Genomic DNA, 230,686 nt, shown 5'->3' with positions numbered 1-230,686 from the left:
GCAATGGCACCGGCGGACATGCTCGGGTCTTTACGCTCGTCGAACGGCTTCAAGGTCACGAACACGATGCCGGCGTTAGGACTGTTGGTGAAGCCGTTGATCGACAGGCCGGGGAAGGCCACTGCGCTTTCCACGCCAGGCTGTTTCAGGGCCAGGTCGGACATGCGTTTGATCACGTCTTCGGTACGGTCCAGGCTCGAAGCGTCCGGCAGTTGCGCGAAGGCCACCAGGTATTGTTTGTCCTGGCCGGGTACGAAGCCGGTCGGGGTGTGGGCGAAACCGAAGAAGGTCAGCACCATCAGGCCTGCGTACAACAGCAGGGCAATACCGCTGCTGCGGATAACCCGGGCTACGGTGCCGACATAGCCATGGCTGGCGCGTTCGAAGAACCGGTTGAACGGACGGAACAGCCAACCGCCCAACAGTTTATCAAGCACTTTGGTAAAGCGATCTTTCGGCGCACTGTGGCTCTTGAGCAGCACGGCGGCCAGGGCAGGGGACAGTGTCAGCGAGTTGAACGCCGAGATCACGGTCGAGATGGCAATGGTCAGGGCAAACTGTTTGTAGAACTGGCCGGTGAGTCCGGAAATGAACGCCGCCGGGATAAATACCGCACACAGCACCAGCGCCGTCGCGATGATCGGCCCGGTCACCTCCCGCATGGCTTTCTTGGTGGCTTCTACGGGCGTTTCTCCCAGCTCGATGTGCCTCTCCACGTTCTCCACCACCACGATGGCATCGTCCACCACGATACCGATCGCCAGTACCAACCCGAACAGCGACAGGGCGTTCAACGAGAAGCCGAACAAGTGCATCACCGCGAACGTGCCGATCAGCGACACCGGTACGGCTACCAATGGAATGATCGAGGCGCGCCAGGTTTGCAGGAACAGAATCACCACCAACACAACGAGAATCAGTGCTTCGAAGAGGGTGTGAACAACGGCTTCGATGGAGCCGCGAACGAAGATCGTCGGGTCGTAGACGATGCTGAAGTCCATGCCTTCCGGGAAGTTCTTCTTCAGCTCGGCCATCTTGTCGCGCACTTCGTTGGAGATTTCGATCGCATTGGAACCAGGACGCTGGAAGATCGGGATCGCCACCGCCGGTTGGTTGTTCAGCAACGAGCGCAGGGCGTATTGGCTGGAGCCCAGTTCAACGCGGGCAATGTCTTTGAGGCGAGTGATTTCACCGTTATCGCCGGAGCGAATGATGATGTTCTCGAACTCTTCTTCCGAAACCAGACGACCTTGAGTGTTGACCGACAGCTGGAAAGCCGTGGCATTTGGCGCAGGAGGAGCGCCCAGTGCACCGGCGGCCACTTGACGGTTCTGCTCACGAATCGCGGTCACCACATCGGTGGCGGTCAGGTTACGCGAAGCGGTCTTGTTCGGATCGAGCCAGACGCGCAGCGAGTAATCGCCCATGCCGAACAATTGCACATCACCGACCCCGCCCAGACGCGCCAGCTCATCCTTGATGTTGAGCAGGGCATAGTTGGACAGGTAAAGCATGTCGTAGCGTTTGTCCGGCGAGGTCAAGTGCACAACCATGGTCAGGTCGGGCGAAGCCTTGTCGACAGTGATACCGATGCGCGTCACTTCTTCTGGAAGTTTCGGCTCGGTCCGGGTGACCCGGTTCTGTACCTGCACCTGCGCATTGTCCAGGTCAGTGCCCAGCGCGAAGGTGATGGTCAGGGTGATTTTGCCGTCAGCGGTGGACTGCGAGGACATGTACAGCATGTTCTCGACGCCGGTGATGGCTTGCTCCAGCGGAGCGGCCACCGTTTCACCGATGACTTTAGGGTTGGCACCCGGGAAGTTGGCGCGGACCACAACGGTCGGCGGCACCACCTCCGGGTATTCACTGATTGGCAACTGGAACAGCGAGATAGCGCCGGCGATCAGGATCAACAGCGAGAGCACCGCTGCGAAGATCGGCCGTGAAATGAAGAATTGGGAAAAATTCATCGGAGTCGTTGTCCCTTAACCGCGTGGAGTCGCAGCAGCCAGTTTCACAACCTCACCCGGCGCGACCTTGGCAGGTGCGACTTGGGGCAGGTTGCTGGCTTCCAGCGCTTGTCGTTGTTGAGCCAAGGCCGCGAGGGTTTGTTCGCTGGCCATCGGGATCACTTCAGGGGTGACCGGCGAGCCAGGGCGAACCCGTTGCAGCCCCTTGACGATGACGGTGTCATCTTTGTTCAGGCCGTTGCGCACGATGCGCAAACCTTCGATCTTTGGTCCCAGTTCGACGGCGCGGTACGCCGTTTTGTTGTCGGCATCCATCACCAGTACGAATTTTTTGCCCAGATCGGTACCGACCGCTTCGTCATTGATCAGCACGGCGGAGTAGGTGCCGCTGCCGACCAGTTTCAGACGCGCATAAAGGCCCGGGGTGTAGCTGCCGTCTGCGTTGTCGAAGACTGCGCGACCACGGATGGTGCCGGTTTTCGGGTTGACCTGGTTGTCGACGAAGTTCATCACGCCCTGGTGCGGGTTGCCGTCTTCGTTGGACAGGCCCATGTAAACCGGGGTGGTGGCGCCGCGTTTACCCTGGCGAGCGAGTTGGGTGTACTTGAGGAATACACGTTCGTCAGCGTCGAAGTAGGCGTAGACCTTATCGGTGGAAACAACGCTGGTCAGCGGCGTGGTGTCCGCAGTCACCAGGTTACCGGCAGTGATTTCTGCACGGCTGACACGACCACTGATGGGCGCGGTGACGCGGGTGAAGCTCAGGTTCAGTTTGGCCAGGTCCAGTTGCGCCTGGAGGGCACCGACAGCGGCGCGGGCTTCTTGAGCGGCACTGGTACGCGAATCGGCCAGTTCGGCGGAGATCGCGTTGCTGGTGCGAAGACGCTCGCCGCGCTGGGCTTCGTTTTCACTGCGGGTGGCGTTGGCGCGGGACTGGGCAACCAGGGCTTCGAGACGGCGAACCTCGGCCTGGAATGGACGCGGGTCTATCTGGAACAGCAAGTCGCCTTTCTTGACCAGAGCGCCTTCCGTAAACGCTACGTCATCAATCTGACCGGAGACCCGTGGACGAATTTCTACGGTTTCCGGCGCTTCAAGGCGCCCGGTGAATTCGTCCCACTCGTTGATCGGTTGTTCCAGCACCTTGGCGACGCTGACCTTCGCCGCGGGCATGGTCGCGGCAGACTCCGGCGCCTTGCCGCAGGCGCTCATCACCAGTACGGCCAACATGGCCAATGGGAAGCGCAAATGTTTGAGTGACTGTTCCATGGATGCATCCGCCAATGTATTGAGAATGGACGGATCATGAGCGGCGAGGGTGTATCTCACGAATCGAATGAAGCGAAGGTAACTATCATTCGGAATGATATGAGGCTCGGGCGAGCTCTCTAGCATGCACCTTTGGCTAATCCGTGATCAATTGAATTGATGACAATTCAGTGTTGCGGGGAATGCAAAGGACAGACTTGGAACCGAGTCGTGGCCATCGCGGGCAAGCCACGCTCCCACAGGGCAATGCATTCCAATGTGGGAGCGGGCCTGCTCGCGAAGAGGCCGGAAGCCTTAACCCAAACTTAAGATCAGGCGAGGCTATCCGGATCCCCAAAAAACATCTGAATCCGCGACCGTAACCAACGTTCACCGGGGTCATTATCCTGCGACCCACGCCAGGCCATGTGCAATTCAAAACTGCGCACCGGCAGCGGTGGGTCTTCAGCCCGGACACCGCCAGCCGCTGTCAACGCTTCGGCGGTGTAATCCGGCACGGTCGCCACAATGTCGGTGCCACTGATGAGCGTGCTCAGCCCGTTGAACTGCGGCACCGCCAGCACGACATGCCGTTTGCGCCCAAGCTTTTCCAGTTCGTCATCTATAAAGCCGCTCAGGTCACCGGCGAACGACACCAATGCATGCGGCCTGGCGCAGAAGTCATCCAGGCTCAACGGCCCTGGCACGGTGTCGGCGCGCAATAGCTTCGGCATGCTGCGGCGCAGCACTTTGCGCTTGGCGTTGGCCGGCAGGTCGGCGGTGTAGCTGACGCCGATGGAAATCTCGCCCGACGCCAGCAGGCTCGGCATCAGGATGTAATTGGCCCGACGCACCACCAGTACGATCCCGGGGGATTCGGCACGCAAACGCTTGAGCAGCATCGGCAACAGAGCGAATTCGACATCATCCGACAGCCCAATGCGGAACACCGCCGTGCTGGTGGCCGGATCAAACTCCGCCGCACGGCTGACGGCCGTGGAAATCGAGTCCAGCGCGGGGGAGAGCAGGGCGAAGATTTCTATCGCCCGGGCGGACGGTTCCATGCTGCGACCTGTGCGCACGAACAACGGATCATCGAACAGCCCGCGCAGGCGTGAAAGCGCCGCACTGATGGCCGGCTGGCCGAGAAACAGCTTCTCTGCAGCGCGGGTCACGCTACGTTCGTGCATCAGTGTTTCGAAAACGATTAACAGGTTCAGGTCGACACGACGCAGGTCATTACGATTCATCTGGAGTCCTGGCAGAGTCATCAAGCTTGACGAGAGCGGCCATATGAGAACAATGGCCGGCATGAATCTTACGGGGAAAGGCTGCTACTCTGCACCGTGTAATTCAGTTTTTCCTGAAGGGCCGCTTCGATTTTCACGACATTTGATGATGTCGCCGGTGCTGCGGAATCAATGACAGGCATGTCGACTATTAATAGCCACTGATAGTCTTGGGTAGAAAGCCCAGATAGAGTTCATGGCATTAGAGGTTACTTTGACGAGGTTTGCGATGTCCCGCACGATCCGTTTTCACAAGTTTGGTCCAGCCGAGGTGCTCAAATGCGAAGAGCATGCGGCGGCACTTCCTGCTCCGGGCGAAGTGCAGGTGCGTGTCGAGGCGATTGGCATCAGCTGGTATGACACGCTTTGGCGCCAGAACCTGGCGTCGTCCCATGCTCGTCTGCCTGCAGGCATCGGCCAGGAAATGTCAGGTGTCGTGACGGCGCTCGGTGAGGGTGTCGATGACCTGGCAGTCGGTGACAAGGTCGCCAGCTTCCCGTCTCAAAGCCCGAACGACTATCCCGTGTACGGCGAGCAGATTGTTTTGCCGCGCTCGGCACTGACCCGGTATCCGGATGTGCTGACTCCGGTCGAAGCGGCCGTGCATTACACGCCGTTGTTGATCGCTTATTTCGCTTACGTCGATCTGGCACGCATCAAACCCGGGCAGTTCGTGCTGGTGACTGACGCTAGCCATTGTGCCGGACCATCGTTCGTACAACTGGGCAAAGCCTTGGGTGTACGTGTGATTGCCGCCACCAAAACGGCGGAAGAACGCGAAAACCTGTTGGCACTGGGTGCCGAGAAAGTCATCGTCACCGAAGAAGAAGATCTGCTGATGCGGATCAACAAAATCACCGATAACCGCGGTGTGGATGTGGTGTTCGACGGGTTGGGCGGGCCGCAGATGTCGTTGCTGGGCGATGTGCTCGCACCGCGTGGCAGCCTGGTGTTGTACGGCCTTCAAGGCGGCAACCAGACGCCGTTCCCGGCCTGTGCAGCGTTCCAGAAGAACATACAGTTCTTTGTGCACTGTATCGGCAACTTCACCGGCAAGCCGGAACTGGGCATCATCCAGGATGAGGTCGCACTGCAACGTGCGTTGCGTGACATCAATCAGATGACGGCTGACCGTGTGCTGCTGCCGCTCAAGACTCGGGTCTTTCCGTTTTCCGAGTTTGTCGAGGCACACCGCTATATGGACGAATGCCCATGCCGCGAGCGGGTTGCCCTTCAGGTCGAACCTGCGTAACACGCCCCAATAAAAGTCCGTGCTTGCACGGACTTTTTCGTTCTCCCTCCGAAAATATGAGGCTCCCGTCAATTCATGACGGGTCAGTTCAGCAACTGAACTGGTTTTTGCCCTCAATCTGTATCTTCTAATCATCATATAAGCCCCGATAATTGAATGATTACTTTCATCTCAAGGAATGAGCTATGGCCAGGTATCGGGCAGATACTTTTCAATGCGCTCCGGCAATACAAACTCAACTATTAATGAGTTATCGATCGGTTGCCGAAAAAACACAGGTAACTTCTTTCTTTATTTGTCGTGCTACTTGTCTGTGGGACGTTGTCGGATATTTCCTAGGATGTCTCCGGTCGTCGCCCGGTGCCCGGCTTGTGGGGCTTGGAGGCGCGTGGTTGTCAGGAGGGTTAACGGTCGGCTGCAATCATTTCAAATAATGACTAAAAACTAAGTGTTAGCATTTGATATCAGGCGCAACACTCTAATCATGACCGGCAACCCATTGCGCAATGCATGGCGTTGTTTGCGTGACATCGAACCTATGAGTAACAGGTAGACAATAATGACCAATACCCATGATCAGGCAATGAACTATGTTTATCAGCAAGTACTGCAGCGATTACTGAGTTTCTTTTCCCGGGCCGAGCGCACTGCATTGCAGTTGATGATTCAGCGCGTGGTGGTCGCCGCCGGTGGCATGGAGCGAATTGGCGAGTTCAAGGTGCTGACGATCCAGTCTGGGAGCCGTGACAGTTGTTACACCCTGGCGTTGCTGCGTGCCGCGCAATTGAGCATCGCCGGGCGCGCACCGGCGACCTTCCAGCTGCGTGTGGCGACCTTGCGCTCGAACAGCATCGCTTCGACGGCGCTTGAAAACATCCATCACAGCTGCAGCGCCTTGTTTCTCTACGACGATCCACGGGTTGAAGTGTTGATGGTCGATAACCGCGAGGTCCTGCCGTTCAATCACGCCGTGGCGATCTCCGAAGGCGGTCGCGAATCAAATCGCCTCAATCTGTTGATGGTCGGTCACCGTCGAACCTGGCACGACCCCCTTGACCTGTGGGATGACGGGTACCTGGCAACCGGCGAGTTCTATGGGCAAATTGCCCGTTGGGACCGCGGTGTCGATGCCTTGGTCAGCAGCGATTCACCTCGCCAGCAAAAGCAGTTCATGGATGGATTGAACCGTGCTGCGGCGAAGGCGGGGTTTGCGATGTCGGCTCAGCCAGAGACCAGCTATGAGCAGCTCTTCGCACGGCTCGATGCGCTGGGCAGCGACTGCTATCGCGAGTTTTACCCCGGCCACGATCAGCCGGCATGGCGTCCAGCAGAGCGTTTTGAGGCGTGTCGCCGCGCAACGTTCATCGACATCCACGACATGCTGGTCAGCAATCTGGAGGAGCGCTGGCCGCTGCTCACAGAGTTCCTCAAGTTTCAACCTGACGAGCTGACGGCTCAGTCGGGTGATAACGAATACGTGAGCTTTTCGATTTCTGCGCATCTGCGTGGGCTACAAGCCTGTTTCGTGCAGGGTCGGACCTATGAAGCCGGCATTGTTGACTATGTTCAGCGGCAATTGGTCATGATGCGTCGCAAGCACCTTCCGGAGTATGCATACGAGCAGGTATTGCGGGCATATGGCAATCCAGATCAGCGTGAACTGGCGGCGGCCGAGGCCCAAAGATGCCTCTGCCTGAACGAAGCTCAACTGGTGTGTTTACTGTTCGCACCCTTTGTCGAGAAAGGCGCGTCGCTTGAGCATTTTCTGCGTCAATGCCATCCCGGCATGCTCGTGGCGCTACCCGAACTGCATCGCGCGATGCAGGGCAAGCCTGCGCCCGAGCAGGTGTTGCAATGGATGGTCGACGTCAGCGGGCTGCCCGTCAGCCTGATCGGTACGCTGTACCACATGGGGCCGGTGGCCAGTGGCGAGACTGCGGGCAAGGGGCTGCAAGCCGATATGAGGGTGATTGACGCCGTGACGGGCGAACGGTCAACGGGGCGTTGAAAGTGCCTCGCTTGATAACGCCCGTCCGGATCCATCGGGCTGCGCCCATCGTGTGCAGTCATCGCTCATGAAAGGCCCCCGAGAAACCGACTTCGCTTATCAGGCGGTGTATCGCTACCTGACTCATCTGATCAGCGAACCGGTCAGCGACACACGTGTGCGGCTTCCGTCATTACGACAGCTGGCGGAGCGTCTGAGCGTGTCGATATCGACCATTCAGTACGCCTATTCGCTGCTGGAAAAGGAAGGGCGCGTCTATTCGGTGGCCAAATCCGGTTATTACGCACTTCCGGTGTCGTTCATCCGGCCACCGTGCAGCGGCAATGACCTGCTCGAGACGGTTTATGTGAATGCCAGGCGACCGGGAATGCTGGTAATGAGCGCTGACGAACCCGCATTGCTGCAGCCGTTGGACAGCCCGCTATTGCTGTTGGAGAGAGAACTGTTGCGCCAATATCCGCGCCAGCCGCAACCGACGTCCCAACCCTGTGGCGAACGGGAGCTGCGCGCAGCGCTGGCGGCGCGATATACCTCCTCTCCGACACGTTGCTGGCACGCCGACGATGTCTACATCGGTGCTGATCTGCGGGGTGTGCTGGAAATATTGATCGCGGTGCTTTGCCTCAAGGACGCCACGGTTGTGGTGGAGTCTCCGTGCGACTGGTCGATTTTGCGGTTGTTGCAGGACTTGGACGTCAAGGTCATTGAGGTGTCGTTACAAGCGGATGGCTGCCTGGACCTTGACCATCTGCAAACGCTGCTGGAGACCGAACCCGTTCGACTGATGATGTTGTCATCCGGCCTGAACATGCCGCGCGGCAGTGTGGTCGATGAAAGCAACAGGCTATCAACCGTGCAGTTGCTGGCGCGGCACGGCAGTTGGGTGCTTGAGAACGACTGTTACGGCGATCTTGAATTTGAACCCTCTGGCCCACGGTTCCGCGATTTGCTGGACCCGGACCGACTGATCGTGTTTTCCACATTCGAGAAGGTTATCGGGCCTGAAGCGCCTTACGGCTATGTGCTTTCGCGGCAACTGCGAGGTGAGCTGCAGCGACACTTTCTGCTGCGCTCGTTCCGGTTGTCGCCGATCCGTCAGAAAGCCATTGCGCGCCTGTACAACAATGGTCGCATCGATCAGCACTTGTTGGTGCTGCGCCGGCTCCTCAAGGAGCGCAAAGTACAGATGACCCAATTGCTGGAGGAACGACTGGCAGACGCGTTGCACTTCGTCGACCCCCAGGGCGGCGCGACGATCTGGGTGCGCTCGTTACGTCAGGTTGATGTGCGCGGCGTGTTCCACCGCCTGCTCAAACAGCAGGTAGTGGTGGCCCCCGGGGAATTATTCAGCTTGCGCGGGCTGCATGCGCAACATTTGCGGCTGAGCCATACCTTTGGTGGTGAGCATGACCTTGGCGTAGCGTTGGGTTTGCTGGGGGATGCCTTGCGTCTGGAAGCGATCGATTGAGCGACGCGGGATAACATCCGCGAGCCTCATGGATCTATAACATCGCGTTGCGGTCGAACTGCCAGTAAACTGCGATCCAATTCCTGAACCACTCAATTTCAGAGGTTTTGCATGACACTCAGTCCTTTTGCGGGCAAACCGGCACCGGCAGAATTGTTGGTCGATATCCCGCGACTGGTAACGGCCTATTACACTGGCCAGCCTGACGCCGCCATCTCAACCCAGCGTGTAGCCTTTGGCACTTCCGGGCACAGGGGCAGCTCGTTCGACTTGAGTTTCAACGAGTGGCACGTCTTGGCGATCAGCCAGGCGATCTGCCTGTACCGTGAAGCCCAGGGAATCACCGGTCCGTTGTTCGTCGGGATCGACACTCACGCACTGTCCACGCCAGCCGGTGCCAGCGCCCTGGAAGTGTTGGCCGCCAACGGCGTCACGGTGATGATTGCCGAAGGGGACGAATACACACCGACCCCGGCCATTTCCCACGCAATCCTTTGCTACAACCGTGGCCGTACTTCGGGGCTGGCGGACGGTATCGTCATTACGCCGTCGCACAACCCGCCGCAAAGCGGTGGCTACAAATACAACCCTACCAACGGTGGTCCGGCCGATACCCACATCACCAAGTGGATCGAAGCCAAGGCCAACGAACTGCTGGCGGCCAAACTCGCTGGCGTCAAACGCATCAGCTACGAGCAGGCGCTGAAAGCCAGCACAACCCATCGCCACGATTACCTCAACACTTACGTGGCTGATCTGATCAACGTGATCGACTTCGACGCCATCCGTGACGCCAAGCTGCGTCTGGGCGTTGATCCATTGGGCGGAGCAGGGGTGCGCTACTGGTCGGCGATTGCCGAGCATTACCGTCTGGACCTCGACGTGGTCAATACACAGGTCGATCCGACGTTCCGCTTCATGACCGTCGACTGGGATGGTCAGATCCGCATGGACCCATCGTCCACCCACGCGATGCAAGGCTTGATCGGTCTGAAAGATCGCTACGACGTCGCGTTTGGCTGCGACCCGGATCACGACCGTCACGGCATCGTTACGCCGTCCGGTGGTTTGTTGGCACCGAACAACTACCTCGCGGTATCGATTGACTACCTGTTCCAGAACCGTCCGCATTGGCGCGCCGACGCTGCCGTGGGCAAAACCGTGGTCAGCAGCGGCTTGATTGATCGCGTGGCCAAGCGTCTGGGCCGTCGTCTGTATGAAGTGCCGGTGGGCTTCAAATGGTTTGCCGACGGCTTGTTCGACGGTTCCCTGGGTTTTGGCGGAGAAGAAAGCGCTGGTGCCTCGTTCCTGCGCAAGGACGGCGGCGTCTGGAGTACCGACAAGGACGGCCTGATCCCGGCATTGCTGGCCGCAGAAATGACCGCTCGCACCGGTCGCGACCCAAGCCAGGCCTATCGCGCGTTGACCGATGAACTCGGCGAACCGTTCTCGGTGCGCGTGGATGCCAAGGCCAACCCTGAACAGAAAGCCTTGCTGAGCAAGCTGTCGCCAGACCAGGTCACCTCGACTCAACTGGCGGGCGAAGCGATCCAGAGCATTCTCAGCCACGCACCCGGCAATGACCAGGCGATTGGCGGCCTGAAGGTCATGACCGAAAATGGCTGGTTCGCGGCTCGTCCGTCGGGCACTGAAGACATCTACAAGATCTACGCTGAAAGCTTTGTGAGCGATGACCACCTCAAGCAGTTGGTGGCAGAGGCTCAAACGCTGGTGGATGGCGCCATCGCAGCCAAGTAATCCAGACAGTAAAAAGGGGCGACCATCACGGTCGCCCCTTTTTTGTGCCTGGCGTTTACTGAATCACGCGAGGTCTACCAGGACAATTTCGCTGTCCTCAATCGCTGTCACTCGCAACACCTGCTCATCGGCCACCGCAACCCCGTCTCGAGCTTGCGCACGTAAGCCATTGACTTCAATCACACCCGTGGCCGGAACCAGGTAGGCGCGACGCCCATTGTCCAGATGATACTCGGCAGATTCCCCAGCCTTCAGGTTCGCCGCCACCAGCCGAGCATCAGCACGGATGCGCAGGCTCTGATCATCGCCGGACTTGCCGCTGGCCAACGTGACGAAACCTTCACGATCACCTTTGGGGAATGGCTTGGCTCCCCAGGACGGCGCAAGCCCGGATTCGTTGGGGATGATCCAGATCTGGAAGATCTTGGTGGGTGTCGCTTCCAGGTTGTACTCGCTGTGGGCGATGCCGGTGCCGGCACTCATGACCTGAACGTCGCCGGCTTCGGTACGGCCCTTGTTGCCCAGGTTGTCTTCGTGAGTAATCGCACCTTCACGGACGTAGGTAATGATTTCCATGTCCCGGTGCGGGTGTTTTGGAAACCCGGTGCCGGAGGCAATCACGTCATCGTTCCAGACCCGCAAGTTGCCCCAGTTCATGCGCTTGGGGTCATGGTACTCGGCGAACGAAAAGTGGTGATGAGCATCCAACCAGCCATGATGGGCACCGCCCAGGGAGTTGAAGGGTCTGAGTTCGAGCATGATCGTCTCCTGAAAGGGGGGTTAATGGCGAGCATCATCTATCAGGTACTCATCGATAAAAAGCGTAAAAAATGCTGCATTACCATCGAATTTACTGATGTGAAATAACCTCGAAAGTTTCTCATCCAGCCTTCACTTCATCGCATAAGCCAATGACCTGTAAGCATTTCACTAGAACTCAAAGGCAAATGCAGACACCATAGCCCGCAACAGCCTCACACCCTGGAGTCAGCCCGCGTGCCGCAACACACCCCCGATCTTCCGCCCGAACTTCGTCCCTTGGCCGAGATGCCGTTGCTCAAGCGCCTGGCCGCCCGGTTCTTCGGTCATGGCTTGACCCGACTGCGTGCGCAGCACCGCGCTTCCTGGCTACACGGGCAAGCCGACGGTTTTCGCAGCGGTCACAGCGCGGGGTTTGAGTACGGCTTCAAGGAAGGCAAGGACGAAGGGCTGGAGCAAGGCCGGCAAGTGCTGCTGATCCGCGATTCGCGCTCAACCGAACATCGGCCGCCCAATGTCGATGACAATCTGTTTGACGACTGGCGCCTGCCATTAAGTGCGGAGTTAAAGAAGCGCATGAAGGCCGATGTGGCCCGGCTGCTGCCACCCCATGCCCAGCCGAGCGTTGCGCAGTGGAAGATGATCTTCAGCGACACGCCGTCAACGTCGGTGATTGCCGGGGCAGGCGCCGGCAAGTCGACCACGCTGGTGCTGCGTATCCTGTTGCTGACCCACTATCTGGGCTTCGAACTGGATTCGATGACCGTCGTGACCTTTACCCGCGAATCGCGCAAAGACTTCATTAATAAGCTGATCGAACTGTTCGCGCTGTGGGGCCGGCCGCTGAGCCTCAAAGAGGCGCGTGATCTGGTGCGCACCTTCCATTCGCGCATTCTGCCGATGGTTCGCAGCCTGCCGGGGTTCGAGCGTCTGCAAGCCTTCGAAAACCTAAGCAACCGCACGCAAAACGCCGACGAAGACGTCGACAGCAATCCGTTCGATCTGCGAATCAATGACGCTCAGCGACAGCAGCTCAATGCCTGCTATCACCAGTTGCATACCCGCAATGAACGCTTTCGCGAGTTGATCAGGCCTTTGTCTCGCCATGCCTTGCAGCTCAAGGAGCTGGAACGCGACCATCCCGACGTGCAAAAACGCGTGGCCGTGACCGAACTGGCGGCCAGGCGCGATGAAGAACTGTGCGACGCCATTGAAGACCTGTGGTTTCGCGCGGGTGCCTGGCCAATCACGGGTATCGAACCCAATCGGCAATCCTTCGATATCAACGGCGCGACGTTCCATTGTCACGGTTACATCCCAAGCCTCGATGCGTGGGTCGTGCTGGGGTTTGATCCGCGGGAAAACCCGCAGGTCTGCCGCCCGAATGCCAAGTTGACTGTCCGTGCAGAATGGGCAGTAAAGCGTACCCTGTTTCAAGCTTTCTGCCGTAAACCATTGATATGGTTAGATAGTTACGAGTCTTCAAAGCGTGTTTTGGCCTCGCTGGCAGGTGATGCCAGCGCCGGTCCGGGCTTTGATTACAAGGTCAAAGGTGAGCTGGCTTCGGCGCCGTTACTCGATTGTTTTGTCGCGGCTGCCGGTTTTATAGAAAACCTCGGTCTGGATGTTTCGAACGCTGTTGGCCAGATGAGTTTCGCCAAGGACGACCCCGACCGATTCTTCTTCGAGGCCTTGAGCTTGTTCTGGCGAGCGCTGGAAGATCATCTGCTCGATCAGAAACCACCGGTGATGACCTACAACCGGATGTTTGCCTTGTTCAGCGAGCACTCACCGGAAAACCTGAAGTTGTTGAGCGATGAACTGCTGCGGCCACTGTCACACCTGATGATCGACGAATTTCAGGACGTATCGCCACAAATCGTCTCCTGGATTCGCGCCAGCCTGACCGAGATCCGCAGTCGAGGCCCGGCAATGCACGTTGGGCGCGGTGCACAACGCTCATCTCTGCTGTGTGTGGGGGATGACTGGCAGTCCATTTATGGCTGGCGCGGCAGTTCGCCGACGTACTTCATGGAGTTCAACAAAGAGTTCCGGTCGCCCAACACCACCAAAGTCATGCTCAGCGACAACTATCGCAGCCATCAACACATCATCGACGCCGCCGAGCATATCGTTCGCGCGGCACCGGCCATCGCTGGCAAGAAAGCCAAAGCCAGCGGCGAGCCTAAAGCGCTATTGCCGGTAAACGTCCTGGACCGGGACGATCAAGGCATGGCCCAGCGCTTGATGGAGCATTACCGAAAGGGTGATTCAATCTTGATGCTTTATCGAAAAAGCAGCGATAAGTTATTGATTGAACAGCATATTAAGCCTGTAGTTAATGTGGATTCGAGCTTACCTTATGAGTCACGCCGACTAAAACAACTGACGTATCACAGTGCCAAAGGCTTGCAGGCCGACGCGGTGTTCTTGCTCGGCGATTGCCAGCATCTGACCAGCTCACCGTACAAGAATCAGGTGTACAGGATGGCGGGACTCGGCAAGTCCGGGGACAGCGAGCCCTATGACAGCGCGCAAAGGGACGAAATCCTGCGACTGGCTTACGTCGGCATCACCCGTGCCGTCAGTCATTGCTACTGGTATGTCGAGGGGCAGGACACGGCGGCGAATATGCCCAAGGCATCTGACCGGATCGGCAGCGGCAAAGCGTTTTTCGCCGATCATCGGGTCGGCCAGAAAGGGGCGTGATCCTGAGTCGTCTCCCACTAAAAAGCCCACATGATGTGGGCTTTTTGTTAAGTGTTCAGCCTTCAGGCATAGCTTCTGAGGGCCACAGGTGGAATGAATGCTTCAAGTTCATCCTCGACGGCTTCAATGATTCGCTCGACATCCGCTGCATTCATGACCGTTGCGCAAGGGATACCGGCAATGGCAATCATGGTCTCGCCACTGGCACGATCAAACAGTCGGGCGATCATGCTGCCCGGTGCGTCCATGCTCGCCTCAAATCCCATGGGATGAAAATGCCAGCGCATCAGCTGGCAGGCGTTTGGAAACGTGACTTTGCTGAAAGATCCTTTATTCATATGTTGCCCGCCTTCTTCATCGAGCGCTTCCTTTAGCTCATGTTAGGAGGGAAGAGCCTTCAATGGCTCAACCGGTGACTGCCTTTAAAAGTAGCATCGGTATGTGAAAACCATGTGATTTTTTTCGGGCCGTTCGGCAGTTAATGGGATTTTCATGATCGAGGTCATGTCCCGGCACGCATTGGCTCGGCGACGGGTCTTGCCGGGTTGGTATTTCAGCAATTGAACCCGGTGGAGAACTTCGGCAAGCTCGGCGTTTTCCCGTCGAGACCTTTATGCACGCCGATGATGATGGGCCGCAACAAACCCGGGCCACGGGCGAGACGGTCATGCGCTACCACTTGTGCTGGAAGCACCGCGACCTGGACGGCGTCATGGCGCTTTATCACCCAGGCATCCAGTACCACGATTTTTTCCAGAACCGCGTGATGGGGCTCGACGAACTGCGCGAGTACGTGCGCGTCAGCATGCCGCGCAATCCGGGCGAAGCGCTGGAGCACTCGGACCGGATTCGCCTGGACGGTAATACCGCGTTTATCCAGTACCGAATGACGTTGCGTGGCGGTGAGGGGCTGGTGTCCTTCCACACCAGCGAAGCAATCACGGTCCGCGACGGGTTGATCTGGCGGGTCAACGAATACGCCACGCTGGTCCACGAGCAGCCGTCCAGCACGGCGACTAAAACTTTGCGCCCGGCGGTCAGTCGACTCGGGCTGTCCCCGCGCCAATTGAGTTTCATGGCCGACGACTTGCAGCAGTATTTCCAGCGCCAGCAGCCATATCTTGACCCCGAACTCGACCTGCAAAGGGTGGCGAAGGAGTGCGGCTACAGTCGCAATCAGATTTCCTACCTGTTGAATCAAGTGTTGGGCCAGAGTTTCTATCGCTACGTGAACCAGGCGCGCCTGCAACATCTGCTCGGCACGCTGGACACCGCGACGCCACCGCTGCGTATCGACGAACTGGCGTTTGCGGCGGGATTCAATTCGCTGTCGGCGTTTTACAAGTGTTTCCGCCAGCACACCGGCCTGTCGCCCAAGGCCTATGCCAAACAAATTTCCTTGCGTGCCCGCGCGCAAGACAGCCCCTGAGTTCACGCACTAGGATCGACGCCATCGAAGTTTGAGTGGCGGAATCCTGCATGTCGGCGTGGCGCACTATCAGTTTATGGATGGATCAACTCGACGAGCCGTTAGCGGCGCGTGCGGCGCTGGAACACGATCTGGATGTCGACGTGGCCATCATCGGCGCCGGTTACACCGGGCTCTGGACCGCGTATTACCTCAAGCGCCAGGCACCGGGCCTGAACATTGCCATTGTCGAAGCGCAAACCGCCGGTTTTGGTGCCTCGGGCCGTAACGGTGGCTGGTTGATGGGCAATATCCTCGGTGAAGACCGGCTGCTGGCCGACCTGTCTCCCGACCATCGCCGCGCTTCATTTGACCTGCTGCACAGCATCCCTGATGAAGTAGAACTTGTCGTCGAACGTGAAGGTATCGCCTGCGATTATCGCAAAGGCGGGGTGCTTTACTGCGCCGCACGCTACCCCGAGCAAGAAACCAGCCTTCGGCGTTATCTGGACGATCTCTACCGCCAAGGCCTGACCGAAAGTGACTACCGCTGGCTCAGCCCCGAACAACTGGCGCAACAGATCAGAGTTGCGAAGCCTTATGGCGGTATCTATGCACCGCACGTCGCGACCATTCACCCGGCAAAGTTGGTGCGAGGTTTGGCACGCACGGTGGAGAGCATGGGGGTCAAGATCTATGAAAACAGCCCGGTCATGCGGTGGCAGTCGGGGAGTCTGCGCACGGCCAAGGCCTCGGTTCGCAGTCGCTGGATCGTCCCGGCGGTAGAAGGCTATGCGACGACGTTACCGCCGCTGGGTCGCTATCAATTGCCGGTGCAAAGCCTGATCGTTGCCACCGAGCCTCTGTCCGCCGCGACTTGGGACGATATCGGCCTGGATCGCGGCCAGGCCTTCAGCGAAAGTAGCCGTCAGGTGACGTACGGCCAGCGCACCGCCGACAACCGTTTGGTATTCGGGGCACGGGGCGGCTACCAGTTTGCCGGCAAGCTGCGCCATGACTTCGACCTGACCACTAATGAAGTGGAGCTACGGCGCTATCTGTTCGGCGAGCTCTTCCCGCAACTCAAGAATGTACGGATTACCCACGCCTGGGGCGGCAACCTGGGCATGTCGCGGCGCTTCAAGCCGCACATGCTCTGTGATCACGCCAGCGGCATCGCCTTGTCCGGCGGTTATGGCGGGGAGGGTGTCGGGGCCAGCCACCTGGGTGGCAGAACCCTCGCCGATCTGATGCTTGAACGCGATACCGAACTGGTCCGCCAGCCCTGGGTCATGCCCCAGGGCGGGCTCGACACGCTCAAGGCCTGGGAGCCGGAACCCTGCCGCTGGCTCGGTTACAACGCAATCATTCGCAGCTTCGTCCACGAAGACCAGACCCTGGCCAACCCGACCACCGCACCCTGGCGCCGAAAGCTGGCCAGCGGGGTTGCGGGGTTCATGGAAGGCTTCATGCACTGAACAGCGCTTTATCCATCGACAGGTACGCCCATGAGCATCACGCAATTGAAGAATACCGCCACCCTGAAGCTCGAAGAGTCCAACCCGGTTGCCGTGCCACTGGGAACACCGGTGGCCGTGGCCTCGACCACCAGCGTCGAACGCGACGATGGTGTCGAAACGGGTGTCTGGGAATGCACGCCCGGACGCTGGCGTCGGCAGATCGTCGCCCAGGAATTCTGTCACTTCATCCAGGGGCGCTGCACCTTCACCCCGGACGATGGCGAAACCCTTTTCATAGAAGCCGGCGATGCACTGATGTTGCCGGCCAACAGTCTCGGCATCTGGGATATCCAGGAAACCGTGCGCAAGACCTACGTTTTGATTTTTTGATCTTCTGATTGCCTGCCAATAACAAAAGCCCCTACAGGAATCGACTCATGATCCGAAAGACACTGACACTGGCGCCCCTTGCACTCGTCGCGACCCTTGGCCACGCTGCTGAAACGGTCAAAATCTACAACTGGTCAGACTACATCGCCCCGGACACCACCAAGAACTTCCAGAAAGAAACCGGTATCGCCTTCACCTACGACGTCTACGACAGCAACGAAACCCTCGACGGCAAGTTGATGACCGGTAAATCGGGATACGACGTGGTGTTCCCGTCCAACCATTTCATGGCGCGACAGATTGAAGGGGGAGCGCTGAAGAAGCTCGACAAGGCTCAATTGCCGAACTGGAAGAACCTCAATCCGGTATTGCTCACAGCGTTGCAGACCAACGATCCGGGTAACGAACATGGCTTTCCGTACCTGTGGGGCAGCACTGGCATCGGCTACAACATCGCCAAGGTCAAGGCCGTACTGGGTGACAACGCGCCCGTGGATTCCTGGGACCTGATCTTCAAACCCGAAAACATGCAAAAGCTGCAGAAATGCGGCGTTGCCATCCTCGACAACGGCCCGGAACTGTTGCCCGCCGCCCTGAATTACCTGGGCCTGCCGCACCACAGCAAAAAACCGGAAGACTATAAAAAGGCCGAAGCGCTGCTGCTGAAAGTCCGGCCGTATGTCAGTTATTTCCATTCATCCAAGTACACCAGCGACCTTGCCAACGGCGACATCTGCGTGGCGGTCGGCTTCTCCGGTGACATCCTGCAAGCCGAAAACCGCGCCAAGGAAGCCCACAATGGTATCGACATCGGCTACTCGATTCCCAAGGAAGGCGCGGCCATCTGGTTCGATATGGTTGCCATGCCCGCCGACGCACCGGACGAGAAGGCCGGCTACGCCTTCATGAACTACCTGCTGCGCCCGGACGTCATGGCCGGTGTCAGCAACTACGTGCACTACGCCAACGGCAACCAACAGGCCGACAGCCTGATCGACCCGACGATCAAAAACGACACCAAGGTTTATCCGAGCCCAGAGATGATGGGCAAACTGTTCGCGCTCGAGGCGATGCCGCTGAACATTGACCGGGTGCGTACGCGGGTGTGGAACAAGATTCGGACGGGGAGTTGAGGGTTCATATTTTGTAGTGATTGGTGGCACACCGACTGCAGGCTGCGCCAGCTGCTACAAGGATCGCGGCGTACGAAAATCCTGTAGCAGCTGCCGAAGGCTGCGTTCGGCTGCGCAGCAGTCGTAAATAATCAAATTCAACACACATTTAACTGATATCAATCCGCTGGCACTCCTATTAATAAGTCCAACAAAAGTGAGACCTCTTAGACAAAAAACAAACTTACCCCTATTTAATATTTAAATATCAAATCGTCAGACAATTTGCGCAAACGCACATGCCTCCAAACAAACTTTCGACACCTCAGGCATTGTTTACGGGCACTTGCTGGAACAACACAATTTGACGTCAAAAAAAATGTAGACGTTTGATTTCGAATTGTGTCAGTTTTCTTTCGCCTGCATTGGGCGAGTGATAGGACGATCTCGCCAGAGATTGTCGCTATCTGAAAAAACTGTTCCATAGCCAAACAAGGAAGTGTGTTTATGTCGAAAGTAAAAAACAACGCTATTGATCTTGCTGAACTGGCCTTTGCCCCCTCGCATGCATTGGCAGCACCGAGTTCTGCTTTCAGCCAGATCGACAGCTTCAGCCATCAGTATGACCGCGGCGGCAATCTCACGGTCAATGGCAAACCCTCCTATTCCGTCGACCAGGCAGCGACCCAATTGCTGCGCGACGGTGCTGCCTACCAGGACAAGGATGGCAGCGGCAAAATCGAACTGACCTATACGTTCCTGACCTCGGCGTCGTCGAGCACCATGAACAAGCACGGGATTACCGGTTTCAGTCAGTTCAGTGCTCAGCAAAAAGCCCAGGCGGTGCTCGCCATGCAATCCTGGGCCGATGTCGCCAACGTCACCTTCGCCGAGAAGGCCACGGGCGGCGACGGGCACATGACCTTCGGCAACTACAGCGGTGGCCAGGACGGCGCTGCGGCATTTGCTTATCTGCCGGGCACGGGCGCGGGTTACGACGGGACCTCCTGGTACCTGACCAACAGCAGCTATACGCCGAACAAGACGCCGGACCTGAACAACTATGGTCGTCAAACCCTGACCCACGAAATCGGTCACACCCTGGGCCTGGCCCACCCTGGCGACTACAACGCCGGTGAAGGCGCGCCGACTTACAACGACGCCACCTACGGGCAAGACACCCGCGGTTACAGCGTCATGAGCTACTGGAGCGAAAGCAATACCAACCAGAACTTCAGCAAGGGCGGTGTCGAGGCGTATTCGTCCGGCCCGCTGATGGACGACATTGCTGCCATTCAGAAACTCTACGGGGCCAACACCACCACCCGTACTGGCGACACTACCTACGGCTTCAACTCCAACGCCGGTCGCGACTTCCTGAGCGCGTCTTCGTCGTCGGACAAGGTCGTGTTTTCGGTGTGGGACGCGGGCGGCAAGGACACTCTGGATTTCTCCGGCTTCACCCAAAACCAGAAAATCAACCTCAATGAGGCCTCGTTCTCCGACGTTGGCGGCCTGGTGGGCAACGTCTCCATTGCCAAGGGCGCGATCATCGAGAACGCAATCGGCGGTTCGGGCAACGACCTGTTGATCGGTAATGGCGTATCCAACGAGCTGAAGGGCGGTGCCGGCAACGACATCCTCTACGGTGCCGGCGGTGCGGACAAACTGTGGGGGGGTGCCGGTTCGGACACGTTTGTGTTCGCCGCCAGCAGTGACTCCAAGCCAGGTGTTGCCGATCAGATCCTCGACTTTGTCAGTGGCCTGGACAAGATCGACCTGACCGGTATTACCAAAGGCGCGGGCCTGCACTTCGTGAGTTCGTTCACGGGGGCGGTCGGTGATGCCGTGCTGACTAACTCGGGCGGGAACAGCCTGCTGTCGGTGGACTTCTCAGGGCATGGTGTGGCGGATTTCCTCGTCAGCACCGTAGGCCAGGCGGCGTTCTCGGACATCGTGGCCTGATTCAAGGCTGAAAAGGAGCGCGGTGCACGTTGCGCCGCGCTCTGTCCTTGCATCGATGCGCGCACTGCGTAAGGCTACGCGCCGGAGTGACAGATCCTATGGCCCCTGACGCCTTTACCTACAGAATGACCGCGTGGCTATTGGCGACGCTGATGATGTTTCTTGGAGATGTAGCCATGGCAAGCAGCCTGAAATTAGCGGACCCCTCTGAACTCGCCGGACATTGGCGAGCCACCTTGATGACCAAAGAGGATGCGTCCGAGCCCCGCACTGTGCAGGACAAACCGTCGAACGTTTGCCTGATTGACCTTCAACCCAACCAGACCCTGGCCGAGGGCGCCGAGTGCCTTGGGGCCTGGCTGCAAGTGTCGGCCATTGGCTGGTTCACAGAACCGGACGGGATTGCGATCACCGGCAAGGAAGGCTCAAGAATTTTCTTTTTCAGCCGACAGCATGATGGGCTTTATCAAGGCAATTTGAAGTCCGGTCTGATCATTACGCTTGAGCGCGCTGCGCGTAAGAGCAATTAGTGGGCGGACCGTGCAAATTTAAATAGAGAGCCCGCTGTTGTAGTTATAAGTAGCAAAACAATACGCCAACTCTTTAGCGAGCATGGAAGTGGGTTGTTAATTTGTAAGCGATTACCGACAAAAAATGTCTCGAACCGCGCACACACAGTTAATTAAACCTCGTCAGATCAGGACGGGGAATTTCACCTCGGGAAAAATCAATGAAGATGGCTAAGGCCCCAGCCACCGCTCCGTTATTCAAGGCACTGGGCGACTATAAAAGCATCTTGATCAGCGTCGGTTGTTTTACCGCATTGATCAACGTACTGATGCTGGTCCCGTCGATTTATATGCTGCAAGTCTATGACCGTGTGTTGTCTTCGCAGAACGAAACGACCTTGGCCATGTTGTCGCTGATGGTGGTCGGCTTCTTTGCCTTCATCGGCCTGCTTGAGATCGTGCGCAGCTTCATCGTGATCCGCATCGGCAGCCAACTGGAACGACGCTTCAACCTGCGGGTGTATCAAGCCGCGTTCGAGCGCAACCTGTTCAAAGGCGAGGGCAATGCCGGGCAATCCTTGGGGGACCTGACGCACATCCGCCAATTCGTCACCGGACCCGCGCTGTTTGCCTTCTTCGACGCGCCGTGGTTTCCGGTCTATCTGTTCGTGATCTACCTGTTCAATGTCTGGCTGGGTGTCTTCGCGACGGTGGGGGCTGTGGTCCTGATCGGCCTCGCTTTCCTCAACGAAACGATGACCAAAAAGCCCTTGGGCGAAGCCGCCGGTTTTTCCCAGAAGTCCAGCCAGTTGGCCACCAGCCACTTGCACAATGCCGAGACCATCCAGGCGATGGGCATGCTCGGCGTGTTGCGCAAACGCTGGTTTCAAGTGCATTCGCGCTTTCTCAGTTTGCAGAATCAGGCCAGTGACACCGGCGCGGTTATCAGTTCCCTGAGCAAAACCTTGCGTCTGTGCTTGCAATCCCTGGTACTGGGGCTGGGTGCGTTGCTGGTGATCAAGGGCGAGATGACTGCCGGGATGATGATCGCCGGTTCGATCCTGATGGGCCGCGTCCTGAGTCCCATCGATCAGTTGATTGCGGTCTGGAAACAGTGGAGTGGCGCGAAGCTGGCCTACCGTCGCCTGGATGCGTTGCTGCAAGCCTTTCCACCGTCTGACGAAGCCATGGCGCTGCCGGCACCGAAAGGGCAGATCACTTTCGAACAGGTCAGCGCCGGCCCTCCGGGGCAACGTGCGGCGACGCTGCACATGGTCAACTTCAACCTCGGTGCCGGGGAGGTGATGGGCGTGCTCGGTGCCTCCGGCTCAGGCAAGTCGACACTGGCCCGGGTACTCGTCGGCGTCTGGCCAACCCTCGGCGGCACAGTTCGGCTCGACGGCGCGGACATTCATCGCTGGAACCGCGACGACCTCGGGCCCTACATCGGCTACTTGCCACAAGACATCGAATTGTTCAGCGGCAGCATTGCCGAAAACATCGCCCGGTTTCGCGAAACTGATCCGCAGAAAGTCGTCGAGGCTGCGCAACAGGCCGGCGTGCATGAATTGATCCTGCGCTTGCCGCAAGGCTACGACACGCTGCTCGGCGAAGACGGCAGCGGCTTGTCCGGTGGCCAGAAACAACGCGTGGCACTGGCCCGTGCGTTGTACGGCAACCCGAGCCTGGTGGTGCTGGACGAACCCAATTCCAACCTCGACACCGTGGGCGAAGCTGCGTTGGCCAGCGCCATCGCGCACCTGAAAGCCCAGGGCACCAGCGTGATTCTGGTGACCCATCGGTCCTCGGCCTTGGCCCAGGCCGACAAATTGCTGGTGCTCAACGAAGGACGCTTGCAGGCCTTCGGCCCGAGCCAGGACGTGCTCAAGGCACTGTCCGGCGCTCAGGAACAACACCGTGAAAAAGCCGCGCAGGCGCCGGGCGGGCTCAGCATGAGTCGACAGTATCAGCCCACGACAAGGAATTCGGGTGTATGAGCAGCGCACGCATGAACACTGAAAGCGAAGCCCTGATGGAACACGATTACATCGCCGAACGGCCCGAGCGTGATGCGCGATTCTTCGCGCGCATGGGCTGGATACTGGCCATCGTCGGCGCTGGCAGCTTCTTCACCTGGGCCAGCCTCGCGCCGCTCGATCAAGGTATACCGGTGCAGGGCACGGTCGTGGTGTCGGGCAAGCGCAAAGCCGTGCAATCGATGAGCCCCGGTGTGGTCAGCCGGATCCTGGTGCGCGAGGGTCAAGTGGTGACGTTGGGGCAGCCGCTGTTCCAGCTCGACCAGACCCAGGTCGCGGCCGACGTCGATTCGCTGCAGGCGCAGTACCGCATGGCCTGGGCCAGCGTTGCGCGCTGGGAAAGTGAACGGGATAACCTCAAGCAAGTGAATTTCCCGGCCGAGCTGAGCAAGGATGCCGACCCGCGACTGGCGCTGGTGCTCGAAGGCCAGCGGCAATTGTTCAGCAGCCGCCGCGAGGCGTTTTTCCGCGAGCAGGGTGCGTTGCGCGCCAACATGGAAGGCGCCAGCGCGCAATTGGCCGGCATGCGTCGTGCGCGCACCGACCTGACGGCCCAAGCCAACTCGCTGCAACAACAACTGAGTAACCTTCAGCCCTTGGCGGACAACGGCTACATTCCGCGCAACCGCTTGATGGAATACCAGCGTCAGCTGTCGCAAGTGCAGCAGCAACTGGCCGAGAACACCGGTGAAAGCGGTCGGGTGGAGCAGGGCATCCTCGAAGCGAAGCTCAAGCTGCAACAGCACATCGAGGAATATCAGAAAGAAGTCCGCACCCAACTGGCTGACGCGCAACTCAAGAGCGTGACCCTCAAAGAGCAACTGACCTCCGCCGGGTTCAACCTGCAACACAGCGAGATCGTCGCCACGGCTGATGGCATTGCGGTCAACCTCGGGGTGCACACCGAAGGCGCCGTGGTGCGTCAGGGCGATACCTTGCTGGAAATCGTTCCGCAGGGCACTCGGCTGGAAGTCGAAGGGCACCTGCCGATCAACCTGATCGACAAAGTCGGCACCCATTTGCCCGTGGATATCCTGTTCACCGCCTTCAATCAGAGCCGCACACCGCGAGTGCCCGGTGAAGTCAGCCTGATTTCCGCCGACCAGATGGTCGACGAAAAAACCGGCGCGCCGTACTACGTGCTGCGCAGCAGCGTCAGCGATCAGGCGATGGAAAAGCTCAATGGCCTGGTGATCAAGCCCGGCATGCCGGCGGAAATGTTCGTGCGCACCGGTGAACGTTCACTCCTCAACTATCTGTTCAAACCGCTGCTCGACCGGGCAGGCTCCGCGTTGACCGAGGAATAAGGATGTTCGGCTGTATGAATAAGCTTTCCCTGCTCGCAGCGACCCTGGCGTTGCTGACGTGCAACAGTGTGATGGCCATGGGGCCGTTCGACATTTACGAGCAAGCGTTGCGCAATGATCCGGTGTTCCTCGGCGCGCTCAAGGAACGCGATGCCGGCCTGGAAAACCGCCTCATTGGCCGTGCCGGCTTGCTGCCAAAGCTGGGATACAACTACAACAAGGGGCGCAACTCGTCCAAGGCCACCTACCTCAATGACCGCGGGCAAAACCAGACCGATGACCGCAACTACAGCAGTTACGGCTCGACCCTGACCCTGCAACAGCCTCTGATCGATTACGAAGCCTACGCGGCGTACCGCAAAGGCGTGGCGCAGTCGTTGTTTGCCGATGAAGCCTTTCGCGGCAAGAGCCAGGAGTTGTTGGTGCGGGTGCTGGAGAACTACACCAAGGCGCTGTTCGCTCAGGATCAGATCGACATTGCGCTGGCGAAGAAGAAAGCCTTCGAGCAGCAGTTCCAGCAGAACGAGCAGATGTTCCGCCAAGGCGAGGGCACGCGCACCGATACACTTGAGTCCGAGTCCCGTTACGAACTGGCGACCGCCGAGGAGATCGAGGCCCGCAACGAACAGGACGCGTCCTTGCGTGAACTGGGCGCGTTGATCGGTGTACCGACGATCGACATCGCCGACCTGGCGCCGCTGGACCAGAATTTCCAGACCTTCAGCCTGCAACCGGCCAATTACGACACCTGGCACGAAATGGCCGTGGCCAATAACCCGAACCTGGCCTCCCAGCGCCATGCGGTGGACGTCGCGCGTTACGAAGTTGAACGCAATCGCGCCGGGCATCTGCCGAAAGTCAGTGCCTACGCCTCGGTGCGCCAGAACGAATCGGAAAGCGGCAACACTTACAACCAACGTTACGACACCAACACCATCGGCATCGAAGTCAACGTGCCGCTGTATGCCGGTGGCGGGGTGTCGGCGTCCACCCGTCAGGCCAGCCGCACCATGGAACAGGCCGAGTACGAACTGGACGGCAAGACCCGCGAAACCATGATCGAGCTGCGCCGACAGTTCAGCGCCTGCCTGTCGGGCGTGAACAAATTGCGCGCCTATCAAAAGGCGTTGGTGTCTGCCGAAGCGCTGGTGGTCTCGACCAAGCAAAGCATTCTGGGCGGCGAACGCGTCAACCTGGATGCTTTGAATGCAGAACAACAACTATTTACCACCCGCCGCGATCTGGCGCAGGCACGCTATGACTACTTGATGGCCTGGACCAAATTGCACTACTACGCCGGAACCTTGAGCGAGCAGGACCTTGCCAAGGTAGACGAAGCGTTCGGCCAGGGCCCAAAGACTCAATGATGGATCTGTAGCAGCTGCCGAAGGCTGCGTTCGGCTGCGACACGGGACGTGTGAATTTGCAGGCGCCTTTCGAGGCAAAAAGGGATTTTGGCAACACAACTAAGGACGGTAGCTGGATGAATAACAAGCACAACACACTGGCCGTGCTCTGCGCACTGGCCGCACTCGGTCAGGCGCACGCCGCGCCTTACGTGGAAAGCGGACGCGCTGGCGACCCCAACAGCTGGCGCAGCGCCGAATTCAACGCCGATTGGGGCGTAGGCGCGATCAACGCACAGGATGCCTACGCCGCCGGTTACAGCGGCAAAGGCGTGAAACTGGGGATCTTCGACCAACCGGTCTACGCCCAGCACCCGGAGTTCTCCGGCGCCAATAAAGTCGTCACCCTGATCACCAGCGGCATCCGTGAATACACCGATCCGTACATCCCGGTCAAAGCCGGGGATGCGTTTCGCTATGACGGCGCCCCCACGGTGGGCTACGACGGCAAGCTCGGCTCCCACGGCACCCACGTCGGCGGGATCGCTGCCGGCAGCCGCGATGGCGGGCCGATGCACGGCGTGGCGTACAACGCGCAAATCATCAGCGCCGATAACGGCGACCCGGGCCCGGAGGACGGCATTATTCGTGGCAACGACGGTGCGGTGTACAAGGCAGGTTGGGATGCCCTGATCGCCAGCGGCGCGCGGATCATCAACAACAGCTGGGGCATCGGCATTACCGATCGCTTCGACCTCGGCGGACGCGATCCGGCGTACCCGCACTTCACCGTGCAGGATGCGCAGTTGCAGTTCAACGAGATCCAGCCACTGCTCGGAACCAAACCGGGCGGTGCCTACGACGGTGCGATCGCCGCCGCCCGCAGCGGCATCGTCACGATCTTCGCCGCCGGCAACGACTACAACCTGAATAACCCGGACGCCATCGCCGGCCTCGGCTATTTCATACCGCAGATCGCGCCGAACTGGGTGACCGTCGCGGCGTTGCAGAAGAACCCGGACCTCACCAGCCCGGACCTCTACAACATCAGTACGTTTTCGTCGCGCTGCGGCTACACCGCCAGTTTTTGCGTGTCGGCGCCCGGCAGCAAAATCTACAGCTCGATCATCGGCGGCACCAACGCAGATAACCTCACCACCGGTTACGCCAATTACAACGGCACCTCGATGGCCGCGCCGCATGTTGCAGGCTCCATGGCGGTGCTGATGGAACGCTTCCCGTACATGACCGGTGCGCAGGTCGCCAGTGTTCTGCGCACCACGGCCACTGACCTCGGGGCACCGGGTGTCGACGCGTTGTACGGTTGGGGCATGATCAATCTGCGCAAAGGCATTGATGGCCCGGGGATGTTTGTCACCGAGCAGGACATTCCCGAGGAATTTCGCATTCAGGGCGCCTACGGCTCCAGCCAGTTTGTGGCCGATTTGCCGGGCATCGGCGCGATCATCGACGCCGGCAAACCGACCGAACGTGTGTGCACGGACGTGCACTGCGGACTCGACGTCTGGCGTAACGACATTTCCGGCCATGGCGGCCTGACCAAGCAGGGCATCGGCACGCTGGTCCTGACCGGCGCCAATACCTACGCTGGCCCGACGCTGGTCAATCAGGGCCGGTTGGCCATCAACGGTTCGCTGGCTTCGACGGTCACCGTCAATGACAGCGGCATTCTCGGCGGTAACGGTCGCATCGGCGGGTTGATCGCCAGAAGCGGCGGCACTGTGGCGCCCGGCAACTCTATCGGGACCTTGCAAGTGGCGGGCGACGTGACCTTCGAGCGCGGCTCGACGTACGCCGTGGAGTTGTCGCCGACGAGCAGTGACGAGATCGTCGCCAGTGGCAAAGCCGTCATCGACAACGCCACAGTCAGCCTGTCCCTGGAAAACAGCCCGACATTATTGACTACCCGCGAAGTGAAATCCCTGCTCGGCCATCAATACACCATTCTGCAGGCGGCCGGCGGGATCGAAGGGCGTTTCGGCGCGGTGGTGCCGAACTACCTGTTCCTCGGGGGCACCCTTGATTACTCGGCCAATGGCATTCAACTGTCGGTAGTACGCAACGCCACTTCGTTCAGCAGCGCTGGCCAGACACCGAACCAACGCGCGGTCGCCGCGGCTGCCGAGCAACTTGGCGCCGGCAATGCGCTGTACGAAACCTTGCTGCTGTCACCCACCGCCGCCGTGGCCCAGCAGGCCTTCCAGCAACTGTCTGGCGAGATTCATCCGGCCATTGGCACGCTGCTGATCAACGACAGCCGTTACCTGCGCGATGCCGTCGGCGAACGCCTGCGTGAGCGGGACCTGTTCAACGCCGCCGCACCCACCGATGACCGCAGCAACGCCTGGCTCAAAGTCCTCGGCGCCTGGGGCAAGAGCGATGGCGGGCACGACAACGCCAGTTCCAACAGCTCCATCGGCGGTTTGCTGGCGGGGGTTGATGGTCTGATCGCTGACCACACGCGACTGGGTTTTGTCACCGGTTACAGCGACAGCTCGTTGAGCATGGGTGATGGCACGCATTCGTCGGCCTCGGTCGACAGCTATCACTTGGGCGCGTATCTGGGCCATGAAATCGACGCCCTGCGCTTGAGCGTTGGCGGTGCTTACAGCTGGCATCGCATCGACGTCAAACGTGACCTGCAATTCGGCGACGTCAGCGGCAAACAGAAATCCAAACGCGATGCGACCACGGCGCAATTGTTCACCGAAGCGGCCTATCGCCTCGACGTGCAACCGTTGGCGCTGGAGCCGTTCGCCAACCTGGCTTACGTGCACTTGAACAGCGACAGCTTCACCGAAAAAGGCGATGCCGCCGCCCTGAAGGGCGGTGAAGACAACCGTGATGCGGTGCTTTCAACCCTGGGCCTGCGGGCGAGCAAAGCGATTGCCCTGTCGGACAAACAACAGCTGGAACTGTCCGGCACCCTGGGCTGGCAGCACAACTTGAGCAGTACCCAGTCCGAAGATCACTTGGCGTTCGTCAATGGCAATACTGCGTTCAGCGTGCAAAGCGTGTCGCTGGACCGCAACGCCGCCGTGATCGGTGCCCGCGCCGGTTTGGCGGTGGCGCAGGATGTTCGCGTGAGCCTGGATTACAACGGTCTGATCGGTTCCAACGAGAAAGACCACGGTGTAGGCCTGACGCTGGACTGGCGGTTCTGATCATGCACTAAAGGCTCCGGGGCGCTTCGTGATCGAGGCGTCCTGGTTGTGAGCCATCTCTGACAATTCCAACAAAAGAGAGGCAATACCAATGGGTGTGTACGACTACAAAAACTTCAGTACTGCGGACTCCAAAGCGTTGTTTACTGACGCCATGGCAATCACGCTGTATTCCTATCACAACCTCGACAACGGCTTTGCCACCGGGTATCAGCACAACGGTTTTGGCCTGGGCTTGCCCGCGACATTGGTCACCGCGCTGCTCGGCGGCACCAATTCCCAGGGCGTCATTCCCGGCATCCCCTGGAACCCCGATTCGGAAAAAGCCGCACTGGATGCCGTGCAAAAAGCCGGCTGGACACCCATCACCGCCTCCCAACTGGGCTATGACGGCAAGGTCGATGCGCACGGAACCTTCTTCGGTGAAAAAGCCGGCTACAACACGGCGCAAGTCGAGATCCTCGGCAAGTACGATGCCCAGGGGCACCTGACCGAAATCGGCATCGCCTTTCGCGGCACCAGCGGCCCACGGGAAACCCTGATCGGCGATTCCATTGGCGACGTGATCAACGATCTGCTGGCAGCGTTGGGTCCCAAGGATTACGCGAAAAATTACGTCGGCGAAGCGTTCGGCAACCTGCTCGGCGACGTTGTGGCGTTTGCCCAGGCCAATGGCTTGTCGGGAAAAGACGTCCTGGTCAGCGGCCATAGCCTCGGCGGGTTGGCGGTCAACAGCCTGGCGGACTTGAGCACGGACACCTGGGGCGGGTTCTTCAAGGACTCCAACTACATCGCCTACGCATCACCCACCCAAAGCGCCACCGACAACGTGCTCAACGTCGGCTATGAAAACGATCCGGTGTTTCGTGCGCTCGATGGTTCATCGTTCAACCTGTCGTCGGTGGGGGTTCACGATGCGCCCAAAGAGTCGGCCACCGATAACATCGTCAGCTTCAACGATCACTACGCGTCGACGGCGTGGAATGTACTGCCGTATTCCATCCTCAACATTCCGACCTGGATCTCACATCTGCCCACCGCTTACGGCGACGGCATGAACCGGGTAATTGAATCGAAGTTCTACGACCTCACCAGCAAGGACTCGACGATCGTCGTGGCCAACCTGTCCGACCCGGCACGGGCCAACACTTGGGTGCAAGACCTCAATCGCAACGCTGAAACCCACAAGGGCAGCACGTTCATCATCGGCAGCGACGCCAACGACCTGATTCAGGGCGGCAACGGCAACGACTACCTGGAGGGGCGCGACGGTAACGACACGTTCCGTGATGGCGGCGGCTACAACATCCTGTTGGGTGGCAAGGGCAACAATGTCCTGGACTTGCAGCAGTCTGTGAAAGCCGTCGAATTTGCCCATGACGGCGCCGGCACGCTGTACCTTCGCGACGCCAATGGCGGCATCAGCATTACCCGTGACATCGGCAGCATTGTCAGCAAGGAACCGGGATTTCTCTGGGGGCTGTTCAAGGATGACGTGACGCACAGCGTGACGGCCAATGGCCTGGCGGTCGGTAACCATTTGACCGCGTACGCCTCATCGGTGAAGGGCGGTGGCGGGGCGGATACGCTCAAGGCGCAGGCGACGGGCGACTGGCTGTTTGGTCTGGACGGTAATGACCATTTGATCGGCGGCAAGGGCAACGATGTGTTTGTTGGCGGCGCAGGGAATGACGTGATGGAGTCGGGCGGCGGGGTCGATACGTTCCTGTTCAGTGGTTCGTTTGGCCAGGATCGGGTCGTGGGTTATCAGGCGAACGACAAACTGGTGTTTCTCGGCGTTCAGGGCGTGGTGGCCAATGATGACTTTAGGGCGCACGCCACGGCGGTGGGGCATGACACGGTGCTGACGTTTGGTGGGGATTCGGTGACGTTGGTGGGGGTTGGGCTGGACAGTCTGGCTGGGACAGGGATTGTGATTGCCTGATGCTTTTGGGGCGCCGGTAAGGGCCTCATCGCGAGCAGGCTCACTCCTGCAAGGGATTTGTGAACGGCACAAAACCCCTGTAGGAGTGAGCCTGCTCGCGAAGAACGATAACTGGGTCCTCAGTCTTCCTCGCGAACCGTCGCCACATCCTTGGCATTGACCTTGATTTTCGCCCCGGAAATATCCTCGAATTCGTAGAAGCCGTCCTTGGTCTTGGTTTTCGGCATGTCCTTGGTCAAATACTGGGTGCCGTTCTGCAGGGTTACCACCGTTGGCGTCGAGCAACCGGCCAGCACCAACAAGGCCGCTGCGGCCAGCGGAAAACCCAGGGCTTTGATGTTCATGTCCACCTCTCACAATGCTGAAAAAAACCTCTATGCCGGTTGGTGCCATCGATTGGCAGAAAGTTCGATGCCCGCCCGAAAATGACCGAATAACGCCGCCGCTTATCTTTTTCCGTTTGCACCACACGGTGGGTAGCTGTTATCTGTACGCATAACCAGTACTCGCTTGCCATGGCGCTTTTCCTTGTGACTGCAAATCCCCTCGATGACCCGTTCTATTACCTCAACAACTTCATGCAAGTGCTTGACTGGCTTGAACATCGTTATGCCGATGTATTAAGTGTAGAAGAGCAAGCGTTCATCGGTGATTTCACTCGGCTACCCAAGGCGTCGCGGGGGCTGCTGGTCAGGATGGTGATGCGTAAGGGTGTGCATTTCAGGGCCGGCAAACTGAGTTATGCCGAAATCGGTGACATCGTCAGCGCGGCCGAACCGTTGCTGGCGGCAGGCTGGATCTCTGATGAGTCGCCGTTGCACATCGGGGAGTTGTTCGACGTGCTGCTCAAGGCCGAGATTGTTCACTGCCTTGGCGCTGCGATTGATCAGCCCAAAGGCAAAAAAAGTGACTGGCTGCCGCTGTTAAGCGAGCTGTTTCCAGAACCAAAAAGCTTTGCCCAATGGTGCCCGGCACTGGATGACCGGCTGTTCACCCTGACCATCATGGACCTGTGTGACCGGCTCCGACTGATGTTTTTCGGCAACCTCTATCAGGACTGGTCCGAGTTCGTGCTGGCCGACCTTGGCATCTTTACCTACGAAAAAGTTGAATTCAGCGCCGAATCCCGGGGTTTGCGCAGCCGTGACGACGTGGACGCCTGTCTGTTCCTCCATCAGTGCCAGCAGCATTTCGAAGCGGGTGAGCCGCTGGCAGCCATCGTCGAGCAGGTCAACGGGCTGATACTCGGCAACCCGTGGTTGCAGCGTCGACGTGGCAAGTTGCTGTTCCAGATCGGTCAGCACTGCGAGCGTATTGCCGATTTCTCCAGCGCGCTGACAATCTACCGCGATTGCGCCTATCCCGGCGCTCGGGTGCGGATGATTCGTGTGCTGGAGCGCTGCGGTGAGTACCAGCTCGCCCTGGACCTGGCGAACCACGCACAGCAGTTGCCGGAAAGTGCCACCGAGCATCAGCATTTACTGCGTGTACTGCCCAGACTGCGTCGCAAACTCGGCGGTCCGGCGCTCAAGCGAGCCGCCCCGCGGCCCATGCAACGGCTGGATCTGCAGTTGCCCAGAACCGATCTGGCGCTGTCGGTGGAATATTACGTACAGGCGCATCTGGAGGAAGAACAGGCACCGGTGCATTACGTCGAGAACAGCCTGATCAATTCGCTGTTTGGGTTGTTGTGCTGGCCGGCCATTTTCGCGCCGCTGCCGGGGGCGTTCTTTCATCCGTTCCAGCGTGGGCCGGTTGACCTGTTGAATGAAGACTTTTGCGCGCGCCGTGCCGAGCTGTTCGAGGCATGCCTGGCCGAACTCGATGACGCTCGTTACCGGCAGACGATTCGCGAACGTTATGCCGCCAAGTGGGGCGTGCAGTCACCGTTCGTGTTTTGGGGCATCCTGAACGAAACGTTGCTGGATCAGGCGCTCGATTGTCTGCCGGCAGAACATCTGAAGCACTGGTTCAATCGCCTGCTGCTGGACATCAAGGCCAACCGTGCCGGCATGCCCGACCTGATCCAGTTCTGGCCGCAGCAAAAAACCTACCGCATGATCGAAGTCAAAGGCCCGGGCGACCGCCTGCAAGACAACCAATTGCGCTGGCTGGAATTCTGTCATGAGCATCAGATGCCCATCGCGGTCTGCTACGTGCAATGGGCGGAGCAGAGCGCTTGAGCTATAGCATCGCGGTCCGGGCCCTGTGTGAATTCACCGCCAAGGTCGGCGACCTGGACTTGCGTTTCACCCCGTCACCGACGGCGCTGGAAGGCATCGTCGGGCACCGCACGGTCGCGTCCCGGCGCAGTGACGGATATCAAAGCGAAGTGGCCCTGGAAGGTACGTACAAAACCTTGAGCGTGAAGGGCAGGGCGGACGGTTATGATCCAGCTCAAAACTGCCTGGAAGAAGTCAAAACCTATCGTGGCGACCTGAGCAAACAACCGGCCAACCACCGACAGCTGCACTGGGCGCAGGCCAAGATCTATGGCTGGTTGATGTGTCGCAAGCTGGACCTGGCGCAGATCAACCTGGCGCTGGTGTATTTCGACATCGTCAGCGAAAAGGAAACCTGTCTGGTCGAGGCGTTCAGCGCGGCGCAACTGCAGCCGTTCTTCGAACAACATTGCGCGCTGTTTCTGCACTGGGCCGAGCAGGAAATGGCCCATCGCGATGTGCGCAATCAGGCCGCGCAACAATTGGCGTTTCCCCATGCGGGCTTTCGTCCGGGTCAGCGTCACCTGGCCGAATCCGTGTTCAAAGCCGTCAGTACCGGGCGCTGCCTGATGGCGCAGGCACCGACCGGCATTGGTAAAACCGTGGGCACGCTGTTCCCGATGCTCAAGGCTCTGGCGCCGCAAAAACTCGACAAGGTGTTCTTTCTCACCGCCAAGACGCCGGGACGCAAGCTCGCGCTGGATGCGGCGCAGGTGATCCTGCAAAGCACCGGTGCACCGCCGCTTCGAGTGTTGGAGATGATCGCCCGGGACAAAGCCTGCGAGCACCCGGACAAAGCCTGCCACGGCGAATCCTGCCCGTTGGCGCGAGGGTTCTATGATCGATTACCCGCCGCTCGCCAAGCTGCCAGCCAATTGAGCCTGTTGAATCAGGCGGCCTTGCGCGAGGTGGCGCTGGCCCATGAGATCTGCCCTTATTATCTGAGCCAGGAAATGGCCCGTTGGGCAGACGTGGTGGTCGCAGACTACAACTATTACTTCGATTTCAGTGCGTTGCTGTTCGGTCTCGCCCAAGCCAACAACTGGACGGTCGCGGTGCTGGTCGACGAGGCCCACAATCTGGTGGAGCGCGGCCGGCAGATGTACAGCGCCAGTCTCGACCAGTCGACCCTCAACGGCGTGCGCAAAACCGCGCCTGAAGTACTGAAAAAATCCTTGCAGCGGGTCAACCGGGAATGGAATGCCCTGCATAACCAGCAACCCGGTGCGTATCAGGCGTACGACAAGGCACCGGAAAAACTGCTCCAGGCTTTGTTTACATGCAACGCGAGCATTGGCGACTACCTCAACGATCACCCGCAGGGACTGGACAGCACGCTGCAAAGTTTCTACTTCGAGATGCTGCAGTTTTGTCGGGTCGCCGAACTTTTTGATGAACAATTCCTGTTCGACATCAGCAAACGCGACCTCGACCGCCAGCGTCCGTTGTCGCAACTGTGCCTGCGCAACGTCGTGCCGGCCGGTTTCATCCGTCCACGCCTGACCGCTGCGCGCAGCACAGTGCTGTTTTCGGCGACACTGAGCCCGCGACATTACTACAGCGATTTGCTGGGCACCCCGGCGAACACGGTATGGATCGACGTGGAATCACCGTTCCATGCCGACCAGTTGCAGGTGCACATCGTCAGCCAGATCTCCACACGCTTCGTTCATCGGCAGGCGTCGCTTGAGCCGATTGTCGAACTCATCGCCCGACAGTTTGGCCAGCGCCCCGGCAACTACCTGGCGTTTTTCAGCAGCTTCGACTATTTGCAGCAAGTCTTGCAGTTACTGGCCGAGCGTCATCCGCATATCACGCTGTGGTCGCAATCCCGGGGAATGGGTGAAGCGCAGCGCCAGGACTTTCTCGACCAGTTCACCGCGCACAGTCAGGGTGTCGGCTTTGCGGTGTTGGGCGGTGCATTTGGTGAGGGTATCGATTTGCCGGGCGCACGGTTGATCGGCGCGTTCATCGCCACACTGGGCCTGGCGCAATTCAACCCGATCAACGAACAGATTAAACACCGCATGACCGCCATTTTTGGTGCCGGTTATGACTACACCTACCTGTTTCCAGGCGTACAAAAAGTGGTGCAGGCGGCAGGACGGGTGATCCGCACCCAGCAGGATCAGGGGGTGGTGATGCTTATTGATGACCGGTTTGGCGAGAGCAAGGTTAAACAGCTGTTCCCACGTTGGTGGTCGGTTGAACCGACGCATTTTCGCGCTATCGAGTAGGAATATTCCTTTTAAAAAACAGTGATATATCTTGAAAGACACACCGATTTGAACAAACGCCCAATCGGCGCTTTATTGAAAGGGCAGGTCATCACTTCCAAGCGATTCTTTGATAAGGAAATCAAGGTATGTCACTAACGCCGCAATACGTTTACACCCAGGAGCAGGTCACTGCCGCCTTCAATGAGATCAAAGCGACGTTGTTTCGCGGCATCACTGCCCAGGCGACGCCCAAAGTCCTGATCGTTGCCGGTTTGCAAGGCTCGGGCAAAACCTATCTACTGGAAAAAAACCTTCTGCCTTCAAAGCGCTATGAGCATTTTGTTCGCCTTTATTTGCCCGAGTATCGAGAAAAACACCCCCAATACGCCGAGATGATCAAGCGTGGCGTCCTGCATGCGTATAAGCATACGGAAGCTTTTCTCCGGGAGGTCAGCGGTAAGATTTTCACTGAAGCCTTCACCCTCAAATACAACATCATCATGGAATGCGCGTACGACAGCCTCGACTTCGCCACTTTTCCTCCCTTGGCAACCGCCGCCGGTTATCAGTTCGAGACACATATCGTTGGATGCATTCAAGCGTTCGCTCACGTGTCGAGCATCAAAAGAGCGCTGAGCAGCCTGGAAAAAAAGGAACTGGAAAGGTTCGTCACGCTCGCCTCCCTCGACGCCAGCATGAGTAATGCACAGGCGATCATCCTGGCTTTTGAAACCGCTTCCAAAGCGGTGAGCGGCTCACAGATCACGGTGTATGAACGCGGCCTCGGCGGGTTGAAAGAGCGGGTGTCGCGCTTCCAGAAGACTTATACCAAAGACGCGACCGAGGTAACCCCTCCAACGGCTCCGACCGCGTACAGCACCTATGCCGACATCATCAATAACCACGTCTACACCAAGAGGGAGCGTGACGAGATGCTGAAGGAATGCCACCTGGCATTACTCAAAACCCAGGCACACGCCACACTGGTGCCTGACTTCGTTTACAACGACCTGTATGCCTACATCGTCAAATACGTGTACCGATAAGCCGTACCCATTCGGCGGCAAAGCGATGACAGTCTCCCGGCCAGCGAGCGGTCAATAACTGGCCATCGCTGACGACAAAACCTCGTCGTGGCTGGTCCGCCGAATCACGTACGGCGAGAAAGGGGCCCCGCAGGAAATCTGCGGGGCTGGAAAGGGCGGCAGTGACTTGCGCCTCGACCGTCTGCGGGTAAGTTCGGTAATAACGACCAAGCCAGGGCGCGGTCATTGCCCAGGCAGGCAGCTCCATGGTGTTGGCTAGCAACGCGGTAACCTTGCGACCCCGAAGTACAGATAATCCAGTTTCGGGGTAGAGGGTGCGGGCCAGCAGCAGAACACCGTGACACACTGCGGCCACCGGTTTGTCTGCGTAAAAAAAGTGCAGGGCGATCCGCTGTGCCTGAGCAGATTCCAGCAAGCTGCGCATGCCCTTGGCATGGCCACCAGGAATCAACAACCCGTCGAACTTGCTCGGGTCCACAGCGTCATAGGACAGCGGTTTACGAAATGATGCGTCTTCGGTCATTTGCCTGTAGCTGGCAAGGTCGGGCTTGCGTGTCATCAGCAACGGGTTGAGCGGACCAAAGCCAATCTCCACCAGGCGCGAATCGGCGTAGGCAGGCAACCCCTGCGGTGTGGCAAAACGTACCTCGATCCCGGCGCTGCGCATCGCTTGCCAGGGCACGCTGCTCTCGGTCGGGTCGTAGTCGCAGGTCGGCAATAACATCAGGATCATGGAGGCGCCTTTTATCTGCCGGAAATGGCCGTTGGCGTCGAGCATAGGTGGTCTGCAGCCTGTACTCCACTGAACAAGCGAGTTGTGGCTTTCCAAACCCATGGTTTGCCGCATACTCCATAAAAACGATAGTCGCGAGTGTGATCGATGAGTGATGTGCCGTCCAAAACCAACTCCATCGAGGAGATGCGTTTTCGCCTGCTGATTGATGCTGTGGTGGACTACGCGATCTACATGATCGATCCCGATGGCATCATCACCAGCTGGAACTCCGGCGCCCGGCGTTTCAAAGGCTACGAGGAAGCGGAGATTCTCGGCCAGCACTTCTCGCGGTTCTATACCGAAGAAGATCGACGTGCCGGTTTGCCCCAGCGCGCACTGGACACGGCCATTGATGAAGGCCGTTTCGAAGGCGAGGGCTGGCGGGTGCGCAAGGACGGTACGCATTTCTGGTCGCACGTGGTGATCGACCCCATTCTCGACCCGACCGGCAAGTTGCTGGGGTTCGCCAAAATCACTCGGGATCTCACCGACCGTAAAATGGCCGAGGAAACCCTCAAGCAAAGCGAGCAACAGTTCCGGTTGCTGGTGCAAAGCGTCACTGATTACGCCATCTATATGCTCGCTCCGGATGGATGCCTGACCAACTGGAATCAGGGCGCCCAGCGCATCAAGGGCTACCGGCCCGAAGAGGTCATCGGTAAACACTTCTCGATGTTCTATACCCCTGAAGACCGAGAAGCCGGTGAACCGCAACGGGCATTGGAAACGGCCATACGAGAGGGACGATTCGAAAACAAGGCCTGGCGCGTGCGCAAGGACGGTACACGGTTTTACGCTCATGTCGTGGTGGACCCGATCTGGGGCGATACCGGCACGCTGCTGGGTTTTGCCAAGATTACCCGCGATATCACGGAGGCGACCCTGGCCCAGCAAGACCTTGAGCGAACCCGCGAGGCGTTGTTCCAGGCGCAAAAAATGCAGGCCATCGGCCAACTCAGCGGCGGGATTGCCCACGACTTCAACAACTTGTTGACGGTGATCCTTGGCAACCTTGAGATCGTGCGCAAACGCGTCGCTGATGATCCGAAGGTCATGCGGCTGATCGACAACGCCACCCAAGGCGCCTTGCGCGGTGTTTCCCTGACCCAGCGCATGCTGGCGTTCGCCAGACGTCAGGAACTCAAATCCGAATCACTTCAAATACCCGGATTGATCGAGGGAATCAGCGGTCTGTTGCGCAGCGCTCTCGGCCCGTCAGTGCAACTCGAGACCCGCTTTTCACCAGGATTGGTGCCGGTCATGGCGGACAATAATCAGCTCGAACTGGCGGTGCTCAACCTTGCCACCAATGCCCGCGATGCCATGCCCCATGGTGGCAAAATCGTCATCGGCGCCCAGACTGAAGAGGTTCACGAACATTGCGCGCTAGCCCTGGCGCCGGGCCAATATGTTTGCATGAGCATCACCGATACGGGCGATGGCATGGATGCCGTTACCCTGGCGTCGGCAATGGACCCTTTCTTCACCACCAAAGGCGTCGGCAAAGGCACCGGCCTCGGGTTGTCGATGGTTCATGGATTTCTCGAACAACTGGGCGGGCGATTTATCCTCAAGAGCCAGGTGGGCAGTGGCACTCGAGCCGAACTGTGGATACCTGCCGCCACGACGGCTTCGATCATTCCCGAGGTTGCCGATGACGAGGCAGTGTCCCCCGAGTACAGGCTGTGCGTCTTGGTCGTGGACGACGACAGCCTGGTGTTGACCAGCACCGGCCTGTTGCTCGAAGACCTCGGCCACCGGGTGATCAGTGCGACATCCGGCGCCCAAGCGTTGGAGCTGTTCGCGAGCACGCCGGGTATCGATCTGGTCATTACCGACATGGCCATGCCGCTGATGAATGGCGCACAACTGGCACACGCGATCCGGATCCTGCAGCCGGACCAGCCGATTGTCCTTGCCACGGGGTATGCCGAGCGGCTGGAAGGCTTTGCGGTCGAACTGCCGCGGTTGTCCAAACCGTTTACTCAACTCAACCTTGTTGAAATCATTGCCCAGGCCATGAAGTGACAACGGGTAACTTGTGGCGAGGGAGCTTGCTCCCTCGCCACCGATACAGCGTCGAGTTTAAGTGAATGTTCAAGCGGCGAGATTACGGTCGCTCAGTTCTTTTTTGTACTGAACCTTCAGCGTTTCCATCTGCGCGCCCAGTTCGTCCAGCGTCGCTTTGCCCAGCAGTTTTTTCGCCTGCGGGAACATCTCGGTTTCTTCCTCTTCGATGTGGTGTTCCAGCAGTTCCTTGACCACTTTGACTCGACCGGCAAACTCCGGGGTGGAAGGGTCGGTGACTTTCAGGTCCGGTAGCACCAGCGAGTCCACGGTGCGGTGCTCTTCCTTGGCTTCGTAATACATCACGTCCTGCTCCTTGCCGCCGGCCTTTTTATAAGCCGGGTACAGGACTTCTTCCTCAAGTCGCGTATGAATGCTGATTTCCATCTCAAGCTTGGCCAGCAACTCCGTGCGTTTTTTAACGCCGCGCTCAGTGGATTCGCTCAGTTGGCTCAAGATGCCTTTTACACGTTCATGGTCAGCTTTCAACAGATCGATGGCGTTCATGGTCAAGTCTCTCAAGTCGTCACGGGGATGAGCGCACACGGTCTCAGTGGCCGATAGTCGCTTGAGGGAATAGAGCAGGAGTCGTGCCGATTTTTGGCTGGAATCAACCGTCTTTTAAATCAATTAGTTAAGCCGCCTAATGGGCAACTTCACCCGTGCAGGCTGCATGAGTCCGGCATTTGCCTCATGCAGTTCGCAGTGCCGCACGAGCAACCCGGGCAACGCGTCGTTTCGGAGGCAAAAAAAAACCCGGCAATCGCCGGGCTTCTTTTACGCTCAGGCTCGGTGTTCAAGTTGCTGGCGCAGAGGATGAGAATTGCTGACGGACAGCGGAATCGGCGGGAAGTCCTCGTTGAGCAGGCGCAAATGCTCAATCGCTTCCTGAAACTTCAAATCGGCTTTACGGCGTAATGCGCGATAGCGATCAAACAGTTCCACATCCAGATCGCCGCCATCAAGCATCTCGAACGCACATCGGCTCAGGTCCTGGGCCTCTTCGAACATCTGACGGTTACGTTCCAGGGCGAATGCCCGGCAGGCTTTGATTTCATCGGGGGAGGAACATTCGATCATGACCGGCACCTTTTTCTTTTCCAGGGTTCCTTTGAATAGGCGTCGTTGCCACAGTGGAACCGAACCTGTCGGAGCCCGCGCGACACAAACACAGCGGGATTGAATATGTGACTGCCGGGAGAAAAAGGGATTTCAATTTTTTGCAGGTGAAAATTCGATAAATCCGCAGATGAAATGCAGAGAAAAAATCAAATAATCTGTTTTTTCAGGCGTTCGTAACGGGCGAGGGTCGGCTGGGTGGTGATGCCGTGAATCAGGATACTCAGCGCGACCACCGATAAGGTCAGATCAGTGCACAGCGACGCAACCGACTGCCCGAGCCCGTGGTTCAACGCATAAAACAGATAATAAAGACTGCCGATGCCGCGTATGCCGAACCAGCCGATCAAGGCTCGCTGACGCCAGTCAAGCAAGCGGCCCCAAGGCATGACGGCCACACTCAGCGGTCGTATCAGGCAAAACAGCACGCCACCGATGGGCAGGGCGCGCCAATCCCAGTGGGCAATCAGCACCACGCCCAGCAGCGTGACCAGAAACACCTCCATGGCCCGCTCCACGAGGCCGCCGAAGGCGAGCATGTCACTCATCATGATGCCCGCCGCCACCTGGCCGTCCTCCAGATGGTCGGTGTCGCCACGCATCGCATGTTGCGGTTCGACATTCTGATGACCCACCACGGGCTGGACCAGATGCTCGGCGGGCTCTTGCGATTCGCCCGTGGTACTGACTTCGGCCTGACGCAAGCCGAGGCCGGCGGCGAACACCGAGAGAAATCCATAGGCATGAATAGCTTCGGCCCCGACATAGGCCAGGGCAATCAATGCAAGGGCGAGGTAGTCATTCGGCGACAGCGTACTGTCATCATTCTGGATACGCAGCGTCAGCGTCACGCGCCCGATGCCGCGCCCCATCCAATAACCGGTGAGTAAACCGGCAGGGACGGCCCAGAGCAGACTGTTCAGCGCCCAGTGGCCCAGCCAGCCGGGATCGCCGTCGTGTTGCAACAACAGCAATCCTAGAATCACGAACGGAAACGCGATGCCATCGTTGAGCCCGGCCTCGCCCGACAGACCAAAGCGCACCCGGTCGTCATCCCGTGCATCGTTGACCTGTACGAGGGCAGCCAAAACCGGGTCGGTCGGCGCCAAAATCGAGCCGATCAGGACCGAGGCGCCCCACGATACGCCGAAGCCGTAGTGCAACAGCAGGCAGACGCCGCCAATGGTCAAGACCATGACCGGCCCGGCCAGCCCGACAGCGATTCGCCAGGTCTTGTCCTTGAGCGGCAGGCGCAATTTCAGCCCGCAGACGAACAACGAAAAGAGCACCGCGACTTCTGTCAGGTGCTCCATCCAGTCAGCGGCGTCATTGGTGTTGAGCTTCAGCAAACCAAGTGCACCCGGTCCGATGGCCACGCCCAGCACCAGACACACCGCCGAGGTGGTCACCGGCATCCAGCGCAGGTACGACGACGTCAACGCCAGTGTCAACAGCACGGCACCCAGCACCGCCACCCATAGAATGAAGCTCATGTCTTAACTCGCCGGGCAGGAGGTGCGGTACAGGAATTGAGGCGATCACCCAACCGTTGCGCGCAGGTATTCAGGCGACAGCAGGTTGAACCACACCAGAATCATTTCCACCAGAATAGTCACTAAAACCAACAAGCCCACGCCCCACACGCTGGCGGCATACAGCAGGCCTTGTTCCTTGCGCTCGTGCATGAAGGTCGGCAAACCGATAAACAGCAAGAACGTCGAGTAGATCGACGCGGCGCCTAGCACCAGAATCGCGAGCCAGCGACTCGGGTACAGCCCGGCGATGCCTGCCAGGAAGAACGGCGTCACGGTATACGCGGCAAACCCGATGCATTGATTGAGGGTAGGGCGCGCGTCAAACGTGCGCGACATCCAGCGGATGAAACCGCCCATCACCGCGACGCCGGCAACAATAGTCATGTACAGCAACACGCAGAGCTGCAGGGCGCTGGCACTGCTGAGCTTGACCGTTTCGTTCTCGGCCAGGCTCCAGCCGACATAGGTGGTCCCGATAAACAGGCACACGGCGGGGATCAAGGCGAGCAGCAGCAAATGAGCGAGATAGTGGCGCGGCTGCGCTTCTTCTTCGCGACGGATATCAGTCCACGCGAAGTTCGGTTGGGTGAAGAGTTTCACGATAGGTGCGGACATGACGACCTCCTCAGCGGCCCGTGATGGGGGCTTAACACTATTGAGGGGGGATATTCGCCGGGGGTTCATTTTTTCCGCTGAAACCCGCGCCCTGTAGCAGCCTTCGGCAACTGCTACAGGGGCCGGTTTCGGCAGCTGCTACAGGTCGGGTTCACAGGATCGGCTTGCCGCCCGTGATGCCGTAGCGTTGGCCGGTGATGTAACTGGCCTCATCCGATGCGAGCAACACATAAATCGGCGCCACTTCCACCGGTTGCCCTGGCCGCCCGAGCGGGGTCTCTGAACCAAAATGCTGCACTTCGTCATCGGGCATGGTCGAGACAATCAATGGCGTCCAGATCGGCCCCGGCGCCACGCTGTTCACCCGGATGTTTTTCGGCCCGAGCATCTGCGCCAATCCACCGGTGAAATTGGCAATCGCGCCCTTGGTGGTGGCGTAGGCGAGGAGAGTGGGTTTGGGCAGGTCCGAGTTCACCGAACTGGTGTTGATGATCGAACTGCCGGCCTTCATGTGTTTCAGTGCCGCCTTGCAGATCCTGAACATGGCGGTGATGTTCACGTCGAAGGTCATCACCCATTCTTCGTCCGTGATGTCCTCGATGCTGTCGTGGCTCATCTGGAACGCGGCGTTATTGACCAGAATATCGATGCGCCCGAACCGCTCGACCGTCTTGTCGACCAAGGCCTGGCACTGGGTTTTGTGCGCGATGTCGCCGGGCAGCAGCAGAGTTTGACGACCGGCCTGTTCGACCCAGTTCGCAGTTTCCTGCGCGTCTTCGTGTTCATTCAGGTAAGCAATGGCGACGTCTGCGCCTTCACGGGCGAAGGCAATGGCCACCGCACGGCCGATGCCGCTGTCGGCTCCCGTAATCAGGGCGATCTTGCCCTGCAACCGGCCCGAGCCTTTATAGGACTGTTCGCCACAGTCAGGCACCGGGTGCATGATGCGCTGCGAACCGGGGACGGCTTGCGGTTGTTTGGGGAAGGGGGGGTTTGGGTAGTCAGTCATCTTCAATCTCCGGATTCAAGGCAATCGGGTCAAAGGGTTGACCCTGGGGTTTTGTCTTGAGTTCGGTTGGATTTGAGGTGCCGACAATTCCAAATTCCCCACACATCCCCCTGTAGGAGTGAGCCTGCTTGCGATAGCGGTACACCCGTCAGCATTTATGTCGACTGACTCTCAGCTATCGCGAGCAGGCTCACTCTTACAAGGGAAATGTGGTGTGGGTCAGGTCCTGCGATTACGCAAGCTGCGCTCCATCCGCGCGATACCTTCTTCGAGCAACGCCCGTGGGCAACCGAAGTTCAGACGCACGAACTGCCCTGCGTCATCGCCGAAGTCCAGGCCCGGGCTCAAACCGACTTTGGCTTGCTCGAGGAAGAACTGCTGCGGGTTGTCCAGGCCCAGCGCCGAGCAATCGAGCCACGCCAGGTAGGTGCTTTGCGGCACGTTCATGGTGACGCCCGGCAGGCGGGTGCGAACGGCGTCGACCAGGTAATCGCGGTTGCTTTGCAGGTACGCGCTCAGTTCCGCCAGCCACGGCCCGGCTTCGCTGTAGGCGACGCGGGTGGCTTCCAGGCCCAGCGGGTTGACGCTGTCGACCATGCCGCAACGGGCGTGGTTGACCTTCTCGCGCAGGGCGCGGTCCTGAATGATCATGAACGAGGTTTTCAGGCCGGCGATGTTGTAGGCCTTGCTTGCTGACATCAGCGTGATCGTGCGCCGGGCAATGTCCGCGCTCAGGGTCGCCATCGGCACATGCTTGCGTCCGTCGAAACACAGCTCGGCGTGGATCTCGTCCGAGATGATCCAGGCACCCTGTTCCAGGCAGATGTCGGCAATCGCTTGCAGCTCTTCGCGCGGGAAGGCTTTGCCCAGCGGGTTGTGCGGGTTGCTCAGCAGCAAGGCGCCGCCACCTTGCAGCGATTGTTTGAGGGTGGAGAGCGGTGTGGTGTAGGTGCCGTCCGCCTGCGCATCGAAATTCAGCTCGACCTTGTTCAGGCCCCAATGCCCCGGCGCGTGACGCAGCGGCGGATAGTTAGGCACTTGCACCACAACGTTCTGGGGCGGCTGGACCAGCGCTTTCAGGGCCATGTTGAAACCCGACTCGACCCCCGGCAGGAAGATCAGCTCTTGCGGCTCGACACGCCAGGCGTATTTGTTCCAGAGGTCGGCGACGATGGCGTCGCGCAGGTCATCCGGGGCCACGCTGTAGCCGACCATCGGGTGTTCCAGGCGTTTTTGCAGGGCCCGGATGATCATCGGCGGCGCGGCAAAATCCATGTCGGCCACCCACATCGGCAGCACGTCGGCCGGGTAGCGGCTCCATTTGGTGCTACCGGTGTTATGGCGGTCGAACACCTGATCAAAATCGAAAGTCATGCGCGGTCTCGTAACTACGGGCTGGTAATGGTCGCCATGATAATCGCCAATCCCTGTGGGAGCGAGCTTGCTCGCGATGAGGCCGCTACAGTCGGCATTGAGGGGGGCTGATACACCGCTATCGCGAGCAAGCTCGGCTCCTACAGGTTTTGTGGTTTGGCTGATGTCCCGGCGTGCCCGACGGTCGGTTTTCACACCGGGCGCGTCGGCGTTGTCTAGAGTTTCTAGTGTCGGCAGCCCGACTGCCGTCACCGTGATTGATTGAAAAGTCCGGCAACGTCCCGGATTTCCACCTGATCAGGAGTGCACGATGGACCTCAGCCGTCGTCAGTTCTTCAAGGTCGCTGGTATCGGCCTTGCAGGCTCGAGCCTGGGCGCGTTGGGCATGACCCCGACGCTGGCCTTTGCCGAGCAGGTGCGTCACTTCAAGCTTGCCGCCACCCATGAAACCCGCAACACCTGCCCGTATTGCTCGGTCGGTTGCGGCTTGATCATGTACAGCCAGGGCGATACGGCCAAGAATGTCGCGCAAAGCATCATCCACATCGAAGGTGACGCCGACCACCCGGTCAACCGCGGCACCCTGTGCCCCAAAGGCGCGGGCCTGCTGGATTTCATTCACAGCCCCGGTCGCCTGCAATACCCGCAGGTGCGCAAGCCCGGCAGCAGCGAGTGGACGCGCATCTCCTGGGATGAAGCGCTGGACCGCGTCACCGACCTGATGAAGGCCGACCGCGACGCCAACTTCATCGAGAAGAATGCCCAAGGCCAAACGGTGAACCGCTGGCTGACCACCGGTTTCCTCGCCGCCTCAGCGGCATCGAACGAAGCGGGCTACCTCACCCACAAGGTCATTCGCAGTCTCGGCATGCTGGGGTTTGATAACCAGGCGCGTGTCTGACACGGCCCGACGGTGGCAAGTCTTGCCCCGACGTACGGCCGTGGTGCCATGACCAATACCTGGACCGATATCGCCAACGCGAATCTGGTTCTGGTGATGGGCGGCAACGCAGCAGAAGCGCACCCGTGCGGTTTCAAATGGGTGACAGAAGCCAAGGCGCACAACAAGGCGCGGCTGATCGTGGTCGACCCGCGATTCACCCGTACGGCCTCGGTGGCCGACTATTACGCGCCGATTCGCACCGGCACCGACATCGCCTTCATGGGCGGGCTGATCAATTACCTGCTGACCGAGGACAAGATCCAGCACGAATACGTGCGCAACTACACCGACGTGTCGTTCATCGTCAAAGCCGGTTATGGCTTCGAGGACGGGATCTTCAGCGGTTACGACGTGGCCAAGCGCAGCTACACCGATAAATCCGGCTGGGGCTATGAACTCGGTGAGGACGGCTTTGCCAGGGTCGACCCGACCCTGCAAGACCCACGCTGCGTCTATCAACTGATGAAGCAGCATTACAGTCGCTATAACATCGACCTGGCGAGCCAGATTTGCGGGATGCCGGTCGATGCCATGCAAAAAATCTGGGATGAGATCGCCACGTGCTCGGTGCCGGGCAAGACTATGACCATCCTGTATGCATTGGGCTGGACCCAGCACTCGATCGGCTCGCAGATCATCCGCAGCGCGGCAATGGTGCAATTGCTGCTGGGCAATGTCGGCATGCCCGGCGGTGGCGTGAACGCCTTGCGCGGACACTCCAACATTCAGGGCCTGACTGACCTTGGCTTGCTGTCCAACTCGCTGCCGGGTTACCTCACCTTGCCGACCGACGCCGAGCAGGAATACGCCGCCTACATCACCAAACGCACGCAAAAACCGTTGCGTCCGGGGCAACTGTCCTACTGGCAGAACTACAGCAAGTTCCACGTCAGCCTGATGAAAGCCTGGTATGGCGGTAACGCCTCGGCTGAGAACAATTGGGCGTACGACTACCTGCCGAAACTGGACATTCCCAACTACGACATCCTCAAAGTGTTCGACTTGATGGGCCAGGGCAAGGTCAATGGCTACATGTGCCAGGGCTTCAACCCCATCGCGGCGTTGCCTGACAAAAACCGGGTGATGGCGGCGCTGGCCAAGTTGAAATGGCTGGTGGTGATGGACCCGCTGTCCACCGAAACCTCGGAGTTCTGGCGCAATGTCGGGCCGTACAACGATGTCAAGAGTGCCGACATCCAGACCGAAGTGATTCGCCTGCCCACCACCTGTTTTGCCGAGGAGGACGGCTCGCTGGTCAACAGCAGTCGTTGGCTGCAATGGCACTGGAAAGGTGCCGACGGGCCGGGTGAAGCACAAACCGACATCCGGATCATGGCCGAACTGTTCCTGCGCCTGCGTCAGCGTTATGAAGCGAAGGGCGGCGCCTATCCCGATCCGATCCTGAAACTGTCGTGGCAGTACAAGGTCCCCGACGAACCTTCACCGGAAGAACTGGCCAAGGAAATCAACGGCTACGCCACCACTGACTTCACCGATGCCACGGGCGCGGCGATCAAGGGCAATGCGCAACTGGCCGCGTTCAGCCAGCTCAAGGACGACGGCAGCACCGCGTCCGGTTGCTGGATTTTCTGTGGCAGCTGGACCGAAACCGGCAACCAGATGGCCCGGCGCGACAACAGCGATCCGTATGGCATGCACCAGCACCAAGGCTGGGCGTGGGCCTGGCCAGCGAACCGGCGGATTCTCTACAACCGCGCCTCGGCCGATCCACAAGGCAAGCCCTGGGACCCGAAAAAACGCCTGGTGTGGTGGAACGGCAAGGTCTGGGGCGGCACCGACGTGCCCGACTACAAGGCCGACGTGCCACCGGAAGCAGGGATGAATCCGTTCATCATGAACCCCGAAGGCGTGGCGCGGTTCTTCGCCGTCGACAAGATGAACGAAGGCCCGTTCCCCGAACACTACGAGCCGTTCGAAACGCCGATCGGCATCAACCCGCTGCACCCGACCAACAAAAAAGCCACCAGCAACCCGGCGGCGCGGATCTTCGATTCGGTGTGGGATTCTCTCGGCGTGGCCAAGGATTACCCGTACGCGGCCACCAGTTACCGCTTGACCGAGCATTTCCACTTCTGGAGCAAGCACTGCAAGCTCAACGCGATTGCCCAACCGGAGCAGTTTGTCGAAATCGGCGAAGTGCTGGCCAAGGAAAAAGGCATCGTCGCCGGCGACCGTGTGCGGGTCAGCAGCAAGCGCGGGCACATCGAAGCGGTAGCGGTGGTGACCAAGCGGATTCGTCCGTTGCAGGTCAACGGCCAAGTGGTGCACCAGATCGGTATCCCGCTGCACTGGGGGTTTACCGGGCTCACGCGTCACGGTTACCTGACCAACACCCTGGTGCCGTTCCTCGGCGATGGCAACACACAGACCCCGGAATCCAAGTCATTCCTGGTCAACGTGGAGAAAGTCTAGATGGCCAGCCAAGACATCATTGCCCGTTCGGCCACCACGACTGTCCCGCCTTCGGTGCGCAATCAGGAGGAAGTGGCCAAGCTGATCGACACCACCAAGTGCATTGGCTGCAAGGCGTGTCAGGTGGCTTGTTCTGAATGGAACGAGCTGCGCGACGACGTCGGCCACAACCTCGGCACCTACGACAATCCGCAGGATTTGAGCGCAGAAACCTGGACCCTGATGCGCTTCACCGAGCATGAAACCGACGCCGGCAACCTTGAATGGCTGATCCGCAAGGACGGCTGCATGCATTGCGCCGAACCCGGTTGCCTGGCGGCGTGCCCCAGCCCCGGCGCGATCATCAAACACGCCAACGGCATAGTCGATTTCGACCAGGACCACTGCATCGGCTGCGGCTATTGCATCACCGGTTGCCCGTTCAACATTCCACGGATCTCGCAAAAGGATCACAAGGCGTACAAATGCACCTTGTGTTCGGACCGGGTTGAAGTCGGACTGGAACCGGCCTGCGTGAAAACCTGCCCGACCGGCGCCATCGTCTTCGGTACCAAGGAAGACATGAAGGAACATGCGGCCGAACGGATCGTTGATCTTAAAAGCCGTGGTTTTGAAAACGCTGGCCTCTACGACCCGGCCGGTGTCGGCGGTACTCACGTGATGTACGTGCTGCACCACGCCGACACGCCGCAACTGTACGCCGGGCTGGCGAAAGACCCGGCGATCAGTCCGTTGGTGGGGCTGTGGAAAGGCGTGAGCAAACCCTTGGGCTTGCTCGCGATGGGCCTGGCGGTGCTGGCCGGGTTCTTCCATTACGTGCGCACCGGGCCGCAGGTGGTGGAGGAGGATGAGTTGCCGCCGCTCAAGGACAACGCGGTGCACGAAGTCGATCCATCGGTGCATACCTTTGATCCGCGCGGGGAGGACAGACCATGATCCGCAAACAGATCCTGCGCTACACCGCTGGCCAGCGCACCAATCATTGGCTGGTGGCGATCCTGTTTTTCATGGCCGCATTGTCCGGGCTGGCGCTGTTTCATCCGGCGCTGTTCTGGCTCAGCAACCTGTTTGGTGGTGGCCCGTGGACGCGCATCCTGCATCCCTTCATGGGCGTGGTGATGTTCGTGCTGTTCCTCGGGTTGGTGTTTCGCTTCTGGCGGGCCAACTTCTTCATCCGCAATGACGGCTTGTGGCTCAAGCGGATCGACAGGGTGATTCAAAACGAGGAGGAGGGCGTGCCGCCCATTGGCAAGTACAACCCCGGACAGAAGCTCCTGTTTTGGACCTTGTTGGCCTGCATGCTTGCGCTGTTGTTGACCGGACTGGTCATCTGGCGCGCGTATTTCAGCGATTATTTCGGCATCACTGCGATTCGCTGGGCCATGCTGCTGCACGCGTTGGCGGGGTTTGTGCTGGTGTTGAGCATCATCATCCACATCTACGCCGGTATCTGGATCAAGGGCTCGGTCAGCGCCATGGTGCATGGCTGGGTCAGCCGCGCCTGGGCAAAAAAACACCATGAACTCTGGTACCGCGAAGTGACGCGCGACGAACACCCCGATCCGCCGATCAGCAAAAAAGGATAAGCCCTTGGCGACGATTCTTGAACCTGGAGAGATTGAAGCGGCGGCGAGTTCACCGCCGTTTCTGTACCTGCCGCCGCACAACCTGTTCACCTTGCGTGCCTTGAGGCTGGAACGATTGGCCGAAGGGCATCCGCTGGCCGATTACCTGCGTCTGGTGGCCGGTTTGTGTCATGTGCAGCAGCGCCTGATCGACGCTCCGCCAGTCACCACCTTGCCTGATCCTGAACGCATCAAGGTCTGCCAGGCGCACGGCCTGCCACCGTTGGCCGCCGACACATTGGTGCGCGAGGGCCATTGGTTGCCGTACCTTGACGCCTTGTTGCAGCACTGCCCGCCAGCGCCGCAACCGGCGGTAGCGAAAGCCCTGGCGACGTTGCGCAGTACCGACGCCGGGCAACGCAAGGCCTGGGCGGTGGCGTTGGTCAGCGGCCAGTTCACGCTGTTGCCCGCGGGGCTGGTGCCGTTTCTTGGCGCCGCGTTGCAAGCGGCCTGGAGTCATTGGCTGCTGAGCACGCCGGACCTCGCGCTGAAACCCGGCGACAGCCTCAATCAATGCCCGGCCTGCGGTTCACCGGCGATGGCCGGGGTGATTCGCCATCGCGGTAAACACAACGGTTTGCGTTATCTGGTGTGCTCCTTGTGCGCCTGCGAATGGCACGTGGTGCGGGTCAAGTGCGTGTATTGCGAGCAGAGCAAAGGCCTGGAATACGTCAGCCTCGATGACGACCGCCACGCTGCCAATCAAGCGCCATTGCGCGCCGAAACCTGCCCCGGCTGTCGCAGTTACCTGAAACAGCTCTACCTGGAAAACGACGCAGAAGCGGAAGCGCTGTCGGCAGACTTGAGCAGCCTGATGCTCGACATGCGCCTGGAACAGGAAGGCTACCTGCGTCCCGCGCCGAACCTGCTGCTGGCCCCCGGAGGCGACTGAACACTCAACGGCTACACTCAGGCGCGACGGTCTATCGTTTCCAGGAGCGCCTGATGCCTTCACCTTCCGCCAGTCAAACCTTGCGGCTGCCTTCCATCGACAGTCTGTTGCGCCATCCCGCCTGCCAACCCCTGGCCGAGCGTTATGGGCGTGACGCGCTGCTGGGGAGCCTGCGGCAATTGCTCGATGACTTGCGCGAACCGGTGCTGACCGGGCAACTCGATGCCGTGGAAATAAGCCCGCAGGTCTTGGCGGGGCGGGCCGGTGAGCGTCTGGCCCGGCATCACCAAAGTCATGTGCGCCGGGTGTTCAACCTGACCGGCACGGTGCTGCACACCAATCTAGGCAGAGCGCTGCTCCCGGATGTCGCCATCGAAGCCGTGCGAATGGCCGCACGTTATCCGCTCAATCTTGAATTTGATTTGAGCAGCGGCAAACGTGGCGACCGTGATGACCTGATCGAAGGCCTGATCCGCGAACTCACCGGCGCCGAAGCGGTGACCGTGGTCAACAACAACGCGGCAGCGGTGCTGCTGACGCTCAACAGTTTAGGCGCGCGCAAGGAAGGGATCATTTCCCGGGGCGAGCTGATTGAAATCGGCGGCGCGTTCCGCATTCCCGACATCATGGCGCGGGCCGGGGTTCGCCTGCATGAAGTCGGCACCACTAACCGCACCCATGCCGGTGATTACGAGGCGGCCATCGGCCCGCGCAGCGGTCTGGTGATGCGCGTGCACGCGAGCAACTACAGTATCGAAGGATTCACCGCACGGGTGCCGACCGCCGAACTTGCGCAGTTGGCACACCGTCATGGATTACCGCTGCTGGAAGACCTTGGCAGCGGCAGCCTGCTGGACCTGACCCGCTGGGGCCTGCCCGCCGAACCGACGGTGCGCCAGGCGCTGCTCGATGGCGCGGACATCGTCACTTTCAGCGGCGACAAATTGTTGGGTGGCCCGCAGGCGGGGTTGATTGTCGGGCGCAAGGACCTGATTGCGAAGATCAAGAAGAACCCACTCAAGCGTGCGCTGCGGGTCGACAAACTGACCCTGGCCGCGCTCGAAGCGGTGCTGGGGTTGTACCGCGACCCGGATCGCCTGGCCGAACGCCTGCCGAGCCTGCGCCTGCTGACTCGCCCGCACGCCGACATCCTCGCGCAAGCCGAACGGCTGCAACCGTCGCTGGCCCACGTTTTGGGTGAAGGCTGGAGCGTCAGTGCGCTGCCGGCGCTGGGCATGATCGGCAGCGGCAGCCAACCGGTGGCGCGCTTGCCGAGTGCCGCGTTGTGCCTGCGGCCTAACGTGTCCAAACGTCTGCGCGGCCGGCAGTTGCTGGGGCTGGAAGCCGCGTTCCGTCAGTTGGCCATTCCGGTACTGGGCCGCATCGACGACGACGCGCTGTGGCTGGATCTGCGCCAACTGGACGATGAAGTTGCATGGCTGGAGCAACTCAATCAGTTAGCCGTCGAGGGACGGGCAGGGTGATCGTCGGCACCGCAGGGCACATCGATCACGGTAAGACTGCGCTGTTGCAGGCGTTGACCGGGCAGGCCGGTGACCGGCGCCGGGAAGAACGTGAACGCGGCATGACGATTGATCTTGGCTACCTGTATGCCGCGCTGGAACCGGGCGCGGAATTGACCGGGTTCATCGACGTGCCCGGTCACGAACGTTTCACCCACAATATGCTGGCCGGGGCGCAGGGCATTGATCTGGTGGTGCTGGTGGTCGCGGCGGATGACGGCGTCATGCCGCAGACCCGCGAACACCTGGCGATTGTTGAACTGCTGGGCATTCCCCGGGCGCTGGTGGCGATCACCAAGTGCGACCGGGTCGAGCCAGCCAGGGTGCAAGTCGTCCATGAGCAGATGACCACGCTATTGGCGCCCGGCCCCTATGCCGATGCGCCGCAAATCGCGCTGTCGAGTGTGAGCGGGGAAGGTGTCGAGACGCTGCGTCAGGCACTGCTCGACGCACAGCGTGACGTGCATCAACGCAGTACCGACGGCGGTTTTCGTCTGGCGATTGATCGCGCCTTCAGCGTCGCCGGCGCCGGTATTGTGGTGACGGGTACGGCGTTGTCGGGGCAAGTGACGGTGGGCGACACACTGGTGTTGAGTCCATTGGGCAAACCTGTTCGAGTGCGCGGTTTGCATGCGCAGAATCAGGCGGCGAACACCGCGGTTGCCGGCCAACGCGTGGCATTGAACCTGAGTGCAGAGCGCCTGGCGCTGGAGCACATCCACCGTGGTCAATGGTTGCTGGCGGAGTGGCTATCTGCGCCGACTCAACGACTGGACATCAAGCTGCGTTTGTTGGCCAGCGAAGCCAAAGCCTTCGAACATTTTCAACCGGTGCATGTTCACCTTGGCACTCAAGACGTGACGGGGCGGGTGGCGTTGCTGGAAGGTGCGAACCTCGCGCCGGGCGGGCGGATGTTTGCGCAAATCCTGCTGAATGCCCCGGTGCACGCGGTGAAAGGCGATCCGTTGATCCTGCGGGATCAGAGCGCCCAGCGTACCCTCGGCGGTGGTCGGGTGCTTGATCCGTTTGCCCCGACCCGACACCGTCGCAGCCCCGAACGACTGGCGCAACTTCAGGCGCTCGCCACCCGCCATTCGCTGGAGGAACTCCTGCCGGCCTTGTTGGCCAACAGCGACAGCGGCCTCGATCCACGGCAACTGGAGCGCCAGTTCAACCGTCCGCGCGGGACTTGGGTGTTACCCGATGACGTGCGCTTGATCGAGACCCGCCAAGGTCCGCTGCTGTTCAGTTCGGCCCGCTGGGAAGCCCTGAAGGCCCCTTTGCTGGAACACCTCGCACGCTTTCATGAACTTGAGCCGGATCAAATGGGCCCGGACCGTGATCGCTTGCGTCGCTTCACCGCCACCACGCTGGAACGCCCGACCTTCCTCCGTCTGCTCGACGATTTACTCGCCAGCGGCGCTATCGCCACCAGCGGACCCTGGCTGCATTTACCCGGTCATCAAGTGCGCCTGAGTGAAGAAGACGAGGCCCTGTGGCAGCGCTTGCAACCGTTGTTTGAACAGGCCGCTTTCGATCCGCCATGGGTGCGTCAACTGGGGCATGACGAGGCGAGCGTGCGCCTGCTGTTGCGCAAAATGGCGCGGCTGGGGTTGCTGCATCAAGTGGTGCGGGACCTGTTCTACACCGACGCGATGATCCGTCGATTGGCGGCTATGCTGTTGCAACTGGCCGAGCACGACCCGGTGATTCAGGTCGCGGCGTTTCGCGATGTGGTCGGCCTGGGCCGCAAGCGCAGCATTCAGATTCTGGAGTACTTTGACCGCATCGGCCTGACTCGACGCCTGGGCGACAAACGCCAGATCCGTCTCGACAGTGCCTTGGCGCAAAAAGACCACCACTGAGTTCAAGGAAGGCAATCGCGCCCGGTGGCGCGGCCGGGCTTCAAACCCGGTTGGGGACGGCATCCGTTCCCGGGCAGGTTCGACTCCGGCTGCCTTCCGCCATTTTTTTGCTGAGCGGGCTTGCGAGGCGCCGAACAGGCTCGTGGCTTATTGCATCACATATCGCCCGGGTGCCGACTCCAGCGCCGGGTATTGCGCATTCCCGGTGTGCAGCACCGACGGCTGGCGCTCACCGGCATGTTCGTCGAGCCAGGCGAACCAGTCATTCCACCAGCTGCCGGAATGCTGCTGCGCGTTCATGAACCAGGTTTCGGGGTTTTTGGAGAGTCGGTTATTGGTCCAGTAGTGACGTTTTTCCTTCGCCGGTGGATTGATCACCCCGGCGATATGCCCCGAGGCGCCGAGCACAAAGCGCTTGGTCCCGCAGAGCAGCTCGGTGCTGGCATAGGCACTTCTCCACGGCACGATGTGATCGTCATGGGTGGCGAGGATATAGGCGGGCGCATCAATGGCGCGCAGGTCCAGCTTGACCCCGCAACAGTCCAGCTCGCCTGACTTCAAGTCGTTCTGCAAATAGGTGTGGCGCAGGTACCAGCAATACATCGGCCCAGGCAGGTTGGTGCTGTCGTTGTTCCAGAACAGCAGGTCCAGAGCCATCGGCTTCTGGCCCTTGAGGTATTTGTCGACGTTGTAGTTCCACCACAAATCGTTGGGACGCAATAGCGAGAAGGTATTGCCCATGTCCTCGCCCTTGAACAGGCCGAGGGGGCCATTCACGCCGCCGATGGTGCGCTCGCGGTAGGCCACCAGTTGTTCGTCGACGAAGATGTCGATGGGGCCGGTGTCGAGGTAATCGAGGAATGTGGTCAACAGGCTTATGCTGCCGACCTCTTTGTCCCCGCGCGCCGCCAGTACTGCCAGCGCCGTACTCAACAGTGTGCCGCCGATGCAGAAACCCACGCAGTTGGGACGTTGCTCGCCGCTGATTTCGCGGGTGACCTGCAAGCCTTTGATGATGCCGGTTTCGATCAGATCATCCCAGGTGGTGCCTGCGTGTTCCTGGTCGAAGTTGCGCCACGACATCAGAAACACCGGATGCCCTTGTTTCAACAGATGGGCAACCATCGAGTTGTCCGGTCGCAGGTCGAGTATGTAGAACTTGTTGATGGCGGGCGGTACGACAAAAACCGGGCGCCGGTACTGGGTTTCGCTTTGCGGGTAGTACTGAATCAGCTGGAACAGTGCGTTCTCGAACACTACGTCGCCGGGGGTATTGGCCACATCGACGCCTACCTTGAACGCGCCGCTGTCGCAGTGGCGCATCTTGCCTTCTTGCAAGTCGCTGGCCAGGTGCAGCATGCCGGTGAGGAGGCTGCTGCCTTGGGTGTCGACGACCCGTTGCAGCGCATCGGGATTACTCGCCAGAAAGTTGCTGGGGGCGCCGGCAGCGATGGCTTGTTCCACCAGGTAGAGCAAGCGCTGGCGCGGCTTCTTGTCCTTGATCGGCAGCTTGTCGAGCAGTTTCAGCAGAAAAGCGGCGTTGAGCAGGTAAAACGCGGCGAGTGAGCCGAACAGGGGATCACTCCAGTTTCCGCTGGCGAAACGGCGGTCTTCAAAGGCGAAGGGCTGACCGGTCAACATACGGTGGCCGAGGTCGCTCCATTGCAGCTGATAGTCCGACTGAAGGCTGTCCAGGACATCGCGCGGCAGCTCGAACCACTCGTTGTACTCCTGGCCGTCAAACCACGGATTAGTGCTGACCCACACACGTAATTGTTGCACTGCAAAGGATGCAATGAACGGAACCTGGCCTGACCAGTAGGTGTTGAAGGTGTGTGCGTTGTTGTCCATGGAACTCCTTGCCCATATACGTAAAACGGGCAGAAAAAAAACAGCGGCGCCGGACTTCGGCACCGCGTCAGCAAGCACGCAGGCAGTTTTGAGTCTTTAGCATCGAGCGAGAGCTGGGGGCCATGCCCACAGGTCTACTGCATGTTCATGCCGCCGTTGACCGAGAAGTCGGCACCCGTGCTGTAACCCGACTCGCCGGACGCCAGCCAGGCCACGATCGAGGCGATTTCTTCGGGTTGACCGAGGCGCCCGACCGGTGTGGACGCAATCATGGTGTCGAGAATGTCCGGGCGGATGGCCGCGGTCATGCTGGTCTGGATGTAGCCTGGCGAAACGGTGTTGACGGTCACGCCCTTGCCGGACACTTCCCGGGCCAGTGCCATGGTGAAACCATGGATGCCGGCTTTGGCCGCGCTGTAATTGGTCTGGCCGAACTGGCCACGCTGACCGTTGATCGAGGAGATGTTGATGACCCGTCCCCATCCCTTGGCCAACATCCCTTCGATCACTTGCTTGGTGGTGTTGAACAAGCCGCTGAGATTAGTGCCGATCACGGCGTTCCAGTCTTCGGGGGTGAGTTTGCGAAAGGAGGCATCGCGAGTGATTCCGGCGTTGTTGACCAGCACATCGACCGGTCCGAATTGCTCCCGCGCGCCCTCAAAGGCCTTTCGCGTTGATTCCCAATCGGTGATGTCGCCATAGATGCATTCGAACTGATAACCCGCTACCAATTGAGCGGCGATCCAATCGTTCTTGCGGGCTGAATCAGCGCTGCAACCCACAATGACCTTGAATCCCTCGGTGTACAGGCGTCGGCTGATTGCCGTACCAATCCCACCCATACCACCGGTGACCAACGCAATACGACCAAGCGACTTCATAGATTGCTTCCCTTTTATTTTTTGCGCTGCAAGATGGGAAGATTGTTCGGTATTGGCGGGGTGTGCGGAAGTGTTGGGAGGTGACTGTCTGGTGTCCATAGGTGCCATGCAGGTGTTTTCGGATCACTGGCAGTCAATGACCTTTACCGGTACCGGGATCAATTCTTGGCATTGAACGGTCGGTTACTCTTTGATTCAACGTAGATCAGTCATGGCTCCGGACAGGATGTCCGGTTCCACAGGTCAGTGAGGACCCCATGTACAGAATGAGTTCAGGCTATGCCAACGTGTTGGTCAATACGCTTTCGGCCGAAGGACTGGATGTTGCCAGCCTGTGTCGGGAAGCCGGACTGGACATGCAGATCGCGAACACGCCCGGGGCGCTTTGCGAGCGAAGGGTGATCTATCGGTTGTGGCAACTGGCCGCCCAGGCCAGCGGTGATCCGGACATCGGCTTGAAGGCCTACGGGCACTTTCATCCGGGCAGTTTTCAAATCGTCGGTTACACCATGATGTCGAGCCTCAACCTCAAACGGGCGCTGGAGCGCCTGGTGCGCTTCAGCCCATTGATCGGTAACGGGTTCAGTCTGTTTTTTGTTCCGGAGCAGCAGCATTACCGGCTCGCCTCGCTCGATCATCAACAGTCCGGTTCCATCAAGCCCCGTCAGTATGCCGATGCCGGGTTGGCTTCTTTGCTCGGCTTCTGCCGTTGGCTGGGCGGTGGCAAGTTACCGCAACCCTTGAGCGTCGAGTTCAGTTACCCCGAACCGAAAGACATTTCCGTGCATCAACGGCTTTTTGATTGCGACCTGACTTTTGGTTCGGCCTACGACAGCATTCTGTTTGACGGGCAGGAGCTGCTGCGACCATTGAGTATGGCCAATGAGGCCTTAGCGGTATTGCATGACAGTTTTGCCGAGACGCAATTGGATCTGCTGTTCGGCTTGTCTATTACCGGCAGGATTCGGGCGCTGATTACCGAGCGATTGAGCCATGGACAGGGGCAATGCGACATGGAATCGATCGCTGCCGCCTTGAACATCAGTAAGCGCACGCTGCAACGGGCCCTGGAAAAAGACGGGACGCAATTCAAGGACGTGCAGAACGCTGTGCGCCGGCAATTGGCCGATTTCTACCTGCGCCATTCTCACTTCAACATGAAGCATGTCGCGTACCTCCTTGGTTTTCATGACCACAGCAGCTTCAACAAAGCGTGCAGCCGATGGTTTGGCATGACCCCGGGCCAGTATCGGGCTGACGAGTCGTTCGAGATGGAAGAAGCCGCGCCCGTCTGACGCGCTTCTCGCCAACCACTCAGCGTTATGTCACCGGCGGTTTCTTCGCGCCTTTTTTGCCCTTGGCAGGGGGGCGTACCGGATTCTTGACCTTGGCGACGGGCGTCGGTTGTGGGGGCTCCGCGGCGAGTATCTGCACGATCGGCTCAGGCGTCATGACCGGGACCGGTGCTGCGATGACATCGGCTTCAGCGGCTGGCTGGGTCAGGATGAAACCAGGCAGCGGGACGTCGAGCAGTGCGTGCAGTTCACACCATAACGCGTTATGGGTGCCGCTGATCAACAGTTCCGGCAACAAATTGGCGACGGCCGCCAGCACTTGTTGGCGTTCCTCAACCTCGACAAGCATCAAGGACAGGCTGTTAAGGCTTTCTTGCGGGTGAGTGGCGACCAGCAGTTTTTGCAGGCGCAACGTTTCGCGCAGGTCCAACGGCTGGGCACTGTAGTCCTGGAGCAATACCTGCAATTGCTGGATCAACCGTTCGACGATTTCCTTGCCAGGCTCGTCGCTGTCGCGGTCCAGCAGAAACAGGATCCGTACCAAGGCTTCCATCAGACCGCCCAGGGGTAGCGCGTCCTGAAGACGATCGATCAAGACCTTGTCGTGCTGCTCGGCGTGCGCCTGCAGATCTCGCCCAGGCGCATTGCCGGCGAGGCTATTGAGTACGCCATATACGCCGTAGAAACACATTTCCTGTGCTGCATCACGCAGGTCTCGATAGCCGTTCAAGGCGTCCTGCACCTGGTTGGAAAACAGTTCCTGCCAGACCAGCAACGGGTTGTTCTGGCTGGCGGGGTGACGATCCTTGTTCACCTGAGCGGCACTGCCTGCCAGCCACCACAGCGCCGGGTTCAAACTGCTCCAGGCCACTTGCTGCTGATGGAAAGGGTGGGTCCGGCGCAGCATTTCGGCGCTCGGTTCGTTGATCAGCTGGCGCAACCACGGGCGTATGAATTCGTCGTACACGCCATTGTTGATTGTGGACGCGCGCTGGACCAACGCAAATTCTCGATCGTCATCACGGGGCGGCTGCACCTGGCCATGGATGTCGGCGATCCGTCGGCGTTCGAAACGCACGGCATACGGCGTCGCCGAATTCTCCGGCAGGTCTTCGATCAGCATCTCATACAGCCCGGCCGACAGCGCATTGATCGCATCGACCGCACCGAGCAATTCACGGTGTTCACGCCGCGCCACTTCACCGGACACGAAGATGCCCAGGTGACCGATGCTCGCGTGTCGCAGGTACACGATGGTGCGCCCGGCATTTTGCAACGCGAGATCGCTGGGATAGACGTCGGTGATCCAGTCCAGTGCCTGCTGCGGGGAGGTGATGTTGTCGCCATACGAACAGAACACCACCACCGGCGCTTCGATCAGCTTGAGGTCAAGCCCGGTGCTCTTGCGACCGAGGCCACCAGACAGCCGATTGCCGATGAACAGGTCGTCGACAATCATCTCGATCTCTTCGCCATTGAGCAGGGTCGGGCTGCCCCACCAGCGTTCGAAATCCAGAAAGCGTGCGGCCTCGCTGTCGACTTCACTGAACAGGTGGTAGTACTTGCCCCAATACGTATTGGCCGGGTCCAGGCTTTCGAAGTTGCTGACCAGCCAGGTACCGTCGAAACGGCCATTACCGAGGTCGCTACCGAGGCGTGCCATCCAGCCACCGCCTAGCAAACCACCGGTGTAGCGCATCGGATTGCAGCCATTGACACCGGCCCAATACGATAACGGCGCACCATTGACGATGATCAACCCCGGCAGCTCCGGTCGGGTAGCCGCCAGCCCCATCAATGCCCAACCGGCCTGGCAATTGCCAATCAGCACGGGGTTGGCGCTGTCGGGATGGCGGGCGCTGACGACCTCGATGAACTTCGCTTGGGCGTCTGTGATATCGGCAAGGGTTTGCCCTGGGCGAGGCGAGTGACTGAAGGAGATGAAATAGGTGGGGTGGCCGGCTCTCAGGCTCTCGCCGATGACCGAATCCTGTTTGAAACCGCCGATGCCCGAGCCGTGACCGCCGCGAGGGTCAATGATGATCACGGGCTGTTTCTTACTGTCGATCGGTTGCCCCGGGCCGCCGAGGATTTGCAACAACGAATAGTTGACCGGGCGGGGCAGGGCTTCCCCGGCGACCAGCGTTTCATGATTGAACTTGAGCAGCAGCGGATACCCGGCGCGTTCGTGGGCCAGGGTGTTGTCGCCGCGCTGACGCAAGGTATCCCAGAACAACACGCTGCGTTGGCCAAGGTCCGTGAAGTATTCCTGCCAGTCAGCAGGCGTTGGCTGCCGGAGTTGCCCAAGGCTTAAAGGCGCGAAGGTTTTTGCCTGGCGCTTCTGTACGGCGTCGAGGACGTTGCGGGTATTAAGGCGTTGCAGATGATTGAGGTGTTCGAACAAGCCAGCGCGTTCGGAGAATTTTTCATCTTGCAGCGCAATATTTAATTCCTGACCCATCGTAATCTCCTGACGCGGTGCATGGGGACCGGCCCGTCTGAACCCTTTGGTTAAAGAGCGCTAGCCTGGCCGTTCGATGAGCAGGAGTCTACAGCGTATAATGAGGGCTTTAGCAAAGTATATTTTGCACTGCACAAAAATAGGCGTTGCCAAATGGTTTTGTGCACTGCAATATCAAGGCTAGCGCGATGACTGGCCGGATCGCTATCGCGTCCTCAGGCCCATCAGGGCCTTCCAGTACCAGGAGATTCAAGCATGTCTTTTTTCAATACGGAAAAACTGCAAACCGCTCAGAAAGCCAACCTCGATCTTTTGCAGCAAATCAGCGGCAAAGTCTTCGCCAGCGTTGAACAGCTCAGCCAGTTGCAGTTCAAGGCACTGCGCGACTCCACCGAAGAGCACTTCGAAGGCGTTCGCAAGCTGCTGGCCGTCCGTGATCCACAAGGTTTCGCCGATCTGCAGGCTTCTTTCACCCAGCCGAGCGCGCAGGCCGAACGTCTGGCCGAGTTCAATCGTCAGGTTCAAGCACTGATCGTCGGTACTCAGTCGGACATCGCCAAATTGACTTCGAGTCAGGTCGAAGCGGGCACCCAACAGGTGCAAGAGTTCGTTGAAACCATCGGCAAGAATGCACCGGCCGGCTCCGAACCCGTTGTGGCAGCGTTCAAGTCGAGCCTGGCGAATGCCGGTACCGTGTTCGAAAGCGCACAGAAAGCCGTAAAACAGGCTGCCGATGTGGCTCAGAGCAATTTCGACGCAGCGACTGCCGCGGCCACCAAAGCGGCCCCGGAAGCAAGCGCCAAGGCTACCAGCGGTAACAAGTAAGTCACGTCAAGCAAGCGGCACCAATGGCGATGGGTTTATTCCCCATCGCCATTTTTTTCGGCCCGTTATCGGTGCCGGGCTTACCGCCGAACATGCCAAACAGGTTCTGGGTATTGAGGTACAACGCCTTGGACTGGTCGACATACTGGCGCATCAGGTCCTGCATCACCGGGGCCTGTTGATGCATGAAGTCGCTCCAGGCTTCGGACGACTGCGCGCCGGTCTGCGACTGAACGTCGATTACGGTCTGAATGCTCTTGTCCAGGTAACTGCCGAGTACACCCTGGTAAGGGCCGTAGAACTGGATAATCCCCATCAGCATTTCGGTAGTGAAGATCGGCTCACCGCCGCTTTCAGCTTCCAGAATCACTTGCAGCAGGATGCTGCGCGTCAAGTCCTCGCCGCTCTTGGCATCGACCACCTGAAAGGCAATTTTGTCGACCACCAATTGCCGTATGTCCGCCAGTGTTAAATGACTGCTGGTGTGGGTGTCATACAGTCGGCGATTGGGGTACTTCTTGATCAGGCGGGGGGAGGTATCAGTCATGCGGGGCGTCTCGCGGCGGGCCTGGTTTGTAGGCATCTTAACCTACATTGGTGGTCTTCAGGCCGCCATCGCGGGCAAGCCCGCTCCCACAGTATTCTCTGTTGTTCACAAATTCTGCATTCAAAGAAGAACCCTGTGGGAGCGGGCTTGCCCGCGATGAGGCCCTCCAGCACATCGAAGATTCCCAAGTCGTAAAAGGGGAGCCCGCCGGTAGCGTGCCCCCCTCAGAGAAATTGAATCGGCTTACCAGATCGGCAAGGTGTAGCTGACGATCAGGCGGTTTTCATCCAGATCGTTGCCAAAGTTGGTCGAGCGAACTGTCGCATTACGCCATTTCACGCCGACATTCTTCAGCGGCCCGCTCTGCACGACATAACCGATGTCGGTATCACGTTCCCATTCCTTGCCTTCCGGGCGGTTGCCACCCAGATCGATATTATCGCCGGTGAGGTAGCGGGTCATGAAGGTCAGGCCCGGAACGCCGATGGCTGCAAAGTTGTAGTCGTAGCGCGCCTGCCAGGACTTTTCGTCCTTGCTGGCGAAGTCGCCGATTTGCACGAAGTTCACCAGGAAGGCGTCGGTGCCGTTGATGTAGGCGTAGCCAGTGTCGCCGCTCATGCCTTGATAGCCCAGGCCCAACGCATGCCCGCCAAGGTTGTAGGTGAACATCGCGCCAATGGCATTGTTATCGACATTACTGCCACCATCGTCCGTGGAGCGGGCGAAGCGCAGATCCGTCTTCAGCGACTGGCCGGTTGTGACCGGCAACACGTAGGTCAGGTTGACCAGGTGCTGGCTGTAGAAGTTGTCGAGGTGACCGTAGCTGTAGCCGGTGGCGAGGTTGCTGGTCCATTTGTAGTTCAGGCTGGCGAAATCGAAGCTGTCGCTATCGACATGACGTGTGGTGATGCCCTTGGCGCCAGTGCGGGTGATGCCCATGTCCTCGTAGTTCGAGGAGTCGCGCTGATTGACCTGCGTCAGTCGCCCGGCATCCACGGTCAAGCCTTCGAGTTCCAGCGAGGTCAACTGACCGCCCTTGAAGGTTTGTGGCAACAGCCGTGAATCGTTGGCCAGTACCGTCGGCAGTTTCGGCAGCAACGTACCGAGTTTCAGCGTACTTTTTGAGGCGCGCACTTTGGCGGTCAGCCCCAGTTCGCCATACTCGTCCTGCGCACCTTGGCTCGTGTCGCGGTGGCGTTTTAGCAGGCCGGAGCCTGCCCGATCAGGGCTGGAATCGAGCTTGACGCCGACCAGTCCGATCGCATCGAATCCCACGCCAATCAACCCTTCGGTGAATCCCGATTCATAGCGCAGCAGGAAACCCTGTGCCCATTCCTCTTGTTTGGATTGCGCAGCGTTGTCCTGGCGATAGTCACGGTTGAAATAGAAGTTGCGCAGCTCAAGGCTGGCCTTGCTGTCTTTGACAAAGTCAGCAGCGGCGGGGGCCGAGAGGCTGATGACGCCGCCGGATAGCAACAGTCGGGTAGCGAGGATGCGGGTGTTGCGGTCCATGGTGAAGCCCCTTTATTTTTATTATGGAAAGACAGGTCCCGCGGCCCTCGCCAGGTGGGCGAGGGCTTATCAATAAAAAACGCGAACGCCAAAAGAGAGGAGCGTGGCGCCGCGTGCGGTTCAATCGTTAGAACTGTTCGGCGCAAAGGCCAAACAAGGAGGCACTGCCCGCGCGAATGGATTGCTCCAGACTCAAAATGCGTGGCAGCAGGCGATGGATATAGAAGTCGGCGGTGGCGATTTTCGCGCCATAAAACCCTTCGTCTTCGGGCAGCTTTTGCTTGGCAACCTGTGCCATGCGCGCCCAAAGCCAGGCGTAGGCGACGTAACCGAACAGGTGCAAATACTCCACCGAAGCGGCGCCGACTTCGTTGCGGTTGGTCGCGGCCTGATCCTGTAGCCAGTCGCTCAGGTCTTCCAGACGCTGCACGGCATCGAGCAGTTGAGCGCAGTAGGGCGCATCAGGCTGATCGGCGAAATGACGAATCTCACTGGTGAACTGGCGCAGCGCGAAGCCTTTGTCGGCGAGCACTTTGCGTCCGAGCAGGTCCAGGGCCTGAATGCCGTTGGTGCCTTCGTAGATCTGCGCGATGCGCACGTCACGGACCAATTGTTCCTGGCCCCATTCGCGGATGTAGCCATGGCCGCCGAACACTTGCTGGCCGTTGATGCAGCTTTCGAGGCCGGTGTCGGTGAAGAACGCCTTGGCCACCGGGGTGAGTAGCGCAACCAGGGTTTGCGCGCTGTCGCGTTCCTTGGCGTCATCGGAAAACTTCGCCAGGTCCAGTTGCTGCCCGACATAGCTGGCAAACGCACGGCCACCTTCAGTCATGGCTTTCATGCTCAGCAGCATGCGGCGCACGTCGGGGTGAACGATGATCGGGTCGGCCACTTTGTCCGCAGCAATGGCACCCGTCGGCGCGCGGCTCTGCACACGTTCGCGTGCATAGGTGACAGCGCTCTGATAGGACGCTTCCGCGCAGCCAATGCCTTGAATGCCGATGGACAAGCGCTCGTAGTTCATCATGGTGAACATCGCCGCCAGGCCTTTGTTGGCTTCACCGACCAGCCATCCGCTGGCGCCGTCGAAGTTCATCACGCAGGTGGCCGAAGCCTTGATACCCATCTTGTGTTCGATCGAACCGCAACTTACGGCGTTGGCATCGCCGAGGGAACCGTCGGCATTGACCAGCACTTTGGGCACGACGAACAGCGAGATGCCTTTCGGCCCCGCCGGTGCGTCCGGCAATTTGGCCAGCACCAGGTGGACAATGTTTTCGGTCAGGTCCTGATCGCCACCGGTGATAAAGATCTTGCTGCCGGTGATGCTAAAGCTGCCGTCGGCCTGAGGTTCGGCGCGGGTGCGGATGATCCCCAGATCGGTGCCGGCGTGGGCTTCGGTCAGGCACATGGAACCGGCCCAGCGGCCTTCGTACATCGGCGGCAGGTAGAGCTTTTTCAAGGTGTCGCTGGCGTGGGCATCCAGCGCCAGGCAGGCACCGGAACTCAACGCTGAATAGAGTGCAAAGCTTGAGTTGGCGCCATAGAGCATTTCTTCGAATTGCACGGCGAGCATCTTCGGCATGCCCATGCCGCCGAAATCGGCGCTACCGGAAAGACCCACCCAGCCGCCTTCGATGTAGGTGGCATAAGCCTGTTTGAAACCGATTGGCGTGCTGACCTGGCCATCGACCCACAGGGCGCCTTCCTCGTCGCCGCTGCGATTCAATGGCGCAATCAGGTGCGAGGTGACTTTGGCCGCCTCCTCAAGAATCGCGTCAGCGGTGGCGGCGTCGACGCTGTCGGCCAGGGCTGGCAGGCGTGCCCACAGGGCCGGGGCGTCGAATACTTCATGCAAGACAAAGCGCATGTCGCGCAGCGGGGCGTTGAATTCGGGCATAGCGTGAACCTCAAAAGGTTGTGCGATGGGCACGGCGCCGCTAGAGCAGGCCGTGCCCTTTCTATCAATGAGCGGAAGCGCTGGCGGCACCGAGGCCGGTCTGGGCGCGAACGAATTGGTCGGCGTAAGCGTCACGTTCCTTGTCGGCGCGCACGCTGCGGTCGAGTTTCGACACCACGACGATCACGAAGAACGCCAGCGGCATGGAGAACAGCGCCGGGTGGTCGTACGGGAAGATCGCGTGAGCATGGCCGAGCACGGTGACCCAGACGGCTGGCGACAGGATCACCAACACCAGCGCACAGATCAGGCCGGCGAAACCGCCGGTGATTGCGCCTTTGGTGGTCAGGCCTTTCCAGTACATGGCCATGATCAGCACCGGGAAGTTGGTCGACGCAGCGATGCCGAAGGTCAGGCCCACCAGGAACGCGACGTTCATCTTCTCGAACAGAATGCCCAGCAGAATTGCGATGATGCCCAGGCCGACAGTGGCCATGCGGGTCACGCGCATTTCCTGTTTCTGGCTGGCTTTGCCTTTCTTGAACACCGTGGCATAGAGATCGTGGGATATCGCCGAAGCACCGGCCAGGGCCAGACCTGAGACCACCGCCAGAATAGTGGCGAAGGCCACGGCCGAGAGGAAACCGAAGAACAGGTTGCCGCCCACGGCTTTGGCCAGGTGCATGGCGACCATGTTGCCGCCGCCAATCAAGGCGCCGCCGACTTCACCATTGACGTAGTACTGCGGGTCAGTGCCGATGATGACCATCGCGGCAAAACCCAGGGTGCAGACAACAAGGAAGAAGAAGCCGATGAAACCGGTGGCGTAGAACACCGACTTACGCGCTTCCTTGGCGTTAGGCACGGTGAAGAAACGCATCAGGATGTGCGGCAGACCGGCAATCCCGAACACCAGGCCCAGTGACATCGACGCGGTGTTGATCGGGTCGGCGAGCATCGAGCCAGGGCCCATGATGTTCCAGCCGCTGGCGTGGGCTTCGACGGCTTTGGTGGCCAGGGTTTCGTAGCTGAAGCCGAATTGCGACATGGCCATGAACGCCAGGGTCGTGCCGCCGGCAAGCAGCAACACTGCCTTGATGATCTGCACCCAGGTGGTGGCGATCATGCCGCCGAAAATCACGTACACCAGCATCAACGCGCCGACGATCACCACGGCAACCGGGTAGTCGAGGCCGAACAGCAATTTGATTAACTGACCGGCACCGACCATCTGCACAATCAGGTAGCAGCACACCACCGTCAACGAACCAAACGCGGCGAAGATCCGCACTTTGTTCTGGTCCAGTCGATAGGACACGATGTCGGCAAAGGTGTAGCGCCCCAGATTGCGCAAGCGCTCGGCCATCAGGAAGGTGATGATCGGCCAGCCGACGAAGAAACCGATGGTATAGATGAAGCCGTCGTAGCCCTTGGCGAACACCAGGCTGGACAGCCCCAGCAGCGTGGCGGCGGACATGTAGTCGCCGGCAATCGCCAGACCGTTCTGGAACCCGGTAATGCCACCGCCTGCGGTGTAGAAGTCAGAGGTGGATTTGGTTTGTCGCGCGGCCCACCAGGTGATGGCCAGCGTGCCCAGCACGAAGACGAAGAACATGCCGATCGCATGCAGGTTGAGGGGTTGTTTTTCCACCGCACCCAGCGCGGGTGCAGCCAGCACGACGGAGGCCGGCAATAGCCCGGCAGCGGCAAGGAGAAGTTTACGCAGAAGAGTCATTACTTGCTCTCCTCGAGAATGGCGGCACCCAGTGCATCGAAACGCGTGTTGGCGCTGTAGACGTACCAACCGGTCAGTAGCCAGGAAAAAATGATGATCGCCGCGCCAACCGGCATGCCCAGGGTCAACATCCGATGCTCGGCGAGCGGTGCATGCAGCCACTGCGGGGCAAACGCCACCACCAGCATGAACGCGTAGTAAGTGCCCAGCACCGCAGCACTCAGCGACCAGGCCAGGCGCGAACGGCTGCTCACCAATTGAAGGAATTTCGGATTGGACCGAATGCGTTCGCAGCGTTGGGTATCGGTTGAATGGATGTCGATCATGGGTGGCTCCACCTTGTTATTGTTATCGATGCTTTTGGCATTTAAGGGCAGGGCAGCGCCGAATCCGGCCCGCACGAGCCCGAAGCGGCCGGTAAATACACCGGCCGCTTGACGGGTACAACGTCGATTCGGTTAGAGCGCCTTGGCCCTGTCGCGCAGCACGTACTTCTGGATCTTGCCGGTTGAAGTCTTCGGCAGCAGGGTGAAAACCACCGTGCGCGGCACTTTGAAACCGGCCAGATGCTCGCGGCAGAAACTGATGATGTCGGCCTCGCGAACGTCCTGGTGATCAGCCTTCAACGTGATAAAGGCGCAGGGCGTTTCGCCCCACTTCTCATCGGGACGGGCGACAACGGCCGCTTCCATGACGGCTGGATGGCGATAAAGCACACCTTCCAGTTCGATGGTGGAAATGTTCTCGCCGCCGGAAATGATGATGTCCTTGAGTCGGTCCTTGATCTCGACATACCCGTTCGGATGACACACCGCCAGGTCGCCGGTGTGGAACCAGCCGCCTTCGAACGCTTCGGCCGTGGCGGTCGGGTTCTTCAGGTAACCCTTCATCACGGTGTTGCCGCGCATGAAGATCTCACCGATGGTCTGACCATCTCGCGGGGTCGGCTCCAGCGTCTTCGAATCGCCGACCATCACGCCTTCGAGCGTCGGATAACGCACGCCCTGACGGGATTTGATTTGCGCCCGTTCGTCCAGCGGCAACTCATCCCATTCGGCATGCCAGGCGCAGAGCGTCACCGGACCATAGGTTTCGGTCAGGCCATACACATGGGTGACCTTGATGCCCATTTCTTCCACGGCACCGATTACTTTGGCCGGTGGCGCGGCACCGGCGACCATCGCGTTGACCGGGTGATCAATCGCGGCTTTAGCCGACTCCGGCATGTTGACCAAGGCGTTGAGCACGATCGGCGCAGCGCACAGATGGGTGACCTGATGCTCGCGGATCAGCGTGAGGATTTTCTGTGGATCAACACGGCGCAGGAACACATGCACACCGGCCATGGCGGTAATAATCCACGGGTAGCACCAACCGTTGCAATGGAACATCGGCAGGGTCCAGAGGTACACAGGATGGTTGCCCATGGCCCAGGTCATCTGGTTGCCCAACGAGTTCAGATAAGCACCGCGATGGTGGTAAACCACGCCTTTGGGGTTACCGGTGGTGCCTGAGGTGTAGTTCAGCGAGATGGCTTGCCATTCGTTCGCTGGCCACTGCCAGGCAAAGGCTGGATCGCCTTCGGCCAACAGCGCTTCATAATCCAGATCGCTGACCGCCTTGCCTTCGCCGTATTCCGGATCATTGACGTCGATGACCAGCGGCGGGTGATCCAGCATCCCAATCGCCGCGTGAATCACATCATGGAACTCGCGGTCGGTAATCAGCACCTTGGCTTCGCCATGCTGCAGCATGAAGGCGATGGCTTCGGCATCCAGACGCACGTTGAGCGGGTTGAGCACCGCGCCAATCATCGGCACGCCGAAGTGCACTTCAAGCATCTCGGGAATGTTGGGCAGCATCACCGCCACCGTGTCGTTCTTGCCGATGCCGCGACCAGCCAATGCCGAGGCCAGGCGGCGGCAGCGGGTGTAGGTCTGCGCCCAGGTGCGGCGGATAGAGCCATGGATGACGGCGGGGTAGTCCGGATAAACGCTGGCGGTGCGCTCGATGAAGCTGAGCGGAGACAAGGCAATATGGTTGACAGCCGCAGGGCCTAGCCCTTGTTCATAGATCGACATGTGCGGGTACTCGGTGGCTGATTGTTAGCTCTATAGATGACCTTGCAGCGTCGCCGCTGAGGGCATCTTTTATGTCCGATCTGCTTTATATAACATTCAGCTACAGATATGGAAGTACAACCTACGTCATATAGGATATGTACTATATTTGATTCCGGCCGTTCTAAATCAATACAGTCTTACCGCCAAGGGCGGTATATCCTTGGCTTCCCCAACGAAGCGGACCTGTGATGACCCTGACTCCCGTTCGATTGCACAGCTGGTTGCGCCTGCAGCGCGAGGGTGTGTCTCTGGCCGCCCGGGCTGATGCGTTGTGCCGTGCCTTGCAGGAATGTCCCGAGGTGCGCCGCGCGGTTTATTTGAGTTGGCAACCCAATGCCCGGATTTACAGCCATGAGGGTGCTGCCCAGCACTTTCCACCGGGGCTGGGCGACCCTTCGCTGGCCAGCGATCAGTTGTTGTTTGATCGGCTGGTCGAAGCGGGGCGACTCGATCTGGCGCAAGTGCGGCAACTCGATTGCTGGTTGTCCGGTCGATTGCGTCGGGCCGCAATCAGCCATGGCCAGGTGTTTGATCTGGCCTTGCAATCGGGACTGCCGGGGTTGTTGCTGGTGGAGGTGTGCGACGGCGTGAGCCTTGGTTGGCTGGGTTGGGTCCAGGATTTGCTGACGACCTTGCTGAGTAGCGTCAACGGTATGCTGCGCGGCTCGCCGCTGTTGGGTCACGATCCGCAACCGAGTCTGTTGCTCGACGCGCAGGGCCGGCCGCTGGAGTTCAACGGAGCGCTGCTGGCACTGCTCGCCGAAAAACCGCTGACTGATGTGCTGGGCTTTTTGCCGGTCAATCACCGCGTGCTGGTGCGCGCCTGCCTGGACCAGAAGCGTGCCATCGAAGGGGTTGAGGCGCAGTTCGAAACACAGATTCTGATCTGGACGTTTATCCCCGATCCTCAGGACAACCGCGTGCTCGCCCGTTGCCGCGACGCCACCCTCCAGGTGTTGGCCGAACGTGAAGCGGCCACGGCACGCCGGCTGTACCGGTTGATCATCGAAAACACCACCGACCTGATTTCCCGGCACACTCCAGACGGGCGCTTTCTGGATGCTTCGCCCGCGTCCTGGACCTTGCTCGGCTACTGGCCGGAAGAGTTGCGCGGGCAAATGGCCCAAGGCCTGTTCCATGGTCAGGACCTGGCCAGCCTGGTGCAGCGCGCACGGGATGCCCTGGAGCAGGACGGTTATCACACGATGACCTATCGCATTCGCCATCGAGACGGGCATTACCTGTGGTTCGAAACCGCGAGCCGGGCGATTCGTGAAACCTACACCGGTGCGGTGGTCGAAGTGGTCAGCGTGTCTCGGGACATTACGGCGCGGGTGCAGGCGGAAGAGAACAAGCGACGCCTGGCCGAAGTCGTCGAGGCCAACATCGACCCGGTGTTGTTCATCGCCCCTGAAGGGCAAGTGACCTACCTTAACCCGGCGGCGCGCCGCATCCTCGGAATCGAGGAGCAACAGGCGATGCCAGCGCTTGCCGAACTGTTCGCGAGCGCGGACCTGATACGTCTGCAGCGTGATGGCTGGAGCAGCGCCGAACGTGATGGAGTCTGGAGCACCGATGCACGCTTGCAACCCCTCGGTGGCGGCATGTCAGTGCCAGTGTCGCTGGTGCTGTTGGCGCACCGATCTGCAGGCGGTGAGCGCTACTACTCGTTGGTGGCGCGGGACATGACCGAACGCGAATTGCGTGAGGTGCAACAGCGCCGTCATCAAGACGAACTGGCGCACACCGCGCGTTTGGTAACGCTGGGTGAACTGGCCTCGGGCATTGCCCACGAAATCAACCAGCCATTGGCCGCGGTGGTCAATTATGCGAATGCCAGCCAGCGCTATTTACAGACTCTGGATTCCAATCCTCAGGCCGCAGAACGAGTGGCACAGGGGCTGCAGCGCATAACCCAGCATGCCACCCATGCCTCGCAAGTGATCAGCCGTCTACGGGCGTTTCTGCGCAAGGGCCAACGCCGCATGCAAGCCCTGAATTTCACCGACGTCGCCCGCGAGGCCGTGCGTTTGTGTGCTTGGGAGGCGAGCAATTGCCAAGTGACAATCGAGGATTGTCTGCCGGATAATCTGCCGCCCGTTTATGCCGACCGGGTGTTGCTGGAGCAGGTGCTGCTCAATCTGTTGCGCAATGCCATTGACGCCAACCGCGAACAACATCCGGGGCAACCGTCACTGATTGTGATGGCCGCGGGGCAGGGTGCTAGTGCAACCGTGGAAATCAGTGTGCAAGACCAGGGACCGGGTGTCAGCGAGCCGGAGCTGGAGCAGATATTTACCCCGTTCTATACCAGCAAGGCTGATGGCCTGGGGCTTGGTTTGTCCATGAGCCGCAGCATCATCGAAGGTTTCGGTGGCGAATTACAGGCCCTGCGCCAACCGGTCGGGCTGCTGATGTGCTGCCGTCTGCCGCTGGCCGGCCCAACAAAACAACAACAGGAATAACGTAATGGCAGGTGTGACGGAGCACGTGGTGTATGTGGTCGACGATGACCAGGGCATGCTTGATTCAACGGTCTGGTTATTGGAATCGGTCGGGCTCAAGGCCTTGCCGTTTACCAGTGGTGTGGCGTTTCTCAATGCTTGTGATGCCACGCTCGATGCCTGCGTGCTGCTCGATGTTCGCATGCCCGGCATGGGCGGGCTGAACGTGCAGGAGGAAATGCGCGCGCGTGAACTGAATCTGCCGATCATCTTTGTCAGCGGGCACGCCGATGTGCCGATCGTGGTTCGCGCTTTCAAGGCCGGCGCCCATGACTTCATCGAGAAACCCTACAACGAGCAGTTGCTGCTGGACAGCGTGCAACAGGCGCTCAGCAACTGCGCGGCCAACCGCTCCGGCAGCCAGGGGCACGATGCGTTGCAGGCGCGGTTGCTGACGCTGACCCCACGTGAGCGCGATGTCTTGCTGCCGCTGGTACAGGGTTACACCACCCGGGAAATAGCGGAGCAACTGGGCGTCAGCGCAAAAACCGTCGACCTGTACCGCTCGCGTGTGATGAAACGCATGCAAGCCACTACCTTGCCGGACCTGGTGGGCATGGCGATCGCGGCGCAGATGGTCGACCCGCTGAAACTGCGTTGAAGTTTCGCGTTTCGTACTTCCGCCAACTTCCCGATCAAAAAGGCCCGAAGTTCAACGGGTACTGGATCACCACATACACCCGGTCGATGTCATCGCCTGCCTGCGCCGCGTTGGCACGGTGCGACACATGGGACAGTTGCAGTGACAAATCCTTGGCCGCTCCTGATTGCACGATGTAACGCAAATCGATGTCGCGCTCCCAATGCCGTCCGCCGTCGCCTTGTTGCGGTACGAAGGTGCCGGTCGCCTCATCGAAGGGGTTGTAGGCGCCACCCTGGGGCGCATGGGTTCCGTCGATCTGCGTGCCTTTGACGTAACGCGTCATGAAGGCCAGGCCGGGGACGCCGAAGGTGCTCAGGTCGAGGTCGTAGCGCACTTGCCAGGATTGTTCGTGGGCGCCGTTGAAGTCGGCGTACTTGATCGAGTTGGCCAGGTAGATGGAGTCGCCACCGACGAAATCGAAGGGGGTGTCACCGTTGACTTTCTGATAGGCCAGGGTGAAGCCGTGGGCATTGACCGTGTATTTGCCGGACAGGCTGAACGCAGTGTTGTCGATGGCGCCGGCCAATGCCTCACCCGTGTCCCGCGTATGGTAGAGATTGGCGTCGACGAAGACACCGGGCTGCTTGAGGTGAAGATTGCCGTAGTACTGGTGCCAGGTGTCGGTCAGCGTTGACGCATAGAGCGCGCCGCCGACTGGGCTTTGGGTGAACAGGTCGGCGCCGACAAACGAAATGCCGCCAGCATCGGTGTTGGCCCCGTAACCGGAAAAATTGCCCTTGCTCGATGAACTGTCCTGATTCTTGAACGCCGTGAAGTGACCGGCCTGCACATTCATGCCATCGATTTCGCGGCTGTTGAGCAGGAAACCGGTGGCGTATTCCGGTTGCAGGCGTTTGTCGGCGGTATCGAACACCGGTGTTTCAACCATCATTTCGCCGTACGCCACGGTGGTTTTAGACGCCTTGATTTTCAGCGCGCCGCCAGCGCTGGAATAGTTGTTCTCACTGCGGCCGTCACTGTCCACCGGCAGCAATCCGGTGCCGGAACGACCCTTGCCACTGTCGAGCTTCACGCCCAAAAAGGCGTGGCTATCGAGGCCAAATCCGAGGAGGCCGGGGGTAAATCCAGACTCGAAAGCGCCAATGAAGCCTTGCGCCCATTCCGCCTTGTAGCTTTTGCCGGACGCTGAAGGGGACCGGTAATCACTGTTGAGGTAGAAGTTGCGGCTGAGCACATTCAGCGTCGCACCGTCGAGGAACCCTTGCCCGGTTTGCATCGCTTCATCCGCGTGCGCCGTTGCGGTCGTGCTGGCGACTATCACCGATAACCAGAAAGGCAGACCGGATTTGCGCTTGGAAAACGTCATCGATCAATCACCACCGGGCAGCGACTCCGCGATTACGGAGTCGCTGGTTGTTGCTTAATGGGCTTCCGAGGCACCGAACATGCTCTTGGCATAGATCAGGCCCAGACCGTAGGCACCGCCGTTGGCGATCGAGGTTTTGACGGTTTCGTCATAGGTTTCGCTGCGCGCCCAGTCACGCTGCAGTTCCAGCAGGTATTGCAGGGACGTCATCGGGCGAGCGCCGATCTGGATCATGCGCTGCATAGCCATTTCGTGGGCTTCGGTGGTGACGTCGCCACAGGCGTCGGCGATTACGTACACCTCGAAACCCTGGTCGATGGCCGACAGCGCCGGGCCGACAATACACACCGAGGTCCAGAGACCGGCCAAGACGATTTTCTGCTTGCCGAACTTGTTGACTTCAACGGCGATGCGCTCGTCTTCCCAGGTGTTCATGCTGGTGCGGTCGATCACGTTGTGATCCGGGAACACCGATTTGATTTCATCAAAAATCGGCCCGGAAAAGCTCTTCTCGGCCACAGTGGTAAGGAGGGTCGAGACCTTGAACCCACGAGCCGCCTTGGCCACGAGCGCGGCGTTGTTGCGCAAGGTCACGGCGTCGATTGACTTGGTCGCAAAGGACATCTGCGATTGGTGGTCAATCATGATCAGGGTGTGGTCGGAGGGGGTCAGCAGGGTTTTGCCGGGAACTGCTTTCGCAATGGCCATGATGAGGTCCTTACGGGGTGAGTGAGGGGGCCATGGTTGCGTGGTTTGAGCAGCGGATATTGAGTCCATGTGCTGTTTTTGCGGTTTTTTTCGCAGCGCAGCGATACAGAGCACATTGTGGATGTCGCACGGTGAAATCAGCGTCTATGCTGCCCTAACCGTTCCCCAACTGTTCTTTGCAGCTATCAGCAAGGAGGCATCCATGGTGCCCTTACCACTGTCCGAGAAATCGCTGACCCGCAGCATGCTCGATGTCCTGATTCGTGCCGGGTTGATTGTCGTTTTGGTACTGTTCTGTTTCGAGATTTTCCGTCCGTTTCGCGACCTGATGCTGTGGTCGGTCATCCTCGCAATCACCCTCTATCCGTTGCAACTGCGACTCATGGGCTCGATGGGGCGTAGCGAGGGGCGTGCTGCAACCGTAATTGTGGTGATTTCCATCGCGATTCTGGTGGTGCCGGTCTATCTGTTGGGGACCTCGATTGCGGAGTCGGTGGCCAAGGTCGTCGACCTGGTGAAGGAGGGCAGTTTCCATATCCCGCCGCCACCGGATACGGTCGCAACCTGGCCGCTGGTGGGTAAATCGATCTCGGCGATATGGCTGCAGGCCTCAACCGATCTGCCCGACCTGATGGTGAAATACCTGCCGCAAATAAAAGGCGTCACGCTGGGCGTGTTGGCCAAAATCGCGGGCGTCGGGGCAGGTTTGCTGATGTTCATTGTTGCCTTGATCATCGCCGGTATTTTCATGGCCCATGGCGAAGCCGGCGGCCGTTGTGCGGTGGATATCGCGTCACGCATCAGCGGTCCGGACAAGGGGGCGCAGATCGCCGAGCTCTGCACGGCGACCATCCGTGCCGTTGCGCTCGGTGTGGTCGGTATCGCGTTTATCCAGATGATGCTGGTGGGGATCGGCTTTGTGCTCAAAGGCATCCCCGGTGCCGGTCTGCTGGCCATCGGCGTATTGCTGCTGGGCATCATGCAGTTGCCGGCCACGCTGATTACGCTACCAGTGATCGCCTATGTCATGGCCACCGAAGGGCCCAACACGAGGACCATTATCTTCTCGGTCTTTGTGTTCGTTGCGGGCCTGGTGGACAACGTCCTCAAACCACTGTTGCTGGGGCGCGGTGTGGATGTGCCGATGCCGGTCGTGTTGATTGGCGCGTTGGGCGGCATGGTCACCAGCGGCATCCTCGGGCTGTTCATCGGGCCGGTGGTGCTGGCGGTGGGTTACCAATTATTCTGGCAGTGGGTTAAGGATCGACCGGAGGGTGTCTGACGTCCTCAGGTCATGAGGAGGTGTGTTGAAACCATTCCAGCCCGGACCCGGTGCGTCAACGTGGAACATGTTGCGCCAGGCGTGCCTGCAACGCCGGGATGCCGTGCCGCCGACCTTGACGGAACTGGCGGTCGTCCCCGGCATTCCCGAGGCGCGTTACTGGCTGGACCGGGACCTCGCGCCGCTGATTCGGGATGTGCACCAGTCCAACCTGCGTGAGGCCGAAGCGCTGGCCAGGGCAGGGGAGCCGAATGACACCTTGCCACTGGCCAACATGCTGGCGATTTCCGGTGGTGGTGATGCCGGCACCTTTGCGGCGGGGATTATCGCGGGATGGACGTTGCATGGTTCGCGTCCACCTTTCAAAGTCGTCACGGGCATCAGCGCCGGGGCCCTGGTGGCCCCGTTCGCGTACCTGGGGCCTCAGTACGACGACATCATCCTGCGCATTTGCAGTGCCATCGGCCCCAAAGACGTCTTCCATTCACGCAGTGTGCTGACCCGGCTTGCCAGCGACGGCATTGCGGACAGCAAGCCATTGGCGCGGCTCGTCGCGCAGTGCATTTCTGCGGACATACTGGCGGCGATTGCCGCGCAATACGCCAACGGACGCTTGCTGATGATCGGCACCACCGACCTCGATGCGGGGCGGCCCGTGACCTGGAACATGGGCGCCATTGCTGCCAGCGGCGCACCAGGAGCGCTCGACTTGTTCCGGCGGATCCTGATCGCGTCGATGAGTATTCCCGGCGCCGTTTCTCCAGTCATGATCGACGTGGAAGTGAACGGCCAACCGTTTCAGGAGATGCACGTCGACGGCGGCGTCATTACACAGGTCTTCCTTTATCCGCCAGGCACCGTCATGGCACTGAACAGCGTGACCGGCGCGCGTTTGCGCCGTGATCGGCATTTTTATGTGATTCGTAACGGCAAGATGGAACCGCAGTGGTCGGGGACCAAACGCCGCACGTTGAGCATTGGTGGTCGCGCCATCAGCGCATTGATTCAGATGCAAGGTATCAGCGACCTGGAGCGGATCTACCGAATCGCCCAGCAGGACGGGGCGGATTTCAATCTGGCGTACATCGGGGCGGATTTTCTTCACCTGCGCAATCGCCAGTTCGATGGCGAGTACATGAAGCGGTTGTTTGATTACGCCTTTGAGCAGAGTGCGAAGGGGTATCCGTGGCATAAGTCGCCCAATGCCTGAGACACGTCGGGATTTTGGGTGGTCTGGGCTGGCCTCATCGCGAGCAAGCTCGCTCCCGCAGGTGATCTTGGTCGCGCACAAAATCTGCGTCAGATGGAGATCTACTGTGGGAGCGAGCTTGCTCGCGATGGCGTCAGCCCAGGCATAGAAAAATTACGCTGGTTGCCCATATGAAATTAATCCTGTAGTTTTTCATGAAATTATAAAAACATAATTTCATGAGGCTTGTATGTTCCAGCAGTCCACGCAGCATGTCGCCAGCTACTACGCCCACAGCTGCGCGGATCGCCTGACCACTCGGCCCGCACTCGCCGGTGAACACGACACCGACATCCTGATCATCGGCGCCGGTTTCAGTGGCCTGCACACCGCGTTGCGCCTGGCGCTGGCCGGCAAACGCGTGACACTGCTGGAAGCCAGTCGCGTGGCGTGGGCCGCCTCGGGTCGAAACGGTGGACAGGCCATCCTCGGCTGGTCGTGTGACATGCCACCGCTGGAAGCCGCGCTGGGTTATGAGCGTGCACGGCGGTTGTGGGACGGCATGCGCTGGGCGGCGCAGGAACTGCGTGAATTGCCAGCTCGCCACGGCTTCGATTGTGATTATCGCGCCGGCCATGTGTGGACCTCCGTGTTGCCACGACGTATCGGCCTGCTGACCGAGTGGCAGCGCGAGGCCAGTCACAAGTGGGGGCACCACGGTTTGCAGCTCATCAGCCGTGAACAGTTGCCGGAATGGATCGCCAGCGAGCGCTATCAGGCAGGGTTGTACGACCCAGAGGGCGCTCATTTGAACCCTCTGAAACTGGCCATCGGCCTGGCCGCCGCCATCGAACGCGCGGGTGGCCGTATCCATGAGCAAAGCAAAGCGTTGAGTTATCGCGAGGAGGGTGGCCGCTTCGTGGTGAACACTGAGCGCGGGGCGATTCGCGCCGACGTTCTGGTGCTGGCCTGCAACGCCTATCTCGATCGGCTCGACCCACAACTGGCCAGTTGCGTATTGCCTGTCGGGACGTATCAAGTGGCGACCGCGCCCCTGACGCCGGAGCAAGCCACTGCGCTGCTGCCGAGTAATGTCTGCGTCACCGACAACCAGTTTGTCCTCGACTATTTCCGTCGCACACCCGACAACCGCCTGCTGTTCGGCGGCGGCTGCACCTATCTGGGCGGCATGCCCAAGGACATCGCCGGTGCCACACGACCGTTCCTGGAACGGGTGTTCCCGCAGCTCAAAGGTGTGGAACTGGAGTTCGCCTGGGGCGGGCACATCGACCTGACGCTTAAACGAACGCCCGACGTTGGCCGCTCCGGTGATCGCTATTGGATGCAAGGTTATTCCGGGCATGGTGTGCTGCCGACACTGGCCGCGGCCCGTGCGGTGTCCGACGCCATTCTGGGCCAGGACGATGAATTGTCCTTGTATCAGGGCCTGGACAACGGCAGCTTTCCCGGCGGCAAATACCTCGCCGCGCCACTGGAAGCCATCGGCAAAGCCTGGTATCGACTGCGCGACAGTATCTGATGAGTCATCTAACGGAATTCCAGGCATGAACAAGCAAGAAGAAATCGCTGCGCTGGCGATCCTGATTCACGATTTGCGCAAGCACAAGAAATACACCTTGAAGGAACTGGCCGACAAAATCGGCCGCTCCGTCGGCTTTCTTTCGCAGGTCGAACGCGGCCTGTCACGGCCCACCGTGGCCGACTTGACGGCGATCAGCGAAACCCTGGGCGTACCGACCACGTACTTCTACAGCCTGCCAAAACCCAAGGAGTTGCCATGGGTCACACGGCCCGATGAACGCCGCACGCTGTACTACGCCAACGGCATTACCGACATTCTGGTTTCGCCAAAAATGCGCGCGTCATTTTCCATGCTCGAAAGTCATCTGGAAGCGGGTGCCAGCAGCGGCGACCGGCACATGAGTGACAGCTCGGAGCAGGGCGGCTATGTGCTCGAAGGCGAGTTGACGCTGTGGCTGGGCGACGACGAAGAACCTGTGACTTTGGTGGCTGGCGACAGTTTCCAGTTCGACAGCCATACCCGTTGCCGCTACGGCAACCTCACCGGACAACTCACGCGAGTGCTCTGGGTTTACACCTGATAACAAGACAAGGACCCACAATGATGGATGCTACCTGCTCTGACCTGCTGGCCGAGGTGCGTGCTTTTCGCCAACGCTACCCTGACGTGCGTTATGTCGACCTGATTTCCCTCGATATCCCCGGGCATTTCTACGGCAAGCGCTACCCGGTGGACATGCTGGAAAAGGTCGCGGCCGGCAGTGCGCTGAAACTGCCGCAGAACTGCGTGCTGCTGGGCGTGCAAGGCGGGTTGTTCAAGATTGGCGACTACTGCTTCAACGATGGCGACCCGGACGCCGTGCGTCGGCTGGTACCGGGCACGCTCAAGCCAGTGACCTGGGAAGCGCAACCGCTGGGGCAAATGCTGATCACCTCGGACGGCACCGCAAAACCCATCGTGTTCGAACCGCGCCAAGTGCTGGCGCAGGTCCTGGACAGGCTTGCCGGCAAAGGCATTCATCCGGTGGTGGCGTTCGAGCTGGAGTTCTACCTGTTCGATAAAAAGCTGCGCGACGGGCTGCCGCAATTTCCCCGCGATGAGCTGACGGACGATGCCGACGATCAACCCAACATGCACATCGAACGACTGTCGCGCTTTGCGCCGGTACTTGATGACATGGTCGAAGCCTCGCGGGCCCAGGGCATCGACAGCACGGTGATCACGGCTGAACTCGGACCGGGTCAGTTCGAAATCAACTTCGGCCACCTGGACGATGGCTTGCGTGCCGCCGACTGGGCAGCGCTGTTCTGTCGCAGCAGCCGTGGCGTGGCGCTCAAGCACGGTTACCGTGCGAGTTTCATGGCCAAGCCTTACTTGCAGCATCCGGGCAGCGGCATGCATGTGCATGTCAGCCTTTACGATACGGCCGGGAATAACATTCTGGCGGCCAACCAGCAGCAATCGTTACGTCACGCAGTGGCGGGTTGCCTCCAATTGCTGCCGCATTGCATGCCGGTTTTCGCCCCGAACCAGAACGCTTATCGACGCCTGGGCGGCACGACCAACATCGCCACCCAAGCGAGCTGGGGGTTTGAAGACCGCGATGCGTGCCTGCGCATTCCGGAATCGGACTCGAAGAACTTGCGCGTCGAACATCGCCTGGCCGGTGCCGATGCCAACCCCTATTTGGTATTGGCGGCGATTCTGGTCGGATTGGAACATGGGCTGGAGTCCGGCAAGGAACCGATTCTGCCGCTGAACGAAGACCGCAACAGTGGCGTCGACTTTCCTAAGGAAATGCTCGAAGCCGTGCGCGCAATGCAGCATCAGCCGCAATTGCGTGAAGGGCTGGGAGCGGAGTTTGTGGACGTTTATTGCGAGAACAAACGTCAGGATCACCTGGCGTTCATGCAGGAAATCAGTGCGCGGGAATATCGCTGGTATCTATAAAGCGAGGTCGCGGGCAATCGCCATGATTGCCCGCGAACCTAGCGCACGGGCCGGCGATGGCCCAGACGATTAATCGCGAGCAGGCAACCGCCAATCAACAGTGCGGCGCCGATGACCAGCAGCGGCGAAGGTCGGATGGGCCTGACGGGCGCCAACGGGGAGGTGTTTAGAATGTCGTCAGTCATTTCGGTGGGCAGGTATCTGGGGGCGTCGTATGCCATCTCGTTCAGTTTCAGGCGCGTGCCATCGGCGAGGACCAATGTCAGGTTTTCAATAGTGCCGGCGACACGCCCGGGATACACCGGTTCGCCCGTCGGATCGAGTTGGTCATACAGAAACTGCTGCCCTTCAACCCAGCCGACCGCCGTCTGCAACTCGGGTCCGAGGTAATACTTTCCATCGAGAAAGAAGCCGGGGAAATGCGGCGTGCGTTCGAGGCACTCGACGTTATAGCGCTCGCCCGCCCTCATGCCGGTTGCTGGGTCGATCATGGTGAATTCCTCCGTCTGCTGGTCCTGCAATAGAGAGCGAGCTGAATCTTTAGGTTCCATTGGGCTGATCGAGTTTATCTCGCAGTGTTCAGGGTTAAATGATCGATTGGACTGCCTGCTCGTGCAGTTGCCGCCCTCATTGGCATTTGATCATTCAGTAGCTGACAGCTTTTTCATTGAACTCAGACAGCAGTATGCCGGTCACGTAGTGCTCGAACCCCGGCACGAATCCTGGCTCGATGCCGAGCGGCTGTTGATCCATCACCGTATTACCCGGGCCACGGTTGATCCATCACGCATCAGCCATGACGCGCTGCCGGGGGGGCTGGCCGGGATTGAAGTATTGGCGACTGCAAGGATCGCCCCGAACTTACTTCAGCCCCTACGAACTGCCCACGCGGCAAAGCCTGGCAATCACTCTTCAAACAGCCACCACCGACAGCGAAGCGACGTGGTGCATGTTCGACAACACTGCCAGTGGTGCTGCATTGGGCAGCGCGCTAACGCTCTCGGCATTGCTCCGCTGAGGGGGGCAGGGCCGTTCGTCGGCCGCGATGAACACCTTTGAGCGCTCGCGGCTCTCTACTTTTTATTGGGTGGAGACCGACTATGTCTTGTTTGATCTGTGAAAATCCTTTTGCACGAACACTCTGCGCAGGCGTTGGGCAGGAATTTCATTGCCCTGAATGCGGCCAGGGACGTATTTCCCAAGAACTGCTAAGCCTGATGATGTTGTTGAATCTGCAACTGGATATTGGACGCAGCCGCCAATGGCTTAAAGAACGTCGCCAGACCGACCCGCTGCCGATCATGCGCGTGTCCGACATCTTGCTGTGCTGCGCCGCCAAGGACGCAACCGGTCCGGCCACCGGCGCCGAGGGCTAGCCACTCGTCTGTTCGAACGCACGCTGCAACTCGGTCCACTTCCAATTTGTACGGCCCGGAGAATCCGGACCCTTGAGCGGTGAGGTGGGTATGTCCGACGATTCGACTTTCCAGCAACAACACCAGTACCCGGTGCAAGACGCGGTTCCATCCAGACCGGAGCCAGGCACTGATGACCCGATGGCCAATCCTGACGATCCCGGTCGATATGATCCGCTGACACGGCCAGACGACCAGCGACCTGACGACTGGGAAGACCCGGACAGGGACATGCCGGAGGCGGATGAGCCAACTCCGCTATCGGATGACAGACGCTGAGCAACGACAGGGGATGGGAGGTCGGCCATCGGCCTCCCGTTTCCCCAGGTCGCTAATTACCATCCGCCACTTTGCGTTCTATTTCCGCGATTTTATCGCTGAGCTTTTCAGCGTCCTGCTCCTTGGCGCGGGTGGAAGAGGGCGTGATGGCTTCATCGACGCCCTCGGTTTCTCTTGATGTGTCGTGCAGGTCCCTTTCGACCACGTTGACCGGTTTGCCCGACACATCAGTGGAAGGGGCGTTGGATGCTTCATTCACATCGTCATCGTTGTGCATGTCGTGTACCTCCGTTGACTGCGTTTACTCGGTTTTTTCTTCGCCCTTCGAACCGCTCGACGTAGCGGCGTCTTTTTCCGTGGCCTGCGAATCGGCGCCGGAGTTTGAGCCCGAGGCTTCCTCACCCTTTTTGTCGGCCTTCTGCTCATTGGATTCGGCGCCCTGGGCCTGGTTGACGCCGGGAATGGCGGTTGGCGGAACGTCTGCCTTCTCGGCGGCCATGGCGAAAAACGAGCTCGTCGACAACAGGCTCGCGACGGCGAGGGCGGTGATTGTTCTGTTCATCATCCGGATCTTCCTGCGAGGGGTATAAAACGTTGGAAGAGCCGGGCGGGGGAAGGTGCTGAGGCGCTGACGAGTGGCATGGCAAGCACACCACAAATCCCCTTAGGAGTGAGCCTGCTCGCGATAGCGGTGTGTCAGTCGATATTGATATTGATATTGATATTGAATGTGAGACCGCTATCGCGAGCAGGCTCACATAGCCATCTTGCAGGCATAAAAAAACGCCGCACATCTCACGATGGGCGGCGTTTTCCATTGCGTTGCAGCGTTAGGCTTGAACCACCGGAATGTTCGCGTTCGCAGCAGCTTCACGGAACTCGGCGATCTGGTCGAAGGACAGGTAGCGGTAGACATCAGCCGCCATGCTGTCGATCTTGCCAGCGTATTCCATGTACTCCTCGACGGTCGGCAGGCGACCCAGGATGGACGCCACGGACGCCAGCTCGGCCGAAGCCAGGTAGACGTTCGCGCCATCACCCAGACGGTTCGGGAAGTTACGGGTCGACGTCGACACCACAGTCGAATTCGGCTCTACACGTGCCTGGTTACCCATGCACAGCGAGCAGCCCGGCATCTCCATGCGCGCGCCGGCCTTGTTATAGATGCCGTAGTAACCTTCTTCGGTCAGCTGGTGTGCGTCCATCTTGGTCGGCGGCGACAGCCACAGACGGGTTGGCAACTGACCGTCGACCTGCTCCAGCAGCTTACCGGCTGCGCGGAAGTGACCGATGTTGGTCATGCACGAACCGATGAACACTTCGTCGATCTTCTGACCTTCAGCGGTCGACAACAGACGGGCGTCGTCCGGGTCGTTCGGTGCGCACAGAATCGGTTGAGTGATCTCAGCCAGATCGATCTCGATGATTTCGGCGTACTCGGCGTCTTTGTCCGCCACCAGCAGCTCAGGGTTGGCCAGCCAGGCTTCCATCGCTTGAGCACGGCGTTCCAGGGTGCGTGCATCGCCGTAGCCTTCGCCGATCATCCAGCGCAGCAGGGTGATGTTCGAGGTCAGGTACTCGGCAATGGCCTTTTCCGGGAGCTTGATGGTGCAGCCGGCAGCCGAACGTTCGGCCGAGGCGTCAGACAGCTCGAACGCTTGCTCGACGGTCAGGTTGTCCAGGCCTTCGATTTCCAGGATGCGGCCGGAGAAAGCGTTGACCTTGCCTTTCTTTTCCACGGTCAGCAGACCGGCCTTGATGGCGTAGTAAGGGATCGAATGGACCAGGTCTCGCAGGGTGATGCCCGGTTGCATCTTGCCTTTGAAACGCACCAGAACCGATTCCGGCATGTCCAGCGGCATAACGCCGGTGGCCGCGGCGAACGCGATCAGACCGGAGCCGGCCGGGAATGAAATACCGATCGGGAAACGGGTGTGCGAGTCACCACCGGTGCCGACGGTGTCTGGCAGCAGCATGCGGTTCAACCAGCTGTGGATGATGCCGTCGCCCGGCTTGAGCGATACGCCACCGCGGTTGCGCATGAAGTCCGGTAGGGTGTGGTGAGTCGTGACATCGACAGGCTTGGGGTAAGCCGCGGTGTGGCAGAAGGACTGCATCACCAGATCGGTCGAGAAGCCCAAACACGCCAGGTCTTTCAGTTCGTCACGGGTCATAGGGCCGGTGGTGTCCTGAGAACCCACGGTGGTCATCTTTGGTTCGCAGTAGGTGCCAGGACGCACACCGGCTACGCCGCACGCCTTGCCGACCATTTTCTGCGCCAGGGTATAACCCTTGGTGCTTTCTGCCGGCGCCTCAGGCTTCTTGAACAGATCCGAAGGCGGCAGGCCCAGCTCGGCACGCGCCTTTTCGGTCAGGCCACGGCCGATGATCAGCGGGATTCGACCGCCGGCACGGACTTCGTCCAACAGCACCGGGGTCTTCATTTCGAAGGTGGTGATGACGTCGTCAGTGCCGTGCTTGCAGACTTTGCCTGCGTGCGGGTACAGGTCGATCACATCGCCCATGTGCATGTTGGACACATCAAATTCGATCGGCAGGGCGCCGGCGTCTTCCATGGTGTTGTAGAAGATCGGGGCGATCTTGTTGCCGAAGCAGAAACCGCCGGCACGCTTGTTCGGCACGAACGGAACGTCGTCGCCGAAGAACCACAGCACCGAGTTGGTCGCGGATTTACGCGACGAACCGGTACCCACCACGTCACCGACGTAAGCGATCGGGAAGCCTTGACCGCGCATTTCCTCGATCTGCTTCATCGGACCGGTGACGCCTTGCTCGTCCGGTACGATGCCGTCGCGGGCCATTTTCAGCATGGCCAGGGCGTGCAACGGGATGTCCGGGCGGGACCAGGCGTCCGGGGCAGGGGACAGGTCGTCGGTGTTGGTTTCGCCAGTGACCTTGAATACGCGCAGGCTGATCTTGTCGGCCAGAACAGGGCGGTTCTTGAACCACTCGCCGTCAGCCCAGGATTGCAGCACGCCTTGTGCGTGAACGTTACCGTTTTTGGCGCGTTCAGCGACGTCGTGGAAGGCGTCGAACATCAGCAGGGTGTGCTTGAGTTCTTCGGCCGCCACGGGTGCCAGTTCGGCGTCGTCCAGCAGGTTGACCAGGGTCACGATGTTGTAGCCGCCCTGCATGGTGCCGAGCAGTTCTACAGCGCGCTTCTTGTCGATCAGGGGGGATTTGGCTTCTCCTTTGGCGAGGGCAGACAGGAAGCCGGCCTTGACATAGGCCGCTTCGTCCACGCCAGGTGGAACGCGATGGGTGATCAGGTCAACGAGGAAAGCTTCTTCGCCAGCCGGAGGATTCTTCAGCAGCTCAACCAGGCCTGCCGTTTGTTCGGCATTCAGCGCCAAGGGTGGAAGCCCTTGCTCGGCACGTGCTTGTAATTGTTGTACGTAGGTCTCAAGCACTGGGTTTCTCCTGTCATACCGCGTGTTGGGCGAAAAGCCGCCCGGGTTGTGTCCGAAAAAATAAAAGTAGGAGCCGTTGCTCAGCGATCGAGGGTGACCACCGTAACCACTGGAGCAACGGCTCCTACAAAAGCTGTTCTGAGCTAGCTGCGATGCCGATTGTCGACACTATCTCGTTATCTAGGCGGAATATAATGATTTATGCGGGGCGCATCAACAGTATTGTCGACACATTTGAGGCGTCACTTAAATGCATGCGATGTGCGGTCGCCTGCTCAAGCGAGCAAGATCATGGTCCCAGAGCGGTTGGAGCGACAGATGCAGACCGGATATCGCCAGAGCCTTCAGCTGACCGGCTCGGCCGTACAGTTCATTTCTCCAGAGCCCGGTTTCTGGAAAAACACCCCGTTTTCGTTTTGCCGAAAGCTGTAGTTCCCCAAGACATCCTTGCCGGTGTATTGAGTTCCTGAATAGCTTTGCACCTGGATGAGGGTGACCGAAATGTTCGCCCATTTCAGGTATACGACACCCGGCTGCGTATTAAAGAAAGTCGCGGCAACCGGCACGTTAAACCCGGCGCAACGAAACACCTGAGGGCCTTCGGTCAGCCGGTCTGGATCCTTGGTTCGCACAATGGCCGAGCCTTGACGCAGCTGGTAGGCACGCTGGGCATAACTGCGGATCGTGCATGCCTTGCCCTCGGACCCGGCGCCACACTGGTTGCGGGCGTCGATCCAGAATTGCTGGTCGATGATGACTTTGTCGGGAGGCGGTACGGAGTGTTCATCCGTAAGCGCCAGGCGATAGAGACGCGTCAGTTCAACGTCCATCTGTGCCAGTTGTGGATCGCGGCAAATGAGTTTTTCTACAGGGGCTCTGGCGCTGGCACAGTCGAAGCTGGTCTTGTAGGTTCGCGAAGGTGATGCGGCATTGGCGCAAGAGAATGTCGCCGCGCTGATGCTGGCGAGCAGGCAGGTGAAAAGGGCCGTGAGCGTTTTCATGTTGACGTCACTCAGATCATTTTCCGTAGGGGACTATAACCCCAAGCGAAGGAAGTTCCACCCAGACACATCGTCTGGGCGATGTTCTTTTTCGAATCCGCCCTCGGGACTGAATGAGTCCGCTTCAATACCCCAAACAACCGCAGCGTTTCAAACAGCTGCTGGTCTTCTTTCTTCCAGTAAGGTCAGGGCTATCCAGGACGTGATCCCGACGCAGAAACTAAGTTAGAGTGCTCATCAACGCCTGTTAACAAGGCCCTCCACTCGATTCGTGTCGTCACGCCAAGCGTTTCCTGCGCACGAATCAGGCAAAAAAAACCGTATATCAATCGATACTCAACAATGAATCGTCCGCTGTTTGTTTCTCTAGATGGGCCCAAGGGAACTGGCAAAACCACACTGTTGGAAGCCGTTACGAAAGCACTGAGGGCCGACAACAAAAAGGTGATCCGGCTTTCCGAGCAAAAAAGCGATCCCTATCGGGGTGAAACAATGGCCCTGGTAAACAAGCTCGTCAGAAATCCCACCCGCGACTTGGAGTTGGAGGTTTGTGAGCGCCTTGCTGATAGCCGTATCTGGATTTCGCAGCACGTTCTGGCCAAACAGCCAACGGACAGCATCATCTTGATCGATCGCTGGTACCCATCTGATGCCGCGTTTCGCCGGACAATCCCGTTTGCAGAGATTCTGCAGTTGAACATTGATCGAAACGTGCAAGTGCCAGACCTGCATGTCGGGGTTGTCACCAACCCTGAAATTTCGTGGGCAAGGGCAGCAGCACGACGGCGTGGGCTGAGCAGTACGGTGATCCATAAGCTGGAAGAACATGTCGCGTGTACTGAGGCGTTCGAGCAAGCGATTGCAGATTACGGCTGGGTTTTATGCCGTAATGAAGGAACGATCGAAGAGGCAACGATGCAGGTGGTTTCTGAGATCTATAAAGTACTTCGGTGTCACGTAGGCGAAGTTCGTTGCCAGGGTTTGTGTTCATGAGCTTGGTATTTCATGAATACAAGAGAAGACCTCGGTAGAGGTTCCACCCAGACACATAATTTAACTTATGGGCCATGTCATATGTTCATAGGCAGGCCATTACTATGTTTTGCGGCAGGTCCGAAGGCTATTGCCGTGGAAATGTTCATCGGGCCATGTTCATGGCAACCGGGCTGCAGCTTCAGGACTGTCCGGCCAGCAGAACATCAAAACGGCCAAGCACCCCGACCATTCCAGCCAAGCGGCGGCAATCTGATACTGTTTTTTATCTTGGATCTGAGCCTTTTATTAGTTAGCTGGCGCTCTATAGAGTGCGCGTCCGACGCACTAGTGGACAGTGATCGGCCGCCACTATTTTTGGCTCTCTGAAGACCGGACGACCTCGAGAGTCTTCAGGAACCACCGTGAATACTCGTCCAAGCTTTCACAGCAAGACCTTCCCCGAGTCGCAACGTGACATTCTCGGTATGATCGCGACCGATCATCACCTGGGCGACATACTCTGCGCTATCTGCCAGATGCTCGACGCACAGGCCCCCGAAACCGTGTGCTCGATCCTGCTCACTGATGCCGATGGCAGACACTTGCTGAGCGGCGCGGCGCCCGGCCTGCCAGCCGAGTACAACGAGGCGATTCATGGAATGGCCATTGGTCCACAGGAAGGAACCTGCGGCGCCGCAGCGTTCCGGCGCGAATTGGTGGTCACCGAAGACATCGCCCGGGACCCGAACTGGGAGCGTTTCCGCAGCCTGGCGCTGGGGCATAACCTGCGTTCCTGCTGGTCGGTGCCTTTGTTCTCCCATCAAGGACGTGTGTTGGGTACATTTGCTCTGTACCAGAGCCGGACCCACTCGCCGGATAAAGCGCAGATTCAACGACTGGGCTGCGCGGCCCAACTGGCAGTCATTGCGATTCGCCATGAGCGTGACGGCCAACGTCTGGAGGAAAGCGAACAGCGTTTTCGTTCATTGTTCACTTACAACCCCAACCCGGTGTTCGCCCTCGATCTGGCCGGCAACATCCAGAGTGTGAATCCGGCAGGCCTGAAGCTGAAACCGCACACCGCAACCGATTTCATTGGTCATCACTTTTCCCATCTGGTACTCGAAGAAGACCTGGAACGGGTCAGTCAGCATTTTTCCGCAGCCCGCGCCGGAAAACCTCAGCGCTTCGAGGCACGGGTTCTCGACGAGAGTCAAAAACTGCTGACCATGGACATCTCTAACCTGCCGATCATGGTCAACGGAGAAATCGTCGGGGTATTTGGCATTGCCCGGGACATCAGCGAGCAGAAGCATTTCGAGCGCCAGTTGAGCTTCAACGCCAGCCATGACCGCCTGACCGGTTTGCTTAACCGTGTTTCGCTTGAAGATCGGCTTGTTCTGGATTGTCACGTCAGTCGTCGGCGCAAGCGTCGTCTGGCAGTGATGTGCATTGATCTGGATGGATTTAAATCCATCAACGACTCGATCGGACACTACTTCGGCGATCAGATGCTGATTGAGGTGGCGCAGCGTATGACCCAGCAGGTTCGTCCCGGTGATACCGTCGTACGTATGGGCGGTGATGAATTTATCGTGCTGCTGCCGGACCTGCTGCATGATGAGGACGTTGTTCCAGTAGCCGAGCGATTGATGGCCAGCATTGCCAGACCCTACTGCATCCAGGGCATTGACCTGCATGTGAGTGCAAGTATCGGCATCACCCTGAGCGATGGTCACATCGAGCAGCCGATGCAGCTGATCCAGCAGGCTGACATGGCCATGTACAAAGCCAAGCAGCAAGGGCGCAACAACTTTCAGTGGTACACCAGCGATCTTAATCAGCGGGTTTGCGAGCATGCGAGCCTGCGCAATGACCTGCAGAAGGCTATCGAAACTCAGTCGTTCAAGCTGCATTATCAACCGCAGATAGACGCGCGCACGGGTCGGGTGGTCGGGATCGAAGCGTTGCTGCGCTGGGAGCATCCGGAAAAAGGATTTATCTCACCCGCGGTGTTTGTGCCGGTGGCAGAGGACAGTGGTCAGATCATCCCGCTGAGCCTTTGGGTACTTGATACGGCCTGCGCGCAGCTGCGCCAGCTAGGCGAGCAGGGCATCACGGGCATCTCGATGGCCGTGAATATTTCGCCGATGCATTTTCAGCGTGGCCAGTTCGTCCAGTGTGTTCAAGCCACCCTGGATAAACATGGTCTGCGTGGTGAGCAGCTGGAGCTGGAGATCACCGAGTCGCTTCTGTTGCATAACGCTGAACAGGCAATCGACACGTTGCACCGGCTCAAGGCGTTGGGGGTGCGCATTGCGCTCGATGATTTCGGCACCGGTTTTTCCAGCCTCAGCTACCTCAAGCGTTTGCCCATCGACAAGATCAAGATTGACCGCTCGTTCATCCAGGAAATCGCCACCGACCATCACGACGCAGCGATCACTCAAGGCATTATTTCCATGGCTCATCACCTCGGCCTGACGGTGGTCGCCGAAGGCGTGGAAACGGCGTCTCAGGTGGATTTCCTGAAGGGCAGCCGCTGCGATATTTTTCAGGGGTATTACTTCGCCAAACCGATGCCCTATGCAGACATCGAAGCTTTCCTGAGCCATCCAGCGTCCCATCCCTGACCGGCCATTCTGTCGGGTCCCAGTCCTGAAAATCAGACGCTAAGGCAAATTTCCAGACCCCAGCGCAGAACTCCCTCTCCTCAGGCAAGGCGCTCCCCGCGCCTTTCTCACACACTCGGCTCTAACGCTATCGCGCTGCACAACAACAAGAGCCGCGAAAAAAATGACTACTTTCCAGCCTGCTACCGAAAGCCCGACCAGCCACATCGGCGCCCGTCAGACCCGTGTCGAGGACGCCGCATTGTTGCGCGGCCTCGGCTGCTATGCCGATGACGCTGCGATCCCTCCGGGTACGCTACATGCGGCGATCATCCGTTCACCCCACGCTCACGCACGAATCACCTCGGTAGACTTTTCCCGTGCGCTACTGATGAAGGGCGTGCACGGCGTGCTGGTCGGCGAAGACGTCAAACGCTGGGCGCTGCCGTTCCCGGTGGGTGTGCGTCAGCCGATGGAGCACTGGTGCGTCGCCGTCGACAAGGTGCGTTACGTCGGGGAACCGGTGGCTGTGGTGATCGCTGAGAGCCGCTATCTGGCCGAGGACGCGATCGAAGGTGTGCGCGTTGAATACGAGCCGCTGCCCCCGATCATCGATCCCGAACTGGCCACCACCGAACAGGCGCCGATCCTGCATGAAGCAGTCGGCAGCAACGTGGTCAACGAACGGCGCTTTCGTTATGGCGAGCCGGAGCAGGCCTTCGAGCAGGCGCCGCACAAGGTCTCGCTCAAAGTAAAGTTTCCGCGCAGTTCCTGCACACCCATCGAATGCTATGTGGTGCTGGCTCAGTACGAGCGCGCCACCGGCATTTATGACGTGCTGGCCAATTTCCAGGGCCCCTATGCGTTGCACACAGTTATGGCCCGGGCACTGAATGTGCCTGGCAACCGCCTGCGTTTGCGCACACCGAAAGATTCCGGCGGCAGCTTTGGCATCAAGCAAGGGGTTTTCCCTTACGTGGTGATGATGGGCCTGGCGTCACGCAAGGTCGGTGCACCGGTGAAGTGGGTCGAGGACCGTCTGGAACATCTTCAGGGGGCTTCTTCGGCGACCAATCGGGTGACCGAAATTGAAGCGGCGGTAGAAGCCGATGGCCGCATCACCGCTTTGCGTTATGACCAGATCGACGATTGTGGTGCCTACCTGAGAGCGCCCGAACCAGCGACGTTCTATCGCATGCACGGCAACCTGACGGGAGCCTACGCGATCCGTAATTTGCAAGTGCGCAACCGGGTGGTGCTGACCAACAAAACCCCGTCCGGCCTGAACCGTGGTTTCGGTGGCCCGCAGGTGTATTTCGCCCTTGAACGGCTGCTGCAACACATCGCCGTGCAGTTGAAGCTTGATCCGTTGGACGTGATCCGCCGCAACCTGGTGCCGGCCGATGCCTTCCCTTATCGTGCGGCCGCCGGTGCGTTGCTCGATTCCGGCAATTACCAGGCTGGCATTGCCTTGGCGGCGGCTGATGGCGGTCTCGACGAGTTGCTCAAACGTCGTGATCAGGCGCGTGCCGAAGGCCGGATCTATGGCATTGGTTATGCCGCGGTCATCGAACCGTCGATTTCCAACATGGGCTACATCACCACCGCGATGACACCCGAAGAGCGGCGCAAGGCCGGTCCGAAAAACGGCGCTGTCGCTACCGCCACCATCAACGTCGGCCCATTGGGTGACGTCAGTGTGCACGTGTCCTCGGCACCGCAAGGGCAGGGCCATCAAACCACCGTCGCTCAGGTCGTCGCCGAAGTGCTTGGGGTTGCGCTGGAGTCCATCGTGGTCAACGTCGAGCTCGATACCCAGAAGGACGCCTGGTCGATTGCCTCGGGCAACTATTCCAGCCGCTTCGCCGGCGCCGTGGCCGGTACCGTCTACAAGGCCGCGCTGAAGATCCGCGATCGCCTCGCCGCGATTGCCGCCGAGCAATTACAGGCCAGTCCCGAAGATATCCGTTTCGCCGGCGGCAAGATTTTTGTCGTCAATGGCGGGGCGGTGGCGCCATTCCATCGGATTGCCGGTGCGACCCACTGGTCGCCGGGCCTGCTGCCGGAAGGGGAAAACGGCGGTCTGCGTGAAACCGCCTTCTGGAGCCCGCCGCAATTGGAGGCACCGGACGACCAGGATCAGGTCAACAGCTCGCTGTGCTACGGCTTTGTCTTCGACATCTGCGGTCTGGAAATCGACCGCATGACCGGCGAGATCCACATCGATCGCTACGTCACCTGCCATGACGCCGGCCGCCTGCTCAACCCGGCGCTGGTCGATGGCCAGATTCGTGGCGGCTTCACCCAAGGCCTCGGCGCGGCGCTGATGGAAGAGTTCGCCTATGGCGAGGACGGCAGCTTCCTCAGCGGAACCTTCGCTGATTATCTGGTGCCGACCGCACCGGAAGTGATCGAACCGATGATCCTGCACATGGAAACGCCATCGCCATTCACCCCATTGGGCGCCAAGGGTGTGGGCGAGGGCAACAATATGAGCACGCCGGTGTGTATCGCCAACGCGGTGGCCGACGCCCTTGGTCGCTCGGACATCCGTCTGCCACTGACGCCATCGAAAGTACGCACGCTCATCGGCATCGACGAGCCGCCACGGCCAGCCGGTATGGAGGCCGATGACAACCTCGACGCAGCACCTGCCGGTGGACCGGCACTGCGGGCCAACGACTCGGTGGTGATTCCGGCTTCGCCGCAACAGGTCTTCGACACCTTGCTCGACCCGCAGACGCTGGCGGCGATCATTCCCGGTTGTCACGACCTCGTACTTGAAGGCGAAAACCGTTACCGCGCAGACGTCACCGTCGGCGTCGGCATGATCCGCGCGCGCTTCGAGGCCAAGGTTGCCCTGAGTGATCTGGACCCGCCGCATTCATTGCGTCTGTCCGGTTCCGGCAGCAGCTCGATGGGGTCGGCCCAGGGGCAGGCCAAGGTGCGGTTCGTCCAACTGGAAAATGGCCACACACGCCTGGAATACCAATACCAGGTGGCGGTCAGCGGCAAAGTCGCCGCGGTCGGCGGCCGAATGTTGCAAGGGGCCTCGAAGGTGATCATCGGACAAATATTTACTCGCCTGTCACAACGGGTCAGCGGCCAAGCCATCTCCACCGGCTGGTGGGCTCGCCTGCGGGCCTCGCTTGGCGCGCTGTTTGGCAAGGGAGGTGCGCAATGAAACCGGCTGCTTTCGATTACGTTCGGGCTGAAAACCGTCGTCAGGTCGTTGAGTTGCTCGCCGAGTATGGCCAGGAAGCTCGCATCATCGCCGGAGGCCAATCGCTGATGGCGGTGCTGAACATGCGACTGGCTCAACCCAAGTTGCTGATCGATATCAATCATGTGGCTGACCTGGCCTATATCGAACTGCGCAAGGATTGTCTGGCGGTAGGTGCCGGGGTGCGGCAGGCGCAGTTGCTGGCGCGTTCGACCCTGATGGACGAGGTGCCTTTATTGGCACTGGCGATGCCCTGGATCGGTCACTTCCAGACGCGTAATCGCGGCACAGTCTGTGGCTCGGTGGCTCATGCCGACCCGAGCGCCGAGTTACCGCTGTGCCTGGTGACGCTGGGTGGCGAGATCGTTCTTGAGTCGAAAAAAGGCAAGCGCACCGTCAAGGCTGCCGACTTCTTTCAAGGCATTCTCACCACAGACAAGCGTGCGGATGAACTGGTTGTCGAGGTGCGTTTTCCGCTCAAACGCGAAGGCATTACCTATCGCTTCCGCGAGATCGCCATGCGCCACGGCGACTTTGCAATTGTCTCCCTGGCCGCGGCCATCGGCGCGGATCAGGTCGAACTGGGCATCGGCGGCGTCGCCGACCGTCCGCAACGTCGCAGCCTGCCTCGTGGTGCGGCGCTGCCGGACGCGCTTAATCAAACCGCCTGGTCGCTCGATGCACAAGACGACGTGCAGGCCAGCGCTGCCTATCGCCGCCAACTGATTCGCGAGCTGGGTCATCAGCTGATCGAAGGAGTCTGAACATGCGTGTAACTGCCGACCAAACCTTTCCGATTCGCCTGGAACTCAATGGCCGCTCCCGCGAAGCGCTGGCCGAACCGCGGACCCAACTGTGCGACTTCCTGCGCCACGACCTCGGTGCCACCGGTGTCCATGTCGGATGCGAACACGGTGTCTGCGGTGCCTGCACGGTGCTGGTGGACGGAGTCGCCATGCGTTCCTGCCTGATGCTCGCGGTACAGGGACACGAGCGGCGTATCGAGACCGTCGAGTCCCTGGCCGACGACGACACACTGAGCGACCTGCAACAAGCCTTTCGCCGTCATCACGCCTTGCAGTGCGGCTTTTGCACTGCGGGCATTCTCATGTCCTGCGTGGATTTCCTCGAACGGGTACCCAACCCGGACGAGACCCAGGTACGCGACATGCTTTCGGGGCATCTATGTCGCTGCACCGGCTACACCGGCATCGTCCAGGCCGTGCTCGAAGTCGCTGCCCAGCGCCAAACGAACAAAGGGGTATAACAATAATGTTCGATCTCGGACGCAGTTTCCTCGCTGCTGTTGAACGCCGGCCGCACGCCGTGGCGGTCAGTGACGGTGCGTTGAAGAAAACCTATGAAGACTGGTTCGTCGATATCCAGAGCGCCGCTTGGGGCTTGCAATGCCTTGGGCTGCAACGCGGTGATCGACTGCTGGTAGCAATGCAAAACCGCTGGCAGATGGCAACCTTGCATTGGGCCTGTCAGTTTACGGGCATCGTCATGACCCCGTTGAACTGGCGTTCGACGGCCGATGAACTGGGTTACTGCATCGAAGATGCGCAAATCCGGGCAGTGGCTTACGACGACGCTACCGTGACCGCCGTGGCCGGTTGCAGCGCCGCCACAAGGCTGCCTCGGATCGCCGCCGGACTTCGTGCCGCCAACACCGACCTGAGTTTCGAGGAACTGTGTTCGCAGACCCCCTCCGGCATCATTTTGCAGGCCGATGCCGAAGACTATTCACTGCTGCTTTACACCTCCGGAACCACCAGCAAGCCCAAGGGCGTGCCCCGTCGGCACCGTTGCGAACGCGCCGCGGCGGTTGCCCACGTGGCGCAAAACCTCTACCGCCAGAGCGAGTGCACGCTGGGTGTCATGCCGCTTTACCACACCATGGGCGTGCGTTCGTTGCTGTCCATGGCGCTGATCGACGGACATTTCGTCTGTGTGCCGAAGTTCGACGTGGAAGCCACGCTGCAGGCCATCGAGCGGGAAAAAGTCAGCAACCTTTACCTGGTGCCGACGCTCTACCACATGCTCATCGAACACCCGGCCTTTGCTCGCGAGCGAGTTGCCAGTGTGGAGAAAATCGGCTTTGCCGGTGCGCCGATGAGCGACGGCTTGATGCGTCGTGTCGAGCAGGCGTTCCAGCCGCAATTGTTCGTCAATCATTACGGCAGCTCGGAGATCTACACCTTCACCATCGACCAGCAGGCCAGCCGTAAACCCGGTTCTTCAGGGCGCAGTGCAATGAACCAGCGCGTGCGCGTGGTGCCGATCGATGCTGAAACGGCCGACGTGCAGGTTAACCCCTTGGAAGAAGGCCAGATCATCGCCGACCTGGCAAGTGACGAGGCGTTCGAAGGCTACCTGAACCGTCCCGATGCAACCGCCAAGGCATTGCGTGATGGATGGTATTTCACCGGTGACATCGGCTACTTCGATCTGGAGGGCGATCTGTTCGTCACGGGGCGTGTCGATGACTTGATCATCACCGGCGGCGAAAACGTCAGCCCGGCGGAAATCGAAAACATGCTCTCTCTGCACCCGGCAGTGGAAGAAGTGGTGGTGGTCGGTCTGCCCGACGAGCAGTGGGGCAAGATCATTGCCGCGTTTATCAAGCCGCGCGCCGAGGTCTCGGAAGGCGACCTCGATGCCCATTGCATCGCTTCGGGCCTGGCCAAGTTCAAGCGGCCACGGCGGTACCAGTTCATCGATCAGATTCCCAAATCTCCAGTGGGCAAGGTGCTGCGGCGCGTGCTGCTGGCCGAATTTCAGGAACAGGCCTTGAAGGCCATCAGCTAATCATCCAGAGGACACTCTCATGCAACAACAAGCGATCCAGCAATTTCTCGACACTCAGTTCGATGGCTTCCAGGTTGAAGTCGATGTGTCCCGCGAGCGCGCCGACATCATCCTCAACCGCGCGCCATTGAACGTCATTTCCATGGGGCAGCGCGATCAATTGCGCTTGGTCTTCGAAGCCCTCGATGCACACAAAGACGTGCGCGTCATCGTGCTGCGCTCGGTGGGTGAACACTTCTCCAGCGGCGGCGACATCAAGGGTTTCCTCGAAGCCTCGCCCGAGCACGTTTCGAAGCTGGCCTGGAACGTCGCGGCACCGGCACGTTGCGAAAAACCGGTGATCGTCGCCAACCGTGGTTACACCTTCGGCGTCGGTTTCGAACTGTCCCTGGCCTGCGATTTCCGCATTGCTTCGCAAACCACTCGCTACGCCTTGCCTGAGCAGAACCTGGGTCAGATCCCGGGCTCGGGTGGCTCCGCGCGCCTGCAGAAAATCATCGGCATCACCCGCACCAAACACATGGTGATGCGCGCCAAACGCATCACGGGCGACCAGGCCTACGCCTGGGGTATTGCGACCGAGGTCGTGCCGGATACCGAACTGGAAAGCACCGTCGACGCGTTGGTCGATGAATTGCGCCGCTTCTCGCCGTTGGCTCAACGCACGGCGAAAAAACTGATCAACGACAACGAAGATGCGCCGCTGACCGTCGCGATCGAAATGGAAGGTCATTGCTACAGCCGTCTGCGTAGCTCCAAGGACTTCAAGGAAGGCGTTGAAGCGTTTCACAGCAAGCGTGCGGCCGTGTTTATCGGCGAGTAAATCGTACCGGCGAACAGGCCCGGGAGTATGTTGGTAACGGCGTACACCTTACGGAGCAGGGCCTGCCGCCCCTTCAATGCAACTGAAAGGGCACATCAAGGTATTACCGCTGACCTGCTGAATACCCGCACCCGTTCACCGGGATGCAGAACGTTTCGATTCACCGTTTGTGTGAGGCAACCATGACGACGACAACAACAATAACTGCATCACCCACCAGCGCCGCTATCGATACACCACAGATTCCGCCGGGCAAGGCTTTGCTCGCGGCATTTGCCTCGACATTCGGTTGGGCGCTGGATTTGTTTGACCTGTTCATTCTGCTCTATGTGGCGCCGATCATCGGCCGCCTGTTCTTCCCCTCGGACACCCCGACACTGTCGCTGGCCGCCGTTTACGCCTCGTTCGCCGTGGCCTTGCTGGTACGTCCGCTGGGCTCGGCGATCTTTGGCGCGTATGCCGACAAACATGGTCGCAAGCGTGCGCTGATGGTGTCCATGGTCGGCGTTGGTATTTCCACGGCACTGTTTGGTGCTTTGCCGACCATTCACCAGGTCGGCATATTGGCCCCGATACTGTTCCTGCTATTACGTGTAATTCAGGGCATTTTCGTTGGCGGCATCGTTGCCTCCACTCACACCATCGGCACCGAATCCATCTCGCCGCGCTATCGCGGCTTGATGTCCGGGTTGATCGGTGGCGCCGGTGCCGGCATGGGCGCGCTGTTGGCGTCATTCACCTATCTGGTGTTGTCAGAGATCTTTCCCGGGGAGGAATTTGACGTCTGGGGCTGGCGCTTCATGTTCTTCTGCGGCCTGCTCAGCACATTGTTCGGTCTGGTGATGTTCCGTTACCTGGATGAAAGCCCGGTCTGGCGGCAACTGCAACAAGCCCGCAAAACAAAGGGGCCGGCGGTAGTGGTCGTGTCGCCACTCAAGCGTCTGTTCGGTCGTGAGTACCGCGCCGTGATGCTGGTCAATCTGCTGATTACGTTCGGAGGCGGTGCCACGTATTACCTGGCCTGCGGTTATCTGCCGACATTGCTCAACGTGGTCGCCAAAGTGCCCCATACGCAGACTTCGCAGCTGCTCATGTACGGGGCGGTGGCAACCATTGTCGGGGCACTGGCCTTCGGTTACCTGAGTGACCTGATCGGTCGCAAGAAGACGTTCTTGCTGCTGGGTGTGATCAACCTGGTGAGCCTGCCGATGATGTTCCTTGGGGTCGCCGAGCCGGGTTCGCTGACTCGCACTGCGCTGTATTGCGTGGGCATAGGCTTCATGGGCGGGGCGATCATCGCGCCGATTCTGATCTTCCTCAACGAACGCTTTGCCACCGAACTGCGAGCCAGCGGCACCGGATTGTCCTGGAACATCGGTTTCGCCCTCGGCGGAACCATGCCGACCTTTGTGTCCCTGGTCAGCGGCAGCCCGGCGCAGATCCCCATGGTGTTGGCGATGTTCGCCGTCGGTCTGTCGGTGATCTACCTGATCGGCAGCGTGGTGATTCCAGAAACCCAAGGCAATTTCAAGTAAAGGCGGGGAGGCGCTTCAGGAATTCGCAGATCAGCTGCAAGGTCTGCTCGGTCGCTTCGGTCTGGGGAAAGTGCCGACAGTTATCCAGCAACACACAGCGGCACGGTCCAGCGACCTGTCGCTGGATGACCACCAGTTGCTCGGGCGTGGCGTAGTGGTCTTCGCGACCCTGAATGACCAGCAACGGCTTTTCGATATAAGCCAACTGCGCTTCGAGATCATCCAAGGAAAAGTCCGGGTGCAACCAACTGTCGCTCCAACCGTGAAAAGCGCCATCGACATTTGTCCCATGGTGACGTGCCAGGCGCTCGCGCAGTTCGCCCAGATGCCAAGCCTCGGTGGTGTGGCGAATGCCATCGAGGCTCTCGGCCTCGACAATCACGTGAGGGGCCAGTGCGATGCTGCCCAACACGCGTGGATCGTTGGTGGCGGCATAGGCAAGGACGATGGATGCGCCGTCACTGTGACCGAGCAAGACCACTTGCGGCAGTTGCAAGGCATCGAGCAATTGCCGCAGTTCCCGAGGGCCGTCGCTGCTCAGGTAGTTCAGCGGACGCGGCAGGGTTACCGGGCTCGATTGCCCATAACCCTGACGGCTGTAAGTGACCACACCGTAACCGCTGGCCTGGGCCAGGCGCAGGGGGAAGTCTTTCCATTGGTCGGCGCTGCCGAGGCCTTCGTGCAACAGCACCAGTGTCGGTCGCGATGGGTCAGCCGGAGGCAGTTGGCGATGTTCCAGGCGCAGCGCCCCGAGTTGCAAAAACTGTTGTGGCGACATGTTGAATCAACGATTGAACAGGATTGCTCGCAGGTTACCGTAAACGTAACCCTGCATGCAGCACCACGCTTTGCTTGAGGTACAGAAAATATGCGTCATCTCGATGTTCAGGTGATCGACCAGGCACTGCAATGGGCTCGCGCCGGGCAGGCCCAGTGGCTATGTACGGTGCTCTCCACCTATGGCTCGGCACCGCGTGCGCCGGGTGCGATGCTGGTGACCAATGGCACAGGCGAACACGTCGGCTCGCTGTCGGGTGGCTGCGTCGAAGAGGAGTTTCTCGAAAGCCTGACGCGCGGTGAGTTACGCGAACCGGCGCAGATCGTCAGTTATGGCGACAGCGTCGAGCAACGCCACCGCCTGCGATTGCCCTGTGGCGGCGTGCTGATCGTGCTGGTCGAGCACCGCGCTGCCAGTCTCGAATGGATCGCCCACCTGGAGAGTCTGCAAGCAGCGTTGCTGGGTCAGCGTCGTCTGCTGCGTCACGTCGAACTGAGCAGTGGTGCCTTGCGCCTGGACCCGGACACCGGACACGGCAGCGAGCGGGTGCAAGTCGTCGACGAAAGCGTGCGCATCAGCGTCGGCCCGGCGTTACGACTGATTCTGGCGGGGCTCTCGCCGGTCGCCGAATTCTGCGCCAGTTTTGCCCGCGCCATCGGCTGCGAAGTCATCGCCTGCGATCCCCGGGAAGAGATGCTGCAAGTACAACTCGAAGGTGTGGAAATGCAACGCGTGCTGCCCTCGATGTTCATTGCCGCCGGAGGTTGCCACGCGGCGACCGCGGTGGTGGCGCTGACTCACGATCCGCGAATCGATGACCTGGCGCTGATGGAAGCGGTGCACACTCCGGCGTTTTACATCGGCGCCATGGGATCTCAGGCAACGTCGGCCAAGCGCGCCGAGCGGCTGAAACGCATCGGTGGTCTGACGGATGAACAGATCGCCCGTTTACACATGCCCATCGGCCTCGATCTGGGCAGCAAGGCCCCGGCGGAAATCGCTCTGGCGGTGGTGGCCGATATCCTGCGCGTTTATCACGGCAAAGAACGCCATGCCTTGTAAGGCGGTTTTTCCGACGAACGTGGGGGCTGCGAAAGTCGAGGTAGACGCTCGGTCATTCGCGCGCGATAGTGGCCAGCCAAGTGTTGCTGAACCATGGACCGATCGACGGGCTTGTGAAATAGATAAGCGCCCCGATGATATGCATTGAGGCCGATAACGATATCGCTTCAAGCGAGCGGAGGAATCTGATGTCGATTGCCCAACGGGTTTTCCACGGCAGGTTTGGCCGGGTCGCCTTGCTGAATATGGATCATTCGCTGGTCACCCATACCCATTCCGAATGCCATGTGCTGGTCAAAGTGTCCGGCGAGGACACTTACTTCAACGTTAACGGTCGGCGGGTTCCGCTCAGTGATCGCACGGCGGTGCTGGTCAACGCCTGGGAGCCGCATTTCTATGATCCGCAGCCGGGTGCCGGTGCCACCCTTATCCTGGCGCTTTACATCGAGCCCGCCTGGCTGGCCACTGCCCAGCAGTCGCTGGCGCTCAGCGGTCGGCCGGACTTTTTCGCCCAGTCATGCATCGAGCTGTCGAGTCGAAATCGCACCCTGGCCGACATCCTGGTCGCCGAAGCGCATGGTTGTGGGATCGTGCCGAAAGAGCGCTTGGAGTTCATGCTGTTCGACTTCCTGATCGAACTGATCGAGGCCTTTTCCAGCTGGCGGCATTTGTCTCTACTGGGTGCGCCCAACACAGGTGAGTTCCGGGATGCGCGCGTGCGCCGTGGCACGGCCTGGTTGCTTGAGCACCTCGATGATCCGAACCCGATCGACAACGCCGCGCGGGCCTGTGGTCTGTCTCGGGCACACTTCTTTGCGCTGTTCAAGAAAGACACCGGCATGACGCCGACCCTGTTGCTTAACGACGCGCGCATGCGCCGTGCTTTTGCCTGGCTTGAGCGTGAGCGCAGTGGAACGCTGGGGCTTTTGTCGGAGAACCTCGGGTTCTCCGAGCAAGGTCATTTCACACGGTTTTTCCGTCAGCACATCGGAGCTTCGCCCAGCCAGTATCGGCGTGTAGTGGATAGTTACGCGGCGGTTTGAACCGAGAGGAGGGCGGGGGTATTGGGCAATACTCCCGTCAATGAAGTAAGTCTTTTATTTTAAAGCTGGCGGCTTTTATAGGCTGCGAAAATTGTAGGGTCTATCAATTATCCAGAAAGTCATAAATCTCTTTCATGCGTTCTTCTCGCATCAACTCAAGTTCTTTCCTTGGTTTCGGCTCCAGCGCAGAAAACTGACCACTCAACCACGTATAAAGCTGAGAAACCGCAGGGCTGATCTGCTTGCGATGTGGGCACACCAGGCTCAACGGAGAAGCTTCCCCGGGGTAATCCGGCAGCAGCACAAGCAGGCGCCCAGCGGCGATATCGGCACTGACATCCAGCCACGATTTGTTGGCGATACCTTCACCCTCCAATGACCAGCGCCGCACGACATCGGCGTCATCGCTGAACAGTGGCCCCGAAACCTGCACGGTTTGCCCGCCCAGGTTCCACTTGTCGTAGACCCGGCCATTTTGCAGATAGAGCAGGCAGTGATGCTTGCTCAAGTCATCCGGCGTTTGGGGAGAACCGCAGCGTTGCACATACTCCGGCGAGGCAACCAGCACCCGCTGGTTCCAGGGTGCAAACGGCAGTGCCACGTAGTTGGCGTCTTCGTTCGGGCCGTATCGAATCGCCACGTCCACCGGGTCGCGAAACAGATTGACCATCTGGTCCGACAGGAAAAAACGCAACGTCAATTCTGGATGCTGACGGCGGAACAGCGTCAACCACGGCAGCAGTATGTTGCGCCCCAGATCGGACGGCGCTGTCACTTGCAGTACGCCCCGCAGCGTGGCGTTCTCACCACGCAGGTTTTCCTTGCCTTGCTTCAGGGTCTCAAGCACTGAGTGGGCGGTGGGCAGATATTGCTCGCCCTCGGCAGTCAGTCGCAGGCTGCGAGTGGTGCGGGCGAACAGGCGCACATCCAGTTCGCGTTCCAGACGTTTGATGGCGGCGGCGACCTGACCAGGCAGTAGATCAGCCTCCAGCGCCGCTGCGGTGAAACTGCCCAGTGCGGCGCTGCGGATGAATAAACCAAGATCATCGATGCGGATCATTTTCACTCCTGCAGTGAAAGTGTTGGCGCATTTTGCTTGTTTTTCTTTGTACTTGGGAAGTCGAAGATGGCTGCAAACGAGTGCATCACCCTTCAGACAGTGAGTGTCCATGAAAGCCATCACCTTTACCCAGCACGCCTTGCCCATCGACCATCCACAAGCGTTGATCGACATCAGTCTCTCGGTGCCCAAACCTGGCCCACGGGACCTTCTGGTCGAAGTTCGCGCGGTGTCAGTGAATCCCGTCGATACCAAGGTGCGCGCCGGAACTTTCACAAAAGAGCCGAAAATCCTCGGCTGGGATGCCACAGGCATTGTCCGTGAGGTCGGCTCTGAAGTGACGTTGTTTCAGCCGGGCGATGAAGTGTTCTATGCCGGCTCGATTGCCCGCACCGGCAGCTACAGCGAATTCCATTTGGTCGATGAGCGGATCGTCGGGCACAAGCCTCGTACATTGAGTGCAGCCGATGCGGCCGCGTTGCCGTTGACCTCGATCACTGCTTGGGAATTGTTGTTTGACCGGCTCGGTGTCGCCGAGGGGGCAGGGGAGGGCAAGTACCTGTTGATCACTGGAGCGGCTGGGGGCGTCGGATCGATGCTGGTGCAGCTGGCCCGACAGTTGACCCGTCTTACCGTCATCGGAACTGCCTCACGCCAGGAAACCGCTGATTGGGTGCGGCAGTTGGGCGCGCATCACGTGATCGATCACAGCCAACCACTGCTCGCACAGTTGCAAGCGCTCGACGTGCCGGAGATCGACTATGTCGCCAGCCTGACTCACACCGAACAGCACTTTGCACAACTGATCGACGTGCTCAAGCCGCAAGGGCGTCTGGGTGTGATAGACGATCCCGACAGCCTCGACGTGATGCCGCTCAAGCGCAAGTCGCTGTCGTTGCATTGGGAGCTGATGTTCACCCGCTCGCTGTACGAAACCCCGGACATGATCAACCAGCATCATCTGCTCAATCGGGTCAGCGCTCTTATTGACCAAGGCGTTCTGCAAACCACCGTGGGCGAGCACTTTGGTGCGATCAATGCGGCAAACATGCGTCGTGCCCATGCGCTGGTCGAAAGCGGCAAAGCCCGGGGCAAGATTGTTCTTGAGGGGTTCTGATTTCACTCATCAGGCGAGGGCGGTTGCGCGTTTTTCGATGCATTGGTATCAGCGCTTCACCGCCACGGCAGATGACCTGCTCGAAGAGCCGTTGCAACTGATATTCCTTGAGCAGGTAACGGCCTGATGATTCAACCTGTTGAACCGCACCACCTCGACGGGCGTGGAAGCGGCCGGCGTATCAATTCGCTTCAGGACGCGGCTGTACTCCGAATTGCGGAACGATGTGAGTACCCAGCTCTTCAATGACTTCCGCAGCAGGGCGCTTTCCGTATTTGAGATTAAGGATAACGTGGTCCACTCCGATTTCCTCAAGCGACTCCAGCAAAAACCGGAGATGGTAGCGTCCAAGTTTGAACCCCAAATGGATGCGAGTGGGCGGCGTAGACGGGGTCTCATCGAGGTCGATGTAGAGCGACTGAGTGAAGGGCTTATAGACGGGGCCACATTGCTTCATGACCTCCTGCCGCCAATCTTCCACGATCATTCGCTGCATGTTCGGAATGCGTGGATAGTTGATCCATCCGACGCTTTCGCGCGCGATCCAATCCAGTGACTGGCGGCTATTGCCGGTCACGAACATTGGAATGACTTGGGTTGTGGGTTTCGGAATGAGGTCTGCGCCCCGCATCTCACCACCGCTCCAGCGAATGGGCTCAAAGCTGGTGCTGTGGGCTCTGCGAATCACCTCGTAGTGCTCACGAAAGATTTCTCCGCGCCTTTCGGGATCGACGCCAAAAGCCGAAAACTCCACTGGGCGATCGCCGGAAGCTACCCCCAGTATCAAGCGACCTGCGCTCAACTGATCAACACTGGCTGATGCCTTGGCCGTGTGCAGAGGATGGTGTACAGGGAGGGCAATGGATGCGGTGCCAAGCGCTATCTCCGACGTATGAGCAGCCATGTAGCCCAGGTAAACCCAAGGGTCGAACAGTTGGCCAACATCGCCGAAGCCAGGGTCCCGAAGAGGCACGTCGCGAAACCAGAGTGCGCAGAAGCCCAGAGCCTCCGCTCGTTTGGCCAATTCGACCTGGTTGAGCATGCTCGGAGTGTCCCCATCGAAGGCCTCCAAAGGAAAGAACAATCCAATGCTCAAATGACCCTGAGTGAAGGTTCGGCTGAACCCTCGGTGCTGCTGATAAGGAATCGTGCTCGGCCGATACATACTCATCTTCCTCAATGGGAGAAACGTGAACAGCGCCCCTGTTTAGGAGGTGCTGCGGCATTGGTCGCTTGGGAACGACAGGTGGGGTAATGGGTGCAGTCTTCACCCGTTGCGGTCGGGTCGACCGGAGTGAGGGGCCAGTTGCTGGCAATACGCGCGGGCAGGTCCGGATTGGCGATGAGCGGACGGTCAAAATAATCAGATCGTTCCAGCCCGATACATCGCCTGAGCAAAAGCATGGGGACCATCCACCAAGAGTAGGCGGCTTTGCGGGGAACCGCCATGTTCGTCGTCCGTCTCGGTACCTGTCGCAGATACACCGCAGTCTGGGCCTTGGGCGTCGTGATCGGCGCGCTGCGGGTTGCTATAGAGGACAGTCGTCAGGTCAGCCCACTGATCCTTTGGGTACTCGACCGACAATTGTGTCCGGCCCCAGTCCTGAAATTCAGACGATAAGATAAATTTTCAGACCCCAACGCAGAACTCCATTTCCCCAGGCAAGGCACTCCCTGCGCCTTTCTCACACAATCGGCTCTAACGCTATCGCGCTGCATAACAGAAACAGGTGCGATGAGCGACTTTGGAACTTGCATTAACGATATTAGCTTGATGCAGGAGGGGCTAGGCATCGTCGATTTCTCGTCTTTAGCAGGATATTAAGAATAATAAAAACGCGCACCTGGAAAATTTTGCGTTGCTTCTATTACTTCAAAATAACAAATGGAGCGCTATATAAATGAGTGGAAAAACAATAACTGCAAGTTCGGTGTTTCTTAGTATCACCCTGAGTGTCCAGGCGCATGCTGACTTCCTGAGTGATAGCAAAGCCACCTTGGGAATGAGAAACTTCTACTTCAATAACGACAACCGCGATGGCGTTGCCGCCCCTTCTAAAACTGAAGAATGGGCGCAGGGTTTCATGCTGGACTTCAAATCGGGCTATACCGACGGCATGGTTGGCTTTGGTGTCGATGGCCTGGGGTTGCTGGGGGTTAACCTGGATAGCGGCAAAGGACGGCATGTCGGCAGCAGCATGATGCCTTCTGACAGTGACAACCGTGCCGTCGACGAGTGGAGCAGGCTGGGGCTGACCGGAAAAGTCAAAATGTCGAAAACTGAACTTCGCTACGGCACCTTGATTCCGAAACTCCCCATTCTGGTCGCCAACGATGGGCGCGTGCTTCCGCAAACCTTCGAGGGCGTTCAAATCACCTCGAGCGAGCTCAATCGCCTGACCTTGACTGGAGGTCGGATTGAACATGCAACAGGACGTGGTTCGAGCGATCAGACGGGGTTGGCCGTTACTGGTGGTACGCGTGAAAGCAATCAGTTTGACTTCGCCGGGGGCGATTGGAAAGTCACCAAGGATCTGACAGCTCAGTACTACTACGCCGGCCTCGATAACTACTATACGCAGCATTTTTTGGGATTTATTCACACCCTTGCCATCTCGGACAATCAGTCCCTCAAAACCGACCTGCGCTACTTCAAAACTGACTCGTCAGGTGCAAATAGCTCCGGTACGTCAGGCTACAGAATGAGTGGCTACACCAAAAACGGTGATGGAGAAATCGATAACCGTACCTGGAGTGCCGCGTTAATTTACACACTGGGTGGCCACGCGATTACTGCGGGGTACCAAAGTGTGTCGGATGGCAGCAACTTCACTCAACTCAGTCAGGGTAGCCTGCCAGACAAGGGCGCCGGTGGAGCAAGCCTGTATCTGTATACAGACCGCTTTATCCAAACTTTCACCCGCGCAGGCGAGCGCACAGCTTTCGGTCAGTATGCTTACGACTTCGCCGCTCTGGGTGTCCCTGGCCTAAAAGGCTCGGTCATGTACCTCTCTGGCGATAACATTAAAACGACGTCAGGCGCCAACCAAAAGGAATGGGAAAGAGACATTAGCCTGGACTACGTCCTTCAGTCGGGAGCGCTAAAAGGCGTTGGGTTCGGCTGGCGTAACGGCAAGTCCAACAGCGAAGCATCTCGTAACGTAGATCAGAATCGTATTTTTGTGACCTATAGCATTCCGCTTCTCTAGTTAGCGGTGCGGGAAGTTTAGGGATATCGGATGCTCATGATCGGCGCAGACCCGCAGTGCGACACGCCAGTCATGGTCAAGCTGGTCGTCGATGCCGAGGTTAGAGAGGTCCTTTTCTATCGGTCGTGTGCCGTGCACATCGGGCTGCATTTGATAGTGTCCGTTCGAAGGCATACGATCGAGATTGAAGGTGTCTACATGCAAGTTACAGCGCCGCCACGGTGACACTACGCCGGATGCGCTCAGCAGACCGGGAGGTGTTACTTGAAGTGCACAACTGATATGCCCGCCAGCGTCATCACAAAACTCACCTACCTGGTCAAGCACGATGCGAAGCCCTATGTGCATACCGAGGCTCTGACCGGTGACAGTGAACCGCACTACTTTGCTGAGCAGGAGGAGCGCGAGGTCACGATACACAACGGTCGTCCGTTGGCAGACAGCCTTTCCCTGGACAAGCAGGGGTTTGAACTCCATCGGCGGGCTACGGTGGTCGACGATCTCTACGACGATACCTCAGTGGAAAGCGTCTACTATGACGAGGTCAAGGCCTTGATCAAGGAGTTGACGGGCGCGAGCCGGGTCGTCATCTTCGACCACACCAGGCGCAGCGACGCCGAGCGGCGGGATATTCGCGGGCCAGCCAGCCGTGTGCATAATGACTACACCGACCGCTCGGGGCCTGAGCGTATTCGCGACATGCTGGGCCAGGATCAGGCCGGCGCACAGGTGTCGGTGGCCCAGATTAACCTCTGGCGCCCGATGAGCGGACCCGTCAAGCGCTCACCGCTGGCCGTGCTGGACGCCTCGACGCTCGACCCCAATGACCTGCTGGCCACCGACTTGGTCTATCCGGATCGTATCGGTGAGATCTACCACCTGGCCTACAATCCGCAACAGCGCTGGTACTATTTTCCGGACATGCGCCGTGACGAAGTCTTGCTGATCAAGGGGTATGACTCACGTCACGACGGCCGTGCCCGCTTCACGCCCCATACCGCCTTCAAAGATCCCAACACGCCGCCGGGAGCCCCGCCGCGCGAGAGTATCGAAGTTCGCACCCTGGCCTTCTTTGATTAGGTTTTTGCCGCTTGCCGCGGGCCTCACGCCGCGCGGTGTTTGCCCCCATGCTTTCCAGGCGACCACCCGCTTTGGTTGGTAGGGATGTGTTGATGTGCGCGGATAGCTGATCCACCCGGGATATGGCCAAACTTTAAAGATTCAACGATACCTGAAGTTTAGTAAAACATAACAGATCATGGTTGCTGTCAGGCCGACCAATATGTACTCAATACGGGGTAGGAATATAACCAACCCACCTAGAGAAAACACGATCAAGGTGTTTTGTAGTATGTATTTACTTATTTTAGGTACCGCTATGAAGTAGCCATATTGCTTGCCTAAGAAAAATAAGGCCATGCCGATGATTGACGTAATCTGGAAATCGCGCATCGCAATGTCATTCAGGATCGCATGCCTGATCAAATTTGCGAGAAGTGCTAGCCCCATAAATAGAAAAAGGTGCGAGTAGATTAAGGAGTGTCCACTCATACTACTTTCATTTTTGCTCAGTAGGTAAAAGCTATCAAAATAGATCCACCAGATACTGCAAATCATGATAAATCCGGTGATTGCCGCCATCACATTATAACGATCCCATTGAATGTCAGATAACCCTCCAGAAAGGCTAATTACCGACTCGCCCAATAAGATGAGGGTGAGTAAACCTAGTCGTTCAACCAAGTGTTCTGTATGTGCGGGCAATGGCTTTAGCTTACCCCAAGAAAATAAAGGGAGCAGAATGTCAAGAAAAATCCCAATGTAAGCGACAAGGTAACGCATAGGTGGGTCAAAAAGAATGGATGAAAGACTAACAACTGCGCTAACTAACAGGGCGAAGCCAAGCCTGGAGGAGAATTCACTACGATGATCGAATTTATTTATGGACGAAATGTACATAATACTGATGATGGCACGTATACCAAAATAGCAGACAATAACAAGCGCATAGTTTACTTCCAATTCCTCCCCAATCCGTGCAGACAGCACAATGAGCAGCAACATTAAAAATAAAGTTGCCAAGCGGTGAAGGTTACTGTCTGTATCAAACCTATTTGAGTAAATCGTGTGGCTGGACCAGATCCACCATAATGGAACAAAAAGCAGTAAAAATTTCCATAATTGCTCCTGTTCAAAATGGCCGTGATGAAGATGTCCGAGAGTATGCGTAACCTTGCCAATTGCAACAACAAAAATCAGGTCAAAAAACAACTCTAACCATGTGGCGTGTCGATTCTTTTCATAATACTTCAAAGATTTCATTCGCTGCCGGCTCCGTGTGCACCTCTTTAATCCACCACCACGTCTGTTAGTACGGTCAATACAGAATCCAGCGTGCCATCGGGCCGATAGCAACATTGCGCACGGGCGGACCTTAGCGGGCAACTGGGCTGCTGTTCCGCCAACCATTCATTCAGCGCCTCGACCAGGACACGGGCCTCGACTATGGAATCTTCCGAGCTGTCAAAAATTAACATCGCCATTTTTTATGTCCTCGGTTCGCTGGGCTGATATTTTCGTGCCGCTGCTTTATGAGCGATGCTTATCGCTGGCAGCACCGTGGATTCTTCAATCTCCCGTATTGAAATATTATCGAATGCACACCTGGTGCGCTGCGCAATGGGGCACGTTCGCCCTCGGCTACGGTGTGGGTGATGCCAAGCGATTTCACTATCTAGCGATTTCGTCAATTCACTAACCCACACCGGCAGACGGGTATCGACGTACTTTGGCTGATCATTGGTGCGAGTTCGAATCGCAACCTGAGCCGGGCCCTCGAACACGTAGGCCGCAAAAGAGGAGGAGGGTAACGCGTGTTCTTGATCGGCTGATTTGGTCATGGCGAACCTCCCTCACTGTCAAGCCGGCTCCAGGCTGCCGAGGCACGCTGGGCATTGTGGAGATTGGCCGACTCAGCTAGATAACGACTTGCATAACGGCGTGGCATCGTCGATGTGTCAGACCAACCGCAGACTCGCCGGAGTTCGTCCGTGGCCCGCTCGAGGTCATACCCACGCTTCTCGACCAGATAAGCCAAAAACTGGTCGGCGAAGGTGTGGCGAAAGTCATGCGCGGATAGTGTAGGCAACAACCCCGGATGAGCCAGTTCAATGGTCAGAAACAGCCGATCTAGGACGTTCGACAACGCGCGGATCGACAGCGGGCGGCCTCGATCCGAGATGAACAAGTAGCGGTACAGCAATTTCGTAGGTTTTCCGTCACGCTTTGGGCGTCGCTCGCTCTGAATATAGCGCTCGTAGACCTCATACAACTGTGTCGAGATACCTACGGTCCGGCCGTGTGTTTTCAGTGCAGGCTCTTCAGCGCGCGGATCTCCTGGGTCATGTTCGCGGTCATTTATGCTGAGATTCTCCGCAGCTCCTGGGACAATCAATGTGCGAATGATCTGGAGTTGCATATCTGTCAGGCTGCGGTAACGAGTGCGGTCTGGACGAACATTGATGATATGGCTCTCAAAGCGCCGCTCAATGACGTCGGCGACATCTGCAAATACAACTTCGATGTTAGCCAGGGTGGTTGAGTTCTGACGTGCGCGCGGAATGTAACGGGTGACGCACCAGGACAGGTACTGCTTCAGCAACCGCAGGTACTGGTCACGGGTGCGCGGAAAAATCTGTGGAAAAGGTGCCGTTGTAGCTTTGCCGATTCGGGCGAAAAGACTATCGGCTTGACGGCCGCTTTGGAGCCAGATTGCATAACCGTCTAATAAAGACAGAATCGCCTCAAAGTGGCAGGCCAAGATGGCCTGATCGATATCCAGATCTCGGCTTTTGGCATAGGCGTAGAAAGCCTGGATCGCGCGCAGGTGCGCCGCAGCCGTGTTGTAAGCGCGGTGCCTGAGTTTAAGTTGGACGTAGATGAACGGAATGAGTATGGGTAATGGCGCTGCGTAACCAGCTTGCACGAGCAGCGGCACACGCTGACCTGAAGAGAAACGGCACTGAATCAGCTTCATCGGCAGCCACCTCATTCAAGGACTCGCCATGAACACGAAGGACATGGCCCGTTGAGAGATTGGACGTCAGAAGCGGGTTTGTCGAATCAGTACCTGTCAGCATCGTTAATTAACCGGAACGAGCCAACCTATTGATAATCAAGCGTTTCCGTTTAATTTCGGCAATTAACCGGAAAAAATAACGATTATTTCGCAAATTTTCCGGTTAATTACAGCTAGTGAACCTTCCTCCAAAACTATCAGATAGGCGCATGGGGGTGAGGCTGTACGAAGAGGTGTAGGTGGTGCCTACACCAAGGATTCGTTGGCCGGTCGGCACCAATCAATGATCCTCAATTCTAAGATTTTTGTTTGATCGATGACGTTCTTCGTCACTACTTTTGTAGTACGTATCAACAGTGGTGGCCAAGCTCTGGTGCCGAAGGTCGGCCTGCAGATCCTTGTTATTTCGCACTTTGGCGTCGGCCGTTGCTGATGTGTGTCGAAGCCAGTGGACCGAAGCTGATCGAAGGTTGTTGATTTCGCCTTCTGAGAAGCCTTCCTTACGCATGCGCTCCTGAGCGAAGTCGAAGACTTCCTGTACGAGGCTCCTGATATGGCCCTCTGATAAACCTGGTCGACCTTTGAGAGATTGTAGGAGCGGCGCTGAATCATCAGGGGAGGGCGTCGGCGTCAACTCAAGGGATCGCCTGTAGCGGGCCATCCAAACGTTCATGTACTCATCCTTGACGCTGATTTTCGCTGCTTTGCTGTTCTTGCCGATGACGTGGAACCACCAATTGCCGTGATCATCCTTATGAAAGTCACTCATCATGGGTTCCCAGGTATCCCGGCCAACAATATCGGAAACCCTGAGATACATTGAGTGAATCGTGGCGATAATGAAAAGGGTACGCTCGTAAAAATTGCGTTTTGTCTTTATAACTTTTTGAGCCCCCGCGCCTAATTCGCCGTTTGTTTCGTCTGTTACTTGATCAGCCATTAATTTGGCTGTCTTAAGAACGAAATTCCATTGAAGTGCGGTCAGGGCTTTGGCCTTTTCGTCGGCAACAAATCTCTGTTTATATTTAGATCTTTGCTTGATCGCTCGGATAGGATTTACGTTGTTTGACGAGCCTTCCTCGGCAGCCCATTGGAAGAAGCGGCCGCATACAGCAAAAATCTGTGCAAAGGAGTCCTGTTTGATCGTGTAGCGTTTCACCTCAGGCTCTTTGTTTTGTTCCAGGGCAAGCTTGAGATTGGCTTTTTTAACAGTGAGGAAAAATGGCCGCCATAGTGGATTGACCGAGTAAGTATCAGTGGATTTGGCGGTACGACCGCCGACTCGCTGATAGCGCGCCTTAACTACCTGCCCGATCCAGTCTGGATGCGGTTTCAAGCAAAATTCCATGAAGAGTTCGCCGTCCTGGCGTGTCATTTCCAATAGCGGCTTCTTGCACACCAGCAGCGTCCAAAGCAGCAAGCGCTCGACATGGGTGCGATAGGAATTGTAAGTCGAGGCGTTACCTTCGTAAGAGCGAAGGAAACTCCGGACGGCTCTATACCCATCAATGGCGCATAGGTGATCCGGGAATGATTCAAGATAGCTGATGACTACAGGTTGTTCTTGAGTTAGGGCATTGTGGTTCAGCTCAAGAAATCGGTCATGTGATTCAAATAAAGGGATCAGCTTCGCGGCCATGAGATTTCCATATTTATGTTTTTGACAACATCGTTTATTAACTGGAAGCAGCCTACCTATTGGTAATGAGCTTTTCCATTTGATTTCGGTAATGAACTGGAGAACAATAGAGATTGTTTTAAAAATTTTCTGGCTGATTGCAGTTAAAGCCGTTCTCTAAAACCAACAGATATTTGCTAGTCATTATTTTGTATTGTATTAACTTTTTGTCGCGCAAGCTGGTATGTCAGTAACCCATGAACCTATGACGGATGTGTAGGTAGAGTGTTGGTAAAGCAAAACCGAACAGATGACCATGTTCACAGCGCTACGCGTGAAAATATATCCAACTGTATCTCGCTCACTTATAATCCTCTCAATTGTATAAAACATCGGTTGCGTTTTATTTGATCACGGATTAATAGCAACGCTTGGCTTGGCGTAAGTACCCAGCGCGCTGCCATTGAGCTGATGTATTCGGATGGAATATCGAGAAGGATGTCCAGGAAAATATCTGTACCCTCCGTTAAGTTTTTTTCTAATCTGTTATGCTGCTTTGCATCTCGAATGTATGAGTTTGGCAAGCAAAGAAAAAATGGAGACGTTTTGAAGAATGGGTTGTGACTAATTGGATTATCGAGCCATTTTGCAATATTCTTTATATTTTCAACGATCTGGAACTTCAGAAGATTTAGCGACAAATATAAAGGCTTTCTGTTCAGCAGGTGATAGCCAATTATTTGGTTATTTGCCGTTGCGTAAATTATGTATAGCTCCGCGTAAGCAATGCCATAACTGTCAGTGACGACTAATCCAGTTTTGTGATAAAGAAAATTAATTTTGCAGTATAAATCAGGCACTTTCAAACCCCTTTACAAACTCGATAAATCTCTGGCAGGTAAATACAGATCGCAGCGCTTCAAGTCGGCGTTTAATAGGAGGAAATTCTTTTTCGAAAAAAACGTTGCTGCGTTGGCCGATTTCAAACGTACTGCACTGGTGAAGCAAGCTTCGTTCTTTCAAGATATCTTCAAAAATATGGCATTCTCGTTCCGATAAAAAACCTATGACATATCCTGTTAAAATCAATGAGCACATACGTTCAAATGAGGAGCTATTGAACGCACCTAATAACATCAAAACTCTGGCCCCGGAATGTTTTAACGCGCCGCGTTCTGGAGTGGGTTTTGAAAATAAAAAGCAGGCGAGCCCTCTGCATTCGCCATCCGCCATAAATAGTTCCATTAAAAAGCGGAATGCGCCCTTAATTTTTATTTCGTCATTTGTCGGATTATCCTCCAGTCGACATATATATCGCTGTATTTTCAGAGCGAGCAAAACAAGCCTTTTCATCTGCTGCCTATCGACATTGCATTTATTAGTCGAATTAAGCTTGTCTGGAAGCGTTCGTAAACCTTTGCCTTGCATATATGGAATGTCGCTTAAGAGGGATCGATGAAAAGGGCAAATAGGATGTGCAACATATCGCCAGCTTTTTAAAAATACAAAACATCGATGTTTTTTTAATGAATCCATTAAGCAATCTATGCATACGCTGTTCGAATAAGCGTAAGGTAATGTCCACGTTGATCGAGGTAGAAAAATACTTAACACTATCTGCGGATTAACTAAAATGGTGTCGCCAATTGTAGTTGACGCTAATATTTCTATTGAGAAGTCCGGGTCCAGAGTAGGGGCGCGATGTAAATTTTCGCTATAACTAGCCTGTATTTTTTTGGACGAAAAACGGCGTGGTGAAAGCCTTAGCTCGCACCTCGTGATCCAAGATGTAAAAGATTCATCATTGACTGGATTGAGCAACGAATAAAATGGCATTTTTTTTAATGGCACTCACTAACGGTAAATATTCAGTCGTGCGGCATTTTTGATATTTGGCATCGAGCAGCATCGCCACTGCGTACTCCCGAATCAATCGAATAAGATTCCCTGTATTTCCGTTGCATAGCTTATAAATTAGTTTTTTTTGTTCTAAATTCAACCGGATGCAGAAGTCTCGACGCAGCAACTCTTGAAGCTTGTCAATGAATAAGGAGAATTTTTCATCATCGTCCCATTCTTGTAGGCGATGGATTGTAACCAAATTGTTATCCTCCAAATTTTTGCAGTATGCATGATTGTTCGTTGTGAGTATGACGGTTAAACGCGTGGGATGACGGGCCAAGCTCAGCCAAGCATCAACTGCTTGTTGCTTTTCTTTCGGACGATCAAGGCCATCCAAGAAATCTTCAACAATAATGCAGTCGATTTCTGCGTGTTCGATTAAAGTCATAACTGGGCGAGGAATTGAACCCATTTTTACTTTTAGAGCGAGCGTACTGTAGTGAAAACCATAATATTCTAGTATGAGGCTCCAGGGGTTGAATCCATCGCTCAGAATTGGGGGTTGCAACGTTAATATGTTCTTGAATTTATGTCGCAACCGCTTGCGGCATATTTCAATTGCCGACGAACATCCGGAGCCGACGTTGCCTAAAATAATGTGAAGTGAGCCGGTTTCAATTTTGCGCGATAGTGTCGATACAATAGTATTGGCAATGTTTTCCACTTGAGGGGTGAGTAAGTTAAATTTATTATTGATTTGTCTGACTTTCCCAGATAGATTCTGTGTTGTCATCTACGTTTCCGTTTTAGGCCGCATCAAAGAGATTCCGTATTTTGCAGCCAAGAACGGTGAAGCACTTACCATTTCCAGCGTGATGTGTTCTACGCCAGAAAAAACTGCTTCCGCCGCACATGCTTGAATAATTTTCACCACGTTATCCATCACACCGTCCGCCTGCTTAAGTATTCCCGTAGCTAACTCCTTACCATGCAAATTGGAGGGTTTTTTTAAGGGAAGTGTTCGCTCATAGGCTGCAATAAATCCCCTGAAGTCTTCAGACAATTTCCACTTTTCTAAAGGCCACTGCAAATACCGGCGTTCAAGTTGTGGGTCCAGGCGAAGAGCTTCGCTTGCCTGATCTACACCAAAGGCGAAAACGCTAAGATTATATTGGTCACCGGACAAATTTTTCAGCAAAGAAAGGTTGATTTTTTGTTGCATTGTAGACAGCGTCACGGCGTCGTGAATCTCGTCAATGACAATGCCTTTAATATTATTTCGTTCCACAGTACGTGCAAACTCTTTAGAAGCATTATATCCGCTGAATTTTCGGGTCACCTCCATTCCAAATGCTTCGAGCAACAGTTCTCTAAAGTTATAATTATTGGGGTTCTGCCTGAAGCTCATGAAAATCAGTTTGTGTTCTTGATTTATGTTGATTTCTTTGATTTTGTTGATAATGCTTGTTTTGCCGTAACCGCCACTGCCCCAGACTAGCATGCACGGCGCCTGGACCTTGTTTTCAGTGCGCAACATGTAGTGCATTGCGCTTAAGATCGCATGGGAATTGGGATACTCGATAAACACATCTTGCAGACAAATCATGAGTCGTTCCTCTTTCGGAAGGCTCAACAAATGTTGCCTTGACTGACGTACATGGCTTATATCAATAGGGGTGTCAGTCATTTTCGTCAAACAGCCTAGGAGTTAAAGAAAAGTTAACTTCGGTTTCGTCAAAGTCGATTTCGTTGACAGGGATCGTATGAGCATCCCAGATAGGTTTAGGTATACCGTGTTTATTTTTCTCAGCGTGCTGAGCCATTGCTTCCGGATGTTTATGCGCTATTTTGGCGTTCCGAGTGCTCCGCTGGCTATTTTTTACCAATGCATTGTTGGTGCGCATCTGTCTTAACGCGTTATCGTCTGTGATTGTCCCAGGCGGTAGTTTTTTATTGTGCTGGCGGTCGCATCGATACTCTTCGTAGCTTATGTAGTTTTGCTCTGATGAAACCTGTGGAATTCGAACGTATTCTCCATTTACCTTCACCCATACTATTGTCATGTCAAAAGGATCAAACTTTACAATGACTCTAGCGCGCGCCTGTATGTGGTTTAGCTTGTTGGAGTGATATCGTCTTTTATTCAACGATATGCCATTATTTCTGACTGGTTTTATCGCTTCTGGCAAAAAATCCAAATAAAGCGCTCGAGGATTTATTGCTACTTCTGGCAACTTAATTTCAGTTTTCTCGAACGCCCTCTCCCACGCATCTTTCGGTGATACGCCTAGCTCGGAATGGACCGTACCGTGGTATATAAGGACTTGCCCAGCAAACCAAGTGCAAAACTCTCTGAATGTTAATGATGACTGTTTTTCGCTATTGTAGTCTGCACGCTGTTGAGTGTTAGAGAATGTAGTGCCAGGTAGAAAGTGGACAGCTGTAGTCATGAATGTTCCTATTAGCCGCTCCACGTGGCCGCCCATGTGTTTTTTGCCTATTATTCGCCATTCAGGATTTATTTTATATTTGCGCATTGCTGCTTCAACAACAGGAGATCTAAACTCCGCAGCGTTGTCCATCAATAAACGTTCGGGGAATCCAAAATACGGATAATTACTTGATTCGCTAGCCAGTTGGAAATAACCAGTGTTCTTAGGTAGCATCGCCATACCCATTGTCTGTTGCACTGATATAATCGATGGTGCAAACATTGTTAAGTAATAACCTAATATGACACGCGTGTGTAAATCCATTATTACCGACAGCCACGGCCTTCCTATTATTTTTGTGCGGTCATGCTCGGCACGGAGGAGGAGGTCCACGCGCGTATGATCCATTTGAGCTACTTGTAACGGATAATCAGTATGAGCAATGCCTGGCCGGGGCTGAAAAATTTGATTGGCAGAGTCAACTCCATGTTTCATTCTATAGGTGGTTTTTTTATCAAAACTCTTGATTAATTTTTTTACTGTTTCTCTGCTCGGTGAATTCAATGCCTGTGCAAAGCACTCGCTTTGCACTTGTTTCCACACATACGAATAAGAGGCTGACCTGCCGTGATAATGTTTAATGTAGCAATCCGTGATAATGGATATAATTTGATCAGTAACTCTCATGCTCCCTTTAAGCGGTCCAGGATTATTCTTTATCAGTGTGATCGGGCCTAGTTCGGGGCTATATTTTTTCTTCAGTTCGTAAAAAGCAGTTTTTTTTAACCCAAGCTTATCGGCGGCTTGTTTAGCGGAAAGTGTGTCACTTAAGTGAAGCTCAATAACTGCTGAACGCTCGCTAGCTAATATGATTTGTGAAGCGTTATGCTCGGTAATAAACCCCTCTATTTCTTCATGGCTTTCGAGACTGTTGCGAGATAGGGGGATAGGTTGAATGTTCGCGACGTTAACAACCGATATGGTGCCGCAACCAAAGCCGCTGACTGTAACTTCCCCTTCTTTTCCTATATTCCTGACTGTTGATAGTAATCCATTGGCTACCACTAGGTGGCCTATTTTAATAGCGATCCTCAATATATGCTCCCAACGATACTAATATCAGCGAAATAGGTTTTGATGCACATTCATACGGTACGTTGTCACTAGGTTATCCACTGATACTGTAGCCGTCATTAAATGCTAACGAACGAATTTGGGGGCGGTCTAGGGTCAATATATAAATATTTTTTCACCGTTAACCCCAGTAATTACTGGCTGCAGCGGCGATAAAATGTTTACGCATCGACGACGAAAAAAAATCCTTGATTCAGTACCATTTCGTACGGAATGATGTTTTTTAGATTTTCGATATGGTGCCAGTCGATGGGACGCAGAAAAAAGACGTTACTACAGGTACTAAAAGCATCTGCTTTAGCGCACCTACTTGCGGTACTTGCAGGGGTGAAGCCTAACGGGTATCAACTCGCGAGGTGGTATGAGAGGACCCTGGGATTGCCCCATGAATCAGAATTGAATAGAACTTGGGAAAGATTTCTTGGAGGTTCAATGCCCAAAAAAGCCAGGTTGGCTACATTGCTAGAATTAGAGCCGGAACTATGTGAATTATTGGATCATCCGTTGTGGACTATTATGGCGGATGAGACCGATTTAGGAGATGTTTTTTCTATTCTAAAAAATAAATATTATCCTAAGAAATCATTTTTTTTATCTTCACTCGAAGACGATCTTGGCAAGATGCCGGCGCTGGATCGTATTGCGTTATTCATACTAATGATCCTGTCCGCCGCTGATCATCAATACGTTGTCTCTACGGTGACTAATTGGTTGGCCGACAGCTATGGTCAACTTAGACTTGAGACCGAATGGGTTTATTTGAGCAGTGCATTATCAAACTTAATGTTGTTAAGATTTGAAAGCATTCCTTGGTTTTCTTCTGCTGAGTTCAGGGCATCCAACAATGAATCAAACCATAAATTTTGGAACGCTATTTTTGATGATTACAGAAACAATCAGCGGGGCGACGGGGCCGGAGCATGGGCGCTATGGTGCAGTTCGGTATCTCGTTTGGATTGGCTGGAGAGGAAAATATACTTAGAGTATATAGGTGGCTCTACGACTTGCGACCCCGAAGAGAAAAGGATTGAGCGAATAACGACCTATAGAAAAGTGAGGGATCGTCGATATAAACTTAGTCGTAAAGCACGCAAGCTCTCAATTCATTCGCTGGTGCGCAGTTAAGTCTTGGCAGATTTATTTAGCAGTTCAGTAATCTGCTGCTGAAAAAATTGCAATGTACTTAAAAGATTTTGATACTTCATGTTTTCTTCCTTTAGCTCCACAAATATCCTAGTAATTTCTTCTATCACCTGAGGGTTCGAAGTGACAGCGCCCAACTTGTTAATGGTCTCTAGCAGGCGAACAAAGTCATTGCTCCGACCGGACGAGTCTGGGGCAGTGTTGAAATGAACCTCAGAAGTATTGAGCTTAGAGGTCATACGCGATTGTTCTAAAATGCTGTCTGTTTTTTTATCTTTCAAGGCTCGCAAATGTTTTACTATAGTTGTTTTTGACCCGTGATTACCCAGCTCCGCACGGATAGCATCCAAAGTTGGCTTGGCGCCATTCTCTTCTAGTCTGAATAAGGCTTGTTCAACCATCTTTTCACTAATAATGGGTCGCATGACTTCATCCACCGCCAGTCCAGGGAATATCTTACCATAAGCGCTCAGGGATGTGAGCAACAGCGGTTCTATGTAGGGATGATGCTTTCTTGGGGAGGAGTTACATCGTATAAATTAGGCCTCACATCACATTAGCGTCAACCTATTGCAGTACGCAGCTTAACGTCGTTCACTGCAATTCCCAATAGAAGAATCAGTGCTCGCCCCAACTACCATCGTACGCTTTAGTGTACTGTCAGTATGCTCTGGCTCACTATTTTGTACTTTAATGAAAACTGTTCGTTATTTTGTCAGTCTTGTACGATGGCTGGCCATTCACTTGATATCAACCTGGTGGATATTTTTTAAAATTGGTAGATCGCTTTCACTCCTGACCAGTTTTGGGGGATGCTAACAGGGTGATGCATACCCAGAAGTCGTCCTTATGTTGGAAGCACGATGAGAAACATCAATGGTTCTGTTTATCGGGCTCGCTTAGACACGTTGCTAATGATTCCTATGGATGCTTCCGATCAAGAGGTTCAAAGTCTGATCGAAGCTGGTTTCACGAGCGACCGTGTCTCCCTCCTTTTTGAACGCGGCATCATCAGCGCTACGGTGCGGGATCAAATTGTTCCGTTCAGAACGCTCAAGCGCAGGTTGGCACAAGGCAGTCGGCTCACTACCCTCGAGAGTGATCGCTTGTTTCGTTTTGTTCGCATCATTGCCATAGCTGAGGAAGTGTTCGGCGACCAGCAGAAAGCAAAACGCTGGCTTTCCACCTCCAAATCTCGCTTTTCGGGCAGGAGTCCATTCACGATGCTTTGCACCTTACCGGGCTCTCGTCTGGTTGAAGAAACATTGCTTCAGGCAGCAGAAGGTTTCACATTTTGATCTGCCACACCGCATCACTTATTGGGGTCGCAGTCTAGAGCGTCACGACGCCTCACCATGCGATATCACAGGGGAGCAATTGAGGGTGTGTGTCAACCAGGCGAGACGAGTGTCTTGTTTGTAGGCGGGGCGACGAAGTCACCCGCGAGGGCCCTCGTGGATCTCACGTCTGATACGTTCTACCAGCGAATCGAAATCAGTATCCGGGTCGAGGAGCAAGAAGCTCTCCACAAGGAGGGTAAGAGGATGCACGTTCATCCTTTGGGCAAGATCAGACGCTTTCTCCAACGTGACATTTTTAAGCCCCCGTTCCAGCGTGCTGAGGTAGGTCCTGCTACTGATTATTCCGAAGTCTTCTTGTGTTAATCCACGACGAAGTCGTGTGGTCCGTAATGCAGTGGCAAATGCCTCTTTGAGTTCCATTGTGTTCAATCCACAAAAGGAACGATGAGGCCTTTTGAAATCTATAGGGCTACAATCTATAGTGTTCATTTTCTTGGAGAGTCTTATGACCTCACTGCAAACTCGCTCCAGGCAGATAGCAAAAACGAGCAATGTAGATAGCTCATCAACCATGGTTTTGGTAGCTGTTGCCAATGTCATCCATCCGGAGCTAGGGGTCGAAATAGTCAAGCGCCAGTCCGGACAAAATCTAGTTGAGCTCTTTCTAGAGCTGGATCATCCAGATTCTGAAAAAGGCGTCGTTGGTATGGTGCTAGCGGTTCCCCCACAGCTAAATGGCTCGCTACAGTGGGTCGCGGAGACTGTGGTCGATTTCGCGCTAGTAAAACTACGAACTCCCGACAGACCTTGCTTGGAAACCTTCGCGTATCGCCTCGCGTCCAAAGATGTTTTCACAGACAACGAGAAGGTCGATCCTGCAGACGTCCTAGACTGGCATTCACTTTATGAAGTATGCACACCTGATGGCCCCGAGGCTGAGGAGTTGCTTGCCCACCAGACTTGGCTGTCCATTGTCGTCGGTCGATTGGTCAATGCGGTTAATCCTCCGGAGGAAACAGGCGCTTTTGAGTAGGCGACGCAATGTCGCCGCTGCGACTTGGCATTTGTTCCATCGACGATACTGGTAGGTCATACCGGATATTTACAGAGACGCGAAAATGAAAGGAAAACGTAAAATCAAAAACGCTAAGTGGCTTTTATTGATTCAAATTCAGGCGGAAGCCCGTCGCGTATACGCAAAACGACCGAAAAGAGCCTCCAATAGGTTCTTCGACTCTGTGTCGCTGCTTGTAATGGATGGCGAGCCGAGCGGAAGACTTGCCGGTGGGGCAGGTCCAGCGGCAGCTAAGGCAAGCATCAATTAATTATTTCGCTCTCCGGGAGCCAGCGACCCATGCTCAATTCGAACCTCGCAGATCTCCTTGCTCTGACCGTGGATGCTGTCGTGCATGCTGGAGAGTTACTCGTCGCAGAATGGGAGAGGTTAGGGGGACCGCGTGGAAAAGGGGACAAAGCACAAGTGGATGTGGAGATCGAAACCGTTCTGCGAAGCCACCTCTTGGACTTACTATGCTGTGACTTCTGGGGAGAAGAGACCGGGCACAGTCTCACAGGACATTCGTGGTGCTGGGTCGTTGATCCCAATGATGGTACCAGCGATTTCCTAAAAGGCCTGAAAGGTTCAGCCCTTTCGGTTGGGTTACTACATGATCGGATCCCAGTTTTGGGCGTGGTCTATGCGCCAGTCACGTTTGGTGGGGTACCTGACTGTATCGCTTGGGCTGAAGGGCTACCTAATGTCTTGCGCAACGGACACCCGGTTACAGCGAAACTTTCCGCCAAGACGTTGTCGAGCGATACATTGGTAATGGTCAGTTCCGCCGCAAAAAACAAACCAGCTATCAATCGCGAGCTATGCGCGCCGAGTGATTTTCTTGCTATGCCCTCAATTGCATACAGGCTCGCCAGAGTCGCCGCAGGTGATGGCGTTTGCGGCATGTCTCTATGGCCAGTTTCCGCGCATGACGTCGCAGCTGGGCATGCGCTCTTGATAGGAGCGGGTGGCGTCTTACTCGATGAGTGCGGCATACCTATAGAGTATGTTACAGAGGCAGATATGCATACAGTCTCGAAATACTGCTTCGGCGGTTCCGGACCAGCGTGTCAGGCGTTGCTGAAACGAGAGTGGAGTCGTATTTTCACTGAAAAGCGATGACTCTTGGCGATGGGAGGATCCCGGGGGGCTCCCGTACTGTTCGCGGGATAAGTGCGTGAACTCGGAATTGTTGAACTGCTCCTAACCTGGTTTGACAGCTTTAGGTCCATGCGTGCAAAACTATCGAAAGGCCGGATTTCCTTCTGAGGCGTTCAGTGGCTATTGGCAAGGAAGCTGCGAAGCACCTTCTAGCTGAGCTCGTGAAACGCAACCCATGGCTCACAACGTTAGGACCATTCGTTGGGCCGCTGCTATCCGGTGGTGCAGTGGCGTGGCTCGCCTATGACATTCAAAGCCCCGCATTTCGAAAGACCGAGCCCATATGCATGTACCTCGGCCTCGTAGCGCTACGCGACGGCCTTAAGCACCCAATCGAGGCCGCCCCGGACTTGTCATAATCGGTACGCTTATTCAGATTCTATAGCGCGATGCCGAACGATACTTGCGTCCGGGTTTCTTTCCGGTTTCTGCTCCCACGCTTTTAGCGGGTGTTTGTGCCGTGTTCTGAAGCCCTGCGGCCAGTTCCACCAAATCAACAGACAGCGTCCAAACCACGACTTTTCATCGGTCCATTTATCGATTTTCTTGAGCTCGGTTAGGTTCGCCACACCCTGTTCACGCTCTGTCCGCAAGGCGGGCGCGAAGGTTGTCCAAGCTTGGAGCCTGTTCGTATAACGATCTGGGATGTTGAGGGCACCAACGTTCTCCGCTCCGAAAAAACCGTCTACGACGTCAAGTCCCCTAGCAGGGCCACAAGGGTCCCAGAGCGTCAAACCAAAGGCCATGTAGAACTTGTTACGTTGGTGGCGGTCAGGCTCAGTTTTCGCATCAACAACAGAAAGCGATCCAGGATCAATGGAGTATTCCGGGATTTTTTTGCTTATTAACCAGGTGATCACGCACGCCATCAGGCTTGGGCCCAGGCCAATGCCGCGCTGCCCCATGATCAGTTGCCCGCTTGGCCCGAACTTGACCGATTTGGTGGCATGGCAGACGGTTACCGAAACTTGGCTGTGCCAACTGTGAAAGTCAGCCTTAAGAGCAGACTGATGAGTTGCCCGGGCTCGGAAGAATTCGTACTGCCCGGCCGGGCCGCCATCGAGGGCTGTCTGGACACGCTCAGTGATCACCGGAATTACGACGCGACCCACGCCATCATGGTACTCGAACACCATCAGGTGCTCCACCTGGCAAAATTTTTCCAGCCGAATTGAGGTTTGTTTGAGAGTCACGCAGTACATCCTTAGCCAAGGGTAAAAATAGGGTGATTCTATTTTGGCGAGTTTACCGCCAGTCGATTCGATCGAACCATCACAGGAAAACGCTTGGAGACCGGTAAAGGCTTGAGTTGGCAATGTTCAGCATCCATGTCGGAGTGAGCTGCATGGTGTTGAACTTGCTTATGGCGCGGCAGAGAGCGGGGCCTTCGCAGAGGAGGGGGACTGCGTGTCTTCCACGATTTAGGGCTTGTTGCTGCTCTCACATATCCGAACTGTGAAGACCTCGGCATTGTTGCCGTCCACCGACCGAAGTTGCCAGGCTCCGGATTACACACCACAGAAGCACCCGCCTTACAGTCGCTCCAGCAGCGGCCGGTGAAGAACTCGCCGGCTGCGTTTCCGGCAGCAGTTGAGACTAATTTGGTCTCTACACAGATCACGCAGGCGTGGTCATTAAACAGCGGTCGTCCATCGGTAGCGATGAGGGCACCGCTGTCGCTGGAACTGGAGTATTCAGCCGCTGTGTCGCACGACTGTCGAGCAAGGCGTCGGCCTGAAATAGCCCATCACCATGCCCACACTGCGGTACTCGGTCATGGCCATCACCTCGCCCAACGGCCTGCCCTGGCGACAGGCCTCGGTCCCAACCCCCGACCTCAAACTGTGCGCGGCCTAACCACCCTCTAACCCCGCCAGTTGAGCACGGCGCTGGACGATGCGCGCCACTTGATCTGCTGATAACCTGGTGGTGCCACCCTTGTACAGTCGGCGAAACAGCGGGCCGTATGCGGCCGGCGCCGCGCCCAGCCAGGCAGCAAGCTCCTGGGCCGCCGGCCCGCGCAACTGCTTCTCGCGGCGTGTGCCGCTGGTGTCGGTTTTGGTGGTGCCCAGGGTATAGAGCCACGTCTCAGCATCCAGTTTCCGCACATATCCAATTTGTAAACCCACCGCCTTCCAACGTCGCCGACCACCACCGCTCCAGGCCAGCAGGAGCAGGGCTCCGTCGCGAATGCCGGGCACTCCGTCGTCGCAGGTGGCCAGCAGCGCTTGCAGCGGCTCGAGTACGATCGCGTTTTTCTTACGCACTGCTACGCCCTGACGTGACTGGGCTTTACGTGCCTCCCGCAGCAATGTCTTCAGCGACGTGGCCTCGCATGGACTCTCCCACTCGTTAACCCTGTGCCATTTCTCCAGCACGGCCAAGCGGTGACTGACCGTGTTAAACGCCAGCGGCCCCATCTTGGCCTTGACCCGGGCGGTGACCAGCGCGGCGTCTATGCCCGGCGGCAACAGGTGCGCCCAACTGCCGTCCTCCAGCGGCCGGGCCAGGTGATCCAGCACGAATTGAATCGCCACTGCCGGCAGCAGCGGGGCATCGCCCAGTACCTGGCCATAACGCAGTTGCAGCCAGGCCGACCAGTAGGCGAGGGCGCTGCGGTAACTGCGTATTGGCCGCCGTGCCCGCGGCAATAAACGCCGCCGCCGCCGCTGCCTGGGTGTTTGCGGCCAGGCAATGCGGGTCTAACAGCGGCTCGTCGACCAGCGGCCACTGATCGGTAATATTGATTACGGTCATCGGACTGAAATTTCCGTCTTCGGAAATAACGGCGGATAACATTCAATTATCAGACCTAATATAGCCGGAGATCAGCCATGGCAGTAGGGGTGCCGGAACACGACGTATTTGCCGCGGCGGACGCGGTGTTGGCGCGTGGCGAACGGCCGACGGTGGAGCGCGTACGCCTGGAGTTGGGCCGCGGCAGCCCGGCGCGGGTCGGCGGGCTGCTCGATCAATGGTGGGCGCGCCTCGCAGAACGGCTGAGCTAGCAGAGTCGTCTGCCAGCAATTCCTAGCGAGGTGTCGCAGGCCCTTGTCGCCGTGTGGCAACAGGCGATTCAACTGGCGCAGGGCGTCGCCGAACAGGCGCTAGTGGAGCAACGTCAGGTGCTGATCGCAGAACACGAACGGGTGGCGGCGGTTGAGGACTAGGCGCGTCAGGACTCGGCGCAATTTCTCCAGCAGGCGGCGGATGCCTTGGCTGGGCGCCAGTCAGTGGAGATGCGCCTGGACGATTTGGAACTGCTGCCGTCCCCGCGCCAGTTGCAGATCGAGGATCTGCAACAGCAGCGCGAGAGCTTGTTGCGAGAGCGCCGTGAAGTTCAGCAGCACAACCAGACATTACAGCAGGATCTGCAGGCGCTGCGGCTCAAGACCGAGCAGGAGCGCATCGCGCAGGAGAGCTACGTGCGTGGAGTGAGGATCGCGCGCACCGCGGGGTAGACCGCGCCCGGGAGGAGGGCAAGGCTTCGGTGACTCACCTTAAGGAGGTCGGGCGACACGTGGAGCAGTTACAACGGCGGCTGGAGTCGATACAGACCGAACTCAGTTAATCTCGGCAATCGGCAGCAGCACAGCACGCCCGTGCCCAAACGCTGCAGCAGCAACTGACGCAGGTGCGTCAGGCTCCCGGTGCCAAACGTAAGCCGAGCACCAGAAAAACCAAGCCGAAGAGCGATCCCTGACAGATGATGGTGCCACTGCGATCAATATCGCGTGATGAGAACTACCTTATACAGAGCAAAGGCAGTCCAGCGCTTCTCCCGTCCAGGCTCCAAGACGTCCACGGACGCAAATTTGCAGAGCGCTCCTGGTCATAGGCAGCTTTGATTACTGCCAGTTGCGAAGAACTCTAATCGACAACCCAAAGCGGACCTTGTTGCTCTTGTGAAGGGTGTGACCGATTATTGCCCTGTGCGCCGCCAACGGCGGGCACATCAGTGATTACGAAGGCGTGGATCCCCTCGCTATCGAAGCCTATGTGTCGACTGCGGCAACGCCGAGCACCGATGCCTGTGCACTCAAGGTCGTGGAATTGATCTCGGCCAACCCGCGCATTGCCGTTGCCCTGGGTGACGACATGCCAGCCCGGGAAAATATGGCCTGCGCGCAATTTCTTGCCGGCATGGCTTTCAACACTGCTTCGCTGGGCTATGTCCACGCCATGGCGCACCAACTGTAGGGATTTTTTGCATCTCGGTAAGCTGAGATTTGTGTGGCTGAACGATTTAGTCAATCTATTGCATCGACTGGTTGAGTCCACAACCGATTGAGGTGATTCGCATACGAACGTTATCCATCCAGTTGCGAGCAGGACTTTAGGGAAGTTCCACGCTGCTCACCAGAAAATATTTACCAGCCTTTTACTCCACTCATATCCGGCAGCCTGTGAGCGATGCCCTTATGGCAGTCGATGCAGGTGGCCTCACCACTGGCCAATGACGTCGAGTGCATGGTCGCGGCCCGTTTTCCTTGGCGAGTGAAGTCCATGAATTCAAAGTTATGGCAGTTGCGGCATTCGCGAGAGTCGTTGGCCTTGAGCCTGGCCCACTCATGTTCGGCCAGTTCGCGGCGCAAGGTGAGGAACTTGTCGCGGGTATCGATGGTGCCGAAGATCTTGCCCCAGACTTCCTTCGACGCTTGCATCTTGCGCGCGATCTTGTGTGTCCATTCGTGAGGGACGTGGCAGTCCGGGCAACTGGCGCGCACACCGGAGCGGTTGGTGTAGTGAATCGTATCCTTCAACTCGACGAATACGTTGTCACGCATTTCATGGCAGGAAATGCAGAACTTCTCGGTATTGCTCAGCTCGAGCACAGTGTTGAAGCCACCCCAGAAAATGATCCCGGCAATAAAGCCCCCCAACGTCAGGAAACCGAGGCTGTAGTAGAGGCTCGGACGACGCAGGATGCCCCAGTAATCCTTGAGCAGGGCGAACAGTGCTTTCATGTTGCCTCCTCAGGGTTTCTGTTCGGCGTTGGCGTCGTCTTGCAGTATTTTGTCGATCGTCTCGAAGCTGTTTCCCACCAACGGCAGCACGTCTGCTTGCGGCACATGGCATTGGTTACAGAAGTACCGACGCGGTGATACCGCTGCCAGTGCCTGGCCGTCGCGGTCCATGTAGTGGGTGATGCTGATCATCGTCGCCTGGGTCCGCGCGCTATTGGCCCTGCTGTGACAGGACAGGCACTTGTTGCCGTTCTTGTCGATCTGATAGCCGCGGATAGTGTGGGGGATGGTCGGCGGCTGATCCGGGTAGTTGCGTTCGCGCTTGAGGTCCTTGTTTTCTTCGTCGGCGATGGGCGGGGCCGGCATGCTCTGGGTCAAGGTACCGCCGGGTCGGCGCCCGTCCGGCCCTGGCGCATCGAGCGGGTAACCGACTTCGGCAGCGATCACCACGCCCATCGCAGCGAGCAGGAGCAACGGCAGGATTCGAAAAGGCATGACAGTTCTCCTCAGGCCACGCTGACCAACTCGATTCGTATCGCGCATTTTTTGTAATCGGTCTGCTTGGAGATCGGATCGGTGGCATCCAGCGTGACTTTGTTGATCAGCTTGTTGGCATCGAAAAATGGTACGAACACCAAGCCTTGAGGCGGTTTATTACGCCCGCGGGTTTCGATGCGCGCGCGGATTTCCCCGCGCCGACTGATCAGCTTCACCTCGCTGCCGCGCCGCGCCTTCAAAGCCTTGGCATCTTCGGGGTGCATGTAGACCAGCGCGTCCGGCACCGCTTTGTACAGTTCCTCGACGCGCTGGGTCATGGTGCCGGTGTGCCAATGTTCGAGTACGCGTCCGGTGCTCAGCCAGAACGGGAAATCGGCGTCCGGTGCTTCGGCCGGCGGCTCGTAGGGGAGGGCGAAGATGATCGCCTTCTTGTCCGGGTAGCCGTAAAACTGCACTTCGCTGCCTTTCTCTACGTACGGGTCCAGCCCCTCGCGGTAACGCCAGCGGGTTTCCTTGCCGTCGACCACCGGCCAGCGTAGGCCCCGTTCGCTGTGGTAGCGGTCGAACGTGGCAAGATCGTGACCGTGGCCGCGACCGAACTGGGCGTATTCCTCAAACAAACCTTTTTGCAGATAGAAACCAAAGGCTTTGGCTTCATCGTTTTTGTATCCGGCTTCCAGTTGCTCGATCGGGAACTGATCAACCTGGCCGTTCTTGAACAGCACGTCGAACAGGGTTTTGCCCCTGTACTCAGGAGACTTGGCCAGTAATTCCGCGGGCCAGGTTTCATCGGTGGTGAAGCGCTTGGAAAACTCCAGCAACTGCCACAGGTCTGACTTGGCATCCCCTGGCGCGCTCACTAACTGGTGCCAGAATTGCGTACGCCGCTCGGCGTTTCCGAAGGCACCTTCCTTTTCCACCCACATGGCGCTGGGCAGGATCAGGTCGGCGGCTTGAGCGGAAACCGTAGGGTAGACATCCGAAACGATCACGAAATTTTCCGGGTTGCGCCAACCCGGCAGAACCTCCTGCATGATGTTCGGCCCCGCGTGCATATTATTGCTGGCCTGGGTCCAGTAGACGTTGAGTACGCCATCCTTGAGCATGCGGCTCTGTTCAACCGCGTGAAAACCAGGCTTCTCCTGAATGGTGCCGGCGGGCAGATTCCAGATTTTTTCGGCGATGGCGCGGTGTTTGGGGTTGGTCACGACCAAGTCGGCGGGCAAGCGGTGGGAAAACGTCCCGACCTCACGTGCCGTTCCGCAGGCCGATGGCTGGCCGGTCAACGAGAACGGGCTGTTGCCCGGCTCGCTGATTTTGCCGGTGAGCAGATGGATGTTGTAGATCAGGTTGTTGGCCCAGACGCCACGGGTGTGCTGGTTGAAACCCATGGTCCAGAACGACACGATTTTGCGTTTGGGGTCGGCATACAACTCGGCCAGGTTCTTGAGTCGCTGAGCCGGAACACCGGTCTCTTTGGCGGTTTTTTCCAAGGTGTAGGGTTTGACGAATGCTGCGTATTGTTCGAACGAGATGTCCGTCCAGGTGTTGGCTTTTGCGGCATTTTTCGCCTTCATTTCCCGCGGGTCATCCGGGCGCAGGCCGTAGCCGATGTCGTCGGCGCCCAGGGCAAACCGGGTGTGCTTACTGATGAAGTCCTGGTTCACCGCGCCGCTTTCAATGATGTGGTTGGCGATGTAGTTAAGGATCATCAGATCGGTTTGCGGCTTGAACACCATGGGAATGTCGGCCAGTTCGAAACTGCGGTGTTCGAAGGTCGACAGCACGGCGACTTTTACGTGAGGCTGGCTCAAGCGCCGATCGGTGACCCGGCTCCAGAGCACCGGGTGCATCTCGGCCATGTTCGAGCCCCAAAGCACGAAGGCGTCGGTGGCTTCGATGTCGTCGTAGCAACCCATCGGCTCATCCATGCCAAAGGTGCGCATAAAACCCATCACCGCCGAGGCCATGCAATGCCGCGCGTTGGGGTCGATGTTATTGCAGCGAAAGCCGCCCTTCATCAGCTTGTTGGCGGCATAACCTTCCCACACGGTCCATTGCCCGGAACCGAACATGCCGACCGACTCGGGGCCTTTGGCCTTCAGGGCTTCCTTGAATTTTGATTCCATGATGTCGAAGGCTTTCTCCCAACTGATCGGCTGGAATTCGCCCTGCTTGTCGTATTGACCGTTCTTCATGCGCAGCAGCGGTTGGGTCAGGCGGTCGACGCCGTACATGATCTTTGACAGAAAATAACCCTTCACGCAGTTCAGGCCACGGTTGACCTCGGCCTTGACGTCGCCATGGGTGGCGACCACCCGGTTATCCCGGGTCGCGACCATCACGCTGCAACCGGTGCCACAGAAACGGCAGGGCGCCTTGTTCCAGTCCAAGGTGACCATGTCTGCTTCGGTAATCAGGTTACTGGAGGAGGTCACAATCGGCAGACCGGCAGCAGCGGCAGCGATGGCGGCCGCCTGGGCCTTGACGAATGCTCGGCGGGACATGCTCATTCGATATCTCCTTCGGGCTCGAGGAGTTCGTGATAAATCAACGCGGCGTTGAGTACGCCCGGCAAGTTGTTGATCTGTTCAATGCGTTGAAGGATTTGGCTTTCGTGTAAGGCTTCAAGTACCACCACCAGTTTTCCCGCAGCACTTTCCTGATGCAGTTCCACACCGTCCAAAAGACGCAAGTTTGCTTTAACCGCGTCGAATAATTCAGGTCGGGCAAGTACCACAAGGCTGGCAATATGCAGGGCGTCGTCCATGTGCAAGCTCCAACAGGCTTTTAAGAAAAGGCTATTAGTCAGTTGGGTGGTCCCGGTGGGCCGTACAACATTTGGAAAAACCAGACGATGAAGCCGTAGCCGCCGACGATAGCGACCGATAGCAACGGAAAGAGGCAGACGACAAGAAAGAGAAACAGCCGGGTTTCCTTGCTGCGTTCAGGTTTGCGTTCTTCAGCCCATGACATTGGGGAATCTCCAGCCGAACCTTCGTTCATACTAGGTCACGATGTTTAGGCAGGCCGCCTATCAGGTATTTCTCTCGACCAACGGTAAAAACGATCGCTCCTGCGCGCTCGATAATAGTCCTGTCATGCTGAGTGATCGTCCCCCCTGGCTTGCCTCCCATGTTCTTCTGAACTGGATGATGCCGCCCGGTGAGTATGGGTTTTGTGGCTTTCTTGATCGATGTCAACCGTATGGATCGGACGGCTCTGTAGTCTCCAGAGACCGACATCCCGTGCGCTTGTGCCATAACGGGTTGCCTTGACTCAAGGCGAAACCACCATGATCTATCCGCTGATTCTGACCTTGCACCTGTTTGCCGCGCTGATCTTCATCGGCACGGTGTTCTTCGAAGTCCTGTTCCTGGAAAGCATCCGCAAACAGTTACCCGCCAGGGTGATGCTGCTGGTGGAGCAGGGCATCGGTCGCCGGGCTCGCTCGCTGATGCCGTGGGTGCTGCTGGTGTTGTTCGGTGCGGGGCTGGGCATGGTCTGGTTACGCTACTTGCCAGCCCTGGCCTCACCACTGACCTCATCGTTCGGCACACTGCTGGCGTTGAAAATCGCGGTGGCCGTGAGCGTGCTGCTGCATTTCCTCGGCGCCATGTTTTTGTTTAAAAGCGGGCGGATGAGCCCACGATACCTGCACTTCATCCATGGCAGCCTGTTCTGCCACATGGTCGTTATCGTGCTGCTGGCCAAGGGAATGTTTTACCTGACGTGGTAATCGGGGCTGACCGGTGGTCCGTTGTGCAGACACTTTGCTTGCGCTTGACGCAAATCAAGGAGCATTGATGGTTAAACCCGGAGACTGAAAGTCCGCAGCCAGTCTCGGAGACCGTCATGCTCGATTTATTTCACAGCCCAGGCGAGATCGCTCGGTGCGATCAAGGAGTGCTTGACCCTAACTGTCATGCCGACACGCAAAAATTTCATGACGGTATTGGCTCTCTGGACCTGCTTCGTGCACTGCGCGTCAGCCGCCAGAAGTGCCGTCCGCTGTCCCTGAACGTGCAACTGCCTTCCAGTCTCAAGCCGTCTTCATGTTCCCCGCGTGATATCGCTGGTGAGCACAACGGTATTGAGCAATATCTTCAGCATCTGGAACGTGAAATCGACCTCGTCGGTTGTCACCTCGGCGCGGAGCAACGGGTCGAGCAGTTTCATCTAGGGGTGGAACACCCACGCCTGCCCATCTGCAACGGTTGATGAGTCATCTGCGTGGCCGGTTCAATTTTCTCGAACACGAAGGCGGCGACTATAGCGTCGAGGTAGACCTTTACCACACCGACTGGTCGACCATGGGATTGCTGCGTGACCAGGGATTCAATCATGTGAGCATCGGCGTGCCGGATATCGACGCCGACTGTGACAGATCGGTGGCCTGCTACCAGAACCCAGCGCCGATCCAGTCGCTCATGGATGCCGCGCGCACCTTTGGTTTTCGATCCATCAACGTCGATCTGGGCTTCGGCCATGCCTGGCAGACGCCTGACAGTTTTGCGCTGAAGCTGGCGAGCATTATCGAGCTGGAGCCGGACCGGCTCATGGTGTTCGACTATGCCCGGCCACCACGGCGCTATCGGCCGGTGCTCGGTGACAAAGTCAGAGAGCTGTGCAGCAAGGACGATAAAGGCGCGATGCGCCAGATCTGTTTCGAAGAATTGCTTTGCGCGGGTTATCACTACATCGGTCTGGGGCAGTTTGTCCGGCCTGATGATGATCTGGCTGTCGCTCAGGAGCGAGGCCGGTTACGCCGTACCTGTGAGGGCTTCTCCCGTCATGGCTATTGCGATCATGTTGGATTTGGCTTGGGCGCCATCAGCCAGATCGACGATTTGTACACGCAAAACACCGACGAGATTGAACGCTATCAGCAGCAACTGGACATGCGGCAATTGCCGACGTGTCGAGGCTGGCGCTTCGAGGCGGGGGATCAGATCAAGCAAATGGTCATGGAGCGTCTGGCCTGTGATCAGGAGCTGGATATCCGCGCCATCGAGCGGCGCTATGGTCTGGTTTTTTCAAAGTACTTCTCCACCGTCTGGCCATTGCTGGAGCAATTGAGTCGGGACGGGTTGATCGAATTATCAGACCGTTTCATCAGCATCCTTCCCGCCGGTCGGCCGGAAGTGGATGCCATCTGCAACCTGTTTGAAAAGGATTTGGGCGGTGCGAAGCATTAACCCCATTGCGAGTTGATCGATCATGAACACGACATTTGATTTCAATCGCGCCCTAGTCGAAAAATACGACCGCCCGGGGCCGCGCTATACCTCTTACCCCACGGCCCCCCAGTTTCATCAGGCGTTTGCCGTTGACGACTATCAGCGTGCTGCCCGTGACAGCAATCAGGTGGCCGCGCCGAAACCGTTGTCTGTGTACATCCACATTCCGTTCTGCAAAAGCCTTTGTTACTACTGCGCCTGCAACAAAATCATTACCCAGAAAGCCCATCGCGCCGTTGAGTACCTGAAGTACCTCAAGCGTGAAATCGCGATGCAGGCGGCCTTGTTCGAGGGCGCGCGCAAACTCACTCAGTTGCACCTGGGGGGCGGTACGCCGACCTATTTGACCAGCGAGCAGCTGGCAGACCTGATGGACTGCCTGCACCAGGCGTTCAACATGGATGACAGCGATGACCATGAGTTTTCCATCGAGGTCGACCCGCGCACCATCAGCACCGAGCAGATTCAATCGTTGCGCCAGTTGGGCTTCAACCGCCTGAGCTTCGGCGTGCAGGATTTCGACCCCGACGTGCAGGCGGCGGTCAATCGCCTCCAAAGTGAGGAGCAGATTTATGCGCTGGTCGCGGCGGCGCGTGAAGCGCAATTCAAGTCGATCAGCGTCGACCTTATCTACGGTCTGCCTCTGCAAACCGTACAGAGTTTCGACGTCACCCTCACCAAGATCATCGCGCTGCGCCCGGACCGGATTGCCGCCTACAGCTACGCGCATTTGCCGGAGATGGTCCGCGCGCAACGGCTGATTCGCCCCGCCGACATGCCGCCACCCGAGCGCAAGCTGGAATTGCTCGAGCTGACCATCCGCCGTCTGACCGAGGCCGGTTACGTCTATATAGGCATGGATCATTTCGCCTTGCCGGAGGACGAGCTGGCGCTGGCTCGGGCCAATGGCACCCTGCAGCGTAACTTTCAGGGCTATTCCACCCATGCCGACTGCGATTTGATCGGCCTAGGGGTGTCGTCGATCGGCAAGGTCGGCGACAGCTACAGCCAAAGCGTCAAAGAGCTTTCGCAGTACTACGCGCGTATCGATCAAGGGTTGTTGCCGGTGCATCGCGGTTACCGCTTGAACGCCGACGACCTGCTGCGCCGCGAGGTGATCAGCGACCTGATGTGCCATGGACGTATCGCGTTCGACAAGTATGAGGCGCGGCATGGCATTCGCTTCACCGAGTATTTTGCCGAGGCGCTGGCGCAGCTGGGCGAGCATGTGCGCGATGGGTTGCTGCAGATTCACCGCGACGAATTGGTGCTGTTGCCACGAGGGCATTTGATGATGCGCAGTGCCGCGATGGCGTTTGACGCCTATCTGGGTGGTGAGCAAAAAGGTCAGTTTTCACGCACGGTTTGAGGCAGCGTGTGCTCAATGGACTCAAGTTGATCTCAATCAAGGGCAGGGGGCGCAACGCTCCCTAACATGACCGAAAGCCCTTTCGTATCAGCGAGCCCATGACAATCCATCAGCCTTCGATACACGGCAACCTGCGCGCCTGGGGCGTCGGGCTGGTGGTCATGCTGACACTGATGCTCGCCACCTTCGAGGCGGTGCAAGCCAAGCAGTACGGCGACATCGAGCAGCAGCGCATCGAGAAAACCTTCCCTCAGACCGATTCCGTTTCCGCCCCCGAAGGCCGGTTCAAGGTGCGCACACTGTCCGCCGCCGGCAAGGTCATCGGTTATGTGTTCCAGAGCCTGGACGTGGTGGATATTCCGGCCTACTCGGGCAAACCGATCAACACCCAAGTGATTCTCGACACGACCGGCACGATTCAGGATGCCTATGTGCTGGAGCACCACGAGCCGATTCTGTTGATTGGCATTCCTGAGGCAAAACTTCACGGCTTCAGCGCCAAGTACAAAGGCATCAAGGTCAGTCAGCGGGTCGTCGTCGGCCATTCCAGCGACCCGAACGCCGTCACAGTCGATGCCATCGCCGGTGCAACGGTCACCGCCATGGTAGTGAACGAGGTCATCATGCGCGCCGCCCATGAAGTGGCCGTATCGCTCAAGCTGGTCGAGGACTCGGCCGGTGTGGCGCGCAAGCCCGCCATCGTGCGCCAGGACTATTTCGAGCCTGCCACCTGGGAACAACTGACCGGCAACGGAGCCATCCGCCGCTTGAACCTGACCCGTGGCCAGGTCGATGCCGCCTTCAAGGGTACCGAAGCTGAAGGTCTCGACAATGCGCCCGCCGATCAGGTGGATGAGACCTTTATCGAGCTGTACACCGCCGACCTGAATCCGCCGACCATCGGCCGCGCGCTGCTGGGCGACAATCAATATCGCTTCCTCATGCAAGACCTCAAGCCCGGCGAGCAGGCCATCGCGGTGCTGGGTCGTGGGCTGTTTTCCTATAAGGGCTCGGGGTATGTGCGCGGCGGGATTTTCGATCGGGTGCAATTGCGTCAGTTCGGCAACGTCATCAGCTTTCGCGACATGGACCATCAGCGGCTTTCCGACGTGTTTGCCAAGGGCATGCCGGAATTCACTGAGATGTCGATTTTCATTGTGCGCGAACCGGCGAAGTTCGATCCGGGATCGCCCTGGTCTCTTGAGCTATTGGTACGTCGCCAGACCGGCCCGGTCAGCGGCACGTTCAGCAGCTTCGAACTGGCCTATCAATTGCCCGAGCCCTACCTTGAACGGCCACTGCCCAGCGCCGAAGAACTGGCCGCCCTCGAGGAAGCCAGTCGGCCAATGTGGTTGAACATCTGGTACCAGAAACACTTCCAGATCGCCGTACTCGGCACCGCGTTGCTGCTGCTGACGGCGATCCTGTTTTTGCAGGATAAGTTCACCCGCCGGCCGCATTTTCTGCACTGGCTGCGTCGCGGTTACCTGGTCTTTACCGTGGTGTTTCTTGGCTGGTATGCGCTGGGGCAGTTGTCGGTGGTCAATGTCCTGACCTTTGTGCATGCGCTATTCGAGCACTTTCGCTGGGAGCTGTTTCTCACTGATCCGCTGATCTTCATGCTCTGGGTCTTCACTGCAGCGAGCATCCTGCTGTGGGGCCGCGGTGTGTTCTGCGGCTGGCTGTGCCCGTTCGGCGCCTTGCAAGAGTTGATCAACGAGGCCGCACGCAAGCTGAAAATCCCTCAATACGAATTGCCGTTCGCGGTGCATGAGCGCTTGTGGGCGATTAAATACATCATTTTGCTGCTGCTGTTCGGCATCTCTCTGGAGTCGATGTCCACCGCCGAGCTGTTCGCCGAGGTGGAGCCGTTCAAGACCGCCATCACCCTCAGGTTCGACCGCCAGTGGTGGTTCGTGCTCTACGCCGTGGCGCTGCTGGTCATCAACCTCTTCACGCGCAAAGTCTATTGCCGCTACATCTGCCCGTTGGGTGCAGCGCTGGCGATTCCGAGCAAATTTCGCCTGTTCGACTGGCTCAAACGCCGCAAGGACTGCGGTACGCCTTGCCAACTGTGCGCCAAGGAATGCGAGATCCAGGCGATTCATCCCGACGGCCGGATCAATGCCAACGAGTGCCACTACTGCCTCGATTGCCAGATGACTTACCAGAACGACAACAAATGCCCGCCGCTGATCAACAAGCGCAAGAAGCGCGGCAAAGCGGCCCCCGCCGTTGTGCAACTGATACCTGTCGTGGAAGTGACCGCTCTGGAATGAACCCCGCGAGCGCCTGTCCGCAGTGACCGTTTTTATCCCTTCAAGGAAAACACCTGATGAACGACACAGAATCCAAAAAAACCACTGAAGTGCCGGAAACGACCGGCTTCAGTCGTCGCGGCTTCCTGGGCACCAGTGCGTTAACCGGCGCGGTACTGGCCGGTGCCACGGCCATCGGTGGCGCGGTCTTCACCCGTGAGACCTGGGCGGCGGCGGCCAAGGACGCGCAACTGAAAACCCACGTCGGGCCGGGCGAACTGGATCAGTACTACGGTTTCTGGAGCGGCGGCCATCAGGGTGAAGTGCGGATCATGGGCATTCCGTCGATGCGTGAGTTGTTGCGCATCCCGGTGTTCAACGTCGATTCAGCCACCGGCTGGGGCCTGACCAACGAAAGCAAACGGATCATGGGCGACAGCGCCCATTTCCAGAATGGCGACTGCCACCACCCGCATTTGTCCATGGTCGACGGCAAGTACGACGGCAAGTACCTGTTCATCAACGACAAGGCCAACAGCCGCGTCGCGCGTATCCGTCTGGACATCATGAAGTGCGACAAGATGCTCACCGTGCCCAATGTGCAGGCGGTTCATGGCCTGCGCCTGCAAAAGGTGCCGCACACGAAGTACGTGTTCGCCAATGCCGAATTCGTCATACCGCACCCCAATGACGGCAGCACCTTCGACCTGCAGGACAAGAACAGCTACACCATGTTCAACGCCATCGATGCCGAGAAAATGGAGATGGCGTTCCAGGTCATTGTCGACGGCAACCTGGATAACACCGACGCCGACTACACCGGCAAGTACGCGGCGTCGACCTGCTACAACTCGGAGAAGGCCTACGACCTGGGCGGCATGATGCGCAATGAGCGCGACTGGGTGGTGGTGTTCAACATCGAGCGCATCGAAGCGGCGATCAAGGCTGGCAAGTTCATCACCTTGGACGGCTCCAAAGTCCCGGTGGTTGACGGCCGCAAAAACGAGGGCAAGGACAGCGCGTTCACGCGTTACATCCCGGTGCCGAAGAACCCCCACGGGATCAACATGACGCCCGATGGCAAGTACTTCATTGCCGCCGGCAAACTCTCGCCCACTTGCACGATCATCGCCACTGCGAAGCTGGATGATCTGTTCGACGACAAACTCAAGGACCCGCGTGACGCGGTGGTCGGCGAGCCGGAACTGGGTCTGGGCCCGCTGCACACCACCTACGACGGCCGCGGTAATGCCTACACCACGCTGTTTATTGACAGCCAGGTGGTGAAGTGGAACGTCGAGGAGGCGATTCGCGCTTACACCGGCGAGAAGGTCAACTACATCAAGCAGAAACTCGACGTGCAGTACCAGCCGGGCCACAACCATGCGTCGCTGACCGAAACCCGTGAGGCCGACGGCCAATGGCTGATGGTGCTCAGCAAGTTTTCCAAAGACCGCTTCCTGCCGACCGGCCCGCTGCATCCGGAAAACGATCAGTTGATCGACATCTCTGGCGAAGAAATGAAACTGGTGCACGACGGTCCGGCGTTCGCCGAACCCCACGATTGCGTCATGGCCCGTCGTGACCAGATCAAGACCAAAAAAATCTGGGACCGTAACGACCCGTTTTTTGCCGAAACCGTGGTCATCGCCGCCAAAGACGGGATCAAACTGGAAACCGATAACAAGGTCATCCGCGACGGTAACAAAGTCCGCGTCTACATGACCTCGATGGCCCCGGCCTACGGCCTGCCGGAATTCACCGTCAAGCAGGGCAACGAAGTCACGGTGACCATCACCAACATCGACCAGATTGAAGACGTGACCCACGGCTTTGTCATGACCAACCATGGCGCGAGCATGGAAATCAGCCCGCAGCAGACGTCCTCGATCACCTTCACCGCCGACAAGGCTGGCCTGCACTGGTACTACTGCAGCTGGTTCTGCCATGCGCTGCACATGGAAATGGTCGGCCGCATGAAGGTCGAGAAGGCCTGACATTGCCCATCGACAGGAGCCAAGCAATGACTGATAGCAAGGGAAACCCGGTGAAGGTCATTGCGCTTGCGCTCCTGCTGATGTCCGGCAGCGCGCTGGCGGTGCAACCCATCACCACGTTGCCGTTGACGGTGGACGCCGAGCAACGCTGGCACCTGCCGGCGGGGGAATACCGTGGCTCGTTCAGTGTCGATCAGCCGATGCAGATCGATTGCGAGAAAGGTGCCGTCATCAATGCGCAGGGGCAGGGCAATGCTCTGTTCATCAGCGCCCCCGACGTGCGGATCGAGGGCTGCACATTGCTTGACTGGGGGCGCGACATGACGGCCATGAACTCAGCGATTTTCATCGGTCCCAAAGCCCAGGGGGCGGTGATACGCAACAACCGCATGAAAGGGCCAGGCTTCGGCATCTGGGTGGACAGCACCCACGACGTCAACTTGATTGACAACGATATCGAAGGTGACCCGAGCATCCGCTCCCAGGATCGCGGCAACGGGATTCATCTGTACGCCGTGCACGGCGCCAAGGTGATCGGTAATCACGTGCGGCTGACCCGCGACGGGATCTACATCGACACCTCGAACGGCAACCTGCTGCAGGGCAATACCCTGGAAGACCTGCGCTACGGCGTGCATTACATGTTCGCCAACGATAACCAACTGATCGGCAATATCACCCGCCGCACCCGCACTGGCTATGCCTTGATGCAAAGCCGCAAGCTCACGGTGATCGGCAATCGCTCCGAACAGGATCAGAACTACGGGATCCTGATGAACTACATCACTTATTCAACCTTGCGTGACAACTTCGTCACTGACGTGCGCGACGGCTCGACCGGCGACAGCATGATCAGCGGTGCCGAGGGCAAGGCGCTGTTCATCTACAACTCGCTGTTCAACAGCATCGAACACAACCACTTCGAGCACAGCGCCGTGGGCATCCACCTCACCGCCGGCTCGGAAGATAACCGTATCGCCGACAACGCTTTTGTCGGCAACCAGCGGCAGGTCAAATACGTCGCCACCCGCTTGCAGGAATGGTCAGCGGATGGCCGGGGCAATTACTGGAGCGATTACCTGGGCTGGGACCGCAACAACGACGGCCTCGGCGATATCGCCTACGAACCCAATGACAACGTTGACCGTCTGCTGTGGCTGTACCCGCAAGTGCGGCTGTTGATGAACAGCCCCGGCATCGAGTTGCTGCGCTGGGTGCAACGGGCCTTTCCGGTGATGAAATCGCCGGGGGTGCTGGACAGCCATCCGCTGATGAAGTCATCCACTCAAACCCTGATCCAGGAGCCCACCTCATGAACGTCATCGATATCGAAGGCGTCAGCCAGCGTTATGGGCACGCCACGGTGTTGCATAAGCTCAACCTCAGCCTGGCGGAAGGTGAAGTGCTGGGCTTGTTCGGGCACAACGGCGCGGGCAAGACCACCAGCATGAAACTGGTGCTTGGCCTGCTCCAGCCCAGCGAAGGGCAGGTCAGGGTGTTCGGCCGTTTACCCAGTGATCCCCACGTGCGGCGCTTGCTCGGTTATCTACCGGAAAACGTCACGTTTTACCCGCAACTGAGCGGTGTTGAGACCTTGCGCCATTTCGCGCGACTCAAAGGCGCCGCGTTCTCTCAAGTGGACGAACTGCTGGAGGAAGTCGGCCTGGCCGGTGCGGCGCATCGACGGGTCAAGACCTACTCCAAAGGCATGCGTCAACGCCTGGGGCTGGCGCAAGCGCTGCTCGGCGAGCCGCGTTTGTTGTTGCTCGACGAACCGACGGTCGGCCTCGATCCCATCGCGACCCAGGACCTGTATCGGCTGCTCGATCGCCTGCGCAGCCAGGGCACCAGCATCATTCTTTGCTCCCACGTGTTGCCGGGCGTCGAGGCGCACATCAACCGCGCCGCGATTCTGACCCAGGGCCGCCTGCTGGCCCTCGGCAGTCTGCGCAGTTTGCGTGAGGAAGCCGGATTGCCGACGCTGATTCGCGCCAACGGCCTCAAGCACGCCGGGCCCTTGCAGCAACGCTGGAACAACGCCGGGCACGTCACCGAGCGCTGGGGCGTCGAAGGGCTTGAAGTGGCCGCGCTCAATAGCAGCAAGGTGGGGCTGTTGCGCCAACTGTTCAATGAAGACGAACCGGCCGACGTGGAAATCCATCAGCCATCGCTGGAAGATATTTACCGCTACTACATGAGCCGGGCCGGTGCGGCGCCGATCGGGGAGGCCGTATGAACGCTGTCTGGAACATGGCTCGCAAGGAATTCAGTGATGGTTTGCGCAATCGCTGGTTGTTGGCGATCAGTGTGTTGTTCGCGGTGCTGGCCATCGGCATCGCGTGGCTGGGCGCCGCGGCTTCCGGGCAATTGGGTTTCACCTCGGTGCCGGCCACTATCGCCAGCCTCGCCAGTCTGGCAACGTTTTTGATGCCGTTGATTGCGTTGCTGTTGGCCTATGACGCCATCGTCGGCGAGGACGAAAGCGGCACGTTGCTGCTGTTGCTGACGTACCCGTTGGGTCGCGGGCAGATTTTGCTGGGCAAGTTTGTCGGCCACGGGTTGATCCTGGCGCTGGCGACACTGATCGGTTTCGGCTGCGCCATGCTGGCCATCGCGGTGCTGGTGGACGATGTCGAACTGAGCCTGCTGCTCTGGGCTTTTGGCCGGTTCATGGCGTCGTCGACGTTGCTGGGTTGGGGCTTTCTGGGACTGGCCTATGTGCTGAGCAGTGTGTCGGCCGAGAAATCCACGGCGGCCGGGCTGGCGTTGGGTGTCTGGTTCTTCTTTGTGCTGGTGTTCGACCTGGCACTGCTGGCGCTGTTGGTGCTCAGCGAAGGGCAGTTCAACCCCAAAGTGCTGCCCTGGTTGCTGCTGCTCAATCCCGCTGACATCTACCGCTTGATCAACCTCTCCGGTTTTGAGCCCGGCGCGGGCACCACGGGTGTGCTGACCCTGGGCAGCGATTTGCCGATGCCGGGCTCGATGCTCTGGCTGTGCCTGTCGCTGTGGGTGGCGGCGCCATTGGGCTCGGCCTGGCTGTTGTTTCGTCGCCGGGCGACATGAATTTTCACTTTGGTTTTTAGGAGCAGTTGACGATGAATACGTTTTATCTGACGACGATGCGCGCGGTGGCGGGCCTGATGATGTGCCTGTTTCTGACGGCCTGTGACAACCCGGCGCAAGCCACCTACAGCAATGCGGCCGCAGCCTTTCATCCCAGTGATGAATGCCACGTCTGCGGGATGATCATCAACGGATTCCCCGGACCCAAGGGCGAAGTCGTCGAGCCGAACGGGGTCAAGAAGTTCTGCTCCACGGCAGAAATGATCGGTTGGTGGTTGCAGCCGGAAAATCATCATGGCAATGCCAAACTGTATGTCCACGACATGGGCCGCAGCCCGTGGAACGCGCCGGATGACGCGCACCTGATCGATGCCAAAGACGCGTTTTACGTGGTCGGCACCCAACTCAAAGGCGCCATGGGCGTGGTGCTGGCGTCGTTCTCCAGTCGTGAGGCCGCTGAAAAGCTTGCCGCTGAACAGGGCGGTCGCTTGCTGCGCTTCAGCGAGATCACTCCGGCGCTGTTGCAGCAACACTAACGCCGTCGAGAAAATCTGATCGCCGTCAAGTCGGTATTTCTTCATCTGCTCAAAGATAGGGGCTCGCTATGTCCCCAGTGCTTGGCATCCGTGATGCCCAGGAGTAAATGATGAAAACCGAGTTTCAGGATCGTTTGGCGGTGGTCACGGGTGCCAGCTCCGGGATTGGCCTGGCACTGTGCGCCGCGCTGTTACCGCGCGGCGTCAAGGTGCTGGCGATGTCACGGACCCTGGGTGAACTGCCGGCGTTGCAGCAGATCTACGGCGAACGGTTGCAATGGTTTGCCGGGGACGTCACGAATCAGCAAGACCTGCGCGAGCTGGCCGAGCGCGCTGCGGCGATTGGCCCCGTGGACTATCTGGTGCCTAACGCGGGGATTGCCGAAATGGCTGACAGCCTGGATATGCAGGCCTTTCAGCGCCAGTGGGCGGTCAACGGTGCCGGGGCGTTGAATACGCTGGCGGCGTTGCGGGGTGAATTGGCGAGCCCGGCTTCGGTGGTGTTTGTCGGGAGTTTTCTGACCGGTTCGAGCTTTCCGGGGTTGGCTGCGTGCATTGCCAGCAAGGCTGCGCTGGCGGCTCAGGCGCGGACGCTGGCGGTGGAATTTGCGAGTTTTGATGTGCGCATTAATCTGGTCTCGCCGGGGCCGACGGCTACCTCGATGTGGGATCACTTGGGGTTGAGCGAGGGGGAGCTTGGCGATGTTGCAGACACGCTTGGTAAACGTCTGTTGCCGGGGCATTTTCTCGATGCGGCGGCAGTGGCCAATGTGATTGTTTTTCAGCTGTCGCAGGGTGCTCGGGGTGTTTACGGGCAGGACTGGAAAGTCGATAACGGATACACCTTGGGTTAAAGGGCGAAGACAAACCTGTGGCGAGGGAGCTTGCTCCCGATCGGCTGCGTAGCAGTCGTAAAACCAGCGCCTGCGTTTAATCTGAATGTACCCAGTGACGGATTGTAGGGGCGCTGCGCGCCCCAGCGGGAGCAAGCTCCCTCGCCACAAGTGCGATGTATATTTCGGTATTGGGGCACAAGGCCTAATGCGAAGTCCCCTCGGCAAACTCAATCTTGTTCCCCACGTTGTACTTGCCCGAAGGCTTGTTCATCGGAATGCGTTTGATCTCCTTGAGGGTGTCGCTGTCGTACACAATCAGCGCGCCATCGGTGGCCCAGATGCTCAGCAGCAGGTAACGACCATCACGGGTGAACTCAACGTGTGCGGCGGTCTTGCCGGGCATCGGGCGCAAGGTGTGGGCAATTTCCAGGGTCTGTTTGTCGATCAGGTGGATCGCATCGTTGTCGGGCCCGAAGAACACGTCGGTCCAGGCATACCGTGAATTGACGTGACTACGCATGAAGAAACCCGGCCCCAGGGTCGGGATTTCCTTGATCAGTTTCCAGGTCTTGAAGTCGATGACCGAGATCAGCCCCTTGCTGATATTCGGCGTGGCGAACACCCACTCGCCGTTGCGTTTCCAATAAGTCCCCGAGCCCAGATGCGGCATGCCCGGCAGCGGGATGTCGGTGACCACCTTGCCGCTGTCGAGGTCGATGACCTGGCCGCCCTGGGCCTTGCGCGACGTGGCCAGCAGCTGTTTGTAGTCCGGTGAAAAAGAGAAGTCGTCGAGAAAATCCCCGGCCGGGATCCGCCGTGGTTGGATATCCGGTGTGCCGGCCCAGGACAGTTCCCAGACTTCCTTCACGTCCTTGAGCGCCACGATAAAACTGTCGCGCGGCGGGGCGGAGTAGACCGCGCTGACCCGTGACTCGGTACCGTCCTCACCGATGGCGGGAATGGTTTTGACCAGCGACAGATCGCGGGCATCGAGCACTACAAGATTGCCGGGCAAATAGTTGCCCACCAGCACCCAGCGTCCATCCTTGCTCACCGCCAGGTTGCGGGTATTGAGGCCGGCGCGGACTTCGGCGATCAACTTCAGGTTGTGCAAGTCATACAGGCTGATCCAGCCGTCACGGGAGGCGAAGTAGACGAAGCGTCCGTCCGGCGAGAACTTCGGCCCGCCATGCACGGCGAAGTGCGAAGCAAACCGCGCCAGCACTTCAAAGCGGTCGCCGTCGAGGATGTCGATGTGATGGTCGCCGGCTTCCACCACCACGAACAGGTTCAGCGGGTCGGCGCCATGCTGGGGCGTGGTGGGCAGCTTGCTGAGGTCCGCGAGTATCGAGTGACTGCCGCGAATGTCGTCATTGCTCCAGGTGGGCGGGGTGGCGGGCGGTTGCTGAAGGTAGTCCACCAGTGCGTCGATCTGTGCGGGGCTGAACACAGTGGCATACCCGGCCATTTGGCTCGCGGGGCGGCCGTTCTGGATCACGCTGCGGATTTCATCAGGTTTGATCCGGCTGAGGCTCTCCGGCAACAACGCCGGCCCCGCACCGCCGAGACGGTTAATGCCGTGACAGCTCTGACAATGTTGCTCATAGTTTTCCGCCGCTTGTTCAAGCGCCGGAACCACTGCGCCGGCCTGAGCCGCGCTGATCCATAACAGGTGGGCAAGGAGCATGCGCCTCATATCGCCACCTTGGCGCGGCGTTGCAGTGCTTGGGCCGGGTAAAGCCGCGCCGGGTATTCCAGCTGTTCTGCGGCAAACAGATCGACCACTGTGCCGATCACCGTCAGCGTCGGAATCCCCGGCGGACAATCCAGCGCCAGGGTCGGCAATTGGTGCAGCTTGCCACGGGCGACGTGCTGGTCGGGGCGCGTGCCGTTGCTGATCAGCGCCGCGGGTGTATCAGCCGACATCCCTGCTTCGATCAAGCGTTGAGCGATGATCCCCAGGTTCGACAAGCCCATGTAAAACACCAAGGTCTGGCTACTGTCGGCGAGGCTGCTCCAGGGCAGCGACAACTCGCCATCACGCTGCAAATGGCCGGTAATGAACCGGCAGGAATTGACCAGGTCGCGGTGGGTCAACGGTATGCCTGCGTAAGCGCTGCAGCCCGACGCGGCGGTAATGCCCGGCACCACCTGACAGTCGATGCCGCGTTGCAGCAGGTACTCCAGCTCCTCGGCACCGCGACCAAAAATGAACGGGTCGCCGCCCTTGAGCCGGACCACGCGCTGCCCTTGATCGGCGAGGTCGGCCAGCAGTTCGTTAATCTGTTCCTGGGGCAGGCTGTGGCAGCCGCTGGCCTTGCCGACGTAATGGCGGGCGCAGGTCAGGGGAATCAAGGTCAGCAGTTCGGGGCTGATCAGCCGGTCGTAGACCACGGCGTCGGCCTGCATCAACAGGCTCCAGGCGCGCAAGGTCAGCAGGCGTGGGTCGCCGGGGCCGGCGCCGACCAGGGCAACTTCGCCCGGCCGGAACGGTGACTCAAGTGAGGCCGGTATAGCAATCGATGGAGGCATGGGACGTCCTTGGTGCTTCATCAGGTTGCCCGGCTCCAACCTTTGTCAGGTGGTTGGCCGGACGGGCTATTCAGTGGGTGATGCAAGGGATGGTGGGTAATGGCGGCAGACCGATTTCGTCATCGCTGAGATGGCACCCGGGGTCCTGGCCCCATAGATCACCCTCGGCCCAGGCGCGTGTGCGGGTGTTGCCATTGCAGATGGGCAACCAGCGACATTGCGCGCAACGACCGCCGACGGCGCGGGGATGTTCACGCAGGCGCAATAGCAAGGCATCCGGCCGATCCAGCCACAACGCGCGGAACGGCGTGCGCCGGACATTGCCCACCGAGTGCTGCCACCAGTAGGTGTCCGGGTGCACTTCACCGGTGTTGTCGATGTTGGCAATGCCGCTGCCCGACGCGTTGCCACCCCATGCGCGGAGCATTTTTTCCAGTCGTGGGTAATGCTCCGGAAGACGAAGTCCTGCCCATTGCAGCAGCAGAATGGCGTCGGCATCGTTGTTGCCGCTGACAAAATCGCTGTCGCGGCCCTGTTGAATGTCTTCCCAGGCGCGCTCGAAGATCAACGTCATCGCCTCGCGGCTCATCTGCTGGTGCGCGTCGAGTTTGCGGCTGCGTTTACCGCGTCCGCTGTAGTTGAGGTGCGACAGGTAAAACTTTTGCACGTCGTACTCGCGCATCAGCGCCAGCAGTTGGGGCAGTTGCGGGTGGTTCTCCTGGGTGAGGGTGGTGCGCAGCCCGACGCGAATGCCCTGTTCGCGACAGAGCCGGATCGCGTGCATGGAGCGGGCGAAGCTGCCCTTGAGTTGTCGGAAGGCGTCATGGGTGGCTTCCAGGCCATCAATGCTGATTCCGACGTAGTCGAAATTCGCCGCGCTGATCTGTGCGATGTTCTGCTCATTGATCAGCGTGCCGTTGGTGGACAACGCCACAAAGAAACCCTTGGTCCGGGCGTAGGCGCTGAGCACAAACAGATCCTCGCGCAGCAGCGGTTCGCCACCGGAAAGAATCAACACCTTGACCCCAGCATCGTGCAGGTCGTCGATCACGGTCAGCGCGGCGGCCGTATCCAGTTCGTCGCGAAAGACGCTGTCGGCCGAGGTGGCGTAGCAATGTTTGCAGGTCAGGTTGCAGCGTCTGAGCAAGTTCCAGATCACCACCGGCGCCCGATTACTGCCCGGTGGACTGGTTCTCGGCGCAGGCGACTGGCCGGCCAGTGCACGCAGGTATTGGCTGATCCTCAACATGCCACTCTCCTTGAGTCAGGGTGTGTTCAGCGCGAAGCGGGCGGCAGGCGCAAGCCGGTTTTTTCAGGATGCGGCTGCTCACCAGCATTTCGTCGGCCCCACAGGCGTCGCCCAGCAAGTAGCGCAGGTGCTCGCGGTAGCCGTTGATTTCATCGCTGCTGCGGCCATGAACCATGGCGAACAGGTTGTAGCGCCATTCGGTTCGGCGCGGACGGCGATAGCAGTGGCTGACAAAGGGTTGCGCGCCGATCAGCGCGCCCAGGCGCGGCATGTCGGTGTCGCGCACATCCCAGACCGTCATGCCGTTATGGCGATAGCCCAGCCGGTAGTGATTGGGCACGGCAGCGATACGCCGAATCGCGCCCTCGGCCTGCAAGCGTTTGAGCAGATCCAGGGTGGCTTCGATGTTCAGCCCTAGCTGTTCGGCGAGCCACGCCCACGGGTCGTCCAGCAGCGGCAGACCGGCCTGGGTCAACACGATCAGACGCTGGACGAGGGTATCTTCAGGCCGGGAAATACAGACCGACATGGTAGGTCTCCTCTTTGGGCAGGTTGAGCAGCGGCAGGCCGGTCAGGGTTTCTATGCGAAGAAGGGTCTCGGTCAGGTCATGTTCAGTTGCGCAGGCGAGCACGAACCACATGTTCCAGGCGTGCTCGCGTCGATAGTTGTGCGCCACTTCCGGCAGGCCCTGCAGTTGCTCGGCGACGTCTTCAAAACGTTCTTCCGGGACCGCCAGCGCGGCGAGGGTGAAGGCGCCACCCAGGCGTTCGATGTCGAACATCGGGCCGAAGCGCGTGAGCATTCCGTCATCGAGCAGGCTATGCAGCCGGCCGAGTAGTTCAGTGCTGCTGGTTTCCAGTTCGGCCGCCAATACCCGCCAGGGGTGGCGCACCAGCGGCAGGCCCAGTTGCAAGCGGTTGATCAGGCGACGGTCGAGGTCATCCATGGGTCGGTGCTCCTGTTCGCGACGGCGCAAAGCGGCCGCCGCACTGCTTGAAGACCTGGGTGCTGAACAGCAATTGATGGGGCAGGTCGCTCAGCAGATGCTCTTCAAGCAATGCCTGAATCTGCGCCTCCACCTGGTCACGTTGACGCCCGTGCACCATGCAAAACAGGTTGTATCGCCACTGCGGCAAGCGCCGGGGCCGTTGATAGCAGAGGTTAATACCGGGGGCTTGCCCCAGGCGCTGGCCGACTTCGTCGATCAGCGCATCGGGAATATCCAGCACCAGCATGGCGTTGGCGGTAAAACCCAGCGCGCGATGGTGCAGCACCAGGCCGATACGGCGAAACAGCCCTTGATCGGTCCACTGGCGCATTTGCTCGAGCACCTGGGTTTCGTCAGTCTTTATCCGCTCGGCAAGGGCCTGATAAGGGCGCGGTACCAGCGGCAAACCGGCTTCCAGGTGCCGACGCAACGCCAGCGCTTGTTGGGGGCTCAATCCGGGTTTCATGGGTTGTCTCCAAGGTCAAAGCCCAGGTCGATGCGGTAAGCGGTCAGCATCGGCAGGTCCAGCGGCATGAGACCGGTGTCGTTCTCAAGTTCCTTGAGCACACGGTCGATGTGTTGGCGATCAGGGCCGGTCAGCACAAACCACAGGTTGTAGAAATGCTCCCGTGCGTAATTGTGATTGACCTCGGGGTACTGACTGACACGATCGGCCACCTGTTGCAGACGTTCGGTCGGGACGGCGAGGGCGGCGAGGGTGCTGGCACCGGCGCGGCTGTGTTCGAACACCGGGCCGATCCGGGAAAGGGTGCCGGCCTGATCCATCTCTTGCAGGCAGTCCATCACTTGCGATTCGCGGCAACCGAGGATCCGCGCCATTTCCTTATAGGGAGCCGCGCACAGCGGCATGCCGTGCTGGAAGCGTTCGATGAGTTGGCGGCTGAGCAGTTCAAGGTTCATTTCAGTACCCCATTTTCTGCGCGCGACTGCTGAAGAAGATGCCGCTCGGCGCACTGGCGGGCAGGGTACTTAGCAGCTTCAGGCTGTACGGATCCCAAACCTGAACCTGATCGCCGTCGCGTAACGACAGCCACAGTTGGTCACCGCGCGCGGTGAACTCCATGTGCAGCACCGCCGGCCCCGGCTTCAGATCCGCGACCACGGCATGGGTTTCGGTGTCGATGACCTGAACCCGGTCGTTGTCCGGGTAGGCGAAGTTGACCCATAGCTGCCGACCGTCCGGGCGCGACGTGACGAACACCGGTTGACCGGCCACCGGAATCACAGCGGTCTGCTGCCAGGTACGTGAATCCATCACCAATACCTGATGACGGCCGACGGCGGGCACGAAGGCCTGGTTGTCGGCGACGGCCCAGCCCTCCAGGTGCGGCATCTTGTAGACCGGGAGTTTCGCCTGGCCGCGTCCGTAGTCGCCGAGTACTCGCTGCACACCGCGCTCTGGATGCCAGAGGTCGAGTTGCGCCATGCCGTCTTCACCAAACAGGCCGGCCATGTAATAGCGCCCATCGGGGGTAATCAGGGCGTCGTAGGGTTGCTCGCCGATGCCGGTGAAACGGCTGATCTGCGGTGTGTTGCCGTGACTGAATTCGGCGGTCCAGATCTCGCCGGTATCGAACAGGCTGAACACAAAACGTTGTCCCGGCGCGTCGACCAGGCCGACCACCCGGGAGCGCTTGGTGCCATCGGCCAGGGGCGTCGCCGGAATATCGGCCACCTGTTGCAGGGTGTCGGCGTCGAACACCTTGACTCCGCCAGGCACGTAGTTGGACACCGCGATCAACTTGCCGTCCTGACTGATGGCGCCGCCAATGCTGTTGCCACCCTGGATGACTCGATGATCGATACGCCGGGTCAGCAAATCTATTTTGCTCAACCCGCCGTCGCGCCCGAACACATAGGCGAAACGCTGGTCACGGGAGAACACCACCGAGGCATGGGAAAGGTCGCCTAAACCCTTGAGTCGGGCCAGCGCTGTGTGGGTGTCGCTTTCGATGATTTGCACGCTACCGGTGGCGCGCTCCACGACCACGCCCAAGTCGCCGGTGCCGCGCAACGGTGGTTGAACGCAAGCGGACAACAACAGTCCGGTCGCTGCTGACAGCAGGATTGAACGGATCATGGTGCGGGATATCCCTGGAGAAGATCGACCAGCCAACGGATGTCGTCGGGGCTGAGCAACGGAGCCCAACCGGGCATCGCGGTGCCGGGCCGGCCTTGGGTGACGGTGGCAATCAGGCTGTCCCGTGACTTGCCGGCCAGCGCTGCGCGCGTCAGTTCGGGGCCCAGTCCGCCGGTCAGGTGCAGCCCATGGCAGGCGCCGCAGTCCTGGGTCAGCAGGTGTTCGAGTTGCGCCTGACGCTGGGCGTCAGGCGCCGCAACCGCGGTTGCGCAAATGAGGAGGAGGGCCGCCAGAATCACAGCGTGTCGATAAACCATCATGGCGCCCTCCAGGCGGTTATTTGAGTGTCAGTACCCAGGTCGCGAGAATTTTCGCTTCTTCTTCAGTCACCGGGTTTGCCGGCATTGGCATCGGGCCCCAATTGCCTTGTGTGCCGTTCTTGATGTGGCCGGCCAGGGTGTCCACGGCCCCGGGTACGCCACCGTTCTTGGCCGCTACATCCTTGAGCGCCGGGCCGACAATCTTGGTGTCGATGGAGTGACAGGCTGCGCAGGGTTTGCTCTTGAACAGCTCCAGCGCGTCTTGGGCCATGGCCGGCTGCGCGCTCAGCGCAGCGGTCAGGGCGAACAGTGAGAACAGTGAGAACAGAGTATTTTTCATGGTGTTTCCTTGCATTGATGGAGCTCAATAGATGTCGTGTTGGGTGTTGTAGACGTTGAACTTCCCGGTGGGTGTGATCAGTCGTTTGTCCTTGATGACTGACTTGAGCTTCAGTGTTTTGTCGTCGATCACCACCAGCGCAGATTCGTCTGCCTGACCACTCCAGACGGAGAACCAGACTTCATCGCCGGCCTTGTTGAATTCCGGTTGCACTACGCGCATGGCGCCTTGCTTGATGCCCGCGTATTCAGCGATGGGCAGCACGGTGTAGCCGGCGTCGAGTTTGTCGATGTTGAACACCGCCACCGACTGGCTGAGCTTGGCGTCCGGGTTGAGGGTGGTGTCGACGTACAGGTGACGAGACTTGGGATGGGTTTTGATAAACAGCGATCCGCCGCCCTGGCCCTTGAGTGAGCCGACTTGCTTCCAGGCGTATTGCGGGTGTTTGGTCGGGTCGGTGCCGATCAGCGAGATGCCGTCATCACCCAGATGGCTGGTGGCCCAGACCGGTCCGTAGGTCGGGTGATTGAAGTTGGCGCCGCGACCCGGGTGAGGGGTTTTGCCGACGTCCACCAGCGCGGTCAACTTGCGCTCCTTGGAGTCGATCACGGCGACCTTGTTGGAGTTGTTGGCGGCGGTCATGAAGTAGCGGTGCGTGCTGTCCCAACCGCCGTCATGCAGGAAGGGCGCGGCGTCGATGTAGGTGACGGTGAGGTTTTTGATGTCCTGGTAGTTGACCAGCATCACCTTGCCGGTTTCCTTGACGTTGACGATGAACTCCGGCCATTCGTGGGAGGCGATGATCGCCGCGACCCGGGGTTCCGGGTGGTATTCCTGCTTGTCGACGGTCATGCCGCGGGTCGAGACGATCTGTTTCGGCTCCAGGGTTTCGCCATCCATGATGGTGAATTGCGGAGGCCAGTAAGAACCGGCGATGGTGTACTTGTCCTCGTAGCCCTTGAACTTCGAGGTCTCGACCGAGCGCGCCTCGATGCCCACTTTGACTTCGGCGACCTTGGTTGGCTCGACCGGCCACAGGTCGATCATGTCGATCCGCGCGTCTCGACCAATCACCATCAGGTAGCGACCTGAGGCAGAGATCCGCGAGATGTGCACCGCATAACCGGTCTCGATGAGTTTGACGATTTTCTTGCTGTCACCGTCGATCAGGGCGATCTTGCCGTCATCGCGCAACGTCACCGAAAACAGGTTGGGCAGGTTGAGTTTGCTCAGCTGCTTCTTCGGACGGTCCTCGGGTTTGACCAGCACCTTCCAGGTTTTCAGCGTCTCGGCCATGCCCCATTCCGGCGGAGTCGGTGGCGTGTGCTGAATGAACTTGGCCATTGAGGTGATCTGATCCTTGGTCAGCGCATTGGAGGTCCCCCAGTTCGGCATGCCCGCCGGAGAACCGTAGGTAATCAAGGCCTCCAGATACGGCTGTCCGCGGCTCTGGGTGATGTCCTGTGTCAACGGTTTGCCCGTGGCCCCTTTGCGCAGCACACCGTGGCAGCCTGCGCAGCGCTGGAAGTAGATTTCCTTGGATGAGTCGAACTCGGCCTGGCTCATGTCGGGAGCACCCGCGGTTTTGACCATGGGCGGGGTAGCCGCGGCGGCGGGCTCTTCAGCGCTGGCGGCATGACTCACCGACAGGGCCAGTGCCGAACAAAGCGTGGTCAGGGTCAGGGCAAACGTTTTTCTATTGCTGATCAGCATTCCATTTCTCCTCAGGCAAGACCTTTGCGATGTGCTGAAACGGCAGCGCAGAACGCAGGTTCTTAGTGCCGTGCAAGGCTATGCCCGAGCAGGCCAATGTTCGCTTGACGACGATCAAGTTTGCCGGCCATCTCACTTGCCAGGTTGTCGCAGGGGCCCGTAGCGTGTTCCTTGAATCCGCTTTTGGAACAGGCAGCCCATGGACCGTACCCAGTCTTGCGAACACCCGATCGAACCCTTCTACCAACCGCTGAATAATGAGGAGGCGCTGTTCGAACAAGCCTGGAGACATGGCATGCCGGTGCTGATCAAAGGCCCGACGGGCTGCGGCAAAACCCGTTTCGTCCAGCACATGGCCCATCGGCTGAAACTGCCGCTGTACACCGTGGCTTGCCATGACGATCTGAGCGCGGCCGACCTGATCGGCCGTCACCTGATCGGTGCCCAGGGCACCTGGTGGCAGGACGGACCGCTGACCCGCGCGGTGCGTGAAGGCGGCATCTGTTACCTCGACGAAGTGGTCGAGGCGCGCCAGGACACCGTGGTGGTGTTGCATCCACTGGCCGATGATCGTCGCGAGCTGTTTCTGGAACGCACCGGCGAAGTGTTGAAGGCGCCGCCGTCCTTCATGCTCGTGGTGTCTTACAACCCCGGTTACCAGAACCTGCTCAAAGGCATGAAACCCAGCACCCGCCAACGCTTCGTGGCGATGCGTTTCGGCTATCCGCCGGTGGCCGATGAGGAACGCATCGTTGCCCGCGAGGCTCAGGTGGACAGCGCACTGGCGGTGCAAGTGGTGCGGCTGGGCCAGGCACTGCGCCGGCTCGACCAACATGATCTGGAGGAGGTCGCCTCAACGCGACTGCTGATTTTTACCGCGCGCATGATCCGCTCCGGCATGAGCCCCCGTGAAGCGTGCATGGCCTGCCTGGCCGAGCCGCTCAGCGATGATCCGCTGACCGTCGCGGCGCTGATGGACGTGGTTGATGTCCACTTCGGCTGAGTCCACGGGCGTTACGCAACGCCACTTGCCGGGCGATCTGGCGATGTGGTTTTTCATTCTGGCCGAGCTGTCGGTGTTCGCCATCCTGATCCTGGCGTTCGCCGTGACCCAGGCGCTCAAGCCGCAGATGTTCAGTGAAAGCCGTCTGTTGCTGAACACCTCCACCGGGCTGGCGATGACCCTGAGCCTGCTCACCGCGGGCCTGTTCGCCGCGCTGGCGCAGGAGCAAGTCAGGCGCTCACGATCCCGTCACGGCGCCGTCTTCCTGCTGATGGCGTTGCTCGCCGCCAGTGTCTACGTGGTGCTGAAACTCACGGAATACCGACACTTGCTGGCCTCGGGGCTGGGCATGGAGCACAACACCTTTTTCACCCTGTACTGGATCCTTACCGGTTTTCATTTTCTCCACGTCTTGCTCGGCATGTTCATTCTCGGATGGCTGGCCGAGCGCTGTCGCCGTGGCCTGTACGACGCCAACACGCGCAGCGGGTTTGAATCCGGCGTGCTCTATTGGCACATGGTCGATCTGATCTGGGTCATGTTGTTTCCGCTGGTCTATGTGCTGAGTTGACGAGGTTCTCATGACTGTTTCCAGGGTATTGCTCGTCTGTTGGGCAGCGCTCGCCACGTTAAGCGTGTGCACCGTGGTGCTGGCGCACGTTGGCGCGACATCGCTGCTGTCGATTGCCATTTTGCTGGTGGCGGTGGGCAAGGCCTGGCTGATCACCGACGGTTTCATGGAGATGCGCCACGCGCCGCGGCTGTGGCGCCGGTTGATGTTGAGCTGGGCGCTGGTGTTGGCGACGGTGGTAGGCCTGACGCTGGTGTCGTTCCGTTAACCAATCCCTGTAATTGGATGGACTCGCCCAAGCCGAGGCGTCAATGCGCCACGGTGGCAGTCTAAACAGCCAACGACAGCGAGGGCGAGTCCATCCAATTACATGGACCGAGTAGGGCTCAAGTGTAATACCCGACCAAAACCATCTGACTTTCTTGATCGCCATCAAGCAGGTTTCAACCCTTCGCTTCCTATGATGGACGGGCCTAGCAAAGAGGAAGCGACCATGTCAGACACCTTCACCAAAGGCATGGCCAGGAACATCTACTTCGGAGGAAGCATTTTCTTCTTCCTGATATTCCTGGCTTTGACCTATCACACGGAACAGACCTTTCCAGAGCGCAGCAATGAAGCGCAGCTCACCGAGTCAGTGGTGCGCGGCAAGTTGGTCTGGGAGCAAAACAATTGCATCGGCTGCCACACGCTGCTGGGCGAGGGCGCCTACTTTGCGCCTGAGCTGGGTAACGTGTTCCAGCGGCGCGGCGGGGAGGCGGGCTTCAAACCCTTTCTGCATGCCTGGATGAAAATGCAGCCACTGGGCGTACCAGGCCGGCGCGCGATGCCTCAGTTCAAGTTGAGTGACCAGGAGGTGGATGACATCGCCGAGTTCCTCAAATGGAGCTCAAAAATCAACACCAATGGCTGGCCGCCAAACAAGGAGGGCTAAGCGATGAGCATTGCTAATCCGCATCTGAAATTCGCCTCGCAAGCCGTAGCCAAACCGTACTTCGTATTTGCCCTGATCCTGTTTCTCGGCCAGGTGCTGTTCGGTTTGATCATGGGCCTGCAATACGTGATAGGGGACTTTCTGTTCCCGGTCATTCCTTTCAACGTGGCGCGGATGGTGCACACCAACCTGCTGATCGTCTGGCTGCTGTTCGGGTTCATGGGCGCCGCCTATTACCTGATTCCGGAAGAAGCCGACCGCGAACTGCACAGTCCGAAACTGGCGATCATCCTGTTCTGGGTATTCGCCGCCGCGGGTGTGTTGACGATCCTCGGCTATCTGCTGGTGCCGTATGCCGGCCTGGCCAGGCTGACCCACAACGAACTGTTGCCGACCATGGGCCGGGAGTTCCTGGAGCAGCCGACCATCACCAAGATGGGCATTGTGGTGGTGTGCCTGGGCTTCCTCTACAACATCGGCATGACCCTGCTCAAAGGTCGTAAGACCACCGTCAGCATGGTCATGATGACCGGGTTGATCGGGCTCGCGGTGTTCTTCCTGTTCTCCTTCTATAACCCCGGCAACCTGGCCCGCGACAAGTTTTACTGGTGGTGGGTGGTGCATCTTTGGGTGGAAGGCGTGTGGGAACTGATCATGGGTTCGATGCTCGCTTTCGTCCTGATCAAGATCACCGGGGTAGACCGGGAAGTCGTGGAGAAATGGCTCTACGTGATCATCGCCATGGCGCTGATTACCGGGATCATCGGCACCGGTCACCACTTCTTCTGGATCGGTGCGCCTGAGGTCTGGTTGTGGGTCGGTTCAATCTTCTCGGCCCTCGAACCGCTACCGTTCCTGGCCATGGTGATCTTCGCCTTCAGCATGGTGAAGAAACGTCGGCGGCAACACCCGAACCGCGCCGCGACCCTGTGGGCCAAGGGAACCGTCGTCACAGCATTCTTCGGCGCTGGCGTCTGGGGTTTTCTGCATACCCTGGCTCCGGTCAACTTCTACACCCACGGTTCGCAGCTGACCGCGGCTCACGGTCACCTGGCCTTCTACGGTGCTTACGCGATGATCGTGATGACCTTGATCAGCTACGCCATGCCACGCTTGCGGGGTTTGGGTGAAGCCGGTGACGAGCGTTCGCAGACCCTCGAAATCTGGGGCTTCTGGTTGATGACGCTGTCGATGGTGATGATCACGCTGTTCCTCACCGCTGCCGGTGTCGTGCAGGTCTACCTGCAACGCTGGCAGGTCGATGGGGTTGCTTTGCCGTTCATGTCCACGGTCGAACACCTGCAGGTGCTGTTCTGGGCCCGTTTTGGTGCCGGTCTCGGTTTCCTCGCAGGACTGCTCTGTTACCTGTTCAGCTTCAAGCAACGTGGCCGCGCAGCCTTGGGCGCTCCGGCTGCCGTGGTTCCTTCATGAGCCGGTGTAACGGCTAGAAAAGGTCGGCCCGGCTGATACAGCGGGCCGTTTTTTTGGTTTACAGAAAAGGGCAAATGTCATGGTCTTTACCGTCGAACTGGAAGAATGGGTGGGCAGTGTCTGGCACCGTTTCATCACCCGGCGCGCCAGCCCAAATTTCCCCGAGGCGCGTGTCGAACTGGCCAGCCAGCAACGTCCGCTGGCGCTGCTGTTTCGCGCCATGGGCGGCGCCAACGGCGTCGGTGTCGAAGCCGCCAGCGACCGCGATCTGCTGCTGCGGCGCAACGTACTGCAGCAGATCGCCGGCACCTGCAAGCAAGTGCCCCTGGCGTGGTGCGACGAGACCAACCTTCGTCTGCCGTCGAGCCTCGCGGTGTTTCCTGAAGTCGCACTGAACGAGGAACTCTATCGTTGGCTCGCATTGCTCGCGGCGCAGGCCGGGCAGATGCGGCATTGGGGTCGGGACAATCAACGCTGGACGCAACAGCTGTTGCGGCGCTATCCCGCGTTGCGTGCCCGGTACAAACGTTTGGTCGATGCTCATCTGCAACTTCGCCCGGATCCGGCCACATTGAACTCCGGCGAAGCGGCCCTGGAACGGGCGTTATGTCAGGCGTTGCGCGACCCAGGCAGTGTCGAACATTTCCCCCGCAGCGACCGGGCCGCCTGGCCGCTTCCGCTGTGGTTGTACCCGCCGCAAAACCTCGCGAGTCCGCAGGCTGCAGACCTGGGGGACGAGTCGGAAGAGACGCTGACGACCCCGCCCGGTGAGCAGAAAGGCGCAAGCAAACGCGCCAAGCGGATCGATGAAGGCAGCCGCGACGGTGGGTTGTTGATCGTGCGTCTGGAGAACCTGTTCAGTTGGACCGAACACGTGGACCTGGATCGCTGGTCAGACGACAGCGAAGACCCGGACGCGGCCAGAGTCGCCGAGGACCTCGACGAGTTGAGCTTGTCGCGCACCCGTCTGCGCAAGGGCGGCGGCCTCAAGCTGCACCTGGATTTGCCGCCGGCCGATGTCGACGATATCCCCTTGGGCGAGGGCATCAAGCTGCCGGAGTGGGATTACCGCAAACAGCAGATGCAGGACAGCTTCGTCAATCTGCAAATGATGGTGCCCCGCGACTGTGAGGCGCAGCCACTGCCGCCACGGCTGAAAGCCTCGGCGCACCGTCTGCGCCGCCAGTTCGAGCACCTGCGCAATGATCGCCAATGGTTACGCCAGCAACCCCAAGGGTCTGAACTGGACATGCAGGCCTGGCTGGATTTTCACGTTGAACGCGAGCATGGCCAATGTGCGGAACGAGGTCTGTTCATGGAGCAACGGCAGACGCGTCGCGACCTGGCGTGCCTGTTACTGGCCGATGTGTCGATGTCCACCGACGCGCACTTGAACGATGAGCATCGGGTGATTGATGTGATCCGCGACAGTTTGCTGCTGTTCGGCGAAACCCTGTCGATGCTGGGTGATGATTTCGCCCTGTACGGATTTTCCTCGCTGCGTCGTCATCAAGTGCGCATGCAGGAACTCAAGTCCTTCACCCAGCGTTATGACGACAACACCCGCGGTCGCATTCAAGGGCTCAAACCGGGTTATTACACCCGCATGGGCGCCGCCATCCGCCACGCCACCCAACTGCTGGGCAAGAGCAAACGACGCAGCAAACTGTTGCTGCTGCTCACGGATGGCAAACCGAATGATCTGGATTTGTATGAGGGGCGCTACGGCGTTGAAGACACCCGCGAGGCGGTGCTGGAGGCGCGGCGTCAGGGGTTGACGCCGTTCTGTATCACGATTGATCGCGAGGCCGGGGATTACCTGCCTTACATGTTCGGTGCCAATGGCTACACCTTGATCCGCCAGCCCGAGCAATTACCCCTGCGCTTGCCGCAGTTGTATCGGCAGTTGACCCAGCCTTGACCGACACGGTCTGTAGCAGCTGCCGAGCGTGCGAGGCTGCGTCCGGCTGCGAAGCAGTCGTAAACCCAGTCCCCGCGGTGTGTTAGGTAAAAAGGGGACTCAGGATTTACGACTGCTGCGCAGCCGAACGCAGGCTTCGCCAGCTGCTACAGGGGACTGTGTGTCTTCAGGAGATGCTGCGTGGCAGCCAGAAAAACATCGTCACGCAGAAAATCGTCAGGCCGATGCAGAACCACATGAATTGGCGCAGCCGGCGTTCTCCCGCCTGTGCGGCGAATGCCGGCAGGGGCATGCCGCATTGGCGGCACTCGGTTTCTTGTGCGGGGTTGGCGTGTTGGCAATATAAACAGACGGGCATGGCACTCACTCGAACTGTTCCAGACGCAGACGATCGAGAATGGCGATCAGGCGGCCGTCCTGGGTGATGATTTTTTCATCGATCAGGCGACGGATGATCCGCGAAAAGGTTTCCGGCTGGATCGACAGATGTCCGGCAATCAATTGCTTGGCCATCGGCAGTTCGAATTGGCTGTCAACGGTTTGCTGGCGCACCAGTTGCGTCAGCAGATAGCGCACGACCCGGTGGGTGGCGTTTTTCAGGGACAGGGTTTCGATTTCGTTGACCCGTTGGTGCAGGCGAACGCAAAGCTTGCCGAGCAGTGCAAAGGTCAGCCGGCTATTGCTCTGCAGCAGGCGCATGTAGGTGTTGTTGGATAACCGATAGAGCTGAGTCGGGCAGATCGCTTCGGCCGAGGCCACATAGTTCGGGGTGTCCATCAGCATCATCGCCTCGGCAAAGGTTTGCCGATCACCAATGACCTCAAACACTTTCTCCTGCCCATCCGGTGTCAGGCGGTAGATTTTCACCGCCCCGGCAATCACGAAATAAAACGAGTCTGCCGGCTCGCCCTGGCGGAACAACGGTTCGCCTTTGTCGATGCTCAACAAGTGGCTGGTACTCATCAATTCATCCAGCTGTTCTTCGTTCAACGGCTCGAACAAGTGATGACTGCGCAGAATCTGGTGATGGACGCGATGAAGCACCATAAGAATTCATCCTGAAGATTGAGGAGGGGATGGCGGTCAAGTCAAACGAGGCCCAGCGAGACGCCGCTGGCCAACGCCAGAACCGAGGTCAACACCACAAACCAGGCCAGTGGCTGGATGACTTTTTTCATGACGACTCCTGGGGATCGAGAGGGATCAAGGCTTCTTTGATTGCTGAAAGCTTGAGCAAGACGCGGGCCATGCCCGGAGGCCTTTGTTTATTAGGCTTGTCAGATAGGAGGGTAAAAAAGACCACGAAGTTTAGGGTTTTAAAGACCATTAAGGGGTCATTTATACCCTGAATGGATTTCATCGGCGGCACGCGAGGCTTGCTACTGGCGCGGATCAGCATCGGGGCACGCCCCTTGCACACTTGATCTGCGACAAAGGCAATTGATCGTCAATACCCGATGATTGCCCCCGGACTTACCTTGACGCGTGCGGGTTGGCGTCAGGTCAGCAGCAAGGTAAAGGAGTGGCTTTATGCAAGTGCTTGACCGCCGTAAAGCGATGGCTATCGCGCCGCTGTTACGTTTGGCCTTTCGGCCATTTTTCCTGGCTGGCTGCCTGCTGGCGGTGCTGGTCATTCCGCTCTGGCTGGCCGCCTTCAGTGGTGGGCTTTCCGTCTGGCAGCCGGCGGGTGGCTGGTTGGGCTGGCATCGACACGAATTGCTGTTCGGGTTCGGCTTGGCGATCATCGCGGGCTTTCTGCTGACGGCGGTGCAGACCTGGACCGGTCGTCCCGGCATCAGCGGGCGACCACTCGCCGCGCTGGCGTTGCTGTGGTTGTTGGTGCGCGTGGCCTGGCTGGTCAATGCACCGTTGCCCGTGCTCGCGGTGCTGGAATTGGCGTTCCCGCTGGCGGTGGCCGCGCTCATGGGTTTCACCTTGTGGAAGGTGCGGCAGAAACGTAACTACCCGATTGCGGTGGTGCTGCTGTTGTTAACGGCGGCCGACGGGTTGTCCCTGTACGGCCTGGTCGAAGGTCATGAAGGCTTACAGCGTCAAGGCGTACTGACCGGCCTCTGGCTGGTGGCGGCGATGATGGGCTTGATCGGCGGGCGCGTCATTCCGTTCTTCATCCAGCGCGGCCTCGGCAAGGTCGAAGGCGTTACTCCTTGGCCCTGGCTGGATTGGCTGCTGCTGATTGGCTCACCGATGGTGGCGTTGTTGTACGCCGCCGGACCTGCGCTTGACCCCAATCTAGGGGTGGGCCTGTTGTTCGCCGTGTTGGCCGCCGGGCATCTGGTACGCCTGGTTCGCTGGCATGATCGCGCCCTCTGGCGTGTGCCGCTGCTGTGGTCGTTGTACCTGGCTTATGCCTGGTTGGCGGTGGCCTGTCTCGCAATGGCGCTGTGGCATTTCGGTGTGCCGATTAACCCGAGTCTGGCGGTGCATTGCCTGACCATCGGCGCCATGGGTGGCTTGGTGCTGGCGATGATCGCGCGGGTCAGCCTGGGGCATACGGGCCGCTCGCTGGAGCCGCCGTCGGGCATGACTCTGGCGTTCATTTTGCTCAACCTGGCGTGCTTGAGCCGGGTCGTGTTGATCTTGTTCTTTCCCTTGCCTGCGTTGTGGCTGGCCGGTCTGTGTTGGGCGCTGGCGTTTGCGCTGTATGCCTGGCGCTATGGGCCGATGCTGCTGCGGGCCCGGGTGGACGGTCATCCAGGCTAAGCAAGTGAATTGATGGAGGCTGCCGGTGTTATATCCCTTTTTACTGGTCACCCACTTGCTGGCGGCGATTGCCTTCATCGGCACGCTGTTTTTCGAGGTGGTGATCTGGCACAACGCCCGCCAGCAGGTGGCGGTTACCGCGCAAACGAGCGCCGATCAAGCGATTGCAGTGCGTTCACGCAAGGTGCTGCATGGCGTGGTGTTGCTGTTGTATGGCGCCGGCATCAGCTTGGCGTGGCAACACCGTGGTGTATTGAGTCAGCCGCTGGCGAGCAGTTTTGGCACGTTGCTGAGCCTGAAGATCTTGCTGGCCCTGAGCATCATCGGCCATTACTTCCTGCTGGCGTATTGGCTGAAAAGCGCACGACTGACCACGACCCGCGCCAGCTGGATTCGCCGCAGCATCCTCGGGCACATGGTGTTGATCGTGATCCTGGCCAAGGCCATGTTCTATTGGCACGGTTGATCGCCCGACATCCCAGACAGACAAAACCCGCGTCAACCGATGGGCTGGCGCGGGTTGGGTGTGAGCGGCAATCGATCAATGGCGAGGTTTAAGGGCGTTGACAAACAACACGTTGTTTTCCAGATGGATGTGTTGCATCAGGTCATCACGAAACTCCAGCAGCCCACGATAAAGGGCGCGCCAAGTGTTACAGGCATCGGCCGGCGGGGTGATGTTGTTGGTCAGCGCGAGCAACCTCTCCAATGCTTCGCCATGTTGATCATGTTCAAAGCGCAGCACCTGGATCGGCGGGGCAGCTTGAGGGCCGATGCCCTGTTGCAGCATCGGGAAGAGCACTTGTTCTTCCTTGAGCATGTGGCCTTCGAGTTCTTGTTGCATGTCGGTCAGCAGATCGGCCAGGCCGTTGGGGCAGCTGCTGCGCGCACCGTGGACCTGCTCGACGCGACGGGCCAGGCGAATCAGTTCCGGCAGTTGCTCGCGATGGCGGGCGTGGTAGCGGGCCAGAAGATGGGCGATCAACAGTTCCGACGGTTCGTTGCGCCAGTCGTGTTGGGTTTCGCCGGTGTCTTGCAGTCGGTGCAGCGCATCGGCGATCAGGGCCGGATCGAGGTCTTTGCCAGCGGCTGCTTCGCGCAGGCTTTTATGCCCGCCACAACAGAAGTCCAGTTTGAAGGTGTGGAAAATCCGCGTGGCGCCGGGAATGTCGCAAGCCAGTTGGCCGAGGCTTTGTTCCAGTAGGGTCAGGCTCATCAGGGGTTCCTTGTTTGGATTTCAACGGTTCCCCAAGTTCATTGCACCCGGCATGCCATATTTAACGTGTTGAAAAATATCACTTATTTTTTAGTTGTGGTGATAGGCACCCGGACGCATTAGGGTGAATCCAACCATAGAGGGTAATAACTACCATGCTGCGTGAAAGCCTGGCGGCCGACCTGATTGTCGAGTTGCCCAATGCTGTGCGGTTGCAACGACTGGTCCAGACCCTGCGCGAGTACTTCAACAGTGGCGCCGTGGGATTGCTGCGTCTGGATGACGACAGCCTCAGGCCGGTCGCGACGGTGGGGCTGGTGCATGAAGCGTTGGGCCGCCGGTTTGTCATCGCCCAGCATCCGCGGCTGGCGGCGATCATGGCGTCGCGCGAACCCACCTGGTTCGAACCCGACAGTCGCCTGCCGGACCCCTATGACGGCTTGCTCGACAATCACGCCGGCGAACCGATGCCAGTGCATGACTGCATGGGCGTAAGCCTGTATGTGGAGGGGCGGATCTGGGGCGCTATCACCCTTGATGCGCTGCACGCCGGGACCTTCGACAGCCGTGCGCGGGAAGAACTCAAGCGCTGCACCTTGCAGATCGAAGCCGCCGTGCGAGTCACCCGGCTTGAGCAGGAAAACCGCAGCCTGCGCTTGTCCCGCAGCGATATTCAAGACGTGCGGCGGCCAGCGGATGAGGGCGAAATCCTCGGGCAGAGTGAGGTGCTGCATCAGTTGCTCAATGAACTGGACGTACTGGCCGATTCCGAGCTGCCGGTATTGCTGCTGGGCGAGACCGGCGTCGGCAAAGAATTGTTCGCAAGGCGCTTGCATCGTTTGTCGCGCCGCAGTCATAAGCCGCTGGTGCAGGTCAACTGCGCCGCGTTGCCGGAGTCTCTGGCAGAGAGTGAATTGTTCGGCCATGTCAAAGGCGCATTTTCCGGCGCCACCAGCGACCGTGCCGGACGTTTCGATGCGGCCAACGGTGGCACGCTGTTTCTCGACGAAGTCGGTGAGTTGCCATTGGCCGTGCAAGCGAAGCTGCTGCGCACCCTGCAGAACGGCGAGATCCAGCGCCTCGGCGCCGACAAACCGTTGCATGTCGATGTGCGAATCATCGCTGCGACCAACCGGCACCTGCCGGACAGCATCCGCGACGGCTTGTTTCGGGCCGATCTGTATCACCGGCTCTCGGTGTACCCGGTGCCGATTCCGCCGCTGCGCGAGCGCGGTAACGACGTGTTGATGCTGGCCGGGCATTTCCTTGAACTCAATCGGACGCGGCTCGGCCTGCGCGGTTTGCGTCTGTCGCCGGCGGCCGAGCGAGTGCTGCTGACTTACAGCTGGCCGGGCAACGTGCGCGAGCTGGAGCATGTAATCAGTCGAGCCGCGTTGAAGCAGCTCAGTCGCGGCAGCAGTCGCACGCTGATTATGACGCTGGAGCCCGAGATTCTGGACCTCGACAGTGCCATGGCCGGGCAGGGCGCGGTCGTCGAAAGTCCCCTGGACGTGACGGCGGATGAGCCGTTCCAGCCCTTGGGTGAAGCGGTCGACGATTACCAGCGCAAAAAGATTCTCCAGGCCTTGAGCCTGTCCGGGGAGAACTGGGCCAGCGCCGCGCGGATTCTGGAAGTCGATCCCAGCAACCTGCACAAACTGGCTCGGCGTCTGCGTCTCAAATAAGGTTGATGGTGGTCAAGGTGGTCTTGCGCAGTACATCGCACACTGGGCAGAACATTTTTGGAGATCACCGTCATGCCCCTTTCCCTGGCACAGATGCGCCGCAACTACACCCTTTTTGGCCTGCAAGACGAGTCGGCGCTGGACGACCCGATGGCGATGTTCCGGCAATGGCTGCAACTGGCCCGCGACACCGAGCGTGCGCCTGTCGAAGCCAACAGCATGGTGTTGGCGACGGTCGACAGTGAAGGGCGCCCGCACTGTCGCGTCCTATTGCTCAAGGGGTTTAGCGATGAAGGCTTCACCTTTTTCGGCAATTACCAGAGTGACAAAGGCGAGCAACTGGCCGTTAACCCGCATGCGGCCATGACCTTTTTCTGGCCGGGGCTGGAGCGTCAGGTGCGCATCGAAGGCCAGGTCTCCAGGCTCGACCCGACGCTATCGGATGCGTACTACGATTCCCGCTCACAGGACAGTCGCCTGGGCGCCTGGGCTTCACCGCAAAGCCGGCCGCTGGCCAATCGGGCCGAGCTTGAATCGCTGTTGATACAAACCACCCAGCGTTTTGCCGGCAAGACCGTTCCGCGGCCCGAGCATTGGGGCGGTTACTGCCTGCACCCTGAACGTCTGGAATTCTGGCAGGGCCGTGCCGACCGCTTGCATGACCGTCTCGATTACCGTTTGCGCGATGGCGCATGGCAACGCAACCGCTTGGCGCCTTGAATAGATCGAGTAGCAATGGAGAACAATGTGGGAGCAAGCTCGCTCCCACAGGTTTTGTGTGCGCTACACAATCTTCTTATGTCCCTGACGAGGTACCTCCTTGGAGGAATAGGCTCACTGCGGATTCCGGTTCAGGCTTTGTCCCATACCCTCATTTACGGGAAGGCTTGGATATGGCCCATCTGGCGCAACGCACGTTTGAACCCCTGAACATTGCCGTGCTGACCATCAGCGATACGCGCACCTTTGACACCGATACCTCGGGGCAGACCCTGACGGATTTACTGCAAACGGCCGGGCATGTGTTGATCGATCGTGGTCTGGTCAAAGACGACATTTATCAGATCCGCGCCAAGGTCTCTCACTGGATCGCCGACCCTCAGGTTCAAGTGATACTGATGACCGGCGGCACCGGCTTCACCGCGCGCGACAACACACCGCAAGCGGTTTTGCCGTTGCTGGACAAACACGTGGAAGGCTTCGGTGAACTGTTCCGTCAGGTGTCCCTGGCGGAAATCGGCATGTCCAGTTTGCAGTCACGGGCATTGGCCGGGATGAGCAACGGCGTGCTGGTGTGCTGCGTGCCGGGTTCGCCGGGCGCGTGTCGAACCGCCTGGAACCAGATCCTGCTCGAACAATTGGACAGCCGCACAGGCCCGTGCAATTTCGCCCCGCATTTGAAACCGCAAGTGCAACGGGTCATCGACGCCTGCGAGACACGCTCATGACTGGCCGGGTGTGTGACCTTGGCAGCTTGATGCCGGTAGACGAGGCCATCAGCCGCTTACTGAATCAGGCACCGCCGCCGCCCCTGGCGCAAAAGATCGGACTGGAGCAAGCCTTGGGGCGGGTGCTGGCAGCGGACATTCATTCCCCTGTCAACCTGCCGGCCTGGGACAACAGTGCCATGGACGGTTATGCCCTCAGGGCCGCAGACCTGCCACCGGACGGTGGCTATTTGTCGATTGGCGGACGAATTGCAGCGGGGGATCAGGCGTGCTCGCCCTTGCTCGCGCAGCAGGCGGTGCAGATCTTTACCGGCGCGCCATTGCCGCCGGGTGCCGACACGGTGGTGCCGCAGGAGCGCTGCCGGATCGATGGCGAGCGCGTCTGGTTCCCGCCCGTAACCGCGGGCGATCACGTACGCAAGGAAGGCGAGGAGGTTCGCCGGGGAGACCTGTTGCTCCAGACCGGCAAACGCCTGCGTGCGCAAGAAGTGGGGTTGCTGGCCGGCGCTGGCATTGCGCGGGTCGAGGTCTATCGACCGTTGCAGGTGTGCTTGCTCAGCAGCGGCAATGAACTGCGTGAGCCGGGCGATCCATTGGCGCCCGGGCAGATTTACAACAGCAATCGTTACTGCCTCGCGGCGTTGTTGAGCGGTTGGGGCGTCGAAGTGCATGACTATGGCGTCATGGCCGATGAGTTGGCGGCCAGCCGGCATGCCTTGAGCCTGGCGTCCTCGGAATGCGACCTGTTGTTGAGTTCTGGTGGCGTCTCGGTGGGCGAGGAAGATCACCTCAAACAGGCCATCGAGGAACTCGGCAGCCTGGACTTCTGGCGGCTGGCGATTCAGCCGGGTAAACCGCTGGCCTTTGGCGAAGTGGCCGGCAAACCCTGGATCGGCATGCCGGGCAATCCTTCGGCAGCGCTGATTACCGCGTTGGTGGTGGTGCGTCCGTTCCTGCTCAGGGCCCAGGGCGTGCAAGACGTGTTGCCGGTGCCATTGGCCGTGCCCGCCGGGTTTGACTGGTTGCAGCGCAACAAACGTAGGCAGTACCTGCGGGCACGGTTGACGCCGGGTGCTGACGGCCAGCTCAGTGTGGAGCTGCACCCTCAGCAAAGCTCGGCGATGTTGACGGCCGCGTGTTGGGCCGACGGGCTGGCGGTGATCGAGTGCGAGCAGCAAGTGCTCAAGCACGACAACGTGATGTTCCTGTCCTTCGCCGACCTGATGCATTGATGGCAATTGATTGCCGTCAAGGCTCTGCCTGCCGGTCTCGCTAGACTGGCAGCGCGTTTTTCCATGAGGATTACCCATGCAACTGGTCTGCCCGGCAGGGAACCTGCCTGCGCTGAAAGCGGCGGTGCGCGAAGGCGCCGATGCCGTTTATGTCGGTTTTCGCGATGACACCAATGCCCGGCATTTCGCGGGGCTGAACATGGACGACAAACAGTTCGACGCGGCGGTCGCTCACATCCGCCAGCATCAACGCAAACTCTACGTCGCGGTCAACACGTACCCGCAACCCAAGGGCTGGGAACGCTGGCAGCGGGCGGTCGATCGTGCCGCCGATTACGGCGTGGATGCGTTGATTGCCGCCGACCCCGGGGTGCTCAACTACGCCAGCCAGCGCCATCCGCAATTGGCGTTGCATCTGTCGGTCCAGGGTTCGGCAACCCACGCTGCGGCCCTGGAGTTTTATGCGCAGCGCTACGGGATTCGTCGCGCGGTGCTGCCGCGGGTGTTGTCGTTGGCGCAAGTGCGTCAGGTCGCCGCGAGCAGCCCGGTGCCCATCGAAGTCTTTGGCTTCGGCAGCTTGTGCATCATGGCCGAAGGGCGTTGCCATCTGTCGTCCTACATCACCGGCGAGTCGCCGAACCTGTGCGGCGTCTGTTCTCCAGCCAAAGCAGTGCGCTGGAGCGACGACGCCGACGGCTTGAGTGCACGGCTCAGTGAAGTGCTGATCGACCGTTACACCCCTGATGAGCCCGCCGGTTACCCAACCCTGTGCAAAGGCCGTTTCCTGGTCGGCGGCAAACGCTTTCATGCGCTGGAAGAACCCACCAGCCTCGACACCCTGGATTTGCTGCCGGAATTGACGGCCATTGGCGTTGAGGCGGTCAAAATCGAGGGCCGGCAACGCAGCCCGGCCTATGTCGAACAAGTCACCCGCGTCTGGCGCGCCGCACTGGATGCCCATCGTGGCTCGCCGGGCAGTTTTCGGGTCAAGGAGGAATGGCGCCGGGTGCTGGCCGGTTTGTCCGAAGGCAGCCAGACCACCCTGGGTGCTTACCATCGATCATGGCAATGAGGGAGGCGACATGAAGCTCAGCCTGGGACCGGTCCTGTTTTATTGGGACAAAGAGCAACTCAGCAATTTTTACGCCGAGATGTCGGCTTTACCCCTGGATGTGATTTATCTGGGGGAAACCGTGTGCTCGAAACGCCGGGCCTTTTCACTGGATCAATGGCTGGGGCTGGGGCGCGAGTTGCAGGAATGCAGCCAGGCACAGTTGGTGATCTCCAGCCTGACGCTGATCGAAGCGGCGTCCGAGCTCTCCAGCCTGCGGCGGCTCTGCGACAACGGCCAATTGCTGGTGGAGGCCAACGACATGGGCGCGGTGCAGTTTTTGGCCGAGCGCAAGTTGCCGTTCGTGGGCGGCCCGGCGCTGAATGTGTACAACGGTCATACGCTGGCGCAACTGCTGGACTGCGGGATGACCCGTTGGGTGCCGCCGGTGGAATGCTCGGCGGCGTTGATTGGCGATGTGCTTGATCAGGTGCGCGAACTTGGCCGTGAGGTGCCGGAAGTCGAGATCTTTGCCTATGGGCATTTGCCCTTGGCTTATTCCGCACGCTGCTTCACGGCCCGAGCGGAAAACCTGCCCAAGGACGATTGCCGGTTTTGCTGCCTCAACTACCCCGACGGCCTGCCTCTTACCAGTCAGGAGGGGCAGGCGATGTTTACCATTAACGGAATACAAACGATGTCGGCCGAGGTGACCAATCTGCTGGCGGACTACGCCGGGTTGGTGGCCTGTGGGGCCGATGTGTTGCGTCTGAGCCCTCGCGCTCAGGGCATGGCCGAGGTCATTGGCGCCTATCAACGGGTTCGTCTGGGCGAGACACCGCCGCTGTTCGTCGACGGTTGTAATGGCTACTGGCATGGCCAGGCCGGCATGTTGCGCGTCGAGGAGGTCGGCCTGTGTTGAACCGAAAAAAGTGGCTGCTGAAAGGCGCCGACCGGTTACTGCCGCTGGTGCGTCGAGTGCCCTTTGCGGTGCAGCGCCTGGCGTTGCAGCAGGCGCTCAATCGCTGCCTCGCCGAGCCTTTGCGCGATGGTGAATTTGAAGTGTTGCGCGGGCGTTGGTTGTGCCTGCGGATCCCGGACCTGGGGTTGACCTGGTTCTTGACGCTGACCCGTCAAGGGTTGCGAATTGCTGAACACGCCACGGCGCATGTGACTATCAGCGGTAACTGGCGAGAGTTTTTATTGCTGGCGAGTCGTCAGGAAGATCCGGACACGTTGTTCTTTCGCCGGCGTTTGGTGATCGAGGGTGATACGGAGTTGGGGTTGGCGTTGAAGAACCTGATCGACAGTCTTGATCCTGATGTATTGCCGGTGTGGTTGTGGCGCAATCTGGAGCGGGCGGGGAAGGGGTTGGCGGCGGGATGACCATAGATGTGGGAGCGAGCCGCCTCGCTCCCACATTTTGATGAGTGTGTCCGCAATATTTGTGCCCAACGCATAACCCTGTGGGAGCGGGCTTGCCCGCGATGGCGGTTGTACATTCAACATTGATGTCGGCTATTCCACTGCTATCGCGGGCCCGCTCCCACAGGGTTTTTGTTGTTCTTCAGGCCATCGTTTCCTGGCGGTTTTCATGCTGCCGAGCATCACTCGCAATTCGTTGCCTGATCTCTTCAAACAACTCATCACTCTCTGCCTGCGTGCAGTCCTCGCCATAGCGCTTACGCAACCCGTAATGGCTAAGAATCAAATGCACATCCGCGTGCAGACCATGCTGCTTCAAGCAGTTTTCAACGCATTGCAGCGGGCAACCGTCCAGCGCAAAAATCCGCCGTCCCGAGCGTGCCTTGTTGACCAACGCCGCCACATGCCCGCCGACCCCGACGATGCAGGACATTTCCGCCAGGCCGCTGCGATCAAGCCGCACGGCCAGGGTATTGGCCAGTTGGGCGACGTTGGAGCAGCCTGAGCAGGAGTAAATCAGGGGCAAGGTTGAACGGGACATGAGCGCTCTCCATGGGTGGACTTCTTCAGTGTGCAAGGCCGGTGGCATTGCGCATTGACTGCGGTCAATTCCGTCTATTGGAAGGCCGCGAGATCCTCTTCGGCGAGGATGCTGATGTTGCGTCGTTCCATCGCGATCAGACCGCTGTCCACCAGGCGGTGCAAGATCCGCGAAAAGGTTTCCGGCTGAATACCCAGCTTCGAGGCGACCAGGCGTTTGGACACCTGCAAGACAATCAAACCGCTGACCGGGTTGCGCTCCTGGAACAGAAAATTGATCACCCGCCGGCTCGCGCTGGCCATGGTCAAGGTGTCGATGTCCCGCAGACGCAGGTGCAAGTGCACACTCATGCTCGCCAGGATCGCCAGGCAGACTTTCGGCTGGTCTTCCAGGGCGTTGCGGTAATGGCTGCCTTCGATACTCACCAGCACGCTGTCCTTCAGCGCCGTGGCGCTCACCGGGTAGAGACGGGCCTGGCTGAACAGCAACGCTTCGGCAAAGGTCTGGCCGGGCTGAATGATCTCCACCAGGTTTTCCTGACCTTCGCCGGTAAGCCGGTACAACTTGATCTGGCCGCTGACCAGCAGGAAAAAGCGCTTGGCCGGATCCCCTTGGTGCATGAGCGTGCTGTGACAGCTCAGGCGCTTGAGCATCGCCAGGCCGCAGACTTCCTCGAAGATTTTCTCCGGCAGTTGGCTGAACAGATGGTGACGACGCAACGTTAAAACGATGGAAGGGTGGGTCAGCATGGCGTACCTCCGCTGACGCTCATAGTAGAGAGCGCGAGCCGGATGACCTATGCCTCTGCCGGCCTACCTCTAAAGAGGCATGCTCCTCAGCCCGCATTGCGCAAGTGCTCCATGGCCCACACCGCCGCCTCAACCCGAGAGCGCAAACCGAGTTTGTGCAGCAGGTTTTTCACGTGAACCTTGACCGTGCCTTCGGTGATGCCCAGCTTGTGCCCGATAACTTTGTTGCTGAAGCCGCTGGCGATGGTTTTCAGCACCTGACGTTCACGCTCGGTCAGTTCCACCACGGTCTGGCGCTGTGGTGAACGCAGTGCCTGGGCCATGACTTGGGTCAGACCCGGACTGATCACCAATTCGCCGTTCAAGGCATTGCGGATGTACTGAATCAACAGTTCGGGTTCCATGTCCTTGAGCAGGTAGCCGTCGGCATCCAGACGCAATGCGTCGCGAATATCGTCTTCGGCATCCGAGACCGTAAACAGCAGCACCTTGCCGGTGTAGTGCATCGCCCGTAATTGGCGCAGGGTTTCAATGCCATTCATCAGCGGCATGTTGTTATCGAGCAACACCAGATCCGGTTGCAGCGGCTCGATCAGACTGAGTGCTTCTTCGCCGTTGTTGGCTTCACCGACGATCAGGAAATCATCTTCGAGTTCGAGCATCTGGCGGATGCCGTGACGCATCATCGGGTGGTCGTCGACCAGCAGGATGGTGTGTTGCAGGGACGGGTTCATGTGGCGCTACCTTCTGTTTGCTGCCCGAGAAACTCCGGTTGGAATTCCAGTTGGACGAGGGTGCCTTGCGGCTCCCTGGACATTATTTTGAGTTGACCGCGCAAGCTGCGGGCCCGCTCATCCATGATTTTCAGGCCGTGGTGTTCGCGCTGGTCGACGTCGCCGCTGAAGCCACGCCCGTCGTCTTCGACGACGAGCCTCACGGTTTCACCGTCCTGACGCAGTTGCAGCCAGGCGTTTTGCGCGTGGGCGTGGCGTAGGCAGTTGGAGAGCGCTTCGCGGGTGATCTGCAAGATGTGGATTTGCTCGCTGGCCGATAACTGAAAGGCCAGCGCGTCGACGTGCAGGTGTACCTGGAATTCCCCGCGCCTGGAAAACTCCTCGGCGGTGTCCTTGAGCTCCTGCACCAGTCCCGCATCGTGAATCTGCAGGCGAAAAGTGGTCAGCAACTCGCGTAACTGACGGTAGGCATTGTTCAGCCCTTCGCGCAGTTCGGCGGTGACGTTTTCCAGGGTTTCGATCGGTTCGCCACGGCGCATCAGGGTTTGCAGGCGGCTGACTTGCAGCTTCATGTAGGACAGGGCCTGGGCCAGTGAGTCGTGCAGTTCGCGGGCAATGATCGTGCGCTCGTCGAGCAGCAGCAGGCGATGATCCTGTTCCCGTTGGCGTTTGAGCGACAGCGAGGTGCCGATCAGATTGGCCAGGGCCTGGATCAATTGGGTTTCCCAGGCTTGCGTCGGGTGCCCGTCGACAAAGTGCGCCTTGAGTTCACCCAGTTCACTGCCCTGATTGCTGATGCTGAACGTTTGCGGGCTGGCTTTATGGTGCTTCTGACACGTGGCGCAATCACTGCTGGCGCAGACTTCCCGGATGTTCGCGCCGTGGAGGGCGAGCAACTGCTGGGCCGGTGCCTGCATTTGTCCTTGCAGGCACAGCGACAGACGCAAGCCGGGCAAGCGTTGCTGGAAGCGTCGGATCAACTCATCCAGCCCTTCGGCATTGGCCAGGCGTGTGGCCAGGCTTCGACTGCTTTGGTACAGCAACTCGAGGGCGGCATTAGCTTGTTGCAGGTTCAGGGTTTTTTGCTGGACCTGACTCTCAAGGGTGCGATGCGAGTCTTCGATCGTCTCGGCCATGGCGTTGAAGCTCGTGGCCAACTGGCCCAGTTCGTCCTGGGACTGATGATTGACCCGCACCTTGAAATCGCCGCGACGAAAGCGCTGGGTCGCGTCCACCAACTCTTTCAAGGGCATGACGACCCCGTACTGCAATTCGTAGAGGCCAATCAGCAGGACGAACAGGGTGGTGAACAAGGCCAGGCCCTGGATCAACTGTTGCCAGCCTTGCTTCTGTTCGCTTTGGCGCTGCAACAGGTTGACGAACTGGTTCAGTTGTTCAACGAAGGGCAGGGCCTGGACCTGAAAGTAGGCGGCATCGCCGCGCTCCAGTGCCGGGTGCAAATCCTCGTCCCATTGCTGCTGGATTTGCCCGTAGCTGATTTGCAGGGCGGCGCTTGGGCCATCCTCCAGCACCGCCTTGAGTGACTGGCTGGTGAGTCGGGTTTGCAGGCTGTCGGTGATGGCGGCGATTTCTTCGTCGGTTGCCCCCGCGGCCAGTTCCCAGCTCAGGTGGTAAGTCTCCATGCGCACCGAGCCTGCGGTGTTGATGGCGGCCGCATCGCCCTGGCTGAACCAGGCGATCAGTCCGGCGCTCAACGAACTGGCGAGAGCGAGCACGGCGATCAGGATCACGGCTAGCCCGGCGCGAGCGGGCAGGGAGCTGCGCAACCAGCGAATCATCAGCGCAGGTCCCGGAAAAAATCATGAAAACAGAGCACGTGGAGCTCCAGGAAGGGGTTTTGTCGCCGATCCCGGGCGCGCTACCTCTAAAGAGTTGTCGACTGATCCTTGTCAGCAAAAACCTTGGCAGAAAACCTTAAGACGCTGATAAACAAACGGTTTTAGGGTTTTCCTGTACTACCTCCTTAGAGGTAGACCGCACAAGCATAGGCCTATGCCCCCTAGGGCTTCGTTGACATGGATCAAGTTTTTGCGGGGTTCGCCTCTCTAGTCTGCCGCCATGGCTAATTGATTGGAGAGCATTTGTGAACCAACCGCGTGTACGACAAGGCTTGGTGCTGGGCATGAGCACGCTGGCCTTCACTATGTGTTTCATGGTCTGGATGATGTTTGCCGTGCTCGGTGTACCGATCAAGGACCTTCTCCAGCTCAACGAAACTCAGTTCGGCCTGCTGGCCGCGACCCCGGTCCTGACCGGCTCGCTGGTGCGGTTGCCACTGGGCCTGCTGACCGACCGCTTTGGCGGGCGCAGTGTGTTCTTCCTGCTGATGCTGGCCTGCGTGACGCCGCTGTACCTGATCAGTCACGCCACCGCCTACTGGCAGTTCCTGGTGCTGGGCTTGTTCGTCGGCCTGGCCGGCGGCTCGTTCTCGGTCGGGATCGCCTACGTCGCCAAATGGTTCGACAAAGAGAACCAGGGCTTCGCGATGGGCATCTTCGGCGCCGGTAACGCCGGAGCTGCGGTGACCAAGTTTCTCGCCCCGGCGCTGATCGCTGCTGGCAGCTGGCAGCTGGTGCCGAAAGTCTTCAGCGCGATCCTCTTTATTACTGCGTTGTTGTTCTGGTTCCTCAGCGCCGAAAACAAGGACCACCGCAGTGCTACCGGCGCCACCTTGCGTGAGCAACTGAGCTCGCTGAAGGACCCAGCGGTGTGGCGCTATTGCCAGTACTACTCGATCGTCTTCGGTGGTTATGTCGCCCTCGCGCTGTGGATGACCAAGTACTACGTGCAGGAATACGGTTTCAGCCTGCAAAGCGCGGCGTTGCTGGCGGCCTGTTTCTCCCTGCCTGGCGGCGTGCTGCGCGCGGTCGGCGGCTGGATGTCGGATCGCTGGGGTGCGCAAAGCGTGACCTGGTGGGTGTTGTGGGTCAGCTGGATCTGCCTGTTCCTGCTCTCGTATCCGCAAACCCAACTGCAAGTGCAAACGATCAACGGCCCGGTGGATTTCCACATCGGCCTCAATCCCGCGCTGTTCACCGTGCTGCTGTTCGTCATGGGCATCGCCTTCGCGTTCGGCAAGGCCTCGGTCTTCAAGTACATCGCCAACGACTACCCGAAAAACATGGGCGCGGTGTCCGGCATCGTCGGCCTCGCCGGTGGCCTGGGCGGGTTCGTGCTGCCAATCCTGTTCGGCGCCCTGGTGGACCTCACCGGCGTGCGCTCTTCCTGCTTCATGTTGATGTACGGCGTGGTCTGGGTCTCCCTCACCTGGATGTACTTCAGCGAAATACGCAAAAGCGCGGTGCTGGGTAAAACGCCGCTGCTGACCCCGTCCCCGATTTCCAGCATTGCCCTAGGAGAAGAACATGTCCGTTCTGCAAAAGCCTGACAAAGGCCCGGTCATTCATGACTGGCGCCCCGAGGACCCAGCGTTCTGGGGACGTAGCGGCAAACAGACCGCCACGCGCAACTTGTGGATTTCCATTCCTGCGCTGCTGCTGGCCTTTGCGGTGTGGATGGTCTGGAGCACGGTGATCGTGCGCTTGAACGCCATCGGTTTCACCTTCACCACCGACCAGCTGTTCTGGCTGGCGGCGTTGCCGGGGCTGTCCGGGGCGACTTTGCGCGTCTTCTATTCCTTTATGGTGCCGATCTTCGGTGGCCGTCGCTGGACCGCCCTGAGCACCGCGTCACTGTTGTTGCCCTCTATCTGGATGGGCTTCGCCGTGCAGGACCCGAGTACCTCCTACAGCGTGTTCGTGTTGATTGCCTTGCTCTGCGGTTTTGGCGGCGGCAACTTCGCGTCGAGCATGTCCAACATCAGTTTCTTCTATCCCAAGTCGCAGCAGGGCACGGCCCTTGGCCTCAACGCCGGGCTGGGTAACCTGGGCGTCTCGGTGATGCAGTTCTGTGTGCCGCTGGTGATTACCTTTGGCGTGTTCGGTTTCATGGGCGGTAAGCCTCAAGCCCTGCCGGACGGCGGTCAGTTGTGGTTGCAGAACGCCGGTTTCATCTGGGTGCCGTTTATTGTCCTGGTGACGGTGCTGGCCTGGTTCGGCATGAATGATTTGTCCAGTGCCCGCGCTTCTTTCAGCGAGCAGGCGGTGATCTTCAAACGCAAACACAACTGGCTGATGTGCTGGTTGTACCTGGCGACCTTCGGTTCGTTCATCGGTTTCTCCGCCGCGTTTCCGCTGCTGATCAAAACCTCGTTCCCTGATGTCATCGCTTTGAAATTCGCCTTCCTCGGCCCGTTGGTCGGTGCGCTGGTACGCCCATTGGGCGGCTGGCTGGCGGACAAGCTTGGCGGCGCGAAAGTGACCTTGTGGAACTTCGTGCTGATGATCGTGATGGTCTTTGGCGTGTTGCACTTCCTGCCGCAAAACGGCACAGGCGGCAACTTCTACGGCTTCCTCGGCATGTTCATGCTGCTGTTCATTACCACTGGCATCGGCAACGGCTCCACCTTCCGCATGATCCCGGTGATCTTCCGCACCCAGCATGAAAAAGCCTCGGCCGGAAAACCACCCGCCGTGCGCGAACAAGCGCTGAAAAATGCCGGTAAAGAGTCAGCCGCGGTCCTGGGCTTCAGTTCGGCCATGGGCGCCTTCGGTGCGTTCTTCATTCCCAAATCCTTCGGCACTTCGATGGCCCAGACCGGCGGCCCGGAGATGGCCTTCTACATGTTCGTCGGCTTTTACCTGAGCTGCATCGTCGTGACCTGGTGGTGGTACGCGCGCAAAGGCGCCGCGACACCCTGCTGAGTCGAACCGAATCTAACCATTGCGTGGGCGGGGCACAGACTCCGCGACAAAGCCTGAGAGGACTACACCGTGAGTCATTTACTGGATCAATTGCGGTTTTTCAATCGCAAGCAAAACGAGTTTTCCGACGGTCATGGCGAGACCCGCAAAGAGTCTCGCGACTGGGAGAACGTTTACCGTTCACGCTGGCAGTACGACAAGATCGTGCGCTCCACCCACGGGGTGAACTGCACCGGCTCCTGCTCGTGGAAGATCTACGTCAAGAACGGCCTGATCACCTGGGAAACCCAGCAGACCGATTACCCGCGTACCCGCAACGATCTGCCGAACCATGAGCCCCGTGGCTGCCCGCGTGGTGCCAGTTACAGCTGGTACATCTACAGCGCCAACCGGCTCAAGTACCCGAAAATTCGCAAGCCGTTGCTCAAGCTCTGGCGCGATGCGCGGCAAACCATGGCGCCGGTGGAAGCCTGGGCCAGTATTGTCGAGGACAAGGTCAAGGCCGACTCCTATAAAAGCAAACGCGGCATGGGTGGCTTCATTCGCTCCAACTGGGAGGAAGTCAACGAGATCATCGCTGCGTCCAACGTCTATACGATCAAGCAATACGGCCCTGACCGGATCGTCGGCTTCTCGCCGATCCCGGCCATGTCGATGGTCAGCTACGCCGCAGGGTCGCGTTACCTGTCGCTGATCGGCGGCGCCTGCCTGAGCTTTTATGACTGGTACTGCGACTTGCCACCGGCCTCGCCGATGGTCTGGGGCGAGCAGACCGACGTGCCGGAATCGGCCGACTGGTACAACTCCAACTACATCATTGCCTGGGGCTCCAACGTCCCGCAGACCCGTACCCCCGACGCGCACTTCTTTACCGAAGTCCGTTACAAGGGCACCAAGACTGTGGCGATCACCCCGGATTACTCGGAAGTCGCCAAGCTCACCGACCTGTGGCTGAACCCTAAACAAGGCACCGATGCGGCGCTGGCCCAGGCGTTCAACCATGTGATCTTCAAAGAATTTCACCTGGACAAACCGAGCGCCTATTTCACCGACTACGCCAAGCGCTTTACCGATTTGCCGGTGCTGGTGCTGCTCAAGCAAATGGTCGACAAGGCACCGGGCGCCGGTTACCAGCCGGACCGCTTCCTGCGCGCCAGCGACCTGACCGACAACCTTGGCCAGGAAAACAACCCGGAATGGAAAACCATCGCCCTGGATGTCAGCGGCGAACTGGTGTCCCCTCAGGGCTCCATCGGTTATCGCTGGGGCGAGAAGGGCAAGTGGAACATCCTGCCTCGTGAAGGCGGCGAAGGCCGTGAGATCGATCTGAAACTGAGTCTGATTGGCGATGACGTCGCCGAAGTGGCGTTCCCGTATTTTGCCGGCGAGTCCCACGAGCACTTCCAGCACGTGGCCGGCGATGCTGTGCAATACCGTCGCGTGCCGGTGCATAACGTGGTGCTGGCGGACGGAAGCGTGGCCAAAGTGGCCACCGTGTTCGACCTGTCGGCCGCCAACCTGGCGATCGATCGCGGCCTCGGTGGCGAAAACGTCGCCAAGGATTACGACGACGCCTCGGTGCCTGGCACCCCGGCGTGGCAGGAGCAGATCACCGGCGTCAGCCGTGAGAAAGCCATTCAGATTGCCCGTGAGTTCGCCGACAACGCCGACAAGACCAAGGGTCGCTCGATGATCATCGTCGGCGCGGCGATGAACCACTGGTACCACATGGACATGAACTACCGCGGGCTGATCAACATGCTCATGCTCTGCGGGTGTGTCGGCCAGACCGGTGGCGGTTGGGCGCACTACGTTGGCCAGGAAAAACTCCGTCCGCAATGCGGCTGGCTGCCATTGGCGTTCGGCCTGGACTGGAACCGTCCGCCTCGCCAAATGAACGGCACCAGCTTCTTCTACGCCCACAGTTCGCAGTGGCGTCACGAGAAAATGAGCATGCACGACGTGCTCTCGCCATTGGCCGATAAATCACAATTCCCCGAGCATGCGCTGGACTACAACATCCGCGCCGAACGCGCCGGCTGGTTGCCCAGCGCACCGCAACTCAACACTAACCCTTTGCACATTTGTCGCGACGCGGCTGCGGCCGGCATGGACCCGAAAGACTACGTGGTCAAGTCGTTGCAGGACGGTTCGCTGCGTTTTTCCTGCGAACAGCCGGACAGCCCGGTCAACTTCCCGCGCAACATGTTCATCTGGCGTTCCAACCTGCTGGGCTCCTCGGGCAAGGGCCACGAGTACATGCTCAAGTACCTGCTGGGCACCAAAAACGGTGTGATGAACGAAGACATCGGCCAGGTCGGCGACTGCAAACCCGAAGAAGCCGAATGGGTGGACGAGGGCGCCATCGGCAAGCTCGATCTGGTCACTACGCTGGACTTCCGCATGTCCTCGACCTGCGTCTATTCCGACATCGTGTTGCCGACCGCAACCTGGTACGAAAAAGACGACATGAACACCTCGGACATGCACCCGTTCATTCACCCGTTGTCGGCTGCCATCGACCCGGCGTGGGAATCGCGTTCCGACTGGGAAATCTACAAAGGCATCGCCAAGGCGTTTTCCAGTATGTCCGAAGGGCACCTGGGCGTTGAGAAGGACCTGGTGACCATCCCGCTGATGCACGACAGCGTCGGCGAATTGGCCCAACCGTTTGGCGGCACCGACTGGAAAAGCGCCGGCGTGGCACCGGAGCCAGGCAAAAACGCGCCGAATCTGCATGTGGTCGAGCGTGACTACCCGAACATCTACAAACAGTTCTCGTCCCTCGGGCCATTGCTGGAGAAACACGGCAACGGCGGCAAGGGCATCAACTGGAACACCGAAGACGAAGTGAAATTCCTCGGTGAACTCAATCACAAAGAAGGCGATGCCGGTATCAGCCAGGGTCGGCCGAAAATCGACACGGCCATCGACGCAGCTGAAGTGATTCTGTCCCTGGCGCCGGAAACCAACGGCCAGGTGGCGGTCAAGGCCTGGGCTGCACTGTCGGAATTCACCGGCATCGATCACAGCCACCTGGCGCTGTCCAAGGCCCACGAGGCCATCCGGTTCCGCGACATTCAGGCACAGCCGCGCAAAATCATTTCCAGCCCCACCTGGTCGGGTCTCGAAGACGATCACGTCAGCTACAACGCCGGCTACACCAACGTTCACGAAGGGATCCCATGGCGCACCATCACCGGTCGCCAGCAGTTCTACCAGGATCACCCGTGGATGCAGGCGTTCGGCGAACAACTGATGAGTTATCGGCCGCCGGTTAACACCCGCACCATTGAAGGGGTGAAAGGCAAGCGCAGTAACGGCCACAAGGAAATCGTCCTGAACTGGATCACCCCGCACCAGAAGTGGGGCATCCACAGCACCTACAGCGACAACCTGCTGATGCTGACCCTCAGCCGTGGCGGGCCGATTGTCTGGCTCTCGGAGAACGACGCGAAAAGCGCAGGCATCGAGGACAACGACTGGATCGAGTGCTTCAACATCAACGGTGCACTGACTGCCCGTGCGGTGGTCAGCCAACGGGTCAAGGACGGCATGGTGATGATGTACCACGCCCAGGAACGGATCGTGAACGTGCCCGGTTCGGAAACCACCAAGACCCGTGGCGGCCACCACAACTCGGTCACCCGAGTGGTGCTCAAACCGACCCACATGATCGGCGGCTATGCCCAGCAAGCCTACGGTTTCAACTATTACGGCACGGTCGGTTGCAACCGCGATGAATTCGTCGTGGTGCGCAAAATGTCCAAAGTCGACTGGCTCGATGGTTCAAGTGGCGATGACTTGCCGCGTCCACTGCCGACCGATATTGAGGAGAACTGAGATGAAGATTCGCTCACAAATCGGCATGGTTCTGAACCTGGACAAATGCATCGGTTGCCACACTTGTTCGATCACCTGCAAAAACGTCTGGACCAGCCGCGAAGGCATGGAATACGCCTGGTTCAACAACGTCGAATCGAAACCCGGGATCGGCTACCCGAAAGAATGGGAAAACCAGGACAAGTGGAAGGGTGGCTGGATCCGCAATGCCAACGGCACGATCAACCCGCGCATCGGCGGTAAATTCCGCGTGTTGGCGAACATTTTCGCTAACCCGGATCTGCCGAGCCTCGACGACTACTACGAACCGTTCGACTTCGATTACCAGCACCTGCACACCGCGCCGCTGGGCGAGCATCAACCCACCGCGCGCCCGCGTTCGCTGATCTCCGGCAAGCGCATGGAGAAAATCGAGTGGGGCCCGAACTGGGAAGAAATCCTCGGCACCGAATTCGCCAAGCGTCGCAAGGACAAGAACTTCGACAAGATCCAGGCGGACATTTACGGCGAGTACGAAAACACCTTCATGATGTATTTGCCGCGCCTGTGCGAGCACTGCCTCAACCCGACGTGCGCAGCGGCTTGCCCGAGCGGGGCGATCTACAAACGTGAAGAAGACGGCATCGTCCTGATTGACCAGGAGAAATGCCGTGGCTGGAGGATGTGCATCAGCGGCTGCCCGTACAAGAAGATCTATTTCAACTGGAAAAGCGGCAAGTCCGAGAAATGCATCTTCTGCTACCCGCGTATCGAAGCCGGGATGCCGACCGTTTGCGCGGAAACCTGCGTTGGGCGCATCCGCTACCTCGGTGTGCTGCTGTATGACGCCGATCGCATCAGCGAAGTGGCAAGCACCGCCAATGAGCAGGACCTGTACGAGAAACAACTGGAGATCTTCCTCGATCCAAATGACCCGGCGGTGATTCGTCAGGCTCTGGCCGATGGCGTCCCGCAGTCGGTGATCGATTCAGCCCAACGTTCCCCGGTCTACAAAATGGCTGTGGATTGGAAACTCGCACTGCCGCTGCACCCGGAATATCGCACCTTGCCGATGGTTTGGTACGTACCGCCGCTGTCGCCGATCCAGAACGCCGCCACTGCTGGCACCGTCGGTATGAACGGGGTGATCCCTGACGTCGACAGCCTGCGTATTCCACTGAAGTACCTGGCGAACCTGTTGACCGCGGGCGATGAAAAGCCGGTCAAGCGTGCGCTTAAACGCTTGCTGGCGATGCGCGCCTACAAACGTTCCGAGCAAGTCGACGGCGTTCAGGACCTGCAAGTGCTGGCGGATGTCGGCTTGAGCGTGGCCCAGGTCGAGGAGATGTATCGCTACCTGGCAATCGCCAACTACGAGGACCGCTTTGTTGTACCGAGCGCCCACCGTGAAGACGCCATGAGCGACGCCTTCGCTGAGCGTTCCGGGTGTGGTTTCAGTTTCGGCAGCGGCTGTAGCGGCAGCTCCGACACCAACATGTTCGGCGCCAAGAAAGCCAACCGCCGCGACATCCTGAAAACCGTCCAGTTGTGGGAGGAATGAGCATGCAAATTCTCAAAGTGATTTCGCTGCTGCTCGATTACCCGACCGAAACACTGATTGGTGGTCGCGACGAACTGGAGCAAGCGATCATCCAGTCACGGGAAATCAGCCCGACGCAGCGCGGTGCGTTGTTCGAATTGCTCGAGCTGATCTGCGCCAATGACCTGATGGACGGGCAGGAGCACTACGGTGCGCTGTTCGGTCGGGGGCGCTCGCTGTCGCTGCTGCTGTTTGAGCATGTGCACGGTGAATCCCGCGACCGTGGTCAGGCGATGGTCGACATGATGGCGCAATACGAAGAAGCCGGTTTTGCCATCGGCGTCAAAGAGCTGCCCGATTACATCCCGCTGTACCTGGAGTTCCTCTCCACCCGCGAAGACATCGAGGCCCGCGAGGGCCTGGCGGATGTTTCGCATTTGCTGGCCTTGCTCGCTGCACGTCTGGAAGAGCGCGAAAGCGCCTATGCCAGCTGCTTCCGGGCGCTGCTGCAAATTGCCGGGGCCGAGCCGCATCAAGTGGTCGCCGACCTGCGGGCGCAGGTCGCGGCGGAACCTCGCGACGACTCCCTCGAAGCCCTCGACAAGATCTGGGAAGAGGAGGCCGTGGACTTCCTCCAGGCTGAACAGCAGGACCGTTGCAGTTCGCTGCCAAGCGCACCGGGCAAGGCCCGTGAGGAAAGCGCGGTGCCGTTGCATTGGGTGGATTTTCAGCATGAAGGGTTGGCCGCCGTGCCAGCCAAGGAGGTAGGCAATGTCTAAATGGAACCTGTTGTTGTTCGGGGTCTATCCCTACGTCGCCCTGGCGATTTGCCTGATTGGCAGCTGGGCGCGCTTCGATCTGTCGCAGTACACCTGGAAGGCGGGCTCCAGCCAGATGCTCAATCAGCGCGGCATGCGCGTGGCGAGCAACTTCTTCCACATCGGTGTGTTGTTCGTGCTGGCGGGGCATTTCGTCGGCCTGCTGACCCCGGCGTCGATTTATCACCACGTGATCAGCACTGAGAACAAGCAGTTGCTGGCAATGGTCTCGGGCGGGCTCTTCGGTTTGTTATGCCTGATTGGCTTGCTGATGCTGGTTAACCGGCGGCTCAGTGATCCTCGGGTACGCGCCACCTCCAGTCCTTCGGACATCCTGGTGCTTCTGGTGTTGCTCGCGCAATTGCTGCTCGGTCTGCTGACCATCGTCGCGTCTACCGGGCACATGGATGGTTCGGTGATGGTGATGCTCGCCGATTGGGCGCAGAACACCGTGCTGTTGCGTCCGGTGGAAGCAGCGGCGTCCATCGAGCCGGTCGGGCTGATCTACAAGTTGCATGTGTTTCTCGGTTTGACCCTGTTTGTCCTGTTCCCCTTCACCCGTCTCGTACACATGATCAGCGCACCGATCTGGTACCTGGGGCGTCGTTATCAAATCGTTCGTCAGAAGTACTGAGGAGACAATCATGTCAGGTGGATGTGGATGTGGTGGTGGTAACGGGGGCAGCGGTGGCTGCGGTTCTTCAAAAAAAGCGGAGGCTGCTCTCGACATCGCGCCGGTCGCACAGGCGCAGTTTGAAGCCCTGCCGGTTGAGCCCGCAGGGGCCGATGACGCCCCGGCGCAGTTGATCGCCAGCAGTGAACAGGAGTGGCCGATCATCAGCGTCAACGAGGTGTCGATCACCCCGGAAGCGATGGCCCAGGAGCTGCAATATCACCCGGCCGAAAGCCGCGAGGAGGCGGTCTTCCTGGCCGCCAGGGCGCTGGTGATCCGCGAGTTGTTGCAGCAGCGCATCACCGAACTCGGCGTGTCGCTGGAAATCGGCGCCGGTGAAAACGAAGAAGAAGCGGCCACTCGCTTGCTGCTCGAACGTGAGGTGAAAGTGCCTCAGTGTGACGAGGAGTCGAGTCTGCGTTACTACGAAAACAATCGCGGGCGCTTCCACAGCGCGCCGTTGCTGGCGGTGCGGCACATCCTGCTCGAATGTGCACCAGACGATGTCGAGGCCCGCGAGCTTGCGCAGGGTCAGGCCGAAGTCCTGCTGCAGCAACTGGATGAGTTTCCCGGCAGTTTCGCCGAGCTGGCCGTGAAATATTCGGCCTGCCCGTCGAAGGCTCAGGGCGGTTCTCTGGGGCAGATCAGCAAGGGCCAGACCGTGCCTGAACTGGAACGTCAGCTGTTCACCTTGGCACCGGGCCTGGCCAGCAAACCGCTGGAAAGTCGTTACGGCTGGCATGTGATCAGTGTCGATCAGCGAATCGAAGGCATGCCGTTGCCCTTTGAAGTGGTGTCGACGGCGATCCGCACACAGTTGCAGCAAGGCGTCTGGCAGAAAGCGCTGGTGCAGTACCTGCAAACCCTGATCGGTGCTGCGGATATTCGCGGCATTCACTTGCAGGGCGCCGACTCACCGCTGGTGCAGTGAGCATCGAGGCAAACCGGGAGAAGTGATGAACGCTGTGATGCAGGATGGTTTTGGACGGCAGATCGATTATCTGCGGATGTCGGTGACGGACCGCTGTGATTTTCGCTGTGTGTATTGCATGGCGAAAAACATGACGTTCCTGCCGCGGCAGCAGGTGCTCACACTGGAGGAATTGCAGCGCTTGGCGACGCTGTTCGTTGGCCTGGGTGTACGCAAAATCCGTCTGACCGGCGGCGAGCCGCTGATCCGTCCCGGCATTGTCGGACTGTGCCGCAACATCGCCGCTTTACCCGGTTTGCGCGAACTGGTGATGACCAGCAACGGCTCGCAACTGGGCCGTCTGGCCCGGCCATTGGTCGACGCCGGGGTCAAGCGGATGAACATCAGCCTCGATAGCCTGGACGGACAGAAGTTTCGGGCGATCACCCGTAACGGCGATCTCGACCAGGTGCTCAACGGCATTGAAGCGGCGCGGGACGCTGGGTTCGAGCGGGTCAAACTCAACTGCGTGGTGATGAAGGGGCGCAACTTCGATGAAGTCCCGGCGTTGGTGCAGTACGCTATCGACCAGCGCATCGACATCAGTTTTATCGAAGAAATGCCTTTGGGCGACGTCGGTCGTTCCCGGGGCGAATCGTTCTGTTCCAGCGACGAAGTGCGCACGCTGATCACCAGCCAGCATCGGTTGCTCGACAGCACCGAAAACAGCGGCGGACCGGCGCGTTATGTGCGTCTGGAACGCCATTCTGATACCCGGATCGGTTTCATTTCGCCCAACAGCCACAACTTTTGTGGCAGCTGTAATCGGGTGCGGATGACTGTTGAAGGGAAGTTGTTGCTGTGCCTGGGGCAGGACGATGCTCTGGATTTGCGGGGATTGCTGCGGCGTTATCCACTGGATGACCAACCGGTGATCAATGCAGTCCAGCGGGCCCTGCGTGGCAAGCCACTGCGCCACGATTTCAGTCCCGACGGGGAGGTACAGATTGTCAGATTCATGAACATGAGTGGCGGTTGATCCCTAAAACACAGCAAATCAAATGTGGGAGCGAGCTTGCTCGCGATAGCGGTAGACCAGTCGACATCACTGTTGAATGTGCTGCAGTCATCGCGAGCAAGCTCGCTCCCACATTTGATTCTCGCTGGCCCAAGTGTTTTTTATCCACCCTGCATTCGGGCGTTTCTTTCGCCGGTAAATCTTGATATCGATCAATTGCAGATCAGCACTTTGTCCGTAGCCTTCACTGCATGTTGTGGTTTTAAGTTTGATCAAGTCTATATGTAGTGTCTGGAGGCCAAATGCAGAGCACGCTGATCGCAGTAGGATGTAACCGCTTGCACAAACGCGATGGCAGTCAGGTCGCCTTCGATGCCGACAAGATCCGTCAGGCATTGATCGCCGCCGGCAAGGCGACAGGGGAGTACGGCGAGGTTGAGGTTGAAGGCTTGCTTCAGGCGGTATTGGCCAGGCTCGAAGGGTTGCCAAGACTCCATGTCGAGCAAATCCAGGACCGTGTTGAACGGGTGTTGATGGACGCCGGTTTTTTCCTCGCCATGCGCGCCTACATCGTCTACCGCGAGCAGCACGGGCGCTTGCGCCGCGACCGCCGGACCATGGTCGAAGTGGCGACCTCGATGAACGAATACCTGGACCGTGAAGACTGGCGGGTCCAGGCCAACGCCAATCAGGGTTACTCATTGGGCGGACTGGTGTTGAACGTGTCGGGCAAGGTCACCGCCAACTACTGGCTGGACGAGGTGTACAGCGAGGCCATCGGCCAGGCTCACCGCGAGGCGGATTTGCATGTACACGACCTGGACATGCTCGCCGGTTACTGCGCCGGCTGGTCGCTGCGCACCCTGTTGCACGAAGGGCTCAACGGTGTGCCGGGGCGTGTCGAAGCCGGTCCGCCGAAGCACTTGAGTAGTGCCCTGGGGCAAATGGTGAATTTCCTCGGTACCCTGCAAAACGAATGGGCCGGCGCCCAGGCGTTCAGCTCGTTCGACACCTACCTGGCGCCCTATGTGCGCAAGGATCAGCTGAGTTTTCAGGAGGTACGCCAGGCGATTCAGGAGTTCATTTATAACCTCAACGTGCCTTCACGCTGGGGCACCCAGACGCCTTTCACCAACCTGACCTTCGACTGGGTGTGCCCGCAGGATTTGCGTGAGCAGATACCCGTCATCGGCGGTGAGGAAATGCCGTTTGCCTATGGTGACCTGCAAGTCGAAATGGAGCTGCTCAACCGCGCCTACATCGAGGTGATGCAGGCCGGCGATGCGAAAGGGCGGGTGTTCACCTTTCCGATCCCGACCTACAACATCACCCACGACTTTCCATGGGACAGTGAAAACGCCGACCGCCTGTTCGAGATGACTGCGCGTTACGGCCTGCCGTATTTCCAGAACTTCCTCAATTCGGACCTGCAACCCAATCAGGTGCGCTCGATGTGCTGCCGTTTGCAGCTGGATGTCCGCGAGTTGCTCAAGCGGGGCGGCGGCTTGTTCGGCTCGGCGGAGCAGACTGGATCGCTCGGCGTCGTGACCATCAACTGCGCGCGGCTCGGCTATGTGTTCAAGGGTGATACCAGCGGTTTACTGCAGCGTCTGGACACGCTGATGGAACTGGCGATGGAAAGCCTGGAGGTCAAGCGCAAGGTGATTCAGCACCACATGGATGCCGGTTTGTACCCGTACACCAAGCGTTACCTGGGCACCTTGCGCAACCATTTTTCCACCATAGGCCTCAACGGCATGCATGAAATGCTGCGCAATTTCACCGGCGACGAGGAGGGCATGCACACCGAGCACGGCCGGCAGTTTGCCCTGAAGATGCTCGATCATGTGCGTGCCACGTTACTGCGTTTCCAGGAAGAAACCGGTCACATGTACAACCTGGAAGCGACGCCGGCCGAGGGCACGACCTACCGCTTCGCCAAGGAAGACCTCAAGCGCTACCCCGACATTCTCCAGGCTGGCAGCGTGCAAGCGCCGTATTACACCAACTCCTCGCAACTGCCCGTGGGCTACACCGAAGACCCCTTCGAGGCCCTGGAACTTCAAGACGAGCTGCAATGCAAATACACCGGCGGCACGGTCTTGCACCTGTACATGGCCGAGCGGATTTCTTCGACCGAGGCCTGCAAGCAACTGGTGCGCAAAGCCCTTGGCCGCTTCCGCCTGCCGTACCTGACCGTGACCCCGACATTCTCCATCTGCCCGGTGCACGGCTACCTCGATGGCGAACATGAGTTCTGCCCGAAATGCGACGAGGTCCTGCTACTGCAAGAACAGAAGCTCGGCACCGTTCATTGATTTCGATCCACTCAACTGCAAGGAGCTTCACCATGACTGCATCGCAAACATTGCCCCAGGCTCAACGTCAACGCTGCGAAGTCTGGACCCGGGTGATGGGCTATCACCGCCCTGTGTCGGCGTTCAACCCGGGTAAACAGTCGGAGCACCGCGAGCGGGTGCACTTCACTGAAAGCGCGGCGCTGGCCGGGCGCCAATGAGTCGAACGCTTCGGGTCGGGGGCATGGTGCCCCTGACCACTATCGACTATCCGGGACAGCTCGCCTGCGTGTTGTTTTGCCAGGGTTGCGCCTGGCGTTGTCGTTACTGCCATAACCCGCAGTTGATCCCGCCTCGTGGCACAGACGAAGTGGATTGGCGGCGGGTGTTGGCGTTTCTGCAACGGCGTCAGGACCTGCTCGATGCGGTGGTGTTCAGTGGCGGCGAGCCGACCTTGCAGGACGGTTTGCTCGGCGCCATGGATGAAGTGCGGGCGATGGGATTTCGCATCGGTTTGCACAGCGCCGGCATCAAGCCCGCAGCGTTCGCCAAGGCACTGGCCGGGGCCGATTGGGTTGGTTTCGATGTCAAGGCGTTGCCCGAGGATTGCCAGGCGATCACCCGGGTCGAGGGCAGCGGAACGGCCAACTGGCGCAGCCTTGAGCATCTGCTGGCCAGCGGTGTCGACTACGAATGTCGCACCACGGTGCATTGGCATCTGTTCGAGCCGGCGCGTCTGCTGATCCTCGCCAAGCGCTTGAGCGAACTCGGCGTCAAACGCTTCGCCGTGCAGTTGGTTCGCACCGAGCGGATGTTCGATCCGCTGCTGCCGAGTGTTTCGGCACAAGCCTTGCTACCAGAGCTGTGGGAGGCCATGCGCGAGTTGTTTCCAGCCTTCGTGTTACGGGGGTAACAGAGGCTGAGGTTTAACGTTTAGCGGTGAGATCCACCATTAGGTTTTCAAATGCGCTGCCAATCGGCAGGTATCAAACGGGGAGCATTTGATATGGCCAAATTAACGACAGCACAACGTATCGTCATCGGCTTTGCCATCGCGCCGCTGGCATTGATGGGCATGGCGTTTTACGCGTTGCACGATCTGGCAACGCTCAAGGATCAGGCAGTGGTCATCGTCAAGCAGGACTGGCCGAAGATCGATCCGATCATGGTCATCTCCACCGGCGTGCGTGATAACGCCAGGAACACCCGGGATTTGCTGATCGATAAAGACAATCAGCAAGTGCAGCAATCGATCGACACCACCAAGAAACGGATCACTCAGGCACTCGAAACGCTCGAGCCGTTGTTCTATTTGCCCGAGGGCAAAACCGCTTATGCCGCGCTGAAGAAGAATCGCGAAGCCTACGTGGCGGCGTTCACTCAAGTGCAGGTGTTGATCCGGCAAGGTGCCTTCGATGACGCCATGGCACAACTGAAACAAAAGGTCGTGCCGGCCGAGCGCGAGGTTTATGGCAGCCTGGATCAGTTGATGGCGCTGCAAGGCAAAATATTCGCCGACCGGGAACAGTCTGCGCAGGAACTGTACAGCGATGCCCGACGCAATATGCTCGGGTTGTTTTTGTTCTGTGTGGCGCTGGTTATTGCTGCTGCGGTGATCGTCACGCGCAGTGTGACCCGTCCATTGGGCGGCGAGCCGGATGATGCCGCACGGTTTTTGAGTCAAATCGCTCAAGGTGATTTGACGATTCAGGTGCCCGTGAACTCAAGTGTTGGCGGCAGCGTGATGATGAACATGCATCAGATGCAGCAAAGTCTGAATGCCATGGTCAGGCACATCGCGACATCGGTGGACCAGGTGGCCAGCTCCTCCGAAGAACTGAGTGCGGTCAGCAGCCAAACCAGCAGTAACCTGCAATTGCAGGGGCTGGAGATCGAGCAGGCGGCCACCGCAGTGAACCAGATGACCGCGGCGGTCGATGAAGTGGCGCGCAATGCGGTAAGCACCTCCGAGGCCTCGCGGCAGTCCGAACAAACCGCGCAACGCGGGCGTGAGCAGGTTCAGGAAACCGTGGTTTCAATCGGCGCACTGGCCGATGGCGTCACCGACACCTCACAGCGCATCGAGCAACTGGCGGGCCGGGTGCAGGACATCAGCAAGGTGCTGGACGTGATTCGCAGCATCGCCGAGCAGACCAATTTGCTGGCCCTCAACGCCGCCATTGAAGCGGCCCGTGCCGGTGATGCCGGACGCGGTTTTGCCGTGGTCGCCGATGAAGTGCGCGCCCTGGCGCATCGCACTCAAGAGTCCACCCAGGAGATCGAGCAGATGATCGGCAACATTCGCCTCGATACCGGCCATGCGGTGACTGCCATGCAAAGCAGCAGCAACCTGGTTCGGGCCACCCTTGAAGTGGCGAAACGGTCGGGGGATGCACTGGATGAAATCACCCGGTCAATCTCACAGATCAACGAGCGCAACATGATGATTGCCAGTGCTACGGAAGAGCAGGCATTGGTGGCGCGGGAGGTGGATCGTAATCTGATGGGGATTCGCAACTTGTCCGAGCAGGTCTTGCTGGGGGCCCAGCATACTCACACGGCGGGTCACGATTTGGCGCAGATGGCCGGGGCGCTGCACCAGACGGTGGCGCGTTTTAAGGTCTAGGTAATTCGGGCTGGTGGTTGTGGATGAGGGCGCTCAGGACCAGCCCCAGAACTGCAACCACCAGCCGAACCCTACCAAGCCGATGGCGAGTAACAGGCAAGTGCTGCCAGCGCAGCGACGAGCCTGGGACAGGCCTTCGCGGTTAAGCCGTTTCCATCCCAGCAACAAGCTCCAGCCCATCGCGGCCAGTAACAGGCAGGCCCTGGCCGGTTGTACCCATTCCAGCAGCAGACCTTCGTAGCGCAGCAATTTCACCGTCGTGGCCGACAGCCCGAGAAACAATCCCGCACCACCCAAGGGCGTCAGTGTCAGCGCCAGGGGCCAATACAGTGCAGGATCTTGCGCCAGTCGCGCCGTCAGGCGCAGAAGGATCATCAACGCCGTGCCCAACACCATCGAACTCAAACTCAAGTAAGCGACGATGCTGAAACCGTCGAGCCAGCTGAAGCTGTCGTTGAGCTGTGGGTAATGGGTGAGCAGCCACCAGGGCGCGTTGTCTTGCAGCGCCCAGAGTTGGTCGTGCTCGACCAGCCATTCGGCGAGGGTTTGTTTGAGGACGACGAACCATGGGCTGACTGTCCACTGAAAGGCGCCCATCGCCAAGCCGATCACACCGAACAGCAATAGACGCGCGTCCCACGGTGAAAGCGTTTGCGCCGTTGCGTGAAGAATCTCCTGATTGCCGGAGCGGGCGATCAGTTGAACGGCACCGCGTTGGCCGCTGCAGCGTCCGCAGGCATGACAGTCACTTGCGCCTTGCATGCGACGAATATCGAGCAAGGGGGCGCAGTTGGGCGGCGGCAGGCGTGGTGCGGAGTTTTCCATCCAGCGTTGTTCGTCTACCTGAAAATGCACGGGCGCCAGACGGGCGAGCAGGGCGAAGACGCCGCTGACCGGGCACAGGTAACGGCACCAGACCCGCTTGCCCCGGGCGAACAGCAACCCGACGACGACTGCCGCGACCGTCGACCCGCCCAGAATCAACAGCGCCGCTTGAGCGTAGTCATAGACGCTGATCAATTGGCCGTAGAGGGTCGTCAGGCAGAACGCCAGGGTTGGCCAGCCGCCCCAGCGCAACCAGCGCGGTACACCCAAACCTTTGCCGTAATGGCTGGCCCATTCGCTGAGTGAGCCTTCCGGGCACAAAACGCCACACCAGAGTCGGCCGAATAGCACAATCGACAGCAGCACGAACGGCCACCAAATGCCCCAGAACAAAAACTGCGCGAACAGGGTCAGGTTGTCGAGTAGCCGTGCCTGGCTGTCCGGCAGCGGCAACACCGCCGGGATCACCAACAGCAACGCGTAGAACAGTACAACGGCCCACTGCACGGCACGAATGACGGGCGCGTGACGACGCATGCCGTCGCCCAGGCGTTGCAACCATCGATTGTGGCGACTCAGCTCAGGCATGGGGCTTTTTCCGCAGTACGTTGACGCAGCCAACCGCCGACGGCCAGCCAATAACCTGCCAGCACCAGTAACGTCATGCCGCTAGGTGTTGCTCGATAACCGGCGAAACCGGCTAGAAAACCACCCAACCCATGGCTGTCACTGAGCAAGGCACTGCTGTCCCAAAGCGCATCACCTACGAGGCTGTACATCACCTCCGGTAAATCCATGGCGAGTAATTGGCCGCCGATTCGCTCGGTGCCGCTGACCAGCAATGCCGCGCCGAGTACCAGCAAAACAGCTTCGCTGATGGCAAAGAATCGTTGCCACGAAATGAACCGGCGACTGCTGTGCAGCAGGGCAATGGTCAGCGCCGACAGTACCAGTCCCATTGCGCCACCGATGGCAAACAAACCGAGCTGCGGACCTCGCAACTGAGCACCGGCGCCATAGAGAAACACCACTGTTTCACTGCCTTCACGGCTGACGGCGAGCATGGCCAGCAGTAACAGACCTGCGCCACCTTGCCGGGCCAGGTGGCTATCGGCGTGTCGTTGTAAGTCGTGCTTGAGCGTGCGTCCGTGGCGGTGCATCCAGCCGACCATTTGCACAATGAGCAGGCTGGCCACCAGCGCGAGCGCGGCCTGGAACCATTCACTGGCTGAGCCGCTCATGGCCTCACCGGCAAACAGAATCAACACCGCCAGCAGGCCCGAAAGCATCAAACCCAGCACCACACCCGCCCACAAATACTTGGCCAGACGAACGCCCTGACTCTGCTGACTGAGCCAGGCCTGGAGAATGCCGATCACCAGCAGCGCCTCGACGCTTTCGCGCCAGACAATGAACATTGATTGATTCATGAAAACTCCGTGTTTGAACGGGTTATTTCGCGAGGATGCCGCCCTCGGGCAGTTGCGAATTGAACTCGTCGAAGAAGGGGTAGTGACCGGGCCTGAGGGGGTGAATGACCACGAAGGTCGTCACACCCGGCGACAGTACTTTTTCAACCCGCAGTGGCGTGCTCTCGAACTCGGCTGGCCCTTGGCCGATATTTTTGAGGACGATTTTGAAGCGCTGTCCGGCTGGAACCTCCAACAGGGCGGGGGAGAAGTGGCCATCGCTCAGGCTCAGCTCGTAGCTGGGTAACTCGGCATGAACCGTCAATGGCACCACTGCTCCGGCCAGCATCAGCCAGGCTATGTGCAGGCGCTTCATTCAATAACCGCCTTTTTTACCAATGCCGGCGTAGATGAACTCATAGTGCAATTCGCAGCGTTCAAACCATGGGGCTACGCCGGTTTCCTTATCGGTATGGCGGCCAAGGGACCCATGACCGCCGGGTGGCAGGACGGTGAAGGTCAGCTGATATTTGCCTGGGCCGAGCAGTTTTACATTGTCGCCATAGTGCGGACCGTCATTGGCGACCATGGCGTGGAAATCGCCTTTGAGTTCGTTCTCGTTGCCCTGTTTTTTCAGGTTGAACGAGACATTGAGGTAAGGCACGAAACTGCCTTCCTGAAAGCCCTGTCGATTGTCCGCCGTGGCGCGAATGTCGGCTTCCAGATGCACATCGGAATCCGCGGTGGCGCGCATCATGCCGGCAGGCGCCATCTCGATCGGCTGCAAATACACCGCCCCGACTTCCAGCCCCGGACACAACTGGGGTTCCCCGATCGGGTATTCCTTGGCCTGAGCCAACGGTGTGAGCAAGAGCAGGGCAAGCGAAAGCGACAAGGGGGTACGCATAATTTCTTCCTGGGCATTGACGAGTAGGAGCCCGAGTCTAGGAAGCTTTGCTGCGAACAATAATGATTAGTATCAAGTTTCGAGCAATTAAACCGATGGCTCGTCACGTTGGCGAAATCGCTGGGCGCGCTCGACGCTGTAGATCATCTGTTCGGCTGCGTGAATGGTCAACGGATGCTGAGTAAAGCCGGGTCTGGGGGAAATGTAGGTGGCCATCTCCCGGGCAACGGCGAGCTGGTGTTCCGAGCCTTCGGCCAGCAGGGCGATGACCAGGTTCTCCAGGGCAATCACTCGGACACGCAGATGAACCAGTTCGGCGTTCGTCAAGGCTGGCGGAGCGGCAAAAACTTCGTCATCGAGAGATGTTGCGGCGTTTTGGTTGTCCCAGGTCGACAGGGTTGGATGGCCGCTTGGGAAAGGATTTTTATTGAGCATGAGAAACGTCTCCAAGTTTATTCAGCCGTTAGCTTAGCCCCGGGATTACGAAGGAGGTGGTCGCCCGATGTCGATTCTTGATGTGTATCAAGGCTAGCTTTGCGCAAGGGCTGTAGGTTGGAAGAACGCCTCTCAATGATCGGAGATCGGCATGGCCAAGAACTTCCCCGTCAACCCCAAGCACCCCGAACGGATCTGTTGGGGGTGCGACCGGTATTGTCCGGCGAAGTCCCTGGCCTGCGGCAATGGCTCCGACCGTACGATGCATCCGGCCGAGCTGTTCGGCGAGGATTGGCATCTGCCTGGTGACTGGGGCCTCGAGACGCTCATCACTACAGACAAGCCGACGGAGGACGTAGCGGACCCCTCGACTGGCAGTCAGAGCGAGTAGCTGGTTGCTTGTCCGGGGTGGTTGTCCTGCACGCCGGCGATGAGGTGCAGTGGCATCTGTTGCGTATCAATGGACGGGACTTCCAGACTGCCCACAATTTGCAGGTGTCGCTCCCTCAGTTCGGCCGACTCTTCTGCCTTTGCCATAGCCATACTCGCGTGGTTCGCTGCGATTTCATTGAGTGAAGATGGAATCGATGCGGATCATCGCAACAGGTTTCGCAGGAAAGCAGAACACGCCGCCGCATTCTCTGCAGATCGACAGCTTGAATACTGCCGTGGATGACACTGGATTTGATCGACACGAGTTGAGAATCCTGGTCAAGCGGACTCGCTACCTCACGGAGGCTTTTCCCGAAATTTCACCGCTTTCGCGCAAAGCGGCGAGTTCTCTGAAAGCACTTCAATCGGCTTTAGGTTCCTGGCATGACCATTATAAATGGTGCCAAAAGGTGCTGATCGAATCTGATCTGCGTTCGTTGGAAAAAAATTGGCAGAGCTGCGCAGCCACTGGTTTCCTGTTGCCAACATCAACAGGCAAAAAAAGCCGTCTGAAGGGGGATCAAGCCATCACCAGCCTCTTGATCCATTCCAGCAGCGCGCTGGGCAACAGCTCCGGCCTGGGCAGTAAGACGTACTGCCGCAATCCGAACACTGCTGGTAGATAGTTCGCTGCCTGGCGGTCGATGGTCAAACAAAAAGGGTGCATGCCTTGTAGCTTGGCTTCGGTCACGGCTTGACGCATGTCTTCCACCCCATAGCGGCCTTCGTACTGGTCAATATCGTTCGGCTTGCCGTCGGAAAGTAGCAACAGGAGCCGGTGTGTGGCCGCTTCGCGCATCAGCAATGTGCTCGCGTGACGAATGGCAGCGCCAGCCCGGGTATAACGTTCCGGTTCGAGTGCGGCAATGCGCCGGCCGACTTCACTGCTGTAGCACTCATCGAATGCTTTCAGGGTGCGTATCGTGACACTTTGTGGCCCCTCGCCGGAAAACGCCAGCACGCTGTAAGGCTCGCCCAGGCTCTCCAGCGCCAGACAGACCAGCAGCAACGCCTCGCGCTCGACATCAATGACCCGGCGATGGCAGGACAGCCAGCTGTCAGTGGAGCCGCTGACGTCGATCAGCAACATGATCGCCATGTCGCGCCGGCCCCGGCGCTGGGTCTGATACAGCGCCTGCGGCATGCTCAGGCCGGCGCGGGCCTCGGCGCAACCGTCGATATACGCCTCCAGATCGATATCGTCGCCCTCCCATTGTTTGCGCAGCCTGACCCGTTGGGCCCGCAGGCTTTCGAATTGCCGGCGGATGGCATCGAGCACCGGACGGTGAGTCTCGAGGGTTCGCTCGACCCACTGCTGTGGGCCTGCCAGGGCAGGACACAGTTGCAGGGTTGCACCCGGATCACGGTAGACCTGCCGGCGGTAATCCCACTCGGGGTAGCTGATTGCGTTGCTGGCAAGATCCTGTGCACCGTGCTGAGCACGGGTCTGTGGCAGATCGTCAGACAGCAGCACTTCTTTCGTGGGACCGGCCGTGACCACCAGTCGGGCTTCCTCGAGTTCGGCCAATGACTCGGCAAAATCAGCCGCCGGGGTGTCGGTATCCCGGTCGGCAGGGCGCTGCATTCCCATGGGGTCTTCGGCCTTTTCCAGCGGTTCGGCGGGCTGCACCATCCACAGGCCTTGTTCCTGATCGTCGTCCTCGTCGGCACAGGCTGCACGCACATTTGGCTGGCGTTCAAGGCGTGCGCTGCGTGGCTGGGTGTCGGCGGTGTCGATTTCGCCGGGCAGCGTCGGGACCGCCCGTCGCGCCGACGGCTCGCGCAGATCGCCGGTCCAGGCATCGAGCAACAGCCAATTGGCACCGAGCTTGCGAGGTTCTTCGGCGGACATGAGGCGTGCCGCGAGGGTTGCTGAATGGCGCAGCGAGTCGGCCGTTTTGGCAGGTATCACCAGTCCCTCCAGAGGCTTGCCGCATTCACTGCTTAGCAGTAACCGAAGGAAGTTTTCCAGGGGCTGTCGTTGGCGGGGAAATGCGTGAAGAGGGGGGCGCATGGCAAATGCATGTTGACGCAACCCTTGGATCGATGCGGCCAGTCCCGGCAGCACTCGCACCAAATCGGTATCGGCAGCCCAGGCTTCGAGGAGCAGATAGACGCTGCGCTGCATCGGGTTGGCAAGGGTCGGCAGGGCGGCGGCGCTGCCTCTTTGCGCGCGCATCGCTTGTTGCAAGGCGAGGGTTCGATAACGTTCCCGCATGAGTGGAACATCATCGCTGCCCAGGTGCTCCGGCAGCCAGATAGACACACCATCGGTAGCCGGGATCGCGCTTTGCCGACAAGGTATTTCGCTACGCTGTAAAAGCCTTTTTAACAATGTGGGTGGCGAGGGTGGTTGCGCGACACGCAGCGAATAGTGGGTGTTGAACACCGCCTTGATCAGTAAGTCGAGGTGTTGTGCGACATCCCCTAGGGTGACGATTTTTGCAGGGGGCGAGGGTGCCTGGTGACGACGCCACAACGCATGTGCATACACCGTTGCGTGGCGTGCGACATCGGTGATGAGGTCCTCGGCTTCGGCCATCTAGATAAACGTCAGGTCGACGAGGTCGCGCATGGCCGCGACCAGTATCGCGTCATCGGACAGCGGCGAGATCAACGCGACCCGGCACGCGACGGGCGCAGCAATGCCGTGGGTGATCAGCCGCGCAGTGGCGATCAGCAGACGGGTACTAGGGACTTCCGCCAGGCCTCGGTCCTGCAAGGCACGTAGCCGCTGGGCGAGGGTGACTAAGGCGTGGGCGGTGGCGTAGTCGGTTCCACCCTCATGGATGATGATAGAGATTTCGCGCTCGGGCGGCGGGAAGTCAAAATCCAGCGCCACAAAGCGCTGTCGGGTACTCGGTTTCAAATCCTTGAGAATGCGTTGGTAGCCGGGGTTGTAGGAGACCACCAGTTGAAAATGTGGTGAGGCTTCGAGGATCTCGCCGATTTTGTCCAGCGGCAGAATGCGTCGGTGGTCGGTCAGCGGGTGCAGGACGACAATCGTGTCTTGCCGCGCTTCGACCACCTCGTCCAGGTAACAGATAGCGCCTTCGCGCACCGCTCGAGTCAGTGGGCCTTCCGTCCAATGGGTGCCCTGGTGACCGATCAAGAAACGCCCGACCAGGTCGCTGGCACTCAGATCGTCATGGCAGGAAATGGTGATCAACGGGCGTTTGAGGCGCCAGGCCATGTGTTCGACAAAACGGGTCTTGCCACACCCGGTGGGTCCTTTGAGCATGACGGCCAGTTGCTGCGCATGGCATTGCTCGAAAATCGCGACCTCGTCGCCGCTGGGCTGGTAATAGGGTTCAGCTTGCAGCGGTGCGGGTTCGGCGTGCATCAGCGAACGTTCCATCACAGCGCCGCGCCTGAGGCATGAGGTGTGGCCTGGACCGGATCGGCTTCATCGACATTGAAGTCCGGCGCATGGCGGAAAAACTCGAAGATGAACAGCCCCGCACCCAGGCTGAACATCGATGCTGTCGCCACCAGCATCAGGAAGTGCACCTGAATTTTCAGCTGCACGTCCAGGTAGCCCAGGCCGAGAATGCGCTCCAGGTACACCTGACCAATGCCCGCGGTGGCAAATGACAGGGTCATGCCGAACATGCCTCCCAACTGCAGCCAGAACGCCCAATAGCCGATACTGCTTTCCTCCACGGGACGACGGGTCAGGCCCGGCAGCGCATAGGTGATCATCGCCAGGACAATCATGGCGTAAGCACCATAGAAGGCTGCATGGCCATGCATGGCGGTAATCAGGGTGCCGTGGGTCCACTTGTTGACGTCGGGGAAGGTGTGAGCCAACCCCAGCAGGCCGGCACCGAACAGGGTGAACACGGCACTGCCCAAGGTCCAGTGCAAGGCCAGTTTGTTCGGGTGAGACAGGCCCGAGCGGCGCATCGCGTTGTAGGCATAGATCGCCATGCCGATCAGCGCCAATGGCTCTAGCGCACTGAAGAAGCCGCCCAGTGGCAGCCAGTAATGGGGAACGCCGATCCAGTAATAATGGTGTGCGGTGCCCAGAATGCCGGCAATAAACACCAGGCCGACGATGACGTACAGCCACTTCTCCATCACCTCGCGGTCAGCGCCGGACAGCCGGATCAGCAGATAGGCAAGAAAGCCGCCCTGGATCATCTCCCAAACGCCTTCGACCCACAGGTGGATGGTCCACCAGCGGTAATAGATCGACACCACGTAATTTTCATATTGCAGCAGCGCTGGCAGAAAGAGCACGGCGGCGCTGGCCAGGCCTAGCAGCAGGACGCCCTCGGTGGCGGTGAAGCGCCCGGCTTTCTTGATCGTCATGCCGATGTTGTAGAGAAACATCAGCATGCAAATCACGATCACGATCTTGTGAGGCAGCGGCTGTTCGAGCAGCTTGTTCCCGGTGCCATAACCGAACAGGTAACCAAGAACGGCGGTGACGCCCATGGCCGTCCACAACCCGAGCTGGATGTAGGCCAGTTTGGTGCTGTGCAACTCGCCACGGGATTCGTCCGGCACCATCCAGTAGGTCGCCCCCATGAACCCTGTCAGCACCCAGACGATCAACAGATTGGTGTGAATGGACTTGGTGACATCGAATGGCAAGAGGTTCAGCAGCGGGTCCGGCCCGAGGTATTTCGCCGCCGAGAGCAGGCCGAAGACCAGTTGCAGGCCAAACAACACCATGGCAACGGCGAAATACCAGTAGGCGACGGATTGAGATCTGTAGCGCATGGTCATCCCCTGCGGTTACTGGAACGACGCCAGATAGGCGACGAGTTGATCGATCTGTTCGGGCGTTAATGTTTTGGCGAAGGTGTCCGGCATGAACGACATGCCGTTGGCGGAAAACATATCGCCCGGATGCAGGTAAACACTCGGCGTGACGATGGATTCGCGGATGAAGCCTTCGGCATCTTTGGCCTTGCCCTTGTAGTCCGGCGAGGCGATGACCTGTTTGGCCCGATTGGCCAACCCGGCCAGTGATGGCCCGGCGAGGTTGACGCCCGGTGCAATCGAGTGGCAAGCGCTGCACACCGGCGTTGCGTTCGTTCGAAACAACGCCTCGCCCAAGGCGATCGGGTCTTCCTTGCCGGACACCGGGCGGGCGGCGGGGGGTGGTTTGCCGTCGCCGGTGGCATTTTGCTGTGCCACGGTGAGGTCCATGCCGGGGATCGACGCACCGGTCACCAGAATCGGGCGCGGCGGCCAGCCTTGATTGTCGACCTTGCTCACCCAATCGAGGAAGGCGATCAAATCGGCGATTTGCTCATCGCCGAGTTTCAGGTTCGGCATCAAGCGACGATGGCGTTGCTCGTCATAGAACTTTGAAGGGTCTTTGAGGAATGCAGTGAGATAAGGGGCGCCGCGCTGCTGGGTGATTTTCGTCAGGTCCGGGGCGTAATAAGCACCCTCGCCGAACAGGGTGTGGCAATTGATGCAATTGTATTGATGCCAGACATCCTTGCCGCGAGTGACCTGGGGCGTGATCTGTTGAGCGTTGGTCAGTGTGGGGAACTGCCGGTGACTATCAACAGTCATGCCCAGAAATACCACAGTGGCGATCGCCGTCGATATCAGCGCGAATGAGCGTGTCTGGCGTTTGTTCATTGCGAACTCCCTATACGCCGATGCCGGTCCAATAGGTGATGCCGATCACTCCGGCATAGACGACCGCGCTGGCCATCAGCACGAGCACTGCATAGCTGACAAGCTTCAAGACTTTTTGCACGACTGCCTCCCAATGTGAAAATGCAGGTGGAAAGTTCCTGGGATAACGCTCTGCCGGGTGGGTATTAATCAACAGGAAGAGTGTTAGGCGCATGCACAGCGGCTTTGCGGTGCTCGGAACAAGGCAGGCGACCTCGACTTCTGCTGCACTGACGATTGCCTGAGGTCAGGATTCAAATAGCCGAGAACAGGCACTAATTATTAACGATACCAAGCGCTGCATATTTGAGTGCCGTGGTTCAAGTTGGGAAGTTGAATGATCTTGAGGGTAGTAGACTTCGCATAGCTGTCAAGAAATTGAATAAAATTTTAACCAGTCGGAGTGGCGGTCACACAGAAGAAATTGAAATAATCGAGGCTAAGTAAATAATCAAATTATCTCTATTGAGGACGGAGGCGCATGGTATTCAGTCATGATCAACCGTAAGTGCTTGATGGCGTCAGGATATTTGAGATCGGTATTTCGTCTCTTCTCATGATACTGGCTGAAAATTTCCAATCCAGATAGAGCCGATCGAGAAGATCAAGGGCGGCGCAGCTCAAGCGATGTGCTTCGCTGAACAGCTGGTTGTTACGTTCAAGCATCAGCTTTAGACATACTTCGGCTTGACCGGAAATCCTCGTGTCGTTCATTGCTGTGCCTTCTTGCTTGACCTGTTCTTATTTTTTTGCGCCCAATCCTGCTCTCTGATTTGGAGGCTGGCTGGGCGAGAAACGTCGAAGTACACGCAAAGCTACTTCAAAGTTGTGCCACGAAGCAGGGCTTCTCGATTCCACCTTTGCATACTGAATGCGTTTACCGATTGATCTTGTCTTTGGTGTTGAGCCATTGTTGGCGGTATTCAAGTTACTTGTTGTCTGCTCCGTTTTGAGTTCCGAGAGCTCATGAAGTACCATGCACCAAAAATCGCTCACTATTAGAAAGCTGATCGATCATCGAATTCGTTAATAATACATTTCAAAAAACGACTTAAAAAAAGACCCGCAAGCGGGCCTAAAAAGCAGTTCTATTTAGTCACATGAAACTGTTTCAGCTTCTTACTCCTCAGATGCCACCAGTCGCGCACCTTTACGCGTGACCTGCTGCCCGACTTCAAAAATCGCATTGGGTGAGCGCACCGTACTAATCTCGCCTTGCGCGTTTTTCACTTCATAAGCGGCTTCAGACTTGCCAATGCCTGCTTGCACCGCACTGCCGGCGAAAAAACCGCCAGTTGCGCCGATTAGTGCACCAATCGGGCCGCCTGCCGCGCCAACCATCATTCCGGTCAAGGCGCCGAAACCCCTGCCAGCGGTTGTGTCGGGGACTTCACGGATTATCTGGTCTGCCTGGCATAGCGGAGACAGCAGTGTACACAGGGTAAAACTGAGCACGATTGAACGAGTCATGACATTGTCCCTTTGGGTTTGCGTTAAGTTCGCTATTCAATACACAAAACGGGCCAATAATTTTATTGATTAATATCAATAACATAAGTATACGAATAGTCATTATGACCTAATGCGGAAAAGGTCATAATGACAAATAAATAGTCAATATGACTTCTCGACTGATAGCTTGTGCGTGCGTGCGTAACTGGACGATTGGTACTCGATGAGTGACTTTGACATGGGGGCGCAGTACCAATGCAGGGAAAATTCCGACGCCTCCAGTGCTCAACTAACACATAAAAAGCGTACCTTCGGTCTTCCGTGTCGGCCCTAGGCGAGACAAGTCGACGGCGTCGGGGTGTAAGCGCCGTCAAAATCAAGGAAAAGGGTGTGCGAATTCCTCTGCACCGAGGTTTCTCCCGTAAGTGACCCTCACCGAATAGCTTGGGCTCGATGGGTCATAGCGTGTTTTAGCGCTTACTTCGCCGTCTCCGACCTTCTCTGCGGGAGCGGAGTCATTACTCTAAACACATGAGATAGCGTATCAACGACAAGCTTAGGGGGGCGTGCTGGGTAATTGCACAGACTTGCCCACCCATTTGCACTCGACTTGCCCCGTCGTTTGCTTTCCCACTGACCACTTGTTTGCATTCGAGGTGACCAGCGATAGATGACGTAACACCTCAACCAAACAAGCATGGCGATCTCTACCGCACCGCATTGTGTGCCTGAAAAATGATGAGCCTGAGCGCTTGCCGAAGGGCACCCAAGTCAGTCAAAGCGAGGAGGTGGTAGGCGATCCATCAGTGTTAAAAATCTCAGACGCGTACATTTCTGGCGTGGAAACTGAAGCCGACTATTTCAACTCAACGCAACGGCCAAAAAGAGGCACTCTAAAGAGTCTTGAGGAGCCGAGCCGATTCATCGAGTTGATCCAACGTCCTAGGTAGATTTTCGGAACAGCTCTTGGCGAATTTTTCCGATGGCCCCCATGGGATTGAGGCCCTTGGGGCAGACCCATGAACAGTTGCCGATGCTGCGGCAACGGAACAAGCTGAACGGGTCCTCCAGCCGCTCTAGCCGTTCTACCGTGGCCTGATCGCGGCTGTCGGTGATGAAACGCCAAGCCTGCAACAGCCCGGCTGGACCTACGTACTTTTCCGGGTTCCACCACCAGGATGGACATTGCGAGGAACAGCAGCCACAGAGAATGCATTCATACAGTCCATCGAGCTTAGCGCGCTCCTTGGGGGACTGGAGACGCTCGATGGCCGGTGCTGGCTCGTGATTGATCAGCCATGGCTTGATGCTCTCGTACTGCTGAAAGAAGAGACTCTGGTCGACTACCAAATCGCGGATGACCGGCATGCCGGGCAAAGGTCTGATGATCAGTATGCTGGCCGTGCCCAGCGCCTCCGAAACTGGCGTGATGCAAGCCAGTCTGTTCTTGCCGTTGATATTCATTCCATCCGAGCCGCAAACACCCTCCCGACAGGAGCGCCGATAGACCAGTGTCTGATCTGCCTCGTGCAGGAACTCCAATGCATCCAGCACCATTCGCACTCGGAACTCCTCGGGCAACGACAACGACTGCATCCAAGGCGACCGTTCTTGTTCCGGGTGGTATCGATATACCTGTACTTCAATCATGGCTCGTTTTTCCTCCACCGATTACGACGAGAGTGGACAGCACCTTGATCTGGTGAGCGCACGGTACCCACATCCGGTCGATCAGAAGAATTCCTCACGTGGAGCATAGACGTTGATGATGTCAGAGCGAATTTGCATCCGGCGCGAGTTTACGAGGCGGACGGTGAAGCGTCGCTGACAGACAATCCGCTTCCTGAGACTGTGCGACGCATCGGCGCGGGCAACGAGGGAGCAGCAGTAGATCTGCAAATCAGCGTCTACCGAGACTCCAGAGTTGTCGAATGCCGAATTGGTCCATTTTCGTAACCGAGCTATTCCCTTGGAAAACCTAGTGATCGTGCTGCTCGCTCAAGATTCGGATAAGCAGCTGGCCGTCCCCCGTGAAATTGCCTCATATATCACGCCTTGACCGGGGTTCACCCACCACCCCCTAACCATTCATGCGGCTTCGCAGATGATCGATAGCGTCGCCCGTGCAATGCGATTTCGCAAGCTGTCCGAGTCATGAGGGTGCCCGCGACCCTTATGCCGGACACCTTTCAGCCGACAACTGGCGCTGGGTAGAGAAGCGAATTCCCCAAAGGGGTCGCGGCCGCGGTCAAAGTTGCGGGTTCGGCTCTGCCTCGGCCTATAAGATGCACAACCATTCTGCCGCGATAGAGAAGGTAGTCCGCTACGATTCTGCGATGACAACGCCACCAGACGGCCTCCGAACACATGATCGCGCATCGCTGGTCCTGACAGAGTTCTTGCAAACGCAGCAAGCCCTGTTCAAATTCTTCGGACAACGCATAGTCGGCATAGTTATGAAAACTTTGATTGATCCAGAATCCATTAATGTCTGGCGCCACAGTTTTTGATTTTTTTCGTAATCCGCCAAGTTTGGCTAGTTGTATGTAATCGATGTTTTTCGCAGCAAGCGCTTGCGGTAATGTATTAAAATTGAATTGAGGGTTAGTTCGCGATAGTGGCACGGTGCGAATGTCCGCGAGCAACTCAATATGTTCGGCCCGAAGTAGCTCAATGAACTCAGATAGGGTTCTGGTAGAGTGGCCTATTGTATGAATTACTGGGAGCTCGAACATTAGCCAGGGTCCAAAAATACCAATAGTGCTAACTATGACAATGAATAATCGACTTCGTTTACTGTCTCCTAGAACGCTTAGGCGTAGGGTCAAGCGCTTCACCATCGATTGATGGTCCTTCGACTGCAATTATATTCGCAAGTGGGTAATTCGGAAATTCCGGTTTATAGTCAAGAAAGTAATTTATTCAGGCCTGTATTTTAGACGAAAACGCGATGAAAATCAGACATGAACGCTCGTCAGGGGAGGACGGTCACCCATTGTTCCGAGGTTTTTTTGTGGAATGACTAAAAATATACCGATCTATTTGAAGATGATTATTTGTCTACTGGATAGCCTTCCTTAAATTAATATTGAACCATTGGTGCTGAAAATTGTTTTGACCCGCTGATAGATTATGATTGCTATGTCCGTGAGTAAGGAGGAGTGTTGATCGCATAATTCTAATTAAAAGAGGCGATGGAGCATAATCGTTACTCGGCGGGTCATTCGTCAGAGGTCGATCGCTCAGCGAACCCATGCGTGCTTCCAAGCTCTCACTGTCCGGTGTCCGGCGTCCATTTAAATATGGGCTGATCATTTTGTTGTGTCTGGTGTTCGGTGGGTTTTCCGGATTACAGGCGAAGGACTATGGCGGGCTCGAGCAGCAGCGTGTAGACGCCATATTTCCTGGCAGTGATAAGCTTTCCGAGCCGACAGGCGAGTTCAAGGTTCGCACCATCAGCAGCGGAAAAAACCTGCTTGGTTATGTGTTCCAGAGTCAGGACGTGGTGGATATCCCGGCCTATTCAGGCAAGCCGGTCAACATGCAGGTGATTCTCGATTCTGCCGGGGTGATCCAGGATGCCTACGTGCTGGAGCACCATGAGCCGATCCTATTGATCGGCATTCCCGTGGATAAGCTCCATGCCTTCGATGCCAAATATAAGGGCATCAAGGCCGACCGAAGGGTGGTTGTCGGTCACTCCAGTGATCCAGAGGCAGTGACAGTCGATGGGATCGCCGGGGCGACGGTGACCGTCATGGTGGTCAATGAGATCATCATGCGCGCTGCGCACAAGGTGGCCGTATCGCTCAAACTGGTTGCAGACAATGGCGGCGTTACACAGAAACCCGCCACTGTGCGCGAAGACTTTTTCGAGCCCGCCACCTGGGAGCAACTGACCGGCAACGGCGCCATTCGCCGACTGAATCTGACCCGTGGGCAAGTCGACGCTGCCTTCAAAGGCACTGAGGCCGAGGGGCTCGACAATGCCGCCGCGGATCAGGTTGACGATACCTTCATCGAACTGTTCACCGCCGATTTGAACCCGCCGGCCATCGGTCGCAACCTGCTGGGCGACAATCAATACCGATTTCTTATACAAGATCTCAAGCCCGGCGAACAGGCCATCGCGGTACTGGGTCGCGGGCTCTATTCCTATAAAGGCTCGGGTTATGTACGCGGCGGCATTTTCGACCGGGTGCAATTGCGCCAGTTCGGCAACATCATCAGCTTTCGCGACATGGACCACCAGCGGCTCTCGGATGTGTTTGCCAAAGGCATGCCCGAGTTCACTGAGATGTCGATTTTCATTGTGCGCGAACCGGCCAAGTTTGATCCGGGATCGCCCTGGTCCCTGGAGTTGCTGGTGCGTCGTCAGACCGGTGCAACCGGCGGCACATTCAGCAGCTTCGAACTTTCCTACCAACTGCCCGAACAATACCTCTTGCGCCCACCGCCTACCGCCGAAGAACTGGCCGCCATCGAGGTTGCCAACAGACCGACATGGGTCAACATCTGGTACCAGAAAGCCTTCCAGATCGGGATCCTCTGCACGGCTCTGGCGGTGTTGATGGTGATTCTGTTCCTGCAGGACACCTTCACCAAGTACCCGCGTTTCCTCCACTGGCTGCGTCGCGTCTATTTGATCTTCACCGTGGTGTTCATTGGCTGGTACGCCCTGGGGCAGATTTCGGTGGTCAACGTGCTGACCTTCGCCCATGCCCTGGTCGAGAACTTTCGCTGGGAACTGTTTCTCACCGACCCGATTGTTTTCATCCTCTGGACATTCACCGCCGCCAGCATTCTGCTGTGGGGGCGAGGCGTGTTCTGTGGCTGGTTGTGTCCGTTCGGTGCGTTGCAGGAGTTGATCAACGAAGCCTCGCGCAAACTCAAGGTTCCGCAATTTGAATTGCCCTTCGCATTGCATGAACGCTTGTGGGCCGTGAAGTACATCATTCTGCTGGTGTTATTTGGCATCTCCCTGGAGTCGATGACCACCGCTGAGCAATTTGCCGAGGTGGAACCGTTCAAGACCGCCATCACCCTCAAGTTCGACCGCCAGTGGTGGTTCGTGGCTTACGCGGTGGCGCTGCTGGTCATCAACATTTTTACCCGCAAGGTCTATTGCCGCTACGTCTGCCCCTTGGGCGCAGCGCTGGCCATTCCCAGCAAGCTGCGCCTGTTCGACTGGCTCAAACGACGCAAGGAGTGCGGCACTCCCTGCCAGCTCTGCGCCAAGGAATGCGAGATCCAGGCGATCCACCCCGATGGTCATATCAACGCCAACGAGTGTCACTACTGCCTCGATTGCCAGATGACCTATCACAACGAAAACAAATGCCCGCCACTAGTACTCAAGAACAAGCGCAAGACACGGGACAAACCAGCCCCCGTACCAGCGCACGCCGACTTGATTCCAGTGGTGCAAGTGTTCGAACCCTGACCCGCCCTCGCAGCACGCGAGGGATCAAGACTCGATTGACCCAGCTTATTTTTATCTGCCTCCGATGGAGCAAAACCCATGAGCGATAACAAGTCGAAAAAAGATCATGAAACGGTGGAGGGCACAGGCCTTAACCGACGCGGTTTCCTCGGCGTTTCAGCCCTGACCGGCGTCGCGCTGGCAGGTGGCACCGCCCTTGGCAGTGCGGTGTTCACCCGCGAGACCTGGGCGGCGGCAGCCAAGGACGCGCAATCGAAAATTCATGTGGGGCCGGGCGAGCTGGACCAGTATTACGGTTTCTGGAGTGGCGGCCACCAGGGCGAAGTACGGATCATGGGCGTTCCGTCGATGCGTGAGTTGTTACGCATCCCGGTGTTCAACGTCGATTCCGCCACCGGCTGGGGCCTGACCAACGAAAGCAAACGGATCATGGGCGACAGCGCACATTTCCAGAATGGCGACTGCCACCACCCGCATTTGTCCATGACCGACGGCAAATACGACGGCAAATACCTGTTCATCAACGACAAGGCCAACAGCCGCGTTGCGCGTATCCGTCTGGACATTATGAAGTGCGACAAGATGCTCACCGTGCCTAACGTGCAGGCCATTCACGGGTTGCGTCTGCAGAAAATGCCCCACACCCAATATGTGTTTGCCAATTCCGAGTTCGTCATTCCGCACCCCAATGACGGCAGCACCTTCGACCTGCAGGACAAGAACAGCTACACCATGTTCAACGTCATTGACGCCGAAAAAATGGAGATGGCCTTCCAGGTCATCGTCGACGGCAATCTGGACAACACCGACGCCGACTACACCGGCAAGTATGCCGCTTCGACCTGCTACAACTCGGAGAAGGCCTACGACCTGGGCGGCATGATGCGCAACGAGCGCGACTGGGTGGTGGTGTTCAACATCCCGCGCATCGAAGCGGCGATCAAGGCCGGCAAGTTCATCACCCTGGGTGACGCCAAGTCACCGGTGGTCGATGGTCGTAAAACCGAAGGCAAGGACAGCGATTTCACGCGCTATATCCCGGTGCCGAAGAACCCCCACGGGATCAATATGACGCCCGATGGCAAGTACTTCATTGCCGCCGGCAAACTCTCGCCGACCTGCACGATCATCGCCACCGCCAAGCTCGACGATCTGTTCGACGACAAATTGAAGGACCCGCGTGACGTGGTGGTCGGCGAGCCGGAACTGGGGCTCGGGCCGCTTCACACCACCTACGACGGCCGCGGTAATGCCTACACCACACTGTTCATCGACAGCCAGGTGGTGAAGTGGAACGTCGATGAAGCCGTTCGCGCGTATACCGGTGAGAAGGTCAACTGCATCAAGCAGAAACTCGACGTGCAGTATCAACCGGGCCACAACCATGCCTCGCTGACCGAAACCAGTGAGGCCGACGGCCAGTGGCTGGTGGTGCTCAGCAAGTTTTCCAAAGATCGCTTCCTGTCGACCGGTCCGCTGCACCCGGAGAACGACCAGTTGATCGATATTTCCGGCGACGAGATGAAACTGGTGCACGACGGCCCGGCCTTCGCCGAACCCCACGACTGCGTCATGGCCCGTCGCGACCAGATCCGGACCAAAAAGATCTGGGACCGCAACGACCCGTTTTTCGCCGAGACCGTGGCGATCGCCGCAAAAGACGGAATCAAGCTGGAGACCGACAACAAGGTCATCCATGACGGCAAGAAGGTGCGTGTCTATATGACGTCGATGGCCCCGGTCTACGGTGTCACCGAGTTCACCGTCAAGCAGGGTGATGAGGTCACGGTGACCATCACCAACATCGATAAGGTGGAAGATGTGAGCCACGGTTTCGTCATGACCAACCACGGTGCAAGCATGGAGATCAGCCCGCAGCAGACATCGTCGATCACCTTTGTCGCCGACAAGCCGGGGTTGCACTGGTACTACTGCAGCTGGTTCTGTCATGCGCTGCACATGGAAATGGTCGGCCGGATGCTCGTCGAGAAGGCTTGAGCGGCTGGTCGTATCAGGGCCGCGAAAAGGTAAACGCAGTGTTCAGACCCCTGGCAAATGACTCATTACACGGCATGGCACTTTTGGTGTTGGTGTTTCTATCGGTATTCGCCCACGCGTCGCCACGGCCCATCACCGAGTTGCCCCTGCAACCCGATGGCGATCTCCACTGGAAGCTGCCGGCCGGAGAATACCAAGGGCAATTCAGTGTCGATCAGCCGATGCAGATCGATTGCGAGAAAGGTGCCGTCATCAATGCGCAGGGGCAGGGCAATGCTCTGTTCATCAGCGCCCCCGACGTGCGGATCGAGGGCTGCACATTGCTTGACTGGGGGCGCGACATGACGGCCATGAACTCAGCGATTTTCATCGGTCCCAAAGCCCAGGGGGCGGTGATACGCAACAACCGCATGAAAGGGCCAGGCTTCGGCATCTGGGTGGACAGCACCCACGACGTCAACTTGATTGACAACGATATCGAAGGTGACCCGAGCATCCGCTCCCAGGATCGCGGCAACGGGATTCATCTGTACGCCGTGCACGGCGCCAAGGTGATCGGTAATCACGTGCGGCTGACCCGCGACGGGATCTACATCGACACCTCGAACGGCAACCTGCTGCAGGGCAATACCCTGGAAGACCTGCGCTACGGCGTGCATTACATGTACGCCAACGACAACCAGTTGCTCGGCAACACCACCCGCCGTACACGCACCGGCTATGCCTTGATGCAGAGCCGCAAGCTGACGGTGATTGGCAACCGTTCCGAGCAGGACGAGAGCTATGGCATCCTGATGAACTACATCACCTATTCCGAATTGCGCGACAACTTCGTCAGCGATGTGCGCAGCGGTTCTGCCGATGGCGGTATGGTCAGCGGTGCCGAGGGCAAGGCGCTGTTCATCTACAACTCGCTGTTCAATGTCATCGAACACAACCACTTTGAGCGCAGCGCCGTAGGGATTCACCTCACCGCCGGCTCCGAAGACAACCGGATCACCGACAACGCCTTCGTCGACAATCAACAGCAGGTCAAATACGTCGCCACCCGCTTACAGGAATGGTCGGCCGAGGGGCGGGGCAATTACTGGAGCGATTACCTGGGCTGGGATCGCAATAACGATGCGGTGGGCGACGTGATCTACGAGCCCAACGACAACGTCGACCGTCTGTTGTGGCTGTACCCGCAAGTCCGTCTATTGATGAATAGCCCGAGCATTCAATTACTGCGTTGGGTTCAGAGCAGTTTCCCCGTGACGAAATCGCCGGGGGTCAAAGACAGTTTCCCGCTGATGAACCTTCCCACGATGCCTCAAACACAGCGGCCGACCTTATGAACGCCGTCGAGATCGAAGGCGTAAGCCAGCGTTACGGCAGCATGACCGTGTTGCACGATTTGACCCTGAGTCTGGGTGAAGGCGAGGTGCTGGGCTTGTTTGGCCACAATGGTGCGGGCAAGACCACGGTGATGAAATTGATCCTTGGTCTGCTCAAGGCCAGCGCCGGTCAGGTGCACGTACTCGGCTGCCGACCCGCACAAACCGACGTGCGTCGCCAATTGGGTTACTTGCCGGAAAACGTGACGTTCTACCCTCAACTCAGTGGCCGCGAAACCCTGCGGTATTTCGCCCGCCTAAAAGGCGCAGCCCTGACGCAAGTGGACGACTTGCTCGAGCAGGTCGGCCTTACGGGGGCCTCAGACCGACGGGTGAAAACCTATTCCAAGGGCATGCGCCAGCGTCTGGGCCTGGCTCAGGCGGTGCTCGGCGAGCCGCGTCTGTTGCTGTTGGACGAGCCCACTGTGGGGCTGGACCCGATCGCTACCCAGGATCTTTACCTGTTGATCGACCGTCTGCGCCAACAGGGCGCGAGCATCATCCTTTGCTCCCATGTGTTGGCAGGCGTCGAAGCGCATATTAACCGTGCGGCAATTCTGGCCAATGGCCGCTTACAGGCGATCGGGAGCCTGTCCAGCCTGCGCGAAGACGCCGACTTGCCGGCGCGCATCCGTGCCAGTGGTCTTTCCCAACGAGAGCAGTGGTTGCAGCGCTGGAATGCCGCCGGGCACACCGCCACGGCCATGGGCGGCAACGGAGTCGAGGTGATAGCTGTCAACGGCCATAAAGTCGATCTGTTACGTCAGTTGTTCCACGAGGATCAGCCCCAGGACATCGAGATATTGCAGCCGTCCCTCGAGGACCTCTACGGTTATTACATGAGTCGCGTGACCACCGAAACAGAAGGCCCTCATCGATGAAGCAGATTTGGAGTATCGCCGGCAAAGAGTTCAGCGACGGGCTGCGCAATCGCTGGCTTCTGGCAATCAGCCTGTTGTTCGCCATTCTGGCGGTGGGTATCGCCTGGCTCGGTGCGGCGGCATCCGGGCAACTGGGCTTCACGTCGATTCCGGCAACCATCGCCAGCCTCGCCAGCCTGGCAACTTTTCTGATGCCGCTGATCGCGCTATTGCTGGCCTACGATGCCATCGTCGGCGAGGACGAGGGCGGCACGCTGATGTTGTTGCTGACCTATCCGCTGGGCCGTGGACAAATCCTGTTGGGCAAGTTTGTCGGTCACGGCCTGATCCTGGCCTTGGCCACGCTGATCGGATTCGGCTGTGCCGCCGTGGCCATCGCCTTGTTGGTCGATGATGTCGAGTTGGGGCTGTTGCTCTGGGCGTTCGGCCGTTTCATGGTGTCGTCCACGCTACTGGGCTGGGTGTTCCTGGCGCTGGCTTACGTGTTGAGCAGCAAGGCCAGTGAAAAATCCAGTGCAGCCGGAATGGCGTTGGGTGTGTGGTTCCTTTTTGTATTGGTGTTCGATCTGGCGCTGCTGGCGTTGCTGGTGCTCAGTAAAGGCAGCTTCAACCCGGATCTGTTGCCGTGGTTACTGCTACTCAACCCGACCGACATTTATCGCCTGATCAATCTTTCCGGTTTCGAAGGCAGCGGCAATGCCGTCGGTCTTATGGCATTGAGCCGCGATTTACCGGTACCGGCTTCGCTTCTATGGCTCTGTCTGCTGATCTGGGTAGGGGTTTCGCTGCTGTTGGCTTACTGGATGTTTCGCCGTCGGCTGTCTTGATTTTTTTCACTCGGGAACAATGAGATGAACACTATGTACCTGGCCTGGCCCCGCGCTATGGTCGTCATCATTACCTGTTTGGGATTGGCGGCGTGCAACGATCGCGCAGAGGAAAAGCAAACCCCTGGGCCCGTGGCCTTCCATCAGAGTGACGAGTGTCATGTCTGCGGGATGGTCATCGCCGACTTTCCGGGCCCCAAAGGCGAGGTCGTGGAGAAAGGCACGGTCAAGAAGTTCTGCTCCACCGCAGAAATGCTCGGATGGTGGCTTCAGCCAGAGAATCACCACACTGAGGCGAAATTGTATGTGCACGACATGGGAAAAAGTGTCTGGGAGAAACCCGACGACCATTATCTGATTGATGCAACCACAGCCTACTATGTCGTCGGCACTCAGCTTAAAGGGTCCATGGGGGTTGTCCTGGCGTCATTTTCCGAAGAGGCGACTGCACGCAAACTGGCCAGCGAGCAGGGCGGCAGGGTGTTGCGCTTTGAGGAAATCGATCTGAGTCTTTTGCAACAAACCCCGACGATGTAGCCGAGCGGCCCGTTTCGCAGAAGAGAGCGGACTCGCTTCTGCGATCTGGATGTTTTTTCTCAAATCTTACTTCAGCGTCAGGATCCAGTCGGCTAAGGTCTTCGCTTCTTCATCAGTTACCTGGTTGGCCGGCATTGCGATCGGCCCCCATTTGCCTGTACTGCCTTCTTTGATGCTCTTGATCAGCGTGGCAGATGCATCGGGCTGGCCGGCGTATTTGGCGGCAACTTCCTTGTAGCCTGGCCCCACCATTTTGGCGTCGATCATATGGCAGCCAACGCAGGGTTTGCTCTTGAAGAGCGCCTCGCCATCAACGGCTTGAGCTGACTGCAGCGTCAGCGCGGCACCCAAGGCCAGCAGTGGAACAAGAATACTTTTCATCAGTGTCTCCTCAGACAAAGAAGCAGATTCGAAACGACCCGCTTCCGGTTAATTCAACAGGCATCGCATTGAATATTATTAGGGTGAATTTGTCGGCAATACAAACTCATTTCTTCAGGTGCTGATGTTGTCGGTTGGGAGCCGACTTGTGTAAAAACGCTCTTTACACCTTTATTAGATTTACCATCTTGAGCAATCGTTCAATTTTATCAGGATGTATTGGAAGGCGTGTGGTTAATTGTCGCCAGTGGAGAATTAATTGCTGCATGCTAAGTGTGTCGCATTCGCAACTCCCGGAGTTGAGTGCTGGTGATTTATCTTGATAATCGTTCCTTTAAGTTGGTGTTGCGTAAGTCACTAGAATATATTGAATTTAAAGCGTTGCGGGAAGGATATGTTGGACGTCAAGAAAGCCCTGTGTGCGCTCGGTAATATGTCCGCGGTGGTTAAATTAAAAATCGCTTCTCGAAAAAAAAGAAAACTTATTTGAAGTAAAGCTTTGCTGAAATAGTTGTTGTTTTGACTATGAGGAATTCGGAAAGTCAATCATATCCACCGCCCATGCCATCCCATTCCTCCCGTAGGAGGTAGCTCCCGGGCGCGTCCGCTAAATTAAATCGAGTTCTGCAGGGCGCCAAATATCGTCGGAGTCGGGGTAGGAGTTGCTGGAGCATTAGGGGATGGGCGCTGCCGGCAGAGTGCCGGCAGTGGATCATTTATCCGCGCGAGTGACGGCAGTTATTGATGTCTGTCGTTTTGAGTCGGATCAGCGTTGCGACGATCTTAGCCGCAAGAGTTGCTGATGTGCAGCAGTCTTCTCTCCGCCAAGTTATTTTCAAGTGCCTGGTGGTCTGAAGGGGGCAGATGATGGTCTCTCTCCTTAAGCTCAAGCAAGTTTGAGCGCCAACTACGATAGGTTTGCTTAGCAACACGAATCGATGTCCTCTGTCTCCCCTTGAGCCTGCCAAACAAACCAGGCGCGGTTCGATACGGTAGAAACCCTAGTTTGTCGTCAACTGGCATGGCAATGGTGCCACCTCGGTGAGGTGAGAAGGCCGGCTGACGGGTGTCACGTGTTTCATCCTTTGAGATCCACTGCGACAGGTTGTGTTTGATCTATCGTCGGTTGAGGTAATTCGTTGAAGGGAAGGGTTGAACTGCGCTTAACGTTCTACAGAGCGGTTATGCGTCAGGAGCGAACATCGAGTTGTTGCGCTTGAGATAGCGTTGAAAACGGTGATGGCGATCGCCAGAAATCATGGACTTGATATTGATCAACTATGCTGACAATCAATTGGCGCGATAATCGGTGACTCCGCAATGACCTGGGTCAAGGCCGATCACGCCCGGGATGCCATCGTCGAGATTGAAATCGCCCAGGCTGACCATTGCGCGCCTGCCGCTGTTTTCGACGCAATAGCTGAGGGGGCTGCTGAGGCCTGACCAGATCGAGAAGTTAAATAATCAAGGCTTTAACGTTCAAGGCCCACATTAAGGGCCCTGGTTATTTGGAGTTAAAAAGGGAGCGGTAGGGGGAAGGCCATGGCATTCAGATGGCTCAGGAAGAGAAACCCCGAAACCAATACCGCGTTGATCGACCAGGCCACCGTGAGGAAACGAGCGATCTGACCGTGGACGGGGTCACGGACATTATCCGCATTGCGCCATACAGCATTGAGCATGGAAGCGGTGTAGGCCACAAAACCCAGCAGCATCAGACCAAACAGGGAGGGGGCAACTTTGTTGAAGGCGACCAGGATCAGGCCAAACAGTAAATTGCTGAGCACTACGCCGTAGAGCCAGAACACCACCCACAGCGCAGTGCTGCCCTGCGAGTTTAACCACTGCTGAAGCTTACTCATCATGTCTCCCTGGCCAGCTAGTGGCCCGATTTTCCCTACAAGCCCGTACAGACTTCACCCGGGTGATGCCGACGTAGTGGACGTCGTGCACGGTTTCAGTCTAGCGGGCTTTTACGACATGTCCCGACCGAGTACGGGTAGGTCGACAAACCTTACTACCTAGTTTCCAGATTCAGTGGGACGGGTTTATGGAGTAAACGATGGACGAGAAATCACTACCTGATTGGGATCCGAGGTCTGAAGCTGTGTTAAAGGATCAGACGACAGCCTACGACGACATGCGCCACCGTTGCCCGGTCGCATACAGTCAATATGGCTATATGTCCTTATTCCGGCATGAGGATGTGCTGCGCGTACTTAAGGATCATGAATCCTTCAGTAATGCCGTCTCGCGTTTCCCCTCGGTCCCCAATGGCATGGATCCGCCCGAGCATACGGTGTACCGGAGCCTCATCGAGCCTTATTTCAGCCCGGAGCATATGGATGCTTTTGCCCCGGTGTGCCGTGATATAGCTGTTCGTCTGGTGCGGGCGTTACCGGATGAAGGCCCTTCAGAACTGATAGGGGAATTTGCTCAAATCTTTGCGTTGCAGATCCAGTGTGCCTGGCTGGGCTGGCCGGCCGATCTTCATGAACCGCTGCGCCTGTGGACGCTGAAGAATCACGCGGCCACTCTGGCCAGAGACGACGCTGCCCTGGCCGCCGTGGCCCTCGAGTTTGACGGTTACATCAAGGATCTGCTGGAGGTGCGCCGTACAGCCGGCGCTGCTGCGCCGAACGACATTACGACCATCTTGTTACGCGATCAGTCCTTGGGAAGGCCTCTGACAGACGATGAGATCGTCAGTATTTTACGTAACTGGACGGTCGGCGAACTCGGAACCATTTCCGCCTCAGTCGGCATTCTCGCGCATTATTTGGCCATCAACTCCGGATGGCAGCAGCAATTGCGCGAACACCCCGCGCTGTTACCTGCCGCCATCGATGAAATACTGCGTATTCATGCACCGCTGATTATGAACCGTCGGATGACTACGAAACAGGTCATGCTGGGCGGGCGCACGCTGGCAAAGGGGTCGCGTATCGCCCTCAACTGGGCGTCCGCCAATCGGGATGAAGCGGTCTTTGGAGATCCCGATGAAATGCGCCTCGATCGCGATCCCGAGCTGAACCTGCTCTATGGTGCCGGCATTCATGTCTGCCCCGGTGCACCGCTTGCCAGACTGGAGCTACGGATCGTGATGGAAGAACTGCTTGGACGCACAAACCGGATCACACTGGTGCCGGATAAGGAACCAGTGAACGCGTTTTTCCCTGCCAGCGGGTTTTCTTCTCTACCCCTGCGGATTCAAAAACCGTCTTCCCAAACTTTGGGAGCCTGCCTGACCCGCGAGATCCGATGATCCCGGGACAGTCCTTTAATGCTGGGCGGCTTGGCGGCGAGACCGACATGTAGGTCAGCATGATTGACGTCAGCTTAGAGGGTAGTGCGTCGGGTAATGCAGCTTCGCAACGCCGGTGTCGGTAGCGGCCTTGACTGACCTGCAATCGGCCAGTCGATCAATGCTTGGTTCCGGCTGAATTGAGCCCTGATCGGCCGTGAGTGTTATTTCAAACCAAGCCGCTTCGCCAGTCGGTGCAGGTTGGCCACGTCCATATCCAGCATTCGAGCACAGGCAGACCATTTCCTTGCGCAATTATTCAGCGTGTTGTCAATCAGCTGACGCTGGAAGTCATCCGTCGCATCCCGCAGACCCTGGTCAACGCCGAGGAAAGGAACATCCAGAGCAACAGGCGGCGTATCCATCTGCTCGGGTACTTGATTGAAATGCTGTGCTTCAAGCAGTAGTTCGTCACTTTGCTGGGTCGCACGAGCAATGATTGTCGCTCGATAAACAGCATGCTCCAGTTCGCGAACGTTTCCTGGCCACGTGTACTGCTTGAGCAACGACAGACAGTTGGCAGCCAGAGCCACCCGTTTCAATCCCATGCGTTCCCTGCTCTGCTCACAGAAAAAACCCGCTAGCAACGTGATGTCCTGCGCACGCTCACGCAGTGGTGGTACATGCACAGGGAATACGCTTAAACGGTGGAACAGGTCTGCACGGAACCGATTGTTGAACACCTCCTGCTTCAGATCACGATTGGTCGCGGCAAGCACCCGTACGTTGACCCGCAAGACGTTATCGTCACCAACCCGTTGCAGGTCGCCGTATTGCAGTACCCGCAACAGTTTCGCTTGCAGATTCAGTGACAGTTCACCGATTTCGTCGAGAAACAGTGTGCCGTTATCAGCCATTTCGAACTTGCCGGTGCGATGATGGATTGCGCCGGTAAAAGCCCCTTTGACATGGCCGAACAACTCACTCTCAGCGACTGATTCCGGCAGCGCAGCGCAGTTCAGATAGACCACAGACTGACCTGCGCGTGATGAACCTTCATGTATGGCCTTGGCGACCAGTTCCTTGCCGACTCCGGTTTCTCCAGTGATCAAGACGTTCAGGTCGGAACCTGCCACCATTTCGATCTCTCTTTTCAACTGTCGCATGACTTCGCTGAGCCCGACCATTTCGGTGTCGGGTTTGCCCGCCGGGATATTACTGATGGAGAGAGGAGTAATGGTCTGACTTTCCAGTTGCTCCACCAGCAATGCATTGGCCAAGGCAGCAGAAGCGAGGGCTCCCACCAATCGCAGCTCTTCGTCGCTGAAGTGATCAAACTGTGCCGGGTCCATGCCATCGATCGTCAGCGCACCAATCAGCGTCTGGTCCGCGAACAACGGCAATCCGATACAGGCATGCACTTTGAGGTCCTGCCGGCTCGGTATCAGTCCGTCATAGGGATCAGGCAAATGACTCTCTGCCGGAAAGCGAACCACGTCACCGGCGCGAGCGATGGCTTCCAGTCGCGGATGTGCATCAAGGCTGAAGCGGCGCCCTAGAACATCCGGTGCCAGGCCGTCAATCGCCAGCGGACGGAACTGTCGCTGTTCATAACGCAACAAGGCAGAGGCGTCGCAACCCAGCAATTGGCGCAAGGTATTGATCAGACGTTGAAAGCGGTCCTGATGGGAAATGCCGCTTTGCAACTGAATAGCGATGCGTGCCAGGGATTCAACGGAGAGACTCATGTTTTGTCACTTTGACAATGAATTAGTCATAAAGACAGTAGTCGGACAATGTCATATTGACAATCGTTGTTTTATTTATCTTTATAATCAATAACTTATGGTCTGGCACGAACATTGCCATCTTCGGTGTAGAACATCATTTTTATACTGAGGTAGCCATGTCAATTCACGTCAAGAACAACATTCATTGGGTCGGTCAGCGCGATTGGGAAGTGCGGGACTTTCATGGCACAGAATACAAATGCCACAAAGGTAGCAGTTACAACAGCTACCTGATCCGTGAAGAAAAGACCGTATTGATTGATACGGTTGATCACAGGTTCAGCCGGGAGTTCATACAGAACCTGGCGATGGAAATCGACCTGAACACGCTGGACTATATCGTCATCAATCATGCGGAAGAGGACCATGCAGGGGCGCTGACAGAGTTGATGTCGCGGATCCCGAATACGCCGATCTATTGCACCGCCAATGGCGTGGACTCGATTAACGGTCATCACCATCATCCAGAGTGGAATTTCCACGTCGTACATACCGGCGACACCCTGGATGTCGGCAATGGCAAACAGCTGGTTTTCGTGGAGACCCCGATGCTGCATTGGCCAGACAGCATGATGACCTACATGACCGGCGATGCCGTATTGTTCAGTAACGACGCCTTTGGCCAACATTACTGCGACGAACACCTGTTTAATGATGAAGTGGATCAAAACGAACTGTTCGATCAGTGCCAACGCTACTACGCCAACATCCTTACGCCATTCAGTCGCCTGGTCATTCCCAAGATTACCGAGATCCTCGGTTTCAATCTGCCGGTCGATATGATTGCCACCGCCCATGGCGTGGTGTGGCGTGATAATCCGACGCAGATTGTGCACCGCTATCTGGAATGGGCGGCGGACTATCAGGAGGACCGCATCACACTGTTCTACGACACCATGTCGAACAACACCCGCATGATGGCCGACGCCATCGCACAAGGCATTCACGAAGTCGATCCGGGTGTGGCGGTGAAGATTTTCAACGTCGCGCGCCACGACAAGAATGAGATTCTGACCAACGTGTTCCGCTCAAAAGGTGTTCTGGTGGGCTCGTCCACCATGAACAACGTCATGATGCCGAAAGTCGCCGGCCTGCTGGAGGAAATAGCCGGGCTGCGTTTTCGTAATAAAAAGGCTTCGGCGTTTGGCAGTTACGGCTGGAATGGTGGGGCGGTAGACCGTATCCAGACGCGCTTGATGGACGCTGGTTTTGAAACCACATTGGCGCTCAAAGCCAAGTGGCGGCCAGACGGTGACTCGCTTGAGGTTTGCCGAGCTCATGGCCGCGAAATCGCTCGGCAATGGGCGCTGCATCCATCGACGGACGCACAAGTCGCACGACATGCAGCCACCGCATCTGCCCAGGCGGAACCCATCGCGGACAACGGCCCGCGCATGCAGTGCAGTGTCTGCCAATGGGTTTACGACCCGGCGATCGGGGAGCCGATGCAGGATGTGCAGGCCGATACGGCTTGGTGCGATGTGCCTGATTACTTCCTGTGCCCTGAATGTTCACTGGGTAAATCGGTATTCGATGAGCTTGCTTCGGAGGCGAAATGAACAAGGAAATCGTCATTGTGGGCTCCGGCTTCGCGGCTCGTCAGGTGGTCAAGAACTTGCGCAGGCTCGATGCAGCGGTGCCCATTCGGTTGATCGCTGCAGACAGTTGCGATGAGTACAACAAGCCCGACCTGAGTCACGTCATCAGTCTCAATCAGACAGCGGACGACATGACTCGTCAGTCTGCGGCGGAGTTTGCCGAGATGTATCGGTTAACCCTGAATGCGGATTGCCAGCTGACTGCAATTGATCGCGAAAACAAGCGTATAAGCGCCGGCAGTGAGGCATTCAGCTACGACAAACTGATTCTTGCCACGGGTGCGCAAGCCATCGTTCCGCCGATTCCCGGACGGGAGTGGATGGTGACTCTGAACAGTCAGCAAGAATACCGTCATGCACAACGTGCTCTGAGAGCGGCAGAGCGCGTACTGATTCTGGGGGCCGGCTTGATTGGCAGTGAACTGGCCATGGATGTCAATCGTGCCGGAAAGCAAGTGGTACTGATGGATAAGTCCTGCAGCCTGCTGGCCTCGTTGCTGCCTGTTGAGGTGAGTAGCCGCTTGCAGCATCGGCTATGCCAGATGGGTGTGGAAATGGTGTTCAACCAGGCTTTGGAATCCATTGAAAGGAGAGACGATAGCCTGTTGGCGACTTTGTCCAATGGCCGGCAAATCTCCACCGATGTGATCCTTGCCTCAATTGGGTTGAAACCTGATACGACGTTGGCGGCGCAGGCTGGTTTACGGGTGGATCGTGGCATTGAAGTTGATGAACGCATGTGCACCTCTGACCCACACATATTTGCCGTCGGCGATTGCGCGCAAATCGAGGGCAAGCTGCTGCCGTTTCTGCAACCCATTCAGTTAAGCGCCATGACCCTGGCTCGTAATGTGCTGGGTGGCGATGAGCAAGTGAAGTTCCCGGCGATGCTGGTGAAGATCAAGACCCCGGAAATGCCACTGCACCTGGCCGGAGAAACCAACCGGAAGGACTTGCAATGGCAGATCAGCCTTGAGTCACAGGGGCTGGTAGCCAAAGGGCTGGACATGGCAGGGCAGCTACGGGCGTTCGTCGTCAGCGAAGACCAAATGAAGCAGGCCTTTACATTACTACGGCAACTCTCGTTGTAAATCACATTGGCAGAGCTCACCCGGATCGACCAATCGAATCGCACTATGCAGAAGACTTTTGCGAGCTGGAGTATGGCTACCCATGTGAACCTCATCTGGCCCTAGGGTTTTCCAGCAACCGTCAACGCTTGCGGGTGGGGAACAGCTGATGAGGTGAGCGGCTGACCTGTCGCCAATGCTCCAAAGGAATCTGCCGTGTCGATGTAGCGTATGGCGGATTTCATGTCCTTCCAACCGACGTAGGTCATCAGCGCTTTGATGTCCCAGCCATTGGCCGCCGCCCATGTGGCGAAGCCGCGACGCAGCGAGTGGCTGGTGTACAGATCGCCAGACACACCCGCGCGATTGAAAATTCGCCGCAGCAGTGGAATCAGGCTGTTGGCGTTAAAGCCGTCTTCAGCCAGATGCCCCCAACGATCGAGCTTTCTGAAGACTGGGCCCTGCACAATGCCGGCTACCGTGATCCAGTTAATGTAAGCCTGGACCGGACAGAGCTTCTTTAGCGCCGGGGTACGAAACGTCGTGCCGCGGTGCTGGCGATCGCCTTTGCTGTGCGGCAGGTAGAACGTGATGCCCACGCCCGTTTGCGCCTGGGTGTGCTCCACTTGCAAACGTGACAGCTCATCACCACGAAACCCGCGCCAGAATCCAATCAGCACCAGCGCGATGTCACGCCGACTGCGCAACATGCCTGTCAGGTCGTGCCGCGCGGCCGCCTGCTCCGCCTCTCGCTCCAACCACTGAACAGCTTGCTCCAGGTGCTGCAGGAGCAGGGGAGCCGCCTGCTTTTCCTGGGCAGGGTGCAAGGTGCGAATTCCCTTGATCATCTGCCGCACCGCCGGCGTCTTGGTCGGATCGGGGAAGCCTTGGGTGATGTGCCACTGGGCCAGGGCGGCCAAACGCTGCTTGAGGGTGCTGATGGCGTGCTGATCGGCGTACTCCGCCAGGTAACGCACAATGCCGTCCCCCGTTGCCGGCAGAAAACCACCCCAGGTGACTTCGAAGTGCTCCACCGCGGCACGGTAGCTGCGCCGGGTGTTGTCCCGGGTGCCGGCCTGCAGGTAACGATCCGCCTTGTTCATCTCGACCCTTCTACACCAAACGTACCTTTTCCGACGCTGGAAAAAGCAAAAAACAGCTCTATGATGCGATAACGCTCGATTATTTTATCAAAGAATCACCATTATATTGTTCTTTTTATAGCAGTAACGTGCTATGTATATACATAGTATGTAAAACAGTACGAAATCGTAGGAGAGGAAAATGGCGCGCGGCGGAATCAACAAGGCGATAGTCCTGGAGGCTAGGAAGGCGCTGCTCGCCCGCGGCGAGAACCCAAGCATCGACGCCGTGCGCATCGAGCTGGGCAATACCGGCTCGAAGACGACTATTCACCGATATTTGAAGGAAATTGAAGATTTTGACCCGAGGCCGCGCGCCTCTAGAGAGCGATTGAGCGATGAATTGACCGAGCTTGTGGCCGGCCTTTTAGAGCGAATGACGGAGGAGGGAGGCGAAGCTCTCGCGCATGCACAGGCGCGTTTCGACGAGCAGCGCATCGAGCTGGAGCAAAAGCTCGACGGCTTGAATGCCGAACTCGCCTCTTTGCAGCGTGAAGTGGATAGTCAGAAAGGGGCGTTAGGGCTTCAAGCGGATGAGTTACAGACTTGTCAGGCAAGCCTGCAAGCCGAACTCACCCGCAATGCCCGCCTGAGCCAAAATTGCAGTGACTTGGAAATTCGCGTGCAGGAAAAGGATGAGCAGATCCGCTCTCTGGAAGATAGGCACCTGCATTCACGTGATGCGCTGGAACATTACCGCAACGCGGTCAAGGAACAGCGGGATCAAGAACAACAGCGACACGAAGGGCAAGTGCAGCAAGTTCAGGTTGAGCTACGACAGCTCCAGCAGACTTTGATGCTTAAGCAGGATGAGCTGACTCGACTGAATAGAGATAACGAGCGCCTACTGAGTGAGGCTCGCCAGCAGAGTAAAGTGGTCGCGACGCAGCAAGACGCGGCGCTTCGATTGACCGGTGAGATTACTGCAATGAAGACAGCTGTTGCCAAGGCAGACGGAGCGAAGGAAGCGTTTCAAGAGCAGCTCGGTACGTCGCGCGCCGAATCCAAGCGACTAGAGGAGGACCTGGTACAGGCAAGCGCGCAATTGGCCGAAGCCAAGAGATTGTCAGAGCGATATTCTGCGGAGCTCACTCAGCTACGGCAATCCAAGGATCATCCAGGCACGGACAAAGAAAGCTCCACTAGATAAGGGCAGAGGAGAGTTAGATTGATCAAATTTGACGCGGTGCGTAGCGGTTCTGTTACGAGAACTTCTGACCTGAAATATGCGCATGAGCGCCTGAATCAGATGGTTTCCTCGGACGATTGTTCGAGGCCACTGAAGCGTGCCGGGCGAATCAAGTCTCAGGCGAAGAGGGTGGCGCCCAAAATGAGCAGGGGGGAGCCTTGATGCGTATAAGGGTAAAGAAACGCTGCTGTGAATTTCTAGGAATTGTTTTAAGTTGCATACCAGGACGTATCCTCCCCCGCTGCACAGCGCTGCCACTGTACCCACCTACATCGATTTGACCGAGACCACTTCCACAAACCTGAATTTTTTTCTGGCCGTCTTAGTAGCTTCTTGTTCTGCAACTAGGGAGCTCAGCGTATCGGCCTCATGCAACAGCTCGTGCATCTCACCTTCAAATTCGTTTCCCACACGGAGCGTAACTCTCAACCTAGGTGTGAAGCCTTTTGAGACTGCTTGTTTCCTCGCTGCCTTCACCGGTTGCACGATCACAACATCCGGGACTGTGTCCTGCACGCCTGAGTTAATTGCCGGCGCAGAGGGCTCCGAATCACCGAATAGCGCCCGGCGCATCTCATCTTCCATCAATTCCGTATTCATACCATTTCTCAGAAGGGTGTTATCTATAACCTGATCGATTCTATCAGGATGGCCGGACTCTGTAGTAAAGCGTCGTTGGGTCTGACACTGAAGTGACAAAGGGCCGGCAGAGCAGATACCCGCGAACGTCAGCGTCTGTCCATCTGCCGCCTATCATGGCAGGCAGCTGTCGGCCAAAAGCAGCCCCTCTCAACAGGCTGCGCGGGAATTCCGCCACTTTTTCTTCGCTACCCTAGCGTGGGGCAGCAATCGATCAGCTCAATTTTATGGCACGGTGTCATATAAGTAATTAGTCTTTACCAGTTCGCTAGTGCCCGCTTTTCCTCGCGCTGTCTCAGATATCAAAAAAAGATTCTTCCGAGCCCTAGAACAAATTACATAAAGTAGCTTTTTTGCGCTGTCGAGCGGCTTGGGATCTGCCCAGTGCGGAACCAAGCCCTCGAGCAGGGAAAAAGCGATCACATTGTCAAACTCAGCACCTTTGATGCCATGAATTGTTGAAATTGTAATGCCCGACCTAGGCCGAAAAGCTCGCTTAAAGTTATCAATACCCTCGATCAACTCTAAACCGTCACTTTTGGCGCGCGCTATCTTTTTATGGGCAGTCTCAAAAAACGATAGATAATGATTGTGTAGACTTGGATAAGTATCAAGTAAAGGTATTCGAATCAGCTCAAGAAATTTCTGGAAGTACTGTTCGAGATATTGCATCCCGTTCTGTTCGGTGAGTTGAATAGCGTTAAGCTCCTTCAACAGGCTTTTCGGAGTGTGACCGCACTTGATTCCCTCGTCAGCGAGCGCATCTACCACCTCTGTAGCCCAACGAACCCTTCTCAGATACATGTCCGGTGCAGGATCTGATAAACATATACGGCTTACTTTATACCAAAAATTGTCAAGTTCCCTTCCAAATGGAATCATGCCTGGACCATCGAAACTACATTCAGGAAGCCTGCTCATTAACCGCCGGGTCATGGCTGCCAATGACTGCCACTGCGGACCGATAATGCAAATTTCCTCCGGGCGAATCCTTTGCTCGTACAGGCTATGGCGAATCAACCGCTCAACCTCGTCCTCCAGATGGTTCGCAGAGATCGTGCGGTCATAGCAAACCACACTGTGATACTCCTTATGCTCGGAACAGGCGGTTATCGGCCCGGGGTGCAATCTATAGTTGGTAAAATACTTAACGATTTTTGTCGATGAGCGGTAATTGTAGGAAAGCGAGAGGCTCTCAATTGAAAGGAGCGATTTTTGTTTAAAATCATCGAACGCGATGGCATATCCACCGAGGCTATTAAAAATGGCTTGATCTTGATCGCCCACAATAAATGCTCGTGTCTGGTCAGGGCGGGAAGAAAATATACAGAACAAAATGAGATATTGTATTTCTTTAGTGTCTTGATACTCATCGAGCAATACGATACTAAACAAGTTGCTAAGATTCTTGGCGATCAGAGGAAAACTGGAAATTAATTTGTGCGCAAAAAACAGAATCAGCTCAAAATCAATTTTCCTTTCTTGCTTCAAAATTGCAAAGTAGCGTCTTAAAACATCGCGCACGTTTGCGTGCTTTTTGATATCAGAGCATAAAAGCGCTATTTTTCCGTCAATAAAGTGATAGCCACAGTCATACGTTTTTATTTTTGGATAGTTTGTAGACTTGCAAAGCTCCTCCAGTAATGCCTCTGCATCCGGCTGATTGATGATTGTGAATCCGCTCTCCAAGCGGGGCTCATAGATCGCGTAAGGCCGGATAATCCATTCCAGGCAAAACGAGTGTATTGTACCTATCCAGAGTTGTGCAGTTACTAGGCCCAGACGCTCCACGCGTTCAAGGATTTCATCTGCAGCCCGATGAGTATAGGTGATGGCTACGACGAATTTGCGGTGGTCATCAATTTTCCAGAGCTCTGTGGCAACTTTATAGGTAAGCGTTTTTGTTTTTCCGCTTCCCGGGCATGCCGTTAAAAACACGCTGCCCGGATGGTTGATGGCCGCAAGCTGTTTGTCGTCAAGGCCCGCACTTGAAAGGTCCATCATTTTAAATGCCCAAGAAAGTTGCTAAGACCGAGTCCTCACTTAGCAGATCGCCAAGTGAGTCCGTCAAAGTGGAAAACGACAGGCTGCCTGCCTCATACTGGACTAATAACTCCTTAGCTTGAAGGGCGTAGTTATAAAATTCCTCATAGTAATCTTCTGTGGTCAGGGTAACGATTCGATACTTCAATATCTTGATTTTTGTCTTGTGCGGCAGTTCTTCACATGCGCCTAAGACAGACTCGAGAATGTACTCAGGAATATTCGTCGCCCGGGTAATACTGTCCGCTAACAATATGGCGAACCAACCTTTGCCGAGGTGATTGGCCATCGTCAGGATTCTTTTTCCAGCCACCCCAATCTCAGCATCCTCTAGTTCGATTTTCGCGGTGTTACGCGTAGGCAGGTCAGTATAAACACGGTCGACAACGCTTTTAACCTCATGGGTGTTGTCAGCCATCAGGAAATCGACTTCAAAGGTATGTTGTGCGTAGTACGTATTCAGGTAGGGGTTGTCTCGGCCGAAATTTTCCAGACGTGTCCTTCTCGTACGGCCTGATTCTGCTGATCCCGCTACTTTCAACTTATATGCCCTAACGGAGCTACTGTCAGTCTCAAGTATGTCAGTCCCAGTGATAGCCATGTCCAGATCAGTAACGATACTGCACCTGCGACGGATCCGAGAGGGGTGGAATACGCAGGCAATGTTTTCAAAGCCTGTACTACGGATATTAATCAAGCTTATGCCCAGCTCGTCGAGGCTCACGCCGATCACCTTCTTCACTAAAGCCGGAATCATAAACTCCTCGGCATCGCCCTCAATCAATATAACTCCGCGTGCGAATAGGAGGCTGCTACGTGTCGCATCAAGGTAGCGTTGAAGATGGACAATTTCTGGATGTGTGAGTGAAACTGAAGGTTGGTAGGATTCGCAACGGACACCCTTACGGGCAAGGATATTCACGCTTTCGATGTTACTGACTTCTGCTATTTGGGTCGAGTGAGTCGAATAAATGATCTGGGTGTTGCTGTAGTTTATATTGTCAAACAAGGTTTTCTGAATGTGTGTATGAATATGGGCTTCTGGCTCTTCTACCAATAGAAAGTTGGCGGCGGTTTCACGTTGTTTTTGATACTTGAACTCCAGAAGTTTCAGAGTCAGATAGATGAGGTTGGCGCCGCCCAAGCTCAGCTCTGAAATGTCCCCAGCGTAATTCTCATCTGTTTCGCCGACAAAAAGTTTCAATGATTGAAGTAGTTTCTCTGCTTCGCTTGGTAAATCCGATCTGATATGGAGACTCGCCGGAGCGTATGCGTCACCGGCGGTTTCGCTTATTGTCGCCCTAATATCACCCCTGACATCTTGAACATCTTGGAGTGCCTCAATATCTAAGTTTAATGTTTTTACGGTATTGGTTATAGTCTCATATTTGGTTTTGTCAATTTCTTGGCTTTTGCGTGTCAGCAAGTTAAGAAGCGGGTTTTGACGGTTGCCGTTGAAGTCGGACACCACATCCCTCAACGCTTTGACGAAAGTGAACGAAACCTCCTTGGCAACCGAAAGCTGGTGAGGAATCTTGCTACCGATCAGCTTTGAGTCGAGAGCGGGAAACCAGACGGCGTCGAAGTCACCGACGATCTCCCGATAACGCGCTGGGTCAGTGAAATCGACGTCGCTTCGTCCTGTAAACCAAACTTCATAGTCGTCAATGGTCATTGATTCTTGCAAAGTAGCGAGTCCGGCTTTGTCACCCGCTGAGAGTGCTGACAGTTTAGTTCTGATGTACGAGTTCGGACGGAAAATCAGGTTGTACGTGGCCTTTTTAATCGCGTTTCCGGAGACAATTGCACCGTGATGGACAAACAACGATTGAAGGGATTCGTCGGTGCTAATGTCATCAAACTCGAGGCTGATGACTATCCAATGTCCTTTCCATGAGGTCTTCTTTCTGAAGAAGTCGCCCTCAGAGAGCTCGTGTGCCGCCCTGTAGATATTGGAGTCAAGGAGCAGTCTAATAGCTCTGAACAGATTGCTCTTTCCAGAACCGTTTTCCCCGATAATCGTGTTAACACCCGGTTTAAACACGAATTTCGCGAATTCGAAATTCCTGTAATTAACGAGGGAAACCTTAGAAAGGTGCATGCGTGCGGTCCTTGGCAAATGAGTCGCAAAGTTCGACAGTAGCAGATCGCCTGTCGCCTGCATTCACATTCCATACGCGTTGCAGGCTGTACCTATTTTTTCATGGGTATGCTACGGGAATAACGCGGGTAAAGGACGACTTGCAGCGCGGGGGCGCCAACGAGTGTTGGGGGGCGATTCACTTCCGAATGACACCTGGCACCACCAATCGCGGCGAGGAGCCTCAATCTTCAGTGCACGATAATTGCGGACGATCTTCAGAGGCCGCTTATGGCCGATTGTTGCCTGTCGTAAAGGGCTGAAGACGGCCAGAAGCTGTCGCCGAAGAAACGACTTCTTCCATGCAACTCGCTGGCCTTGTTTTAGGCATGTCTCAGCACCCGCTGCAAAGCAGCAAACTGCTACTCAATTGAGTCCCCGTTGGCGTGTTGATCCTCGGCGACTTTCATATCAAACTTGCTGTTGATTTCGCTGGTTTTGAGCTTGAAAGCAATTCCATCCAGAGGACCGACATGAAGAGTTTTCTCTCCCTCGGGTTTGCTTGAGTCGAAAACAAATCTGAACTCTTTTTGATAGGAGTAGATGTTTCGCTTTTTAAAAACGGACTCAACCACTCCGAAACTGCCGTGAAAGGTCTCGGGATCAAAATAATCGACAAGGCCTCGCCAAGACGAATAGCCCTCCGACTTGGCGGCTTTGCTTACTTTATCGATGAAATCCGCGACCTTGATGATTAGAACGGCATGCTCTCCAAGCGAAAGCATTTCCTCGCCTAGCGTTGCGTGTATCTTCAACATTGAATTGATTTTCTCGACCACGCACAGTCGCTCCTCTTCTGTTTCATACGATTCCTCGAAGTCCGGTACGGTAACAGCGTACATACAGAAAGCATTCAGACGATCGTGCGCTGTGCTCTGCATCACTAGCGGGCCGGCCAGCCCTTCTATTGGAAAGGATTTCTCCTCCCCGTCCGGCGTTCTAAATGAAATCGTCAGAGATATGCGGTCAGGTTGATGCCAATCCGAAGGCGCCTCAAATTGGTCGCCTCGTGCGACATCACCCTCTATCCGTTTGAACTGCCCAATCGTTTTACAGAACATCTCTCCTGTTTGAATGAATGCATCAGCGTATTCCTCCTTATCAAACACCTTAACTAGAAGAGCTATTTTTCGGGTCATGAGCCAATCTCAATATTGATTCGAACACGCGTAGCCTAGATTCAATTTCGGCAATGGGAGAAGCAGCTTCCACAATGCGAAAAGCCGATGACGCAGGACGATGCTCAGGGCCAAGCCGGTACGGCGTGTTATCAATGTACATGACGCGCGTCTGCCTCAAGCTTCTTGTTCCGTGGCGAACGGCGTTGTCATTCGGCTGGTATGGGTTGACTGCTGCCTGTCGCGAGGGCTTGCAGGGGTTTACACTGAAATTGAAGCTGATAATTGCCTTTTTTACGGTCCGCTTTTGGCCGACAGCTGCCGGATTTAGCGATCACTTAGCCCGTCACTGGGGAGTGAAGGGATCTTGGCGCAGTTAGCCTTCGACATCGGCACGACGCCGAGCTTTGAGCGCGGGTCGAGTCGATGTAAGTCCTAGAAAGCGAAAACTGTGGGTTGGGCGGATCTCAAAAAAACCGGATCAAAAATCGCTAAATTACCCGATCTTACATTTCAATGCGCCACCATTTCCCTTAACGTATGGCAGATTGACTCCATTATAAAAAAGTTCGGGGATTACATGGACGTACGCTATTGGGAAGGAGGTCTCCTTTCTTTTGAGATCGACGCTATCGACAAGATGGCCAAAGCATTTGGGCCCAAAGAGCTGCCCCCGGAGCCGGGGGCAGGCTCCACGAAAGGGAAGTCGTTTGACGTTCTAAAACAACTGAAGAAACCCGAGGCAGACCACGGTGTATGGCCTTGGCGCGGCTACGCAGGCTTTCGTTTTGCGAACTCGCGGGGCTCTGATGGGGAGTTTGACCTTGTCATCGTCACCCATAGCCTCGTTCTTGTTGTCGAGCTTAAGCATTGGCGCGGCGAGATCACAAACCACGGCGGTAAATGGCACCAAGACGGGAAGGAAACAGAAGTCTCGCCGGTAGACAAAACCCGTCGGAAAACCTTTGAGCTGAGGAAACGAATCAAGGGCCTAAAGTCTCGGCTGCCTAACGGGAAAGAGCCCTGGATCGACTTCTGCATTGTGCTCACCGGAAAATGCACCCTGAATCTACCTGAGGTCGAGATGCAGCATGTCATGCTGCTGGACGACTTCCTGGAAATGGCCGACCCTAAGCGGTTTAAGGACCGATTCAACGCGCGCTCGAATATCGGCTTGAACGAGCATTTCGGCTTCTTCGATGGCATCATTAATGAAGGCACGGTCAAGCCCAAAGAGCTTGTTGTCGATGACTATCGTGCGCAGTCTCAAGCGGTGTTCACACACCCCACAGAAGTCTACCGAGAGTACGACGCGGTCAATATCCATAACAAGGATGACCGTGCCATGGTCCGGCTCTGGGACTTTTCGAAGCTCGATGACACCCGTGCTCGAACGACTGAAGGACGATACCGAATCCTGTCGCGCGAGAGGGATGTCATGGTCTACCTCCGTCTGCGCGATCAGGAATTGATGAATCGCTGTGCTCGCCCTAAGCGTAATGCCAGCCCCGACAGTATCACCGAGCAATATGCCGAATTGCTTGAAATGCCGGACGGGCATTACCGCCTGAACGAGTTCATCAACCGTTTTGTGGAGCGGATGACTGCGCTTGAGCGTGTCCAGCTTTTCAAAATTCTTCTGGCCCAATTTGCCGGGCTGCATGGATTCAACATTGCTCATCGTGATCTGGGTGACCACAGCGTGTGGTTCTCTCCATCGTCATCGTTCGCTCTTTCCAATTTCATCAGCGCCTATTACCAGCCTGTCGGTACTCTCGGCGATTTGCGTACACTGCTAAGCATCGGTGCTATTGCGCTCCCTGAAGACCTGGACACTGCGATGGAAGGCAGTACGCCATTTTGTCGTGATGTCTTCGCGCTCGGGCTGATGGGTTGGCATCTGCTTCAGGCCCGGCCAATGCCTCTGAAGCTCGATGTCGCCTACGTTGCAAGTATTCAAGCTCAGGTTGAGTCATCAGAAGAGTGGCCTGCAAACGTCCTCGTGCAAGCATTGCAGAATGATCCAAAGGAGCGGTTCGCTCATGCCGGTGCATTTCAACAGGCATTGAGCGAGTCTACACCGGACAACTCTGCCAGTTTTGAGTTTGATGACCGGCAGCTGGACGTTTTCTCTACCGATCTACGGCTGAGTTCCGCTTACCGGGAGGACGATGACCCTATCGCCGACACGGCAGAGAAATTGATTTATC

Annotated in this window: 196 protein-coding genes, 1 tRNA gene and 7 pseudogenes (2 of these 204 running past the window's edge); 112 read left to right on the top strand and 92 right to left on the bottom strand. The window is 57.9% G+C overall.

Annotated features, from left to right (window positions below; translation table 11 throughout):
* From AB4N43_RS02905 to AB4N43_RS02895, 3 genes are all read right to left on the bottom strand, one after another.
* Positions 1-1,970, bottom strand: the 5' portion of a protein-coding gene (locus AB4N43_RS02905; RefSeq protein ID WP_027923228.1) for an efflux RND transporter permease subunit. The gene continues 1,225 nt to the left of window position 1, outside the view; only the first 1,970 of its 3,195 coding nucleotides appear in the window; its start codon is at positions 1,968-1,970; its stop codon lies off the left edge, out of view.
* Positions 1,971-1,985: 15 nt separating this feature from the next.
* Positions 1,986-3,239: a multidrug efflux RND transporter periplasmic adaptor subunit MexE gene (gene mexE, locus AB4N43_RS02900; protein ID WP_059182991.1), complete on the bottom strand. Its 1,254-nt coding sequence runs from the start codon at positions 3,237-3,239 to the stop codon at positions 1,986-1,988.
* Between the two features lie 311 nt (positions 3,240-3,550).
* A complete protein-coding gene (locus tag AB4N43_RS02895) occupies positions 3,551-4,468 on the bottom strand; it encodes a LysR family transcriptional regulator (protein WP_059182990.1) in 918 nt (305 codons plus the stop codon).
* Positions 4,469-4,736: 268 nt separating this feature from the next.
* On the opposite strand from AB4N43_RS02895, the gene AB4N43_RS02890 reads away from it, so the two are divergent.
* From AB4N43_RS02890 to pgm, 4 genes are all read left to right on the top strand, one after another.
* The gene (locus AB4N43_RS02890; protein ID WP_027923225.1) at positions 4,737-5,759 is read left to right on the top strand and encodes a zinc-dependent alcohol dehydrogenase family protein; all 1,023 of its coding nucleotides are present in this window, start codon (positions 4,737-4,739) and stop codon (positions 5,757-5,759) included.
* A gap of 559 nt (positions 5,760-6,318) precedes the next feature.
* Complete coding sequence (locus AB4N43_RS02885; protein ID WP_032833481.1) at positions 6,319-7,767, top strand: hypothetical protein; 1,449 nt, start codon at positions 6,319-6,321, stop codon at positions 7,765-7,767.
* Between the two features lie 67 nt (positions 7,768-7,834).
* Positions 7,835-9,235, top strand: coding sequence for an aminotransferase-like domain-containing protein (locus tag AB4N43_RS02880; RefSeq protein ID WP_460153110.1), 1,401 nt, complete (start codon positions 7,835-7,837; stop codon positions 9,233-9,235).
* A gap of 111 nt (positions 9,236-9,346) precedes the next feature.
* Positions 9,347-10,993 carry a phosphoglucomutase (alpha-D-glucose-1,6-bisphosphate-dependent) gene (pgm, locus tag AB4N43_RS02875; RefSeq protein WP_027923222.1) on the top strand — a complete coding sequence of 549 codons (1,647 nt, stop codon included), beginning with the start codon at positions 9,347-9,349 and terminating at the stop codon, positions 10,991-10,993.
* 63 nt (positions 10,994-11,056) lie between these two features.
* On the opposite strand, the gene AB4N43_RS02870 is transcribed toward pgm, so the two are convergent.
* A complete protein-coding gene (locus tag AB4N43_RS02870; RefSeq protein WP_027923221.1) occupies positions 11,057-11,752 on the bottom strand; it encodes a pirin family protein in 696 nt (231 codons plus the stop codon).
* A 237-nt stretch (positions 11,753-11,989) separates the two neighbouring features.
* On the opposite strand from AB4N43_RS02870, the gene AB4N43_RS02865 reads away from it, so the two are divergent.
* Positions 11,990-14,461 carry a UvrD-helicase domain-containing protein gene (locus tag AB4N43_RS02865; RefSeq protein ID WP_460153108.1) on the top strand — a complete coding sequence of 824 codons (2,472 nt, stop codon included), beginning with the start codon at positions 11,990-11,992 and terminating at the stop codon, positions 14,459-14,461.
* Positions 14,462-14,523: 62 nt separating this feature from the next.
* Here the strand turns inward: AB4N43_RS02865 and AB4N43_RS02860 are convergent, their stop codons facing one another.
* Entirely contained in the window at positions 14,524-14,799 is a 276-nt protein-coding gene (locus AB4N43_RS02860) for a DUF1652 domain-containing protein (protein WP_027923219.1), read from the bottom strand.
* Positions 14,800-15,074: 275 nt separating this feature from the next.
* Here AB4N43_RS02860 and AB4N43_RS02855 point away from each other — a divergent pair, with 275 nt between their 5' ends.
* The 11 genes from AB4N43_RS02855 (at position 15,075) to AB4N43_RS02805 (ending at position 31,124) form a co-directional block, all read left to right on the top strand.
* On the top strand, positions 15,075-15,890 hold the full coding sequence (locus AB4N43_RS02855; RefSeq protein ID WP_059182986.1) for a helix-turn-helix domain-containing protein: 816 nt from the start codon (positions 15,075-15,077) through the stop codon (positions 15,888-15,890).
* A gap of 50 nt (positions 15,891-15,940) precedes the next feature.
* Positions 15,941-17,347 carry an NAD(P)/FAD-dependent oxidoreductase gene (locus AB4N43_RS02850; protein ID WP_460153106.1) on the top strand — a complete coding sequence of 469 codons (1,407 nt, stop codon included), beginning with the start codon at positions 15,941-15,943 and terminating at the stop codon, positions 17,345-17,347.
* 30 nt (positions 17,348-17,377) lie between these two features.
* A complete protein-coding gene (locus tag AB4N43_RS02845; protein ID WP_027923216.1) occupies positions 17,378-17,719 on the top strand; it encodes a cupin domain-containing protein in 342 nt (113 codons plus the stop codon).
* 47 nt (positions 17,720-17,766) lie between these two features.
* Positions 17,767-18,852, top strand: coding sequence for a polyamine ABC transporter substrate-binding protein (locus AB4N43_RS02840; protein WP_027923215.1), 1,086 nt, complete (start codon positions 17,767-17,769; stop codon positions 18,850-18,852).
* 486 nt (positions 18,853-19,338) lie between these two features.
* Positions 19,339-20,796, top strand: coding sequence for a serralysin family metalloprotease (locus AB4N43_RS02835; protein WP_059182982.1), 1,458 nt, complete (start codon positions 19,339-19,341; stop codon positions 20,794-20,796).
* Between the two features lie 98 nt (positions 20,797-20,894).
* Positions 20,895-21,326, top strand: a complete 432-nt coding sequence (locus AB4N43_RS02830; protein ID WP_059182981.1) for an AprI/Inh family metalloprotease inhibitor — start codon at positions 20,895-20,897, stop codon at positions 21,324-21,326.
* A gap of 200 nt (positions 21,327-21,526) precedes the next feature.
* Positions 21,527-23,302: a type I secretion system permease/ATPase gene (locus AB4N43_RS02825; RefSeq protein ID WP_027923212.1), complete on the top strand. Its 1,776-nt coding sequence runs from the start codon at positions 21,527-21,529 to the stop codon at positions 23,300-23,302.
* On the top strand, positions 23,299-24,648 hold the full coding sequence (locus tag AB4N43_RS02820; protein ID WP_194940024.1) for an HlyD family type I secretion periplasmic adaptor subunit: 1,350 nt from the start codon (positions 23,299-23,301) through the stop codon (positions 24,646-24,648). The genes AB4N43_RS02825 and AB4N43_RS02820 overlap by 4 nt, the downstream gene beginning before the upstream one ends.
* A gap of 2 nt (positions 24,649-24,650) precedes the next feature.
* Complete coding sequence (locus tag AB4N43_RS02815; RefSeq protein WP_027923210.1) at positions 24,651-26,015, top strand: TolC family outer membrane protein; 1,365 nt, start codon at positions 24,651-24,653, stop codon at positions 26,013-26,015.
* A 116-nt stretch (positions 26,016-26,131) separates the two neighbouring features.
* Positions 26,132-29,179, top strand: coding sequence for an autotransporter domain-containing protein (locus AB4N43_RS02810; RefSeq protein WP_460153102.1), 3,048 nt, complete (start codon positions 26,132-26,134; stop codon positions 29,177-29,179).
* A gap of 91 nt (positions 29,180-29,270) precedes the next feature.
* A complete protein-coding gene (locus tag AB4N43_RS02805) occupies positions 29,271-31,124 on the top strand; it encodes a polyurethane esterase (protein ID WP_027923208.1) in 1,854 nt (617 codons plus the stop codon).
* Positions 31,125-31,243: 119 nt separating this feature from the next.
* On the opposite strand, the gene AB4N43_RS02800 is transcribed toward AB4N43_RS02805, so the two are convergent.
* Positions 31,244-31,468 (bottom strand): YgdI/YgdR family lipoprotein, encoded by a 225-nt coding sequence (locus AB4N43_RS02800; protein WP_059182977.1) that lies wholly within the window; start codon positions 31,466-31,468, stop codon positions 31,244-31,246.
* 171 nt (positions 31,469-31,639) lie between these two features.
* On the opposite strand from AB4N43_RS02800, the gene AB4N43_RS02795 reads away from it, so the two are divergent.
* The 3 genes from AB4N43_RS02795 to AB4N43_RS02785 all read left to right on the top strand — a co-directional run bounded on the left by AB4N43_RS02795 (position 31,640) and on the right by AB4N43_RS02785 (position 36,611).
* The gene (locus tag AB4N43_RS02795; RefSeq protein WP_460153100.1) at positions 31,640-33,307 is read left to right on the top strand and encodes a VRR-NUC domain-containing protein; all 1,668 of its coding nucleotides are present in this window, start codon (positions 31,640-31,642) and stop codon (positions 33,305-33,307) included.
* Complete coding sequence (locus tag AB4N43_RS02790) at positions 33,304-35,583, top strand: ATP-dependent DNA helicase (protein WP_059183097.1); 2,280 nt, start codon at positions 33,304-33,306, stop codon at positions 35,581-35,583. The genes AB4N43_RS02795 and AB4N43_RS02790 overlap by 4 nt, the downstream gene beginning before the upstream one ends.
* A 128-nt stretch (positions 35,584-35,711) precedes the next feature.
* Positions 35,712-36,611, top strand: a complete 900-nt coding sequence (locus tag AB4N43_RS02785) for a zeta toxin family protein (RefSeq protein WP_460153098.1) — start codon at positions 35,712-35,714, stop codon at positions 36,609-36,611.
* Here the strand turns inward: AB4N43_RS02785 and AB4N43_RS02780 are convergent.
* Positions 36,592-37,344 (bottom strand): DJ-1/PfpI family protein, encoded by a 753-nt coding sequence (locus AB4N43_RS02780; RefSeq protein WP_410921714.1) that lies wholly within the window; start codon positions 37,342-37,344, stop codon positions 36,592-36,594. The genes AB4N43_RS02785 and AB4N43_RS02780 overlap by 20 nt on opposite strands.
* A gap of 147 nt (positions 37,345-37,491) precedes the next feature.
* Between AB4N43_RS02780 and AB4N43_RS02775 the strand changes: the two genes are divergently transcribed.
* Entirely contained in the window at positions 37,492-39,414 is a 1,923-nt protein-coding gene (locus AB4N43_RS02775; protein WP_027923202.1) for a hybrid sensor histidine kinase/response regulator, read from the top strand.
* Positions 39,415-39,483: 69 nt separating this feature from the next.
* On the opposite strand, the gene AB4N43_RS02770 is transcribed toward AB4N43_RS02775, so the two are convergent.
* The 6 genes from AB4N43_RS02770 to AB4N43_RS02745 all read right to left on the bottom strand — a co-directional run bounded on the left by AB4N43_RS02770 (position 39,484) and on the right by AB4N43_RS02745 (position 45,105).
* Entirely contained in the window at positions 39,484-39,960 is a 477-nt protein-coding gene (locus AB4N43_RS02770) for a hemerythrin domain-containing protein (protein WP_027923201.1), read from the bottom strand.
* A gap of 276 nt (positions 39,961-40,236) precedes the next feature.
* A complete protein-coding gene (locus AB4N43_RS02765; protein WP_059182974.1) occupies positions 40,237-40,533 on the bottom strand; it encodes a hypothetical protein in 297 nt (98 codons plus the stop codon).
* 188 nt (positions 40,534-40,721) lie between these two features.
* Entirely contained in the window at positions 40,722-42,065 is a 1,344-nt protein-coding gene (locus AB4N43_RS02760; protein ID WP_410921540.1) for a cation:proton antiporter, read from the bottom strand.
* Between the two features lie 45 nt (positions 42,066-42,110).
* Positions 42,111-42,722: a Yip1 family protein gene (locus tag AB4N43_RS02755; protein ID WP_460153095.1), complete on the bottom strand. Its 612-nt coding sequence runs from the start codon at positions 42,720-42,722 to the stop codon at positions 42,111-42,113.
* A gap of 151 nt (positions 42,723-42,873) precedes the next feature.
* On the bottom strand, positions 42,874-43,731 hold the full coding sequence (locus AB4N43_RS02750; RefSeq protein ID WP_460153093.1) for an SDR family oxidoreductase: 858 nt from the start codon (positions 43,729-43,731) through the stop codon (positions 42,874-42,876).
* A gap of 219 nt (positions 43,732-43,950) precedes the next feature.
* A complete protein-coding gene (locus tag AB4N43_RS02745; protein ID WP_059182971.1) occupies positions 43,951-45,105 on the bottom strand; it encodes a MalY/PatB family protein in 1,155 nt (384 codons plus the stop codon).
* 310 nt (positions 45,106-45,415) lie between these two features.
* On the opposite strand from AB4N43_RS02745, the gene fdnG reads away from it, so the two are divergent.
* The 7 genes from fdnG (at position 45,416) to AB4N43_RS02710 (ending at position 54,488) form a co-directional block, all read left to right on the top strand.
* Positions 45,416-48,481 (top strand): formate dehydrogenase-N subunit alpha, encoded by a 3,066-nt coding sequence (gene fdnG / locus AB4N43_RS02740; protein WP_460153091.1) that lies wholly within the window; start codon positions 45,416-45,418, stop codon positions 48,479-48,481.
* Positions 48,482-49,417 carry a formate dehydrogenase subunit beta gene (gene fdxH, locus AB4N43_RS02735; RefSeq protein ID WP_059182968.1) on the top strand — a complete coding sequence of 312 codons (936 nt, stop codon included), beginning with the start codon at positions 48,482-48,484 and terminating at the stop codon, positions 49,415-49,417.
* Positions 49,414-50,067, top strand: a complete 654-nt coding sequence (locus AB4N43_RS02730; RefSeq protein ID WP_027923192.1) for a formate dehydrogenase subunit gamma — start codon at positions 49,414-49,416, stop codon at positions 50,065-50,067. The genes fdxH and AB4N43_RS02730 overlap by 4 nt, the downstream gene beginning before the upstream one ends.
* 4 nt (positions 50,068-50,071) lie before the next feature.
* Positions 50,072-50,998: a formate dehydrogenase accessory protein FdhE gene (gene fdhE, locus AB4N43_RS02725; protein WP_410921543.1), complete on the top strand. Its 927-nt coding sequence runs from the start codon at positions 50,072-50,074 to the stop codon at positions 50,996-50,998.
* 53 nt (positions 50,999-51,051) lie between these two features.
* On the top strand, positions 51,052-52,482 hold the full coding sequence (gene selA / locus AB4N43_RS02720) for an L-seryl-tRNA(Sec) selenium transferase (RefSeq protein ID WP_460153088.1): 1,431 nt from the start codon (positions 51,052-51,054) through the stop codon (positions 52,480-52,482).
* The gene (selB, locus tag AB4N43_RS02715; protein WP_460153086.1) at positions 52,479-54,386 is read left to right on the top strand and encodes a selenocysteine-specific translation elongation factor; all 1,908 of its coding nucleotides are present in this window, start codon (positions 52,479-52,481) and stop codon (positions 54,384-54,386) included. Before selA ends, selB begins: the two co-directional genes overlap by 4 nt.
* Before the next feature lie 6 nt (positions 54,387-54,392).
* A tRNA-Sec gene (locus tag AB4N43_RS02710) sits at positions 54,393-54,488 on the top strand.
* A gap of 45 nt (positions 54,489-54,533) precedes the next feature.
* Here AB4N43_RS02710 and phaC read toward each other — a convergent pair.
* On the bottom strand, positions 54,534-56,237 hold the full coding sequence (gene phaC / locus AB4N43_RS02705; RefSeq protein ID WP_460153084.1) for a class I poly(R)-hydroxyalkanoic acid synthase: 1,704 nt from the start codon (positions 56,235-56,237) through the stop codon (positions 54,534-54,536).
* A gap of 134 nt (positions 56,238-56,371) precedes the next feature.
* On the bottom strand, positions 56,372-57,118 hold the full coding sequence (gene phbB / locus AB4N43_RS02700) for an acetoacetyl-CoA reductase (RefSeq protein WP_027923187.1): 747 nt from the start codon (positions 57,116-57,118) through the stop codon (positions 56,372-56,374).
* Positions 57,119-57,375: 257 nt separating this feature from the next.
* On the opposite strand from phbB, the gene AB4N43_RS02695 reads away from it, so the two are divergent.
* On the top strand, positions 57,376-58,413 hold the full coding sequence (locus AB4N43_RS02695; RefSeq protein ID WP_059182963.1) for an AraC family transcriptional regulator: 1,038 nt from the start codon (positions 57,376-57,378) through the stop codon (positions 58,411-58,413).
* Between the two features lie 25 nt (positions 58,414-58,438).
* Here AB4N43_RS02695 and AB4N43_RS02690 read toward each other — a convergent pair whose 3' ends face one another.
* Positions 58,439-60,874 (bottom strand): DUF3141 domain-containing protein, encoded by a 2,436-nt coding sequence (locus AB4N43_RS02690; protein ID WP_059182962.1) that lies wholly within the window; start codon positions 60,872-60,874, stop codon positions 58,439-58,441.
* Between the two features lie 255 nt (positions 60,875-61,129).
* On the opposite strand from AB4N43_RS02690, the gene phaP reads away from it, so the two are divergent.
* On the top strand, positions 61,130-61,699 hold the full coding sequence (gene phaP / locus AB4N43_RS02685; protein WP_027923184.1) for a TIGR01841 family phasin: 570 nt from the start codon (positions 61,130-61,132) through the stop codon (positions 61,697-61,699).
* Between the two features lies 1 nt (position 61,700).
* On the opposite strand, the gene phaR is transcribed toward phaP, so the two are convergent.
* The 6 genes from phaR to AB4N43_RS02655 all read right to left on the bottom strand — a co-directional run bounded on the left by phaR (position 61,701) and on the right by AB4N43_RS02655 (position 69,474).
* Positions 61,701-62,246 carry a polyhydroxyalkanoate synthesis repressor PhaR gene (phaR, locus tag AB4N43_RS02680; RefSeq protein WP_460153081.1) on the bottom strand — a complete coding sequence of 182 codons (546 nt, stop codon included), beginning with the start codon at positions 62,244-62,246 and terminating at the stop codon, positions 61,701-61,703.
* A 243-nt stretch (positions 62,247-62,489) separates the two neighbouring features.
* Positions 62,490-63,758, bottom strand: a complete 1,269-nt coding sequence (locus AB4N43_RS02675; RefSeq protein ID WP_059182961.1) for an OprD family porin — start codon at positions 63,756-63,758, stop codon at positions 62,490-62,492.
* A gap of 127 nt (positions 63,759-63,885) precedes the next feature.
* Positions 63,886-65,658, bottom strand: a complete 1,773-nt coding sequence (locus AB4N43_RS02670; RefSeq protein ID WP_460153079.1) for an acyl-CoA dehydrogenase C-terminal domain-containing protein — start codon at positions 65,656-65,658, stop codon at positions 63,886-63,888.
* Between the two features lie 64 nt (positions 65,659-65,722).
* Complete coding sequence (locus tag AB4N43_RS02665; protein WP_027923180.1) at positions 65,723-67,393, bottom strand: cation acetate symporter; 1,671 nt, start codon at positions 67,391-67,393, stop codon at positions 65,723-65,725.
* Positions 67,393-67,719, bottom strand: coding sequence for a DUF485 domain-containing protein (locus AB4N43_RS02660; RefSeq protein WP_008146418.1), 327 nt, complete (start codon positions 67,717-67,719; stop codon positions 67,393-67,395). The genes AB4N43_RS02665 and AB4N43_RS02660 overlap by 1 nt, the downstream gene beginning before the upstream one ends.
* A 132-nt stretch (positions 67,720-67,851) precedes the next feature.
* Entirely contained in the window at positions 67,852-69,474 is a 1,623-nt protein-coding gene (locus AB4N43_RS02655; protein ID WP_027923179.1) for an acyl-CoA synthetase, read from the bottom strand.
* A 230-nt stretch (positions 69,475-69,704) separates the two neighbouring features.
* Here AB4N43_RS02655 and AB4N43_RS02650 point away from each other — a divergent pair, with 230 nt between their 5' ends.
* Together AB4N43_RS02650 and AB4N43_RS02645 are read left to right on the top strand one after the other, a co-directional pair.
* Positions 69,705-71,981, top strand: coding sequence for a PAS domain-containing sensor histidine kinase (locus AB4N43_RS02650; protein ID WP_027923178.1), 2,277 nt, complete (start codon positions 69,705-69,707; stop codon positions 71,979-71,981).
* A 4-nt stretch (positions 71,982-71,985) separates the two neighbouring features.
* Positions 71,986-72,621: a response regulator transcription factor gene (locus tag AB4N43_RS02645; RefSeq protein ID WP_027923177.1), complete on the top strand. Its 636-nt coding sequence runs from the start codon at positions 71,986-71,988 to the stop codon at positions 72,619-72,621.
* 34 nt (positions 72,622-72,655) lie between these two features.
* Here AB4N43_RS02645 and AB4N43_RS02640 read toward each other — a convergent pair whose 3' ends face one another.
* Positions 72,656-73,990 carry an OprD family porin gene (locus AB4N43_RS02640; RefSeq protein ID WP_027923176.1) on the bottom strand — a complete coding sequence of 445 codons (1,335 nt, stop codon included), beginning with the start codon at positions 73,988-73,990 and terminating at the stop codon, positions 72,656-72,658.
* Between the two features lie 54 nt (positions 73,991-74,044).
* On the bottom strand, positions 74,045-74,698 hold the full coding sequence (locus AB4N43_RS02635; RefSeq protein WP_027923175.1) for a hydrolase: 654 nt from the start codon (positions 74,696-74,698) through the stop codon (positions 74,045-74,047).
* Positions 74,699-74,900: 202 nt separating this feature from the next.
* Here AB4N43_RS02635 and AB4N43_RS02630 point away from each other — a divergent pair, with 202 nt between their 5' ends.
* From AB4N43_RS02630 to AB4N43_RS02610, 5 genes are all read left to right on the top strand, one after another.
* Entirely contained in the window at positions 74,901-75,980 is a 1,080-nt protein-coding gene (locus AB4N43_RS02630) for an AI-2E family transporter (protein WP_027923174.1), read from the top strand.
* Between the two features lie 25 nt (positions 75,981-76,005).
* The gene (locus tag AB4N43_RS02625) at positions 76,006-77,190 is read left to right on the top strand and encodes a patatin-like phospholipase family protein (RefSeq protein WP_027923173.1); all 1,185 of its coding nucleotides are present in this window, start codon (positions 76,006-76,008) and stop codon (positions 77,188-77,190) included.
* Positions 77,191-77,419: 229 nt separating this feature from the next.
* Positions 77,420-78,709, top strand: a complete 1,290-nt coding sequence (locus AB4N43_RS02620) for an NAD(P)/FAD-dependent oxidoreductase (RefSeq protein WP_027923172.1) — start codon at positions 77,420-77,422, stop codon at positions 78,707-78,709.
* Between the two features lie 25 nt (positions 78,710-78,734).
* Positions 78,735-79,292 carry a helix-turn-helix domain-containing protein gene (locus AB4N43_RS02615; protein ID WP_027923171.1) on the top strand — a complete coding sequence of 186 codons (558 nt, stop codon included), beginning with the start codon at positions 78,735-78,737 and terminating at the stop codon, positions 79,290-79,292.
* A 23-nt stretch (positions 79,293-79,315) separates the two neighbouring features.
* A complete protein-coding gene (locus AB4N43_RS02610; RefSeq protein WP_460154197.1) occupies positions 79,316-80,662 on the top strand; it encodes a glutamine synthetase family protein in 1,347 nt (448 codons plus the stop codon).
* Positions 80,663-80,700: 38 nt separating this feature from the next.
* Here AB4N43_RS02610 and AB4N43_RS02605 read toward each other — a convergent pair whose 3' ends face one another.
* Positions 80,701-81,153: a chitin-binding protein gene (locus AB4N43_RS02605; RefSeq protein WP_027923169.1), complete on the bottom strand. Its 453-nt coding sequence runs from the start codon at positions 81,151-81,153 to the stop codon at positions 80,701-80,703.
* Here AB4N43_RS02605 and AB4N43_RS02600 point away from each other — a divergent pair.
* The 3 genes from AB4N43_RS02600 (at position 81,152) to AB4N43_RS02590 (ending at position 82,356) form a co-directional block, all read left to right on the top strand.
* Positions 81,152-81,721 carry a DUF72 domain-containing protein gene (locus tag AB4N43_RS02600; RefSeq protein WP_460153074.1) on the top strand — a complete coding sequence of 190 codons (570 nt, stop codon included), beginning with the start codon at positions 81,152-81,154 and terminating at the stop codon, positions 81,719-81,721. The genes AB4N43_RS02605 and AB4N43_RS02600 overlap by 2 nt on opposite strands.
* 158 nt (positions 81,722-81,879) lie before the next feature.
* Positions 81,880-82,038, top strand: a complete 159-nt coding sequence (locus AB4N43_RS02595) for a hypothetical protein (RefSeq protein ID WP_155953718.1) — start codon at positions 81,880-81,882, stop codon at positions 82,036-82,038.
* A 90-nt stretch (positions 82,039-82,128) separates the two neighbouring features.
* The gene (locus AB4N43_RS02590; protein ID WP_081743934.1) at positions 82,129-82,356 is read left to right on the top strand and encodes a hypothetical protein; all 228 of its coding nucleotides are present in this window, start codon (positions 82,129-82,131) and stop codon (positions 82,354-82,356) included.
* Positions 82,357-82,408: 52 nt separating this feature from the next.
* Here the strand turns inward: AB4N43_RS02590 and AB4N43_RS02585 are convergent, their stop codons facing one another.
* The 4 genes from AB4N43_RS02585 to AB4N43_RS02570 all read right to left on the bottom strand — a co-directional run bounded on the left by AB4N43_RS02585 (position 82,409) and on the right by AB4N43_RS02570 (position 86,788).
* Positions 82,409-82,633 carry a hypothetical protein gene (locus AB4N43_RS02585; protein WP_027923168.1) on the bottom strand — a complete coding sequence of 75 codons (225 nt, stop codon included), beginning with the start codon at positions 82,631-82,633 and terminating at the stop codon, positions 82,409-82,411.
* 24 nt (positions 82,634-82,657) lie between these two features.
* On the bottom strand, positions 82,658-82,918 hold the full coding sequence (locus AB4N43_RS02580) for a hypothetical protein (RefSeq protein WP_460154196.1): 261 nt from the start codon (positions 82,916-82,918) through the stop codon (positions 82,658-82,660).
* A gap of 268 nt (positions 82,919-83,186) precedes the next feature.
* Positions 83,187-85,787 (bottom strand): bifunctional aconitate hydratase 2/2-methylisocitrate dehydratase, encoded by a 2,601-nt coding sequence (acnB, locus tag AB4N43_RS02575; RefSeq protein WP_460153072.1) that lies wholly within the window; start codon positions 85,785-85,787, stop codon positions 83,187-83,189.
* 344 nt (positions 85,788-86,131) lie between these two features.
* Entirely contained in the window at positions 86,132-86,788 is a 657-nt protein-coding gene (locus AB4N43_RS02570; protein WP_460153071.1) for an MliC family protein, read from the bottom strand.
* A gap of 342 nt (positions 86,789-87,130) precedes the next feature.
* Between AB4N43_RS02570 and AB4N43_RS02565 the strand changes: the two genes are divergently transcribed.
* The 8 genes from AB4N43_RS02565 (at position 87,131) to AB4N43_RS02530 (ending at position 98,767) form a co-directional block, all read left to right on the top strand.
* Positions 87,131-87,781: a dTMP kinase gene (locus AB4N43_RS02565; protein WP_027923164.1), complete on the top strand. Its 651-nt coding sequence runs from the start codon at positions 87,131-87,133 to the stop codon at positions 87,779-87,781.
* 404 nt (positions 87,782-88,185) lie between these two features.
* Positions 88,186-90,396, top strand: a complete 2,211-nt coding sequence (locus AB4N43_RS02560) for a putative bifunctional diguanylate cyclase/phosphodiesterase (protein WP_460153069.1) — start codon at positions 88,186-88,188, stop codon at positions 90,394-90,396.
* A 163-nt stretch (positions 90,397-90,559) separates the two neighbouring features.
* Positions 90,560-93,559 carry a xanthine dehydrogenase family protein molybdopterin-binding subunit gene (locus AB4N43_RS02555; RefSeq protein ID WP_460153067.1) on the top strand — a complete coding sequence of 1,000 codons (3,000 nt, stop codon included), beginning with the start codon at positions 90,560-90,562 and terminating at the stop codon, positions 93,557-93,559.
* Complete coding sequence (locus tag AB4N43_RS02550) at positions 93,556-94,362, top strand: FAD binding domain-containing protein (protein ID WP_194940047.1); 807 nt, start codon at positions 93,556-93,558, stop codon at positions 94,360-94,362. Before AB4N43_RS02555 ends, AB4N43_RS02550 begins: the two co-directional genes overlap by 4 nt.
* A gap of 2 nt (positions 94,363-94,364) precedes the next feature.
* Positions 94,365-94,865, top strand: a complete 501-nt coding sequence (locus AB4N43_RS02545) for a (2Fe-2S)-binding protein (protein ID WP_008060977.1) — start codon at positions 94,365-94,367, stop codon at positions 94,863-94,865.
* A 5-nt stretch (positions 94,866-94,870) separates the two neighbouring features.
* The gene (locus tag AB4N43_RS02540) at positions 94,871-96,409 is read left to right on the top strand and encodes an AMP-binding protein (protein ID WP_194940048.1); all 1,539 of its coding nucleotides are present in this window, start codon (positions 94,871-94,873) and stop codon (positions 96,407-96,409) included.
* Positions 96,410-96,428: 19 nt separating this feature from the next.
* Complete coding sequence (locus AB4N43_RS02535; protein WP_133839517.1) at positions 96,429-97,232, top strand: enoyl-CoA hydratase/isomerase family protein; 804 nt, start codon at positions 96,429-96,431, stop codon at positions 97,230-97,232.
* 182 nt (positions 97,233-97,414) lie between these two features.
* On the top strand, positions 97,415-98,767 hold the full coding sequence (locus AB4N43_RS02530; RefSeq protein ID WP_460153064.1) for an MFS transporter: 1,353 nt from the start codon (positions 97,415-97,417) through the stop codon (positions 98,765-98,767).
* Here AB4N43_RS02530 and AB4N43_RS02525 read toward each other — a convergent pair.
* Positions 98,760-99,545 carry an alpha/beta fold hydrolase gene (locus tag AB4N43_RS02525; RefSeq protein ID WP_116642249.1) on the bottom strand — a complete coding sequence of 262 codons (786 nt, stop codon included), beginning with the start codon at positions 99,543-99,545 and terminating at the stop codon, positions 98,760-98,762. The genes AB4N43_RS02530 and AB4N43_RS02525 overlap by 8 nt on opposite strands.
* 90 nt (positions 99,546-99,635) lie before the next feature.
* Here AB4N43_RS02525 and AB4N43_RS02520 point away from each other — a divergent pair, with 90 nt between their 5' ends.
* A complete protein-coding gene (locus AB4N43_RS02520; protein ID WP_274075205.1) occupies positions 99,636-100,607 on the top strand; it encodes an XdhC family protein in 972 nt (323 codons plus the stop codon).
* 188 nt (positions 100,608-100,795) lie between these two features.
* On the top strand, positions 100,796-101,650 hold the full coding sequence (locus AB4N43_RS02515; RefSeq protein WP_408600870.1) for a helix-turn-helix transcriptional regulator: 855 nt from the start codon (positions 100,796-100,798) through the stop codon (positions 101,648-101,650).
* A 103-nt stretch (positions 101,651-101,753) separates the two neighbouring features.
* Here the strand turns inward: AB4N43_RS02515 and AB4N43_RS02510 are convergent, their stop codons facing one another.
* Entirely contained in the window at positions 101,754-102,710 is a 957-nt protein-coding gene (locus AB4N43_RS02510; protein WP_460153061.1) for a LysR family transcriptional regulator, read from the bottom strand.
* Between the two features lie 109 nt (positions 102,711-102,819).
* Between AB4N43_RS02510 and AB4N43_RS02505 the strand changes: the two genes are divergently transcribed.
* Entirely contained in the window at positions 102,820-103,827 is a 1,008-nt protein-coding gene (locus AB4N43_RS02505; protein WP_064596702.1) for a zinc-binding alcohol dehydrogenase family protein, read from the top strand.
* Between the two features lie 181 nt (positions 103,828-104,008).
* On the opposite strand, the gene AB4N43_RS02500 is transcribed toward AB4N43_RS02505, so the two are convergent.
* Complete coding sequence (locus tag AB4N43_RS02500) at positions 104,009-104,992, bottom strand: LLM class oxidoreductase (protein WP_194940054.1); 984 nt, start codon at positions 104,990-104,992, stop codon at positions 104,009-104,011.
* A 736-nt stretch (positions 104,993-105,728) separates the two neighbouring features.
* Between AB4N43_RS02500 and AB4N43_RS02495 the strand changes: the two genes are divergently transcribed.
* Positions 105,729-107,036 carry an OprD family porin gene (locus AB4N43_RS02495; protein WP_194940055.1) on the top strand — a complete coding sequence of 436 codons (1,308 nt, stop codon included), beginning with the start codon at positions 105,729-105,731 and terminating at the stop codon, positions 107,034-107,036.
* A gap of 282 nt (positions 107,037-107,318) precedes the next feature.
* The gene (locus AB4N43_RS02490) at positions 107,319-108,116 is read left to right on the top strand and encodes a CmcJ/NvfI family oxidoreductase (protein WP_194940056.1); all 798 of its coding nucleotides are present in this window, start codon (positions 107,319-107,321) and stop codon (positions 108,114-108,116) included.
* Between the two features lie 141 nt (positions 108,117-108,257).
* Here AB4N43_RS02490 and AB4N43_RS02485 read toward each other — a convergent pair whose 3' ends face one another.
* From AB4N43_RS02485 to AB4N43_RS02440, 10 genes are all read right to left on the bottom strand, one after another.
* Positions 108,258-109,358, bottom strand: coding sequence for a low temperature requirement protein A (locus tag AB4N43_RS02485; protein WP_460153058.1), 1,101 nt, complete (start codon positions 109,356-109,358; stop codon positions 108,258-108,260).
* 26 nt (positions 109,359-109,384) lie between these two features.
* Complete coding sequence (locus tag AB4N43_RS02480; protein WP_010459439.1) at positions 109,385-109,579, bottom strand: hypothetical protein; 195 nt, start codon at positions 109,577-109,579, stop codon at positions 109,385-109,387.
* A gap of 3 nt (positions 109,580-109,582) precedes the next feature.
* Positions 109,583-109,936 (bottom strand): hypothetical protein, encoded by a 354-nt coding sequence (locus AB4N43_RS02475; protein WP_194940396.1) that lies wholly within the window; start codon positions 109,934-109,936, stop codon positions 109,583-109,585.
* Positions 109,933-111,072: a site-specific integrase gene (locus tag AB4N43_RS02470; protein WP_460153056.1), complete on the bottom strand. Its 1,140-nt coding sequence runs from the start codon at positions 111,070-111,072 to the stop codon at positions 109,933-109,935. Before AB4N43_RS02470 ends, AB4N43_RS02475 begins: the two co-directional genes overlap by 4 nt.
* A gap of 322 nt (positions 111,073-111,394) precedes the next feature.
* Positions 111,395-112,753, bottom strand: coding sequence for a site-specific integrase (locus tag AB4N43_RS02465; protein ID WP_460153054.1), 1,359 nt, complete (start codon positions 112,751-112,753; stop codon positions 111,395-111,397).
* A 344-nt stretch (positions 112,754-113,097) separates the two neighbouring features.
* Positions 113,098-113,592 carry a hypothetical protein gene (locus AB4N43_RS02460; RefSeq protein WP_460153053.1) on the bottom strand — a complete coding sequence of 165 codons (495 nt, stop codon included), beginning with the start codon at positions 113,590-113,592 and terminating at the stop codon, positions 113,098-113,100.
* A complete protein-coding gene (locus AB4N43_RS02455; protein WP_460153051.1) occupies positions 113,585-114,268 on the bottom strand; it encodes a hypothetical protein in 684 nt (227 codons plus the stop codon). The genes AB4N43_RS02460 and AB4N43_RS02455 overlap by 8 nt, the downstream gene beginning before the upstream one ends.
* Before the next feature lie 265 nt (positions 114,269-114,533).
* A complete protein-coding gene (locus tag AB4N43_RS02450) occupies positions 114,534-115,367 on the bottom strand; it encodes a hypothetical protein (protein ID WP_460153050.1) in 834 nt (277 codons plus the stop codon).
* Positions 115,368-116,180 (bottom strand): TniB family NTP-binding protein, encoded by an 813-nt coding sequence (locus tag AB4N43_RS02445; RefSeq protein ID WP_421136590.1) that lies wholly within the window; start codon positions 116,178-116,180, stop codon positions 115,368-115,370. It lies immediately after the preceding gene.
* Positions 116,181-116,253: 73 nt separating this feature from the next.
* The gene (locus tag AB4N43_RS02440) at positions 116,254-118,101 is read right to left on the bottom strand and encodes a transposase (RefSeq protein ID WP_460153047.1); all 1,848 of its coding nucleotides are present in this window, start codon (positions 118,099-118,101) and stop codon (positions 116,254-116,256) included.
* Positions 118,102-118,572: 471 nt separating this feature from the next.
* On the opposite strand from AB4N43_RS02440, the gene AB4N43_RS02435 reads away from it, so the two are divergent.
* Entirely contained in the window at positions 118,573-119,265 is a 693-nt protein-coding gene (locus tag AB4N43_RS02435) for a hypothetical protein (RefSeq protein WP_460153046.1), read from the top strand.
* Here AB4N43_RS02435 and AB4N43_RS02430 read toward each other — a convergent pair.
* Entirely contained in the window at positions 119,262-119,768 is a 507-nt protein-coding gene (locus AB4N43_RS02430) for a DNA-binding protein (protein WP_460153044.1), read from the bottom strand. The genes AB4N43_RS02435 and AB4N43_RS02430 overlap by 4 nt on opposite strands.
* Positions 119,769-120,146: 378 nt before the next feature.
* On the opposite strand from AB4N43_RS02430, the gene AB4N43_RS02425 reads away from it, so the two are divergent.
* On the top strand, positions 120,147-120,581 hold the full coding sequence (locus AB4N43_RS02425) for an antitoxin Xre/MbcA/ParS toxin-binding domain-containing protein (protein ID WP_460153042.1): 435 nt from the start codon (positions 120,147-120,149) through the stop codon (positions 120,579-120,581).
* A 138-nt stretch (positions 120,582-120,719) separates the two neighbouring features.
* Here AB4N43_RS02425 and AB4N43_RS02420 read toward each other — a convergent pair whose 3' ends face one another.
* Complete coding sequence (locus tag AB4N43_RS02420; protein ID WP_442115422.1) at positions 120,720-121,004, bottom strand: helix-turn-helix domain-containing protein; 285 nt, start codon at positions 121,002-121,004, stop codon at positions 120,720-120,722.
* An 85-nt stretch (positions 121,005-121,089) separates the two neighbouring features.
* On the opposite strand from AB4N43_RS02420, the gene AB4N43_RS02415 reads away from it, so the two are divergent.
* The 3 genes from AB4N43_RS02415 (at position 121,090) to AB4N43_RS02405 (ending at position 122,760) form a co-directional block, all read left to right on the top strand.
* Positions 121,090-121,617 (top strand): hypothetical protein, encoded by a 528-nt coding sequence (locus tag AB4N43_RS02415; protein ID WP_460153040.1) that lies wholly within the window; start codon positions 121,090-121,092, stop codon positions 121,615-121,617.
* Positions 121,618-121,702: 85 nt separating this feature from the next.
* Positions 121,703-121,909, top strand: coding sequence for a hypothetical protein (locus AB4N43_RS02410; RefSeq protein ID WP_460153038.1), 207 nt, complete (start codon positions 121,703-121,705; stop codon positions 121,907-121,909).
* Positions 121,910-121,938: 29 nt separating this feature from the next.
* Positions 121,939-122,760, top strand: a complete 822-nt coding sequence (locus AB4N43_RS02405; protein ID WP_460153036.1) for an inositol monophosphatase family protein — start codon at positions 121,939-121,941, stop codon at positions 122,758-122,760.
* A 407-nt stretch (positions 122,761-123,167) separates the two neighbouring features.
* Here AB4N43_RS02405 and AB4N43_RS02400 read toward each other — a convergent pair whose 3' ends face one another.
* Both AB4N43_RS02400 and AB4N43_RS02395 read right to left on the bottom strand, forming a co-directional pair.
* Positions 123,168-123,992, bottom strand: coding sequence for a hypothetical protein (locus AB4N43_RS02400; RefSeq protein ID WP_460153034.1), 825 nt, complete (start codon positions 123,990-123,992; stop codon positions 123,168-123,170).
* Between the two features lie 424 nt (positions 123,993-124,416).
* Positions 124,417-125,556, bottom strand: a pseudogene (locus tag AB4N43_RS02395) (tyrosine-type recombinase/integrase).
* Between the two features lie 77 nt (positions 125,557-125,633).
* Between AB4N43_RS02395 and AB4N43_RS02390 the strand changes: the two are divergent.
* A pseudogene (locus tag AB4N43_RS02390) lies at positions 125,634-126,502 on the top strand (DNA-binding protein).
* Positions 126,503-126,726: 224 nt separating this feature from the next.
* Positions 126,727-126,996, top strand: a pseudogene (locus tag AB4N43_RS02385) (L-threonine dehydrogenase); the annotation flags it as partial.
* Positions 126,997-127,169: 173 nt separating this feature from the next.
* Here the strand turns inward: AB4N43_RS02385 and AB4N43_RS02380 are convergent.
* Genes AB4N43_RS02380 through napE form a run of 5 tightly spaced genes read right to left on the bottom strand, consistent with a single transcriptional unit; the run spans position 127,170 to position 131,240 of the window.
* Positions 127,170-127,766: a cytochrome c3 family protein gene (locus AB4N43_RS02380; protein ID WP_046027228.1), complete on the bottom strand. Its 597-nt coding sequence runs from the start codon at positions 127,764-127,766 to the stop codon at positions 127,170-127,172.
* Positions 127,767-127,775: 9 nt separating this feature from the next.
* Positions 127,776-128,261, bottom strand: a complete 486-nt coding sequence (locus AB4N43_RS02375) for a nitrate reductase cytochrome c-type subunit (protein ID WP_046027229.1) — start codon at positions 128,259-128,261, stop codon at positions 127,776-127,778.
* A gap of 11 nt (positions 128,262-128,272) precedes the next feature.
* Entirely contained in the window at positions 128,273-130,777 is a 2,505-nt protein-coding gene (napA, locus tag AB4N43_RS02370; protein ID WP_460153032.1) for a nitrate reductase catalytic subunit NapA, read from the bottom strand.
* Positions 130,774-131,034, bottom strand: coding sequence for a chaperone NapD (locus tag AB4N43_RS02365; protein ID WP_046027231.1), 261 nt, complete (start codon positions 131,032-131,034; stop codon positions 130,774-130,776). Before AB4N43_RS02365 ends, napA begins: the two co-directional genes overlap by 4 nt.
* 38 nt (positions 131,035-131,072) lie before the next feature.
* Positions 131,073-131,240, bottom strand: a complete 168-nt coding sequence (gene napE, locus AB4N43_RS02360) for a periplasmic nitrate reductase, NapE protein (RefSeq protein WP_046027232.1) — start codon at positions 131,238-131,240, stop codon at positions 131,073-131,075.
* A 319-nt stretch (positions 131,241-131,559) separates the two neighbouring features.
* Between napE and AB4N43_RS02355 the strand changes: the two genes are divergently transcribed.
* The 10 genes and pseudogenes from AB4N43_RS02355 (at position 131,560) to AB4N43_RS02310 (ending at position 143,581) form a co-directional block, all read left to right on the top strand.
* Positions 131,560-132,003 carry a CopD family copper resistance protein gene (locus AB4N43_RS02355; RefSeq protein WP_046027234.1) on the top strand — a complete coding sequence of 148 codons (444 nt, stop codon included), beginning with the start codon at positions 131,560-131,562 and terminating at the stop codon, positions 132,001-132,003.
* A 116-nt stretch (positions 132,004-132,119) separates the two neighbouring features.
* Positions 132,120-133,462, top strand: a pseudogene (locus tag AB4N43_RS02350) (oxygen-independent coproporphyrinogen III oxidase).
* A 22-nt stretch (positions 133,463-133,484) separates the two neighbouring features.
* Positions 133,485-134,873 (top strand): oxygen-independent coproporphyrinogen III oxidase, encoded by a 1,389-nt coding sequence (hemN, locus tag AB4N43_RS02345; RefSeq protein WP_046027236.1) that lies wholly within the window; start codon positions 133,485-133,487, stop codon positions 134,871-134,873.
* A 98-nt stretch (positions 134,874-134,971) separates the two neighbouring features.
* On the top strand, positions 134,972-137,152 hold the full coding sequence (nosR, locus tag AB4N43_RS02340) for a transcriptional regulator NosR (RefSeq protein ID WP_222586762.1): 2,181 nt from the start codon (positions 134,972-134,974) through the stop codon (positions 137,150-137,152).
* A gap of 53 nt (positions 137,153-137,205) precedes the next feature.
* Complete coding sequence (gene nosZ, locus AB4N43_RS02335) at positions 137,206-139,128, top strand: TAT-dependent nitrous-oxide reductase (protein WP_409201523.1); 1,923 nt, start codon at positions 137,206-137,208, stop codon at positions 139,126-139,128.
* 26 nt (positions 139,129-139,154) lie between these two features.
* A complete protein-coding gene (locus tag AB4N43_RS02330) occupies positions 139,155-140,444 on the top strand; it encodes a nitrous oxide reductase family maturation protein NosD (protein WP_460153029.1) in 1,290 nt (429 codons plus the stop codon).
* Positions 140,441-141,364, top strand: coding sequence for an ABC transporter ATP-binding protein (locus tag AB4N43_RS02325; RefSeq protein ID WP_046027240.1), 924 nt, complete (start codon positions 140,441-140,443; stop codon positions 141,362-141,364). The genes AB4N43_RS02330 and AB4N43_RS02325 overlap by 4 nt, the downstream gene beginning before the upstream one ends.
* On the top strand, positions 141,361-142,191 hold the full coding sequence (locus tag AB4N43_RS02320; RefSeq protein WP_222586759.1) for an ABC transporter permease: 831 nt from the start codon (positions 141,361-141,363) through the stop codon (positions 142,189-142,191). The genes AB4N43_RS02325 and AB4N43_RS02320 overlap by 4 nt, the downstream gene beginning before the upstream one ends.
* 32 nt (positions 142,192-142,223) lie before the next feature.
* Positions 142,224-142,727, top strand: coding sequence for a nitrous oxide reductase accessory protein NosL (locus AB4N43_RS02315; RefSeq protein WP_222586758.1), 504 nt, complete (start codon positions 142,224-142,226; stop codon positions 142,725-142,727).
* Between the two features lie 110 nt (positions 142,728-142,837).
* Entirely contained in the window at positions 142,838-143,581 is a 744-nt protein-coding gene (locus AB4N43_RS02310; protein WP_452626582.1) for an SDR family NAD(P)-dependent oxidoreductase, read from the top strand.
* A gap of 184 nt (positions 143,582-143,765) precedes the next feature.
* Here AB4N43_RS02310 and AB4N43_RS02305 read toward each other — a convergent pair whose 3' ends face one another.
* The 11 genes and pseudogenes from AB4N43_RS02305 to AB4N43_RS02255 all read right to left on the bottom strand — a co-directional run bounded on the left by AB4N43_RS02305 (position 143,766) and on the right by AB4N43_RS02255 (position 152,807).
* Positions 143,766-145,259 carry a cytochrome D1 domain-containing protein gene (locus AB4N43_RS02305; protein WP_452626583.1) on the bottom strand — a complete coding sequence of 498 codons (1,494 nt, stop codon included), beginning with the start codon at positions 145,257-145,259 and terminating at the stop codon, positions 143,766-143,768.
* On the bottom strand, positions 145,256-146,095 hold the full coding sequence (gene cobA, locus AB4N43_RS02300) for a uroporphyrinogen-III C-methyltransferase (protein WP_222586755.1): 840 nt from the start codon (positions 146,093-146,095) through the stop codon (positions 145,256-145,258). The genes AB4N43_RS02305 and cobA overlap by 4 nt, the downstream gene beginning before the upstream one ends.
* A gap of 70 nt (positions 146,096-146,165) precedes the next feature.
* A complete protein-coding gene (gene nirJ, locus AB4N43_RS02295; protein ID WP_452626585.1) occupies positions 146,166-147,344 on the bottom strand; it encodes a heme d1 biosynthesis radical SAM protein NirJ in 1,179 nt (392 codons plus the stop codon).
* A gap of 26 nt (positions 147,345-147,370) precedes the next feature.
* A pseudogene (gene ahbB, locus AB4N43_RS02290) lies at positions 147,371-147,873 on the bottom strand (siroheme decarboxylase subunit beta).
* Positions 147,848-148,291, bottom strand: coding sequence for an Lrp/AsnC family transcriptional regulator (locus AB4N43_RS02285; RefSeq protein ID WP_222586752.1), 444 nt, complete (start codon positions 148,289-148,291; stop codon positions 147,848-147,850). The pseudogene ahbB (AB4N43_RS02290) and the gene AB4N43_RS02285 overlap by 26 nt, the downstream one beginning before the upstream one ends.
* Positions 148,284-148,799, bottom strand: coding sequence for a siroheme decarboxylase subunit beta (gene ahbB / locus AB4N43_RS02280; protein WP_222586751.1), 516 nt, complete (start codon positions 148,797-148,799; stop codon positions 148,284-148,286). Before ahbB (AB4N43_RS02280) ends, AB4N43_RS02285 begins: the two co-directional genes overlap by 8 nt.
* Positions 148,796-149,254, bottom strand: coding sequence for an Lrp/AsnC family transcriptional regulator (locus AB4N43_RS02275; protein ID WP_222586750.1), 459 nt, complete (start codon positions 149,252-149,254; stop codon positions 148,796-148,798). Before AB4N43_RS02275 ends, ahbB (AB4N43_RS02280) begins: the two co-directional genes overlap by 4 nt.
* Position 149,255: 1 nt before the next feature.
* Positions 149,256-150,434 (bottom strand): cytochrome D1 domain-containing protein, encoded by a 1,179-nt coding sequence (locus tag AB4N43_RS02270; RefSeq protein ID WP_460153025.1) that lies wholly within the window; start codon positions 150,432-150,434, stop codon positions 149,256-149,258.
* Complete coding sequence (locus AB4N43_RS02265) at positions 150,431-150,754, bottom strand: c-type cytochrome (RefSeq protein WP_222586748.1); 324 nt, start codon at positions 150,752-150,754, stop codon at positions 150,431-150,433. Before AB4N43_RS02265 ends, AB4N43_RS02270 begins: the two co-directional genes overlap by 4 nt.
* Before the next feature lie 16 nt (positions 150,755-150,770).
* On the bottom strand, positions 150,771-151,094 hold the full coding sequence (locus AB4N43_RS02260) for a c-type cytochrome (RefSeq protein WP_460153023.1): 324 nt from the start codon (positions 151,092-151,094) through the stop codon (positions 150,771-150,773).
* Between the two features lie 24 nt (positions 151,095-151,118).
* Entirely contained in the window at positions 151,119-152,807 is a 1,689-nt protein-coding gene (locus tag AB4N43_RS02255) for a cytochrome D1 domain-containing protein (protein WP_460153021.1), read from the bottom strand.
* Positions 152,808-153,006: 199 nt separating this feature from the next.
* Here AB4N43_RS02255 and AB4N43_RS02250 point away from each other — a divergent pair, with 199 nt between their 5' ends.
* The 6 genes from AB4N43_RS02250 to AB4N43_RS02225 all read left to right on the top strand — a co-directional run bounded on the left by AB4N43_RS02250 (position 153,007) and on the right by AB4N43_RS02225 (position 158,667).
* The gene (locus AB4N43_RS02250; RefSeq protein WP_261398073.1) at positions 153,007-153,810 is read left to right on the top strand and encodes a CbbQ/NirQ/NorQ/GpvN family protein; all 804 of its coding nucleotides are present in this window, start codon (positions 153,007-153,009) and stop codon (positions 153,808-153,810) included.
* Positions 153,794-154,381 carry a cytochrome c oxidase subunit 3 family protein gene (locus AB4N43_RS02245; protein WP_348125910.1) on the top strand — a complete coding sequence of 196 codons (588 nt, stop codon included), beginning with the start codon at positions 153,794-153,796 and terminating at the stop codon, positions 154,379-154,381. Before AB4N43_RS02250 ends, AB4N43_RS02245 begins: the two co-directional genes overlap by 17 nt.
* Before the next feature lie 10 nt (positions 154,382-154,391).
* Positions 154,392-154,649: a cytochrome C oxidase subunit IV family protein gene (locus AB4N43_RS02240; RefSeq protein WP_222586744.1), complete on the top strand. Its 258-nt coding sequence runs from the start codon at positions 154,392-154,394 to the stop codon at positions 154,647-154,649.
* Between the two features lie 225 nt (positions 154,650-154,874).
* Positions 154,875-155,315 (top strand): c-type cytochrome, encoded by a 441-nt coding sequence (locus tag AB4N43_RS02235; protein WP_033062194.1) that lies wholly within the window; start codon positions 154,875-154,877, stop codon positions 155,313-155,315.
* A 3-nt stretch (positions 155,316-155,318) separates the two neighbouring features.
* Positions 155,319-156,746: a cbb3-type cytochrome c oxidase subunit I gene (locus tag AB4N43_RS02230; protein ID WP_460153018.1), complete on the top strand. Its 1,428-nt coding sequence runs from the start codon at positions 155,319-155,321 to the stop codon at positions 156,744-156,746.
* A gap of 79 nt (positions 156,747-156,825) precedes the next feature.
* A complete protein-coding gene (locus AB4N43_RS02225) occupies positions 156,826-158,667 on the top strand; it encodes a VWA domain-containing protein (protein WP_460153017.1) in 1,842 nt (613 codons plus the stop codon).
* 166 nt (positions 158,668-158,833) lie between these two features.
* Here the strand turns inward: AB4N43_RS02225 and AB4N43_RS02220 are convergent, their stop codons facing one another.
* From AB4N43_RS02220 to AB4N43_RS02210, 3 genes are all read right to left on the bottom strand, one after another.
* Positions 158,834-159,034 (bottom strand): protein DnrP, encoded by a 201-nt coding sequence (locus AB4N43_RS02220; RefSeq protein ID WP_222586741.1) that lies wholly within the window; start codon positions 159,032-159,034, stop codon positions 158,834-158,836.
* Positions 159,031-159,714: a Crp/Fnr family transcriptional regulator gene (locus AB4N43_RS02215; protein ID WP_222586740.1), complete on the bottom strand. Its 684-nt coding sequence runs from the start codon at positions 159,712-159,714 to the stop codon at positions 159,031-159,033. Before AB4N43_RS02215 ends, AB4N43_RS02220 begins: the two co-directional genes overlap by 4 nt.
* A 127-nt stretch (positions 159,715-159,841) precedes the next feature.
* Positions 159,842-160,066 carry a hypothetical protein gene (locus AB4N43_RS02210; RefSeq protein WP_452626589.1) on the bottom strand — a complete coding sequence of 75 codons (225 nt, stop codon included), beginning with the start codon at positions 160,064-160,066 and terminating at the stop codon, positions 159,842-159,844.
* A gap of 131 nt (positions 160,067-160,197) precedes the next feature.
* On the opposite strand from AB4N43_RS02210, the gene AB4N43_RS02205 reads away from it, so the two are divergent.
* The gene (locus tag AB4N43_RS02205; RefSeq protein WP_452626590.1) at positions 160,198-161,388 is read left to right on the top strand and encodes an NnrS family protein; all 1,191 of its coding nucleotides are present in this window, start codon (positions 160,198-160,200) and stop codon (positions 161,386-161,388) included.
* Positions 161,389-161,413: 25 nt separating this feature from the next.
* Entirely contained in the window at positions 161,414-161,854 is a 441-nt protein-coding gene (locus AB4N43_RS02200) for a hypothetical protein (RefSeq protein WP_348128353.1), read from the top strand.
* Positions 161,855-161,929: 75 nt separating this feature from the next.
* Here the strand turns inward: AB4N43_RS02200 and ytfE are convergent, their stop codons facing one another.
* Positions 161,930-162,604 (bottom strand): iron-sulfur cluster repair protein YtfE, encoded by a 675-nt coding sequence (gene ytfE / locus AB4N43_RS02195; RefSeq protein ID WP_222586737.1) that lies wholly within the window; start codon positions 162,602-162,604, stop codon positions 161,930-161,932.
* Between the two features lie 155 nt (positions 162,605-162,759).
* Between ytfE and norR (AB4N43_RS02190) the strand changes: the two genes are divergently transcribed.
* The 7 genes from norR (AB4N43_RS02190) to ubiT all read left to right on the top strand — a co-directional run bounded on the left by norR (AB4N43_RS02190) (position 162,760) and on the right by ubiT (position 169,406).
* Complete coding sequence (gene norR, locus AB4N43_RS02190) at positions 162,760-164,289, top strand: nitric oxide reductase transcriptional regulator NorR (RefSeq protein ID WP_222586736.1); 1,530 nt, start codon at positions 162,760-162,762, stop codon at positions 164,287-164,289.
* A 72-nt stretch (positions 164,290-164,361) separates the two neighbouring features.
* Positions 164,362-165,009, top strand: a complete 648-nt coding sequence (pdxH, locus tag AB4N43_RS02185) for a pyridoxamine 5'-phosphate oxidase (RefSeq protein WP_222586735.1) — start codon at positions 164,362-164,364, stop codon at positions 165,007-165,009.
* 173 nt (positions 165,010-165,182) lie between these two features.
* Positions 165,183-165,737, top strand: a complete 555-nt coding sequence (gene moaB, locus AB4N43_RS02180) for a molybdenum cofactor biosynthesis protein B (RefSeq protein WP_452626592.1) — start codon at positions 165,183-165,185, stop codon at positions 165,735-165,737.
* On the top strand, positions 165,734-166,969 hold the full coding sequence (locus AB4N43_RS02175; RefSeq protein WP_452626593.1) for a molybdopterin molybdotransferase MoeA: 1,236 nt from the start codon (positions 165,734-165,736) through the stop codon (positions 166,967-166,969). The genes moaB and AB4N43_RS02175 overlap by 4 nt, the downstream gene beginning before the upstream one ends.
* 76 nt (positions 166,970-167,045) lie before the next feature.
* Positions 167,046-168,041 carry a ubiquinone anaerobic biosynthesis protein UbiU gene (ubiU, locus tag AB4N43_RS02170; protein WP_149629724.1) on the top strand — a complete coding sequence of 332 codons (996 nt, stop codon included), beginning with the start codon at positions 167,046-167,048 and terminating at the stop codon, positions 168,039-168,041.
* A 10-nt stretch (positions 168,042-168,051) separates the two neighbouring features.
* Complete coding sequence (locus tag AB4N43_RS02165) at positions 168,052-168,942, top strand: U32 family peptidase (protein WP_452626594.1); 891 nt, start codon at positions 168,052-168,054, stop codon at positions 168,940-168,942.
* Positions 168,936-169,406 (top strand): ubiquinone anaerobic biosynthesis accessory factor UbiT, encoded by a 471-nt coding sequence (ubiT, locus tag AB4N43_RS02160; RefSeq protein ID WP_222586732.1) that lies wholly within the window; start codon positions 168,936-168,938, stop codon positions 169,404-169,406. Before AB4N43_RS02165 ends, ubiT begins: the two co-directional genes overlap by 7 nt.
* Positions 169,407-169,587: 181 nt before the next feature.
* Here the strand turns inward: ubiT and AB4N43_RS02155 are convergent, their stop codons facing one another.
* The 4 genes from AB4N43_RS02155 to AB4N43_RS02140 all read right to left on the bottom strand — a co-directional run bounded on the left by AB4N43_RS02155 (position 169,588) and on the right by AB4N43_RS02140 (position 173,268).
* The gene (locus tag AB4N43_RS02155; RefSeq protein WP_222586731.1) at positions 169,588-169,986 is read right to left on the bottom strand and encodes a putative zinc-binding protein; all 399 of its coding nucleotides are present in this window, start codon (positions 169,984-169,986) and stop codon (positions 169,588-169,590) included.
* A 74-nt stretch (positions 169,987-170,060) separates the two neighbouring features.
* A complete protein-coding gene (locus AB4N43_RS02150) occupies positions 170,061-170,735 on the bottom strand; it encodes a Crp/Fnr family transcriptional regulator (RefSeq protein WP_282482941.1) in 675 nt (224 codons plus the stop codon).
* 86 nt (positions 170,736-170,821) lie between these two features.
* Entirely contained in the window at positions 170,822-171,469 is a 648-nt protein-coding gene (gene narL, locus AB4N43_RS02145; protein ID WP_046047384.1) for a two-component system response regulator NarL, read from the bottom strand.
* Positions 171,466-173,268 carry a HAMP domain-containing protein gene (locus AB4N43_RS02140; RefSeq protein ID WP_452626595.1) on the bottom strand — a complete coding sequence of 601 codons (1,803 nt, stop codon included), beginning with the start codon at positions 173,266-173,268 and terminating at the stop codon, positions 171,466-171,468. Before AB4N43_RS02140 ends, narL begins: the two co-directional genes overlap by 4 nt.
* Before the next feature lie 305 nt (positions 173,269-173,573).
* On the opposite strand from AB4N43_RS02140, the gene AB4N43_RS02135 reads away from it, so the two are divergent.
* From AB4N43_RS02135 to AB4N43_RS02075, 13 genes and pseudogenes are all read left to right on the top strand, one after another.
* A complete protein-coding gene (locus AB4N43_RS02135) occupies positions 173,574-174,878 on the top strand; it encodes an MFS transporter (RefSeq protein ID WP_222586728.1) in 1,305 nt (434 codons plus the stop codon).
* Positions 174,856-176,253, top strand: coding sequence for a NarK family nitrate/nitrite MFS transporter (locus AB4N43_RS02130; protein WP_452626597.1), 1,398 nt, complete (start codon positions 174,856-174,858; stop codon positions 176,251-176,253). Before AB4N43_RS02135 ends, AB4N43_RS02130 begins: the two co-directional genes overlap by 23 nt.
* 69 nt (positions 176,254-176,322) lie before the next feature.
* The gene (locus AB4N43_RS02125; RefSeq protein WP_222586726.1) at positions 176,323-180,096 is read left to right on the top strand and encodes a nitrate reductase subunit alpha; all 3,774 of its coding nucleotides are present in this window, start codon (positions 176,323-176,325) and stop codon (positions 180,094-180,096) included.
* Position 180,097: 1 nt separating this feature from the next.
* The gene (gene narH / locus AB4N43_RS02120; protein ID WP_046047388.1) at positions 180,098-181,636 is read left to right on the top strand and encodes a nitrate reductase subunit beta; all 1,539 of its coding nucleotides are present in this window, start codon (positions 180,098-180,100) and stop codon (positions 181,634-181,636) included.
* A gap of 2 nt (positions 181,637-181,638) precedes the next feature.
* Entirely contained in the window at positions 181,639-182,394 is a 756-nt protein-coding gene (gene narJ / locus AB4N43_RS02115) for a nitrate reductase molybdenum cofactor assembly chaperone (protein ID WP_282482947.1), read from the top strand.
* The gene (gene narI / locus AB4N43_RS02110; protein WP_222586724.1) at positions 182,387-183,067 is read left to right on the top strand and encodes a respiratory nitrate reductase subunit gamma; all 681 of its coding nucleotides are present in this window, start codon (positions 182,387-182,389) and stop codon (positions 183,065-183,067) included. The genes narJ and narI overlap by 8 nt, the downstream gene beginning before the upstream one ends.
* A 10-nt stretch (positions 183,068-183,077) precedes the next feature.
* On the top strand, positions 183,078-184,037 hold the full coding sequence (locus AB4N43_RS02105; protein ID WP_460153007.1) for a peptidylprolyl isomerase: 960 nt from the start codon (positions 183,078-183,080) through the stop codon (positions 184,035-184,037).
* Positions 184,038-184,062: 25 nt separating this feature from the next.
* Positions 184,063-185,055 carry a GTP 3',8-cyclase MoaA gene (moaA, locus tag AB4N43_RS02100; RefSeq protein WP_222586722.1) on the top strand — a complete coding sequence of 331 codons (993 nt, stop codon included), beginning with the start codon at positions 184,063-184,065 and terminating at the stop codon, positions 185,053-185,055.
* Positions 185,056-185,336: 281 nt separating this feature from the next.
* Complete coding sequence (locus tag AB4N43_RS02095) at positions 185,337-187,352, top strand: ribonucleoside triphosphate reductase (protein WP_348126044.1); 2,016 nt, start codon at positions 185,337-185,339, stop codon at positions 187,350-187,352.
* Between the two features lie 32 nt (positions 187,353-187,384).
* Entirely contained in the window at positions 187,385-187,552 is a 168-nt protein-coding gene (nrdD, locus tag AB4N43_RS02090) for an anaerobic ribonucleoside-triphosphate reductase (protein WP_017338867.1), read from the top strand.
* Positions 187,549-188,244 carry an anaerobic ribonucleoside-triphosphate reductase activating protein gene (locus AB4N43_RS02085; protein ID WP_222586720.1) on the top strand — a complete coding sequence of 232 codons (696 nt, stop codon included), beginning with the start codon at positions 187,549-187,551 and terminating at the stop codon, positions 188,242-188,244. The genes nrdD and AB4N43_RS02085 overlap by 4 nt, the downstream gene beginning before the upstream one ends.
* 51 nt (positions 188,245-188,295) lie before the next feature.
* Positions 188,296-188,811 (top strand): annotated as a pseudogene (locus AB4N43_RS02080) (MCP four helix bundle domain-containing protein); the annotation flags it as partial.
* Positions 188,812-188,820: 9 nt separating this feature from the next.
* Positions 188,821-189,957, top strand: coding sequence for a methyl-accepting chemotaxis protein (locus AB4N43_RS02075; protein ID WP_460154195.1), 1,137 nt, complete (start codon positions 188,821-188,823; stop codon positions 189,955-189,957).
* Positions 189,958-189,990: 33 nt separating this feature from the next.
* Here the strand turns inward: AB4N43_RS02075 and AB4N43_RS02070 are convergent, their stop codons facing one another.
* The 5 genes from AB4N43_RS02070 to AB4N43_RS02050 form a co-directional block, all read right to left on the bottom strand.
* On the bottom strand, positions 189,991-191,370 hold the full coding sequence (locus AB4N43_RS02070; protein ID WP_348126039.1) for a 4Fe-4S binding protein: 1,380 nt from the start codon (positions 191,368-191,370) through the stop codon (positions 189,991-189,993).
* Complete coding sequence (locus AB4N43_RS02065; protein WP_046027244.1) at positions 191,358-192,212, bottom strand: FTR1 family iron permease; 855 nt, start codon at positions 192,210-192,212, stop codon at positions 191,358-191,360. Before AB4N43_RS02065 ends, AB4N43_RS02070 begins: the two co-directional genes overlap by 13 nt.
* Positions 192,213-192,234: 22 nt before the next feature.
* Positions 192,235-192,567 (bottom strand): cupredoxin domain-containing protein, encoded by a 333-nt coding sequence (locus AB4N43_RS02060; protein ID WP_046027245.1) that lies wholly within the window; start codon positions 192,565-192,567, stop codon positions 192,235-192,237.
* Positions 192,568-193,098 carry an iron transporter gene (locus AB4N43_RS02055; RefSeq protein WP_046027246.1) on the bottom strand — a complete coding sequence of 177 codons (531 nt, stop codon included), beginning with the start codon at positions 193,096-193,098 and terminating at the stop codon, positions 192,568-192,570. It abuts the gene before it with no gap.
* Positions 193,099-193,185: 87 nt separating this feature from the next.
* Positions 193,186-193,533, bottom strand: coding sequence for a hypothetical protein (locus tag AB4N43_RS02050; RefSeq protein WP_046027247.1), 348 nt, complete (start codon positions 193,531-193,533; stop codon positions 193,186-193,188).
* Positions 193,534-193,684: 151 nt separating this feature from the next.
* Between AB4N43_RS02050 and AB4N43_RS02045 the strand changes: the two genes are divergently transcribed.
* The gene (locus AB4N43_RS02045; RefSeq protein ID WP_046027248.1) at positions 193,685-193,924 is read left to right on the top strand and encodes a DUF3079 domain-containing protein; all 240 of its coding nucleotides are present in this window, start codon (positions 193,685-193,687) and stop codon (positions 193,922-193,924) included.
* Here the strand turns inward: AB4N43_RS02045 and AB4N43_RS02040 are convergent.
* Positions 193,912-194,070, bottom strand: coding sequence for a hypothetical protein (locus AB4N43_RS02040; RefSeq protein ID WP_185752248.1), 159 nt, complete (start codon positions 194,068-194,070; stop codon positions 193,912-193,914). The genes AB4N43_RS02045 and AB4N43_RS02040 overlap by 13 nt on opposite strands.
* A gap of 50 nt (positions 194,071-194,120) precedes the next feature.
* Here AB4N43_RS02040 and AB4N43_RS02035 point away from each other — a divergent pair, with 50 nt between their 5' ends.
* On the top strand, positions 194,121-194,591 hold the full coding sequence (locus AB4N43_RS02035; RefSeq protein ID WP_460153002.1) for a CHAD domain-containing protein: 471 nt from the start codon (positions 194,121-194,123) through the stop codon (positions 194,589-194,591).
* Here AB4N43_RS02035 and AB4N43_RS02030 read toward each other — a convergent pair.
* The 7 genes from AB4N43_RS02030 to AB4N43_RS02000 form a co-directional block, all read right to left on the bottom strand.
* Complete coding sequence (locus AB4N43_RS02030; protein ID WP_310348238.1) at positions 194,486-196,507, bottom strand: nitric oxide reductase activation protein NorD; 2,022 nt, start codon at positions 196,505-196,507, stop codon at positions 194,486-194,488. The two genes, AB4N43_RS02035 and AB4N43_RS02030, sit on opposite strands and share 106 nt — an antisense overlap.
* Complete coding sequence (locus AB4N43_RS02025) at positions 196,508-197,323, bottom strand: CbbQ/NirQ/NorQ/GpvN family protein (protein ID WP_080942983.1); 816 nt, start codon at positions 197,321-197,323, stop codon at positions 196,508-196,510.
* Positions 197,323-198,693, bottom strand: coding sequence for a cbb3-type cytochrome c oxidase subunit I (locus AB4N43_RS02020; protein WP_460153001.1), 1,371 nt, complete (start codon positions 198,691-198,693; stop codon positions 197,323-197,325). Before AB4N43_RS02020 ends, AB4N43_RS02025 begins: the two co-directional genes overlap by 1 nt.
* Before the next feature lie 15 nt (positions 198,694-198,708).
* Positions 198,709-199,569, bottom strand: coding sequence for a c-type cytochrome (locus AB4N43_RS02015; RefSeq protein ID WP_460153000.1), 861 nt, complete (start codon positions 199,567-199,569; stop codon positions 198,709-198,711).
* Between the two features lie 537 nt (positions 199,570-200,106).
* Positions 200,107-200,322, bottom strand: a complete 216-nt coding sequence (locus AB4N43_RS02010) for a hypothetical protein (protein ID WP_052961856.1) — start codon at positions 200,320-200,322, stop codon at positions 200,107-200,109.
* 405 nt (positions 200,323-200,727) lie between these two features.
* Positions 200,728-201,078 carry a hypothetical protein gene (locus tag AB4N43_RS02005; RefSeq protein ID WP_046027251.1) on the bottom strand — a complete coding sequence of 117 codons (351 nt, stop codon included), beginning with the start codon at positions 201,076-201,078 and terminating at the stop codon, positions 200,728-200,730.
* Positions 201,079-202,002: 924 nt separating this feature from the next.
* The gene (locus AB4N43_RS02000; protein WP_310348252.1) at positions 202,003-202,710 is read right to left on the bottom strand and encodes a succinate dehydrogenase iron-sulfur subunit; all 708 of its coding nucleotides are present in this window, start codon (positions 202,708-202,710) and stop codon (positions 202,003-202,005) included.
* Between the two features lie 259 nt (positions 202,711-202,969).
* Between AB4N43_RS02000 and AB4N43_RS01995 the strand changes: the two are divergent.
* A pseudogene (locus tag AB4N43_RS01995) lies at positions 202,970-203,218 on the top strand (hypothetical protein); the annotation flags it as partial.
* A gap of 31 nt (positions 203,219-203,249) precedes the next feature.
* On the opposite strand, the gene AB4N43_RS01990 reads toward AB4N43_RS01995, so the two are convergent.
* The gene (locus AB4N43_RS01990) at positions 203,250-203,795 is read right to left on the bottom strand and encodes a DUF488 domain-containing protein (protein ID WP_046027854.1); all 546 of its coding nucleotides are present in this window, start codon (positions 203,793-203,795) and stop codon (positions 203,250-203,252) included.
* A gap of 518 nt (positions 203,796-204,313) precedes the next feature.
* Here AB4N43_RS01990 and nosR (AB4N43_RS01985) point away from each other — a divergent pair.
* The 6 genes from nosR (AB4N43_RS01985) (at position 204,314) to AB4N43_RS01960 (ending at position 212,122) form a co-directional block, all read left to right on the top strand.
* Positions 204,314-206,503 carry a transcriptional regulator NosR gene (gene nosR, locus AB4N43_RS01985; protein ID WP_460152999.1) on the top strand — a complete coding sequence of 730 codons (2,190 nt, stop codon included), beginning with the start codon at positions 204,314-204,316 and terminating at the stop codon, positions 206,501-206,503.
* 78 nt (positions 206,504-206,581) lie between these two features.
* On the top strand, positions 206,582-208,501 hold the full coding sequence (gene nosZ, locus AB4N43_RS01980; protein WP_046027254.1) for a TAT-dependent nitrous-oxide reductase: 1,920 nt from the start codon (positions 206,582-206,584) through the stop codon (positions 208,499-208,501).
* Positions 208,502-208,575: 74 nt separating this feature from the next.
* Positions 208,576-209,838, top strand: coding sequence for a nitrous oxide reductase family maturation protein NosD (locus AB4N43_RS01975; protein WP_046027255.1), 1,263 nt, complete (start codon positions 208,576-208,578; stop codon positions 209,836-209,838).
* Entirely contained in the window at positions 209,835-210,758 is a 924-nt protein-coding gene (locus AB4N43_RS01970) for an ABC transporter ATP-binding protein (protein ID WP_460152998.1), read from the top strand. Before AB4N43_RS01975 ends, AB4N43_RS01970 begins: the two co-directional genes overlap by 4 nt.
* Positions 210,755-211,585, top strand: a complete 831-nt coding sequence (locus AB4N43_RS01965) for an ABC transporter permease (RefSeq protein WP_046027257.1) — start codon at positions 210,755-210,757, stop codon at positions 211,583-211,585. Before AB4N43_RS01970 ends, AB4N43_RS01965 begins: the two co-directional genes overlap by 4 nt.
* Before the next feature lie 24 nt (positions 211,586-211,609).
* Positions 211,610-212,122: a nitrous oxide reductase accessory protein NosL gene (locus AB4N43_RS01960; RefSeq protein WP_046027258.1), complete on the top strand. Its 513-nt coding sequence runs from the start codon at positions 211,610-211,612 to the stop codon at positions 212,120-212,122.
* Between the two features lie 66 nt (positions 212,123-212,188).
* Here AB4N43_RS01960 and AB4N43_RS01955 read toward each other — a convergent pair whose 3' ends face one another.
* Positions 212,189-212,503, bottom strand: coding sequence for a c-type cytochrome (locus AB4N43_RS01955; RefSeq protein ID WP_046027259.1), 315 nt, complete (start codon positions 212,501-212,503; stop codon positions 212,189-212,191).
* A 1,320-nt stretch (positions 212,504-213,823) separates the two neighbouring features.
* Here AB4N43_RS01955 and AB4N43_RS01950 point away from each other — a divergent pair.
* Positions 213,824-213,946 (top strand): hypothetical protein, encoded by a 123-nt coding sequence (locus tag AB4N43_RS01950; protein WP_259674355.1) that lies wholly within the window; start codon positions 213,824-213,826, stop codon positions 213,944-213,946.
* Between the two features lie 71 nt (positions 213,947-214,017).
* On the opposite strand, the gene AB4N43_RS01945 is transcribed toward AB4N43_RS01950, so the two are convergent.
* Positions 214,018-214,365: a hypothetical protein gene (locus AB4N43_RS01945; RefSeq protein ID WP_046027260.1), complete on the bottom strand. Its 348-nt coding sequence runs from the start codon at positions 214,363-214,365 to the stop codon at positions 214,018-214,020.
* Positions 214,366-214,565: 200 nt separating this feature from the next.
* Between AB4N43_RS01945 and AB4N43_RS01940 the strand changes: the two genes are divergently transcribed.
* Positions 214,566-215,768, top strand: coding sequence for a cytochrome P450 (locus AB4N43_RS01940; RefSeq protein WP_460152996.1), 1,203 nt, complete (start codon positions 214,566-214,568; stop codon positions 215,766-215,768).
* 203 nt (positions 215,769-215,971) lie between these two features.
* Here AB4N43_RS01940 and norR (AB4N43_RS01935) read toward each other — a convergent pair whose 3' ends face one another.
* A complete protein-coding gene (gene norR / locus AB4N43_RS01935; RefSeq protein WP_046027262.1) occupies positions 215,972-217,495 on the bottom strand; it encodes a nitric oxide reductase transcriptional regulator NorR in 1,524 nt (507 codons plus the stop codon).
* A 158-nt stretch (positions 217,496-217,653) separates the two neighbouring features.
* Between norR (AB4N43_RS01935) and norV the strand changes: the two genes are divergently transcribed.
* Together norV and norW are read left to right on the top strand one after the other, a co-directional pair.
* Positions 217,654-219,096: an anaerobic nitric oxide reductase flavorubredoxin gene (gene norV, locus AB4N43_RS01930; protein ID WP_460154194.1), complete on the top strand. Its 1,443-nt coding sequence runs from the start codon at positions 217,654-217,656 to the stop codon at positions 219,094-219,096.
* Complete coding sequence (gene norW, locus AB4N43_RS01925) at positions 219,093-220,226, top strand: NADH:flavorubredoxin reductase NorW (RefSeq protein WP_460152994.1); 1,134 nt, start codon at positions 219,093-219,095, stop codon at positions 220,224-220,226. Before norV ends, norW begins: the two co-directional genes overlap by 4 nt.
* 101 nt (positions 220,227-220,327) lie before the next feature.
* Here the strand turns inward: norW and AB4N43_RS01920 are convergent, their stop codons facing one another.
* The gene (locus AB4N43_RS01920; protein ID WP_046027265.1) at positions 220,328-221,308 is read right to left on the bottom strand and encodes a tyrosine-type recombinase/integrase; all 981 of its coding nucleotides are present in this window, start codon (positions 221,306-221,308) and stop codon (positions 220,328-220,330) included.
* A gap of 181 nt (positions 221,309-221,489) precedes the next feature.
* Between AB4N43_RS01920 and AB4N43_RS01915 the strand changes: the two genes are divergently transcribed.
* Positions 221,490-222,497 (top strand): DNA-binding protein, encoded by a 1,008-nt coding sequence (locus AB4N43_RS01915; protein ID WP_460152993.1) that lies wholly within the window; start codon positions 221,490-221,492, stop codon positions 222,495-222,497.
* A 306-nt stretch (positions 222,498-222,803) separates the two neighbouring features.
* Here the strand turns inward: AB4N43_RS01915 and AB4N43_RS01910 are convergent, their stop codons facing one another.
* The 4 genes from AB4N43_RS01910 to AB4N43_RS01895 all read right to left on the bottom strand — a co-directional run bounded on the left by AB4N43_RS01910 (position 222,804) and on the right by AB4N43_RS01895 (position 228,497).
* Complete coding sequence (locus AB4N43_RS01910) at positions 222,804-223,136, bottom strand: hypothetical protein (protein ID WP_460152991.1); 333 nt, start codon at positions 223,134-223,136, stop codon at positions 222,804-222,806.
* Between the two features lie 264 nt (positions 223,137-223,400).
* Positions 223,401-225,179, bottom strand: coding sequence for a UvrD-helicase domain-containing protein (locus AB4N43_RS01905; RefSeq protein WP_128605318.1), 1,779 nt, complete (start codon positions 225,177-225,179; stop codon positions 223,401-223,403).
* 1 nt (position 225,180) lies between these two features.
* Positions 225,181-227,319, bottom strand: coding sequence for an ATP-dependent nuclease (locus tag AB4N43_RS01900; protein WP_460152989.1), 2,139 nt, complete (start codon positions 227,317-227,319; stop codon positions 225,181-225,183).
* A 401-nt stretch (positions 227,320-227,720) separates the two neighbouring features.
* Positions 227,721-228,497, bottom strand: coding sequence for a hypothetical protein (locus AB4N43_RS01895; protein ID WP_460152987.1), 777 nt, complete (start codon positions 228,495-228,497; stop codon positions 227,721-227,723).
* Positions 228,498-228,927: 430 nt separating this feature from the next.
* Between AB4N43_RS01895 and AB4N43_RS01890 the strand changes: the two genes are divergently transcribed.
* On the top strand, positions 228,928-230,686 hold the beginning of the coding sequence (locus tag AB4N43_RS01890) for an AAA domain-containing protein (protein WP_460152985.1). 3,404 nt of this gene lie beyond the right edge of the window; 1,759 of the gene's 5,163 nt are visible here — the first part of the coding sequence; its start codon is at positions 228,928-228,930; its stop codon lies off the right edge, out of view.

Source organism: Pseudomonas sp. S2_B07, assembly GCF_054668435.1.
The sequence above is the reverse complement of the archived record's forward strand: the minus strand, read 5'-3'. Positions and strand labels throughout refer to the sequence as shown.

Excerpts from the sequence above, each read along its gene's own strand:
- nosZ (WP_046027254.1), top strand. The coding sequence starts at position 206,582 with ATGAGCGATAACAAGTCGAAAAAAGATCATGAAACGGTGGAGGGCACA.
- AB4N43_RS01965 (WP_046027257.1), top strand. The coding sequence starts at position 210,755 with ATGAAGCAGATTTGGAGTATCGCCGGCAAAGAGTTCAGCGACGGGCTG.
- napE (WP_046027232.1), bottom strand. The coding sequence starts at position 131,240 with ATGTCATGGGCTGAAGAACGCAAACCTGAACGCAGCAAGGAAACCCGG.
- AB4N43_RS02745 (WP_059182971.1), bottom strand. The coding sequence starts at position 45,105 with ATGACTTTCGATTTTGATCAGGTGTTCGACCGCCATAACACCGGTAGC.
- AB4N43_RS02555 (WP_460153067.1), top strand. The coding sequence starts at position 90,560 with ATGACTACTTTCCAGCCTGCTACCGAAAGCCCGACCAGCCACATCGGC.
- AB4N43_RS02855 (WP_059182986.1), top strand. The coding sequence starts at position 15,075 with ATGCACGCCGATGATGATGGGCCGCAACAAACCCGGGCCACGGGCGAG.
- phaR (WP_460153081.1), bottom strand. The coding sequence starts at position 62,246 with ATGACTGATACCTCCCCCCGCCTGATCAAGAAGTACCCCAATCGCCGA.
- AB4N43_RS02250 (WP_261398073.1), top strand. The coding sequence starts at position 153,007 with ATGGACCGTACCCAGTCTTGCGAACACCCGATCGAACCCTTCTACCAA.
- AB4N43_RS02075 (WP_460154195.1), top strand. The coding sequence starts at position 188,821 with ATGGCGCTGCAAGGCAAAATATTCGCCGACCGGGAACAGTCTGCGCAG.
- AB4N43_RS02675 (WP_059182961.1), bottom strand. The coding sequence starts at position 63,758 with ATGGACCGCAACACCCGCATCCTCGCTACCCGACTGTTGCTATCCGGC.
- AB4N43_RS02410 (WP_460153038.1), top strand. The coding sequence starts at position 121,703 with ATGAAAGGAAAACGTAAAATCAAAAACGCTAAGTGGCTTTTATTGATT.
- AB4N43_RS02780 (WP_410921714.1), bottom strand. The coding sequence starts at position 37,344 with ATGATCCTGATGTTATTGCCGACCTGCGACTACGACCCGACCGAGAGC.
- AB4N43_RS02365 (WP_046027231.1), bottom strand. The coding sequence starts at position 131,034 with ATGGACGACGCCCTGCATATTGCCAGCCTTGTGGTACTTGCCCGACCT.
- AB4N43_RS02650 (WP_027923178.1), top strand. The coding sequence starts at position 69,705 with ATGACCCTGACTCCCGTTCGATTGCACAGCTGGTTGCGCCTGCAGCGC.
- AB4N43_RS02620 (WP_027923172.1), top strand. The coding sequence starts at position 77,420 with ATGTTCCAGCAGTCCACGCAGCATGTCGCCAGCTACTACGCCCACAGC.
- AB4N43_RS02775 (WP_027923202.1), top strand. The coding sequence starts at position 37,492 with ATGAGTGATGTGCCGTCCAAAACCAACTCCATCGAGGAGATGCGTTTT.
- AB4N43_RS01905 (WP_128605318.1), bottom strand. The coding sequence starts at position 225,179 with ATGATGGACCTTTCAAGTGCGGGCCTTGACGACAAACAGCTTGCGGCC.
- AB4N43_RS02155 (WP_222586731.1), bottom strand. The coding sequence starts at position 169,986 with ATGTCCCGTTCAACCTTGCCCCTGATTTACTCCTGCTCAGGCTGCTCC.
- AB4N43_RS02640 (WP_027923176.1), bottom strand. The coding sequence starts at position 73,990 with ATGACGTTTTCCAAGCGCAAATCCGGTCTGCCTTTCTGGTTATCGGTG.
- AB4N43_RS02005 (WP_046027251.1), bottom strand. The coding sequence starts at position 201,078 with ATGACTCGTTCAATCGTGCTCAGTTTTACCCTGTGTACACTGCTGTCT.
- AB4N43_RS02415 (WP_460153040.1), top strand. The coding sequence starts at position 121,090 with ATGACCTCACTGCAAACTCGCTCCAGGCAGATAGCAAAAACGAGCAAT.
- AB4N43_RS02810 (WP_460153102.1), top strand. The coding sequence starts at position 26,132 with ATGAATAACAAGCACAACACACTGGCCGTGCTCTGCGCACTGGCCGCA.
- pdxH (WP_222586735.1), top strand. The coding sequence starts at position 164,362 with ATGCCCCTTTCCCTGGCACAGATGCGCCGCAACTACACCCTTTTTGGC.
- AB4N43_RS02670 (WP_460153079.1), bottom strand. The coding sequence starts at position 65,658 with ATGCCCGAATTCAACGCCCCGCTGCGCGACATGCGCTTTGTCTTGCAT.
- AB4N43_RS02820 (WP_194940024.1), top strand. The coding sequence starts at position 23,299 with ATGAGCAGCGCACGCATGAACACTGAAAGCGAAGCCCTGATGGAACAC.
- AB4N43_RS02690 (WP_059182962.1), bottom strand. The coding sequence starts at position 60,874 with ATGGGTCAGGAATTAAATATTGCGCTGCAAGATGAAAAATTCTCCGAA.
- AB4N43_RS02040 (WP_185752248.1), bottom strand. The coding sequence starts at position 194,070 with ATGGCAAAGGCAGAAGAGTCGGCCGAACTGAGGGAGCGACACCTGCAA.
- AB4N43_RS02270 (WP_460153025.1), bottom strand. The coding sequence starts at position 150,434 with ATGATCCGTTCAATCCTGCTGTCAGCAGCGACCGGACTGTTGTTGTCC.
- AB4N43_RS02240 (WP_222586744.1), top strand. The coding sequence starts at position 154,392 with ATGACTGTTTCCAGGGTATTGCTCGTCTGTTGGGCAGCGCTCGCCACG.
- norV (WP_460154194.1), top strand. The coding sequence starts at position 217,654 with ATGTCAATTCACGTCAAGAACAACATTCATTGGGTCGGTCAGCGCGAT.
- AB4N43_RS02235 (WP_033062194.1), top strand. The coding sequence starts at position 154,875 with ATGTCAGACACCTTCACCAAAGGCATGGCCAGGAACATCTACTTCGGA.
- AB4N43_RS02880 (WP_460153110.1), top strand. The coding sequence starts at position 7,835 with ATGAAAGGCCCCCGAGAAACCGACTTCGCTTATCAGGCGGTGTATCGC.
- AB4N43_RS02035 (WP_460153002.1), top strand. The coding sequence starts at position 194,121 with ATGCGGATCATCGCAACAGGTTTCGCAGGAAAGCAGAACACGCCGCCG.
- nrdD (WP_017338867.1), top strand. The coding sequence starts at position 187,385 with ATGACTGCATCGCAAACATTGCCCCAGGCTCAACGTCAACGCTGCGAA.
- napA (WP_460153032.1), bottom strand. The coding sequence starts at position 130,777 with ATGAGCATGTCCCGCCGAGCATTCGTCAAGGCCCAGGCGGCCGCCATC.
- narI (WP_222586724.1), top strand. The coding sequence starts at position 182,387 with ATGTCTAAATGGAACCTGTTGTTGTTCGGGGTCTATCCCTACGTCGCC.
- mexE (WP_059182991.1), bottom strand. The coding sequence starts at position 3,239 with ATGGAACAGTCACTCAAACATTTGCGCTTCCCATTGGCCATGTTGGCC.
- AB4N43_RS02095 (WP_348126044.1), top strand. The coding sequence starts at position 185,337 with ATGCAGAGCACGCTGATCGCAGTAGGATGTAACCGCTTGCACAAACGC.
- AB4N43_RS02600 (WP_460153074.1), top strand. The coding sequence starts at position 81,152 with ATGGTGAATTCCTCCGTCTGCTGGTCCTGCAATAGAGAGCGAGCTGAA.
- AB4N43_RS02785 (WP_460153098.1), top strand. The coding sequence starts at position 35,712 with ATGTCACTAACGCCGCAATACGTTTACACCCAGGAGCAGGTCACTGCC.
- AB4N43_RS02655 (WP_027923179.1), bottom strand. The coding sequence starts at position 69,474 with ATGTCGATCTATGAACAAGGGCTAGGCCCTGCGGCTGTCAACCATATT.
- norR (WP_046027262.1), bottom strand. The coding sequence starts at position 217,495 with ATGAGTCTCTCCGTTGAATCCCTGGCACGCATCGCTATTCAGTTGCAA.
- AB4N43_RS02590 (WP_081743934.1), top strand. The coding sequence starts at position 82,129 with ATGTCCGACGATTCGACTTTCCAGCAACAACACCAGTACCCGGTGCAA.
- AB4N43_RS02610 (WP_460154197.1), top strand. The coding sequence starts at position 79,316 with ATGGATGCTACCTGCTCTGACCTGCTGGCCGAGGTGCGTGCTTTTCGC.
- AB4N43_RS02490 (WP_194940056.1), top strand. The coding sequence starts at position 107,319 with ATGCCCGCCAGCGTCATCACAAAACTCACCTACCTGGTCAAGCACGAT.
- AB4N43_RS01960 (WP_046027258.1), top strand. The coding sequence starts at position 211,610 with ATGAACACTATGTACCTGGCCTGGCCCCGCGCTATGGTCGTCATCATT.
- AB4N43_RS02030 (WP_310348238.1), bottom strand. The coding sequence starts at position 196,507 with ATGGCCGAAGCCGAGGACCTCATCACCGATGTCGCACGCCACGCAACG.
- AB4N43_RS01970 (WP_460152998.1), top strand. The coding sequence starts at position 209,835 with ATGAACGCCGTCGAGATCGAAGGCGTAAGCCAGCGTTACGGCAGCATG.
- AB4N43_RS02130 (WP_452626597.1), top strand. The coding sequence starts at position 174,856 with ATGTCCGTTCTGCAAAAGCCTGACAAAGGCCCGGTCATTCATGACTGG.
- AB4N43_RS02770 (WP_027923201.1), bottom strand. The coding sequence starts at position 39,960 with ATGAACGCCATCGATCTGTTGAAAGCTGACCATGAACGTGTAAAAGGC.
- AB4N43_RS02860 (WP_027923219.1), bottom strand. The coding sequence starts at position 14,799 with ATGAATAAAGGATCTTTCAGCAAAGTCACGTTTCCAAACGCCTGCCAG.
- AB4N43_RS02530 (WP_460153064.1), top strand. The coding sequence starts at position 97,415 with ATGACGACGACAACAACAATAACTGCATCACCCACCAGCGCCGCTATC.
- AB4N43_RS02545 (WP_008060977.1), top strand. The coding sequence starts at position 94,365 with ATGCGTGTAACTGCCGACCAAACCTTTCCGATTCGCCTGGAACTCAAT.
- AB4N43_RS02765 (WP_059182974.1), bottom strand. The coding sequence starts at position 40,533 with ATGATCGAATGTTCCTCCCCCGATGAAATCAAAGCCTGCCGGGCATTC.
- AB4N43_RS02355 (WP_046027234.1), top strand. The coding sequence starts at position 131,560 with ATGATCTATCCGCTGATTCTGACCTTGCACCTGTTTGCCGCGCTGATC.
- narL (WP_046047384.1), bottom strand. The coding sequence starts at position 171,469 with ATGAACCCGTCCCTGCAACACACCATCCTGCTGGTCGACGACCACCCG.
- AB4N43_RS01945 (WP_046027260.1), bottom strand. The coding sequence starts at position 214,365 with ATGAGTAAGCTTCAGCAGTGGTTAAACTCGCAGGGCAGCACTGCGCTG.
- AB4N43_RS02085 (WP_222586720.1), top strand. The coding sequence starts at position 187,549 with ATGAGTCGAACGCTTCGGGTCGGGGGCATGGTGCCCCTGACCACTATC.
- phaP (WP_027923184.1), top strand. The coding sequence starts at position 61,130 with ATGTCTTTTTTCAATACGGAAAAACTGCAAACCGCTCAGAAAGCCAAC.
- AB4N43_RS02215 (WP_222586740.1), bottom strand. The coding sequence starts at position 159,714 with ATGGTGCTTCATCGCGTCCATCACCAGATTCTGCGCAGTCATCACTTG.
- AB4N43_RS02540 (WP_194940048.1), top strand. The coding sequence starts at position 94,871 with ATGTTCGATCTCGGACGCAGTTTCCTCGCTGCTGTTGAACGCCGGCCG.
- AB4N43_RS02635 (WP_027923175.1), bottom strand. The coding sequence starts at position 74,698 with ATGGCCATTGCGAAAGCAGTTCCCGGCAAAACCCTGCTGACCCCCTCC.
- AB4N43_RS02885 (WP_032833481.1), top strand. The coding sequence starts at position 6,319 with ATGACCAATACCCATGATCAGGCAATGAACTATGTTTATCAGCAAGTA.
- selA (WP_460153088.1), top strand. The coding sequence starts at position 51,052 with ATGCCTTCACCTTCCGCCAGTCAAACCTTGCGGCTGCCTTCCATCGAC.
- AB4N43_RS02175 (WP_452626593.1), top strand. The coding sequence starts at position 165,734 with ATGACTGGCCGGGTGTGTGACCTTGGCAGCTTGATGCCGGTAGACGAG.
- AB4N43_RS02505 (WP_064596702.1), top strand. The coding sequence starts at position 102,820 with ATGAAAGCCATCACCTTTACCCAGCACGCCTTGCCCATCGACCATCCA.
- ytfE (WP_222586737.1), bottom strand. The coding sequence starts at position 162,604 with ATGAGCCTGACCCTACTGGAACAAAGCCTCGGCCAACTGGCTTGCGAC.
- AB4N43_RS02550 (WP_194940047.1), top strand. The coding sequence starts at position 93,556 with ATGAAACCGGCTGCTTTCGATTACGTTCGGGCTGAAAACCGTCGTCAG.
- AB4N43_RS02000 (WP_310348252.1), bottom strand. The coding sequence starts at position 202,710 with ATGATTGAAGTACAGGTATATCGATACCACCCGGAACAAGAACGGTCG.
- AB4N43_RS02020 (WP_460153001.1), bottom strand. The coding sequence starts at position 198,693 with ATGCGCTACAGATCTCAATCCGTCGCCTACTGGTATTTCGCCGTTGCC.
- AB4N43_RS02660 (WP_008146418.1), bottom strand. The coding sequence starts at position 67,719 with ATGATCGACATCCATTCAACCGATACCCAACGCTGCGAACGCATTCGG.
- AB4N43_RS01950 (WP_259674355.1), top strand. The coding sequence starts at position 213,824 with ATGACCTGGGTCAAGGCCGATCACGCCCGGGATGCCATCGTCGAGATT.
- hemN (WP_046027236.1), top strand. The coding sequence starts at position 133,485 with ATGAACACGACATTTGATTTCAATCGCGCCCTAGTCGAAAAATACGAC.
- AB4N43_RS02890 (WP_027923225.1), top strand. The coding sequence starts at position 4,737 with ATGTCCCGCACGATCCGTTTTCACAAGTTTGGTCCAGCCGAGGTGCTC.
- AB4N43_RS02045 (WP_046027248.1), top strand. The coding sequence starts at position 193,685 with ATGGCCAAGAACTTCCCCGTCAACCCCAAGCACCCCGAACGGATCTGT.
- AB4N43_RS02375 (WP_046027229.1), bottom strand. The coding sequence starts at position 128,261 with ATGCCTTTTCGAATCCTGCCGTTGCTCCTGCTCGCTGCGATGGGCGTG.
- AB4N43_RS02470 (WP_460153056.1), bottom strand. The coding sequence starts at position 111,072 with ATGAAGCTGATTCAGTGCCGTTTCTCTTCAGGTCAGCGTGTGCCGCTG.
- AB4N43_RS02525 (WP_116642249.1), bottom strand. The coding sequence starts at position 99,545 with ATGTCGCCACAACAGTTTTTGCAACTCGGGGCGCTGCGCCTGGAACAT.
- AB4N43_RS01895 (WP_460152987.1), bottom strand. The coding sequence starts at position 228,497 with ATGACCCGAAAAATAGCTCTTCTAGTTAAGGTGTTTGATAAGGAGGAA.
- AB4N43_RS02050 (WP_046027247.1), bottom strand. The coding sequence starts at position 193,533 with ATGCTCAATAAAAATCCTTTCCCAAGCGGCCATCCAACCCTGTCGACC.
- narH (WP_046047388.1), top strand. The coding sequence starts at position 180,098 with ATGAAGATTCGCTCACAAATCGGCATGGTTCTGAACCTGGACAAATGC.
- AB4N43_RS02325 (WP_046027240.1), top strand. The coding sequence starts at position 140,441 with ATGAACGTCATCGATATCGAAGGCGTCAGCCAGCGTTATGGGCACGCC.
- AB4N43_RS02475 (WP_194940396.1), bottom strand. The coding sequence starts at position 109,936 with ATGACCAAATCAGCCGATCAAGAACACGCGTTACCCTCCTCCTCTTTT.
- AB4N43_RS02105 (WP_460153007.1), top strand. The coding sequence starts at position 183,078 with ATGTCAGGTGGATGTGGATGTGGTGGTGGTAACGGGGGCAGCGGTGGC.
- AB4N43_RS02870 (WP_027923221.1), bottom strand. The coding sequence starts at position 11,752 with ATGCTCGAACTCAGACCCTTCAACTCCCTGGGCGGTGCCCATCATGGC.
- AB4N43_RS02060 (WP_046027245.1), bottom strand. The coding sequence starts at position 192,567 with ATGAAGCGCCTGCACATAGCCTGGCTGATGCTGGCCGGAGCAGTGGTG.
- AB4N43_RS02275 (WP_222586750.1), bottom strand. The coding sequence starts at position 149,254 with ATGAACCTTGAACTGCTCAGCCGCCAACTCATCGAACGCTTCCAGCAC.
- AB4N43_RS02435 (WP_460153046.1), top strand. The coding sequence starts at position 118,573 with ATGCCCAAAAAAGCCAGGTTGGCTACATTGCTAGAATTAGAGCCGGAA.
- AB4N43_RS02260 (WP_460153023.1), bottom strand. The coding sequence starts at position 151,094 with ATGAAAAATACTCTGTTCTCACTGTTCTCACTGTTCGCCCTGACCGCT.
- AB4N43_RS02500 (WP_194940054.1), bottom strand. The coding sequence starts at position 104,992 with ATGTATCGGCCGAGCACGATTCCTTATCAGCAGCACCGAGGGTTCAGC.
- fdxH (WP_059182968.1), top strand. The coding sequence starts at position 48,482 with ATGGCCAGCCAAGACATCATTGCCCGTTCGGCCACCACGACTGTCCCG.
- AB4N43_RS01920 (WP_046027265.1), bottom strand. The coding sequence starts at position 221,308 with ATGAACAAGGCGGATCGTTACCTGCAGGCCGGCACCCGGGACAACACC.
- AB4N43_RS02815 (WP_027923210.1), top strand. The coding sequence starts at position 24,651 with ATGTTCGGCTGTATGAATAAGCTTTCCCTGCTCGCAGCGACCCTGGCG.
- pgm (WP_027923222.1), top strand. The coding sequence starts at position 9,347 with ATGACACTCAGTCCTTTTGCGGGCAAACCGGCACCGGCAGAATTGTTG.
- AB4N43_RS02465 (WP_460153054.1), bottom strand. The coding sequence starts at position 112,753 with ATGGCCGCGAAGCTGATCCCTTTATTTGAATCACATGACCGATTTCTT.
- narJ (WP_282482947.1), top strand. The coding sequence starts at position 181,639 with ATGCAAATTCTCAAAGTGATTTCGCTGCTGCTCGATTACCCGACCGAA.
- AB4N43_RS01990 (WP_046027854.1), bottom strand. The coding sequence starts at position 203,795 with ATGTTCGAGCTCCCAGTAATTCATACAATAGGCCACTCTACCAGAACC.
- AB4N43_RS02265 (WP_222586748.1), bottom strand. The coding sequence starts at position 150,754 with ATGATGGTTTATCGACACGCTGTGATTCTGGCGGCCCTCCTCCTCATT.
- AB4N43_RS02795 (WP_460153100.1), top strand. The coding sequence starts at position 31,640 with ATGGCGCTTTTCCTTGTGACTGCAAATCCCCTCGATGACCCGTTCTAT.
- AB4N43_RS02665 (WP_027923180.1), bottom strand. The coding sequence starts at position 67,393 with ATGACTCTTCTGCGTAAACTTCTCCTTGCCGCTGCCGGGCTATTGCCG.
- AB4N43_RS01975 (WP_046027255.1), top strand. The coding sequence starts at position 208,576 with ATGGCACTTTTGGTGTTGGTGTTTCTATCGGTATTCGCCCACGCGTCG.
- nosR (WP_222586762.1), top strand. The coding sequence starts at position 134,972 with ATGACAATCCATCAGCCTTCGATACACGGCAACCTGCGCGCCTGGGGC.
- AB4N43_RS02225 (WP_460153017.1), top strand. The coding sequence starts at position 156,826 with ATGGTCTTTACCGTCGAACTGGAAGAATGGGTGGGCAGTGTCTGGCAC.
- AB4N43_RS02645 (WP_027923177.1), top strand. The coding sequence starts at position 71,986 with ATGGCAGGTGTGACGGAGCACGTGGTGTATGTGGTCGACGATGACCAG.
- AB4N43_RS02255 (WP_460153021.1), bottom strand. The coding sequence starts at position 152,807 with ATGCTGATCAGCAATAGAAAAACGTTTGCCCTGACCCTGACCACGCTT.
- AB4N43_RS02535 (WP_133839517.1), top strand. The coding sequence starts at position 96,429 with ATGCAACAACAAGCGATCCAGCAATTTCTCGACACTCAGTTCGATGGC.
- AB4N43_RS02010 (WP_052961856.1), bottom strand. The coding sequence starts at position 200,322 with ATGAACGACACGAGGATTTCCGGTCAAGCCGAAGTATGTCTAAAGCTG.
- AB4N43_RS02210 (WP_452626589.1), bottom strand. The coding sequence starts at position 160,066 with ATGCTGATCCGCGCCAGTAGCAAGCCTCGCGTGCCGCCGATGAAATCC.
- AB4N43_RS01910 (WP_460152991.1), bottom strand. The coding sequence starts at position 223,136 with ATGAATACGGAATTGATGGAAGATGAGATGCGCCGGGCGCTATTCGGT.
- AB4N43_RS02835 (WP_059182982.1), top strand. The coding sequence starts at position 19,339 with ATGTCGAAAGTAAAAAACAACGCTATTGATCTTGCTGAACTGGCCTTT.
- AB4N43_RS02605 (WP_027923169.1), bottom strand. The coding sequence starts at position 81,153 with ATGATCGACCCAGCAACCGGCATGAGGGCGGGCGAGCGCTATAACGTC.
- AB4N43_RS02630 (WP_027923174.1), top strand. The coding sequence starts at position 74,901 with ATGGTGCCCTTACCACTGTCCGAGAAATCGCTGACCCGCAGCATGCTC.
- AB4N43_RS02800 (WP_059182977.1), bottom strand. The coding sequence starts at position 31,468 with ATGAACATCAAAGCCCTGGGTTTTCCGCTGGCCGCAGCGGCCTTGTTG.
- AB4N43_RS02305 (WP_452626583.1), bottom strand. The coding sequence starts at position 145,259 with ATGAGGCGCATGCTCCTTGCCCACCTGTTATGGATCAGCGCGGCTCAG.
- AB4N43_RS02850 (WP_460153106.1), top strand. The coding sequence starts at position 15,941 with ATGTCGGCGTGGCGCACTATCAGTTTATGGATGGATCAACTCGACGAG.
- AB4N43_RS02320 (WP_222586759.1), top strand. The coding sequence starts at position 141,361 with ATGAACGCTGTCTGGAACATGGCTCGCAAGGAATTCAGTGATGGTTTG.
- AB4N43_RS02825 (WP_027923212.1), top strand. The coding sequence starts at position 21,527 with ATGAAGATGGCTAAGGCCCCAGCCACCGCTCCGTTATTCAAGGCACTG.
- AB4N43_RS02585 (WP_027923168.1), bottom strand. The coding sequence starts at position 82,633 with ATGCACAACGATGACGATGTGAATGAAGCATCCAACGCCCCTTCCACT.
- phbB (WP_027923187.1), bottom strand. The coding sequence starts at position 57,118 with ATGAAGTCGCTTGGTCGTATTGCGTTGGTCACCGGTGGTATGGGTGGG.
- AB4N43_RS02025 (WP_080942983.1), bottom strand. The coding sequence starts at position 197,323 with ATGGAACGTTCGCTGATGCACGCCGAACCCGCACCGCTGCAAGCTGAA.
- AB4N43_RS02755 (WP_460153095.1), bottom strand. The coding sequence starts at position 42,722 with ATGTCCGCACCTATCGTGAAACTCTTCACCCAACCGAACTTCGCGTGG.
- AB4N43_RS02315 (WP_222586758.1), top strand. The coding sequence starts at position 142,224 with ATGAATACGTTTTATCTGACGACGATGCGCGCGGTGGCGGGCCTGATG.
- AB4N43_RS02140 (WP_452626595.1), bottom strand. The coding sequence starts at position 173,268 with ATGATTCGCTGGTTGCGCAGCTCCCTGCCCGCTCGCGCCGGGCTAGCC.
- AB4N43_RS02845 (WP_027923216.1), top strand. The coding sequence starts at position 17,378 with ATGAGCATCACGCAATTGAAGAATACCGCCACCCTGAAGCTCGAAGAG.
- AB4N43_RS02830 (WP_059182981.1), top strand. The coding sequence starts at position 20,895 with ATGGCCCCTGACGCCTTTACCTACAGAATGACCGCGTGGCTATTGGCG.
- AB4N43_RS02445 (WP_421136590.1), bottom strand. The coding sequence starts at position 116,180 with ATGATTTGTCTGCAAGATGTGTTTATCGAGTATCCCAATTCCCATGCG.
- AB4N43_RS02510 (WP_460153061.1), bottom strand. The coding sequence starts at position 102,710 with ATGATCCGCATCGATGATCTTGGTTTATTCATCCGCAGCGCCGCACTG.
- ahbB (WP_222586751.1), bottom strand. The coding sequence starts at position 148,799 with ATGAAACCCGGATTGAGCCCCCAACAAGCGCTGGCGTTGCGTCGGCAC.
- moaA (WP_222586722.1), top strand. The coding sequence starts at position 184,063 with ATGAACGCTGTGATGCAGGATGGTTTTGGACGGCAGATCGATTATCTG.
- AB4N43_RS02895 (WP_059182990.1), bottom strand. The coding sequence starts at position 4,468 with ATGAATCGTAATGACCTGCGTCGTGTCGACCTGAACCTGTTAATCGTT.
- AB4N43_RS02420 (WP_442115422.1), bottom strand. The coding sequence starts at position 121,004 with ATGGAACTCAAAGAGGCATTTGCCACTGCATTACGGACCACACGACTT.
- AB4N43_RS02205 (WP_452626590.1), top strand. The coding sequence starts at position 160,198 with ATGCAAGTGCTTGACCGCCGTAAAGCGATGGCTATCGCGCCGCTGTTA.
- AB4N43_RS02070 (WP_348126039.1), bottom strand. The coding sequence starts at position 191,370 with ATGCCTGAGCTGAGTCGCCACAATCGATGGTTGCAACGCCTGGGCGAC.
- AB4N43_RS02495 (WP_194940055.1), top strand. The coding sequence starts at position 105,729 with ATGAGTGGAAAAACAATAACTGCAAGTTCGGTGTTTCTTAGTATCACC.
- AB4N43_RS02450 (WP_460153050.1), bottom strand. The coding sequence starts at position 115,367 with ATGACAACACAGAATCTATCTGGGAAAGTCAGACAAATCAATAATAAA.
- norR (WP_222586736.1), top strand. The coding sequence starts at position 162,760 with ATGCTGCGTGAAAGCCTGGCGGCCGACCTGATTGTCGAGTTGCCCAAT.
- AB4N43_RS02580 (WP_460154196.1), bottom strand. The coding sequence starts at position 82,918 with ATGAACAGAACAATCACCGCCCTCGCCGTCGCGAGCCTGTTGTCGACG.
- AB4N43_RS02760 (WP_410921540.1), bottom strand. The coding sequence starts at position 42,065 with ATGAGCTTCATTCTATGGGTGGCGGTGCTGGGTGCCGTGCTGTTGACA.
- AB4N43_RS01900 (WP_460152989.1), bottom strand. The coding sequence starts at position 227,319 with ATGCACCTTTCTAAGGTTTCCCTCGTTAATTACAGGAATTTCGAATTC.
- AB4N43_RS02565 (WP_027923164.1), top strand. The coding sequence starts at position 87,131 with ATGAATCGTCCGCTGTTTGTTTCTCTAGATGGGCCCAAGGGAACTGGC.
- AB4N43_RS02425 (WP_460153042.1), top strand. The coding sequence starts at position 120,147 with ATGAGAAACATCAATGGTTCTGTTTATCGGGCTCGCTTAGACACGTTG.
- AB4N43_RS01955 (WP_046027259.1), bottom strand. The coding sequence starts at position 212,503 with ATGAAAAGTATTCTTGTTCCACTGCTGGCCTTGGGTGCCGCGCTGACG.
- AB4N43_RS02230 (WP_460153018.1), top strand. The coding sequence starts at position 155,319 with ATGAGCATTGCTAATCCGCATCTGAAATTCGCCTCGCAAGCCGTAGCC.
- AB4N43_RS02245 (WP_348125910.1), top strand. The coding sequence starts at position 153,794 with ATGTCCACTTCGGCTGAGTCCACGGGCGTTACGCAACGCCACTTGCCG.
- AB4N43_RS02405 (WP_460153036.1), top strand. The coding sequence starts at position 121,939 with ATGCTCAATTCGAACCTCGCAGATCTCCTTGCTCTGACCGTGGATGCT.
- AB4N43_RS02285 (WP_222586752.1), bottom strand. The coding sequence starts at position 148,291 with ATGGATGACCTCGACCGTCGCCTGATCAACCGCTTGCAACTGGGCCTG.
- AB4N43_RS02165 (WP_452626594.1), top strand. The coding sequence starts at position 168,052 with ATGAAGCTCAGCCTGGGACCGGTCCTGTTTTATTGGGACAAAGAGCAA.
- AB4N43_RS02515 (WP_408600870.1), top strand. The coding sequence starts at position 100,796 with ATGTCGATTGCCCAACGGGTTTTCCACGGCAGGTTTGGCCGGGTCGCC.
- AB4N43_RS02330 (WP_460153029.1), top strand. The coding sequence starts at position 139,155 with ATGACTGATAGCAAGGGAAACCCGGTGAAGGTCATTGCGCTTGCGCTC.
- moaB (WP_452626592.1), top strand. The coding sequence starts at position 165,183 with ATGGCCCATCTGGCGCAACGCACGTTTGAACCCCTGAACATTGCCGTG.
- AB4N43_RS01915 (WP_460152993.1), top strand. The coding sequence starts at position 221,490 with ATGGCGCGCGGCGGAATCAACAAGGCGATAGTCCTGGAGGCTAGGAAG.
- AB4N43_RS02485 (WP_460153058.1), bottom strand. The coding sequence starts at position 109,358 with ATGAAATCTTTGAAGTATTATGAAAAGAATCGACACGCCACATGGTTA.
- AB4N43_RS02805 (WP_027923208.1), top strand. The coding sequence starts at position 29,271 with ATGGGTGTGTACGACTACAAAAACTTCAGTACTGCGGACTCCAAAGCG.
- norW (WP_460152994.1), top strand. The coding sequence starts at position 219,093 with ATGAACAAGGAAATCGTCATTGTGGGCTCCGGCTTCGCGGCTCGTCAG.
- AB4N43_RS02380 (WP_046027228.1), bottom strand. The coding sequence starts at position 127,766 with ATGAAAGCACTGTTCGCCCTGCTCAAGGATTACTGGGGCATCCTGCGT.
- phaC (WP_460153084.1), bottom strand. The coding sequence starts at position 56,237 with ATGGACAACAACGCACACACCTTCAACACCTACTGGTCAGGCCAGGTT.
- AB4N43_RS02595 (WP_155953718.1), top strand. The coding sequence starts at position 81,880 with ATGATGTTGTTGAATCTGCAACTGGATATTGGACGCAGCCGCCAATGG.
- AB4N43_RS02150 (WP_282482941.1), bottom strand. The coding sequence starts at position 170,735 with ATGCTGACCCACCCTTCCATCGTTTTAACGTTGCGTCGTCACCATCTG.
- AB4N43_RS02750 (WP_460153093.1), bottom strand. The coding sequence starts at position 43,731 with ATGACTGACTACCCAAACCCCCCCTTCCCCAAACAACCGCAAGCCGTC.
- nirJ (WP_452626585.1), bottom strand. The coding sequence starts at position 147,344 with ATGTTGAGGATCAGCCAATACCTGCGTGCACTGGCCGGCCAGTCGCCT.
- AB4N43_RS02840 (WP_027923215.1), top strand. The coding sequence starts at position 17,767 with ATGATCCGAAAGACACTGACACTGGCGCCCCTTGCACTCGTCGCGACC.
- AB4N43_RS02520 (WP_274075205.1), top strand. The coding sequence starts at position 99,636 with ATGCGTCATCTCGATGTTCAGGTGATCGACCAGGCACTGCAATGGGCT.
- AB4N43_RS02310 (WP_452626582.1), top strand. The coding sequence starts at position 142,838 with ATGAAAACCGAGTTTCAGGATCGTTTGGCGGTGGTCACGGGTGCCAGC.
- AB4N43_RS02015 (WP_460153000.1), bottom strand. The coding sequence starts at position 199,569 with ATGAACAAACGCCAGACACGCTCATTCGCGCTGATATCGACGGCGATC.
- cobA (WP_222586755.1), bottom strand. The coding sequence starts at position 146,095 with ATGCCTCCATCGATTGCTATACCGGCCTCACTTGAGTCACCGTTCCGG.
- AB4N43_RS02615 (WP_027923171.1), top strand. The coding sequence starts at position 78,735 with ATGAACAAGCAAGAAGAAATCGCTGCGCTGGCGATCCTGATTCACGAT.
- AB4N43_RS02695 (WP_059182963.1), top strand. The coding sequence starts at position 57,376 with ATGTACAGAATGAGTTCAGGCTATGCCAACGTGTTGGTCAATACGCTT.
- ubiU (WP_149629724.1), top strand. The coding sequence starts at position 167,046 with ATGCAACTGGTCTGCCCGGCAGGGAACCTGCCTGCGCTGAAAGCGGCG.
- nosR (WP_460152999.1), top strand. The coding sequence starts at position 204,314 with ATGCGTGCTTCCAAGCTCTCACTGTCCGGTGTCCGGCGTCCATTTAAA.
- AB4N43_RS02480 (WP_010459439.1), bottom strand. The coding sequence starts at position 109,579 with ATGGCGATGTTAATTTTTGACAGCTCGGAAGATTCCATAGTCGAGGCC.
- AB4N43_RS02730 (WP_027923192.1), top strand. The coding sequence starts at position 49,414 with ATGATCCGCAAACAGATCCTGCGCTACACCGCTGGCCAGCGCACCAAT.
- AB4N43_RS02055 (WP_046027246.1), bottom strand. The coding sequence starts at position 193,098 with ATGCGTACCCCCTTGTCGCTTTCGCTTGCCCTGCTCTTGCTCACACCG.
- AB4N43_RS02570 (WP_460153071.1), bottom strand. The coding sequence starts at position 86,788 with ATGAAAACGCTCACGGCCCTTTTCACCTGCCTGCTCGCCAGCATCAGC.
- AB4N43_RS01940 (WP_460152996.1), top strand. The coding sequence starts at position 214,566 with ATGGACGAGAAATCACTACCTGATTGGGATCCGAGGTCTGAAGCTGTG.
- AB4N43_RS02065 (WP_046027244.1), bottom strand. The coding sequence starts at position 192,212 with ATGAATCAATCAATGTTCATTGTCTGGCGCGAAAGCGTCGAGGCGCTG.
- AB4N43_RS02455 (WP_460153051.1), bottom strand. The coding sequence starts at position 114,268 with ATGGATTCATTAAAAAAACATCGATGTTTTGTATTTTTAAAAAGCTGG.